The following is a 230,686-nucleotide window of genomic DNA, read 5'->3' as shown; positions in this document are numbered from 1 at the left end:
CTGGGAGCGCGGGCGGTCGCCGACGCGCTGTTCGGCGACGAGCTGGTCGGCGAGCTCCTCGCCCAGGCGGCGGACCATCATGCCCAGGTCGCCGCGGGTCCGGGAGTCCTCGGAGGTGGCCCGGTCCATCAGGAACCGGTAGAGGTTGAGGTTCTGGGAGATCATCGACAGGTAGGCGCCGACCGTGGCACGGGCCCGGACCTCGAACTCGGTGTGCTGGTGCAGCTCCTCGCGGATGCGCTCGATGAGCGGGTCCACGTGGCGCCGGGCGAGCGCCCGGTACAGGCCGCCCTTGTCCCCGAAGTGCCGGTACAGGATCGGCTTGCTGATCCCGGCCTCGGCCGCGATGGCCACCATCGACGCGTCCGGGCCGTCGCGCTGGATCACCCGGTCGGCCGCGTCCAGGATGGCGCGGCGCCGCTCGGGGTCGCGTCCGCGCACGCCCCTCCCCCCGCGCGGGGCGGGCGCCTCCGGCACGGGCGCGCCGGAGGCGTCACTGCTGTCGGTCAGCGCGGTCCGCCGCGCGCGTTCGAGTGCCACAAGGGTTCACCGTAGCGGCTCGCGGAGCCCGGATCAGGCCCGGAGCGCGATCCAGGTGGCCCTGGCCAGGGCCAGGAGGCGGCCCGTGCCGTCGTAGAGGGCGCTGCCGGTGGTGATCTTGCGGCCGTCGACCGCCTCCAGGTGTCCCATCACCACGTGGGCGTCGCCGGTCCGGGGCGCCTCGTCCACGCGGACGGTGATGCGGCCCAGGAGGGCGGGGCGGTCGGAGATGGCGCTGGACCAGCCGCCGGGGCAGTCCAGGGCGGCCCACACCTGGGCGAGGCCGACCCCGCCGGAGCCCTCGTCCAGGGAGGGGTGCGGGGTCCAGGTGCAGGCGACGGTGTTGCCGACCCCGTCGGGGCCGGTGCCCGGGCGCACGGAACCGGCGAACAGGCGCAGGCCCTCGCCCTCGGCGCGCTCGGGGCCGCAGCTGTAGCAGCGCGGGAAGGGGTGCCCGGTCAGGCCCGCGTAGCGCTCCTCGGCCTGGCGGGCCTCGGGCACGGTGACGGGGCCGCCGGGGATGACGGAGGCGTCCGGGAGGTCGGCGGTCACCGCCTCGGCCACCAGGCGGGCGCCCTCCACCGCACCGGGGTCGGTCAGGTGGAGGGCGCCCTCGGGGCCGCCCTCCACCGTCAGCGGGCGCTCCAGGGGCGGCGGGGTGCGCAGGGTGACCTGGACGGCCGGTCCGCCGACGGCGGTCAGCCGCGCGGCGAGCAGTCCCGCCGTGTAGCCGCCGTTGCCCGACCCGTCGGGGCCGTTGTATCCGGTGGGGATGGTGAGGGTGGGGGCGCCGTTGCCCGCGGTGGCGTTCATGGGAGCCAGGTTAGGGGCCGGATGTCCGCACCGGCCAGGGCGGTCCGGGCGGCGCGGTCCGGTGGCCGGGCACCACCGGTCACACGTGGCAGTCCACGGTGACCGGATAGGTGTCGTCGGGCAGGGCGTCGATCGCCGGGTTGGCGCGCCGCAGGTACTCGCGGCGGCGGGGCCGCCAGTGGTCCGGGCCCTCGTAGCCGGGCAGGGTGTCGCGGTCGTACCAGGTGCCGTCCAGGTCGAGGAAGGCGTAACCGGGCACGGCCTGGTCTCGGGCGGTGGCCGCGAACTCGTCCCTGGACACGGAGTACCACTCGACGGAGCAGGACATGCCGGGTCCCAGTCCGGCCTCGAGGAGCTCGCGCACCGCGGGCTGGCTCCGGTAGTGCCGGATCGCAGCGGCCCGGTCCCCGCCGAACTCCCCTGCGCGCGCCCGCCCGACCAGGGCCTCGACCGTCTCCGCGGGAGGGTTGCGGCGCAGGACGGCGTGGGCCGCGTCCCACTGACGCGCGGCCTCGTCCCCCGCGCGGGCCCGGTGCTCGGCGAAGGCGAGCAGGTGCTTGGGCGCGCCGGTGACCCTGCGCGGGTCCTGCTCCCCTCCGGGCAGGACCCGGGGGTCAGTGTGGTCGGAGGACAGGAGCATCCCCCTGTACCGGCCGCCGATCGTCCAGTAATCCCACTTGGCCCAGGGGTTGTCCGTGGTCACCACGTAGTGGCTGCCGACCTCGTCGTCCCACAGGACGGGTTCGCCCACCCATGAGCTGAGGACCGCCGACCGGTCGCCGAGGTCCAGGCCGCGCGCGTGGTCGGGGTGGCGCGTGTAGAAGTCCAGCGCGTCGTCGTGGGCCCCGTCCCAGTCGTCCTCGTACTCGTGGTCGCGGTGCGGTGGGACCCGAACCCTCTCGTCGTACGGAGCCATCAGCGGGTCGAGGGCCTCGTCCAGGGCGCCCTCCAGGTCCTCGCCCGGGTTGTGGTGGCCGTCGACCGCCACGAGTACGGCGAAGTGCACAGTCTCCCCTTCCGTCGGGACACCCGGTCAGGATCGCCGTGTCCGCCCGCCCGGGCAACGGGATTTCCGCGGCCGTGGTCCGGTGCGGCCCCGGGAGCGCGGCGCCCCCGCCAGGCGCCGGAGCAGGCGCGTGTGGGCGCTCCACCGGGCGGGGTCAGACGTCGACCTGCATGACGGCCTCGCCGTCGCCGATCTCGGGGAAGGCCAGGGTGAACCTGTTCCCCTCCGCGAGCATGCCGCTGCCCTGACCGGCCTCCTTCAGCGTGATCGTGGTCGTGCCGCCATCGGAGCGGTTCTGCTGGAACGTCGCCTCTCCCCCGGTGATCGACCCGATCACGATCTCCGTGCCGCCCGCCTCCTCAGGAACCGGGATCCGGTCACCGGGCTCGACGGTGACCCGGCACTGTCCGTCCTCACAGGAGGCGAGGTCCCTGCCTTCCTCCGGCAGGTCCGCCAGGGTGGGCAGGCCGACGGACGCAGAGGGCGAGGCGCTCGGGGAGGCCGGGGCGGAGGGCGACGCGGAAGCCGGGGGCTCAGCGGCGGCGGAGGATGCGTCCTGTTCCTGCTGGCTCGGGGACGAGCAGGCGGTCAGGGCGGCGAGCGGCAGTACGAACGCGGCGAAGCGCAGGTGCGGGAGGTTCATGGCGTCAGCATAGGAGCGGCGACATCGCTCCGTCATCGGTTCACCACGGAAACTCCCCGGCGTGCGAACACGGACGGGACGGGACGGACGGGCCGCCCCTCCGCGGGCGGGGCCCTCCGAACGGCCCTCCCGTCCGCGCGTCGTCAGCGCACCGGCAGGCCCGTGACGGCGCGGCCGATGATGAGCTTCTGGATCTCGCTGGCGCCCTCGAAGATGGTGAAGATCGTGGCGTCGCGGTGCCAGCGCTCCACGGGGTACTCCCTCGTGTAGCCGTTGCCGCCGAGGATGCGCACCGCGTTCTGGGTGACGAACGTGGCGGTCTCGCTGGCGTAGAGCTTGCTCATCGAGCCCTGCGCGCTGTCGAAGTCCTTGTCGTTGCGCGCCATCCACGCCGCGCGCCACACCAGCAGGCGGGCCGCGTCGATGCGGGTGGCCATCTCCGCCAGGGTGAAGGCCACGCCCTGGTTCTCACCGATCGGGCGGCCGAACTGCTCGCGCTGGGTGGAGTAGTCGCGGGCGTACTCGTAGGCGGCGCGGGCGCAGCCCACCGCCATCGCGCCGACCGTGGGACGGGAGGCCTCGAAGGTCTTCATGGCGGCCTGGCCCTTGGAGCCCCTGCCCTCGCGGGCGCGGGCCAGGCGCTCGTCGAGCTTGTCCTTGCCGCCCAGCAGGCACGAGCCGGGCACGCGCACGTCGTCCAGGACCACCTCGGCGGTGTGCGAGGCGCGGATGCCGTGCTTGGCGAACTTCTGCCCCTGGCTGAGTCCGGGCGTGTTCGGAGGCACGATGAACGTGGCCTGCCCGCGCGAGCCGAACTCGGGCTCCACCGAGGCGACCACGACGTGGATGTCGGCGATACCGCCGTTGGTGGCCCAGGTCTTGGTGCCGTTGAGCACCCACTCGTCCTTGGCCTGGTCGTAGACGGCGCGGGTCCGGATGGCCGAGACGTCGCTGCCCGCGTCGGGCTCGGAGGAGCAGAACGCGGCGAGCCTGATGTCGTCGGGGGTGCCGAACATCTGCGGCGTCCACTCGAAGAGCTGTTCCTGGGTGCCGTTGGCGGCGACGGACACCGCGGCCAGGCCGGTGCCGGTGATGGCCAGGGCGATGCCCGGGTCACCCCAGTACAGCTCCTCGAAGGCCACGGGGATGCCGACGCCGCTGGGTTCCAGCCACTGGTTGGCGAAGAAGTCGAGGGAGTACAGGCCGATCTTGGCGGCCTCCTGGATGATCGGCCAGGGGGTCTCCTCCCGCTCGTCCCACTCGGCGGCGGCGGGGCGGATGACGTCGGCGGCGAATCCGTGGGTCCAGTCCCGGACCTCGCGGACGTCCTCGCTCAGTTCCAGGCTGAAGCCGGGCGCGGGGGCCTCACTCATGCGCTTACATCCTTTGTCGGGCCCTCCGGGGGAAGGAGGGGGCCAGTATGTGTTACCAACGGTAACAGCAAGCTCCGCGCGCCACAACGCCGCACCCGCACGTGTGAGGGGGCCGGGGGCCAACGCCCGCCGCCCCCCGGCCCCCTCGCACGCTCCTTCCGGGCCCGCCGCTCAGTCGAGGCTGTGCTTCTCCAGGAAGGTGTAGACGTCGTGCTCGTCCACGCCCGGGAAGGTCCCCGAGGGCAGCGCCGAGAGCACGTGGGAGTGCGCGCGGGCCGACGGCCACACGTTGCCCTCCCAGCGCGCGGCCAGGTCCGCGGGCGGGTGCACGCAGCACTCGCCGCTGGGGCAGTTGGACTTGGTGCGGTTGGTGGTCTCGCGCCCGCGGAACCAGCGCGACTCCTTGTAGGGCACTCCCAGGGTGATGGCGAAGTTGCGCTCGCGGCTGGGGTCCACGTGCGCCACGCACCAGTGGGTGCCGTTGGGCTTGTCCGTGTACTGGTAGTAGATCGAGTAGCGGTCCGGCGAGGCGAAGACCTGGCGCCCCGACCACTGGCGGCACATGCGCTGGCCCTCGATGGCCCCGGTGTCGTCGGTGGGGAAGACGAGGCCGTCGTTCTCGTAGGCCTTGTAGATGATGCCGGTCTCGTCGTTGCGGATGAAGTGGCAGACCAGGTCCAGGTGGCGGTGGGCCAGATTGGTGAACCGGTGCGCGGCCATCTCGTAGGAGACCGAGTACACGTCGCGCAGGTCCTCCACCGACAGGTCGCGGGCCTGCTTGGCCTCCTGGAGGTAGCGCACCGCGGTGGACTCGGGGATGAGGACGGCGGCGGCGAAGTAGTTGGCCTCCACCCGCTGGCGCAGGAAGTCGCCGAAGTCGCGCGGCCTGCCGTGGCCCAGCACGACGTGGCCCAGGGTCTGGAGCAGGATCGTGCGCGGGCTGTGCATGCCCAGCGTGGTCTCGCGCTTGAGGTAGATGCGCCGGTTGACGTGGTCGGTGAGGGAGCGCACCGATCGGGGCAGGTCCTGCACGTACTTGAGGGAGAACCCGTGGTGGGTGGCGATGGCGAGGATCTGCCCCTGGGACAGGGCCCCCGCGGTGTAGTTGACGGCGTCGAGGGTCTGGGCCGCCGCCTTCTCGATGCCCTCGAAGTAGTTGCCGCGCTCGCGCATCTGGCGGCGCAGGTCGGCGTTGGCCCGGCGCGCCTCCTCGGGGGTGGCCGTCGGCTTGGCGCTGCGCCGCCGGAGCTCCCCGTACAGGCCCACGATGTGTTCGAGCACGTCGTTGGGGACCCGTTTGCCGATCCGCAGGTGCGGCAGGTTCAGGTCCTGGTAGACCGTGTCGCGCTGGGCCTCCTCGACCGCGATCTCCAGCTGCGCGCGGCGGCTCGGGGGCTGCTTGGACAGCAGTTCCTCCACCGAGACGCCCAGGGCGGAGGCCAGGGAGGTGAGGAGGGAGAGCTTGGGCTCGCGCTTGCCGTTCTCCAGCAGGGAGAGCTGGGAGGGGGCCCGGCCCACGCGTTCGCCCAGGTCGGAGAGGGTGAGGCCGCGTGCCCGCCGCAGATGGCGGAGCCGCTGACCAAAGGTGACGAGATCCAGGTCACCTGTCAAAGACGGTATTTCTTCAGCACCAAAGTACGCCATGGCTTCATAGTACGGAAAGAATCGACGATCTTCGCAAGATTTCCAGTGGAAAAGCCTCGGAACTTCACCAAGAATCTAGTTACCGGCGGGGAACTTACCGCTCAGGGCTCAGCCCCCTGGCTCTGACCTGGCCTTCTCGACCGGTGTGAACACTTGGGGACTACACGTAAGGCGGGATCGAACATGGGCACCAGCGCTCGACGACAGGAAGCCAGCGCCGCACTCCAGCGCGACTGGGAGACCAACCCCCGGTGGGCCGGTATCGAGCGCACCTACTCCGCCGACGACGTGGTCAAGCTCCGCGGTTCGGTCACCGAGGAGCACACCCTGGCCCGCCGCGGCGCGGAGCGCCTGTGGGACCTGCTCCACACCGAGGACTACGTCAACAGCCTCGGCGCCCTCACCGGCAACCAGGCGGTCCAGCAGGTCCGCGCCGGGCTGAAGGCCATCTACCTCTCCGGCTGGCAGGTCGCGGCCGACGCCAACCTCTCGGGCAACACCTACCCGGACCAGAGCCTGTACCCGGCCAACTCGGTCCCGGCCGTGGTCCGCCGCATCAACAACGCGCTGATGCGCGCCGACCAGATCACCTGGGCCGAGGGCGACGACAGCGCGCCCGAGTGGCTCGCCCCGATCGTGGCCGACGCCGAGGCCGGGTTCGGCGGCGTCCTCAACGCCTACGAGCTGATGCGGGGCATGATCGCCTCCGGCGCGGCGGGCGTGCACTGGGAGGACCAGCTGGCCTCCGAGAAGAAGTGCGGCCACCTGGGCGGCAAGGTCCTCATCCCGACCGGGCAGCACGTCAAGACGCTCAACGCCGCACGCCTGGCCGCGGACGTCGCCGGTGTCCCGTCCCTGGTCATCGCGCGGACCGACGCCCAGGCCGCGACCCTGATCACCAGCGACGTCGACGAGCGCGACCAGCCCTTCGTCACGGGCGAGCGCACCGCGGAGGGCTTCTACCGCTTCCGCAACGGCGTCGAGGCCTGCGTGGCCCGCGGCCTGGCCTACGCCCCGCACTCCGACCTGCTGTGGATGGAGACCGCGACCCCGGACCTGGAGGTCGCCCGCGACTTCGCCGAGCGGATCAAGGCCGAGTACCCGGACCAGATGCTGGCCTACAACTGCTCGCCGTCCTTCAACTGGAAGCGCCACCTGGACGACGCGACCATCGCCAAGTTCCAGCGCGAGCTGGGCCACATGGGCTACAAGTTCCAGTTCATCACCCTGGCGGGCTTCCACTCGCTCAACCACTCGATGTTCAACCTGGCCAAGGGCTACGCCCAGAACGGGATGACCTCGTACGTCGAGCTCCAGGAGGCCGAGTTCGCGGCCGAGGCCCAGGGCTACACCGCCACCCGCCACCAGCGCGAGGTCGGCACCGGCTACTTCGACTCCATCAGCACGACCATCTCCCCCGAGGCCAGCACCACGGCTCTCACCGGCTCCACCGAGGAAGACCAGTTCTCAGCGGCTCACTGACACTGGTCTTCGTTCCCAGGAGGCCGTCCCTCCCCGCTTTCGTGGCTGGGGCGGGGCGGGCGGCCTCCGCCCCCTAGCCGTCGGCCATGCGCGCTCCGTGTCACACGCGCATGGCCGGCGGCTTGTCCCGTGCCGTGCCCGGAGTGTCCGCCGCGTCCGTTTTCGGTCGTCCCGGGCACGGGTTCGGTCCCCGGAGGAAACGGGACGCACTGGCCCCCCGCGCGGCCGGGACCTAGGCTGACGGCTGCACCGGGCCGCGCCCCCGCGGCCCGCCCGGAGAACCGGAGGCCTGGCTTGAAGATGTTCGAACCGTTCCTCGCCGCCCTGGCCGCACTGCGCCGGGTGCTCGCCGTGGGCGCCCTGGCCACCGTCGTGGTCCTGGGTACCGCGGCCTGCGACGACCTCATGCCGAACGTGAACGTCGAACAGGGCGACGACGATGACGGCGGTGGAGATGACGGCGGGGACGACGGTGGCGACGACGGCGACGACGACGGTGGCGACGACGGCGACTGAGCCCGCGCCCCGCTGACCCGCTGCCGCCGCCGGGCATGCCCCGAGCGGCGGCGCGGGCCCACTCCCCGCTCCCCCGCCCCCGCTGGTCCCGGTCCCTCTCCCGGACGCGGACGACGCGCCCCGCCGCATCGGGGGACGTCACTCTCCGCGCTTTCCTGGTCACGGACACGGAATACGCCCTAGGCTGGGTCACGGACGGATAACACCCGGCTCGCGTCCACCGCCCGGACCCGGGCGGACCCCGGCACGAGCCGCGACCCGAGGGAGTCAGCGATGAGGTTCGAGGACATCAGCAGGCAGACCCTGACCGCCCTGCGCCGGGCGCTGGCGGGCTCGGCGATCGCCGCCGTGGCCGTGTTCGGCGTCGCGGCCTGCGAGGACCCCGAGGGGGCCGACGCCCCGACCGTGGACACCCCGGGCGACAACCAGGGCGACGAGGACGACGGCGGCCAGGAGAACAACCAGGACGGTGGCGAGGACGACGACGGCGGGAACGAGGACAACGGCGGCGAGGGCGACATGGAGAACAACGACAACGACTGACCGCCCCCGGCGGCGCGGCCGGACGGGCCGGGGCGGGCCCTCAGGCCGCGCCCCGGCGCGTCTCCGGCCCGCCCCGCTCCCCCAGGTCACCGGCCACCGTCGACAGCGCGTACATTGCAACCCGTGACCGACAAGACCCACACCCCGGACGCCGAACTGCCCGCGGGGACGCCGCCCGCCCCCTCCGTCCCCGTCGCGCGCGGACTGCTGCGCTGGGAGATCCTGTGCGTGCTCGCCCTGTCCCTGGGCGCCGCGGCGGTCTCGGCGACCATCTCCTTCCTCGGCGTGCTCACCGAGCCCCAGTCCCTGGCCGAGCAGACCGCCAGCCTGGTGCGCCCCCGCGCCGACCAGGAGCGCCCGTGGCTGGACCTGTCCTGGCAGCTGTTCGCGTTGGCCAACGCCCTGGTCCCGGTGCTGCTGGTGGCCTACCTCCTGCGCCGTTCGGGCGACTCCTCGGCCACGATCGGCTTCGACGTGCGCCGTCCCGGCTTCGACCTGGGCACCGGCGCCCTGCTGGCCGCGCTGATCGGCCTGAGCGGCCTGGCGCTGTACGTGGTCTCCTGGCAGCTGGGGCTGACGGTCACGATCCAGCCCAGCACCCTGGCCGGGAACTGGTGGGACGTGCCCGTCCTGGTGCTCCAGGCGGCCAAGAACGGGATCCTGGAGGAGGTGATCGTGGTCGGCTACTTGCTGCACCGGCTGGGGCAGCTGGGGTGGACGCCGTGGAAGGCGGTGCTGGCCAGTTCGGTGCTGCGCGCCTTCTACCACCTCTACCAGGGCGTGGGGATGTTCTTCGGCAACCTGGTGATGGGGCTGGTCTTCGGCTGGTTCTACCTGCGTTACGGACGCGTGATGCCCCTGGTGGTGGCGCACACGGTCATCGACGTCGTGGCCTTCGTCGGCTCGGTCTACCTCATCGGCCGTCTGGACTGGCTGCCCTCGTGAGGCCGCGTGCGGAGATGGCGTCCTCCAGGTAGCGGGGGCGGCCCAGCAGCAGGCCCATGGCCAGGTTGACCACGACCAGCACCGCCAGCAGGAGCAGGGGCGCGTGCCAGCCGCCGCTGAGCTCGCGCAGCAGCCCGAACAGGAAGGGGCCCGCGCCGCCCATGAGGTAGCCCAGGCTCTGGCTGACGGCCGAGAGCGCCGCCGTCCCCGCCCCGGTACGGGTGCGCAGCGCGAAGGCGGTCAGGGCGAAGACGAAGCTGCCCATGCCGATCCCCAGGAGCGTGGTCCAGGCCCACACGCCCGCCAGCGGGGCGAACCACAGCCCGACCAGGCCCGCGAGGTAGGCGGCGGCGAAGGCCACCACGAAGGGGCGCTGGTCGCTGGTCCGGGTCAGCAGCGTGGGCAGCACCAGGGACATGGGGATGCCCAGGACGGTGAGGTAGGACAGCGCCAGGCCCGCGCTCTGGGCGTCCATGCCCTGGTCGCGCAGCATCTGCGCGTACCAGCCGAACATGATGTAGGCGACCGAGGACTGGGTGCCGAAGTAGAGGACGGACTGCCAGCCCAGGCCGGTGCGCAGCACCTGGCCGAAGCCCAGGGCCTGGGAGGCGTCGCCGCGCGCGGGCTCGTGGCGCAGCACCAGCAGCCAGGGGACGGCGGCCACGACGCCGAAGAGGGCGTAGGCGCCCAGGGCCGCGCGCCACTCGCCGGTGGACTGCTCCAGGGGCACGGTGGCCGCGGCGGCGATGGTGGTGCCCAGCGCCAGGCCGGTGGTGTACACGGTGGTCATGAGGCCCACGCGGTCGGGGAAGTGCTCCTTGACCAGGGCGGGCAGGATGACGTTGCCGACCGCGCCGCCGGACAGGGCCACCACGCTCAGGGCCAGGAACATCCACGGCTCGGGGGCCGCGGCCCGGGCGGCGAGGCCGACGGTGAGGGCGGTGAGCGCGTAGACCAGCAGGTGGTGTTCGCCCAGGCGGCGGGCCAGGGCGGGGGTCAGGCCGCCGAAGAGCGCGAAGCACAGCACCGGCAGGGTGGTGAGGATCCCCGCGCCGACCCCGGTCATGCCCAGTCCTGCGGTGACCTCGTCGAGCACGGGGCCGACGCTGGTGATGGCGGTGCGCAGGTTCAGCGCGGCCAGGGCGATCCCGGCGGCGAGCAGCAGAAGTACCGCGCGCGGGGGACGGCTCGGGGCGGTCCGGCCTGCGGCGGGGCAGCTCTTCACGGAGGTGCGGGGGGCTGGTCCGGCGCTCATGGAGGCGACTCGCAGAAATTCATAGGATGACCCGATGTACTTCATGAGGATAACGCATTACCGTTCAAGGACAATTCCCGACCGTAACTGGTCTAAGCTCCGGCCTTAACCGTTCCTTGCCTGTGCGCTGGCCCAGTCATCCGGCGACCCGCCCCTAGGAGGTATACGCGTGCCCCTCGCCTCGACACGCCGGACCGGTCTCGTCGACCAGGTCATCAGTCAGCTACGAGCACAGATCGACTCGGGTGAGTGGGGCGTGGGCGACCGCATCCCCACCGAGTCGGAGCTCTCCGACCAACTTGAGGTGGGCCGCAACACCGTCCGCGAGGCGGTCCGCGCCCTGGCCCACGCCGGACTGCTGGAGATCCGCCAGGGGGCGGGCACCTTCGTGCGGGCCTCCAGCGAGCTCGGCGGCGCACTGCGGCGCCGTCTGGAGCGCTCCCGCCTGAGGGAGAACCTGGAGGTGCGCCGCGCGCTGGAGGTGGAGGCGGCCCGGCTGGCCGCGCTGCGCCACAGCGACGAGGACATGGCCGACATCGACCGCGCCATGGCGCTGCGGGAGGCCGCCTGGCGCGAGCGCGACATGGGCGCGTTCGTGGAGGCGGACTTCACGTTCCACCGCGCGGTGGTCAACGCCACGCACAACACCCTGTTGATCGACCTGTACGACGACATCGCGCAGGTGGTGTACGCGAGCATCGCGCACACGGCCTACGAGCAGGGCGACGAGGCCACCGCCCGGCCCTCCTCGGCCACCGACGGCGTGGACCACTCCAAGCTGACCGAGGCGATCCGCGGCGCCGACGCGGCCGGGGCCGCGCGGGAGGCCACCTGCTACATCGACGAGCTGCTCTCGCTCACCGAGGACTGAACGCCCCCCGTCGGACCCGGTCCGGCCAAGCGGCGCGCCAGCGGCCTGGGAGCGTTCCCACGCGTTTCCGGCCCGGTGCGCGCACCGGGCCCCAGCGGCCGCTGAGGTGTCCGGACGGGTTCCGGGGCCCTCACGGAACTGTGTCCGGTACGCGCACCGGGCCCCAGCCGCAGCGGAGGGGTCTGCGAGCGGACCCGGCGTGCGCCGCACGACCGCGCGGCCCCGGGGACGGCGCAACACTCTCCGGCGCCGGCCCGGCCGCGCCTGGACGGCTCCTCGGGCTCACTCCCAGGCGTCGCCCACGGCCGAGCGCGGCGAGGTCCGCGAACGCGCCGGGGAGTGCCCCTCGGCGCCGCGCGCGGCGGTGTCGCGGAGGGCGCCCAGGGTCCGCGGGCGCCCCGGGCGCCGGGAGCGGTGCTCGGAACGGCCCTCCCAGCCCGCGACCCGCGAGGGGTCCAGACCGAGCAGGTCCAGGGTGCTCTCCCCCGCGTAGACGGCGTCGATGATCTCGCGTTCGCGCGAGACGCTGTCCACGGTCGCGGCGATGATGGAGCCGACCTGCCCCCGGGGCAGGCACACCACGCCGTCGTCGTCGGCGACGATCCAGTCGCCCCGGCGCACCGGCAGGGGCGCGGGGCCGCCCGGCGTCATGCTGATCTGGCGGCCCACCGACCCGCCCGCCTCGTGCGCGGCCTCGCGCACCGCGACCCCGGCCCCGAACACCGGCAGCGCGCACCGGGCGATGGCCGCGATGTCGCGGACACAGCCGTCCAGGACGATGCCCGTGACCCCGCGGGTGCTGGCGGCCACGGCGAGGATCTCGTCGACGTAGCCGTACTCGGCCTCCCCGGCGACGTCCACCACGAGGGCGGAGCCGGGGGGAGCCTGTGCCACCGCGACGTGTATGGCGAGGTTGTCCCCCGGCGTGCAGCGGACCGGGAAGGCGGTCGCCGCGAAGGCGGCCCCCGGCCAGACGGAGAACAGGTGCGTCCCGAACGGCCTGCCGCCACACCGCGCGAGCGCCACCGTGCCCACAGCCGTCAACGTATCCGCCAGTGCCACGTCAGCCTCCCACTACACCCGCGCCCGGTGCGGCCGGTACGGACCGACCCCTTCCCATACTCACGGGTAACTTAAGCGTGACGCAAGCCATGCACGCGGGAAACACGTAAAAACGCTACCGCTGGTTACAGATACGGACGGAGAAGCCGCCAGCGCCTACCCAGCGTGCCCGCCGCCCCGGACGGCCATCCGCGGCGCGTCCCCCTCCCTCCGCCGCGCCGCGGACCGGCGCCCTCAGGGCGCGACCCACTCCAGGGGACGCTCGCCCCCCTTGCGCTCCTTGCGCACCGACAGGTGGTCCCAGGACTCCACGTAGCCGACCCCCGGGGTGGCGCGCACCCCCTCCAGGGCCTCCACCAGCTGGCAGCGGTCGGGCGCGGTGAGGGTGCCGATGACGTCGTAGCGCCCGAAACCGCTGGCCAGGAAGGAGATCCTGGGCATGTTCGCCAGCGCGGCCCCCAGCAGTTCGGCGTCGCCACGGCAGCGCAGGCCGAAGCCCAGCCGCTCGTTGGCCCCCACCGCAGTGGGCTCCACCAGCGCGGTCACGTGCACCACGCCGGAGTCGAGCAGCCGCACCACCCGCGATCGGGCCGCGGCCTGTGACAGGCCCACCTGGCGGGCGAGGTCCGCGTAGGAGGACCTGCCGTCCCTGAGCAGCTGCCGGACCAGGCGCCAGTCCAGGGCGTCCAGTTCGACGTCGCGCAGCTCCCGGACGCTGCTGTGGGCGTCCTTGAACACGGAGTTGGCGCGGAAGACCTCCGCGCCGTCCACCCCCGGCAGCGCGCGCAGCTCGGAGAGCTCCTTGGTCAGGGCGGCGTCGTCGGCCACCCGCACCTGCGCCACGGCCGGGAACCGCCCGGCCGAGTGCGCGGCGAAGGTCACCGCCTCCCTCTCCCCCAACGCGTCCAGCATCGGCCCCACGGGACCGCTGACGCGGAACGACACGTGGCTGAGGACCTCCATTCCCACGACTCCGGCGTGCAGCACCCCGACGATCCTGATCGCCCCGGACTGCACGAGCTGGCGCACTCTGGCGCGTACCGCGGTCCTCGACAGGCCGACCCCGTCGGCCAGTGCCTGGAACGTCGCTCTGCCGTCCCCTTGCAGCGCGCGCATGAGCGCGGTGTCAACCGCATCGAGCACGATGGCTTGCCTTTCATTCCCATGACGCCGCCCTTCCCCCGGACGACGCCCCCTCCTGCGGCCAGATCATCGCAGCTGCGGCGTGCGCGCACTACTGATCGCCAAAGAAATCGGTTGATCTCCCCCTTTGGCCGCTCCGGAGGGGGTGGCCAATACCCCATCAGCCGCGTGCGAGACACATAACAGACTTGTATAGAACATCCCTCATGACTGAGTAGTGGTGCACACAAACTCGCGCAAAGCGCCACACTTAACTGTCGGGCCCGCACACGCACCACGCGGCCCCCACGCCCGGAGGAGGACGGCCCGCGCGGCACGTCCGGAGAGCACGGGTCCCACCCGCAGGGGAACCGGATGACCCTTCTCAGGCGTGTACACAACAGGGGTTTCGGACACGAGACCGAGCCCGCGGCGTGGCGCCGCACGGCGGCCTCGGCGGGAACGGCGAAGACAACGGGGCGGTCCGCCCCGCGGCTGGAGAGGAACCACCGGTGACAGCGGAGGACGATCAGCGGGACGAGGCGCCCGCGCGCCCGGGTACGGGCCGGGCGCTGCTGTGGACCGCGGCGTCGGTTCCCCTTCCCGGGCTGGCCCACCTGCGGATGCGCCGCAGGGTCGCGGGCGCGGTGATCATGGGGGCGTACCTGGCCGGGATCCTGGGTCTGGCCGTGTGGGTGTGGCGGCTGGGCGCCGACGAGGCGAACACCATGACGCGGCTGGCCACCATGGCGCTACAGAATCGGTGGCTGCTGGGCGCCATGGGCGTGGTGTTCGTCGTGGCGGTGCTGTGGTTGACGGTGATCGTGCACTCCTGGGTGATCATCCGGCCCGCGGGGGCGCCCCGGGGCTCGCGGGTGCTCGGCGCGGCCGTGGTCCTGCTGCTGTGCCTGACCGTCGCGGCGCCCTCGGCGCTGGCCCTGCACGGCGGCTACACGGCGTACCAGACGCTGAACAGCGTCTTCCACGCCGAGGAGGACCCCCTCATGCCCCCGCACGACGAGGCCGACCCCTGGAACGGCCAGGAGCGGGTCAACGTGCTGCTGATCGGCTCGGACTCGGCGGACAACCGCTACGGGGTGCGCACCGACAGCATGATGGTGGCCAGCATGGACACCGGAACCGGCGACACCGTGCTGGTGGGGCTGCCGCGCAACCTGGAGAACGTGCACTTCCCCGAGGACAGCGCCCTGGCCGAGCGCTACCCCGAGCCCTACGGCTTCGACCTGCTGCTCAACGACGTGTACCAGACGGTGGCCGAGGAGCCCGAGGAGCTGGCGCTCAACCCGGACGCGGCCGACCCCTCCGCCGACACCCTCAAGAAGGTCATCGGGTACAACCTCGACCTGGAGATCGGCTACTACGCGATGGTCGACATGATGGGCTTCCGCGACCTGATCGACGCCATCGGCGGCGTGGAGGTGCTCATCGAGGAGCCGATCCCCTACGGCGTGCACGGCGGGGTGCTGGAGCCGGGCCTGCGCCGCCTCGACGGCCACGACGCGCTCTGGTACGGCCGCTCGCGGACCAACAGCGACGACTACGGCCGGATGGGCCGCCAGGGCTGCCTGATCAAGTACGTGGCCGAGCAGGTCGACCCGGTGACCGTCCTGACGAGCTACCGCAGGCTCGCGGGCGCCACGGAGCGCACCCTGAGCACGGACATCCCCCAGGCCAAGGTGCCCGCGTTCGTCGACCTGGCCGACACGGTCACCGACAGCGGGAGCATGAGCACGTTCCAGCTCTCGCCGCCCCAGGTCAACACGGCCAACCCGGACTGGGAGCAGGTCAAGGCCCTGGTAGCCGAGGCCATCGCCGGAGGGGACCCCGAGGGCGACGACGTGACCGGGGAGGCCTCCGACGCCCCCGCCGAGGAGGAGTCCGCCGAGCCCTCCGAGCCGGCCGGGTCCCCGGAGGAGGACGGGTTGACCGAGTGGCAGGAGTACACCGGCCTCGACGAGGAGGAGCCCGACGAGCCGGGCCGCCAGGTGGGCGAGGAGCCCAGCAATCTGGAGGCCCTGTGCCCCTGACCGGGTGCTGAACCCGGTGCGCGGCCCCCGCTCCCCCGCGGGGGCCGCGCACAATCCCCCGTGACCGGTGTCGGTCAGACGGACGCGGACCGTTGCGGGTCCCTCACCGCCGTGTGACTCTGACGCGGTGACCCCCGCGCAGATCTGGACCCTCGTCGCGTTGGGCGCCTTCCACGGCCTGCACCCGGGTATGGGCTGGCTGCTGGCCGTGACCCGCGGCCTCCAGGAGGGCGGGCGCGCCGAGGTGCTGCGGTCGCTGCCCGCCATCGCCGCCGGGCACGCCGCGAGCGTGGCGGTGGCGGCCGTGGCCATCACCGTCACCGGCTCGGTCACCGCGTCGGTGCTCTTTCCGGTGGCGGGCGGCACGCTGATCGTTCTGGTGGGGCTGGTGATGCTGCTGACGCGTCGGCACTTCCACTGGCGCGAGGTGCGGCTGCCGCTGTGGCAGCTGTCGGCGTGGTCGTTCCTGATGTCGTCGGCGCACGGCGCGGGGCTGATGCTGATGCCGGTGCTGGCGGGCCGGCTCGCGCACACGCACTCCGGCGGGGACGGGCACGGCGGACACGGCGCCTCCGCGGAGGGGGCAGCGACGACGGGGGGCGCGGCGCAGGACCCGGCACGGGCCCACGGAAGCGGCGGCGCGGAGGGCTCGGCCGCGGAGACGGCCGGAAGCGGCGGCGCGGAGGCGGCGGGCGGGACGGCGGCCGAGGGGGCCTGGACCCTCTGGGACGCGACGCTGGTCGGCCTGGCCGCGACCGGCGTGCACACGCTGGCGATGCTGGCCGCGGCGGGGGTCGCGGCGCTGCTCGCGCACGACTTCCTGGGGGTGCACGCGCTGCGCTGGCGCGGCGTGACCATGGACCGCGTCTGGGCGCTGACCCTGGTCCTGGGCGGCCTGTTCGTCCTGTGGTCGATCCGGTGACCTGCGGCGAGGGCCTCCGGGGACGGTAGGGCCGCCCCGACGGGGGAAAAATGTCCGCGGTGCCGGAAACCCGGGGGTCCCCCCGGGAGTTGACTCTCTGGGAAACGCGCCGACGGCGACAGCGCCGCCCGGCACGAACACGGAGGAGCAGGGCATGACACACAGCAGCTCGCGGCCCGAGCGCCGGTGGACCGGCGTGCTCATGGCCGTGGCCGTCCTGTTGGTGCTGGCCGTCGCCGCCGTCGTGAGCGCGCGCTGGGTGGCGCGCAACACCGACCTGTTCCCCGCCTCCACGCCCTGGGGCCCGGAGTGCTCGGTGTGGACGGGTGAGGTGCACGTCCGCCTGGACCGGGACCAGGCCCGGCGGGCGACCACCGCGGCCGCCGTCGCCGTGCAGGGCGACAGCGCCCCGGTCGGGGCGCCCGACACCAGCGACATCCCCGAGCCGGTGATGACGCTGCTGGAGGAGGGCCCCGAGGGGGACGCCGGGCCCTCGCTGACCTGCCGCTCCACCAAGAACCCCGACCTGGAGGTACAGGAGGAGCTGGAGCCCTCGGGCCTGAAGCCGCGCGCCCAGCACCTGCTGGAGGGCATGGAGGAGCACTTCTCCGGCCTGAGCCTGGGCGGCTACGAGCCGGGCGGCTTCGACACCGGCCACGGCGACGACTCGGCGCACTACGACGGCCGCGCGATCGACGTCTTCTACCGGCCGGTCAACGAGGACAACCGCCGCGCGGGCTGGGTGATGGCGCACTGGCTGATCGCGCACGCCCCGGACTACGAGATCGACGTGATCATCTTCGACGACCGGATCTGGAGCACGAGCTTCCCGTCGCTGGGGTGGCGCGACTACGAGGCCGACCCGGACAACGAGATCCTGCGCCACCTGGACCACGTGCACGTGGACGTGCAGCGCGGGCAGGAGGCCCCCGAGGGCGGGTGAGGCGGGCTCGGCCGCGGGGACGGGTTCGGAGGGGGAGACCGCCGGGGAGCCGCTGCGGGCACGAGGGGTGAGGCGGGCGCGGTCACGGCGGACACGGGCCGTGACCGCGGCCGCCCGTCCTCACTCCTCCAGGCGGAAGCCCACCTTGAGGCCCACCTGGAAGTGGGCGACGTCGCCCTCCTCGATGTGGCCGCGTATCTCGGTGACCTCGAACCAGTCGAGTCCGCGCAGCGTGGCCGAGGCGCGGTCGATGCCGTTGCGGATGGCCTGGTCGATCCCCTGCGGCGAGGTTCCGACGATCTCCGTGACGCGGTAGGTGTTGTGGGACATGCGGACCCCCTGCGTAGTCGCTTCTCGGCCGCGCGGAGCGCGACCCCCCGTTTCCTGCCTCCCCGCAATCCCCCGGAGCCACACGGAGCCCTCCCTGCGCACCCGCCTCGCACCGGCGCGGAGGGGCCGGGCGCTTTGCCGTTCGCGGGGGCCCGCGGGGCACGCGGTTGGGGCCCCCTTGACCCGGTGTCCGTGGCCCGCGGACCAGATGTTATGGGTGAAATGCCAGGTGAGTACTGGTATGGGACTTAAGCCCCCGTATTGGCGGAACTCTCCCGAGACAACGTCGTAACTGACTCTTGACGTACACCGGGGGTCATCGGTGTACATTGGGTTCTAGCGCTTCGGTCCCCCGTCGAAGCGCGGGAGCGGTGTTCCGAGCCCCCGTTGGAACATCGCCTGCGACGCCGGGTGGTTTGCCCCCGTAACCACCCGGCGTCGCCTTGTGTCCGGCCCCGGGCCGCCCGTGCGGGCGGCCGGAGGCGAAGACCCGAACGTGCCCGTGGCTTGACCATGGAGGCAGCTTCCCGGCTTGGGGGTCAGCATTGGGTAAACCGGCGGAGACACAGTGCTCGCGGCGCGGGTGCCGCGCCGAGGCGACGTGGGCTTTGGTGTGGAACAACCCCAAACTGCACACCCCGGACCGCCGCAAGGTGTGGACGGCCTGCGACGAGCACCGCGAGTACCTGTCCACCTTCCTGGACATGCGCGGGTTCCTGCGCGAGACCGTCCCCATGGACGAGTTCGAGGGCTGATCCGCCGGTAGGGCCCGTCGTTCCCGTCCGGGTACGGAGGCGGCGGTTCCGAGATCGGTGGGAGCCTCCGGAGCGGGAAGCGCCTCCCGGGCGGGAACGGCCGGAGACCGCGCCCGCCCCGCCCGGAGGGACTCCGCTACACCACCATCCGCCAGGCCGCGTCGCGCACCCTCTCGTGGCCGAGGTCGCCCGCGCGGGAGAGCAGCCGCGGCCAGGGCCCGGCCCAACCGGTCTCGGCGCCCGCCCGCTCCACCAGGCGCAGCCCCAGGAGGGCCGCCGTCTCCCCCGGCGCGCCCCGTGTCGCCGAGGCCGCGGCGAACAGGCGGCGCACCACCTCCTCCCGCGTCCGCGGTTCGACCTCCGACGCGCCGTAGGAGGGCTGGACCGGCATCAGGAGCCGGTCCAGCTCCCACTGGCCGACGGCCCCCCGGGCCAGCAGGTGGGCACCGGCCAGGAGCAGGTCCACGAGCCGCCGCGCCCGAGGCTCGCCGTCCCGGTCGTCGCACTCGGTCGCGAGCCTGCGCTGGACGAGGAGGAGCGCCTCGGGGGCGTACTCCCTCCGGATTCCGAGCATGCCGAGCACAGCGTCCGCCTGCTCCTCCAGCACGGGATCCCGCTCCCCGTCCTTCGACATCCGGCTTTGGAGGAGCCCGACCAGCCTCTTCACCCTCCGGTGGGCGGAGTCCTCCGCCTCCCGGCGGGGCCCGCGTGCGGGCACCCCGTGCCCGGGTCCGGGAACGGCCGTCAGGAGCCGGGCCAGCATCCCGCTGATCCGGTCGGTCCCGCGTCCGTCCAGGAGCAGCTGTTCGAAGGCGCGGATCGCCCGTTCGCCGTCCCGGTCCATGTCGCACACGGCCTCGGCCAGCATGTCCGGGTCGTGGTCGGTCCAGGGCGCCCAGCGACTGGTCCAGCCGGGGAACCGCCAGTGGTCGCGTGAGGGCTCCGGCAGCGAGGCCACCACCCGGGCGGCGCCCTTCCTCCGCGACGGCGGGCAGGTCAACGGAGAGACCCGCAACACGGCGAACTGGACCTCCACCGGCGTGAACCCGGGTGCGCCTCGGGTCAGGGCGGGCAGCGCGGCGGGGTGGTCCAGGGCGCGCATGAGCGCGCCCGCCACGACCGCACGCACGTCCCGGTGCAGTCCGTCGCCGGTGTCCAGGACACGGGCGAGGTGCTCGATCCCGCCGGGCGGGCGGTGGTGCTCCAACAGCCGGACGGCCGTCTTGCGGACGGTGACCTTGGCCGGACCGTCCAGGACACGGCACAGCGCCGGACCGAGGCGGGAGGGGGCGATACCCGTCGCGCAGCGCGACATCGCCGGACCGGCGGCCCGGGACTGGGGGCCGTCGGCGTGCTCCAGGACCAGGCCCAGGGCGCGTTCGGGCTCGTCGCAGCGGCCGAGGGCGCTCAGGGCAGCCTCGCGCAGGACGGTGTCGGGAGCGTCGAGGTAGCGGGCCAGCCGGTCGGCCGCGCCGGGCAGCGCGCCCAGACCGCGCAGGGCGCGTTCGCGGTCGTCGATCGCCTGGGAGGGGTCGGCGGCGATCCCCGCCAGGTGGTCGGCGGCCCGGGCCCGCAGCGCCTCCGGCCAGTCCCGGACCGTCCGCCGGTCGAGGTCGGGCACCCAGGCGCCCGCGTCGGCGGCGGGACCCTCCCCGTCAGCGGCGAAGGCGGTGCGGAGCGCGGACGGCTCGGCGTGGCGGACCAGGAGGCTCCACACCCGGGGAACACGGGCCGTTGAGGGGTCGGCGTCGAACAGCGCCCGTGCGTCGGCGCGGGCGCCGGGGCCGGTCAGGTACAGCCGCGCCGCCTCGCGCGCGGTGGCCTCGGCTTCCGCGGTGGTGGGGATGCCGGTGTACCGGAGGCCAGAGGGACCGTTGGTGCCCTCGGTTCCGGTGGGAACCATGGCATCCCCGAGGCCAGAAGGGCCCGTGATGCCCCTGACCCCGCTGGGAACCATGGCACCCCTGATGCCAGAAGGGCCCGTGGTGTCTGTGGAACCCGTAGCGGGCGCGTCGTGGCCGAGGGCGGCCGCCAGGTGCCCGCGCAGTTCCGGAACGCCGTGCACGCGGCGGCCGAGTTCGCGGGCCAGGGCGACGGCGGGGCCGAAGTCGCCCCGGGCGCGGGCGTCGTCGAGGGCCGGGGCCAGACGCCGGTACAGTTCCCGCTCCAGCCCCCGGGGCAGCACCTGGTCCAGGGCGGGGTCCAGGTCGATCCGGGCGGCCCGGCGGCCCGGCGCGCTCCACCACGGGGGGCGCGATCGCGGACGGCCCCGCTCGCCCAGCCCCCGCGCGCCGAAGCGCGCGACCAGGCCGGTGTAGGCCTCCAGCGCCCAGTCCCTCGCCTCCGCGTCCTGCCTGGTCAGAGGGTGACGCAGCAGGGCGGCGGCCAGGTCGCGCAGGGCCCGGCGGGTGTCGGCCGAGGTGTCGCGTGAGCCCAGGGTGTCGGCGAGCACGCGGTGCAGGGCGGGCAGGGACGCCTGAGCGAGCAGCGCGGGAGCGACCCGGGAGAGGACGCACACCAGGGAGCGGCGGACCGGATCGCGTTCGGCCCGGGAGCGCTCGGCCCGCTCGGTGAGCACGCGGGCCAGCAGGTCCGGGTCTCCGGTGCGGGCGGTGGCCTCCACCAGCCGGGCCAGGCCGCGCGCACGGCGGTCGGGGTCTCCGGCCGAGGCGGCCTCCTCCAACGGTCCGGCCGCTTCCCCGTAGGGCAGGTGGGCGATCGCGTCCAGGTCCTGGTCGGGGTCGCCGTAGCGGGTGCTGCGGCTCTGGAAGGCGGTGATCTCCGCCAGTGCGCGGCGGGCCTCGGCCTCGGCGCGGTCTCGCGGAAGCAGGTCGAGGTAGGGCAACAGGAGCAGCGCCCCGCGGCCGTCCCTGCGCCGGGCGATCCGGTCCAGGTGGGCGGTGCGCACGGGCAGGGGCATGGCCCGCAGGACGGGCAGGACCTGCGCGGGGGCGCGCCTGGCGTACCTGAGCAGGCCGCGGATGTCACGGGTGCCGCTGGGACCGGCGGGATAGCGGGTGGAGTAGTGGCGTTGGTCGCCGTCGCGGTGGAGTAGTCGGTGGGTGTGGGGTGCGAGGAGCGTGAGGTTGCGGCGTTTCTCTCCGAGTTCCCCGAGCAGGGTGGCGAGTTCGGCCGGCCGGACGGGGTCGAGCGCCTGGAGGACGCGCCTCAGGTCGGTGAAGCGCTCGAACGTCCAGCCGCCCGGGGAGTGCGTCTCCCGGAGCAGGTTCAGGAGGGCGTCGGGGTGGCGCCGGGCCAGCCGCCGCCAGGAGCGCACGGCGTGGCGGAGGCCGGGCAGGTCTTTGGCGACCCGTTCGGGTGAGCACGCGGGCAGGAGTGCGGCGGCCTCGGCGTCGCCGTACTCCGCCCGCACGCGGGACAGGAGGGAGTCGGCGAGGCCGGTACGCCGCGCGTGGTACAGGGTGCGGTAGAGGGCCCGGCGCAGACCGGTGGGCGCGTCGTCCAGGACGGGCGGCACGACCTCGTCGGGTAGGGAGGGCTCGCGAAGGGCGCGCAGTGCGGCCCGGCGGAGTTCGGAGTCGGGTCCGGCGAGGTGCAGGGCGAGGGTGTCGGTGTCGCGTGCGGCCGCGGCCATGTGCACGGCGAGGCGCCCGTGACCAGCGGTTTCGAGCTGCCGGAGGATCCCGGTGAGGTGGGGTGTGCCCGCGTGGTCGCGGGCGTGGAGCGCCAGAGCGCGCATGCGCCCGGAGACGGCGCGGCCCTCGACGGAGCGGAGGAGTGAGGTGGCCGACCCGTACGTCGGCGCGGTGGGGCTCAACGGCCCGGGCGGGATCCGCCCTTCCTGATCGTCATGGCCGACATCATGGACCACCGCGGCGCGCTCGCGCAACCCTGAGGCGGTACCCGGCCGGTCGTCGGCGCCCGGCCTCCCGGCGGCACCCGGTCCGTCACGGCACTCGACCGGTCAGCGGTTCCCGGTACCGGCGAGCCTCAGCCGGTCGGCGGCACTCAACCGGTCGGCGGCTCCAGGATCCGGCGGGCGCGGTCGAGGTCATCGGGGGTGTCGCAGTCGGCCACGGCCAGGTCGTCGGTCAGGGCCAGCGTGCGGGGGGCGAGGGGGCCGAGCAGCCCGTACAGGGAGCGCCCCGGGTAGTCGGCGAGGGCGGCGCGCACGGCCTCGGTGCGCCACACGCCGGTGAGCCACTGCTCGCGCCCGGTGGAGTCCGCGAACACCGCGCCCGCGCCCTCGGGGACCTCGTCGGCGGCGGCGCGGAGGGCGGCCAGGTGGCCGGGGTCCAGGTGGGGCAGGTCGGCGGCCAGCAGCGCGAACCGCGGGGTGCGCACGTGCGGCAGTCCGGCGCGCAGCGCGGGTACGGGGCCGGAGCCGGGCGGGTCCTCGCGGACGTAGAGCGCGCGGGGGCTCTCGCGGGGCGGGCCGACCACGATCACCCGGCCCCCGTCCCCCGCCCCGGCGTTGTGGGCGCGGACGGCGTCGGTGACGCGCTCCAGCAGGGTGCGCCCGGCCACGGACAGCCCGGGCTTGTCGACGCCGCCCATGCGGCGGGCCGCGCCCCCGGCGAGGACGACGGCGTCCAGGGTCTCGTTCATCTGTTTGTTGGGCGTGGATACCCCGTCCTTCAGAACGGGGAGGACACGCCCTCTCCCTTCTCGTGACTGTGTGTTGGATTCGGCTCACGCGACCGCAGGGCGGTCGCTACGGTGTGTGCCATGACCGGCACGAGCGTGAAGCGGGCGTTCCGGTACCGCTTCTACCCCACCGATGCGCAGGCGGCCGAGCTGTCGCGCACGTTCGGGTGCGTGCGCCTGGTCCACAACCGCGCCCTGGCCGAACGCACCGCCGCCTGGCACCAGCGCCGGGAGCGGGTGGGCTACTCCCACACCTCGGCGATGCTCACCGCCTGGAAGAGGACCGAGGAGCTGTCCTTCCTCACCGAGGTCTCCTGCGTCCCGCTCCAGCAGACGCTGCGCCACCTGCACACCGCGTTCCGCAACTTCTTCGACCACCGCGCGAAGTATCCGCGGTTCAAGTCGCGCAAGAAGTCGCGGGCCTCGGCGGAGTACACCCGGTCCGCGTTCCGCTACCGCGACGGCCAGCTGACCCTGGCCAAGATGACCGAACCGCTCAACGTGGTGTGGTCGCGGCCCCTGCCCGGTCGTGATCGAGGATCTGGCGGTGCGCGACCTGGTCCGAAACCGCCGACTGTCCCGGGCGATCTCGGATGCGGCCTGGCGTGAACTCCGGTCCATGTGGGAGTACAAGGCTCAGTGGTACGGACGCGACCTGGTCGTGGTGGACCGGTTCTTTCCCTCCCCCAAGGCGTGCTCGATGCCCGGGTGCGGCTACGTGCACGCGTCGTTGCCGCTGCACGTACGGACGTGGACGTGCCCCCGGTGCGGGACCACGCATGATCGGGACGTGAACGCGGCGAACAACCTCAGGGCCGCCGGGCTGGCGGTTGTTGCCTGTGGAGCTGGTGTGAGACCTCAACGGGAGTCCTCCCGGACGGGGCGACCGGCGACGAAACAGGAAGGCCACGGGGCGACCCGTGACGAGGCCCTGGCCTCGAACCACCGGTAGGTGGTCCCGGAATCTCCTGCCTTCAGGCAGGAGGGGAAGTCCATTCTCCAGCATGGCCCACGGCGGCGGTGCCGCGCTCACCCCTCCGTCTCGGCGAGCCCGTCCATCACGTCGTCCAGGACGGTCCTGCGGTGGTCCATCGACATCAGCCGCAGCTCCTTGAGCGCGGGTGCGGTGTCCACGCTGGTGCCCTCCGAACCCTGCACCGTACACACCCGCATGCAGTGCTGGGTGGGCTGGCGCCAGAAGTCGCGCTCGTCGACGGGGGCCATGCGGTAGACCGTGGCCGGGTACGGGACCGGCCTGCTCGGGGAGTACCAGTGCTGGGTGCGGGACAGCACGAACCCGGTGAGGAGCGAGTCGAAGACGCCGCCGACGGCGAGGTCGGTCAGGGCCTCGCGGTCCCCCTCCCGGCGGCACTCGTCGCAGCCGTCGAGTTCCGCCCGCAGCAGCCAGCGGGCGCGGGCGTGGCTCACCTCGGAGTTCTTGAGTTTGCTCGGGTGTCGGTGTCCCATGCAGGGAAGGGTACGCCGCTCCCGGGGCGCTGTCCGTGCGGACGGAGCGCCCCGGGGGCGGAGGAAGCGGGACCCTGAGCGCACACCGCCTCAGCCCTTGACGCACACCACCTGGCGCAGGTGGGCGACCACCTCGACCAGGTCGGTCTGGGCCTCGATCACCGCCTCCAGATCCTTGTAGGCGGCGGGGATCTCGTCCACGACGCCCCGGTCCTTGCGGCACTCCACTCCCCTGGTCTGCTCGACCAGGTCGGCCTCGGTGAAGGTCCTGCGGGCCTTGTTCCGGCTCATCCGCCGTCCCGCCCCGTGCGAGGCGGAGTTGAACGAGGCCGGGTTGCCCAGCCCGCGCACGATGTAGGTGCCCGTCGCCATGGATCCGGGAATGATTCCCAGGTCGCCCGCACCGGCGCGGATGGCGCCCTTGCGGGTGACGAGCACGTCCACCCCGTCGTAGGTCTCCTCGGCAACGTAGTTGTGGTGGCAGGAGATCCACTGCTCGAAGCGGGTGCCCGGGACCTGCCCGGCCAAGGCCTGGCAGGCCAGGCCCATCATGACGTCGCGGTTGCGCCGCGCGTACTCCTGCGCCCAGAACAGGTCCCGGCGGTAGGCGTCCATCTCGGGCGTGCCGGTGACGAACACCGCCAGGTCGCGGTCGGGCAGGTCCTGGTTGTGCGGCAGCGCCTGGGCCCGCTCGATGTGGTGGGAGGCCAGCTCCTTGCCGATGTTGCGCGACCCGGAGTGCAGCACCAGCCACACGGCGCCGCCGTCGTCCAGGCACACCTCCAGGAAGTGGTTGCCGCCGCCGAGGGTGCCCATCTGGCGGAGGGCGCGCTCGCGGCGGGGGTGCACGGCGTCGGCCAGGGCGTCGAACCCCGCCCAGAAGCCGGACCAGTCGGCCTCGCGCAGGGCGGGGACTGCCGCGGGGTCGACCGGTTCGTCGTGGGCGTGGTAGCCGACCGGGATCACGGCCTCCAGGGCGGAGCGCAGCCGCCGGAGGTCGTCGGGCAGGCGCTCGGCGGTCAGGTCGGTGCGCACGGCGGTCATGCCGCAGCCGATGTCCACGCCGACGGCGGCCGGGCTGACCGCGTCGCGCATGGCGATGACCGATCCGACGGTGGCGCCCTTGCCGTAGTGCACGTCGGGCATGACGGCCAGACCGTGCACCCACGGCATGCGGGTGACGTTGCGCAGCTGCTCCATGGCCGCGGCCTCGACCTCGTCGGGCGCGGCCCACATGCGGATGGGGACGCGTTCCCCGGAAACCTCGGTGTAGGACATGTACAGGCCACCTCCCTTTCCCGGCACGGCCTGTGGGGTCGTTCGTACGGGCACGTACGCGGTCGTGCCCCTGGGGTATCAAGCCAGAGCCGGCCGGAGGAGGCAACGGGTTTTAGGGCGGGGCGGGCGCGGGGTCCGGGCGCACCGGTGGCGTGCCGCGGCCGGGGTTCAGCCGCCGATGGCCGACATCGGCCGGGACGGCTGGAGGAAGCTGGGGTCGTTGATGCCGTGTCCGGGCAGCTTGGTGGACACGGCGGCGGTCCAGCTCCGGGCGATCTCCTCGTCGGTGGCGCCGCCCCGCAGCAGGGAGCGCAGGTCGGACTCCTCGCGTGCGAACAGGCAGTTGCGCACCTGTCCGTCAGCGGTGAGGCGGACGCGGTCGCAGGCGCCGCAGAAGGGCCGGGTGACCGATCCGATGACGCCGACGGTGGCCTGTTCCCCGTTGGGGAAGCGGGCTCCGCGCACGTGGAAGAGCTCGGCGGGGGCGCTGCCGCGCGTGTCGGCGTCGGCCGCGTCGAGCGTGAACTCGGTTTCGAGGTTGGCGAGGATCTCCTCGGCGGTGATCATGGTGTCGCGCCGCCAGCCGTGCTGGGCGTCGAGCGGCATCTGCTCGATGAAGCGCAGCTCGTAGCCGTGCTCGACGCAGAAGCGCAGCAGGTCGGGGGCGTCGTCGTCGTTGACGCCGCGCATGAGCACCGCGTTGACCTTGACGGGGGTGAGCCCGGCCTCCGCGGCGCCCGCCAGGCCGTCGAGGACGTCGTTGAGCCTGCGGCGGCGGGCGAGGGTCTCGAACACGTCGGGGCGCAGGGTGTCGAGGGAGACGTTGACGCGGTCGAGCCCGGCCTCGGCGAGTGCGGGGGCCATACGGGCCAGTCCGATGCCGTTGGTGGTCAGGGCGGTGTGGGGGCGGGGCTCCAGCGCGGTGGTCCCTGCGACGAGGCCGGGCAGGCCTCGGCGGAGCAGGGGTTCTCCGCCGGTGAAGCGCACCTCGGTGATGCCGAGGCGGGTGACACCGATGCGGATGAGGCGCAGGAGTTCGTCGTCGGTGAGCAGTTCCGGCTTGGGCAACCACTCCAACCCCTCCGGCGGCATGCAGTAGGTACACCTGAGGTTGCAGCGGTCGGTGAGCGAGACCCGCAGGTCGGTCGCCACTCGTCCGTAGGAGTCGGCCAGCACGGGCGTCACCCTCTCCAGTCCGGGTTGTCGGGCGGTCCGTGTACGGAGGTGTACCCGGCCCGAGGGGTACCCATAGATAAGCGTAGAAGATCCCTTTAAGTGGCGGGCAGACCCAATCGCGTCATATGCCGTTTTTCGTGGGCGGACACGAGAAACCCGTCGACGCATCGGGTGATCCCACACCCCTCCGGGCCCCGGGCCGCGCGTGCCCGCTCCGCCGTGCTGCGCACCGGCCCCGCCCCGCCGTAGGGTGACCATCCGACGGTCGCGCACGGCTTCGATCGTCGCAGACGAAGGCTCGGGCAAGGAGGCGGGACACGGTGATCACCACACGCGAGTGGGCCCTGGCGGGCGGACCGGACGGTTCGGGGAAGCTGGCGGCGCGGGCGTGGGCCCCGACCGAGGGCGAGCCGACCTGGCTCGCGGTGCTGGTGCACGGCTACGGCGAACACCTGGGCCGATACCACGAGGTGGCCGAGGACCTGGTCCGTGCGGGCGCGGTGGTCTACGGCGCCGACCACCGCGGACACGGGGGCTCCTCCGGTGAGCGGGTGCTGATCGACGACTACGCGGGCGTGGTCGAGGACGTGCACCGGCTCGTCACCCAGGCGCGCACCGCCTACCGGACGCTGCCGCTCGTGCTCATCGGCCACTCCATGGGCGGGCTCATCGCCTCCCGCTACGCCCAGACCCACCCCGGGCAGGTGAGCGCGCTGGTGCTGTCCGGGCCGGTGCTGGGCCGGTGGGAGACCCTGAAGCGGCTCGCCGCGGCCAAGGAGATCCCCGACGCCCCCATCGACCCGTCCACGCTCTCGCGGGACCCGGCCGTGGGCGAGGCGTACGTGGCCGACGAGCTGGTCTGGCACGGACCCTTCAAGCGCGCCACCGTGAACGCCATGCTCACCGAGATCGAGCGCGGTCTGGCCGCCGGGAGCGTGGGACCGCTGCCGCTGCTGTGGGTGCACGGCTCCGACGACCGGCTGGTGCCGCTGGAGGGCACGCGGGTGGGCGTCACCGCGATCATGGGCGAGGACTTCACCGCGCGGGTCTTCCCCGGCGCACGGCACGAGGTGTTCAACGAGACCAACCGGGACGAGGTACTCGGCGAGGTGGTCCGCTTCGCCCAGCGCTTCGCCGTGCCCGCGGGTGGCGCCTGAGGGCGCGGGAGCGGCTGGACCGCTTGTCCACAGGCGCGGATCCGGGGTGGTGCCGGGGCAGCCGGGCGTGGTGAGCTGTTGGCAAGGGGACCTCGTGCCTTCCCCTTCCCTCGGCGTGCCCTCACACGTACAGCTGTCCCCGGGGCTGGGTCGGGTGGACCAGGGTCTCGGTGTAGGCGGCGGCCAGGCGCTCCACGGCGTCCACGAGCACGTCCGGCGGCTGGGTGTAGGCCAGGCGCAGGTAGCGCTCCAGGGTTCCGTCGGCGCCGAACACCGGACCGGCGGCCGGGTGCACCCCGTGCCGGATCGCCGCCGTGGCCAGCGCGCTGGCCACGGGGTGGGGCAGGGTCGCCCACAGCACCAACCCGCCCCCGGGCACGCTGGGCCGCCAGTCGGGAAGGCGCTCGCGCAGGGCGTGCAGCAGCGCGTCGCGGTTGCGGCGCAGCTGGCGGCTGCGCTCGGCCCGGATGCGCAGCACGTCGGCGAGCAGGTGGGTGGCGGTGAGCTGGTCCAGCACCGCCCCGGCCAGGTCGAAGCGCTGGCGGGTGGCCATCAGCCGGGCCACCATCGGAGGCGTGGTGCGCACCCACCCCACCCGCAGACCGCCCCACAGCAGCTTGGCCACCGATCCCACCGTCAGCACCCGGCCGTCGGTGTCGTGGGCGGCCACCGGCGCGGGCAGGTCGCCGGAGTCGATGGCCAGTTCCGCGACCGTCTCGTCGACGATCAGGTGGGTCCCCGACCGGCGCGCCTCGCGCACCAGGATCCGGCGCTCCTCGTCGTCCATCAGGGCGCCGGTGGGGTTCTGGAAGTCGGGGATGAGGTAGGCCAGTCCGGGTTTCCACTGGCGGAACGCGTCGACGAGGTACTCCATGTCCCAGCCCTGCGGGGTCACCCCGATGGTGCGCACCCGCGCCCCGGCCCGGCGGATGGCGTCCAGCGCGTGCGGGTAGGTGGGCGACTCCACCAGGACCTCGTCGCCGGACTGCACGAGCATGTCCACAGCCAGCGCGACGCCCTGCTGGGCTCCGTTGGTGACGAAGATCTGCTCGGGGGTGGTGGGCAGCCCGCGCTCGACGTAGCGCCGGGCGATGGCGTGCCGCAGCTCGGGCAGCCCGTAGGGGTAGTAGCCGAGTCCTCCCACGTGCGCGGCGAGCTGCTCGGCGGCCCGGAACGCGGCGGCGCGCAGCCCTTCCACCGCCGGAGGCGCGGCCACGCCCAGGTCGATGTGCTCGGCGGTGGGGACGAAGGGCGAGGGCTCGCTGGTCGCGGAGTCGGGCAGGACGGTCCAGCTGCCCGCGCCCTGTCTGCTCTCCAGGAAGCGGTTGTCGCGCAGCCAGGCGTAGGCGGCGGTGATGGTGTTGCGGCTGACCCCGAGGGCGGCGGCGAGGTCGCGTTCGGCCGGGAGGCGGGTGTCGGTGGGCACGCGGCCGTCCAGGACCAGTCCGCTGACGGCGCGGGCGATGGCCAGGTAGAAGGGGCGCTCCACGGGCGCCTCGCCGATGAGGCGCGCCAGCAGGCGCCCGTTGATCCGCCGGGTGCCGCCCCCGGGACGCTCCGCCGCGCGGTGGCCGCTCTGTCTCGCCATGCCGTCCCCCGTCGCCGCGTTGAAAGGGCCAGTTACCTGGATTGGCTCTTCATTCCAGGCGCCACATCCGCCACGATACCCAGGTGGCCCCCTTGCTGGACCCGGGTCCGGCGAGGGCAGCCATGGGGACGGCGGACGGCCCGGCCGGTCGTCTCGCCCCGTGTGTCCTGACCCCGCCCGGGGCCCGGCGCTTCCGGCCCCGCCTCCGCCGGGACCGCGTGCCCGTGCCTCCGCGCGGGTTCTCATCCGATGATCCCAGGAAAGACAGGTGTCCCGTGACCGCACGACCCCGTCCCGCCCGTGACGCGGCCGCCGCCCTGCTGGGCCGGGTGCTGGTCACCCCCGCCCTGCCCCGACCCCGGCTGCGCCGCCTGGCACAGCTGTACGCGGGCCTGGTCCTCTACGGCCTGAGCGGCGCGCTGCTGGTCCACGCGGGACTGGGCGCGATGCCCTGGGACGTGCTGCACCAGGGGCTGTCCCGCCAGACGGGGCTGTCCATCGGCACGTGGAGCGTGCTGGTGGGCGCGGCGCTGATGCTGCTGTGGATCCCGCTGCGCCAGAAGCCGGGTCTGGGCACGCTGAGCAACGTGGTCGTCGTGGGCATGACGGTGGACCTGTTTCTGTGGCTGCTGCCCGAGGCGGAGTCACTGGCGGTGCGGGTGCTGCTGCTGGGGCTCGGGGTGGTGGTGTGCGCGGTCGCGACCGGCTGCTACATCGGCGCCCAGCTGGGGCCGGGCCCCCGGGACGGGCTGATGACCGGTCTGGCGGCCCGGGGGTGGTCGGTGCGCCTGGCCAGGACCGTGATCGAGGTGGCCGTCGTGGTCACCGGCTTCTTCCTGGGCGGAACCGTGGGGGTGGGCACGCTGGTGTTCGCGGTGGCGATCGGTCCGCTGGCCCAGGTCTTCCTCCCCCTGATGCGCGTGCCCGGCCCGGCCGCCGGGGAGGTTGGCGCCCGCCCGGCCCGGGAGGCCGACCCCGAGGGTGCCCCGGGGACCGTCCACCCGGAGTGACCCCGTCGCAGGAGGGGCCGCCCGCCTTCCGCGGCGCCGCCACGCGCGCGGCGCCGGCGGGGGTGCCCCGTGCACCGCTCGACGCCTCCCGCCGGTGCGCAGGCGCCGGGGCGGCGCGGCGGGCCCTGTGCCGGGTCCCGTACCCCCGCGGGGCGGATCCGGCGGCCCGGCGGGGTTGTGGACGCCTCCAGTACACCCATTCCGGCGGGCCTTGTCCTCCCCGTCACCAGATCTTGATCACCGCGTCATTACTTCTGACCTGACAAAACGCCCCGTCTGCCCACATATATCGCTGCACCTTCCGATGCACGTGCACCTGCGGGTGGCGCACTCGCGGAGGAGGGGGGAAGATGGGGACCGCGGTGAACGGAAAGGACCGTGTTCGGGACGGTTCCTGGGCACCGGCCTTTTCGGCTGCCCTCACCTGGGCACATTACCGGGTGGAAGGCAAGCGGCGGCTGGTGCGGAGGCGAGACGTGGCCCGAACGGCGCCTGGCGGCGGTGCCGCCCCCCATGGCGGGCAGGAGACGGGACCCCGGCGGGACGCGCACACGGGTGCGCGCGCGGGCGGCCGTCGCAGGGCACCGCGCACCCCACGAGGCGCCGACCGCACAGACCATGACGACGTGATGGGGGTGAGCCGCGTGCCCGGCTGGATCGAAGACTACGCAATGATCGGCGACATGCAGACCGCCGCGCTGGTCGGGCGCGACGGTTCCATCGACTGGGCCTGCCTTCCCGACTTCGACTCCTCCGCCTGTTTCGCCGCGCTGCTGGGCGACGAGCAGAACGGCTGCTGGACCCTGCGCCCCGCCGAGGGAGAGGCGCGCGCCACCCGCCGCCGCTACCGGGGCGACACGCTCATCCTGGAGTCGGAGTGGGACACCCCCTCGGGGTCGGTCCGGGTCATCGACTTCATGCCGCCGCGTGGTGGCGCCCCGCATATCGTGCGCATCGTCGAGGGGCTGAGCGGATCGGTGCGCATGGAGACGACCATGCGCATCCGCTTCGACTACGGCCACGTCGTGCCCTGGGTGCACAGGACCGGGGCCGAGCTGGTGGCCATCGCGGGACCCGACGCCATCTGGCTCAGCACCCCCATCTCCCTCCAGGGCCACAACTTCACCCACGACGCCACCTTCACCGTCACCGCGGGCCAGCGGGTGCCCTTCGTGATGACCTGGCACCCCTCCCAGGTGGAGGAGTCCGACCACCTGGACGCGGAGAAGGCGCTCTCGCGCACCGAGCGCTTCTGGGAGAAGTGGGTCAACCAGTGCACCTACGAGGGCCCCTACCGCGAGGCGGTGATCCGCTCCCTCATCGTGCTCAAGGCCCTGACCTACCGTCCCACCGGCGGGATCGTCGCCGCCCCCACCACCTCCCTGCCCGAGGAGATCGGCGGGGTGCGCAACTGGGACTACCGCTACTGCTGGCTGCGCGACGCCACCATCACGCTGGAGGCGATGATCCGCTCCGGCTACAAGGACGAGGCGCTGGCCTGGCGCGAGTGGCTGGTGCGGGCGATCGCGGGCGAGCCCCAGCTCATGCAGATCATGTACGGCATCCGGGGCGAACGCAGGCTCACCGAGTGGGAGGCCGAGTGGCTGCCGGGCTACGAGGCCTCCCGTCCGGTCCGGATCGGCAACGCGGCCGTGGGCCAGTACCAGCTCGACGTCTACGGCGAGGTCATGGACGTGCTGCACCTGGCCCGCCGCCACAACATCCGCGGCGGCGACTACCTGTGGGGCCTCCAGCGCTCGCTGGTCAACTACCTGGAGTGGTGCTGGGACGAGCCGGACGAGGGCCTGTGGGAGGTGCGCGGGCCACGCCAGCACTTCGTGCACTCCAAGGTGATGGCCTGGGTGGCGGCCGACCGCGCGGTGCGCAGCATCGAGGAGTTCGGCAAGGAGGGGCCCATCGAACGCTGGAGGGCCCTGCGCGACACGATCCACGCCGAGGTGTGCGAGTACGGCTACGACCCCCAGCGCAACACGTTCACCCAGTACTACGGCAGCAAGGAACTGGACGCCGCGCTGCTGCTGATCCCCGAGGTGGGCTTCCTGCCCTACGACGACCCGCGCGTGGTCGGCACCATCGAGGCGGTCCGCAAGGACCTGATGGTGGACGGGTTCGTGCTGCGCTACCGCACCGACCTGGACGACTCCGCCGACCAGCTGCCCGGCAACGAGGGCGCGTTCCTGGCGTGCAGCTTCTGGATGGCCAACGCCCTGCTGTCGATCGGCCGCCAGGACGAGGCCCGCGAGCTGTTCGAACGGCTGCTGTCCCTGCGCAACGACGTGGGCCTGCTGGCCGAGGAGTGGGACCCGCGCGAGAACCGCCAGGTCGGCAACTTCCCCCAGGCCTTCAGCCACGTGCCCCTGGTGACCACCGCGCTGAACCTGACCACCCGCCAGGGGGGATGGCGCGCCGAGTAGACCGCCGCGACCCGCAAGGCCGCCCCCGCACGGGCCCGCTCCCCCACCACCCTCCCTCCGCCCGCTCCCGCCCCCCACCGGCGCGGACGCGCACCAAGCGGACGCACGCCCCCGCGCCGCCGGGCCGGAGCGCGGAGGCCTTCACTCCCGGCGGAGGCGCGGCCGCCGCCATGGCGCTGCGCAAGAGCCCTCGGAGCGGTCACGGCTCCCGCGCACGCTACATGTGCGGTGTCTGGGGCGGCGCTTTGCCCTGCCCCGGACGCCGTGCAGGTCGCCTGAGCGAGGCGAACGTTCCTTTGAGCCCTGTGGGCCTGGGCGACTCACCCCTGAGGTAACCGCCCCTGTTCGCCGGTCGAGGGGTTTCCCCACCCGTCTCGGCTGTCCTGCTCCCGCTCCGAGCCCCACCCGGTCGCTTTGGACCCTGTTCCGTGGGGTGAGCGGGCCGTTGGGGATCGCCGGTGTTCTGCGTCCTTTCGGTCCCCGGTCCCCCGCGGGCCCCGTGCCGTCCCGCCGTATCGGTGTCCGCGCGCGCGGCGGCGTCATCCGGAGCGGGCTTTCCTCCCTGCCCGGTTACGGCGTCCTTCGCACGAGGAGTCCCCGGTCGCTTCACCGACCGGTCATCATCGCCTCCCATGCCAGGAACCCGTGGTCCCCGTCCGGACCGGCCGCGACCGGCCTCGGGCCGAGTGCCACGGGAGAAGAGCCTCCGCGGAGCCAGACGCAGTCGCCCCAGCAGCCTCGCCGCGAACCTGAACAACCCCCTGTTCCTTCGGCCCGCCCGCCGTGTGCCCGTCCTCTGTCGACCGCGTGGACCGGACCACTGAGCGGCGACCTGCTTGCTCGCCTCGGTGAGCGGGTCCACCCCGTCGGTTCCAACCTGTCCCGGGTCCGGAACGGTCACGTCATCACGTCCTTCGGGAAGTCGCGGGCCCGGCTCAGCACGCCACGATCCTGTAGTCCCGAAGGGATGCCACACCCATGTCTCAACCGCGCATGTACGGCGGATGGCGCAAGCAGCGCAGCATCGGCATCGCCGGTCTGGGCCTGGGCGCGACCATGGCCCTGATGGGCGGACTCATCGTCCTGGTCGTCGTCGCCTCCGTCAGCCCGGGACTCCTCGTATACGCCGGGCCGCCCTTCATCGTCACCGCCCTGGTGATGATCGTTCCCGTCCAGGGCCAGTCCCTGGGCCAGTGGATCGGCCTGCGTCTGAGGTGGGCCACCGCCCGAGCCCGCGGCCACACACGGTACGTGGGCGGTGTCCTGGTCGAACACCCCCGGGCCTTCCAGCTCCCCGGTGCCCTCCCCCCGTGAGCCTGTTGAACGTCGAGGACGGCAGGGGAGGCCGTTACGGGCTGGTCTGGCACCGGCGCACCGGGCACATGACCGCCACCGTGCGCACGGCGCCCAACTCCACCTGGCTCGCCGAGTCCCGCGACGTCGACGGGTGGGTCGCCAACTGGCACGCGTGGTTGGCGGGTCTGGGATACATGCCCTGGATCTCCTGGGTGGCGGTGACCGTGGAGAGCGCGCCGGACCCCGGTTCCACCCTGCGCCATCAGGTGTCCGCGCAGTTGGATCCCGACGCACCCGCCGAGGCGCACAAGATCATGAACGACCTCGTCGCCAGCACTCCCTCCGTGAGCGCGAACGTCGAGACCCGTATCTCCATCACCTTCGACCCCCGCAGGTTCCCGGCCAACCCGAAGACCAAGGTCGAGGCCATCGCCGAACTGGGCAACTACCTCAACGAGCTGGAGGGCGGGCTGGGCAACTGCGGAATCAGCCTTCTGGGCAGGGCGACGCCCCAGCACCTCGTCGCCTCCGTGCGCAACACCTACGACCCCGCGGCGCGAGGCGACACCAACCGACTGCTCCTGGAGAACGGCGACGGCCTGCGCACGAAGGACTGGGCCGACGCCGGGCCCATGTCGGCCGAGCTGCGCCATGACCGGTACGTCCACGACAGCGGCACGAGCGTGTCCTGGGTGTGGCAGGAGGCCCCGCGCACCAACGTGACCTCGAACGTCCTCGCCAAGCTCCTCTCCCCCACCAGGTACTGCAAGCGTACGACGATCCTCTACCGCCCCTGGTCCGCGGCCAGCGCGGCCACGGCCCTGGAGAACCAGCGCACAGCGGCCCAGTACAAGTCCGAGCTCAGCCGCAGGATCAGGCACCAGGTCAGCGCGCGCGACCGGCAGGACGAGGAGCGCGCCGCCCAGGCCGCACGTGAGGAGAGCATGGGCGCCGGCCTGGTGCAGATGTCGATGTACGTGACGGTGACCGTCCAGCACGAGGAGCAGTTGGCCGCGGCCATCGCCCAGACCGAGTCCGCCGCCGAGTCCTCGCGTATCCGGCTCAGGCGGGCCTGGGGCAGTCAGGACGTCGCCTTCGCCGCCACACTCCCGCTGGGAATCTGTCCGCCATGGCTGTTGCAGCGGCTGAACGGTTGGTAGGAACGATGTTCAGGACCAGATCCAAGAAGTCGGCGCGTCCCGAGGACACATCGGACTTCCCGTCCGCCTCTGGCGCGGAACGGTTCCCGCCGGAGACCGCGCGGAAGAAGAACCAGAAGGAGCGGAAGGCGGAGGAGAAACCCACGACCGTCTCCGGGGTCGGTGACGGCGAAACCCCGGAGCAGCCGCCTCCCCCGCTGGGCTGGCGGCACCGTGCGGGAGGCCGCTCCCCCAACATCTGCCCGGTCGTGGAGTACCAGGCGACCACCACGCAGGCGTGCGGCCTCTTCCCGTTCGTGACCAGCAGCAAGCCTCCCGCCGTGGGCACGCCGATCGGCCGCGACCAACTGTCGGGCGAGGTCGTGTGCCTGGATCCGCTGGCGTGGCTGCGGGCGGGGTTGGTGACCAACCCCGGCGTCTTCGTCCTGGGACAACCCGGAACGGGCAAGTCCACACTGGTCAAACGCATGGTGACGGGCTCGATCGCGGCGGGGACGCGCACCATCGTCCTCGGTGACAGCAAGCCCGACTACAGCGACCTCGTCGAACACCTCGGCGGCCAGGTGATCAAGATCGGGCGCGGCATGGACCGCATCAACCCGCTGGACGCCGGTCCCCTGAGCAGGGCCGTCTCCAGGATGAGCCGCGCCGCCGGGGAGAAACTGCGTTGGGAGGTGCGCGGACGCCGGATCGCGCTGCTGATGGCGCTGTGCCTGCTGATCCGCGAGGCGCCCATCAACAACGCCGAGGAGGTCGTGCTCGGCACCGCGGTGGACCTGCTGGACGAGAAGCTGGAGCTGACCGGGCGCCAGCCGACGGTGGTGGACGTGCTGCGCGTCATCCAGGAGGGCCCCGAGCCGCTGAGGGCGGCGGCGCGCGCCGACGGGGAGGGGAGCTACAACCGCCGCGTGGACGACCTGATCTTCACGCTGCGGCTCCTGGTCTCTGGTTCCCTGGCCGGGGTCTTCGACCAAGACACGAGTGAGCCCATCGACCTGTCCAGCCCCGCGGTGAGCGTGGACATCAGCCGGGTGGGGGCCGCGGGCGACAAACTGCTGACGGCGGCCATGCTGTGCACGTGGAGCTACGGCTTCGGCATGGTGGACGCCGCGTCCGCCCTCGCGGACGCGGGCCTGGCCCCCCGGCGCTCCTACCTGGGTGTCATGGACGAGCTGTGGCGTGCACTGCGCGGGGCCCCCGGGCTGGTGGAGTACGCCGACTCCCTGACCCGCCTGAACCGGTCCAAGGGCATGGCGTCGGTGATGGTCACGCACTCCCTCTCCGACCTGGAGTCCCTGACCAGCGAGGAGGACCGGGCCAAGGCACGGGGGTTCGTGGACCGCAGCGCCATCCTCGTCATGGCGGGCCTGCCCCCGCGCGAGCTGGCACGGGTCCACCAGATCACCCCCCTGACCGGCCCCGAACAGAACCTGGTCTCCTCCTGGTCCTCTCCGGACTCCTGGCAGCCGGGCGCGAGGCATCCGGGACGAGGCAAGTACCTGATCAAGACCGGCGCCGAGCGCCTGGGCATCCCCGTGCAGATGGCGCTGACCCCGGACGAGGCCCGGCTCTACGACACCGACCAGAAGATGAGGGCCTGAGAAGCCATGGGCAGACAACTACAACCGCGCGGGACGGGCTGGTCAGCCGCGGCCAGCCCCCTGTTCGCCCTGGTGGCGCTCTGGTCCGCCGTCCTCCTGGTATGGCTGGTGTAGGGCGGCGCGTGGGTCACCGGCCTGCTCGTGGACGAGGACGTCCCCCCGTTCGGCGTCTCCTGGGCCTTCTCCCTGGCCAGGGGGGACACCGGTGCCACCTGGCCGGGCATGCCGACGCCGCTGGTCCTGGTGGTGTCGCTCGCGCTGGTGCTGCTGGCGACCGTCGCGGTCGTGCTGGCCGCGCGGCTGGTCGGCGGGCTCCGAGGCCGCGCCGCGGACCCCGTGACCGCGCTCAACAGCGGGGATGCCACCGTGGCCGAGCTTGCCAGACCCGCGGCCGCGGAGAAGGCCCTGAGACTGCGCCGCGGTTCACTGGCCGGACGCAGGGCCAAGTCGCTGAAGGACCCGGACGTGGGACTGGTGATCGGGGCGGTGAAACGCCCGCGCGGCAGGGCCGAGCCGACGCTCTTCGCCTCCTGGGAGGACACGGTCCTGGCCTACATGGCCCCCCGTGCCGGCAAGACGACCGCGATGGCGGTCCCCTACGTGCTTTCCGCTCCTGGACCCGCGCTCGCCACCAGCAACAAGGCGGACGTGTGGGCCGCGACCGCCCAGTTGAGGCGGGAGCGCACCGGCGAGAGCGTGTGGCTGTTCGATCCCCAGCGCGTAGCCCACCAGCCCCAGCGCCTGTGGTGGAACCCGCTGCGGGAGGTGGACAGCGTCGAGGCCGCGCACCGCCTGGCGGGCCACTTCGTCCTGACCATCGACGACGACTCCAAGAAGGACATGTGGGGTCCTGCGGCCAAGGCGCTGATCTCGCAGCTGCTCCTGGCCGCCGCCCTGGACGGGGAGTCCCTGGAGACCGTGGGCGAGTGGTTGCACGACGCCAAACAGCCCAGACCCGTCAACATCCTGTACGACCACGGCTTCAACGCCTACGCGGACGCCCTGCGCGAGACCCAGAACATCGTCTCGGAGACCCGGGACGGCATCTACACGACCGCCCGCACGGCGGCGCGCTGCCTGGACGACCCGGCGATCATGGAGTGGGTGACACCGCCCGAGGACCTCGGCGTGCGGGAGTTCGAACCGCGCTCCTTCGTACTCACCCGCCAGACGCTGCACCTGTTGAGCAAGTCCCGTTCGGCCACCGCTCCCCTCATCGCGGCGCTGACCGACGCCGTCTTCCTCGCCGCCGAGGAGGCCGCGGAGGGACAGGGGGGAAGGCTGGACCCGCCCCTGGTCGCCGTCCTGGACGAGGCGGCCAACATCTGCAAGATCGCCGACCTTCCCGACATGTACTCCCATCTGGGCTCCCGCGGCATCATCCCGGTCACCATCCTCCAGAGCTACCGGCAGGGCGTGCGCGTGTGGACGGAGAACGGTATGGAGGCGATGTGGTCGGCCGCCACCGTCAAGGTCTTCGGAGCGGGGCTCGACGACCACAAGATCGTGGAGGCCCTGTCCAAGCTGATCGGACAGCACGACGTCTCCACGGGGTCGTTCAGCTTCGGCGACGGCAAGGGCAACCACTCCGTACAGCTGCGGCGACAGGAGATCATGCAGGGCTCCGACATCCGGCAGATCGCCAAGGGAGAGGCGCTGCTCTTCGCCACCGCGGCCCAGCCCACCCTCGTGGAGATGCGTCCCTGGTACAAGAATGACGACGCGAAGCAGATCACAGAGGCCATCGAACGCGCTGACACCCTGATCACCGAGGGGGCGCGGAAGAGACGGCGGACTCCTGAGAAAACGGAGGAAATCCATTGAGCGCCTCCACGGCCCTGAGCCGTATCGCCGGGCCGCTGGCCCTGGTCCTTGTGGCCACCTCTTGTTCGGGCGGAACCGGAGACGGCGGCGCGCGGGAACCCGAACCCGCGGCCTCAGATGCAGCCCCCGTCTGGGGCGACTCCCCCGGGATCATCGCGCACACCGAGGACTACCGCGTGCTGGTGACCCTGGATCCCGAAACCGGGGAGGAACTGCACCGCATCGACCTCGGCGACGGGCGGGGAGGGCTGGAACTGTCAGACAGAACGACCAGATACGGCTTCTTCGTCTACCCGACAGCCGCAGACGAGGGCAGTAGCCTCACAACGACCTTCAGCGAGGATTTCGGCTATCTGGCGCTCGTCGAAGGCGGAGACAGCATCATCGTCCACCGCCTCTCCGACAGGGAGACCATCGCGGAGTTCGACACCGTGGGCGACGGTATCTCCGCAACGGACCCGCACTTTCGCTGGCTCGGGTTCGGCTCCGACGGCGAGCACCTGTACTTCATGGAGCTGAGGACGTCCTCACTGCACTCCGTGCCGTTCCTGGAAGAAGGGGCCGAACCCGCGCTCGTCCAGGAGGAAGCCGAGTACAGGGGTCTGGAGAACCTGATCGGCGGCGAACCCCCGCTGAACCCCGTGGAACTCGCCGAGACGAGACGGATCGGCGCCGACAGCCTGCATGTCGAAGGGGTGCGAGCGGACAATGGCGTCCTCCTCAGAGAGGTCGCCATCCTGACCAACGACGGCGACGAAGCCTACGACTACGACCGCAGGAGCGTCTACGACCACTTCACCCCCACCGAGGACGGCAGCTACATCGGTTTCGACATGAGCTCCGAGGATTCTCGGGGATCCACGGTTCCGGGACCCGTCATCGAGTTCACGCTGGACTCCGAGGGCGGGGTCAGCGAGTGGAACCCGGTGCTCGACGAACAAGGCGTCGACGCGTACGCGCTGTCCCCGGAGGAGGACCAGATCGCGGTGAGCAAGGACGGCGCGGTGTTCGTCCTCCCCCGGGACGGAGACGGCGAGCCCGTGCGCCTCGAAACCGACGAGAACGAGCACTACCGACTGCTCGGCTGGACCTGACCGGATGACACCGCCGAGGAGACACGAAACGGTGAACACCGATGCCCGCGAAGAAGCGTTCGCCGTGCGGGACACGAACGGCCACGGAGAGGAGCCGGAGGAGGTCGTGGATGACGGGGACAACGAAGAGGACGGGGAGACCCCGCAGCCCGTCTTCGCGGACGTGGAGGAATTCGTCACCGAGCGCTTCGCCCCTGTGTTCTGCCGACCGGAAGGCGGACAGTTCCGCTGGTGCGCCGAGTGGTGGCGGCATCCGGAGGCGGTCTCACGGTTCCAGGCGCTGTGGCACTCCTGGGAGGTGATGCGTTTGGAACCCGGTACCGGCATGGCGATCTGGTACCGCGACTACCTGGACACCCAACTCCCGGTGATCCTCGGCGACACCGGCCCCTTCCGCGAGTGCACTTCACGAAGACACCAGGAACCACGCACCCTCCCCGTCGCGCCCGCGCCCGCGGGCTGGTTCGACGACTGACCGAAGAGAAGGCCGAGAGGAGGATCACCCCTTGGGCGATCTCTTTCAGGGACTGACCAGCATACCCGCCGAATCCCTTCGCCTGATTACCCTGCTGGGGGGAATGGTACTACTCAACAGCGCCATAGGGGCGGTCGGATTCATCAACGAGCGCATGCTTCTCGCAGCGGCAAAAATCAAGGAATCAATCAAGCAATCCCCCGAAAAAATACTCCAGCAAGAACTGGAGCACACGCGCTTCAAGGTGGAGGAGCAGGTCGAAACCACGCGGCAACCCATCGAAACCCACAGGGAACGCATACTGGCCGAGGCCAGGAAGATCGATGTGGCCTCAGAGGTTGTCACCCGCGCCAAGAACCATGCTGACAACTTCGGGCCAATAAAAGAGATCCTCGACGGGCACCTGAAAGCGAAGAAGAAGGAGGAGAAGCAGAAGAAGCAAAATTCGACACTGGCCAGAAAAGCAAATCAGACGAACGGCCCCACGCAGAAGAGGAATTCCCACAGAAAAAGAAGATGAGCAGTGGCGGACACCCAGAGGGCCAAAAAGAGAGGAAATCGCCAACATGTCAGCAGTCACCGTACAGCTCATCGTGCTCACGACAGCCGCAGTCGCCATTCTTCTCGCACATAGGATTCATTGCTCCAGGGAGGCGAGAAAAGGAGTTTCCCCACCGACGGACGAGTACCTCCTCTCCCTTGGCGAAAGGCTTGAGAGGATCAACGAGGAGCGCGGAGGCCTCGCCCGGGTCGACGGGGTCGTGCAAGGAAGGTGGGATCTACTGAACCAAGCCCTCGAACGAGCGCATGAAGACACTGCCGGAGGAGCGGCCCAGTACCAGGTCGGAGACATAATCAAAACCTTGGAGCGCACAGAGGAAGTCATCCACCTCCACCTCCCTCCCAGAGAGGGATGAGAACACCCAAGCCCGACACGGAGGGCTGGAGGAAAGAAACAACGGATACCCGAAATAATTGGCGGGACTCATGGAAACAATGATCCTCCTCATTGCCGGAGCCCTGTTACTAAGGGTTTCGGGGATGATTGTGCGGAACTCGACTGCGCGCCTGAGGTACAGGGCTTCGCGCCACCAGGCCGAAGAGCAGAGAAGAAGTGACCGCGAGAGCATCGCGAACACGAGAAGGAGAATCAAGGATGGCATGGAATATCTCAGGACCGGACACAGGGAAGAAAAGGAGAGAACAGTCGGCGAGGCCAATGTGGCACTTGGAAAGATTTCCACAATCCGAAGCAACATCCTGACACAGGAGACAAAAATCAACCAGAACATCAAGGAGTACGTTGAGGCAGGAGTTCTCATCAGAAACCGAACGGGCCTTCTGGAGACCCCCGAACTCGCATCCCTGAGCCGCGAGCAGTCGTCATCCCTCCAGAAGTGGGTCAGCAACCACAACAGAATAATCAAGGACATCCAGAACAAGAAAGAACTGATCGACCACACCGAGGCAAGGTTGCGCGGCTTCAGAAAGATGACCAAAAAGGAGCTGAGGGAGGAAAAACCCAACAGTCAGACCAGGCCCCTTCCCGGAAAGCCCGTGGAGGAAGCCCTGAGGAGAACCGAGGAGAGGTTGGGGCAAAAATGGGTCAGAAAAATGCTGGGCGGAGCAGGCCGCGAAGGGAAGCGGAAAACCAACGAAACCGAGAGGCTGCGGGAGCTTCTGGAGTCCCCCAAGCTGGAACAACCAGCACAGTCGGCAAAACCGGCCAAACCAGCGCCCAGGACCCCTCGCCGAAGAGCACGGTAGCCTGGAGGAGAACCCATGCCTGCCACCACCATCATTTTTCTTCTGGTCGCCCTTCCCACTTTTCTCCTCTTCTCGTGGCTCCACCGCGGCTCGGTCCGGCGCGTGGTGCGCGTCGAGGGCGGCACGGTCGACGCCATGCTTCTGGCTGAGAGCGGGCAACGGGAGAACGAGATCCTCGAAGAAGCGGTCAGCGAGAAGCTCGCCGCAGTGCGCGAGTGCGAACGCCGGGTCTACGGCAGGATCACCGGCAAGGGCGCCCGACGCCCTTCCGAATTGGCCGTCATGGATATCGACGAGTCGGCAGAGGCTGTCGGTCAGCTCGCCGAACGCATCGAGGCCATCGACCTGCGGGCGGAAGAGCACAGGGAGGAGTTCCAGCGGGCGTTCGACGCCAGGAGGGAGGAACTCCTCACCGTCGTCCGCCGCGGGAAAACCCGTGACAAGGTCTTCGCCGTCACCGCGTGGGTCGGGGAGACCTGGGTACTCGTACTCACGGCCTACGTGCTCTACACCTTCTTCGCGTGACCGGACACGCCCCCCGCCCGCTGCCGTGAAGGCCTGCCCCCGAGGCGGCGCGGGGGGTCAGTCCCGGCGCAGGCGGGCCAGCGCCGGGATCATCCGCTCGCCGATGTCCTCCGGGCCGGGGAACACCCGGGTCACGGCGCGCTGGTGGGCGAGCCCGTGCAGGCCCAGCCACAGCCCGACCGCGTCGGCACCGGGGTCGGTGCTGGTGGAGATCCCGGCGTCGACGCAGGCGGCGAGCACCTCGCCGAGCACGCGCAGGCTCGCGTCGCCGAGGCTGACGAGCTCCTGCTCGGTCACCGAGGAGTCCCCGAGCGTGGGCATCCACAGGCCGCCGAACATGGTGCGGTACCGCTCGGGGCGCGAGCGGGCGAAGTCGAGGTAGGCGTGGCACGTGGCGTACAGGCGTGCGCGGGGGTCGGTGTCCGCCTCCGCCACCGCCGCGTTCAGCGCCGCCGCGAGTTCGTCGAAGGCCCTGCGGACCACGGCCAGCATGATGGCGGGCTGGTCCGGGAAATGCGGGTAGATCGACGGCGCTGCGATCCCGACGCGGCGCGCGACGGACCGCAGGGTGATGGTGCGCTCGTCCCCCGTCTCGTCGAGCAGCTCCACCGCGGCGTCGACGATCTCCTCGCGCAGGCGGCCGCCCTGGCCTCGGCGGTTACGGGTGCGCGGCACCGACGCGTCCTTCGTGTCCTTCGTGTCCTTCACGGTGTCACCTTACGGCTGGAAGCTTGTGCGGACTGTCTTGCACCCCTAAGGTTACGCGTGTAAGTTTACAAGTGTTAGCCCGAGTGTTCCGACAGGAGTCCCGATGAACGCCACCACCACCGCCACCCAGGTCCTGCTGCCCGGCCGGGTCGAACCCTCCGGCCTCCAGGTGCGGCCCCAAGCGCTGCCCGCTCCCGGAGCCGGACACGTCCTGCTGCGCATGGAGGCGACCGGGGTCTCGTTCGCCGAGCAGCAGATGCGCCTGGGCAAGTACTTCGACCAGCCCCCGTTCCCGTTCGTGCCGGGCTACGATGTCGTCGGCACCGTCGAGGCCGTGGGTCCGGGCGTGGACGCCTCGTTCGTCGGGCGCCGCTTCGCCGCCGTCACCAAGACCGGCGCCTGGGCCAGCCGCCTGCTCCTGGACGCACGCGACCTCGTCGCGGTGCCGGAGGCAGCCGACCCGGCGGAGGTCGAGACGCTGCTCGTCAACGGCATCACCGCCTGGCAGATGCTGCACCGCACAGCCAGCGTGCGACGGGGCGGCACCGTCGTCGTGCTGGGCGCCAACGGCGGCGTCGGCACCGCCCTGGTCCAGCTCGCCCTGCACGAGGGGATCACCGTGATCGGCACGGCCGCGCCGCGCCACCACGAGGCCGTGCGCGCGCTCGGCGCGACCCCCGTCGACTACCGCGACCCGCATGTGTACGACAGGATCCGGGCGCTGGCGCCCGAGGGCGTGGACGCGGTGTTCGACCACGTCGGAGGGAAGGACCTGGTCCGCTCCTGGCGCCTGCTGCGCCGCGGCGGCACGCTCGTCTCCTACGGCACCGCATCGACGAAGGACGTCGAGGGAAACTCACGGCTGCCCGTGCTCGCGCTCTTCGGCCGACTCCTGGTGTGGAACACCCTGCCCAACGGCCGCGGCGCCAGCTTCTACAACTTCTGGGCCGGACGCCGCCGCCACGCCGACGCCTTCCGCGCCCGGCTGCGCGAGGACCTGACCGAGGTGCTGCGGCTGCTCGCCGACGGGGTCCTGGCACCGCAGGTGGCCGCCCGCGTTCCTCTCTCGGAGGCCTCCCGCGCGATGACCCTCGCCGAGTCCCGCACCGTCGTCGGGAAGGTCGTGCTCGTCCCCGACGTGTGAGGTCCGCCCGCCGGACACCTTCGCCACCGGTCCACTGCCCTGGCAGCCGGTGGCGCCGCCTGCGGCACGCCCCTCGTCCACCACATGCGTCCGCGCGGCGCGCGAAGCGCGGCCACCGAGCGCATCCGCGCCCACGTGCGCCACGGACAGGACCGCGCCCAGAAGGTGGACACAGGAAACCGGTCATGATCCCGGTGCGAAACGCTCCGAGACTCCGGTGCGATTGTGCCGTTCTTCTGCGCAGCCCTCTCGCTTCGGCCTGGTCTCAGGCCCTATGGGACAGACCAACGCCCCGCCCGACCACGTCTTCCTTCTCGGGCGGGAGATCGGAGTGGACGGAGACGTCCTCTCGATTCGTGACCCGGTACTGCGTGTGCTGGCTGTGGACCATGTGCCCTGCGAAGTGGAACTCGGTGTGGCCCTCGCGTTCCTGGAGAGCAGCGGAGCAGAACGGCTCCAGCAGATACTCCTGGAGATCGTTCGCCCCTCCGGGGATGTCGCACTGGCCATGAGCGGAACGGCCGACACACCTCCGTCCAGCCATGCCGGTGTCTGGGCCAGCCCTCTCCACGTGGTGATCGACGAGACCGGTGAATGGACCGTGAGGGTGCGTGCCGACGGAGTCCGGACCGTGCGAGTGGTCGATGTCGTGTTGAAGGCGACGGAGTAGACGCCTCCGCGAATGACCACCCACCTTCTCGAGAGGATGCGGCGAAGGCGCATCGCCGAGGAGGACGTCCTGGCAGTTCTGCGACGCCCTTTGGCAGAGGAGCGCGACGCCGCGAACAACTCCTACAAGCTGTACGGACACACCGGTGACGGCAGGAAGAGCTACGTGGCGGTGAAGGACACGACCTGGGGAACACCAGACCCTGTGATCAAGACGGTGGTGGAAGTATCGTGATTCCCATGGCAGCGCCTCGGAGAGTGACGATCGATCAGGAAGCGGACGCGGGTTACCTGACCCTCACCGACGCTCGCGTGGAGAGAACCCTCGACTACGGCCCGTTCGTCGTGGACTACTCCGCTGACGGTCGGCCGGTGGGGGTGGAGGTCCTCACCTTGGGGCGTCCTCTGGACACCACCGCCCTCCTGGAGGTTCTGGGGGAGTCTGGAGCAGCGGACTCGGACACACACGCGTGGGTGAACGCGTTCGCCGCCCAGATCCTGGGGCTCGATGCCCGTGTGCCCGTCCCGCCGCTTCGGCGCGGACCGAAGGCACCTCATGGGGAGGTGCGCTTCCTGACTGTCGCGGAGGTCGCCTCGATCATGCGCGTGTCAAAGATGACGGTGTACCGCATGGTTCATTCCGGAGTCCTCCCGGCGATCCGGGTGGGCCGCTCCTACCGGGTCCCCGAACGCTCCGTGCACGAGTACGTGGACGAGATGGGCTCCCGGCTCCGCGTCCTCGGGTGAGAAAGTGCGCTTCCAGGAACGGGGCGGGCCCGAAGCGGACGTGGATGTCGCTCGCTGCCGCTAGTGTTCTGGCCATGCCGAAGGACCTGAAAGAAATCATGGACAGCGGTTGGGCCGAGGCCCTGGAGCCGGTCGCGCCGCAGATCGCCGCGATGGGTGACTTCCTGCGCCAGGAGGTCTCGGAGGGCCGCACCTACCTCCCCGCCGGTGAGAACGTCCTGCGCGCCTTCAAGCAGCCCTTCGAGGACGTGCGCGTACTCATCGTGGGCCAGGACCCCTACCCGACCCCGGGCAACGCGGTGGGCCTGAGCTTCTCGGTCGCCCCGGACGTGCGCCTGCCCGCGAGCCTGCGCAACATCTACAAGGAGATGGTCGACGACCTGGGCGTGCCCATGCCCTCCAACGGCGACCTGACCCCGTGGACCCGGCAGGGCGTGCTGCTGCTCAACAGGGTGCTGTCGGTGGAGCCGGGCAAGGCCGGTTCGCACCGGGGCAAGGGCTGGGAGGCCGTCACCGAGCAGGCCATCCGCGCGCTCGCCGAGCGCGACAAGCCGCTGGTGGCGATCCTGTGGGGGCGCGACGCACGCAACCTGCGCCCGCTGATGCCGGGTGTGCCGTGTGTGGAGTCCGCGCACCCGAGCCCGCTGTCGGCACGGAACGGGTTCTTCGGCTCGAAGCCGTTCAGCCGCGCCAACGAGATGCTCAAGGATCAGAACTCCGATCTGGTGGACTGGGAGCTGCCCTAACGGATCCCGCCACGGGACCGCACTCGCTCCCCCTCAACTCCGATACCCATGCTGACCTGCGGACTCGGCACCGCCCCCGGTGCCGGGTCCGACTGTGTTCCCCCCTCCCCTCGACGCCGGAAGAGGCACCCCCGATGGCGAAACGGCTCACCTACGCGGACGCGCTCAAGATCCTCGGCCACAACGACTCGGAGGTGATGGGGCTCGCCGAGAGGCTGGCCGACGGAGGCCTGGGGCTGGTCGGGGTGCCCGACCTCTTCGGTCTGCGGGGAGCGCTGGTCAGCGGGGGGCGGCGGGCCATCGAGGGGATCCGGGACAAGATCAGCGGCGAGAGCCGGATGTCGCGGACGGAGAAGATCGAGGCCGCGCACCAGATCATCGTCGTCGTCGCCTTCTTCGAGGCGGTGGACGAGGCCCTGGCCGAGTTGGACGCCCCCTTCACCCTGGCCGACCTGGAGTTCACCGGGGAGGAGCAGGCCGGGTTGATGGACCGCGTCCTCGCGCACTCCGGGACCGCTCCCGCCGTGTCCCTGGGGTCGGAATGGGTCACCCGCTTCTTCTCGGACTTCCTGTTCAGGGACTTCGCGGTGGCCCTGACAGGGCTCGCGGTGCCCGAAAGGCACGGGATCACCTCCGAGGACCACAGCCTGCTGCGGGACATGCGACGCCTCGTCCCCGTGAACGCCTCCCGTCGGTACCAGGAGTCCTACCGCCAGCTCGCCGCCGACATCCCCGAGTTCGGCATGTGGGTCCACCTCGCCGAACACGAGCACACGCGCGAGGTCGTCGGAACAGGGCTCGGAGAGCTGCGCCGGTGTCTGGAGCGGATCAGTTCCCACCGCACGGTGGACCTGCGGCGGCGGGAGCTGTCCGCCGGGTACCAGGCGGTCCTGCGCCAGCCCGTGCTGCGTTCGGACGACATACCCCCGGGCCTGTCCCTGCCCCCGCTGGAGGAGGCCTACGTCCCGCCGCGGGGCCGCGCCGCCTACGCGGTGCACAGCGGTACGCCCTCCGCCGAGGAGTGGTGGGACCGGCTGCCCGTGGTCGGTGACCTCCAAGCGGTCATCGCCGCCCACATGGTCCACCCGGTCGCCACGGAGGTCCCCACGGTCATTCTGGGCCACCCGGGCGCGGGCAAGTCCAAGTTCACCGAGATGCTCGCGGCCAGCCTGCCCGCCGCCGACTTCCTGCCGATCCGGGTGGAGCTGCGCTCGGTCCAGCCGAACGCGCCCATCCACACGCAGATCGAGGAAGGGCTCGCCGCGACGCTGCACACCCGTGTGTCCTGGCGCGAGCTGGCGGAGTCGGCGGACGGAGCGCTGCCCGTGGTCATCCTGGACGGCTTCGACGAACTCCTCCAGGCGACCGGGGTCGACCGCTCCGACTACCTGGAGCGGGTCCAGGAGTTCCAGCGCCAGCAGGAGGCGCTGGGCCAGCCGACGGCGGTGATCGTCACCAGCCGCACCGTCGTGGCGGACCGGGCCCGTTTCCCCGACGGCTCCATGGTCATGCGGCTGGAGCCCTTCGACGACGCCCGGATCGGGCAGATGCTGCGGGTGTGGAACAGGACGAACTCCCGGGCGTTCGCCGCCTCCGGCCTGGAGCCCCTGACCACCGACGTCCTGGTGCGGTACCGCGAGCTGGCCGAGCAACCCCTGTTGCTGCTGATGCTGCTCATCTACGACGCGGAGGGCAACGCCCTGCGGCGTGCCTCGGACGCCCTCTCCCACGGTGAGCTGTACGAGAGCCTGTTGAGGAAGTTCGCCCGCAGGGAGGTGGAGAAGCACCGGCCCCACCTCAACGACCGGGGCCTGGACGACGCGATCGAGGACGAGCTGCGCCGTCTGGAGGTCACCGCGCTGGCGATGTTCACCCGGCGCAAACAGAGTGTGGACGCCGACGAGCTGGACCGGGACCTGGCGGTCCTCATGCCGGACGCGGCGGTGCGCGCGCAGGACGCCGACCTGCACGGACGGATCAACCCCGCACACCAGGTGCTGGGCAGGTTCTTCTTCGTCCACGAGGCCCGCGCGCAGACGGGTGACGGCACCGCGAGCGTCTTCGAGTTCCTGCACGCCACCTTCGGGGAGTACCTGGTGGCGCGGGCCGTGGCGATCGCGCTGGAGGAGCTGGACGAGTCCCGCTCGCGCTCCTCGCGGCGCCGGGGGCGAAGCGCGCGTCCCGACGACGGCGAGCTGTACGCCCTGTCCTCCTTCGCCAGCTACGCGGGCCGGGAGAAGGTCGTGGACTTCCTCGCCGAACTCCTGGAACGCCGGTTCGCCGAGGCACCGGGGGCCCGCGAGGACTACGCGCGGCTGCTCGTGGAGCTGTTCCAGGAGGCGCCCTTCCCGGCCGGCAACCGCTCCTACACCGCCTACGAGCCCACGCGGCTGCCGCTGACCCGCCGCGAGGCCAACTACACCAGCAACCTCATGATCCTGCTGTGTCTCGTGCGTGGGGAGCCGGTCGACGTCCGGGAGCTGTTCCCGGACTCCCCCGAGACCCTCCAGGACTGGCAGCACACGGCCGCGCTGTGGCGGACCCTGCCGGGAACCGAGTGGTTCAGCATCGTGGCGACCCTGCGCGTGCGCCACCTGAACGGGTGGGAGGCGGGCGGGGGCGTCACCGTCGTGGACCTGGACGACTCCTCACCGGTCAACGTCGGGGAGAGCACGGGGTTCGAGCTGCGGATGAACGTGGACGCCGCACCGTCCGTACTCGACCCCTACGAGATCACCGTGCCGCACAACACGACCACCTCCCGTCTGCTGCGGTCGACGGCGATGCGGGTCAACGGCACGTCCGCGCGCTTCCTGCTCGGGTTGCTGCCGTACCTGCGTCACGTCTCGGACGACCTGGCGACCTGGTACGCGGACGTCCACTCGGAGGAGGCGTGGACGGAGGTCCACGAGGTCATGCGGCTGCGGCTGGAGCCCGTCACCGAACACCCCGAGCAGCGCCTGCGCGCCTACCGGCGCCTGCTCGCGCAGCGGGCCCTCGGGCGCCTCGAACTGGTGGCGCTCAGGCAGGCGGCGGAGGACCTGGCCCTCGTGGCCGAGGCGTCCGCGTTCCGCACCGAACTCGTGAACACCGTCAACTCCTACCTCAACGGTGTGCGGGCGGTCGTGGTCGGCGCCCAGCTCCGGGAGGAGACGGTCGTCCCGGTCCTGCGCACCCTGGCCCCGTACACGCACGAGCAGGTCTTCGATCGCGCCCTCGAACTCGTCCGGGCCTCATGGGCGCCGGAACGGGAACTCCGTGCCGACGACGGTGTCGGGGGAACCGAGGAACAACAGGCCGTCGACACCATCACCCGGCTCCACCCGGTTCCGGCCGAGAGGGGCCAGTACACCAGCGGCGGTTGAGCGCGTTGACCACGACCTCCGCCCGGGCGGAGCCGGTCCCCGCGCTCCTACCGACCAGCCGCGCGCACCCGCTCCACCAGGGCGGGCAGCGCCTCGCCGATGGGGGCGCGGACCACGGCTCCGGCGAAGTCGTCGTAGGGCGTGGGCTCGGCGTTGACGACGACCAGGCTGGCCCGCGCCATCATGGCCACGTCGCACAGTCCCGCCACCGGGTGGACCGTCAGCGACGTGCCCACGGCCAGGAACACGTCGCACTCGCGGGCCGCCCGGCTGGCCGCGTCGACGACCTCCGCGTCGAGCCGCTGCCCGAAGGAGATGGTGTCCGACTTCTGGATTCCCCCGCACTCCAGGCAGCGGGGGTCGGACTCCTCGTCCAGGCGCGCCAGCACCGCCTCGCTCGGTGTGCGCAGCCCGCACGCCATGCACACCACCCACAGCATGGTGCCGTGCACCTCGATGACCGCGTCCTCGGACACCCCGCCCCGCTGGTGCAGGCCGTCGATGTTCTGGGTGACCAGCGCCCGCAGCCGCCCGGTGGCCTCCAGCCCGGCCAGGGCGCGGTGCGCGGCGTTGGGCCGGGCGCGCCACACCGGGTGGGTGCGGCGCTGGGCCCACACCCGGCGGCGCACGTCCACGTCACCCATGTAGATGTCGATGTCCGACAGGGCCTGCGCGTCCGGATCGGTGGTCCACACCCCGTGCGGACCGCGGAAGTCGGGGATGCCGGAGTCGGTGGACACGCCCGCCCCGGTGAGCACCGTGACGCGCTCGGCGGACTCCAGGAGGTCGGCGGCCCGTTCGAACTCCCCGGGGTCGGAGAGGGGCGCTGAGTCGGTGGTCGTCGAGGCCATACCCCCCATTCTTACGCGGCCGGGGGACCGTTCGCCCCACCGCGTCCGCCACCGCGTCCGCCGCTCCGCCCTGTGCTCCCTCCATCACTCCGCCGCCCCGCCCGACGCCGGAACGGTGCGCGTCCCCGGTCCCACCCGGGGCGTAACCTCGGAGGGACAGGAGGGGCACGGAGGCCACATCCCCTACCGATGCACACGAGGTGGGCAAAGGGTGCAAAAATCGACACCGTCATGAAGCAGCCGTCCTACATCCTCGTGGTCAACGGGACCAAGGTCGAGCGCCCGGTGTTCGTCCTGGGCGCTCCCCACTCGGGAGTCGCCGAGATCGCCCGTGCCCTGTCGCGCGTGCCGGGACTGCACCTCGGCGCGGGCTCGTCGGGCGTGCTCAACGCCGTCTACGCCGTGGCCAGGCGCCCCTCCCTCGCCCTGGAGAAGGTCGCCGGGACCGCGAGCCTGCTGCGCGAGGCCTACGCCGAGGCCTGGCAGCTCACGCCCCTGACCTGCCCGCGCTGCCCGGGGCCGTGGGCGCGCGTGCCCGCCAACGCCGCCGCCGAGCCGTGCGAGCACAGCGCGGAGGTGCGCCGCTACGGCGACGCCAGCCCCGACCTGCTGTTCTGCGCCGCCGCCCTGCACGCGGCCTTCCCCGACGCCCTGTTCGTCCAGGTCATCCGGGACGGCCGCGACGTCATCGCGGACATGATGGAGGACGAGCGCTCGCTGGCCTGGCTCAAACCGAGCTTCATGAAGCTCGACCACGAGTTCCCCAACCACTTCTTCGGCCTGGAGGAGGAGTCGGACCTGTCCGCGTTCACGGAGGGCTCCACCGCCGCCAAGTGCGCGATGCGCTGGCGCGGGGCGATCCGCATGTCTGCGCTGCTGCGCCGCTCCATCGGCGCCGAGCAGCTGCTGACCCTGCGCTACGAGGACGTGCACGGCGGCGAGGTGGACACGGCCGAACGGCTGCGGGGGTTCACCGGGGCGCGGGTGTCGGCCTCGGAGCTGCTGACCGCGGAGTCCTGGGGCGTGGGGTCGTGGCGTGAGCGCCTGACGCGCGACCAGTACGGCGACGTGCGCGAGGTGGCGGGCACGGAGCTGTCCCGGCTCGGCTACACCTGAGCCCCGCGGCCTCGCCGTGATCTTGTACTCGTAGCGCGTCTCGACGGTCGAACCTCGCTACAAGTACAAGATCAACGCAGGTCAGAACCCTTGCGTCACACCGGCAGCGGTTCCGGCCGGCCCATGAGCGGTTTTCCCTGAACCCGGTTCCCTCAGTCCGCGCCGTGCACGGTCATCAGGGCGTCCGCCGCGGCGCGGGCGGTGCGCGCGGCGTCGGCGACCCCGGTGACGTTGCGGGCCACCACCGCGCCCTCGTGCAGCATGGCCAGCGCGTCGCCGAGCGCGCCCGGCTCCCCGGCCCCCGACCGCTCGGCGAGGTCGGCGTAGAGGCCGCGCAGCCACCGCTTCTGCTCCTCGGCGACGGCGCGGCCCGGGTGCTCGGGATCGGAGAGCTCGGCGTAGGCGTTGACCATGGCGCAGCCGCGCGGGTTCTCCTCGCCCATCCAGTCGTCCAGGGCGTCGAACGTGGCGGCCACCAGCTCCCGCGGGGTCCGGGCGCGCTCCAGGTAGCCGTCCAGGTACGCGCGCCAGCGGGCGTCGCGGGCGCGCAGGTACTGGACGACGAGCTGCTGCTTGGAGCCGAACCGGTCGTAGATGGTCTTCTTGGTCACCCCCGCCCGCTCGGCGACCAGCTCCATGCCCACGGTGTTGATCCCGCGGGTGTAGAACAGCTCGGTCGCCACGTCCAGGACGCGGCGCGCGGCCGGGGTCAGCGGTGTCGTCGCGGTGCCGGGCACGGTGTCCCTCCCTCTGTCGCGTCCCCCGCCGCCGGAGGACGTCTCGTTCGGACTACATTGTGAGTATACCGACCGGTGTGTTTACCTGCCCGCATGGAACACACCAAGACACGCCCCTCCCGTTCCGCACCGCCGCTCCTGCTCGCCGCCGGACTGGTGGTGATGTGGAGCTCCGGCTTCGTCGGCGCGGAACTGGGCACCCAGCACGCACCCGCGACCACCCTGCTGGCCTGGCGTTTCCTGGTCGTGGCGGCCCTGCTGGCGGGATGGTGGCTGTGGCGCCGCCAGCGGATGCCACGGCGGGACCTGGCGGCGCACGCCGTGCTGGGCCTGCTGGCCCAGTCCGGCTACCTGTACGGGGTGTTCGCCGCCGCGCAGGCGGGCGTGGCCGCCGGGACGAGCGCCCTGGTGGCCGCCCTCCAACCCCTGGTGGCGACCGCCCTGGCCGTCCCGCTGCTGGGCGAGCGGGTGCGGCCGCGCCAGCTGGCGGGCCTCGCGCTGGGACTGGCCGGGGTCGGCCTGGTGGTGGGCGCGGACCTGTTCCGGCCGGGCGCCGCTCCGTGGTGGGGCTACCTGCTGCCATTCGGGGCGATGCTGTCCCTGGTGGCCGCCACCCTGCTGGAGCGCCGCACGCGCCCCGGGGGCTCGGTGGCGCAGGCCCTGGCGGTGCAGTGCGCGGTGAGCGCCGTGCTGTTCACGGGGCTGGCCGCGGCCACCGGGACCCTGGCCCCGCCCGCCGATCCCGGGTTCTGGGCGGCGGTGGTGTGGGTGGTGGTGCTGTCCACCCTGGGCGGCTACGGCCTGTACTGGGCCGTGCTTTCCCGCACGGGCGTGGCCCGGGTGTCGGCCCTGCTCTACCTGACCCCGCCCACCACGCTGGTGTGGTCGTGGCTGATGTTCGGCGACCCCGTGGGTCCGGGCGCCCTGGCGGGGATGGCGGTGTGCGCGGTGGCCGTGGTGCTCGTGGGCACCGGGGGAACCGCGAGCGGAGCCGACCGGACGGAGGCGGCGGCTGCGGGCGCTCCCGGCCGGGAACCGGAACAGCGGGACGGGACCGCCACGGGCGCTGCTCCCGGACCGGGAGCGGACCGCTCCCGTCCGCGGAGACGGTGACCCCGGGCTGTCCGGCCTCCTCGGCCGGTCTCCAGACCTGCTCGGCGCGCACGGGTCCGCTTCCGGCCGCCTCGGGGACCACGGCGGTGCGTACCACCTCCACCGGGGCGCCGGGGTCCGGGAGGCCGACCACCCCCGGCACCGTCATCGGCGGTCCTCTCCCTGCCCGTGCCGCGCCCGCCGCCCGTCCCGGACGGCCCCTTTCGGAATCCGCCGGACGTGCGGCTACGATGAGCGCATGTCGATCACTGTGCTGCTCTCCGCCCTCGCCCTCGTCGCCGTGCTGGGGGTGGTCGCCGCCATCTTCGTCGGCGGTGCCGTCTACGTCGGCCGCATGCGCCGCAACGGCACCGAAGCCGTCCTGGCCGGGGCCCGCAGGCACCGGGAGCTGCGCGACTAGGAGGGGTCCGCCCGCACGCCCCGGCGGACCGCGGGAAGGTTCAGACGCCGTCGAAGTCGTCGGGGTCGGGGCCGAACCTGCTGTCGGTGTTGAGGCCGCTGATCCGGTCCATCTCCTCGCGGGAGAGCTCGAAGTCGAAGACCTGGAAGTTGGAGCGGATGCGCTCGGGGGTCACCGACTTGGGGATCACCGCGTTGCCGAGCTGGATGTGCCAACGCAGCAGCACCTGCGCGGGCGTGCGCCCGTGCTCCTCGGCGACCGCGACGACGGTCGGGTGGTTGAGCAGCTTGCCCTGTCCCAGGGGGCTCCACGCCTCGGTGACGATGCCGTGCTTGGCGTCGAAGGAGCGCATGTCCGCCTGCGTGAGCAGGGGGTGCAGCTCGATCTGGTTGACCATGGGCGTGATCCCGCCCTCCTCCATGACCCGCTCCAGGTGCGGGCGCTGGAAGTTGGACACGCCGATGGCGCGGACGCGGCCCTCGGCGTAGAGGCGCTCCAGCGCCTTCCAGGTCGGCACGTACAGGTTCTTGCGGGGCATCGGCCAGTGCACGAGGTACAGGTCGACGGTGTCCAGGTTCAGGCGTCCCAGGCTGGCCTCGAAGGCGCGCAGGGTGGCGTCGTAGCCCTGGTCGGGGTTGGCCAGCTTGGTCGTGACGAACAGTTCGCCGCGCTCCAGGCCCGAGCGGCGCAGCGCCTCGCCGACCCCCTCCTCGTTGCCGTAGGCGGCCGCGGTGTCGATGCTGCGGTAGCCCGTCTCCAACGCGGTGGAGACGGCCGCCACGACCTCCTCCTGGGGCACCCGCCACACGCCGAAGCCCAGCTGCGGAATGCGCAGACCATTACCCAGAGTGAGTTCTGGAACGGTCATCTGCTGCATCTGTCTCATCCCCCGTCAGCGCCGAACGGTCTGCCTTGTTCTTCCAGCGTGCGGTCTTCCCCGTACCGCAGTCGCATACTCCCACGTCCGGGCGGGTCGCGGTCCCCGATGCGCCGTGGTTGTGCGGGCTTTTTACCGTTCACGCCCGGTGACCGCCACCACGGAGGGACATCCCGGACACAGGGGGCGCCGCGCGGGCGGAGAGGATCCCGGCGAGGGCGGCGCGGCGTCCCGCGCCGCGTCCCCTCGGCCTCCTCCGCCCCGGCGGAACCTCCCACGCGTCACTGTGCTCCCTCCTTTCCCCATACCCGCTGGGGCCGGCCTGCCCACGCGTCCTTCGCCCCCCCGGGGCTGAGGCGCTGCCGGTAGGCTTCCCTGGCCGTTCTGGAGGTGGGGCGATGGGACACGAACAGCGTGCCCGGGTCGGTGCCGAACTGGCACGGGAGCGGGCCGGGCTGGTCGAGCGCATCGTCGCCGAGGTGCACGCCGAGGTCCCGGCCTACCGCGCGCTGCACGGGTCCCAGCTCGCGGAGGTGCGGGCGATCACCGGGTGGCTGATGGGCCGCTCACTGGAACTGTGGGCGGCCGGGGCGACGCGGCTGCCGCCGGAGGACGTGGAGCGGCTGCGGGGCATCGGCCGCTCTCGCGCGGCCGACGGGCGCTCGATCGGCGCGGTGGTGCGCGCGCACCGGGTGGGCTCGGCGGCGGCGGTGCGCCTGGTCGCCGAACTCGCGGCCGACCGGCTCGACGCCACCGACGTGTTCGCTCTGGGCGAACTGTGGCTGACCTCGATCGACCAGATCTCCGAGAGCCTGTCCGCGGGCCACGCCGAGGCCGCGCGCCGCCTGGACGCCGACCTGGAGCGGGCCCGCCGGGCCTTCCTGGACGACCTGCTGATCGGTCGGCAGGCCTCGCGCGGGGCCATCCGCGACCGGGCGCGGACCCTGGGCATCGCCCCACCCGACCCGGCGGTGCTGGTGGTGGCCGAGGCCGACGGCGGCCCCTCCGACGGGGCGCCGCCGCGGGCGGCCGCGCTCACCGCCGGGATGGAGCTGTTGGGCCTGGTGGAACCGGTGGGCGCCGACCCGCTGGTGACCACGCGCTCGGGGCGGGTGGTGCTGCTGCTCTCCCCCGACGACGCTGACCGGGTGGCCGCCGTGCTCGGCGGGCGTCCCTGGCGCGGGTGCGTGCTGGAGCCGCGCGCGCTGACCGACATGTCGGCCGCCTACCGGCTGGCCGACGACGCACTGGAGACCGCGCCCCCGCACGCCTTCGACTCCCGGGGGCTGCTCGGGGTCTCCGACGCGTGCGTGCTGGCACTGCTCAACGGCGGCCCGGTCACCCCGGCCGCGGTCCGCCGCACCGTGCTGGGGCCGCTGCTGGCCGAGGGCAACGCCCACCTGCTGGAGACGCTGCGGGCCTACCTGCGCGAGGGCGCGGCGACCACGGCCGCGGAGGCGCTGCACGTGCACGCCCAGACGCTGCGCTACCGGCTGCGCCGGGTGCGGGAGCTGACCGGGCACGACCCGCACCGGCCCTGGCAGCGGTTCGTGCTGGAGACCGCCTGCGCCGTCGCCCCCTGAGCCGTTCCCCACGGACGGGCTCAGGACGCCGCGGACGGCCCGTCCCCCTCCGGTGACACCTGGAGGACCTGGTCGCGGTAGTCCTGGAAGGACTCCCATCCGCCGCCGTCCTCGCGCAGGAAGTCGCCCGTCGAGCAGTCGACGGCGCGGCAGCCGAGCACCTCGGCCATCCGGAGGATGGCGGGCACGGCGTCGCCGCCGCGGACGTGGAGCATCACGCTCCTGACCGGGTCGCCGGTGCCGATGTTGAGCTCCATCGCCCACCCCTGTTCCTCGTCCTGGAGGTAGCCCCAGGCCGGATCGGACAGGTCCGCCGCGGGGAAGGCCCCGCGCAGCGTCGCCAGGAGCCGTGACAGAGGCGCGATGGACCTGGTCTCCGGGCCCTCGGGGATGTCGTCGACGGACTCCGCGTCCGCGGGCGCCGGCGTCAACAGCACGTCCCAGCTCATGGGGCTCCTCTCTCACGGGGATGTTCCGGTCGGACACTAGCGGCCGCCTCGGACGGTCCCGGTACGCCGCGGCCCGGCGCACCGCCCGGGGATCGGATGACCCCTCCGACCGGTGAAAGCACGGGAAACTTACCCGCGGTTGGCGCGAGGTTAGGGCCCCGGGAGCGGTGGGTAGCCGAGACTGGCAGACGGAGTGCGCCACTGCGTGTGCGCTCCCCGCGACACGAGTCACACCGACTGGAGGGGGACCAGAGTGACGACCGCAGACCGCAAGGCCGGAGCGCCCAAGCCCAGGAGCAGCCAACCCTGGCTGCACCAGAGCGGCGAGGAGATCCAGGAGTTCGGGACGGTCCGCCAGTTCCCGGTCGGGCTGTCCTACGACACCCGGATGTACTCGTGCCAGCGGCTCAACCAGGTGCTGTGCGACACGCGCATCCTGCACGACCTGTACAAGAAGCACCACTGGCTCATGCGCGGTCACACCTTCTACCAGCTGCACCTGCTGATGGACAAGCACGCCGACGAGCAGACCGCGCTGATCGACAACCTGGCCGAGCGCGTGCAGACCCTGGGCGGTGTGGCGGTCGGCGACCCCCGGCACGTCGCGGAGATCACCAGCATCCCGCGCCCGCCCGACGGCGTCGAGGAGGTGCCCGCGATGCTCTCCCGCCTGCTGGAGGCGCACGAGGCGATCCTGGAGGACTGCCACGACGCCGCCGCGCGCACGCAGGAGCTGGGGGACGACGGCACGAACGACCTGCTGGTGTCGGACGTGATCCGCACCAACGAGCTCCAGGCCTGGTTCGTGGCCGAGCACCTGGTGGACACCCCGCTGGTGCGCACCTAGGGCGGAACGCACGTGACGAGGGGTCCGGCGGTCGCGCCGGGCCCCTCGGCGTGTCCGGGGGCCGGGCTGACAGCCTCCGCTGTAGCGGGGGGAGCATCCGACCGGTTCTGCCGGTCCCACCGGTCCCGTGATCGGCTCCTCTCCGGCTCGTACGTGTTCCGGGTGTCCATAACCCGGGGTAACCGCTTCATCGATTCGACGGGACCTTGTCCCCTTTCCTCCAGGCATGGGCGCGTGGTGTGCGGCGGTCCGCGGGCACGACCGCGCGGCACGGACCCCGCTCCGCCGGTTGCGGAGACCATGGCGGTGTCGGCGCCGCTCACACGGTTCTGCCCCCTGTCGGCACACAACGCCCTGGCAGAAGGGGCGCACCCGAACTTGGCCAGCGGCCTGTCCGGGCAGGCGCCCCCGGCACCACAGGAAGAGGCCCATGCCCTACTCCAAGGAATGCGTGTTCGGGGAGATCACCGCGATCTTCTCCACCGGTGAGACCTCCCGCCCCAGCGCGGACTACTACTGTCTGACCGGCAGCATCGACCCCAAGGCGACCACCACGTGGATCAGGTCCACCACCCCCTCCAGCGGGGCGGTCCGACCGGCCGAGGAATGGCGCAAGCTCGCCGGGTGCCACCGGGCGGTCCCTCCCGCCGGCTACCGCACCTTCTCCGACGCGCCCGGTTCCGCGTGGCGCTGGCCCCATCCCGTGCACAAGGAGCAGATCGCCTGCGTCAGGGAGAAGATCGACGGAGTCGCGTACGCGGTGCCCGGCGACAAGTACTTCGCCGACGTGAACCACGGGGAGTACAAGATGCTGCGCACCAAGCGGCCCCGGCAGACCCTGGAGAAGGACAGTGTCCTGATCGCCCCCGACCCCGGGTTCTGGGCCTACGGCAAGGTCCTCATGCTGGGCGGCGAGGAGGACGGCGCGATGTTCGGGGAGGACCCGGGCGTGGTCTACGTGCTCAACCTGCCCGTCCCCGTCACCAGGGGCGGGGACCTGGTCCGCCCCACGATCACCGACCCCGACGACATTCCCGACGAGCAGAACGCGGTCATCGACCGCGAGGTCGTCGTCCCGTGCCTGGCGGTCGACGACCGCACCAGGTCCCGGTCCTGGGTCATCGAGAACTCGCCCACCTACACCCTGCGCCGCCGCCGCTCCTACACGCTGGTGGCCGCACTGGACCTGCGCGGCAGCAGCAAGGACGGCCACATGGGGCAGACCGTCTCCTGGGGTGTCACCGACACCCAGACCCAGACCTACAGCAAGAGCGTCGGCGTCACGGTGGGCTTCGAGGCCGGTGTGGCGGTGGAGGGCGTCGGCGTCAAGGTCAGCGGGTCGGTGACCACGACCCTGGGCTACTCGCACTCCTTCGCCAACTCCGAGATGCACCAGCAGTCGGTGGAGGTGGACGGGGACGCCGCGGCGGGCTACGTCACGGCCATGTACGCCGAGAAGCACGTGGTCTACGTGGTGCGCAACGACCCCGAGCACACCTTCTGCTCCGACGACGAGAAGAACGTGGTGGCCTTCAACGCGGGAATGCGCTACGCCGTCGTGGACAACAGCGGCAAACTCTCCCAGACCCCTGAGCGCGCGGGCGGGTTCGATCCGTCCATGCTGTCCCCGGACAGGCACCGCGCGGACCAGGGGTCCGACGGCCGGATCCGCTCGTTCGGCCACGGCGCGGACACCGCCGAGGTGCCCGCGCCCGACCAGCTGACCGGTCCGCACGCCCCCGAATGCGTACCAGCTCCCCGGAGCCCGCAGAGGACCGGACAGGAGATGACCACGGACACACCGGTCTCCTAGGGGCCGCGGAGGGGCGGGGTCGTCCACGGGGTCCGGGCGCGGTCCGCGCGTCCGGAGGGTGCCCGGGGCCGCCCCGCCCCCGCGTCCCAGGAAGCACGACGAGAGGTTGCACCTGTGGGGACGAGCGGCCACGTCGCCGAAACGACGCGCGGACCCGTGCTCGAACGCGGAGCGGGGTCCGCGCACGGGGTTGACGGGGCGCGGCCGCATCGGAGACAGTTCTGCAAACGGTCGCAGGGACGTCCCCGCCCCTGAGGAAAGCGCTTACCACATGAGAGGGGCCTCTCCCATGGTCCGCCGCAGCTCCCCCGCTCCCTCCGGCGCAGCGCACGCGGGCGAGGCCTCCCGCCCCGACCGCCCCTCCCCCGGAGCGGAGGGCCGGGTGATCACCGTGGCCGCCGACGGCTCCGGCGACCACACCGGCGTCCAGGCCGCGGTCGACGCCGTGCCCGCGGGCGGCGCAGAACGCGTCACCATCCGCGTCGGGGCGGGCCTCTACCGCGAGCCGGTGGTGATCCCCGCGGACAAGCCCGGCATCACCCTGCTCGGCGCGACCGGCGACCCGCGCGACGTGGTCCTCACCCACGACCGCGCGGCGGGCACCCCCAAGCCCGGCGGGGGCGTCCACGGCACGTCCGGAAGCGCCAGCGTCGTCATCTCCGGAGACGGCGCGCACGTTCGCGACCTGACCTTCGCGAACTCCTGGCTGCGCGAGGAGCACCCCGGAGTCACCGCCACCCAGGCGGTCGCGGTGCGCGCCACCGGGGACCGGCTGGTCTTCGACAACGTGCGCTTCCTGGGCCACCAGGACACGCTGTACGCGGACTCTCCGGACGAGGACACCCCCTCGCGGCAGTACTACCGCGGCTGCTACGTCGAGGGCGACGTGGACTTCGTCTTCGGCCGGGGCACGGCCGTGTTCGACGCGTGCGAGTTCCACTCCCTGGATCGGGGCAGCGACACCGACAACGGCTACGTGACCGCGCCGAGCACCCGGCCCGGCCGGGAGTTCGGCTTCCTGATCACCCGCAGCCGATTCACCAGCGAAGCCCCCGCCGGGACCGTCTACCTGGGCCGACCGTGGGTGCCCAGTTCGCACCCGGACGCCGAGCCGCGGGTGCTGGTCCGCGACTCCTGGATGGGCCGCCACTTCCGCGAGGAGGGATGGATCGCGATGGCCTCCGGCCACGACTGGCGGCGGTTCCGGATGCGCGAGTACCGTAACTCCGGCCCCGGCGCGCTGGTCACCGGGGACCGTCCGCAGATGGACCCGGCCGAGGCCGCCGGGCACACCGCCGAGGCCTACCTGGCCGGGGACGACGGGTGGAACCCGGTGCTCAGGACGCGGTGACGCCCCAGCGCTGGCGGATGGAGCGGTCGGCCCAGTTGAAGAACACGTCGATGAGGATGCCCACGCACAACACGATGAGGACGTAGGCCAACAGGCCCTCGGAGTCGTTGAACTGGCGGGCCTGGCTCAGCGCCCAGCCGAGGGAGTTCTGCTGGTTGATGATGACCAGCAGCTCGCCCGCCATGAGCGAGCGCCAGGCGAAGGCCCACCCCTGTTTGAGGCCGGTGACGAACATCGGCAGGGCGGCCGGGACGATCAGCAGCGTGTAGTGCTGCACGCCGCGCAGCCCCATGGCCTGGCCCGCCCGCAGCAACTGCGGGGACACGTAGTCGATCCCCGAGGTCAGGCCGCCCGCGATGGAGGGCGCCGCGCCCAGGATGATCACGAACATGATGGCCGACTCGCTGATGCCGTAGAGCAGCATCGCGAAGGGGAACCAGACGATGGAGGGCATGGTCTGGAGGCCCGTGATGAGGGAGCCGATCGCCACGCGCAGCGGCGCGAAGCGCGACACGGCCAGCCCCAGGGTCACGCCCACGGCCAGCGCAAGCGCGAAGCCGACGAGGGCGCGCCGCAGGGTGACCCCGAGGGCCTCCCAGAACTCGCCGGAGGAGAGTTCGGCGAACAGGCGCGGCAGCACCTGGTCGGGGCCGGGCAGCACGTAGACCGGCCGCCACCCGCTCCACACCACGGCCTGCCAGGCCACGAGCACGATGGCCACGGCCGCCAGCTTGGGCCAGGTGACCGCCCACATCCTGGCCGCCACCCGCGCGGCGGCGGGGCGGTCGGACTGCTTCCGGGGCCCCATCTCCAGGGCGTCCAGCCCCTGGACGTGGCGGTCCTGCGTGCTCGGGTCAGCCGGCATGGCGCGACACCTCCGCCCGCAGCCGGTCGGTGATCCGGGCCGCCTGGGAGGCGATCCGGGCGGAGTCGATCCGGCGGGGCCGCTCGCCCTCCACCGTGAACTCCTCGATGACGCGACCGGGGCGGCTGGAGAGCAGGATGACCCGGTCGCCCAGGCGCACGGCCTCGCGCACGTTGTGCGTGACGAAGACGACGGTCAGCGACCTCTCCCGCCAGATGCGTTCGAGCTCGTCGTGGAGGATGTCGCGGGTCATGGCGTCCAGGGCGCCGAAGGGCTCGTCCATGAGCAGCACGTCGGCGTCCTGGGCCAGGGCGCGGGCCAGGGCGACGCGCTGGCGCATGCCGCCGGAGAGCTGGTGGGGGCGCTTGCGGGCGAAGCCGCCCAGGCGCACCAGGTCGAGCAGTTCGGCCACGCGCTCCCGGCGCCGGGCCCTGGGCACCCCGTTGACCCGCATGGGGATCTCGATGTTGCCGCCGATGGTGAGCCAGGGGAACAGGGAGGCCTCCTGGAACATCATGGCCACGCGGTGCCCGCCCGTGTCCACGGTTCCGGTGGTGGGCCGGGCCAGTCCCGCCACGAGTGAGAGCAGGGTGCTCTTGCCGCAACCGGAGGCGCCCACGATCGCGACGAACTCCCGCTCCCGCACGGAGACGGACATGCCGTCGATGGCGGTGACGGCGCCGGAGCCCTCCCCGAAGACCTTGGAGATGCGGTCGATCTCGATGGCGGAGGCGCGTGCGGTGCCCACGCTCTCGGTCGTGACTGTCACTGTTCCTCCTGGAGTCCGGCGACCTCGTCCCGTCCGTCCTCGCGCAGGAGGCCGTTGAGCGGGTCGAGGGCGTAGATGCCGTTCAGGTCGACCGGGTCGAGCAGGCCGAGGGCCTCGGCGTGCTCGGCCCCGGCGGCCAGGGACGGTGCGATCGGGTCGACGGTGAAGGTCATGTTGGCGAAGGCCGCGGCGACGACCTCGGGGTCGGACCGGCTGCCGGTGAGGTCGCCCAGGTGGGCGGCGGCGACCCCCTGAGCGTCCTCGGGGTGGGCGTTGATCCAGTCGACGGTGTCGATGTGGCCGCGCAGGAGGCGCTCGACCGCCTCCGGTCGGGCTTCGAGGAAGTCGGCGTTGACGATGACGTTGGTGGTGACGAAGTCGCCGCCGGTCCCGGCCCACTGCTCGGCCTCGTCGAGCAGGAGTTCGCCCCCGGCGTCGACGACCAGTCGGCTCAGGTGCGGCTCGGGGAGCCAGGCGCCGTCGACCTCGCCGAGCGCGAAGGCGTTGACGGTCTCGGCGTTGGTCTGGGGCAGGATCGACAGGTCGCCGCCGCCCTCGGTGTCGACGCTCCACCCCTGTTCGCGGGCGAACCAGCGCAGCGCCACGTCCTGGGTGTTGCCCAGCTGGGGTGTGGCCAGGGTGGTGCCGGTCAGCTCGTCGACGTCGTCGATGCCGGGGCGCACGACCAGGCCCGCGCCGCCGGAGGTCGACCCGGCGATGACGCGCAGGGCGGCGCCCTCGGACTGCGCCCAGCCGTTGACGGTGGGGCTGGGGCCGACGAAGGCGGCGTCGACCTCGCCGGAGAAGACGGCGTTGATCGCGTCGGGGCCCGCGTTGAAGGTCTGGGTGATGAGGGGGACGTCCTCGCCCAGGGCCTCCTGGAGGATGCCGTTCTCCACGCCCACCAGCGCCGGGGCGTGGGTGAGGTTGGGGAAGTAGCCCAGGGTGAGCCCGGGGTCGCCCGCGCCGCCCGGGGCCCCGCACGCGGCGGCGGCCGCGGCGAGGGCCAGAGCCGCGGCGGCGGTGCGGAGCGGGGACGTACGCGGGGACATCGGGATCCTTCGCGGGCTTGGGCGTTCGGGCTCGGGGCCTGGTCGGCTCCGGGGTACGGGTGCTGGCGCGGGTGTGGATGCGGGTGCGGGTGCGGAACCGCCGGACAGAACTCTACTTAATGAGTAGGTTTTGTGAAAGTAGGGCACCGCCCTCCCGCACGCCGCGCGGAACGCCCGCACCCGGGCGGGGCCGCCCGGGTGGACCCGGGGGCGGATCCGCGGAAAGGAGCCGCTCAGGGCCCTTCGGTGAGGGCGCTCTCCGCCCGCGGGCGGAGCGGCGTTCCCGGCCCCGGCGCCGCGGCGGCCCGCGACTCCCACCTTTTGTGACGCGGGTCACTGGAGCGGTCCGGGCGTGTCGGCTCAGGTCGCTCCCGCACCGGCCGCCGGACACGACGAAGGGCGGTGGAGCTCGCTGCTCCACCGCCCTCGCGAACGGACGGGATGTGCGGGACCGGGCCCCTGCCGGGCGCCGACCCGCGGATCCGCTACTCCTGGTCGGCGCCGGCCTCGGGGCTCTCCTCGGCGTCGGAGCTGGCCTCAGGGCTGGCCTCGGGGCTCTCGGCCGCGTCGTCGGCGGCGTTCTCGACGATGTCGCCCTCGGCGTCCACGGCCAGGACCACGCCCTGCCAGGACTCCTGGATGAACTCCAGGACCCGCTCGTCGTGCAGCAGCTCGGCGAGCAGCTGGATGCGCTCGTCCTCGGCGTTCTCGGCCAGGGTCACCAGGCCGTTGGCGTAGGACTGGACGTAGTCGTCGCCCTCGGGCTCCCAGGCCAGGACGTTGGACTGCTCCGGCAGGTCGGTCTCGATGGCGTAGTTGCCGTTGACCACCGCGGCGTCCACGTCGGAGATCGAGCGGGGCAGCTGCGCGGCCTCCAGCGGGGTCACCGTGATGTCGCGCGGGTTGTCGACGATGTCGTTCTCGGTGGCGGAGGCCCCGGCCTCCGGGTCGACGGTCACCAGGCCCTCGGCCTCCAGGATGCCCAGGGCGCGGGCGAGGTTGGCCGGGTCGTTGGGGACCGCGATCTCGGCGCCGTCGGGCAGGTCGTCGATGCTCTCGACACTGTCGGAGTACAGGCCGAGCCGCTCGATGTGGACGTCGGTCAGGTAGGTGAGCTCGGCGTCGGGCCCGTTGGCCACCCACTCGTCGAGGAAGGCGCGGTGCTGGAAGTAGTTGGCGTCCAGCTCGCCCTCGACCAGGGCGGTGTTGGGGATGTTGTAGTCGGAGATCTCCTCGATCTCCAGGTTCAGCCCGGCCTCCTCGGCGAGGTTCTCCTCGATGAAGGCGAGGATGTCGCCGTGCGGCACCGGGCTGACGCCCACCCGCAGCACGTCCCCCTCGCCGCCGGACTCGGCGGCCTGCTCGCTGGGCGCACCGCAGGCGGCGAGCGCCAGGGTGAGGGCGGCTGCTCCGAGTACGGCTGGAGTCGTGCGCATGGTGCGCTCCTTCGTGATCGTGGTTGGAGGATCGCGGGGACGGGCCCCGCGGCGGCCGGTACGGGTGCCGGCGAGGGTGCGGCTCCACGGACCCTGTGGGATACCGCGGAGCTGATCAGAGCCTAATCCACTGAATTAGTAGGAATTATCACTTCCCGGGCTCCACGCACGTGGCATCGGCCACACGGCCCCCTCCGGACGGCCGCGGGTGCGGTGGTGGTGCACTGACCGCCTTGACCACAGTTGACAATATTCCCTACCCGTTTAGTTGGATTGGGATCCGGCACGCCCGGAGCGCCGCCCCGGGAAAACGGTCATCACGGGACAACGGAGAGTGGCAGCGCTTTCCAGCACCCGCCCCGATCCTCTAGGTTGTGAGGGTTGCCACCCCACCCTGCCCTCACGGAGCGAGAACCATGCCCCTGGTCGCCGGAATCGACAGCTCGACCCAGTCCTGCAAGGTCGTGGTCTGCGACGCCGACAGCGGCGCGGTGGTGCGGGAGGCCCGCGCCCCGCATCCCGACGGGACCGAGGTCCACCCCGACGCCTGGTGGTCGGCCCTGGAGGAGGCCTCCTCCGGCCTGCTCGACGACGTGGCCGCCGTCTCCGTAGCCGGACAGCAGCACGGCATGGTCGCCGTGGACGAGGTCGGCGCGGTGGTCCGCCCGGCGCTGCTGTGGAACGACACCCGCTCGGCCGGGACGGCCCTGGACCTGATCGAGGAACTGGGCGGTCCCGCCGAGTGGGCCAAGGCCGTGGACACCGTGCCCAACGCCAGCCTGACCGTCAGCAAGCTGCGCTGGCTGGCCCAGCACGAGCCGGAGCACGCCGACCGCACGACCGCGGTGATGCTCCCCCACGACTGGCTCACCTGGCGGCTGGCCGGAGCCGGGGCCGAGCCCACCACGGACCGAGGTGACGCCTCGGGAACCGGTTACTGGTCGGCGACCGACAACGCCTACCGCCCCGACCTGCTGGCGCGGGCGTTCGGGCGCGAGATCCGGGTGCCGCGCGTGGCCGAACCGGCCGAGGCCGTGGGGCGCACGCCCTCGGGCGCGCTGGTGGCCCCGGGGACCGGGGACAACATGGGCAGTGCCCTGGGCCTGGGACTGCGCCCGGGGGACGCGGTGGTCTCGCTGGGCACCAGCGGCACCGTGTTCGCCGTGAGTGAGGGCCCCACGCAGGACCCCAGCGGCATCATCTGCGGGTACGCCGACGCGACGGGCCGGTACCTGCCGCTGGTGTGCACCCTGAACGCGGCGCGGGTGCTCGGCGCCACCGCCGCGATGCTGGGCGTGGATTTGGCGGGGCTGGACAAACTGGCGCTGGCCGCCGAGCCGGGCGCCGAGGGCGTCGTGCTGCTGCCCTACCTGGACGGCGAGCGCACGCCGGTGCTGCCCGACGCCTCGGGGTCGCTGCACGGACTGCGCCGGTCCAACATGCGCCCGGAGAACATCGCCCGCGCTGCGGTGGAGGGCATGCTGTGCGGGCTGGCCGACGGGCTGTCCGCGATGACCGACACCGGGATTCCGGTCAGCCGGGTGCTGCTCGTGGGCGGGGCGGCCCAGTCGGCCGCCGTGCGCGCGGTCGCGCCGACCGTCCTGGGCGCGCAGGTGGTCGTGCCGCGGCCCGCGGAGTACGTGGCCGTGGGCGCCGCCCGGCAGGCAGCGTGGACGCTGGCGGGGACCGCCGAGGCGCCGACCTGGGACCTCGGCGAGCCGGAGGCCTTCGCCGAGCCCGTGGACGCGCCGCACGTGCGCGAGCGCTACGCCGAGGCGCGCCGCTCCGCCCACGGCCTCTGACCGGCTGACCGAAACCGTTGGCAGTGCGGTAGAAGGTGCCCTGACCTGCCGTGATCTTGTACTTACAGCGAGGTTCGAGCGTCGTCATCGGCTATAAGTACAAGATCACGGCGAAGAGGGCGGGTCGGTGAGCCCTTACGGTCGCCGCGCCCGGGCCCGCTGCCGGAAGGGCCCGTCCGAATGTCCGGGCGGGTGTCCCGGGGAGAACCGGACGCCTCTCCCAGCGGAAGGCGGCCGGGAGCGGCCCCGGGGCGGACGGGCACCGGAGCGGACGGTACCAGGGCGCGGGGCGGACGGGACTGTTCGGTACGCTGTAGGTTCCGCCCCCGGACGAACCCCCGTGCCCGGTTTCCGGCCCCCTGCCGGAGGTTCCGCCACCGGACGGCCGCCCCGGATCTGCGTCGTTCCCCGCCCCGACCGGCCGTGGCCGGTCCCGTCCCTCCTTGGGGCCGCGCGGCCCCGGACCGGGAGAGCCCCCGGGGAGGGCCTCCTCCCCGGCCGCCTCCCGGTACACGGCCTCCAGCGCCGCCAGCCCGCCCATCCGGCGGCGGGCCCGGGAGAGCCTGCGCCCGTAGCGCAGCAGCAGCTCGGGCCCTCCTCCGGCGAGCCGGACCAGCGCGGCCACCGCCGCGCGCTCGTCCTCGCCCCCGGGGACCAGGCGCGCCTTCGCGCACAGCAGTTCGGCGGAGTGCTCCTCGTCCAGCGCGTCGAGCTCGACCACCTCGTCGTGGACGTGGGACAGGGCCTCGCCGAGGTCGAGGTCGTGCGCGGTGGCCACCAGGGTCAGGCTCCCCGGGCTGGTGGCGACGAAGGGCAGGACGTCGTTCACCGAGCTGGGGCCGTCGGCCATGACGGCGACCGCGCCGCGCCGGGCGAACTCTCCGCGCAGCCGCTGGTGCCACCGGTCCTGGGAGGCCGGGATCTCCTCCTCGGGAACCCCGGACCAGCGCAGGATCTCGTTGACGGACTCCATGACCCCGTCGCGCTCGACGTCGGCGAAGAAGTAGCCGCCGGGAAAGCGGTGGGGGGCCTCGGAGTAGGAGTCGTGCAGGACCTTGAGTCCGAAGGCGCTGGCCCCGCCCCCCGGTGCGAGGCCTGGACGACCAGCACCCGGGCGTGGGCGCCGCCGTCGGCGAGGAAGGCGCGGGCCCGGGCCAGCTGACGGACGCGGTTGACGAACAGCGGCGGGGCGGGGACCGCGTAGCACGGACGGGCCCTGGTCCCGCTCCCGTCCGGCGTCCCGCCCTGGAGGACGGTGAACGAGAAGTCCCGGCCCTGGAGCAGCGCCCCGTGGCCCGAGACGCCCCCCGCGGTGCTGCGGGTGCCCGCGGACCGTTCGTCGTCACGCCTGTCGTCGCTCAAGGGTCACCTCACGGCCGCGTCACTGCTGGGGCACGGGAAGCCTGCCCAGCGGCCCGCGGACGACCCGGTTCCGCGGCCGGAAGGTGACCGGTTCCGGTCACGGCCGTCCGGTCCCGCCCCGGCGTGACACCCCGAGAAGGGAGGGAGCACCGGTTTCCGGCACCCGCGGGTCTAGCCTGTCGGCGCGTCCACCACTCGACGGAAGGCTGGGTGAGCATGAACCACGTACGGCTTCGCCAACTGGGAGAGTCGTCTCTGCGCGTGTCCCCCCTGTGCCTGGGCGGGAACGTCTTCGGCTGGACCGCGGACGAGCGCACCTCCTTCCAGATCCTGGACGCCTACACCGCGGCGGGCGGGAACTTCCTCGACACCGCCGACTCCTACTCCGCGTGGGTCGAGGGGCACCAGGGGGGCGAGTCCGAGACGGTCATCGGCCGCTGGCTCGCCTCGCGCGGACGCCCCTCGGACATGGTGATCGCCACGAAGGTCAGCGAGCACCCCGACTTCCGCGGCCTGTCCGCGTCCAACGTCAGGGCCGCCGCGAAGGCCTCGCTCGAACGGCTGGGCGTGGAGACCATCGACCTGTACTACGCGCACTTCGACGACGCCGAGACGCCGCTGGCAGAGAGCGCCGAGGCCTTCTCCGAGCTGGTGGACGAGGGCGTGGTGCGCCACGTGGGACTGTCCAACCACAAGCCCGGCCGGATCCGGGCGTGGCTGGACGTGTGCGAGGAGCGGGGGCTGCACGCCCCGGTGTGCGTGCAGCCCCTGTACAACCTGGTGGAACGCGGGATCGAGGCTGACCTGGTGCCGCTGGCGCGCGAGCGCGGCCTGGCTCTGCTGCCCTACTTCGGCCTGGCCCGCGGCTTCCTCACCGGCAAGTACCGGCCGGGCTCCACCGACGTCGACAGCCCTCGCGCCGGGAAGGCCCGCGCCTATCTGGACGAACCGCGCGGGCGGCGGGTGCTCGACGCCCTGGACACGGTCGCCGAGCGCTGCGGGGCCTCCCCGGCGGCCGTGGCGCTGGCTTGGCTGGCGGACCGGCCGTCCGTGGCCTCGGTGCTGGCCAGCGCACGCGACACCGGCCAGCTGGCCGACCTCCTGCCCGCCAACCACCTGCGGTTGGACGAGGAGTCCGCGGCCCTGCTGACCAGGGCCACCGACCCGGAGCCGCCCGAGGGCGCCTGAGGCGTGTCCGGCGGGCACGTGCCCCTGCCACGCGACGGACAGCACCCACCAGACGCGCCCTGAGGGCCCCGGGTCTCCGGGCTCCTAGGAGCCCAAGAACCCAGGGGCCCAGAGGCCCCGGGTCTGAACCGCTCCCCGGGCCCGTTCAGACGAGTTCGGCGAGGAGGGGAATCTGCTCGGGGTCGGCCAGCGCCGAGCCGACCGCCACCATCCGCGCCCCCGCGTCGAGGTACTCGCGTGCGTTGCGGGCGTCCATGCCGCCAGTGGCCACGATCCGCACCTCGGGGAAGGGCCCGTGCATGGCGCGGAACCACGCCGTGCCGAGCGACGTGGCGGGGAAGGCCTTCACCCAGCGGCCGCCCGCCCTGATCACGCCCTGGACGTCGCTGGGAGTGGCCACGCCGGGCAGGTGGGGCATCCCCTCCGCCTCCGAGGCGGCCATGACCTCCGCGTCGAAGCCCGGCGCGACGGTGAAGGCGGCTCCGGCCCCGGCCACGGCGCGCACCTGCTCAGGGGAGATCACCGTGCCCGCGCCCACGGGGTGGCCGCGCTCGGCCCCGGCCCTGACGGTCGCGCGCAGCGCCTCCAGGCCGAGGGCGTCGCGGGCGGGCACCTCGACCGCGGTGACGCCCAGGTCCCACGCGCGCTCGGCCAGTTCGACCGTGGTGTCCACGGGCATGCCCCGCAGGATCGCCAGTACGCGGTGCCCCCCGAACAGTCCGTCCAGTCCCTGGTCACTCATGTCCGTCTCCTCTCACTGCGGCCACGGCCGCCGAAGCCTGGTCGGTCCACCGGTCGTCGGGGACCCTGAGCAGTTCGTCCACCTGCCGCGCCGGGGGCGGGTCGGCGAGGTCGCCCACCACCCGCAGGACGCGCCCCGCGCACAGGTGCCCCAGCCGCAGGCACCCCCGACCGTCGAGGCCGCGCAGCCCTCCGGCCAGGTATCCGGCGGCGAAGGCGTCCCCGGCTCCCACCGGGTCGACGACCTCCACCACCGGCGCGGGCACGTACTCCTCGCTCCCGCCGCGGAACTCGGTGGCGCCGTGCTCGGCGTCCTTGACCACGAGGCGGTCCACGTCGGGCAGGAGCGCACGGACGTCGCGGGCGCTGGGTGTTCCCCACAGCTCCTCGGCCTCGTCCCTGCCGACGAGGACGACGTCGGCGAGCCGGGCCAGTTCCAGCAGGCGGGGGGCCGCCTGCCCCTCCTTCCAGAGGCGGGGCCGGTGGTTGACGTCGAAGCTCACCGTCAGGCCCGGGTCGGCCAGCAGGCGCTCGGCGAGGGCGTCGCAGCCGGGCGAGAGCGCCGGGGTGACGCCCGACAGGTGCACCGCCTGGGCCGCCCGGACGTGGGGGTGCCCGGCCAGTTCGGGACCCAGGGCCGAGGCGGCCGACCCGGCGCGGTAGTAGTGGACCGCGCTGCCCGAGGGTGAGGGGTCCTTGACCAGCAGGCCGGTGGGCCGGTCTGGGTCGGTCCGTACTCCGGACACGTCCACACCGCGTTCGCGCAGGCTCCGGGTGACGACCCGTCCGAAGGGGTCGTCGCCCACGCTGCTGAGCCAGGCGGCCCGGTGCCCGAGGGCGGCCAGGGCGCACGCGACGTTGGACTCCGCGCCCGCGGTGCCCATGGACAGGAGCGGGGCGCCGTCCAGGGGGACCGGCTCGGCCGCGGTGAGCAGCAGCATGGTCTCGCCGACACAGGTGATCTGGGGTGTCACGGGTTTCCTCCGAAGGGCTGGGCCGCCGGGGCGGAGACGTCCACGGGCACCGAGAAGAGGGCTCCGTCGCCGGGCCCGGGGCGGTCGAGGCCGATCGCGGCGGAGGTGACGAACAGTCGGGGGTCGGGGGCGTCGACGACGCACACGCTGGTGGGCTGGGCGGCGGGCAGGTCCACCACGCGCTCCAGGGCGCCGTCGGGGTCGTAGCGGTGCACCCTCCCCGCGCCCCAGACCGCGGCCCACAGGTGCCCCTCGGCGTCGACCTGCATCCCGTCGGGGCTCCCCTCCTCGACCCGGGCGAAGACGGTCCGCGCCCCGGGGGTGCCGTCGGGGGAGATCTCGTAGGCGTCGATCCGGCCCTCGGCGCTGTCGGCGAGGTACATGCGGGCGCCGTCGGCGGTGAAGGCGGGGCCGTTGGGAACGGTGTAGCCCTCCAGGATCCGGGTGACCCGGCCGTCGGGGTCGGCGCGGTAGAGCGAACCGGCCCCGGGGGTGCCGTCGTAGGCCATCGACCCGGCCCAGAACCTCCCGCTCGGGTCGCAGCAGCCGTCGTTCATCCGCATCGGCGTGGCCGCGCCGTCCTCGGGTCTGGCCAGCCACTCCGGCGCGCCGTCCTCGGCCAGCAGTGCCACCCCCGTGCCCGCCGCCGCGACGAACGCCCCCGGCCTGCCCCGGACGGGGGCGACCGCGCCCAGGGGGACGTCGAGGGCGGCGATCACCTCGGCCGGGCCCGGGACGCGGGGGTCGAGCCGCAGGAGGCGGCCGGTGAGGATGTCCACCATGAGCAGGTCACGGCCCCGCCAGCGCAGCCCCTCCCCCAGTTCGAAGCGGTCCGTGCTCCACGGTTCGCACAGCATGCGCGTCACTTCCCTCCTCACCACTCCGCGAAGGATCCGTCCTGGTGGCTCCACACCGGCGGCCTCCAGCGGTGGCCGATCCGGTCCGCCGCGCGCACGGCGTCCTCATCCACGCTCACGCCCAGCCCCGGGGCCTCGGGGCGGCGGATGTGCCCGTCGGGGAAGGCGAAGACGTCGGTGTCCAGGACGTAGTCGAGCAGTTCGGCGTCCCGGTTGTAGTGGATGCCGATGCTCTGTTCCTGGATGAGGAAGTTGGGCGTGGCGAAGGCGACCTGGAGGCTCGCGGCCAGTGCCACCGGGCCGAGCGGGCAGTGCGGGGCCAGCAGGGCGTCGTAGGTCTCGGCGAGGGAGGCGATCCTGCGCACCTCGGAGATCCCGCCCGCGTGGGAGAGGTCGGGCTGGACGACCGCGACCCCCGCCTGGAGCGCGGGCAGGAACTCGGACCGGCTGAACAGGCGCTCCCCGGTGGCGATGGGCACCGGGCTGCACCGCACGACGTCCCCGAGCAGGTGCCCGTACTCGGGCAGGACCGGCTCCTCCACGAACATGGGGCGCAGGGGCTCCAGCAGGGGCAGGACCCTGCGGGCGGTGGCGGCGTTGAAGCGGCCGTGGAAGTCCACGGCCACGTCCCGGTCCGGGCCGAGCACGTCGCGCACCCCGGCCAGGCGCTCCACGACGCCGTCGATCTCGCGCACGGTGGCCGAGCGCCCCATCACCCCGGAGGCGTTCATCTTCACGGCGGTGAGCCCGGACTCCACGCGGGCCGCGACCGCGTCCGCCAGCTCGGCCGGGTCGTCGCCGCCGACCCAGCCGTACACCCGTACCCGGTCGCGGACGGGGCCGCCGAGGAGCTGGTGCACGGGGACGCCCAGGCGCTTGCCCGCGATGTCCCACAGCGCCTGGTCGAGCCCCGCGACCGCGCTGGACAGGACCGGCCCGCCCCGGTAGAACGCGGCCTTGGTGAGGCGCTGCCAGTGGTACTCGATGGGCGCGGGGTCCTGGCCCAGGAGGAGTTCGGACAGCTCCTCGACCGCGGCGCGCACGGTCTCCGCGCGCCCCTCCACCACGGGCTCGCCCCAGCCCACGACGCCGTCGTCGGTCTCCACCCGGCACATCAGCCACCGGGGCGGGACCAGGAAGGTCTCGATACGGGTGATTCTCACTGAGATCTCTCCAGATCGTCTACGGCCGCGTCGTCCTCGGTGACGCGGAGGAGGTCTTCCCTGGCCTGCTCCAGCAGGGAGCGCATGGCGGACTCGGCGGCGCGGGGGTCGCCCGCGGCGACGGCCTCGGTGACCGCGCCGTGGGTGGGCACCGGGTCGTCGTGGGCGCCTCCGTGGACCAGGCGGTCGCGTTCGGAGAGCCCCGCGGCGAAGAAGACGTCGGTGCGGGTGAACAGCTCGTTGTGCGTGGCCGCCAGCAGCGCGCGGTGCCAGCGCAGGTCGGCCCGCGCGGCCTCCTCGGCCGGGCCGTGGCCGGAGTCGGCGATGTCGGCGAGCGCCGCGCGCAGTTCGGCGACGTCGGCGTCGGTGCGGCGCCGCGCGGCCAGGCGCGCCGCGGCGGGTTCGAGGGCGTCGCGCAGCTCGGCCAGCTCACCGAAGAAGACGTCGCCCGCGCCCGCGGCGATCCGCCACCGGACCACGTCGGGGTCGAGCAGGTTCCAGTCGCCGCGGGGGCGCACGAAGGTCCCCTTCTTCTGCCGGGAGCCGACCAGCCCCTTGGCCGCCAGGACCTTGATCGCCTCGCGGATCGCGGTGAGGCTCAGGTCGAGCTCGCCGCTGAGCGCGGCCAGGTCGATCGTCTCCCCCTCGCCGATCCGCCCGGAGAGCACGCGTTCTCCCAGCAACCGCACCGTCTGGCCGTGCACACCGCGCCCCGAGTAGGCCGCCATCACTTCCTCCGTTCCGGGCGTCCCGTCACGACGACGCCTTGTAGATACTCCACCCTCCGTCGACCGGCAGGCTCGTGCCGGTGACGTAGGAGGCCTCGGCGGAGGCGAGGAAGGAGATGACGGAGGCGACCTCGTCGGGGTCGCCGAAGCGGCCCGCGGCGGTCTGCGCCACGCTGTCGCGGCGGTCCTCCTCGTCCACGTCCTCCCAGGCCGCGGTGAGGATGGGGCCGGGCAGCACGCAGTTGACGCGCACCCGCGGCCCGTACTCGACGGCGAGCTGGCGGGTCAGGGCGGTGAGCCCGCCCTTGGTGGTGGCGTAGGCCGGTCGGCCGGGGATCCCGAACCAGGCGTGGACCGAGGAGGTAATGACGACGCTGCCGCCGCTGGCGGAGAGGTCGTCCAGGCAGGCGCGCACCCCCAGGAACGCCCCCGTGAGGTTGACGGCGAGCTGGCGCTCCCAGGAGCCGAGCGTGGTCTCGTGGGCGGGCGCCTGCTCGAAGGTGTAGGCGTTGGAGACCAGGACGCCCACCGGTCCGAAGGCGTCCCGTGCCGCCGCCACGACCCCGTCCCAGGAGGCCTCGTCGCTCACGTCGGCCCGCACCGCCAGGGCGCGTCCGCCCTCCGCGCGGATGCGTTCGGCGGCCTCCTCCAGTCGCGGGGACAGGTCGGTCAGCACCACCGAGGCGCCCTCGGCTGCCAGGCGGCGGGCGGTGGCCTCCCCGATGCCGCGGGCCGCGCCGGTGACCACGGCGGTGACTCCGCGGTGCCTGGTGTGTGTCATGTCGTTACCGTCCTCTGCTGCGTCCCCGGCCGGGCCGGGGACGGTCGTCGCTCTGCGGCGCCGCGGTGCTCAGGCCCGGTCTGGCGTGAACACGATGGCGGGCGCGGTGTCGGTGTCAGTGTCGGGGACCACGGCGTCGAAGCGCGCGGGTTCGCCGGGCCGGGTCCGCGCGACCGTACGGCCGGACGCCCGGTGGACCAGCGCGCCCGCGCGCGAGGACGTGAAGACCCCGCTCAGGCGCCGCCCTCCCGGTTCCGGGGCGCCCCAGCGGGGCTCCTCGCTCCAGAAGCCGTCGGGGGTCACCCCGGCCACCGGCCCCGTGCCCGAGCCGAAGCCGAACTCGACGCTGAGGGCCGTGGCCTGTCCCGGTGCGAGCTCGGTGAGCGGTCCCAGAGCCTCGACCTCGGTGACGCGGTCGACCGGGCACAGCCCGCCCAGGTGCTCCAGGGGTCGCTCCACGGGGCATTCGAGCCACACCTCGGCCCTGGACCCGCCGTCCGGGTACTCGGCACCCTCGTGCACGGCGAAGCGCTGGGTGAGGGTGCCCCCGGCGCCCACGTCGGCCAGCCATCCGGAGGCCGTGGGGAAGCCGACCTTGCCGACCACGTCCTGGAGGGGGACCCGCACCACGGAGGGCGTGTGCTGGACCACCCGGGGACGGCCGTTGCCCGCGACCAGCGGCACGGTGTGCGGACCCGGCCCGCTCACGCCCACGTAGACCCCGCGGAACCCGTCCTGCCCGTCCTGCTGTCCACTGGACCCGCTGGACCCACTGGGACCGCCGGGACCGCCGTCGAGCTGGGTGACGTTCCACAGCGCCCACCGGCGCGCGGTGCCGGAGACGTTGGCCGCCTCCAGGTCGAGCCGGTAGGCGGCGCTGCCGGGTGCCAGGGTCAGACGGCGGGTGAGCCGCAGCCCCGAGCGGGGGTCGTCCCCGCTGGTGAGGGTGAGCACGGCGGAGCCGTCGGGAGCGGTGGCGGTCCCGGCGGTGTAGGGGCCCGAGTCCAGGACGGAGTCGGGCGGTCCCGCCCACTCGTCGGGACCGTCCCACCCCTGGGGCGCGGGCCAGGTCTTGTCGCCGCCGACGTTGTTCCACGCGCTCATGGGTCCGTCCACCGGCCCGAGCACCACGCCCTCCACCGGCTGGAGGTCCTCGCCCAGCAGTCGGGGGTTGCGGTACAGGTGCTCGCGGCCGCGGTGGCGCACCGACAGGAGCCGCCCGCCCAGGGCGGGGGCGGCGGTCAGCCGCAGCACTCCGTTGTCCAGGACCACGAGTTCGTGCGCCCCGGAGGCGTCGCGCCGCACCTCGACGGGGCGGCTCACCGCTCGGCTCCGTTGACCAGGCACACCTTGCCCCGGCTCTCGCCCGCGGCCAGGCGGTAGGCGGCGTCGGCGTCGGCGAGGTCGAAGCGGTCGGAGACCACCCGTTCCGGGGACAGGCCCCACCGCACCAGGTTCACCGACAGCTCCGCCATGGCGGGCAGCGAGGTCACCCAGGAGGCGTACAGGGTGAGCTGCTTGTGCAGGAGGGTGTCCGACACCTCGGTCTCCAGGGTGCCGCCCTCGCCGACCAGGGAGACGCGGCCCCACTCGGCGGCGTTCTCCAGGGCCAGGGAGCGGCCCGCGCGCGACCCGGAGCAGTCGACGGCCGTGGCCGCGCCCCGGCCGGAGGTGACCCGGGCGATCTCGTCGGCCGCCTCCTCGGGCGAGGCCAGGGCGTCGAAGACGTCCAGGGTGGCGGCCCACTCGCGGCGCCGCTGGTTGGGCTCGACCCCGATCACGCGGGCCGCGCCCATGCCCCGGCCGATCATCCCGGCCGCCAGCCCCACCGGTCCCAGGCCCACGACGAGCAGGTCGCCGTCGCCGTTGACCCCGATGCGCCGCAGCCCCTCGTAGGCGGTGCCGAACCCGCAGGCGATGAGCGCGCCGTCCACGAAGGACAGCTCGTCGGGCAGGGGGACGCAGGTGGACTCCTGCGCCAGTAGGTACTCGGCGTGGCCCCCGTCGCGCTGCCAGCCGTAGGCCGCCCGGGAGGGGTCCGTGCAGCTGATCATGAAGCCGCGGCGGCAGTTGTCGCACAGCCCGCACCCGGCGATGTGGTAGACGATGACCCGGTCGCCGGGGCCGAACCTGCGGCAGCCCGGCCCGGCCTGCACGACCGTGCCCGAGGGCTCGTGGCCCGCGACGACACCCTGGTAAGCGGGGCCGTCGACCCCCCGGTGCGTCTTGTGCTCGTGGTAGATGAAGCCGATGTCGCTGCCGCAGATGCCCGAGGCGCCGACCCGGATCAGCACCTGTCCGGGGCCCGGCTCGGGCACGGGCAGGGTGTCCAGGACCGCGGTCGAGTCCCCGGGCAGGCGCACCCCGCGCATGGTCCCGGGGAGCTCGGTGGCGGCGGCCGTTGCGTTCATGACTGTGTTTCCCCCGTTCGGAGATGGCTAGGCGAGGCGGTTGGCCGCGCTGCGCCTGCTGATGACGACGTTGATCAGGACGGCGCCCACGATGATGAGGCCGCGCACCACGTCCTGGAAGAAGGAGTTGACGCCGAGCAGCACCAGGCCGTTGGCGATGACCGTGATGAAGACGACCCCGAGGAAGGTACCGCCGAGCGAGCCGCGTCCGCCCGCGAGGGCGGTACCGCCGATGACCACGGCGGCGATCACGTCGAACTCCAGCCCCGCCGCGGCGCCGCCGTTGCCCGAGCCCAGGCGGGCGGCGAGCAGCACGCCGGTGATGGCCGAGAGCAGGCCGGTGGTGGCGAACAGCAGGACGCGCACCCGGGCCACGTTGAGCCCGGCCAGCTGCGCGGCGGCGGCGTTGCCGCCGGTGGCGTAGACGGAGCGGCCGTAGGCGGTGTACTTGGCGACGTAGGCGAAGACCACGAAGAGCACGAGCATGACCAGCGCGGCGGTCGGGACGCCCAGAACGGAGCCGCCGAGCACGTCGAGCAGGCCGCTCTGGGGCAGCGGCACGGGGAGGGCGTCGGTCATGTACAGCGCCAGGCCGCCCAGGACGCTCCACAGCCCCAGCGTGGTGATGAAGGAGGGCACGTTGAACCGGGCCCGGAGCCACCCGGCGAGGGCGCCCCAGAGCACTCCCATGGCCAGGGTGAGCATGATGGCGCCGATCACGCCCAGGTTCCACTCGGTGGCGCCCTTGGCCACGATGACCGAGGCGAAGGCGACGGCCGGGCCGATGCTGATGTCGATCTCCCCGGCGATGATCACCAGGGTGACGCCCCAGGCCGCGATGCCGATCGTGGCGGCGTTGCGCAGCAGGCCGAGCTGGTTGTCCAGGCTCAGGAACCCGGAGGCGGAGAGCCCGAGGACGACGTAGAGGATCAGGATGGCGGCCAGGAGGCCGATCTCGTTGAGGCGGTGGCCGTAGCGGCCGATGAGGTCGCCGCGGGCGGGGACCGCCTCGCCGGTGACCTTGGTGGTGGTGGTCATTGTTCTACCTCGCCGTTCATGCCGCCATCGCGGCGGCCATGATGTTGTCCAGGGTGATGTCGTCGCCGGTGAACTCGCCTTGCAGGCGTCCTCCGCGCAGGGCGAGCACGCGGTCGCACACGAGCGGCAGTTCCTCCAGTTCGCTGGAGACGAAGAGGACCGCGGCCCCCTGCTCGGCCAGCTCGCGCACGATGGCGTAGATCTGGGCCTTGGCCTCGACGTCCACGCCCCGGGTGGGCTCGTCCAGCAGCAGGATGCGGCTCCCGGCGTGGAGCCAGCGGCCGATGACGGCCTTCTGCTGGTTGCCGCCGCTGAGGTTGACGATGGGGGTGTCGGTGGCGGCGGCCTTGATCGAGAGCCGGTCGATGAGGTCCCGGCCGATCCCCGAGACGCGGGAGGGGAGCACGGTCCCCGCCTTGGAGGCGCCGCCGAACCAGGTCATGACCATGTTCTCGGAGACGCCCAGGAGGGGGACGACGCCCTCTCCCTTGCGGTCCTCGGGGGTGATGCCCACGCCCAGGCGCTTCATCGCGCGGGGGGTGGGGCGGGCCACCGGTGAGCCGTCCACCTCCACGGTCCCCCGGGAGGGGGTGAAGCCCGCCAGCGCGCGCAGGATCTCGGTCCGCCCCGAGCCCATGAGGCCGCCCAGGCCCAGGACCTCGCCGGGGCGCAGGTCGAAGGAGACGCCGTCGACCTTGGGCGGGACCGCCAGGTCGCGGACCGACAGAAGCGGCGTTGCGGAGGCGGCGGCGCGGCGCACCGGCCTGTTCTCCTCCTTGGTCTCGCCTCCGAGCATGAGGGAGACGATGTGCCGGGTGGTGGCGCCCCGGACCGGGGTGGTCTCCACGACGGCGCCGTCGCGCATGACCGTGACCGTGTCGGCGACCCGGCGGATCTCGTCCAGGCGGTGGCTGACGTAGATGACGCCGACGCCGCGGGAGGCGACGCGCTCGACGGCCTTGAGGACGGTCTCGGCCTCACCGGCGGCGAGCGCGCTGGTGGGCTCGTCGAGGATGAGCAGCCGCGGCCGGGCGCGGAAGGCCCGCGCGATCTCCACGAGCTGCTGCTGGGCCAGGGGCAGTTCGCCGACCCGGGTGTCGGGGGAGATGGCGACGCCGAGTTCGGCGAAGACCTCCTCGGCCCCGGCCCTGATCCGGCCGTAGTCGATGCGCCCGGCGGCCTTGGGCCACGTGCCGAGGTAGAGGTTCTCGGCCGCCGACAGCTCCGGGACCAGGCTGAGCTCCTGGTAGACGGTGCCCACGCCGAGCTTGGTCGCCCGGCGGATGCCGCCCTGGCCGAGCGGCTGGCCGCCGATCTCGATCTCGCCCTCGTCGGGCGCCTCCACGCCGGACAGCAGGCGGATCAGGGTGGACTTTCCGGCGCCGTTGCGTCCGAGCAGCGCGCGGACCTCTCCGGCGCGGATCTCGAAGTCGGCGCGGTCCAGCGCTCGGACGCCGGGATAGCTCTTGGTCGCGCCGCGGACGCGGGCCACGACGTCGGTGTCGGGCGGGGGCGCGGCGGAGGTGTCGCTCATGGGTACTCCACAGGTGGGACGAAGGGGGCGGGCGTGCTTGGGCGGCCGAACTAGGGGATGCCGTCCGGGTGCTCCTCCAGCCACTCCTCGCCGTCCTCGGGCGTGGTGTAGAGGTCGATGGGCGCCTCGGTGACGAACTCCTCGGGCTCCTCGCCCGCGATGATGCGCTCGACCGTCTCCCCGGCCAGCAGTCCGACCGCGATCCCGGAGATGTCGACGTTGGCCTTGAGGACGCGGTGGTCGGCCAGCGCGCGGGCCGCGTCCGTGGACATGTCGCTGCCGAAGACCACGACCTCCCCGGCCAGGCCCCGGTTGGTCACGGCGCGGACCGCGCCCATGGTGGCGCCGCCCGCCTCCCCGTAGAAGGCGTCGAGGTCGGGGTGGGCGGTGAGCAGGCGCTCGCCCACGTTGACGGCCTCGTCGATGGTGGCGCCCTCCTGGTTGGCGACGATCTCGGCGTCGGGCAGGCGGTCGAAGAGCGCCTCCTCGAAGCCCTCGCGCCGCTGCACGCAGACCTCGACGAACTCGCAGTTGAGGACGCCGATCCGGGGGTCCTCCACGCCCTCGTCCTCGAAGTGGTCCGCGGCCGCGTCGCCCAGCAGGCGCCCGAACTCGTGGGGGTCGCCCAGGATGTAGGAGGTCACGTACTCCCTGGCGGCCTCGTCCTCGATGCAGGTGTTGTAGCAGATCACCGGGACCCCGCTCTCGTGCGCCAGGCGCACGGCGGGCACCGAGGCGGTGGCCGAGACCGGGGACAGCACCAGCGCGTCGACGTCGGCCGACGAGACCACGTCCACGAAGGTGCTCTCCTCCGAGGCGTCGCCGCGGGCGTTGAGCTCCAGGAGCTGGAGCTCGCTTCCGGAGTCCTCGGCGTAGTTCTGCATGCCCTCGCGAACTCCCGCGTAGAAGCCCTGCGCGTCCATGTAGACGACGCCGATGCGGCCGTCCTCGCCGAGCCTGGCGCCGCATCCGGCGAGCAGCAGCACGCACAGGGCGGCGGTGAGAGCGGCGAGCGCGCGGCCCGGGGGGCGCGGCGGTCGTCTGCCCATGAGGTCCTCCTTGGCGTAGGGCGTACGCGCTCACCTGCGCGGACGCCTTCCTCAACTGCTGGAGAGCATGCCAGAGTGACTCAGGTAACGTCAAGAATAAATAGTAATTAATTATTTTTCGGGTGCCACAGGACACACCGCAGCCCCTGCGGACACGGCGAAGCGGAGGCGCGGAGAGGCCGGGTGTTACCCCCCGGGCCGGGCCGGGTAGCGGGCGGGGCGGAGGACGGTCCGGCCCGGCGCGGACCCGTGGCGGGGCCCTCCTGCGCGGCGGGGCGGCGGACCGGCCGCCCTCGCGCGCGTTCGGTCCCCACGCCGACAACCGCTACCGAACAAACTCCGGATGCTCACCTAGAGTGAATAAGCCACTACCGCACGCACGGGGGACGAGACCACATGACACACGACCTTCCCGACGACCGCGGCAGCGACCCGGGTTCCTTCGACGAGTTCCTGGCGCGCTTCCTGGGGGCTCGGGGACCGGTCCGCCGCGTGGACCTGTCCAAGCTGATGAGCCCCGAGGCCCGGCAGGTGGCCGACGCCGCGGTGCGCCGCGCCCTGGAGGCCGGTAGCGCCGACGTCGACGCGGTCCACCTGCTGTGGGCGCTGCTGCGCTACCCGCCCACGCGGGAGATGGTGCAGAACAGCGGCTCCGACACCCAGCAGATCATCGACGTGATCGACCAGGCGGTGTCGCAGACCCCGAGGTCGGTGCGCGGCTCCGCCCGGCTCACCCCCGCCGCCAAGCGCGCCCTCCTCGACGCCCTCCAGATCGCGCGCGCCACGGGCAGCTCCAGCATCACTCCCGAACACCTGCTCTTCGCGCTGGCGGTCAACACCGACAGCGCCGTCGGCCAGCTCCTGCGCGGTTCGGGGATCACCCCGCAGTCGCTCCAGAAGGCCGCCGGTGCGCCGCCCGCCGCCGACCACGGTGAGAGCGAGCCCTCCGCCACCCCGACCCTGGACGAGTACGGCACCGACATGACCGTGCTGGCCCGGGAGGGCCGCCTGGACCCGGTGGTCGGCCGCGACGACGAGGTCGAGCAGTGCATCGAGGTGCTCGCCCGGCGGCGCAAGAACAACCCGGTGCTCATCGGCGACCCGGGCGTGGGCAAGACCGCGATCGTGGAGGGCATCGCCCAGCGCATCTTCGACGAGGACGTCCCCGAGACCCTGCTCGGGCGCCGCCTGGTCCAGCTCGACCTGGCCGGGGTGGTGGCGGGCACGCGCTACCGGGGCGACTTCGAGGAGCGCCTGAACGCCATCGTGGACGAGATCCGCTCCCAGTCCGACCAGCTGCTCGTCTTCATCGACGAGATCCACACCATCGTCGGCGCCGGTGCCGCCGAGGGGTCCATGAACGCCGGGAACATGCTCAAGCCCGCGCTGGCCCGCGGCGAGCTGCACATCATCGGCGCGACCACCGTGGACGAGTACCGCAAGAACATCGAGAAGGACGCGGCCCTGGAGCGCCGCTTCCAGCCGATCCAGGTGCCCGAGCCGTCGGTGGAGGACACCGTCGAGATCCTGCGCGGACTGCGCGACCGCTACGAGGCCCACCACCAGGTGCGCTTCGCCGACGAGAGCCTGGTGGCGGCGGCCGAGCTGTCGGACCGCTACGTCACCGACCGCTTCCTCCCCGACAAGGCCATCGACCTCATCGACCAGGCGGGCGCGCGGGTGCGCCTGCGCCTGAAGTCCTCCAGCTCCGGATTGCGCGAGCTGGAGGGCAGGCTCAAGGGCCTGGAGGAGGCGAAGGAGAAGGCGGTCCAACAGGAGGACTACGAGCGCGCCTCGGCGCTGCGCGACGAGATCGCCGCCGCCAGGAGCTCGATCCACCAGGCGCGCGGAACCGGTTCGTCGGTCCCCGAGGTGACCAGTGCCGACATCGCCGAGGTGGTCTCCCGCAGCACCGGCATCCCGGTCTCCCAGCTGACCCAGGAGGAGCGGGACCGGCTGGTCAACCTGGAGGAGGTGCTGCACGAGCGGGTGATCGGCCAGGACGAGGCGGTCACGGCCGTCTCGGAGGCCATCCGCCGCTCGCGGGCCGGTCTGGGCGACCCCGACCGGCCGGTGGGCAGCTTCCTGTTCCTGGGCCCGACCGGCGTGGGCAAGACGGAGCTGGCGCGGGCGCTGGCCGAGGCCCTGTTCGGGTCCGAGGACTCCATGGTCCGCGTCGACATGAGCGAGTTCCAGGAGCGCCACACCGCCAGCCGCCTGACCGGGGCGCCTCCGGGGTTCGTGGGCTACGAGGAGGCGGGCCAGCTCACCGAGGCGGTGCGCCGCCACCCGTACTCGGTGCTGCTGCTGGACGAGGTGGAGAAGGCCCACCCGGACGTGTTCAACCTGCTGCTCCAGCTGCTGGACGACGGCCGCCTGACCGACGGGCAGGGCCGGACGGTGGACTTTCGCAACACGGTGGTCATCATGACCAGCAACCTGGGGTCGGAGGTGATCACCGGCGGCGCGCCGATGGGCTTCACCGCCGACGGCCAGATGGACCCCGACACCGAGCAGCGGGTGATGCGGCGGCTGCGCGAGGAGTTTCGCCCCGAGTTCATCAACCGCATCGACGAGGTCATCGTCTTCAAGCAGCTCGGCGAGGAGCAGCTGGGCCGGATCACCCGACTGCTGCTGGAGCGCACCGAGGAGCGGCTCAAGGCGCAGGACATCACCGTGCGGTTCACCGACGAGGCGGTGGGGTGGCTGTCCGAGCGCGGCTACCAGCCCGCCTACGGCGCCCGGCCGCTGGCGCGCACCATCCAGCGCAACGTCGGCAACAGGCTGTCGCGCATGGTCCTGGACCAGCAGGTCGTGGCGGGCGACCACGTCCTGGTGGACGTGGACGACCAGGGGGAGCTGCGCATCTCCACGGTGCAGTCGTACTGACGCCGTGACCGCAGGGGGCGGACCGGAACCCGCCCCCTCCGCCGTGATCTTGTACTTATAGCGGGGTTGGGCGGCCGAGACACGCTGTAAGCACAAGACCATCGCAGGTCAGCAACCTCACGCCCCGCCAGGAACGTTTCCGGACAGTCCACTGGGTGGGTTCCTGACGCGATGGCCTTCGGGGGCACTCGGGGCCGGATCGTCGCGGGTCCGGCGGCCCGGCGCCCTGGGGCCCTGGGGCCCTGGGGCCCGGAGACCGGAGCCCGGAGGACACCGGCTTCCGGGCACCGGCCTCAGTGTTCCTGGTCGATCGCCGAGCCCAGGTCGGTCAGCCAGGTCAGGTGGCCCGTCAGGGCCGCGCGTCCGACCGGGGTCAGGCGGAACCAGGTCTTGGGTCGGCGTCCGACCGCTCCCTTGCGGACCTCGAGCAGTCCCGCGTCCTCCAGGGTGCGGCTGTGCTTGGAGACCATCGGGTCGCTGATGTCGAGCAGCGTGCGCACGGTGGCGAAGTCGACCCAGTCGGCGCCCTGGAGGAGCGCGCACATCGCCAGTCGCGGGCCGGTCTCCAGGATCGGCTGGCGCCCGGAGGCGGCGCCTCCCTGCGAGGCGTCGCCGCCGGGACGGTGCAACGCGGTCACGGGGTGACCCTGCCGTCCTCGATGCTGCGGCGCATGGCCGAGCGGACCAGCATCTGTCCCACGAGCATGATGACGGCGACGGGCACCAGCGCGGCGAGCGCGAAGCCGATGAGGCCGTTGTCGACCAGGACGTTGATGCCGAGGAATCCGGCGCCGGTGACGGCCAGGGCGGTGATCCACGTCAGTCGGGCGCCGGGGTAGGAGGTGATGCGGCGCGGCAGGTACACGCCGCTGCGTCGGCGCTGGATGACGGCGTAGGCCGTCGCGGCCACGACCACTCCGAAGACGGCCCACTGGAAGTAGGGGCCGCTGCCGGGCAGGAGCCAGGACCAGATCGGCAGACCGGCGATGAGCACGCTCGCGAGTGCGAGGAACACCCAGTAGGCGGCGGGCAGATCGGCGTGGGCGGCGAGCTTGCGGCGGGCGGCGGCGACCTGGTCGAGCTCGGGATTGTGCGTCATGGCCATCTCCTCTTTCGTATCTACTTTCTATATGGAAAGTAGATACCAAGGACGGGGCACTGTCAAACCTGGTTGTGGCCCGGAGAAGGCTGTTGGCACGGGATCGCTTCGCTGACATGCGAAAACGCGTCGGCCGCATGCGGCCGACGCGTGTCGCGGCAGGACCCGTCGCGGTCGGCGGTGGCCGCTCACGACAGGTCAGGAAGCGCGGGGGCGGGCCTTCCTGCCCGCCCCCGCGCGTCACGGTCAGCAGGCGCCGAGGTCCCTCCAGACGCCCCACTCACCCGTGGTCCCGGGCTCCTCCCCCTGCGTCCACCACTGGGCGCGGTACAGGCGTCCGCCGTGGCTGACCTGGTCGCCGCCGGTGTACACCTCGCCCGAGGACCAGGCCGGGGTCTCACACCCGTCCGGGTCCGTCGGGTCCGTCGGGTCGGTGGGGTCGGTGGGGTCGGTCGGAGCGACCCCGCTCTCACGGATACGGTCGCGGATCCACTCCCCCGCGGGCTTGAGCGACTCGGTTCCGGTCCAGGGACCGTCGGCGGCGCAGGTGCCGGGCTCGAACACCGCGCCGGAGCGGAAGTCGTCGGAGAAGTTCCAGTTCACCCAGCTGATCTGCTCCTCGGCCAGGAGGTCGAGGTAGGCCTGGGCCGAGGCGAAGTCGTTGGGTCCGTCGCCGGTGGCCTCCTGGGTGCCGAACTCGGTGACGAACAGCGGCAGGTCCTGCGCCGCGGCCCGCAGGCCCTCCCGGTGGAAGTCGTCGTGCGTGGCGGCGTAGAAGTGGAAGACGTACATGATGTTGTCGGCGTCGACCGGGTCCGCGGTGATCTCGGTGTGGTCGGAGCCCTCGGACAGGCCGAGGGAGGACCAGCCGCGGGTGCCGACGAGCACGACGGCCTCGGGGTCCTCGGCGCGCACGACCGGGATGATCTCCTCCGCGTAGCCGCGGACCGCGTCCCAGGAGACCCCGTGGGGCTCGTTGGCGATCTCGTAGAGGACGTTGTCCTTGTCCGCGTGGACGGAGGCGATCTCCGAGAAGAAGGTGCGCGCCATGTCGGTGTTGTGGTTCGGGTCGCCGGGCGTGAGCATGTGCCAGTCGACGATGACGTACATGCCGCGCGCGGTGCCCTCCTCGACGAGCTCGTGGACCCGGTCGGTGAAGCCGCGCGGGTCGGTCTCGTAGCCGCCCTCCTGGATGTACATGGACACGCGCATGACGTCGGCGTTCCAGTCGTGGGCGAGCGCGTCCAGGGACCCGTCGGTGAGGCAGTCGCTGTACCACTGGAGTCCGTGGGAGCTCATCCCGGTGAGCTGGACGGTGTCGCCGCTCTCGTCGCAGAGCTTGAGGCCGCAGACGCGCAGCTGGCCGTGGGCCTCGACGGGACTGGCGGCGGCCTGGGCCGGTGCCTCGGTCACCGCGGAGACGGGGACGGCCGGGGAGGCCGCGGCCGGGGCCTGCGCGGCGACGAGCGCGAGGGGGGCGAGCAGGAGCGCGCCCGCGAGGGCGGTGCGGATCGGGGCGGGACGCCGTCGTCGTGCGGGGGTGGGGGTTTGCGCCACTGTGGTTCCTCCAGCGGATGACGGCCCGGCGCCGCCCGGCTGGGCGGTCCGAACCGGAAGGAGTCTTTCCCGTGCAACCTAGGCCGGTCATCACGCACGGGACAATCCCCCTGACGCAACGGATTCGCTTTCGTGCACGCGTGCGCCGCGCGTTCCGCGCCGTCACCGCCGATCCGGACCCGGGTCCGTCCGTGCGCGCCCGCGCTCGGGGCGTCCGGCGGGCGGCTCCCGGCCACCGGCCCCACGGGCGGCCCCCGTCCGGTGGCTCGCGTGGAGTGGCCCCCGTCCGGTGGCCCGTGTGGGGTGGCCCGTGTGGAGTGATCCGCGCAGGGCGGCTCGCATGGGGTGGACGGCGCCCCCGGCGCACGGTGGACCCGCGGGGCGCGCGGGTCACCAGCGGTGCGCGCCCCACGGGCATACCCGCTCGAAGGTTCGGCGGGTGTCTCAGGCGGGTTCGGGCTGGGGCTCCGGACCCGGCGGTTCGGGGACCGGTACCGGGCCGGGCGGTTCCGGCTCGGGCACGGGCTCGGGCGGGGAGGGAGGCGGCATCGGGGTCGGAGGGAACGGGTCCGGCGGCATCGGATCCGGCTCGCGCAGGGTGCCGTCACGGGTACGGGTGTGCATGTGTCCTCCTCACGGGCGCGGCCCGCGGACGCCGCCGCCCGCGCACCGCGCCGCTCGTCAGGCCCCGGCCCGGAGCCGGGGCAGAACCTCCTCCGCGTAGAACGCGAAGAAGCCGTCCTGGTCGTCGCCCACCTGGCAGACGTAGACCTCGTCCACACCGGCCTCCAGGTACGGGCGGATCGCCGCCACGTGCACCTCCGGGTCGGGCCCGCAGGCGATCTCCTCCGCCACCATGTCCTCCGTGACCAGGCCCCGGGTGAGCTGCTCGAAGTGGCGCGGCAGCGGCAGCAGCTGGGGCGCCTCGCCCGCCAACGCCTCGTTGGGCCAGCGCTCGTGCGCCACGCGCCGGGCCTCGGCCTCGCTCGGGGCCCAGCAGACCTTGAGTCCGCCCTGGACGGGCTTGCCGGCGCCGCCCCCGGCACGGAAGTTCTCGACCGTCTCGTCGCTGGGCGCCACCTGGATCAGGCCGTCGGCCTCCCTGGCCGCCAGCCCGGTGGCCTTGGGGCCGAACGCCGACATGTAGATCCCCGGCGGCTCCTCCGGCAGCGTGTACAGGCGCGCGGTGTCCACCTCGTAGTGGCGGCCCCGGTGGGTGACGAGCTTGCCGGTCCACAGCTTGCGCATCACCTCCATGGCCTCCTCCAGCATCTCCAGGCGCCGGGCCGCGGGCGGCCAGGGCTGGCCGAGGATGTGCTCGTTGAGCGCCTCGCCGGTGCCCACGCCCAGGGTGAACCCGCCCCGGACCATCGCGGCGGCGGTCGCCGCGGCCTGCGCGACCACCGCCGGGTGCACGCGCGTGGTGGGGCAGGTCACCGCCGTGGTGACCGGCAGGGAGGTCACCTGCCCGATGGCGCCGACCACCGACCACACGAAGGGGCTCTGCCCCTGCACGTCCAGCCAGGGGTGGTAGTGGTCGGAGATCCACAGGGAGTCGAACCCGGCCTCCTCGGCGGCCCGCGCCTGGCGGACCAGTTCCTGCGGCCCGTGCTCCTCGCTGGCGAGAAAGTATCCGAAACGCGTCACGTCGTGATCCCCCGATTCGTGATCGCCGGTCACCGTTCGCTGCGGCGGCCTCCGCTCACCGTCCGGGCCCGTCCGGTTCCGGCCTGTCCGGCCCGGGTCCTTCCGGTGCGTCCGCGCCCGGCTCCCGGCCTCCGGACGCGCCGCCGCCCTCGTCGTCCCTCTGGTTGAGGCGCCTGCCCGCGCGCTCGTTGAGCGCCGTGGGCAGTTTGAGCACCCGGTTGACCACGGTGTCGTCCGCCTCACGCCCGGGTCTGTGCTCCACCGGTCCGCCCGGGTCCGGCAGGACCCGGTCCATGACTCGCATGGCGCCTTGGACGAGGGAGGGGCACAGCCCCCGGGCCGCGATGGCAGCCCGGGCCAGTGGCGTGAGCACCAGATAGCTGCGCCCCCGCGCGGCCGCCTCCACGATCCGGCGGGCCGCGCGCTCCCCGCTCACCGAGACCAGGGGCAGCCCGGCGCCCAGGGAGAACCAGGTGTACTCGTGTTCGGGGTCGCCGGAGAAGACGGCGGCCTTGTGGGAGCCGGTGCGCATCAGGCCCGGGACCACGGTGGTGACCCGCACTCCCCGGCGCGCGACCTCGGCCCCCAGTCCCTCGGAGAGGCCGACCTCGGCGAACTTGGCGCAGGAGTAGGGCAGCAGGTGCGGCACGCTCAGGTGGCCGCCGACGGAGGTGATGGTGACCAGGGAGCCGCGGGTGCGCTCCAGCGGGCCGATCGCGGCCCGGGAGATGCGCAGCGGCGCCCAGAACATCGTCTCCATGGCGTCGCGGAAGTGGCTCTCCGAGAGCGTCTCGTGCGGACCGACCTGGATGATGCCCGCGTTGTTGACGACGAAGTCCAGATGGCCGAAGGCCGCGGTGGCCTCCTCGACCAGGCCCTCGGCGCACTCGGGGTCGCGGATGTCGCACCGGACGCCGCGTGCTCGCACGCCCCGCTCCTCCAGGTCGGCCACCGTCCGGTCGAGTTCGTCCTGTTCGCGGGCGCAGACCACGACGGACGCACCGCGCTGGCCGAACTCGCGGGCCAGCTGGAGTCCGAGCCCGCGGGAGCCGCCGGTGATGAGCGCGACCCTGCCGTCCAGGAGGGCGGGCCGCCGCGCACCGGTCAGCGCCGCGGCGCCCAGGCCCAGGGCCGCACCGGCCACCATCCAGGGGACCGTCCCGCCGCGTCGGCGGCGCCGCCGCGGTTCGGGGTCGTCCCACCGGTCACGTCTGTCCCTGAGTCGGGACGCCGCCCAGCCCGCACCGGCCAGGACCAGGGGCGCCCTGCCGCGGATCACCGGTCGCCCCGTCCGCCGTGACCGCGAGCCGGGCCCGCGGTGGATGCCAGCGCCATGTCACTCCCTGTACGTCGGAGAAGAGCGTTCCGGGGGATGTGGGTGTACGGCTACCCGAGGCGGCGGGGCGAAAACGGCCGGTGGCCGCGCTCCGGTCCGCGCCCCCGGGCCGGTCCCCGCCAGCGGCGGCGGGGATCGCGGGCGCCGCCGCGGACACGGGTGCCGGGCCCCGCGCCCCGTGTCCCGGCGGGACCGGGGACCGCCTCACTGGCCGCCGGGCTGGTAGTCGCCCTTGGGCTTGGCGGGCTGGTTGGGGACGCCCTGCGGCGGCGGGCTCGACGCGGGAGCGGCGGTGCTCTCGCTCACCGGTGAGCCGCCGGTGGGCGGACCGGGGCGCTCGGGCTGGAAGTCCTGTGAGCCCCCGGAGGGTTCGGCGCCCTGTTCCAGTTCGATCAGGCGGTGCTCCAGGATCTCCAGGACGTTGATCCGGTTGGCGTGGTCGGACTCGTAGCCGATGAGCTGGCGCATCTGGTCGGCGTCGAGCGAGCGGACACGGTGCTGGAGCGTCCCCAGCGGAAGGCCCTCGTAGCCCTCGATCGGGGGCTGGGTCTCGTGCTGCATCGACGTTCACTCCCTCTTCTGTCTGTGCGGAACCGGGGTGACAGGCGTACGGCTACCCGTGAGCCCGAACACGAAACCGCAGGTGGCCACGGCCGTGCGGCACCGGAGAAGGGCTCCGGCCGCCGAAGGCGGGTCCCCTTCGCGCACGTGCGGGAGAAGAGGGGACGGTCGTGGTCGGCACGGCACGGGACGGATCCGAACCGCCGGTGCGGGGGCGCTGTCGGCGCTCCTCCCCCGCGCGCTGTACTCTCCGCACGCCGGTCGACCCGCCCGCGCGCGACGGCCGGGCGAACAGCCACACGAGGGAGAGATTCCATGACCTACGTCGCCGCCCCCGAGCGGTACGAGACGATGCCCTACCGGCGGTGCGGCCGCAGCGGCCTGCGCCTGCCCGCCCTGTCCCTGGGGCTGTGGCACAACTTCGGCCACGAGCGCGGCATCGAGGACCAGAGCGCCATCCTGCTGCGCGCGTTCGACCTGGGCGTGACCCACTTCGACCTGGCCAACAACTACGGTCCCCCGCCCGGCTCGGCGGAGGAGAACTTCGGGCGGGTCATGGCCCGGGAGCTGCGCCGCTACCGCGACGAGATCGTGGTCTCGACCAAGGCCGGGTACCTGATGTGGCCCGGCCCCTACGGCGAGTGGGGCTCGCGCAAGTACCTGCTGTCCAGCCTGGACCAGAGCCTGGAGCGCATGGGCCTGGAGTACGTGGACGTGTTCTACCACCACCGGCCCGACCCCGACACCCCGCTGGAGGAGTCCATGGGCGCGCTGGACACGGCGGTGCGCCAGGGCAAGGCCCTGTACGCGGGCGTGTCCAACTACTCCCCCGAGCAGACCCGCGAGGCCGCGGCGATCCTGCGCGATCTGGGCACGCCGATGCTCATCCACCAGCCCTCCTACTCGATGTTCAACCGGTGGGTGGAGGACGGGCTGCTCGACGTGCTCGACGAGGTCGGCGCGGGCTCCATCGCCTACTCCCCGCTGGCGCAGGGGCTGCTGACCGACCGCTACCTCCACGGTGTGCCGGAGGGTTCGCGGGCGGCCGGGAGCAGCCCGTTCCTGAACGCCGAGGGCATCACCGAGGAGGTGCTGGAGCGGGTGCGCGGGCTCGACGCGGTCGCCCGGCGGCGCGGGCAGTCGCTGGCCCAGATGGCGCTGGCCTGGGTGCTGCGCGGCGGCCGGGTGACCTCCGCGGTGATCGGTGCGAGCAGCGTCGCGCAGCTGGAGGACAACGTGGCCGCGGTCGCCAACCTGGGGTTCGACGCCGAGGAGCTCGCCGAGATCGACCGGTACGCCCCCCGCGCTCGCTGACGGCGGAGCTGTCGCCCGTGCCGCCCCCAGCACGGGCGACCGGTGCGCCCCCGCGCGCTGACGGCAGACCCGCCCCGCCCGGACCGCGGTCACGTACGTCCCACCGCGCGCTGGCAGGAGGGCCCCGGGCGGGTCACGGGACACCCGTACGCCCCGCGCGTTGACGGCGCCGCCACCCCATCGACCCCTGGTGCACCACCGGCCCCGCCGCGGACCCCCGACCGTCCGCGACGGGGCCCGCGCGTGCCGCGCCGCGCACCGTTCCGGCGCGACGACCAGCACTTCCGCGGCGTGAGTCGTGACACGCCCGCGTTTGGAGCACCCGGCACGGGTTAGGCGCATGCGTACGCATCCCCGCTCCGAAAAGCCCAGAAGAGGAAGGCGGTGCAGGTAGCCGTGAAGAACGTGTTCGTGGTCGGCCTGGACGAGCACAACCTGGAGATCCTGCGCAGAACCCCCACGGGTCAGCACTGCGAGTTTCACCAGCTGCTGAACCTGGAAGAACTCCAGGTCGGCGAGGTCGACATCCAGGAACTACTGGCCAAGGCGGAGAGGATCCTGGACGACTTCGACGGGAGCGTCGACGCGATCGTGGGCTACTGGGACTTCCCTGTGACCCTGTTCGTGCCCATCCTGTGCTCCCGTCGCGGCCTCCCCTCGGCCTCCCTCGAATCCTTCGTCAAGTGTGAGCACAAGTACTGGAGCAGGCTGGAACAGCAGAAGGTCATCGACGAGTACCCGGCCTTCGGCCTCGTCGAGCTGTCCGAGGACACCCCCCCGCCCCCCGAGAGCCCGACCTACCCCATGTGGCTCAAGCCGGTGAAGTCGGCCTCCTCCGAGCTGGCCTACAAGGTCGACGACGACGAGGGGTTCCAGGAGGCGGTGTCCCTGCTCAGTGACGGGGTCGACCGCATCGGCCGCCCCTTCGAGCAGATCCTGGAGATGGTGGACCTGCCCCCCGAGATCTCCTCCGTGGGCGGGCGCACGGCCCTCGCCGAGGCCGCGATGCAGGGCGTGCAGGCAGCCGTCGAGGGCTACGTGTACAAGGGCGAGGTCGTGGTCTACGGCGCCCTGGACTCGGTGGACTACCCCGGCAGTTCGGTGTTTTTGCGCCACCAGTACCCCTCCAGCCTCCCCGACCACGTCTCCCGGTGGATGTCCGAGGTGGCCGTCAAGGTCATCGAGCAGGTCGGGATGGACAACTCCACGTTCAGCGTCGAGTTCTTCTACGACCCGGTGGAGGAGAACCTGGGCCTGCTGGAGGTCAACACCCGCCACTCCCAGTCACACGCCGAGCTCTTCGAGCTGGTGGACGGGGTCGCCAACCACGAGCGGATGCTGAGGCTGGCCTTCGGCCAGGACCCGGCCCTGGACGAGGACGCCCGCGGCGACTACCGGGTGGCCGCCGAGTGGTACCACCGGCGCTTCGAGGACGGCGTCGCCGTGCGCGTGCCCACCCCGGAGGAGGTGGCCGCGTTCGAGGAGTCCCTGCCCGGCGTGACGGTCGAGGTCGTGCCGCAGCAGGGGCAGCGGCTCTCGGACATGAACGCCCAGGACAGCTACAGCTACGAACTCCTCAAGGTCACCATCGGCGCCGAGGACGAGACCGAGATGCGCGCCAAGTACGAGCGCTGCGTGGAGGAGCTCGTGTTCGAGTTCGAGGAAGAGAACGGTTCGAAGGACAAGCTGGCCGAGAACTAGGAGGGGCCCCGGTCCATGCACGTGGTCAACAACCTGCCCAACGCCGTCCACGAGGACGAGCACCTGTGGATACCGATGTCGGACGGTGTGCACCTGGCCGCCAGGGTGTGGCGGGCGACCTCCTCCGACGTCTCCCCCGTCCCCGGGGTCCTGGAGTACATTCCCTACCGTCGGCGCGACCTGACGTCCGTGCGCGACTCCATGCACCACCCCTACATCGCCGGGCACGGCTACGCCTGCGTCCGCGTGGACATGCGGGGCACCGGCGACTCCGAGGGCGTACTCACCGACGAGTACCTGGAACGCGAGCAGCAGGACGCCGAGGAGGTGCTGGCCTGGCTGGCCGAGCAGCCCTGGTGCAACGGGAAGACCAGCATGATGGGGCTGTCCTGGGGAGGGTTCGCCGCGCTCCAGGTGGCGGCCCGCCAGCCCCCGAGCCTGGGCGCGATCGTCATCAGCTCCTTCACCGACGACCGGTACGGCGACGACTTCCACTACATGGGCGGCTGCCTGCTGTCGGACAACCTCGCCGAGGCGGGGACGATGTTCTCCGCGGGCACCTGCCCGCCGGACCCGGTGACCGTCGGCGACGAATGGCGGCGGATGTGGCACGAGCGGTTGGAAGCCACCGAGCCGTGGGTCCTGGAGTGGCTGCGCCACCAGCGGCGCGACGACTACTGGCGGCACGCGTCGGTGAGCGAGGACTACGCGAAGGTGCGCTGCCCGGTGCTGGCCTCCAGCGGGTGGGCGGACGGCTACTCCAACGCCGTCTTCCGGTTGCTGGAGAACCTGGAGGCGCCCAGCCGGGGGCTGATCGGCCCGTGGTCGCACCGCTACCCGCACATGGGCAGCCCCGGCCCGGCGATCGGCTACCTCCAGGAGGTCGTGCGCTGGCTCGACCGCTGGCTCAAGGGCAGGGAGAACGGCGTCGACGAGGGCCCGTCCCTGTGGGCGTGGATGCAGGACAGCGTGGCGCCCTCCACCGCCTACACCGAGCGCCCCGGACGGTGGGTGCGCGAGGCCGAGTGGCCCTCGCGGAGCGTGGAGTACCGCGGCTACCCGCTGGCCAGGTACCGGATCGGCCGCCCCGGTGAGGAGGTGCACTCGGAGTCGCTGACCGTGCGGTCGCCGCTGACGGTGGGCCAGTTCGCGGGCAAGTGGGCCTCCTACAACGCCCCGCCGGACCTGCCCTACGACCAGCGCGAGGAGGACGGCGGTTCCCTGGTCTTCGACAGCGACGTCCTGTCCGAGGACGTGGAGATCCTGGGCGCCGCCGAGGTGGAGCTGGACGTGTCGGTCACCGAACCGGTGGCCATGGTCGCCGCCAGGCTCGTGGACGTCGCGCCGGACGGCAGCGCCACACGGGTGACCTACGGGCTGCTCAACCTCACCCACCGCGACAGCCACGAGCACCCCGAGAAGCTCGAACCGGGCGAGATCTACCGGGTGAGGGTGACGATGAACGGTGTCGCGCAGGCGTTCCCGGTGGGACACCGCATCCGGCTGTCGCTGTCCACCTCCTACTGGCCGCTGGCCTGGCCACCGCCCAGGCCCGCCCTGCTGACCGTGCACCCGGAGCACAGCAGGCTGCTGCTGCCGGTGCGCCCGTGCTCGGACTCCAACGATCCGAATCCGCGTCCCTTCGGGGAGCCGGAGTCGGCGCCGGAGATCTCCACCACGCGCCGGGAGAAGCCGGAGCACAGCTGGACCGTCTACCGGGACCTGGTGGACACCCGGTCGGCACTGGAGATCGTCAAGGACGGCGGCATCCTGCACTTCGACGACATCGACCTGGACGTCGGGCGGCGCGCCTACGAGTACTACGAGTCCGTGGCGGGCGACTTCACGTCCGCGCGCGGCGAGTCGACGTGGACGATGCGCTTCGCGCGGGACGGGTGGCGCACCCGGACCGAGACCCACACGTCGATGGAGTGCACCGAGACCGAGTTCCGGGTGTACGCGACGCTGGACGCCTTCGAGAACGACGAGCGGGTCTTCTCCCGGCAGTGGACCGAGACGCTGCCCCGCGACCACCTGTGACCCGCGGCCGGTGACCCGCGACCGTGCGCGGTCGGGGAACGGCGGGCGCCCCGGTCCGGTGAGGGCCGGGGCGCCCGCGTGTGCGGGGACACCTCGCAGGCCGCCGTGCTGGCCAGGTGTCCGACCGGGGGCGCCCGCGTGTGCGGGGACGCCTCGGCCCTGTGAGGGCAGGACACGCCCGGCCTCGGGGGCGAGGGACCCGGACAACGCACAGCGACCCCGAAAGCCACAGAAGTCTCCTACGTCCCTGTTCGGACACACCCGGACCGGGGCAGGGGACGGGGTGAGGGACCCGGACCGGGGCTCACGGGGCGCATGGGGTGCGTGGGAGGCCGGAGCCGGGAACAGCGACCCACCGGAGCGAACCGATCGAGGGGGACGGTCTCGATGCCCACAGAACACCAGGAGGCGCACCGGCAACAGGGAGCGCACCCGCCACAGGACGTGGGGCCCCGGCCGGAAGCGGAACTCCGGCGGGGGGCGCGCCGCCCCACCGCGGCGGAGACGGCACGCGTGCTCTCCTCGGTCGTGCTGCCCAACCTGGCGCGGGGCGTGATCGTGCGCCGCCCGCTGATGACGGGGCTGGTCGCCGGTCTGGACGCCGACCGCAGGGCGGTCTCGCTCCTGCGCGGTCTGCGCGAGCGCCACGGCGACGACCCGCTGCCGCTGCGCCTGGCGGGGCGGCGGCTCGCCCTGGTCCTGTCCGCGGAGGACGTGGGCCGACTCCTGCGGGAGACGCCAGAACCCTTCTCCCCCGGCGGCATGGAGAAGCGCGGCGCGCTCTCCCACTTCCAGCCGCACGGGGTGCTGATCTCCGACCACGCCGCCCGGCCCGGGCGGCGCGCGGCCAACGTCGCCGCCCTGGTGCCGAACCAGACGATCCACCCCGACGGGGACGTCATCGCCGGACAGGCGGACGACGAGGCGCTGGCGCTCAGGCTGGCCCTGCGGAGCGGGGAGGTGCTGGACTGGCGCAGGTTCGCCGACTCCTTCCACGCCATGGCCCGGCGCGTGGTCTTCGGACCGTTCGCCGCGGAGGACCGCCGCACGACCGAACTCCTGCACGCCTTGCGCTCGCGCGCGAACTGGGCCTACGCCGCTCCCGCCGACCACGCGGCGAGGGAGGAGTTCCTCGGACGGGTGCGCGCCAACGTCGAACGCGCCGAACCGGGCAGCCTCGCCGCGCGTCTGGTCGCGGGAGCGGCGGCCGCGGAGCCGCGCGCAGGGTGCCCCCACAGCGGCGGAGGCGGTCACGGCGAAGACCTCCGTGCCGGGGGCGGGGGCAGCGCGGCGGCCTCCACTGGGAACGGCCACGGCGCGGACGTGCGGCCGGAGGACCAGGTGGCGCACTGGCTGTTCGCGTTCGACGCGGCCGCCGTCGCCGCGTTCCGGTCCCTGGCGCTGTTGACCTCGCTCAGCCCCGGCGCCCACGCGGCCCGCGAGGAGGCCGAGGGCCGCGAGGGCCTCGACCTGCCGCTGCTGCGGGCGACGGTGCGCGAGTCGGTGCGGCTGTGGCCGACCACGCTCATGGTGATCCGGGAGAGCACACGGGAGACGGCCTGGCGGGAGGAGGTGTTCGAGGCGGGAACGGCCTTCCTCGTCGTGAGCTCCTACTTCCACCGGGACTCCTCACGGCTTGCGTACGCGGACGCGTTCGAACCCGGGATCTGGCTCGACGGGCGCGCCGAGGCGGAGCCGGGGATCGTGCCCTTCAGCTACGGCCCCGCCGGGTGCGCGGCGCGCGACCTGGTGCCGCTGACGGTGTCGCTGTACCTGCGCGCCCTGCTCCGGGGCCGGGACCTGACCCGCGTGGACGCGGGCGGCCCGCTGCCCGCGTCGGGCCTTCCCGCCTCGCTGAACCACTTCGCACTGCGGTTCTCCCTCTGAAGTCCGGGTCCGGATCCGCCCTGGGTCGGGACCAGAAGCATTCGAGGAGGAGACATGAGCGTCGTCGAACAGATGCTGGGCACCCGCTCCGAGCGCCGGGGCGACGGTGTCGAGGAGAAGGTGCGGGCCTGCATCGAGGCCTGCGGCGCGTGCGCGCAGGCGTGTGTGCTGTGCGCGGACGCCTGCCTGGGCGAGCGGGCGGTGGCCGAACTGGTCGCGTGCGTCCGCCTGGACATGGACTGCGCCGACGTGTGCGAGTCGACCCAGCGGGTGCTCTCCCGCCGGACCGGGGAGGACGACACCCTCGTCCGGGTCCTGGTGAAGGCGTGCGCGGAGGCCTGCCGCCTGTGCGGCGAGGAGTGCGACCGGCACGCCGCTCAGCACGAGCACTGCTGGGTGTGCGCCGAGGCGTGCCGCCGCTGCGAGTGCGCGTGCCGTGAGCTTCTCGCGGCCCTGTGAGGGGCCGCGCCCCCAGCTGAAGGAGGAAGGCGATGGAGTGGCCGACACTCGGCGGGCTGTTCGGGGTCCTGATGGCCCTCGTCATCCCGATCGGGGTGATCTTCCTCGTGCTGTGGATCATCCGCAGGGACACGATCCGCAAGCAGGAGGCCGTGCGCTCGCCGGACTACTGGAAGGAGCGGCCGGAGGGCAGGCGCTACCCGACCGGTTGGGACAGGGGCAGCATCCCCGGCCTGGGCACCGCCCGGCCCGGTGAGGGGACCGCGGACACCTCGTCCGGTGAGGACTGGAAGCCGCCGCCCGAGGGAGGTGACCCGCCCGACCGCGGGGGTTCGCCTCCGGACGACGACTGGCGGCCGCCGCCCGCGGGGAGGTGACCCGGGCCGCCGCGGCGGCCCGGCGGGCGGACCCGGATGCGAGGCAGGGCGGGCAGGACAGGGCGGGGCGGGGCGGGCCCGGACGGTAGGGCCGAGGCCCGGTCGAGGGCTCAGACGCGGTCCGCGGGGAAACCGCCGGTGGCGACCGGCCCCCACCGCCTCGGGGTGACGCGGACGAGGGCCTTGCCCTGACGGCGCATGGCCTGGCGGTACTCGTCCCAGTCGGGGTGCTCGCCGGAGATCACGCGGAAGTACTCGACCAGGGGCTCGACCGCCTCCTCCCCGTCGATGACCTCGGCGTCGCCGTCCACCTGGACCCAGGCGCCGTTGAAGTCGTCGGACAGGACCAGGACGCTGACCCGGGGGTCGCGCCGGGCGTTGCGGGCCTTGGCGCGCTCGGGGTAGGTGGAGACCACGATCCGGCCCTGGGTGTCGACGCCGCAGGTCACCGGGGAGGCCTGGGGCTCGCCGTCCGCGCGACGCGTGATGAGGAGCGCGTGGTGGCGGGGACGCACGAACTCCAGCAGGCCATCGAGGTCGACGCGGGTGTTGGTGGCGATCGAAGGGCTCATCGTCTCGCTTTCGCTGCTTGCGGGTCCGCGCGCGCCTCGCGCGGACCGGGACAGCGTATCCCTCCCCGGGCGGCGTCCGCCGGGGCCGACGCGCTGCACCGGGGGCCTCGGGTCAGTCGCGGCCGGAGTCGGAGCGGTCCCGTCCGGGCGGGGTGTGGAGTGCCAGGAACTCCTCGCTGCGCCGCCGGTGGAGGAGCCGTGCCGGGAGCAGGAGGCACGGCATCAGGACACAGGCGAGGGCGACCGTCCCCAGCAGGGCGCGCGGAAAGTCCATTGCCTCATCGGAGGGCAGTGCGAGGGCGCCCAGGGAGCAGACGGCCGCGACGAGGGCCGCCACCGCCACCGGGATCTTCACGGAGGGGGCGTTGAGCACCTGTTCGGCCTGGAGGGCGGCCACACGGTTGGTTTCGGGGTCGGCGCCGGGTCGGCCGAGGATCAGCCGGTCCGTGGCGGCGCGCAGTGTCTCGGGGCCGATGGCGGCCTGCACCGCCGGGTCGCGGGACACCCGCGGGCGCGGCGGAGTGGTGAACAGGGCCATGAACGAGCCGAAGAGCACTCCGGCGACGATGCCGTACAGGAGCGAGGTCCACGGGTCGGAACCGCTCAGCAGGAAACGGGCGAAACCCATGACGCAGCCGAAGGAAAGGCCCTGGTAGAGACCGAAGAAGACCTTCCTGCTGCGTTCGCTCCGGTTGGCACGGAGGCGGAGACGGGTGAGGGGGTCACGGGGTTCGGGAGCGGTGCGCGCTGAGGGGTCGCTCATACGGTCGGCCTACCCGGTCGCCGCGCGGACACGCCGGTCCCGGGGCCGCCGTCGGGCGGTGCGTCCCCGGGACCGTAGCCGGTTCACTCGGTGCCGAAGTCCTCGCGGTTGAGGTCCTGCTCCGCCATCCTGTCCTGGAGCTCGGCCTCCAGCTCCCCTCGGGTGTCCGGCTCGCGGGCGTCGTCGCTGTGGTCGGCGTCGACGACCTGGTCGGTGTCCGTGGTCTTGGGCCTCGACTCCTCCGGAACGCTCATGTCCGGTCCTCCTCCCTGTCGGATTACTGGCCCGCCCCTACCCCGAGTCACCAGGGATCACACGCCCATCTCCTGCATCAGGAGTCACACGGACGTCACGCCGCGGTCGTGGTCCTGATGAGCGGCGCGTCCCGCGTGAGCATCCGGAACCCGACGCCGTAGTACAGCCCGCGCGCCTGGGGGTGTCCCGGCGCACCCAGGCAGGCGACCGTCGCGTGCGCGGCCCCGGCGGCCCGCGCCAGACGCATCCCGTGCAGGAGCATCGCCCTGCCCAGTCCCAGACGGCGGTAGTGCGGATGCGTGCCGACCGGCTCGAACTCGACGGTCCTGTTGGCCTCGTCGAGCCACATGATCGTCGAGGACGCCATCGTTCCGTCCGGTGCCTCCACCAGGACGTGCAGGTCGCCGCGGTACCCCGCCGCCCGCCGGACGCCCCGGTAGGCCTCGGCCGTGTACGCCGAGGGGGCCCAGGCGTCCAGATGGGCCCGGACCGCGGCCTCAGGTCCGGCCTCGTCGGCGGTGCGGAACCGGAATCCGGTCGGCAGCACCGGCTCTTCCACGTCGGTGAGGTCGCGCTCGTTGAGCTGGGTCCAGGACCCGTTGTCGCCGAGCGAGTCCGGATCGGTCTCATAGCCGTGCGCCGCCCACCGCTCCAGAGCGAACCCGTCGGCGGCGCTGGGCACCACCGTGCGTTCGACGCCCGCCGCCGTGGCGTCGAACCAGTCGATCACCTCGTCGACCAGCCCGGCGTGGTCGGGGTGGACCTGGTACATCAGGTAGGCGCTGGTGACGTCCCTGACGGAGCCGTCGCTCAGCCTCACCCGGCGCGGAAGGCGGGCCCAGCCCCACGCCACCAGTTCCCCGCCGGAGAACCACAGGCGACGCGGCCAGGTCGTACCGTCGCTGGCGTGCCCCCTGCCCCAGTTCCAGGCCAGCTCGCCGAACGACGCGTCGCTGTTCACCAGGTCCGGGCGGGTGGCGGTGACGCGCTGCGCCAGCCCCTGCATGAGCCGCACGTCCGCGTCGGTCACACGTTCGGAACTCGTCATGGTGCGCCACTGTGTCAGGGCGCCGCGAAGCCGTCGAGTGGTTTTCCCGGGCCATCCCCGCGTGTGCGGGGAGCACTACATGACCATCCGCACCGGCAGGTCTCTCGCGGGGCCATCCCCGCGTGCGCGAAAAGCACAGTCAACGACCTGCGAACTTATCCGCGACAGCAAGAACCCCACCGGCCCGGTCGTGACCATTGGCGCGGACGCCTGGACGGCCTTTGCGAACAGCCTTCGCCAGCCCTCCGGGTGGAGGTGCGCCGAACCTGGTCACGGGGCTTCGAAAACGGTCACGGTCAGCGCCTTGTCCCACCGAGCGGCGGCCAGGTCGTCGTAGCGGATCATAAATTTCGTGTAGTACTCCTCGTAGACCCCTCCTTCATTGGCGAGCGGTATCCAGTCGCGCGCCAGCCGGAGCGCGTCCTCGTCCAGATAGGAAAACCACTCTCCCTCAGGGAGGGTCTTCGCCGTGAAGCTGCTGACCGTCGCATCGTCATCGGCGTACCCGCCGATGACGTAGTAGGCGTCGGACGACCAGAGGTCGTAGGCCAGAGACCGAAGTTCGTCCAGGTGCGGCAGTTCACGCTCCATGTACCGGGCCAACTGCTGCTGGAAGGGTGACATGTCGTCCCACTCGAAATCCTCCCAGAACTCGTGCCAGCCCTCGTCCTCGTCGCCCTCCTCGAGCCACAGGGGGAGAGCGGCTCTGAGCCCGTCGGCGCAGACGTCGATCCGCTCGTCGACACACGCGGAGTCGGGGGGCTCCGCGACCGCGGTTTCGGTTCCGTCCGGCACGTACACGACTCGTGCGTACTGTCCCGGATCGGCCCGCGGTCCGTCGCAGTCCATCTCTTTGTGAACGAAGAAGAGCAGCGTCCCGTTTGCCGGTAGGTCGAAGCCGTCGACCCTCGGCAGCGCCCCGCAATCGACGGAGAGGAGCAACGGCAACGGAATGTCCCCGGCGGACGGCCACTTCATGCCCACCGGCAGCCGGGGCAACCCACCGATGTGCCCGACCGGAGGGCCATCTCCACGCGCGGACAATCCGATCGACAAACGAAGGTGCTGGCTGAACCTGTTGATCTCGTCGTCCGGGATGCCCAACTCAAGCGCTGCCCGACGAAACTCTCCCTGATGATCCATACCCGAGAAGATAGGCCCTTTCCAACTCGGCTGTGCCAGCAGGGTGTTGGCGGGGATGGGTTGTACATGGTGGATGCGAGTGGTCGATCACCTTGGATCATCCCAGCGATCCGCCTCCAGGAAGCCGCGCAGCTCCCGGGCGAGGTCGCATGTCCTCTCCGGGAGCATGATCAGTCCTGCCTTCGAAGTGCCACTCGTCGCCGGGGAATGGATGGTGCAGCCCACGTCCGTTGGGTAGGGGACCCCACAGGCTTGGTTGGGACCGTCAGATCTCGTTCCGAGGAACACCGGGTTCGGGCACCGTTCACCCACGAAAATCTTCCGCCAACCCTGCCAAAAACACATCGAGTCCATCACCGCTCCACATCGTCACCGGGAGTGAGGTTGAAAAGGGCTCCGTGAGGACCCGTCGGGCTTCACGTCTGTCTGGGACCGAGGTTGGTCTGTACCGTCTCGCGCTCGCCCACAGCGACCTGCTATTTCCCTGAGAGAACCTCGCTCTCCCTCTTCGCCGCCCGTTCCGCGAATCCTGTGGAAAGTTCCCGGTACACACCGAACAGCCCTGGCACCCACCAGGCCCGTGGGGTTGTGCCCTGCCCGGGACTCCGGCGGTAACAGCCGGGAACGTTGGGTACTGGTGTAGGCACTGTCAGTTCCATGGGGATCGATGGCGCCCATGTCGAGGCGCCGGGCTGACGGGGGCGCCCCGGACTCCGGTCCATGAGGGCATCGGCACCAGTGGGCTCGACCGGGAGGGCGAAGAATGCGGCACAGGAGTGTGTGGACAGACGTGGAGGGCCGACCGGAGTTCCCACGTCTGAACCAGGACGTGGAGGTCGATGTCGCGGTGGTGGGAGGCGGCCTCGTCGGGCTGACCACCGCACTGCTGGCGCGGCGGGCCGGGGCTGGCAGCGTCGCGGTGCTGGAAGCCGGACGCCTGGGACAGGGCACGACAGGGCAGACCACAGGAAAGGTCACCTCCCAGCACGGGCTGGTCTACGCGGGGTTGATCGACCGGTACGGCCAGGACCCGGCCCGCGTGTACGCCGACGCCAACCAGGCGGGTGTGGAACTGGTCGCCGAACTGGCCGGTGAGTACGGCATCGACTGCGACCTCACCCGCGCACCCGCCCTGGCCTACACCCGTGACCCCGAGCAGCGCCGGACCCTGGAGGAGGAGGTGGCCGCGGCCCAGCGCCTGCGCCTTCCGGCGTCGCTGGTGGAGACGACCGACCTGCCCTTCGAGATCGAGGCGGCGGTACGGTTCGACCACCAGCTGCACTTCCACTCGGGTCGCTACGTCGCCGGTCTGGCCGAGGCGCTGTCGGCGGCCGGTGGGCAGGTGTTCGAGCACACCCGCGCGTTGGAGGTGGAGGAACACCGGGACGGCAGCGTGCGGGTGCGTACCGCGGACGCGACGGTCCGCGCGAACTCCGTGGTGGTGGCGACGCTGTTGCCGATCAACATGATCGGGGGGTACTTCGCCAAGACGCGCCCCTACCGGTCCTTCGGGTTGGCGGCCCGGCTCCGCGGCCCGGCACCGCAGGAGATGGCGATCTCGGTCGACTCGCCCAGCAGGTCCACGCGGCCGTGGCTCGACCGCGGGTCCAACGGGTTGGTCGTGGTGGGCAACGGCCACGAGACCGGCACCGAGCAGGACACGCAGGCGATGTGGGACGACCTGGAGCAGTGGACCAGGTCCACCTTCGACGTGGACGCGGTGGAGTACCGCTGGTCGGGCCAGGACTACACCACGGCCGACCAGGTGCCCTACATCGGTCGTTCACCGATGAACGACCGGATCCTGGTGGCGACGGGGTTCAACAAGTGGGGCCTGAGCAACGGCAGCGCCGCCGCCATCATGTTGAGCGACCTCCTGCGAGGCCGTGACAACCCCTGGCTGGCGATGTTCGACGCGACCCGAATCGGTGACGCCAAGGCCGTGGGACGGATGGTCAAGGACAACCTCAAGGTCGGCGCGGACCTGGTCGGCGGACACGTGGGCCGACTGCGTCCCCACCACGGCCGCCACCTGGACCGGGGGCAGGGCGGCGTCATCGAGGTCGACGGCGACTCCGTCGGCGCGTACCGCGACGCGGAGGGCGGGCTCCACGCCGTCAGCCTGAACTGTACCCACCTGGGCTGCCGGCTGGCCTGGAACGCGGCGGAGACCAGTTGGGACTGCCCCTGCCACGGCTCCCGCTACGACACCGACGGCAGTGTCCTCAACGGCCCAGCGGTCAAGCCTCTGCCCACCGTCGACCTCGACGACGCCTGACATCCATAAGAGCATCCCTCGATCGCACACGGCCGGGGGTCTCCCCGTCCGCGCTGACCACCACGGCGAGGAAGCTCGCACAGGCATGCTCGCGGGCGCGAGCCGAAGTACCCCGACGTGCCCAAGGAGTGTTGGCTGTGTCCCTGCCCTGCAAGATCCTGCCCGATGACATCGACCGTCTCATCGCCGACCACATGCGGCGGGCCTTCGGAGCCTGACACGTGCTCCCCTGGCGCCGGTCGTGAGCGGTCCGGTGCCCGGGGCCCGTGGTCGCAACACCCACAGGAGCCGTCCGGCCTGATGCCGCTCGTGTGCGGGGGCACGCTGGAGGCTCACGTCATCGAAGCCCGGACGGTCATGCCGTCCACGGCGCGTGCCGGGCTTGACCTTCGAGTCGACTCGAAGGTCTACCGTGTGCCCATGGTGTTGATGCGGGTCTCCGAACTGGCCGAACGCTCCGGCGTGGCGGCCACCACCCTGCGCTACTACGAGGAGCGCGGACTGCTCCCGGCGCAGCGGTCCTCGGCCGGGTACCGCCTCTACGACGAGCGCGCCCTGGAGCGGCTCACCTTCATCACCACCGCCAAACACCTGGGCCTGGCCCTGGAGGAGATCGGCGAACTCACCGCCCTGTGGGCGGCCCACCCCTGCTCGCACGTCAAGGCCGCTCTGAGCCCGCGCCTGGAGCAACGCCTGGAACAGGCCCGCGCCCAAGCCGCCGAACTGGCGGACTTCCAGGCGCTGCTGCGCACCGCCCGCACCCGCCTGCACCAACTCCCCGACCGCGACGCCCCCTGCGATCCGGGATGCGCCTTCCTGGCCGACCTGGCACCGCCGAGCCAGGCGGCGCACCCGCGCGCCCTGCCCCTGGCCCAGACCAACGGCGCCACCTGCATGCTGGAGACAGGCGACCACGAACGCCGCCTGGACGCCTGGCGCGAGCTGCTGACCGAGGCCGCCCGCACTCAGCGCGCCCACGGCAGCTCCTGGAGCCTGCCCCTGGAGCGGGCCGGACAGGTCGCCGAGCTGGCCGCGGCCGAACAGCAGTGCTGCGCCTTCCTGGACCTGCGCGTCGACTTCACCCCGCAGCGGGTGCACCTGCACGTGGGAGTCCACCCCGACCACCGCCCCGACCCCGGCTCCCCGGCCGGGCGGGCCGCCCGCCTGCTCGGTGCCCTGGGCCCCGAGCCCGTCAGGGGGAACTGAACCGATGTCGCTCGCCGAACGCCTCCAGAGCCTGTTCGTGGCCCTGGCCGCCGTGGCCGGGCTGGCCGCGGGCCTGCTGCTGCCCATCGGTGAGGCAGCCAGGCACGTGGTGCTGCCCGCCCTGCTGGTGATGCTCACCGCCGTGTTCGTGCAGATGGACGCCGCACACGTGGGCGAGGTCAGGCGCGCCAAAGCCCTGGTCGTCACCAGCCTGGTGCTCAACTTCGTGTTCACCCCGGCCCTGGCCTGGGCTCTGGGCGCCGGACTGCTGGGAGGGGAGCCGGACCTGCGCATCGGTCTGCTGTTGCTGCTGGTGACCCCGTGCACGGACTGGTACCTGGTCTTCACCGCCATGGCGCGCGGGCACACCGGCATCGCCGCCGCCCTGCTGCCGGTCAACCTGATCCTCCAGCTCGTCCTGCTGCCGGTGTACGTGCTGCTGTTGGGCGGGCAGGCCGCCATGGTCGACGCCGCCACCCTGGCCGAGTCGGTCCTGCTCGTCCTCGTGGTGCCCCTGGTACTGGCGATGGTGCTGCGCTGGGCCTCGCACCGGTTCGGGGGCGCCGCCTGGCGCGAGCGCTTCGTCACCGCTCCGGCCGGGCGACTGGTCCTGCCGCTGCTGTACGCGGCCGTGCTGGCGATGTTCGCCGGGCAGGCCCGCACCGTCCTGGACCACGCCGGTGACCTGCTCACCCTGCTGCCGCCGTTGGCGGTCTTCTTCGTGGCGCTGCCCCTGGTCGCCACCGGTCTGTCCCGCCTGCTGGGCCTGCCCGCGGACCACAGGGTCACGCTGACCATGACCACCACCGCACGCAACTCGCCCATCGCGCTGGCCATCGCGGTCGCGGCCTTCCCCGACCGGCCCCTGATCGCGGTCGCACTGGTGGTGGGGCCGCTGGTGGAACTACCCGTGCTGGCCCTGCTCGCCCAGCTGGTGAGGGCACGGCGGCGCCCCGCTTCGAGCGGGTCCGCTCCGGTCTGAGCCCGCCGGGGGCACAGGGCCGAGCGCTGACCCCCTCGGGCCCCGGATCCCCGCCCGCCACACCGCCCGCCGCGTCAGGGCGCGTCTTCGCCCGCCTCCGAAGCCTCCTCCTGGAGGAGAGCGTTCACACGCTTCAGTACGCGGAGCTGCGCGGGGTTGTACAACTGCACCATGGCCTCGGCCATCGTCCGTTCGGCGTGCTCCGCACCACCCGGCGCGTCGACGGCGGGGTCGGCCGACCACGGGTTCTCCTCGCGCCCCCTGCGGACGACCGGCAGCATGCGCGCGGCGAGACGGTCGATCTCGGCGTCGTCCGCGTCCGCGGGAAGGGCCTCGAACTCCTCGTCCGTGTCGTCGGGTTCGCTGATCAGTGCGCGGAACTGCTCGACGGACTCCTCGCTGAGAACGGTCGAGTAGACCATCAGCAACGATCGCTGCCTGTCGGAGAGCTCACGGGAGACCGGGGCGAACGCGGGGGGAACGTAGGCCGGTGCGCGGTGGCGCAGGAGGACGGCCAGTTCCGCCCGCACGCGGTTGAGCCGGTCGACCGTCGCTTCCAGCTCCCTGTCCAGCACCCGGATCGCCTCGTCCGGGTCCTCGTCCGCCCGTCCCATCGACTCCACCTCCGACAGCGGAACCCCCAGATCGCTCAACCGCCTGATCTGCAGCAGACGGACCAGGTGTGGGACCTGGTACTGCTTGTATCCGTTCGCCGTTCGCTCCGGCACATCCAGCAGGCCGACCTTGTGGTAGTACCGAACGGCCTTCACCGTCGTGTTGGCGAGCTCGGCGAGCTGCTGGGTACTCCACGCCACGCGATGCCTCCTCTTCCGCCGCGGCTGCGGGCAGCGCTACACCCCACGCGTCACCACAGTCCACACCCTGCCCCGGGGGCAGGGTCAAGCGGCGTCCCCCGTTCGCCCGCCGTGTCCGGCTCGGCGCGATCCAGGCTTGACCCTGCCCCGAGGGCAGACTTTGTCATGGGACGAGTGCCGATCGTGACCGGTTCGCGACCGCGCAGGCCAGGTACGCCCTCAGCAGCGACGAGCATGCGGCGGTTCCGGTTCCGCGCCGGGTCGGTCACCGACCTTCACGAACGGACAGGGAGCCCGAAGTGATCAACGAACGCAAACAGCGCGAGGCAGCGAAGCGGATCAGGAGCGGGAACGACCGCCCGCTCAAGCGCTTCCGCTGGTGGCAGCCGCTCTCCCGCGCCCTGTTCCATCTCCCGCTGACCGACGGCGGCGGACGCCGCGTGGTCTACTCCGTCGACATCCCCTACTGGCAGCGGGTCATGACCGAGGACGGTAAGGGCAAGGCCCACCTCTACCTGGACGGCGGGCATCACCTGGAGTCCACGCTCCCGGCGGCCTTCCCGGTGCCGGGAGGAGTCATCGAGGTGGAGTCGACGGCCTTCGGGCTCAAACGCTGCCACTACGTGACCGCCGAAGGCGACGTGCGCCAGCTCGTTCCGGACGCACGCTCGGCGGAGGGTCGTCGCGCCCGCCTCGACCGCGAGCACCCGGCGTTGAGCCGCCTGGTCAGAGCGGTGTCGCTGGTCCTGCTGATCGTGCCGATCGTCCTCGTCGTCCCGCAGATCATCGAGGGGGTCTCGCACGTGCCCCCGATAGCCGAGCGCTTCGGCACCCTCACCTCACCCGTAGACCTGCCGCTGTGGCTCAACGTCGCGCTCGGGCTCTGCGCCTCGACCTCCAGCGTGGAGCGGGCGACACGACTGCGGTGGAACGCACTGCTGGACGGCAGCAGCTGACCGCCGACGTGGCGGGACGACCCGAGCTTGACCCTGCCCCGGGGCCATGGTCTGGAGTGAGGGTGGTCCGCATGCGACACGCGGCCCGGCGTTCCCGCCGCTGACCGCGAGCCCGCGCACAACGTGAGCGCCCCGAGCTTGCGCGCCCCTGCGGCGGGGCGCGCGTTGCGGCGGCGCAGCCCCGGGTGCGGGGAGCCCCGGCGGCTCTTCAGCCCTCTCGAACACGGAGCAGAAAACGTGCGAAACCTTCGAAAGCCCTTCCGGATCATCCGCGCGAACCTTCGCGCCTACCTCGTGATGAACGCGATCGCGTACGGCGTGTTCCTCATCGGTGTGGCGGCGGCCCTGGCCTTCCCCGAACTGAACGCCGCGCAGGTCGGCTCCCAACAGGAGGACGGGACGGCGGACCTGGTGGGAACGCTGCTCGTGAACCCCTGGCTGTTCGGCCTGACCATCTTCGGGGTCAACGTGCTGACCGTCGTCCTCCTGAGGATTCTGCTGCCCTCGATGATCGTGCCCTTCGCCGGTATCCCCCTCTTCGCCTACAAGGCGTACGAGACCGGCGTGATCCTCGCCCCGGTCGACGCGGCCACGGCCACGCTCATGATCCCGCACTCGCTGACGCTCGTCATCGAGTTCCAGGCCTACGCCCTGGCCATGCTCGGCGCCTACCTCCTCGGGAGGGCCTGGCTGCGCCCCGCGACGGTCGGTGCTCCCAACCGCCGACAGGGATACCTGCGCGGCCTCCAGCAGATCGGCTGGCTGAGCCTGCCCGCGCTGGCGCTGTTCGTCGTCGGCGCGGCCTACGAGGCCTTCGAGCTCGTCCACCTCGTCCCCAGGCTGGTCGCGGGGTGATCCCGACGCGCTGACGAACCGCTCCGCCACCGACTCATGGTCCTTCCTCGGCCACGGGCGCGGCGGCGCGGTGCGCGCCAGATGTCGCACCGCGTCCGCCGTCAACGGGCCGCCGCCCTATCCGCGGTCGGTGGCCCCGGCCCGGTGGGTTCCGTCGAGCCGGTGGATTCCGTCGAGGAGGAAGGTGGTGCACCGGTCGTAGTCCCCGCGCTCTGGACGGGTCCCGTGCTTGAGGGCGAGCGCGTTGTCGGTGATCAGCGCCTGGAGGTCGTCCGCGGTGAAGGCGGGCCGCAGGGCGCCGACGCCGACGGCCCGTACCCGCCCCTGGCCATCCACGCCGCCACCGAGGCGATCCTCGCCGACTCGGGAGTCGCCTGGACCGCGCTGCGCAACGGCTTCTTCGGCGACCTCGCCCCGTTGCTCGGCCCGTGGCGGCGGACCGGAGTGATGGCGCACCCGGCGGACGGCCCCGTCGCGTGGATCGATCGCGCCGACGCCGCTGAGGCCGCCGCGGTCGTCATCGCCGGTGACCGCCCCTTCGACGGCCCCGTCACCCTCACTCCGGCCGACGCCGTCACCATCGACGACTTCGCCGGAATCGCCTCCGAACTCACCGGCCGCACCGTCAGGCGCGTCGTCGTCGACGACGAACAGTGGATCGTCGACCAGGTCGCGAACGGCGTCCCGGAGCAGACGGCCCGGTTCACGCTCACCATGTTCCAGGCCACGCGCACAGGTCGTTTCGCGTGGACTGACCCGCTGCTGGCCGAGCTCCTCGGCCGCGAACCGCGCAGTGCCGCCCAACAGCTCTCGGACCACCTCGCCGCCCGCGGGTCGACGGCGGACTGGACAGTGTTTTTTGGGCCCTCCGCTTCGCTTCGGCCCGTGTTCGGGCGCCCGAAGCACGGGAATCGGGTTGGAGCAGGCAGGGTGGTGTCTCCGGCGGGTTCGCCCGTGCCCACCCGTCGCCCGCCACCACCCTCAACGGACGCCTACGGCGCGGTTCTCCCACGGAAACCCGCCTCCACCACCTCCAGAACCCCGTGGGCGCCCGCCCACACACACAAGCTGAGGCCGGTTCAAAAAACAGACCCTAGCCGACGGCGCGGCCCGCGTAGTCGGGTGCGGGCTCGGCGAGGGCGGCCAGGTTCGCGGCGATCTCCTCGGGAAGGGGCACCGCCCGGCCCAGCGCCTGGTCGACGTGGAGCGCCATCAGCTCCTCGGTCGCCACCAGGGCCTCGCCGACCCGCATCTCGTGGCAGATCCGCGCCTTCCTGACGCCGGGACGGTCCGAACGGTCCGCGTCCGGGCTGATCACCCGGGTGCGGACCTCGACCTCGGCGTCGGCGGCCACCTCGTGCAGGTACCGCACGTGCGCCTCCACCGTGTACAGCGAGCAGCCGGACCGTTCGCGGTAGGCGGCGTCCAGGCCGACCCGGTCCATCAGCGCGTCCGTCGCGAACCCGAAGATCAGGACGTAGTAGGCCTCGCTGAGGTGGCCGTTGTAGTCGATCCACTCGGGCCGCAGCCGCTGGGTGAGTGTCGCGCTCACGCGTTCTCCCCCGCCCGCTCGGCGGCCTCCGCGCGTTCGACCTCCTCCAGCGCGCGGGCCACCGCGATCAGGCGGCGGTCGCGCTGGGCGATCAGTTCGGCGGTGGAGCGCCCGGCCACGACCTCGTCCGTGCCCGCGACCATGCGGTCGCGCAGTTCGGCGGTGAGTTCGGGTGCCTCCAGGCGGGTCCACGGGGACTTCAGGGACGGGCCGAAGTGGTCGAGCATGTGCGCCATGCCGCCCTCTCCCCCGGCCAGGTGGAAGGTCAGGCAGGGACCGAAGAAGGCCCAGCGCAGCCCGGGGCCGCTGGTCATCGCCAGGTCGATCTGCTCGACGGTCGCCTCCCCCTCGGCGACCATGTGCAGGGCCTCGCGCCAGGCGGCCTCCTGGATCCGGTTGCCGATGAACCCCGGCAGCTCCTGCTCCATGCTGATCACCGACTTGCCCGCGGCGCGGTAGAAGTCCGAGGCCCAGTCGACGGCCCACTGCTCGCTGCGCCCGCCGCCGACGACCTCGACCAGGGGCACCAGGTAGGGCGGGTTGAACGGGTGGCCGACGACGAGCCGTCCCGGTGTACGGGCGCCCACCTGCATCTCGCTCATGCTGTAGCCGGAGGTGGACGAGGCGATGACCACGCCCTCCGGGGTGGCGGCGTCGATCTCGGCCAGCAGGTCGATCTTCAGGTCGAGTCGCTCCGGGGCGCTCTCCTGGACGAAGTCCGCGTCGGCGACGGCCTCGGCCAGTGTGTCCACGACCCGCAGGTTCGCCATGGCGGCCCCCTCGGCCAGGCCCAGCTCCTCCAGGGCGGGCCAGGCCGAGGAGACCAGCCCGCGCAGCCTGCTCTCGGCGTCCGGGGCGGGGTCCCAGGCGACCACCCGGTAGCCGCGGCCCAGGAAGTGGGCCACCCAGCCGCCCCCGATGACGCCCGCTCCGACGCAGGCGACCGTGCGCACGGCCTCGGGGGTGGTTCTCGCGTTCTCCGTCATCGTGCTCCTCATCTGGACGGTGGTTCGTGTGGGGCGTGGGACGGCTAGGCCGCGCTGCGGAGCCGGAGCATGGCGCGGGCCTCGTCCGGTGTGGCCACCCGGGCGCCGAGCTGCTCGATGATGGCGACGGCCTTCTCGGTGAGCTGGCCGTTGGTGGCCTTCACCCCGCGGCTGAGGTAGAGGTTGTCCTCCAGACCCACCCGGGCGTGCCCGCCGAGCAGCACCGACTGCGCCACCCACGGCATCTGCTTGCGGCCGATGGAGAAGCTCGCCCACTGCGCGCCCGCCGGGAGCAGGTTCACCATCGACTGGAGGACGCCGGGGTCCGACGGCGCCCCGTAGGGGATGCCCGTGCACAGCTGGAACATCGACGGGTCGTCGATGAGGCCCTCGGCGTGCATCGTCTTGGCGAACCACAGCTGGCCGGTGTCGAAGATCTCCAGCTCCGGGCGGACCCCGAGCTCCTGGATGCGCCTGGCGCCCGCGCGCAGCATGTCCGGGGTGGAGACGTACACCTGGCTTCCGTCGCCGAAGTTCAGGCTGCCGCAGTCCAGGGTGCAGATGTCGGGCAGCAGTTCCTCCACGTGCGGCAGGCGGTCCAGGCCGTTGACGAGGTCGGTGCCCTCCTCGAACCTGAGCGGGTCCTCCTGGCCGATCACCAGATCACCGCCCATGCCCGCCGTGAGGTTGATGACGATGTCGACGCCGGTCTGGCGGATGCGGTCGACGACCTCCCGGTAGAGGGCGTTGTCGCGGGAGGGGGCTCCCGTCTCGGGGTCGCGGACGTGGATGTGCACCACGCTGGCGCCGGCCTCGGCGGCCTCGACCGCGGCGGCCGCGATCTGTTCGGGCGTCACCGGGACGTGCTCGCTGCGGCCGACGGTGTCCCCCGCGCCGGTGAGGGCGCAGGTCAGGATGGGTTTGGGGTTCATGGTGTCGCTCAAGGCGGGACTCCGTCTCCGTGCGTGTGCGGCGTGTCGGGCTCTGGCTGTGCGGCCGTGCGGCTGTGCGGCCGCCGGGTGCTGGGTGCCGGTGGGGCACGTTCGGGGCGTGCGGAACCGAGGCGAGGGCTCCGGAAGGGGCGGGGGCGGAGGGCGGGGCGGGTGCGGGCTGTCTCAGCTCCCCGGGACGTCGCTGCCGCCCAGGACGTCGCTGTCGATGACCGAGCGCAGGGTGTTACGCATGTGGGCGACGGACCGTCCGGGCATCCCGGTCATGACCTGGATGCCCATGCCGTCGATGAGGGCGGTGAGGCGCCTGGTCATCTCCTCGACGTCGAAGTCGGCGAAGACTCCGCTCTCCTTGCCCTCCCGCAGGGTGCGGGCGATGGTCTCGTGCCAGCGCAGGTAGGAGTCGGCGTGCAGCTCCCGCATCCCGGGGTCCAGCGCCGCGGCCGTCCAGACCTGGAGCCAGACCGACCACTCCAGCCGCAGGCGGTCCGAGTCCGGGAGCTGGAGCTCGATGAGCTGGAGAAGGCGCTCGTAGGGGTCCTCGATGGTGTGCAGCCCCGCGACCTGGCGGTCGAACGCCTGCTTCACCGAGTGGCGCAGCGCCTCCACGAGGAGGTCGTGCAGGGTCGGGAAGTAGTAGTGGACGGTGGCGCTGGACGTCCCGCAGGCCTGGGCGATCTGGGCGACGCGGACCGAGTGGTAGCCGCGTTCGGCGATGAGGGTCCACGCGGCCTCGATGATCTGGAGTCTGCGGTTGTGCTCCCGGGCGGCCGTGGGGTGGTCCGCCAGACTCGCGGACGACGGCCTCACCGCCGACGAGTCGCGCGGCACCGCCGAGACCGTCTCGGCGTCGTCCTTGCCGTTGAGCAGCCAGTTGACCGTCACCCCGGTCTCGTCGGCGATAGCGGCCAGTTCCAGGGCGGTGAACCGCCGGGTGCCGTTCAGGGACTTGGAGAGTTTGCTGGGGTCGATGCCGAGTCCGGTCGCGAACCGCCGCTGGGAGAGGCCGGATCGGCGGATCGCCTCACGGGCCCTGCCACGCACGTCGTCGGCCGTGTTGTCGCTCACGGTGAGAACGTAACAGCACCATGGCGATTTTCGCAACGCAGGTGTGGTTGTCACTTCGTTACAGAGACGCCACCCCGGTCGCACCAGAGCTCAGCAAACCCTTGCCACCACACGCTTTTCTCCAAAACGACCGCGGATGACAGCGAGGGAGAACAGCGGTGGAGCGATCCTGACTGGTTGATTAGTCAAGCGCAACACAGTAGTAACTGGATAGTCCACGCCCTCGACCCCGGAGGTGACCCGAGCCATCCGCTGGAACATCGACAACAAAGTCTTCTGGCCCGCGCTGATCATGGTGATCGGCTTCAGCGCGCCGTTCGTGATCGCGCCGCAGACGGGTGAACGCCTGCTCGGCAACGTCCTGTCCTGGCTCCAGTCCGATCTGGGCTGGGTGTACATGTGGTTCGTCGTCGGGCTCGCGGTACTGCTGGTCTGGCTGGTCTTCAGCAGGTACGGCCGCATCAGGATGGGCAGTCCCGACGACCGCCCCGAGTTCTCCACCCCCACCTGGCTCGCGATGATCTTCACCGCCGCGATCGGCGGCGGCCTCATGTACTGGGGGATCATCGAGTGGGCGCACTACCACGTGGATCCCCCGTTCCAACTCGAACCGCACAGCGCCGAGGCCGCCGAGTGGTCGGCGACCTATCCCCTCTTCCACTGGGGCCCCACCGCCTGGGCGGTCTTCTGCGTCCCGACCCTCGCCCTCGCCTACGCCTACCACGTGCGCAGAATCCGCCGCCTGCGCCTCAGCGAGGCCTGCCGCGGAGTGCTCGGCGACCGCGTCGACCGCTGGCCGGGGCGCCTGATCGACGTCTTCTTCATCCTCGGGATGATCGGAGCGGCGGGGACCTCGCTGGCCCTGGCCGTGCCCACCGTCGCGGAGGGCGCCTCCCGCATGCTGGGGTTCGAGCCGGGCGCCACCCTCAACACCATCGTCATCGGCCTGTGGACCCTGCTGTTCGGGGGCAGCGTCGCCCTGGGCCTGCACCGCGGCCTGAAGCGCCTCGCCAACCTCAACCTCTACCTGGCCGCCGCCCTGGGCGCCCTGGTCCTGGTGCTGGGCCCGGCGGTCTTCGTCATCGACACCTTCACCAACAGCGTCGGCATGCTCGCCCAGAACATCGTCCGGATGAGCACCTACACCGATCCCGTCGGCGGATCCGGCTTCGAGGAGATCTGGACGGTCTTCTACTGGGGCTGGTGGATCTCCTACGGACCCTTCGTCGGCATGTTCTGCGCCAAGATCTCCAAGGGCCGCACCGTCCGGCAGATCATCGTCGGCATGTGCGGCTTCGGCAGCCTGGGCTGCTGGCTCTCGTTCGCGCTGCTCGGCAACTCCAGCATGGCGTTCGAACTGCGGGGTGAGGCACCCATCGTCGACACCCTGGAGTCCGAGGGCGCGGTCCCGGCCATCTTCGCGACGCTGGAGGCGTTCCCGCTCAGCTGGATCATCACCCCGCTGTTCCTGCTCCTGCTGCTGGTCTTCCTGGCCACGACGCTGGACTCGGCGTCCTACATCATGGGCGCGGCCACCTCCCGTGACCTGCCGAACGACGTCGAGCCCTCACGGGCCAACCGCGTGCTCTGGGCCCTGGTCCTCGCCGCGGTGTCGGTCTCGGTGATGTCCGCCGGAGGCACCGACGCGTTGCAGACCCTGTCGGTCGTGACCGCCTTCCCGCTGATCATCATCCTGACCCTGGTCGCCGCCTCCCTCGTGCGCTGGCTCCGTGAGCACGACAGCTACCGCCTCGACGCACGGAGCCTCGACCCCGGGCCCGGGTCCGATCCCGGTCCCCGTCCCGACCAAGGGAAGGAACCGGGACTGGACACGCCTCCCTCCCCGCCTGCGGCGGCTGCGAGGTGACCCTTCGCGCGCGGTGACACGCGGAGCGGTCCGGTGCCGGTGGCGGGCCCGCGCCCAACGGGTCGTCGGTGGAGCAGGGGCGACAGCCGCCCCGCACCTCCGTCCCGGATATGACGGAGGCTCTGGTTTGTGGTGGGAGGCGATCCCGCCACCCACCAGAGCCTCCGGCACACCACGAAGCACGGCCGCCGCACGAGGGGGTCGACCGAACGGAAACCCGCCTCCCGTCGGTGGAATCCCTGCCGGGGAACCGCACCGAGCATGATCAGGGGCGACGATCCGTCATGGCTCGACGCGGGCTTCGTTGACCGGCCCCACTGCTCCTCCGGATTCCGTGTGCCGCGTTCTCGACAGCTCCTCGAGAACGCTCGACTCCGGGGCAGCACATTCCCGCACCGCACGTGTCGGGCACATCGGGAAAACAACGATCCCTTGTCTTTGTGCGCTGTTCGGAGTTCGCCCGAGCAAACACACAGGTATTCGGCGAGGCGAGTGACAACACGTATCGGCCCGGGGAACACACATCGGCCCGGCAAACACACACGGCCACATGTGGCCAGACAATCCGACACGATGCGTGTCCGAACGGCCACTAAACTACGTCCTGGTTCCGCTTCGGCTGTCCCGTCCCCGTCGATTTCGGCCCTGCCGGGCACGGTACGAGCCGACCGTGTCGGAACTCCTCCCCCGGCCGTTTCCCGGCCCGCCCTTCCTCCCCACCGAAAAGGCCTCCATGCAACCCCAACCCCCACAGCCCGGTCCGACCGCCCACCCGGAACAGCTCCGCGCTCCCGGACCGGTGCGTGGCCTGGCCGTGGTGCTCTGGATCTCCGCTGCCATCTCGCTGGCCGTGCTCGTCATCAACATGACCACCGCGCCCATGTTCGGCGTCGAGCCGGGGTACGCGTTCGGCTACTCACTGCCCCACACCCTCATCGGCGCGCTCCTGGCGGTGACAGCGATCCCGGTCACCCGTGGCCGCTCCTGGGCACGGACCATGGCCAAGGTCGTCCTCATCATCCAGATCGTCCTGCAGTCGTTGATGCTGCTCAGCGGGACCAGCGTCCTCTGGGCGTTGTTCCTGCTCCCGCTGGCCATCACCGGAGTGGTCCTGCTGCACCGGCCCCTGTCCCAGTGGTTCTTCACGGTCCGCAACCAGGCCGCCAACCAGGGGTACACGCAGCAGTACGCGGCCCATCACCCGCACCACCAGATGAACCAGGGCTACTACCCGCCCCAGCAGTATCCGCAGCAGGCCTACGAGCAGCAGCAGCCGCAGAACGGCTCCTGGGACCAGAATCCCCGCCAGCAGTAGTCCGCGGTGTGTCGGTGAGTGCGCCGAGCACGGCAAGGGGCCCGGCCGCCCCGCGCGGGGCGGCCGGGCCCGCTGTCCTCCTGGCGAGTGGTGTGTTCCGCGTTCTCCGGAGTCGGATTCCCGAGTTCCGGGACCACGTGACCTCAGCGAGACAGGGCGGGACGGACCGCCCTTCCGCTCGTGTCCCGACGGCGGCCGCCTGACCGCACCGCCTCCGTCAGCGGCGTCAACCGGAACCGGCGGCGTCGGCGCCGAACACCAGCCCCTTGGTCTGCTGGAACTCCTCCAGCCCGTAGCGCCCGTACTCGCGGCCGATCCCCGACCGCTTGTAGCCGCCGAACGGGACGGCGGGGTTGAACCCGGCACCGTTGACGAAGACCTGACCGGCCTGGAGCCGCCCCGCCACCTCGACGGCCTCGGAACGGTCGGCGCCCCACACCCCGGCGCACAGACCATAGGGTGTGCGGTTGGCCAACTCGACGGCCTCGTGGACCGAGTCGTAGACCTGGACCACCAGCACGGGACCGAAGATCTCGTCGGTCACCAGGGCCGAGGTGGGCGGGACGTCGGAGAAGACCGTCAACGGCAGGTAGTAGCCGCGGCTCAGCGCGGCCGGGCGGTCGGGGCCGCCGGTGATCAGGCGCAGGCCCTCCCGCTGCCCCCGGCGGACGTAGTCGCGCACGCGGTCCCGCTGCGCCTTCGAGACGAGCGGACCGTACTCGGTGTCCGGGTCGGTCGGATCGCCCACGACGTAGTCGGCGACCGTGTCGCGGACGATCTCCTCAGTCTCGGCCAGGCGCGCCCGATCCACGAGGATCCGGGTCAGGGCCATGCACGTCTGGCCGGAGTTGAGGAAACCCGAGCGCAGTGCCCGCCGCAAGGCCGGGCGCAGCGGCGCGTCCGGAAGAATGACGGCGGGGCTCTTGCCGCCCAACTCCAGGGACACCTTCTTGACGGTGGCCGCCGCCGCGGTCGCGACCTGGACACCGGCCCGGGTGGAACCGGTGAACGACACGAGGTCGACGTCCGGGTGAGCGGCGACGCGCGCTCCGACGGTCGTCCCGTCACCCATGACCATGTTGAACACACCGGGCGGCAGGCCCACCGAGTCGATCGCCTCAGCCAGGGCGTAGGCCCCCAGCGGGGCGACCTCGCTGGGCTTGTACACGACGGTGTTCCCGGCCGCCAGTGCCGGGGCTGTCTTGGCCGCGCTCTGGTGCAGCGGGTAGTTCCACGGGGTGATCGCGCCGACCACCCCGTAGGGCTCGCGCAGCACCGTCGCGCCGGGGATCGTTTCGTCCGGTTCGGCCCGCTCGATCAGGTCGGCGGCCGAGGTGAACAGGTGGATCGGGCTCTGCGCGTGCGCTCGGCGGGACAGGGTGATCGGGGAGCCGACTTCCGCCGTCTCCATCTGCGCGATCTCCTCCTGGCGCAGGGTCAGTTCGGCCGCGACGGCCCGCAGCAGCGCCGCACGCTCGGACACGGGTGTCCGGGCCCAGTCCGGCGCGGCCTGGCGGGCGGCGTCGACCACCGCCTCGACGTCGGTGACGTCCCCCAGCGTCACCTGGCCCAGGCTCTCCTCGGTGGCCGGGTTGGTCACCACGACCTGTCGCGTGCTGTGCGAGCGGATCCAGCGCCCGTTGACGTAGAACATGTTCGTGTAGCCGTTGGTCTGCATCGGGTTCCTTCTGCTGCTCGGCTGCTCTGGTGGGTCGACTGCCCGGCAGGGCCGGCGTTCCGGTTCCGGCGGGGCCGGTGTGCGGGCACGGCCTCGGTCCCTCAGTCCTCGGATCCGGTGGCGCCGCGCTGGTAGGCCGTCGGCCGGCCGGGCCGGGCCACCAGATCGCGGGCGGCCGCCAGGTTCTGGTTGATCGCGGCCTGCCACCGCCTCGGGTCCTGGCGGCGACGGCCGCGCGCCAGGGCGAGCCCGGACAGCACCGGGCCCAGCCACGCGTCGGCGACCGGGGCCGGGGGGATGCGCAGGTCCTGGCACATGCCGTCGCCGTGTATCCGGCGGGCGATCGCGTTCAGCGCCGGTCGGGCCAGTTCGGGCGGGACCTTGAGCAGCCCGTGCAGCGCGGAGGTCGCCGAGGCCAGCGTCGCGTCCGCCAGCACGGCGGAGTCCTCCGTGACCGGTCCGGTGACGGTCTGGAACACGGCGTCGAGGCGTGCCGCGGCCTCGTTGCTCACGATCCCCTCGACCAGGCGCGCGTCGATCCCCAACAGGTGGGCGACGTACCACCAGTAGCGGTACAGCTCGGTCAGCTCGCGGCTGCTCAGTCCGAACCCGAGAAGCCCTTCGGCGGTGTAGGCGGTCAGGGTGAAGTCCATCCAGGTCCGCCCCAGGTCGACCTGGTTGATCGGACAGCCGTCCGCTGAACTGTCGTAGCCGCGTTCCAGCGCGAGCCTGCGCATGTGCGCGTGCAGCATCCGCACCTCCAGGGTCGCCACGTAGCCCGGCTGCCCGACGCGGAGGCCCCCGGGCAGCATGACCTGGGTGAGCCACGCCCCGGTCTCCTGGATGCGCCGCTGCGCGGATTCGACCAGCCGACCCGTCGTCGTCAGCACCTTGGAGATCGACGGCGACTCGTAGACCCGGATCAGGGAGCCCGCGTTGAGCGCGATGATGTGCACCGGCGGCGGCGAGGTGTAGAACGGCATGGAGCCCCGGTCGAGCAGGGAGTCGTCCACGTAGTCGGGCAGGCTCTCGGTCTGCCGCAGCAGCGCCTCCAGCGCCGGAGGCGGGTCGGTGAGGGAGGCCAGGCCCTCCCGGATTCCCTTGCTCACCACGGGCCTGGCCTGCCGCATCCCGATCTGGTGCATCTCGGCGACGACCGCGTCGGCGAGCACGTCGCCGGTGGTCAGCGCCCACTGCATCAGGTCGGCTCGGGTGTGGCCGAACTGGGCCAGGACGGTCGACCGCCCCGCCCGCTGCGTCGGCCACGGGCTCTGCTCGGTCATGATCTCTCCTTGGAGGACTGGTGGTGGCCGTCCGCCCGGGTCAGGGGTGTGTCCACGGGTCCTGACCCGGGCGGACGGGGCGGGACCGCGGCCCCTGGGCCTGTGGCGGCCCGGTGGTGTACCGGCCTGGGCCGGTCAGCCGTGGGCCTCGGCCCGCGGCCTGTCCGGGGAGCCGTGGGCGTCGCCGGCCCCGGCGATGTCGCTCAGCACCTCGGCTGCGGCGAGTTCGTCGCGGGCGGCGAGGCGGTCGAAGCCGTTGACGGCGGGGTAGACGTAGCGGCCCAGGGTCGCGATGAGGACCGCGCCGACGACGAGGACGCCCATCAGGACGGGCATGACGGGGTCGTAGGAGCCCAGCAGGTCGTACCCCAGTCCGAGGAGCAGCGGCCCCAGCGCGCTGCCCAGGAGGAACGCGGCCTGGACCAGGCCCAGGATCCGGCCGAAGTAGCGCGTGCCCAGGTAGCGGGTGATGAGCAGGGCGAGCAGGTCGCCCTCGATGCCGAAGGCGACGCCGATGAAGGCGACCGCGACGACGGCACCGCCGAACGGCGGCTCCAGGAAGAACATCCCGGCGATGGGGGCGATCATCACGATCGGACCGATGACGCACGCGTGCACGCGGTCGAGGATGAGGCCGCCGGCCACCCGGCCCACCAGCGAGGCGAGGCCGAAGACGACCAGCAGGGTGGCGGCCTGGCCGGCACTCAGCCCGCGGTCGGTCATCATCGGCACGAGGTGGACCTGGAGGCCGTAGACGACGACCCCGACCAGGCCCAGACCGAGTGCGATGGCCCAGAACTGCCGGGTGCGGAACGCCTCGCCGACCGTCAGGCCGGGGAGTTCGAGGCTGACGTCACGGCCCTCCACCCGGGTCTCCTGGACGAGTCGTCCGCGGACGTGCCGTTCGGCGCGGGCGCGCACGAACAGGGTGACCATCGTGACCGACACCAGAACCGAGATCAGCGCCATGAGGCCGTAGGCCATCCGCCATCCGACGCTGTCGATGAGCGCTCCGGCCAGGATGGGGGCGAGGGCCGTTCCCAGGCCGATGATGCCCGTCACCACTCCGACGGCGAGGGCGCGGTTGTTGTCGAACCAGCTCACCACCGCCCTGGTGGCGGGCACGGCCGTCCCGGCCCCGAAGAAGCCCACGAAGAAGCACGGGATGAGGTAGACCCACTCGACCGGCGGCACCAGCCCGATCAGCGCCATGGAGGCCGCGAACAGCACGAACCCCGGCACGAGGATGTACCGCGCGGCGAAGCGGTCCACGAGCTGGGCGACGATGACCAGGCCGATCGCCATCCCGACCGCCGCGACCGAGAAGGCCCCGGTGACGGTCGTGCGGCTGAAGCCGGTGTCCTCGACGATCGGCAGTACGAACAGGCCGATGGTGGCCAGGTACATCTGGGGGCCGACGGCGTTGGCGGTGCCGCTGCCGACGAGCACCCACCAGGGGCTCCTGGGTCTCGACGTGCGGGGGGCGGCGGTACTCATGCGGTCTCCGTAGGTTGTGGGGTGGTCGTGCGGACGGCTGCGGTCGGACGAGGGCGGTCAGGCGGCGACGGGGAAGGAGACCCTGGTCAGTTCCTCGGAGACCCGCCAGACGCGCGCGGCCTCCTGCGCACTGCGCAGCGGCGGGTACAGCCGCTGCTCGGACGGCGGACCGCCCAGCCTTCCGAGGCCGCTGGGGCTGTAGAGCGCGCCGCGCTTGGCGGCCGGGTCGGTCGCGGCCATCAGCGCGGGCAGCTTCGACGTCTCAAGGGTGCCCAGCAGGATCCCGCGGGCCGACAGGGCCCGGATCCGGCGGATGTACGGGGTGTCCTCGCTGCGGCCGATCTCGGGTCGGGCGGCCAGGAGGCTGGTCGGGGCCACCCCGGGGTGGGACAGGTTGCTGGTGATGCCCCACCCGTGAGCCTTGCTGCGGCGGTCCAGTTCGAGGCCGAACAGCCCGAACGCGATCTTGGACTGGCTGTACGCGCTCATCTCGTTGTAGGAGCGCTCCCAGTTCAGGTCCTCCCAGTTGATGGAGCCACGGCGCGCGGAGACGCTGATCTGCGAGGTCACCCGTGCCCGACCCGCGCGCAGCAGCGGGAGGATGCGGCCCACCAGGGCGAAGTGGCCGAGGTGGTTGGTGCCGAACTGGAGCTCGTGACCGTCGGTCGTGGTCTGCTGGTTCGGGGGCCTCATCACGCCGGCGTTGTTGATCAGGATGTGGATCGGCCGCCCCTCCTCGCGCAGGGTGTCGCCGAGGGCGGCGACCGAGGCGAGGGAGGACAGGTCGAGGTCGCGCAGCGAGACGTTCGCGTGGGGCACCGTCTGCCGGATCCTGGCGATCGCGGCCTCGCCCTTGCGCGGGTTGCGCACGGGCATGATCACCTCGGCGCCCGCGGCGGCCAGCCGCCTGGCCATCCCCAGACCCATCCCGTCGCTGGCGCCGGTGACGACGGCGCGCTTTCCGGTCAGGTCGGGCACGGTGATGTCGATGGGTCGACGTGGCATGGTCCTGCTCCTTCATGTCGTGACTGTGGGTCCGTCGTCGGACTCCGGCCGCCGGGGCGACCCGGAGCTCCCGGTCCGCGCGGGTGGTCCCGGCGCGGGCGGCGACGGTGTCAAAACCGCCGGGGGCGTCGATCACGGGCGCCCACGACCGGCCCGGAGCGGTCGGCGACGACGCGTCCGCTCGCCTTTGCGGGCATCGCTCGGGCCTTGACACCGATCCTCGTCGGAGGGCGCGGACCTATCCAGGACCTGCCGATCACAGGCTCACCGGGCCGCCCCTGCGCTCCGTACGGGGGGATCGGCGGGCCGTGGAGCCACGTGCGCGGGGCTCACAGGGTCGTGGGTGCCGGTGATCGACGATCAGGGTCGCCGTCGTGGCCGGCCACAAGCGCCGGAAGCGGTCGACGCACCGGCGTGAGAACTTTTCCGGCCACCTGTCAGGCCACCCTGCCCCACCCATCACGCGCCAGCTCGTCAGGGCTGGCCGGCCCGGTCAACAGGATGTGGGTGCCCTGGATGATCTGGTCGCGGGTGACGCGCAGGGCGGTGGCCGGGCGTCAGGTACCCGTGGTGCGTCCGGCGGTGGTGGCGACGGAGATCTCGCGTTCGACGACGCGGGCTTGGACGGCGCCGATCCGCGACGGGGACGAGCCGTCCTCGAAGTGCTACAGGACCGGTGGTCTGCGGGCGGCGCGGAGCCGGAACGGGGACACCGCCCCGGTGCTGGCGACCGCGCCCGGGAAGGCGTCGGAGGCAAACCCCCGGTCCAGCAGCACGGTCATGCCCGGTGCCGATGGCGCTGCCGACATGATCATGCACCCCGGCAGGTGCGGCATCGGGGCGGCGCGGCGGCTCTGATGCAGGGGCCGGGCCCGGTCACTCCGGTTCCTCGAAGTAGCGGACGTAGGCGTTGGACTGCGCGGCGCACTCGTGGAATATCCGCTCGCCGGACCATCCGCGCGTGGCGCGCAGGCGCGGGATCGCCTCAGCCGTCGCGGGGTCGTGGGCGGTCAGGGTGCCGTCGTCGTGCAGCGTCAGGAACGGCCGTGTCCGCTGTGTGCGGCGGTCCTGGGCGTAGAGCACACGGGTCACCGGCCGCCCCCGGAGAGAAGGCCGGTGGTCCCCCGCGCGTTGCGGGCCAGCATGTCGAAGCGCTCCATCATCTCGTCGAACCAGTCGGACCGGCCCAGGCGGACGAACTCGCCGTGGAGCCCGGCGAGCCGGGCCCGCAGGAACCGGATGTCGGCCCGGGTCAGCGGGTTGGCGATCCACGCGTTGGCCTCGAAGTCGTAGAAGGGGCGCATGCCGTTGGTGTAGTCCAGCCCCTCCAGGTCGGTGGGATCCTCCGGCGTGTTCTCGTACTTGAACCAGGCCTTGCCGTGGTCGATACCCGCCACGCGCCCGCCGCCCTGGTCCAGCCAGTTGCCCGAATTGCGGTCGCCGTTGGCGATCAGCACGTCCAGCAGGCCCAGCACGTGCCCGTCCCAGGTGTTCAGGAGCGGGGACCGCGGGTTGTCCAGGTGGGCGAACCCGGATTCGCCGTTCATGAAGTGCATGAACACCTCGGTCTCACCGATGCGCAGGACACCGGGCACGTTGGCCCCGATGGCGCGGCCCACCAGCGAGGCGAGTTGCTCGGCGTCGGCGCGGTCTCGGGCGAAGGTGGCCCCCTCGGTGTCCTTGTAGACCACCTGCGCGCCGTTGGCGAAGCGCATGAGCGTGGTACTGCCGTCGGAGCCGTCGGCGACGAGCTCCTCCTGGCTCGCCACATCGGATCCGGTGGCGGCGACGAGGTCCTCGACACCGGCGAAGGTCCCGTTCCACAGCATGAGCGTTTCCATCCGCCCGTCCTGGTCACCGTCCTGATCCTGCGTGGTCTCCTCGGTCGAAGCCGCGGGATGCTCGCCGTAGGCCGCCGCGGAGGAGTCATGGAACCCGGCGGGGTCCTGGGTGTACTGGAGCTCCGTGGGGTACCGGGAGACCTGGGTTCCGGCGGGGTAGGCCGGGCCCGGGGCTTGGACGGCCTCGTGGTCGTTGGTGTCCGCGTACTGCTCGGAGGGGTCGGTCTCCGTGCGGCGGCCGTGGCGGCGCCGGTGGTGGCCCGCCATGAAGACCTGGGTCCGTGCGTCCTGGGCGGTGTGGTGCCCGATGTCCTCGGGCCGGTAGCGGTAGGTGAGGTCGGCGATGACGTCCTCGACCGTCGAGGGCTGGTCGTCGTTCTTCTTGTCCGCGGCGAGGAGCGTGCTGAGATCGGGCCTGGTCGGGGGGTTGCCGCCCCACGGGTCGTCGGGGTCGGCCGGGGCCGGTTCCTGTGTGCGCGCCGTCGGCGCAGGGCCGTAGAAGTCGTCGTCCAGGTCGTCGGGCCGGGCCGGATCCGTCGGCGTCTGGGAGGCGGGCGGGGGGTTGAGCGTGCTGCTGAACAGTGCGGTGAAGTCCTGGTGGGACGGGGGCGTCGTGGCGGGCTCTGCGGGGATGTCGGTGGTGGACTCCGTCATCGGTGGGTTCGGAGCGGGGGACGGTCGCGAGGGTTCCCGCTGCTCCGGCGCGGCGGAGTCGGCGGCGGGGCCGTGGTCCTCGGAGAGGTCGCGGGTGTCGTTTCCGTGGTGGTCAGCGGGTGGGAATCCTTGCCGGGTGCGGTTTCCCGAGCCGCTTCCGTGGTGGCCGGTGGAACGGCCCGTGCTACCGGATCCGCGGTTTCCGGTCCCCGGCTGCGCGGACGGTGCCGCGGCGGAACCGTGGTCACGGCCCGCCGGGGGCGCGGGCGGGTCGTCGTCACGGGGACCGCCCCCGCGACGGGCGGGGGGATGGTCGTCGGCGTCGTAGAGATCGTCGTCGCTGTCGGAGCTGTCCTCGCTGTCGGAGCTGTCCTCGCCTCCGTCGTTGTCGTGGGTGGTGGTGTCGTCGTTGCGGGGTTGGGGTTGTGGGGCGGCCGGGGCGAGGCCCGCGGCGGCGGCGACGGCGACGAGGTCCCCGGCGTTGTTCAACCTCAGATCGCGAACGATCTGTCTGATGTAGCTGGCTACCGTATTCGCGCGTAGTCCGACGCGTGCGCCGATCTCGTTGAGGTCGTCCAGCCCCGCGCCCCTCTGGACGAAGACATCGAATCTGGAGCCGTCCAGAAGCTCGTTGATGTTGTCGACGGCCCAGGTGACCTGCTCGGGAGTGAGCTCGGGGGCAGGGGCCACGCGGCGGGAGGAAGCCTTGAGGGTGGGTACGACAGGGGCCGGCACCGCTCGGAGGGCCGCCACTTCGGCGGCGAGGGCGGGTGACGCCTGGGCGGCTTCGATCGCCTCGGCGAGTTCGATCACCCCGAGACGGGGAGCGAGATCCGCGATGTGGTCTTTGACCGATCCGAGTTCCTGGGCGATCTGCCTGCGTTGCCATCCCGCTGCGAGGTGGACGAGTGCCCGGCGCTGGTCTTCGCGCAGGAAGCGGATGCGATGGACGGCCCGTCGGTGCCGCCCGAGGCGTGTCATGGTTTTGGGGGCGGTGTCGTCGGTGAGCCCGGCGGCGACGGCGACGGCGACGATCCCCGCACGGTCGCCCGACTGCAGACCCAGGGAATTGGCGAGGCCGTCCATGACGAGGGTGAGTCCCGAGCGGCTCCAACCGGGCCGGGCGATGATCTCTGCGTCGGTGCGCCCAGCACCCAAGGCTACGAAACCCTCGAATTCATGGCCGCTCAAGGTGGTGATGCGGTCGATGGCCTCCTTTCTCTGCTTGTCGGTGAGCATGGCCGGGTCCGCCCAACCGGCGGTGTCGGCGGCTTCGCCCGCCTCTTCACGACTGAGTACCCCCAGGCGACGCGAAAGGCTGGTGAAGAGGTCCTTGACCGAGCTCGGCGCCAAGTTGAGCCGCCCGGCGATCTTGCTGGGTTTCAGCCCGTTCACGTAGTACTTGAGGGCCTGCTCCTGGTCTTTGCGCAGGAAGTTGATGCGGGTCAGGGCCCGTTGCTTTCGCTGTTCGGGTGTCAGGAGGTTGGGGGCGGTGTCGTCGGTGAGCCCGGCGGCGACGGCGACGGCGATGATCCCCGCACGGTCGCCCGACTGCAGACCCAGGGAATTGGCGAGGCCGCCCATGATGGCGAAGAACCCGCGGGGCGTCCACCCGAGTCGGGCGATGATCTCCTCGTCGGAGCGCCCGGCCCCCAAAGCCACGAGGACCTCGAAATGGGCGGCGTTCAAAGTGGTGATGTGGTCAATAGCCTTCTTTCTCTGCTCCTCGGTGAGCGCCGGGCGCTGGACCGCCCAACCGGCGGCGAGGGCGGCTTTGCCCGCCTCGTCAAGGTTGAGCACTCCCAGGCGGCGCGAAAGGCGGTTGGAGAGGTCGTTGACCGAGTTCAGCGTCAAGTGGCGCTGCTCGGCGATCTTGCTTTGTTGCATCCCGTTCACGTAGTGCTTGAGGATCTGCGCGTGGTCTTCGCGCAGGAAGCGGATGCGGGTGGTGGCGCGTTCTGTTCGCTGGATTCGTGTCATGGTTTTGGGGTCGGCGTCGTCGGTGAGCCCGGCGGCGACGGCGACGGCGGCCACCCCCTCACGGTCGCCCGCCCGCAGACCCAGGGAACCGGTGAGACCGCCCATGACGCTGACGAATCCGCGGGGCGTCCACCCGAGTCGGGCGATGATCTCCTCGTCGGAGCGCCCGGCACCGGCACCCAGGGCCACGAGGAGATCGAAATGGCTGGCGTTCAGTTCTCTGATGGCCCGGGTCGTGCGGGCGTCGACCGGTGCGGTGTCGGCCGGTGCGGTGTCGTCGTGTCCGCTGCCGACGGAGGGCCCCACCGGTGGGAATACCGGAGGGGCGGCCACGGGCCCGGGGTCGGGTCGGCTGGCGGGGTCGGCTGTGAAGGGCTCCGCACCGCCGAGCATGTCCACGTCCTCATCGAGGAACCCGAACGGATCGCCCGTGTCCAGGGAGTCGGACACGCCCAAGTCGCCCAGGAAACCGACGGGGTCGGTCTCCATGCGGTCGGGGGCGTCGTCGGCACCGATGAAGAGAGACGGCTCGTCGCCGAGCATGCCCCCCTCCTCGAGTTCGTTGAGCAGGTCGTCGAAAGCATCGCTCTGCCGGGAATCGGCAGGCGGGATGGAGACGGTGCTCGGCCGGTAGCCGTGATGGGCGTCGTCGGAGGGGTTCGGGCGGTGGCCGGGAGGCGGAGCCCAGTGGCCGGGAACGATCTCGGCCTCGACGAACAACAGGTCCTCGACACGCGCTCCGGGAACCGGCTCGCCGGGCCGGGTGTAGGCGGCGTGAATGTACAGGCGTGCTCCCCGAGCGACCAGCACCCGGCCCGGAGACGAGGGGCGGACATGGGCGGCGGGGTAGCCGTGGGGAACACGGAGCATCACATAGGCAGGAGCGTCCTCGGCGGCGCGTGTGCCGAAAGTGCCCGACAGGTAGTGCGGAATGTCCACCACGGTGCCCGCGACACGGCCGGGGTCGTCGGGATCGATGCCCAGCCCTCGCAGGAGGGCCTGATCAGCGCCCAGGTGCACGGTGATCGCGACGGGCAGGGCCGCCGCCCTCAGGACGGTGTCGACGTCGTCGACGACCCGCGCGAAGTCGTCGTGGTCCTCGGGATCGACGTCGCCGGTGACCAGGCCCTCGTCGACCATACCGCGGGCGTGGTCGGTGTACTCCCACAGGGAGTGGGCCTGGTTGGGAGTGGCATCGAGGATGGGGGCACCCTGTACCGGGCCGGGCGTCCCCTGCGCCGACACCACGGTGGGCAGGACGCTCCCCGCCCATTGGTCGGCGGCCTGGTCGTCGACCCGGGCGCGGACGGTCTTGCCCATGCCCGTACCGGGGTCCTGGTCCCGGTCGCTGCCAGGCCAGAGCGAAGGCGCGGGAACACCGCCGGCCCGTCCGCCCCCGAAGTGGTGGGGCGCGTCGGGAAGGTGTTCGGAGTCACCGTCGCCGGTGCCACTGTCGCCGCTGCCGGGGTCGTCGACGTCCATCGTGAACACTTCGACCGCCTGGCGTCCGATGGCGTCGAGGTCGCGGAGGCCGTAGCCGGGGTCGGCCAGATCGGCGATGGCCTCCCCGACCGTGAGGGGCTGCTCGGCGGACTTGGCGTCCTTGCCCGCGGAGGCGAGCGCCGAGAGATCCAGGGATGCGGGGGGATTGCCGCCCCACGGATCATCGGGATCGGCCGGGGCCGGTTCCTGTGTGCGCGCCGTCGGCGCGGGGCCGTAGAAGTCGTCGTCCAGGTCGTCGGCGGGGTCGTCGGGCCGGGGCTGGTCGGTTTCCCGAATGCGGGGCGCCGGGGAGGCGGGCGAGGAGTTGAGCGTGCTGCTGAACAGCGCGGTGAAGCCCTGGTGGGGCGGCGTCGTGGCGGGCTCTGCGGGGATGTCGGTGGTGGACTCCGTCATCGGTGGGTTCGGAGCGGGGGACGGTCGCGAGGGTTCCCGCTGCTGCGGCGCGGCGGGGTCGGCGGCGGGGCCGTGGTCCTCGGTGAGGTCGCGGGTGTCGTTTCCGTGGTGGTCGGCGGATGGGAATCCTTGCCGGGTGCGGTTTCCCGAGCCGGTTCCGTGGTGGCCGGTGGAACGGCCCGTGCTACGGGATCCGCGGTTTCCGGTCCCCGGCTGCGCGGACGGTGCCGCGGCGGAACCGTGGTCACGGCCCGCCGGGGGCGCGGGCGGGTCGTCGTCACGGGGACCGCCCCCGCGACGGGCGGGGGGATGGTCGTCGGCGTCGTAGAGATCGTCGTCGCTGTCGGAGTAGAGATCGTCGTCGCTGTCGGAGCTGTCCTCGCCTCCGTCGTTGTCGTGGGTGGTGGTGTCGTCGTTGCGGGGTTGGGGTTGTGGGGCGGTGGGGGCGAGGCCCGCGGCGGCGGCGACGGCGACGAGGTCCCCGGGGGTGTTCAACCTCAGATCGCGAACGATCTGTCTGATGTATTTGGCTACCGTATTCGCGCTTAGTCCGACGCGTGCGCCGATCTCGTTGAGGTCGTCCAGCCCCGCGCCCCTCTGGACGAAGACCTTGAATCTGGATCCGTGCAGAAGCTCGTTGATGTGGTCGACGGCCCAGGTGACCTGCTCGGGGGTGAGCTCGGGGGCAGGGGCCACGCGGGCTCGTGCCGGGCGGGCCGGTGCCGCGTTGGCGACTGCGCTGGCGTCCAGTTCCTCGACGCGGTTGATGGCCTGGGTTCTCTGCTCGTCGGTGAGCGCGGGAAGCGGCGGGGCCTCCAGTTCGGCGGCGCGGGCGGCATCGCCTGCCTCGTCACGACTGCGCACCCCCAGGCGGCGCGAAAGACGGGTGAGGACGTCGTTGACATAGACGTCGGGGTCGCTGAACGTGCTTGGGATCGAGCGGAGCCGCTTGGCGATATCGCTGTGTTTCACCCCCCTCACGTAATGGGCGAGTACCTCGTGCTGCTCCGGGCGCAGGAAGCGGATGCGGGTGGCGGCGCGTTCTGTTCGCTGGATTCGTGTCATGGTTTTGGGGTCGGCGTCGTCGGTGAGCCCTGCGGCGACGGCGACGGCGACGATCCCCGCACGGTCGCCCGCCCGCAGACCCAGGGAACCGGCGAGGCCGCGCATGACAGTGGGGAATCCGCGGGACCAACCGGGTCGGGCGATGATCTCCTCGTCGGGGAGCCCGGCCCCCAGAGCGACGAGAAGGCCGAATTCGCGGTCTTTCAGCGTCTTGATGCGGTCGATGGCCTCCTCACTCCGCTCTTCGGTACGCGCGGGAAGTGGCGGGGCCTCCAGTTTGGCGGCGCGGGCGGCTGCGACCACCTCGGCACGCCCGGCCACCCCGAGCCGGCGCGAAAGACGGGCGATGAGGTCGTTGACATAGATGTCGGGGTCGCTGACCGCGCTTGGGATCGAGCGAAGCCGCTTGGCGATGTCGCTGGGTTTCAGCCCACCCGCGTGATGGGCGAGTACCTCGTGCTGCTCCGGGGGCAGGAAGCGGATGCGGGTGATGGCGCGCTCTGTTCGCTGGGTTCGTGTCATGCTGCCGGGGTCGGCGTCGTCGGTGAGCCCGACGGCGACGGCGACGGCGACGATCCCCGCACGGTCGCCCGCCCGCAGACCCAGGGAACCGGCGAGGCCGCTCAGAGCGATGGCAAGTTCCTGAGGTGTCCAATCAGGCCGGGCGATGATCTCCTCGTCGGGGAGCCCGGCCCCCAGAGCGACGAGAAGGCCGAATTCGTTGTCGCTCAGCGTCTTGATGCGGTCGATGGCCTCCTCACGCTGCTCGTCGGTGAGCGCGGCAAGTGGCGAGGCCTTCAGTTTGGCGGCGCGGGCGGCATCGTCCGCCTCGGCACGACTGAGTACCCCCAGACGGCGCGAAAGACGGAGGAAGCGGTGGTTGAACGCGACTTCGCTCAAGTGGAGCTGATCGGCGACCTTGCCGGCTTTCATCCTGTTCGCGTGGTGCTTGAGAACCTGCGCGTAGCTTTCCGGCAGGAAGCGGATGCGGGTGGCGGCGCGTTCTGTTCGCTGGATTCGTGTCATGGTTTTGGGGTCGGCGTCGTTGGTGAGCCCTGCGGCGACGGCGACGGCGACGATCCCCGCACGGTCGCCCTCCTGCAGACCCAGGGAACCGGCGAGGCCGCGCATGACAGTGGGGAATCTGCGGGACCAACCGGGTCGGGCGATGATCTCCCTGTCGGGGAGCCCGGCCCCCAGAGCGACGAGAAGGCCGAATTCGTTGTCGCTCAGCGTCTTGATGCGGTCGATGACCTGGGCCGTCCCGGCGTCGATCGGTGCGGTGTCGTCGTGTCCGCTGCCACCGGAGGGCCTCACCGGTGGGAATACCGGAGGGGCGGCCACAGGCCCGGGGTCGGGCCAGTTGGCGGGGTCGGCTGGGAAGGGCTCCGCACCGCCGAGCATGTCCACGTCCTCATCGAGGAACCCGAACGGGTCGCCCGTGTCCAGGGACACGCCCAAGTCGTCCAGGAAACCGATGGGGTCGCTCTCCATGCGGTCGGGGGCGTCGTCGGCATCGGTGAGGAAGAGCGGTCCATCGTCGAGCATGCCTCCCTCTTCGATCCCCTGGAGAAGGCTTTCGAACGTGCCGGGCAGCGGGGAACCAGTATCAGGGGGAAGTGCGTCCGGGTTCGCCCAGAAGTCGAGGGACGGGTCGTACGAGCCCTGGTGGTGGGGCGCGTCGGGAAGGTGTTCGGGGTCACCGCCGCCGTCGCCGTCGGGGTCGTCGACGTCCATCGTGAACACTTCGACCGCCTGGCGTCCGATGGCGTCGAGGTCGCGGAGGCCGTAGCCGGGGTCGGCCAGATCGGCGATGGCCTCCCCGACCGTGAGGGGCTGCTCGGCGGACTTGGCGTCCTTGCCCGCGGAGGCGAGCGCCGAGAGATCCAGGGATGTGGGGGGATTGCCACCCCACGGATCATCGGGATCGGAGGGTGCGTGGGGGGTGGGTGCGGGGAGGCTGTAGAAGTCGTCGTCCGCGCCGTCGAGATCCCCGTCCGCCGTACCGTGCTCGCGTGGCGGGACGTCGCCGGTGTCCGCCCCGCTGCCACGCTCCGCGCCCTCGCGTCCGGAGTCGGAAGCGGCGCCGTGGCCCGGCTGCCCGCGGTCTCCGGCGGAAGCTTCTTCGAAAGACCGGGAGGAGTCGGCCTGCGGCGGATGGTCCGCGTCGGAGCCTCCGCGCTCGGGGGCCGCTTCGGATGGCGGGTCGGTGTGCGCGGAGGGTGTGCGTCCGTGGTCGGAGGGAGGCGGGGACGCGGGGGGCCCGGACGCGGTCTCGCTTGCGCGGGCGGCGGGGTCGGGGGTGTGCTCCGCACCGTTGTGTTCGCCTTGGGCGGCGGGGGAAGCGGTGCTGGGTGTGCGGACCGAGGGCTCGCCGATAGGGCGGGTGTCGGTGGTGGCGGGTGCGCGGGTACCGGTGTGGGCACCGCTCGGGAGGTCGTCTCGGCCGTGGGCGGGGTCGAGGGTCGGCCCGGGCCGGTTCCGTGTATCGGCCGGTGCGCCGGGGGCGGCGGTGCCGTTCGCGGTGGCGCCGGTGGTGAGGCTCGCGGGCGTGTTCGGTGTGTGCTGCTGGACGGGTGGCGCGAGGGGTACGGCAGCCGCGTGGGACGTGGCACCGGAATCGGTCTCTGGGGTGCGCGGGGCGTCCGGTGCGTTGTGCCCGGGTGCGGTCGGCTGCTCGCCGGTCGGGCTTCCCACAGCTGTGGGCGCGAAGCGGTCAGGGTGCCCGCCCTCAGGTGCGAGGGGGTCGGGAGGAGCGGTGCGGGGGGTGTGGAGGTCCTCGCCGCGAGTGCCGTCGGAGGTGGTGGTGCGGACGGGATCCTCGCCGCCGCTGCCGGTGCGGCCGTGTGGGGTGCCGGTGTTGCCGGGGGTGTGGGGTGGGGTGTCAGAGGGCGCGGGGGCGGTGTCGGTGCGGGTGATGTCGGTACTGGGAGTGGCGGGTGCTTCGTGGGTGCCCGGGGGCGCGGGCCGGTCGGAGAGGCCGGACTCGCGGCCGTCGCCGTTGGTAATCCCGTTGACCCCGGTGGTGCCGGTGATCCCGGTGGTGGTTTCGGCGGGGGGCGGTGGCAGTGGTGGGGGCGGGGATTGGACATGGTCGATGGCGGACAGGGCGGTGTCGACGGTGACGTTCTGGAAGGCGGATTGGAAGGCGCCGGCGGTGGCTGAGTAGCCGTTGGCCTGCCAGCCCTGGTCGGTGAGCAGGGCGTTGGTGGTGCCTTCGCCGAGGTAGCCCTCCAGGGCACCGGAGGCGGCGCCGGTGGAGAGGATCTCGGCTCTGATGAGGGGGCGCGTCATGTAGTCACCCATGCCGTGGGTGAGGGTGGTGGGGACGGTCTGGGCGAGGTGGGTGCGGGTCGGGGGCGGCAGAGGGGTGGTGTCCAGGAGGTCGGCCAGGCGATGGGTGAGGTCGGGGCGGCCCCAGTGGGTCATGAGGGTGTCGGCGTAGCCGTTGCCGAGCGCGCGGGCGCCGGTGGCGCCCAGGGCGGAGCCGTAGTGGGTGGCGAAGACGTCGGCGAGGTCGTCGCGGAAGTCGTTGTTGGTGAAGGGGTTGTCGAAGGCGGTCTTGCCGGCGGGGGGGTTGAAGGTGGCGGCGAGATCGCGTTCGTACGCGGCGAAGGCGGCGGCGAGGTCGCGGTTGATGTTGGGGCCGGGGACGGGCCCGGGAACGGCGCCCCCGGGCGTGGGGGCGGGTGTGGTGTCGGGACGGCCGGGGGGAGGGCTGTCGACACGTGGGGGCGGGGGGACGTCGGCGAGGGTGTCGAGGTTGGCGCGCAGCAGGTCGCGGACCTGGTGGCTGAAGAGGCCGTCCACGACACCGGAGAACCCGGCGGAGATGAGGCCGGACAGGCCCGCGCCGCCGTGGGTGAGGCGGGTCATCTCCTTGTCGTGGAACCTGCGGGTGCCGGCGTCGATCTGGACGCGTTGGACGATGGAGTCCAGGGACGCGAAGAGCTGTTCGGTGATCTGGTGGGAGGGGGCGGTGAGCACGAGCCAGCTGAGGACGCGCTGGATGGCGACGGAACGGTTGTATTTGAACCAGGGGATCAGGGCGCGCGAAGCGCCCATCGTCCACTGGGCCATGGCGATGCACCAGGCGATCTCGATGATGAGCTGGACGAGCTGGCCGAAGGCCATCCAGTGCGTGTGCTCGGCGTTGGCGGCGCCGTCGCCGAGGACGGTGGAGGCGTTGCGGGCGGTCCTGGCTCCGGAGCCGATGTAGTCGTTGTCGCCGGTGGTGAACTGGGCGATGGAGATGTCGTAGTAGTCGGCGGCGGTGCCGGAGAAGTCGGTGCGGACTTTGCGGCGGATCAGGGTGAGGAGGTCTTTGGTCTCCTCGAGGATCGCGGAGACGTGGTCGTAGAGGGCGGCGAGCTGGCGCATGGCGGGGGGATCGGCCGAGGGGATCTCCATGCCCAGGAGCCATTTGGCGGTCTCGCGGACCCACGCGGCGGTGTCGGGACCAAAAGGAGGCATGAGAGCGACCGCTCCTTCCATCGTTGCTTTTCGCCAGGCCACAAGGGGTTTTTGTCGTGGTCCCACTCTTCGCCGACAGAACGGCGGTACGGGCACGCCACCCAGCACTGTGGGGATGCGTTGCTTTCCTCTTCCGACTATATGGCTTTGTGACTGTTCGTGTTGTATCGGTGGTGTGACGGGACTGTAAGCACTCCGCTCGCCCTTGGTGACCGGTGTGGGGCGGATTCGGCGCTGGTCGTGGCAGTGGTGAGCCCGCACCTGGCTGCGGTGTCGTCGGCGAACACGGCCGGGGGCCAGCCGTTCTTGTGGTTCAGGTCACCGGACGGATTCACCGGACGGAGGCGGGTGCGCGGCGGGGCCTCCCACGGCCGGAGAAGGAGGCACGGTCCGGGAGAACAGGTCGTCGAACCCGTTCGCCCGGACGGGTGGGGCCGGCTTCCGCTCCAGTGAGCGGCACGGCCACCGCCGGGCGTTCGGTCCCAGCACACCCGCATGATCACAGCGGTGGCCGTCTCATGCCCGGGGACCGCTCGGACCGAGAGCTCCGAACCCGGCCGGGGTGCCGGCCGAGCCATCTGCCCGTCCCTCGCCTGGTTCCGCCGGGAGGGCGACGTTCATGAAGGGGGGATGCACGGATCGGTTCGCCGGGTCCGTGCTCCGCGACGGCACGGTCGCCGCCTTCCTTCGGATGTCGCGGGCCCGCTTGACGGCAACGGAAGCCAGGGGTCGTGAGGGCCTTGGACAAGCCCGGTTCGTCCGGGACCCGCTCCGACCCGCCGCTCGTGGATGCCGGGCGGGAGCGCTGGTCCCCGCCGGCCACTCGGACCGACGGTCTCGGCCCGACCGTCGTCGTAGCCGCCGGGCCCATGGGACGTCCGGTCAGCAGGTGTGAGGTCAGCGGGGGTTCTGCGTGTCGACAGTGGAGAGCAGCTGCAGTTTTTCGTAGCTCTCGGTCCCCGGGACGGCGGTGTAGACGAGCAGGCGGTGCGACTGGTGCGGGTCGAGCAGCGTCTGGCAGTTCAGTTCCAGCGCGCCGACCTCGGGATGGATGAACCGTTTGACCTCGCTGGGGAGGACGCCGATCTCGTGTTCGTCCCACAGGCGGCGGAACTCCTCGCTCTGGCCGAGGAGGAGATCGGCGTAGTGCGCCGCCTGCGAGTCGGGGCCCCGAAGCGTGACGAGCCGGCGCAGGCCGGACGCGTACATCCGCGACAGCAGCCCGTGGTCGTCGGGTGCGTAGAGCTGCCGGGCGCCGGGGTCGGTGAACCAGCGGTAGCCGTTGCTGCGCGCCGGGCCGGTGTAGTGGGTCGTGTCCCCGGTGAGTGCCACGCCGAGCGGACTCTGGCGCAGTGTCTCCCCGAGTTCGGTGACGATCTCGGCGGGGGTGTCGTCCAGGCGGTCGAGTACGCGCAGCAGGCCGGGGCTGATGTGCTTGCTGTCCGCGCCGCGGGTGGGCGGGTTGTGCCCGGCGAGGCGGAACAGGTGGTCGCGTTCGTCGAGGGAGAGGTGCAGGCCCTGCGCGATGGAGGCGATCATCTGCACGGACGGCTGGGGTCCGCGTTCCCGTTCCAGGCGGGTGTAGTAGTCGGTCGACATGTGGCAGAGTGCGGCGACCTCCTCGCGGCGCAGTCCGCTGGTCCTGCGGCGCGGTCCGCGCGGAAGGCCGGCGTCCTCGGGTTGCAGCGACTCCCGGCGGCGTCGGAGGAACGTCGCCAGTCCGGCCCGGTCGATCACGGCTGTCTCCTTCTTGCTCGGTGCTCTGCCATTCCTGCCGTCGGCGGGCTCTGCCGGTCGCGGGCCGTTGCCTCCCTTCAGCGGGGCGGCGGTCCGGTGATCCCCGAACGGAAGGCCGTGGACGCCCTTCCACTCGGCGAGGACGAAACCTCGTCTGCCGCATCCCATGATCGAGAGTCCCTGTATAGCTCCGGCCGACTCCGCGACAGTGGACCACGCACAACGGCTGGGAAGCAGACACTACCGCGCAGGACCATCGACATCCCACGGCCGAATCAGCCCGGCACGCGCGCCGTCGTCACCGGAGCAGGCCGCGGCACCGGACTCGACGCCGCGGCTCGACCGACCTCCACCGGGTCGTACCAGGCCAGAGCGGACCGGCCCGAGTACCCCCGTTGCCGGAGGTCGAGCGGGTGTGGGGCACCTCGTCCGCGCAGAACGACATGGTTCAGGGCAGTCCGCTACCCGGGGTGGTCGAAGACAAGGAGGAGGACAGGCGATGAGCGACTGGGAAGCACGGAACGGACAGGAGCTGGCTCGGCTTCAGCGAACGCTCCGCGAAGTGGAGGACGCGAGCGCGAGCCTGGAGCAGGCGACCGAGGAGGCCGTGTCCAAGGACCGCCTCGTCGCGGCGACGGTGAACGCGAGCGGTGAACTGGTCGAGCTGAAGTTCAACACCCAGTCCTATCGGGGCATGGCGCCCACGGAACTGGCGAGCGCCATCAAGGACGTCATCAACCGCGCGCGGGGGCAGATGGCTGACCGGGTGGAGACGCTCTACCAGCCCTTCGCTCCCGAGGGCATCGCCATGGACGACCTCATGAAAGGAACCTTCAACCTCCGCGACCTCTTCTACAGCCTCGACGCGGAACCGCCGCCGCGGTAGCCGCCGGGGGCGGTACTCGACTTTCACCGCGGTACACACATCTGGCAGGAGAGACCATGCCGAGATACGACGGCTACGGCAGCAACAGCAGCTCCAACGATTCCTTCTACGTCGCGACGGACGAACTGGCGCGCGACGGGCAGTACATCCACGAACCGGCTGACAGGATCGAGGCCCTGGTCGAGTGGTACGAGGCCAAGCGTCCGCCCCTGGGAACGCCCTGGGGCGAGGGCGACGACTTCGCCAGACAGATGAACAACGTCATGCAATCGCTGGAGAAGAACCTCATGCTGCACCTGAGGACCGTCGCCCCCGGTCTGCGCCAGGCCTCCGACGGCACCGTGGCCACCGCGAGGAACTCCGGGACCACCGAGGAACAGAACATCGCCGAAGTGGAGCGCCTCCGCGGCGGCGCTCCCGACGGCGGCGGGGGTCGATGGCGATGAACCGCATGCGCTGGTCCGGGACGGCCGGTGCCGCCTCCGCGTGAGGAGGCGCCCGCGGTGACCGGAGTTCTTCGATCCGGGCCCGCGGGACCGGGTCCGCGGACCTGCTTCACCGGCCGGACCGCGTCCCACCGAACCGGGCGCCCGCGGTACACCCCCGGTCCGGCCCCGAGCCAGCGCCGGAACCGACTGTTCCGGCGGCTCCGTTCCGAGCCGAGCACGCACCCCGGCGCGGTATCACGCCGCCCAGAGCTTCGGCTCCACCGCCGACCGAGCCCGCCGGTGGAGTCGAAGCCGAGCCCGTCGGCGTCGCCCTCGGAGTCGGCAGCACCGTCCTTCACCGCGACGCTGTGGGGTGGCCGTGCGAACGGCGGCGGTCAGACGGCGGCGGGGAAGAAGACCTTCGTCAGTTCCTCCGAGGCCCGCCAGACCCGCGCGGCCTCCTGCGCGCTGCGCAGCGGCGGGTACATCCGCTGCTCGGACGGCGGACCGCCCAGCCTCCCAGGGCCGCTGGGGCTGTAGAGCGCGCCGCGCTTGGCGGCCGGGTCGGTCGCGGCCATCAGCGCGGGCAGCTTCGCCGTCTCGGCGGTACCCGCCAGGATCCCGCGGGCCGACAGGGCCCGGATCAGGTGGATGAACGGGGTGTCCTCGCTGCGGCCGATCTCGGGTCGGGCGGCCAGGAGGCTGGTCGGGGCCACCCCGGGGTGGGACAGGTTGCTGGTGATGCCCCACCCGTGAGCCTTGCTGCGGCGGTCCAGTTCGAGGCCGAACAGCCCGAACGCGATCTTGGACTGGCCGTAGGCCCGCATCACATGGTAGGAGCGCTCCCAGTTCAGGTCCTCCCAGTTGATGGAGCCGCGGCGCGCGGCGATGCTGAGCTGCGAGGTCACCTGTGCCCGGCCGGCGCGCAGCAGCGGGAGGAGGCGGCCCACCAGGGCGAAGTGGCCGAGGTGGTTGGTGCCGAACTGGATCTCGTAACCGTCGGCAGTGGTCTGCCGGTTCGGGGGCCTCATCACACCGGCGTTGTTGATGAGGATGTGGATCGGCCGCCCCTCCTCGCGCAGGGTGTCGCCGAGGGCCGCGACCGAGTCGAGCGAGGCCAGGTCGAGGCTGCGTAGCGAGACGTTCGCGCCGGGCGCGGCGTGCCGGACCTTGGCGAGCGCGGCCTCGCCCTTGCGCGGGTTGCGCACGGGCATGATCACCTCGGCGCCCGCGGCGGCCAGCCGCTTGGCCATGCCCAGGCCCATCCCGTCGCTGGCGCCGGTGACGACGGCGCGCTTTCCGGTCAGGTCGGGCACGGTGATGTCGATGGGTCGACGTGGCATGGTCCTGCTCCTTCATGTCGTGGCTGTGGACTCACCGGCGAGCTCTCCCCGCCGGGGCGGCCCGGGACTCCCGGTCCGCGCGGGCGACCACGACCGGCCCGAGGCGGTCGCGACGACGCGTCCGCTCGCCTGTCCGGGTCCGGCTCGGGCCTTGGCACCGATCCTCGTCGGACGGCGCGGATCTATCCAGGACCTGCCGATCACAGGCTCGCCAGGCCGCCCCTGCGATCCGTACGGGGGGATCGGCGGGCCGTGGCTACCGGCGTCCGCGAGCGGTAGACAAGGCGGTGGAGACGAGACAGCACCGAGAAGAGGGACGTCGTGATCGATCGCACCGGGCTGGCGGAGTTCCTCCGCAACCGCCGGGAGGCGCTGCAACCCGAGGACGTCGGCCTGCCGCGCGGGCAGCGCCGCAGGACCAACGGGCTACGGCGCGAGGAGGTCGCGGCGCTGTGCCACATGTCGACCGACTACTACTCCCGCCTGGAGCGCGAACGCGGCCCCCAGCCGTCGCACCGGATGCTCTCCTCCATCGCCCAGGGGCTGCACCTGTCACTCGACGAGCGCGACCACCTGTTCCGCCTGGTCGGACACAATCCGCCTCCCAGGGGCACGTCCAACGAACACGTCAGCCCCGGGCTCCTGCGTGTGCTCGACCGCCTGGACGACACACCCGCCGAGATTGTCACCGAGCTCGGCGAGACCCTGCGGCAGTCCCCGATGGGCGTCGCGCTGACCGGGGACGCGACGCGGTACACGGGGCCTGCCCGTAGCGCGGGGTACCGGTGGTTCACCGACCCCGACTCCCGGCGGATCTACGCGCCCGAGGAGCACCCGTTCCTGACCCGGATGTACGCCGCCGGGCTGCGTGAGCTCGCCACCCTCCGCGGCTCGGAGTCCCCCGCCGCCCACCTGGCCGAGCTGCTGCTGGCCCGCAGCGAGGAGTTCCGGCGGGTGTGGAGCGACCACGAGATCGGGATACGTCCCCACGAGGTCAAGCACTTCGTTCACCCCGAGGTCGGCGCGCTGGAGCTGACCTGCCAGCGGCTGGTCGACCCGGGTCAGGCGCACTCGCTGATGGTCTACACCGCCGTCCCCGGCACCGAGAGCTACGAGAAGCTCCAGGTGCTGTCGGTCATCGGAACGCAGACGCTCAGCTGACGCCGTGCGCGGTGCCTGGCCGGGACCATCCCCGCGTGCGCGGGGAGCACTGATGGTGTCTCTCTTCTCGTTCGCTCGGTTCGGGACCATCCCCGCGTGCGCGGGGAGCACTGGTCCGCGTGCGCCCCTTCGAACTTGCCGGGGGGACCATCCCCGCGTGCGCGGGGAGCACGCCGATGTGGAACGCCGCATGGCTAAAGAAGAGGGACCATCCCCGCGTGCGCGGGGAGCACGAGAACCCGCAGATCCGTCACGTGGTTCTGCGGGGACCATCCCCGCGTGCGCGGGGAGCACGCGGGCGGTGAGCGGGAGCCCAACCTTGACCAGGGACCATCCCCGCGTGCGCGGGGAGCACTAGCGGATTCTGTACGTACCCGAGCCTGAAAGAGGACCATCCCCGCGTGCGCGGGGAGCACCAGCTGTGGTCTACCGGGTCGGCGTGGCCGGAGGGACCATCCCCGCGTGGGCGGGGAGCACAGCAGGCCAAGGAGCGCCTGGATGTCTCGATCGGGACCATCCCCGCGTGCGCGGGGAGCACCTAGCTGCACTGGCCAGAGCGGTTCCTTGCCGGGGACCATCCCCGCGTGCGCGGGGAGCACGGGTGAATCCCTGGAGGGATCGTGAGACCGGGGGGACCATCCCCGCGTGCGCGGGGAGCACCGAAGGCCGACGGGAGCGAGACCAAGACCCCGGGGACCATCCCCGCGTGCGCGGGGAGCACTCCGGCTTGTCTCCCATGAGTCCAAGCGCACTGGGACCATCCCCGCGTGCGCGGGGAGCACAGTCAACGACCTGCGAACTTACCAGTGACAAGCAGCCGTTTTTCCAACTTCTTCAGAAACAGACAAAACGGACGACGCGCTCAGCCTCAGGAAGACCATGGCCGCAGAATACCGGTAGGAGCGCATCACTCCTCTGCCGGTGATCCATCACCGAACTCTAATTTGTGGGATTACGATTCCAGGGACAGGCCAATCCCAGCCAGACATCCCTCGAACAGCTCAGGGCGCTACCGCATGGGTTCGGGACGGGTGTGATCAGGAGCCGTCGTTCTTCCCGTGTTCGGAATCGGCCTCCGGCTCGGGGAGGGAGAGCGGACCGGTGTGGCGGTTCACGGTGTCGAAGTAGACACGGTCGGCGCGTTCCTGAGCCCGTTCCTGCGCGTCCAGACGCAACTGGAGCCGTTTGGTCTTTTCCCGTTCGCGGGTGAGGGCGCGCTCATGGGCGTTCTGAAAGCTCTGCCCGATACCCCAGACGATCCATCCGCCGAAGACCAGAAGGAGCATGAACAGCACACCGAGTGCCGTCTCCACCGCGTCACCTCGCTTCTCCGCGCCGCAGAATCCACCTTACGACGAGCATCAGCAGCACACCCTGGGCCGCCAAGTACTCGGGCGGCGGCATTGAGCGGTGCTGGGAGGCTCGCCATCGCGCGACCTTTCGCTCGGCCGGACCCGCCCGCGCACGGCGGAGGGTCGCTCCGCCGCTGTGGGGGGCGGTTCCTGGTCGTGTCCGGCTACTGCTCGGCGCTCCGCAGGTCCACCACGACCCAGTCGCCGGAATCGTTGACGACGGTGCACGTGTGGTCGGTCCGGGCGGTGTCGTAGGCACGCCGGTCCCCCGTTCCGCGCCGACGTCATCACGGACGTGTGTGGAACGTCGGAGCGGCTCGGAGTTGCCTTCATGCCCGCCATCGGAGTCCTGTCGCGACTGGTTCAGCCTGTGCCCGTCCTACTCAGAACGCGCGGAGCCGAAGACCTTCCCATCCCGTACGTGCGGTAATCGCGGTCGTCACGCACCGGCGGGCGACAGCGGCGTCTCAAGGACGAAGCGGTGCCTCAAGGACGAAGAAGAGGAAGCCGATCCTGGTCGACAGGGCGTGGAACTCGTCGGGAAACAGCTCACGGGCGGCCGGATCGGGCTGCGGCTCGCTGATGACGCACAGGCGGAACCCGGCGGTGGTGAAGGCGTCGGTCATCGCGTGCAGCGGCCTGCGCCAGAACCTCAGCGGGACGGACTGTCCGCTGAACGTGAACTCGCTGGTGTAGCTGGTGGTCGCGAAGTAGTCGGGCCGGGGGTCCCGGATCGCGTAGTCCGTGAACGGGTGCTGCACCGACGCAATCAGCCGACCGCCGGGCCTGAGCACACGCCGCATCTCGACCAGCGTCGGCACCCAGTCCTCCAGGTAGTGCAGCACCAGCGACGCGACCACGTCGTCGAACACACCGTCGTCGAACGGGAGCGGGTCGCCCAGGTCGACCACGCGCAGGTCCGCGTCGTCCCCGAGCCGTCGCCTGGCCAGCGCCAGCATTCCGGCGCTGGCGTCGACGCTGGTGACGTCGGCACCGCGGTCGCGCAGAGCGGCGGACAGAGGGCCCGCACCGCAACCCGCGTCCAGGATCCGGCGACCGGCCACGTCCCCGGCGAGCGCCACCATCGCGGGCCGCTCGTAGTAGGCGTTCTGGATGTTGTTCTCGTTGTCCGCCGCGTACGCCTCGGCGAAGCTGTCGTAGTCGTTCGCCCGAGCCGGGTCTGCGGGCTGGGCGGGATTCTCGGGCGCATCGGTCACTCGGTCCATGGCCGAAGCCTAGTGCTCGCATGATCCACCGGACAGGCCCCCGGTCATGGTCCGAGTGGAACCAAACTTGAATGGAACCACAGGGGTCGCCGTTCGGTGGGAAGGGGACGAGGTCGTCGGCGAGTCCGGCGGTCCCTGAGGACTGGCGCCGACGGAGGCGCACCCGGCCGCAGTCGCCGGGCGCACCCCCGCTCGGACGCACTCCACGGGCGCTCCACCACGCCCGGGTATCAGCAGCCCAGGTTCGATCCGGTGGTGGTGCCGAGGATCTGGGTGAACTGCGTGAACTTGTTGATGCGGCTCTGGACCTGCGCCGGGTTGCCCCCGTTGCACTCGTGGGCGCCGTTGATCGAACGGATGGTCTCGCCGAAACCGTGGCCGTTGACGATGGCGTTGTGAGGCGTGATCGTGCCGGGCCCGGTCTGGGTGTTCCAGTACCAGAGGCCGGTCCGCCAGGCGACCGAGGCGTTCTGCTCGACCAGGTAGGGGTTGTTCAGCAGGTCGATGCCGAGGGCGTCACCGGCGGCCTTGTAGTTGTAGTTCCAGCTGAGCTGGATCGGACCGCGTCCGTAGTAGGCGGCCTGACCGGCCGGGCAGCCGAAGGGCTGGTTCCAGTCGCAGTAGTGCGGGTAGTTGGCCTCGTTGGTCTCCCTGATGTGCACCAGCCCGCCGGTCTCGTGGCTGACGTTGGCCAGGAAGGCGGCCGCCTCCCGCCTCCTCACCTCGGTGCTGCCGGTGTTGGCGAAGGCCGGGTAGGAGCTGAGGGCGGCGGTGAGGCCGCTGTAGGTGTAGAAGGGGTTCCGGTTCGGGAACATCTGGTTGAACTGGGCCTCGGTGACGACGAACCCGCTGGGGCCGGGCTCCTCACCGCCGCCGTCGGTGCCGCAGGGGCCCTGGTCGGTCCAGACCTCGGAGGTGCCGGGACGCTCGTTCTGCGTCCACCACCTGGCGGTGTAGTTGCGGCCGTCGTAGGAGACCTGCCCGCCGCCGGTGTAGACGGCGGAGGAGTTCCAGGCCGGCGCGCAGGTGGCGGCGGCCTGCGCGACGGTCACGGGGAGGACGACGAGCACAGCCGCGAGCGCGCCGAGCGCGGCCAGCTTGCTCAGGAGACGACGGATCACGTGTTCACGCTCCTAGGGTGCGGCGCGACGTCCGACCGCGCGCCGCTGGGGGTGCCGTCACCTAAACAAGGCTGGTCTAGACCTGTCAAGACCAGTACGACGGATCGTGAGGACAAGGTGACGGAAGGGCCCGGAGCGGCGAACCGGCTTCGGGCTTCGCCTCCGGGCCGCCGAAAGTTCGTCCCCACACAACGAACGCACGGCAAGCGCCTGGGAGACCCCCACACCTCACGAGCTTCGAAGAACGCTGACGGAAAGCGCTGGCAGCAGCACCGGCCCCACTGTCAGCACCCCGCATGCCCGGCCAGGGCCGGTTGCCCTCGGCCCTGACCTGACACCCTCCGCACGACTGGGCTCAGGCGCAGCGCTCCACGGTCTGGAGGACCTGAACACCTCGTCTACCGCTGACAAGGCGATAACCCGGAGGCCTTGGTTCGCCTGTGGAAAGGTTCGCGAACTTTCGGATGGAACCCGTGAAGCGGCAATTTCCAGGGAGTCCAGCACTACGGGCTGCTCTCCCTCTCCACCACCGACTCCGCGGATCCTGTGGACAACCCTTCGGACACGAAGAACGGCCCGGGCACACACCAGGGCCGTTCTGGGACCGGGTCAGCTCACGCCCTCTGCCTGGACCCGCCCAACGGGACCACCTCGGCCAGCCCACCCTTCCTCGCGCGTTCAGGAATGGACACCACCCGGTACCCGGCCTGCCCGAACCACCTGCCGCACGAGAAGTGCTCACCCTCCCACCGCGGCCGCGTCCCGAGGGCCTCGGCCAGGCGCACGACCTGGTCCTGCTGGTGACCGTCGCACCCCTCGGGGAAGTAGGTGATCTCCACCCGGGTCATCTCCCCCACCGGCAGCTGCGGGTGGGCTTCCAGGTGGGCCACCAGCGCCCGCAGGTCAGCCAGCAGCATCTGACGTTCCCGCTGGCCCGCCACCGGCACCACGGGCTCCTTCACCCGACGGCACCTGCCCTGGCCCTGACCCACCTTCGCCGAGCACCAGCGCTCCCCGCCCCGGCACCAGCCGTTGTCCTCGTCCCACGCCCACATGGGCACGCCCCTTCCTCGGATGAAGTCCCCTTCACCCTCCAAAGAAGCCACCCGCACCCACCGGGTTGGACACCCCAGCAGCAGGAACCTCTCGCCCCGGCACTCCCCCCACCCCAGTGGGTGAGTAGCGAGACGCTGTAAGTCGGGGCGTCGGAACGAACACCCTGGATCCGCTCTGGCCTGCCCCGTCAGCGTCATCCACCCTGTTCGCACGCTTAAACGAACACCCTGACGAACAGGCTCGACCAAGGAAACAGGCGAACTGTCAGCGTTCGCGAAGATGACAACGGGTGCGGCCATGGGGGATGTCAGTGTTCGGCTGCGCCAGCAGAGGTGTCCGGGCTCTCCTGTTCACCGTTTCCGCAGGCGATCGGCCGCCAGGGCTCAGGTGACACCACCACCCCGGGCGCTCCGCGCTCCATCGCCTCCGGCAGCCCGCTGGGGCACGTACCTGAGAGGCCCCGGCGAAGTTCACCGTCTCGTCGGAGAACTCAGCGCCTGTGGCATGTCTTCAGGTAGCTGAGGAACGATGCCTGCAGCCCGGTGACGTGCGTCTCCCGCAACAACGCGTTCGTCACCTGCTCCGACCGCCCCTGGGTGTGCAGCTGTTCCACCGCCGTAAGGACGTTACGGGCCATTCCGCGGTAGAACGGAATGCCTCCCAGCAGTTCGGCTTCGTTCAGCGTGATGTGCAGCCGTGGAGCGGCTGCGTCCTCGCCGAGTTCCGGCAGGGCTTCGACGAGGGTGAAGATCTGGCTGTCCGTGCTGGCCACACCGGGGCTGCCCGCACCGATGCTCGCGAAGAGTCCTGTCTCGCGCAGCCATGTGTAGAGGGCGAAAAGACCTCCGTAGGAGTAGCCGAAGAGGCCGTGCCCGGACTCGCTGACACGCAGCTTCGACCGCAGGTGGGGGTGGAGCTCGCTGGTCAGGAAGTCGAGGAAGACGTCGGCGTGGGCTTCCTCCAGCTCCGCGAGGTAGGCGTCGACCTGCTCCTGGGTCATCGCACCCGTATCGCGGGCCGCCGTGAGGGTGGCCAGCATGTCGTCACCGATGGGTTCCCCCGGCGGCACGAGGTCGCGGTTGCGGATCTGTGCCCAGGCCGCGGCCTCCTCACCGGTGTATCCGATGCTGACCTGGATGTAGGGGGCGATCGTCAGGTACGGGTCCGCCTGGGTGACGATGAGGGGCGCGGTGAGGCCGACCGTCCAGTTACCGTCCAACACGTAGATCAGCGGCAGGGGTTCCGTGGAGTCCGCGTAACCGGGGGGTGTGGTCACCCAGACTCCGTAGCGGTGCCCTGACCGGGCGGTCACCTCCAGGTACTCCGTGTCCGGCAGACAGCCGTGCAGTATCTCGCTCATCGGGTTTCTCCCTTCGTGATGTGTCCGCCCTTGACGACGAGGGCGGCCATGTCCGGATCGGCGAACACCTTCGGGTCGTGGAGCGGGTCCTGCCGCCAGGCGACCATGTCGGCCCGCATCCCGACGCGGATCATCCCGACGGTCCCGCCCAGACCGAGGATGTCGGCGTTGACGCTGGTGGCCGACACGAGCGCTTGCATGGGTGATTCGAGCTCGGCGCGCAGGCGCAGCTCCTGGCCTCGGCACTGCTGGTTCGGCCCGATGAGGTCCGAGCCCAGGCCGATCCTCAGGCCCGCCGCGCGAGAGATCTCCAGCGCTGTCGCCATGCGTTGGCGGACTCCGGCGACGCGGTCCCGCGTTGCCGGGTCCAGGTCCATGCCCTCGGTGTCCGTGAGCTGCTCGACCACGGCGAAGGTGGGGACCAGCGCCACGTCGCGCTCCCGCATGAGCCGGGCCGTCGGTTCGTCGATGTCGGTGCCGTGCTCCACACAGCGCACGCCGGCCCGCACGGCGTTGCGAATGCCCGCGTTGTTGTGCGCGTGCACCGTGACGTAGCTGCCGCGCGCCTGTGCCTCTTCCACCGCCACGGCGATCTCCTCGTGCGTGAACTGTGTGTCGCCAAGACGGTCGTGTCCCCCGACGACACCGCCCGTGACGCACAGCTTCAGGAAACTCGCGCCGCGGCGGAACGACTCGCGTACGTTGCGCCGAAGCTCGTCGGCGTTACCCGACATCAGCGACAGGGCACAGAGCCCGGGGATGTGGTGGGCCTCCCACAGCCCCGTCGGCTCCCATGCGGCCCCGTAGTAGCCGTGCCCACCGGTCTGGCACTGCACAGGACCGCACGAGAGCACCCGTGGACCTCGCACCTTGCCGTTCGCGATGACCCCGACGACTCCACCATCGATGCCACCGGTGTCGCGCACCGTGGTGAAGCCCGCGTCGAGGGCGTGGCCCGCGGCGGCGAAGATGTCGGCGGCGAGCTCGGCAGCCGAGAGCTGGAACCCGAACTGCGCTCTGACCGGGCTTGAGAGACCCAGGTGGACGTGTGCGTCGATCAGTCCCGGGGTCAGGACCATGCCGCTGAGGTCGATGATCGACGCGCCCGACGGCGCACGCCCGATCGCGGTGATCATGCCGTCCTTCACGCACACGTCGGCCGCGGTCGGGTCAGCGCCCGATCCGTCCGCGACGATGCCGCCGACCAGCCATGTACCGGTCATCGAACCTCCTCTCGCGGGTCGCGGCCCACTGTCCTCAACAGTGGTGAATTGAATATGCGGTAACGTACTCAACAGTGGTGAAACTGTCAACGGAGGCAACGTGAGATCGCCGGCGGGGGAAGGGAAGGAGCGTCTCCTGGAGGCGCTGTTCAACGAGTTCGGCGAGAACGGCCCCAGCCCGAACCTGTCGATGCGCCAAGTCGCGGAGCGGCTCGGTGTGCACCACACGTTGCTGACGTACCACTTCGGGTCGCGGCCGGGTCTGCTGCGTGCTGTGCTGTTGGAAGCGCGCCGCCGCGACAACCTCGTCATCGCCGCGACCGGCAACGAACTCGGGTTCGTGGCCCTGTGCAGAGCCGTCTGGAACTTCTACTCGGACCCCGCGCACGAAGACCGCACCCATGCCTTCTTCCACCTGGTCGGGCTCGCGGTCTACGAACGCGACGCGTTCCAGGAGCTCGTCATCGACATCGACGGCCTGGCGCACCTTCTCGAAGCCGCGGCTCTTCGCGACGGCGCCACGGCAACCGACGCCAGGCGGCAGAGCGTCATCGCGACCGCGTGTCTGCGAGGACTCCTGCTGCAGAGGCTGCTGACCCCGAGCGCCGAGATCGACGCCGCGGCCGAGCACTTCATCACCTCGTTGGCGGCATTCGAGAGTGAAGGGCACGCGTCGTCAACCACCGCGCCCCACGGGCCGGCCGATCAGTAGGTCGCGCCGACGCTGGTCCCGGCGCACGGGGCGGTCCCCGTGCGCCCGGAGCGGGTTCGGGGCGGCCTCACGCTTGAACTCCGCTCACCGCGCGTCCACCCGCAAGCTCGGGAACGGTCGCGTCGCGTACCGGTGGTGTACCGACGCCACGGCGCGAGACCTCCGTCCCGCGAAAGACCGCACGGCACGGCCCCGAACGTTCGACGCCGTCCTCCGCGTGGCTGCAGCGGCGCGTGGCGTACGCGCCAGGAGGCCCTGACGATGACCGCGGACCTTGTGGAGGCCATCGACACCGGGCCAGGACATCGGGAACCCACATGAGATGAGCTCCAAGGACACGGAAAGCCCTGCCTTCGCTCCTCCCGCGTGCGGGCTTCGTCGCCGGGTACCGTCCCTGATCGGCCGAGTTCACCCACCTTCGGGTTCGCACTGGAGGCGCAAACGCCGCGACCGTCGCAACGGTCGGACGGCGTTGTCGTGGTCGGACGGCGTCGTCGTGATCAGACCCCGTAAGGTTGCTCCGCATGACCGAGATCGAGATCACCGCGGGTCTCATCCGCGACCTGCTGCGGGACCAGCACCCGGACCTGGCCGAACTGCCCCTGCGCGAGGTGGACGGCGGCTGGGGCAACCAGATGTGGCGCCTCGGGGACGAGCTGGCCGTGCGGATCCAGCGCATGGACACCGACCCCGATCCCCAGCTCAAGGAGCGCCGGTGGCTGCCGCTGCTCGCCCCGCACCTGCCGCTGCCCGTTCCCGTCCCGGTACGCGGTGGTGCCCCCTCCCAGCGATTCCCCAAGATGTGGACGGTCATGACGTGGGTGCCGGGTTTGCCGCTGGACCGCGGGGCGATCACCCGCGGAGAGCACGCGGCCCACACCCTGGCGGCCTTCCTCCAGGCGCTGCACGTGCCAGCGCCCGCCGACGCACCGGTCGACACGGGCCGAGGCGCACATCCCAAGGACTGCGCGGACGGCTTCGACCAGTTCTTCGACTCCCTCGACGCTGACGCGATCGGTGCCGACGCCGCCGGGGTCCGGGCCGTGTGGGACGACGCCGTCGCGGCCCCCGCGTGGGAGGGTCCGCCGGTGTGGGTGCACGGCGACCTGCATCCCGCGAACGTCGTCGTCGCGGACGGGACGCTGGCGGGTGTCGTCGACTTCGGCGACCTGTTCGTCGGCGACCCGGCGTCGGACCTGGCGGCCGCCTGGGTACTGCTGCCGGCGGGCGCGGCCGCACGCTTCTTCGCCGCCTACGCGGAGGCTGACGAGGCGACGGTCCGGCGCGCCCGCGGGCTGGCCGCGCTCAAGAGCCTCTTCCTGATGCTGATGGGCCGGAACGGGGACCGCGGCCTACCCGGAGGTAAGCCGACGTGGGGCCCGGCGGGACGGGCGGCGCTCGACCGGGTCCTGAGCGAGCCTCCGACCGGAGTCCACGAGTAGACCGGCGGCGTACTTCGACGACCCTGGCCGTGGCCGGGCTGCCCATCCACGCCGTCGCACGTGCGTGGGGCTCACCGTCCGGCACGGAACACCGCCGGCACCGGGCAGCCCCGAGGGCCGCCGCCCGCAGTTCCCAGCAGCCACGAAAATCATTATGATACCCAGCGTGACTATTCATATCCCCTCAGTGTTCGCCAGGGTGTGGACACAGGCGGACCCCCTCACTGGAAACGTTTCACGGGTGCGAGGGCGCACCCCCGCGGTCACCGCGGAGGAACAGCGATGAGCGGGTACATGGGGACGGGTCCCCGGCTGGTCGCGGAGCGGGGCGCCGACACCGGCCTGGCGCGCGCCTTCGAGGTCTGCCGCAGGATCCACACGGGTGCGGACCACTTCTCTCCGCAGATCGTCGAGCTGCTGCCCGCCCACAAGCGCCCCTACGCGCACGCACTGGCCGCCTTCGGGATATGGGCCGATCGGCTGGCTGACGAAGGGGAGGTCTGCGAGCGCGGGCCGGCCCTGGCCCGGTTCCGTGCCGATACCCTGACCGAGCTGACCGAGCTGACCGACGAACCCGTCCGCCTACCGCCGGTCCAGCGCGCCATGGCCCACATGGTGCGGGCGTGGGACATGCCCGTACCGGTGCTGGAGAAGTTCCTCACCACACTCGAACAGGACAGCCGCCGACCGCCCGACTTCTCCGGCTTCGCCGACCTGCGCGGCTACCTGCGCGGTATGAGCGGCACCCTCGCGGAGCTGTTCGGCACCGTCTTGGAGCCGGTCCGGGAGGACACCCCGGAACTCATGTCACTGCTGGGCGAAGTTCTCCAGTACATCGATATCCTCAACGACCTGCCCGAGGACCTCGAACAGGGCCGCTGCTACCTGCCCCGCCAGGACCTGGAGCGGTTCGGCCTGGACGCGGACGGCCTGAACGGCGCGCTCGGCACGGGCGCCTGTCGGGAACTGATCGCCCTGCAGGTGCGACGGGCACGCGGACTGCTGGACCGGGGGCAGGCGGTGGTCGATGCCGCGCACCCTTCCAGCCGCCCCTTCCTCGCCTCCATGCTGGCCGGGCTGCGAACAGGCCTGGACGAGTGCGAGTACCTTCCGGCGGACCGGCCGGACGCTCCGCCGCGAACAGCCGTTCCCGCCCGGTTGTCACAAACCCGGGAGACACCCGCCGAAGTCCTGCCCGTCGACTCCGGGCCGCGGCAACGGCGTTCGCCCCTCCTGTCCCCGGACTCCGAGGACCCTCCCGCCGCGGTCCCCGAGCACGTGGCCGTGATCATGGACGGTAACCGGCGGTGGGCCCGGGCACTCGGACTGGCCACGGTGGAAGGGCACTCGGCGGGAGAGGAGGCGATGTACCGCCTGGTGGACGCCGCCGGGGATCTGGGCATCAAGTACGTGACCACCTTCGCCTTCTCCACGGAGAACTGGTCGCGCTCTCCCGAAGAAGTGTCCTCCTTGTTCAGGATGTTCACGCGGCGCGTACCGGGGATAGCCGGGCGCCTGCACGACCGGGGCGTTCGGATGCGCTGGTACGGCCGCCGCAGCAGGGTCGAGGCGGCGCTCCGCGAACGGCTGGAGTGGGCCGAGGAGCTGACGTCGGGCAACAGCGGGACGACGTTCACGTTCTGCCTGGACTACGGAGGCCGCCAGGAGATGGTGGACGTGCTCAAACGCATGGCGGCCGAGGCGCTCTCGGGGCGGCTGGACCCGACGCGCATGACAGAGTCCGACCTCGCCGGGTACCTCTACGATCCCACTCTGCCCGACGTGGACCTCCTGATCAGGACCGCTGGTGAGCAGCGCACCAGCAACTTCCTGCCCTGGCACACCGCCTACGCCGAGATCGTCTTCGAGGACGCTCTCTGGCCCGACTTCGACCGCTCCCACCTGGTGCGTGCCGTGAACGCCTACGCGGAACGGCGCAGGAGCTTCGGCGGCACCCTGAGCGAGAAGAGCGCCTGATGCTGCATGTGGCGGACGCGCACAGGGCCTTCGGGACGAGGCGTGTCCTGCGCGGGGTGAGCCTGCGTGCCGCATCCGGAGAGCTGGTGGGGGTCGTCGGTGAGAACGGAGCGGGCAAGACCACCCTGCTGCGGATCCTGTCCGGTGAGCTCGCTCCCGATTCCGGCCGGGTCCAGGTCGAGGGCCGGAACGGCTGCTGGTCGAGGGCCGGATCGGCTGCTGCCCCCAGTACCCGGTGACCAAACCGGAACTGACCGTGGACCAGCACCTGCGCTGCTTCGCCCTCGCCTACCGGTTGCACCGCCTTGACCGGGCTCGCGCCCTCATCGCCCGGCTCGGGTTCGAGCAGTACGGTGCCACCCGGGTCCGGCACCTGAGCGGCGGAACACGGCAGAAGCTGAACCTGGTCCTGTCCCCCATGCACGATCCGGCCGTCCTCTTACTGGACGGGCCCTACCAGGGCTTCGACTGGGAGACCTACCTGCGGTTCGGGGAGGTTTCCGCGGAACTGCAGGCTCAGGGGTGCGCCATCGTGGTCATCTCCCACCTGGCCCACGACGTCGACCGTCTGGACACCCTGTACCAGTTGCCTGCAGGCACGTTCGATCAGAGGAACCCGTCGCGTTCGTGCACCGGTCCACGGACACGCGGATCCAGGCGCTGGGGCACCAGGTCACGACCCTGGGCTGTGTACTCCATCTGGTGTCATTGCTGGTGGGGTTCGCGATGTTCACCGCGGCGCACCGCTCGGCGGACTTCGATCGGCGCCTGGCCCGGGTGGGTTGCCCCCGCACGGCGCTCATCCCGGCCAAGCTCACCATGTTGGTGGTGTCCTCGGGAACGGTCAGCGGTTACGCCGCCGCCTGGACTTCCCTGCACTGGGCTGCGGAGCAGCCGCTGGAGTATGGGCGGGCCTCTTCCTGGGCGGGACGGCCTACGGTGCCATGGGGCTCTTCCTGACCCTGTTCCTGCCGGAAGAGCTGGAGGGCATGTTCGTGATCATCGTGGCGACGGTGATCGACAACGCCCTACAGAAGCCGATCATCAATCCGACCGCGGACGCCGACGCCGTTCTCCTCCTACCCGGGTACGGAGCGATGCAGGTCTGTGCGGCAGGGGCGTTCACCGATACCGTCCCGCTCACATCGATGCTCCTCAGCCTGGGGTGGGCGGCGGTGTTCGGAGTGGTCGCCCCGGGGGCGTTCGCCGCACACACGCATGACCGCACATCCCAGAGGGTGGGCGGGCCACCCGGAATCTGAGAGGTCCTGTCCGGGTCACTCCCACAGGGCTGAGGCGAGGTCGTAGTCCTTGGGAGCATCCCCGCGTGCGTGGGGCTCACTGCGCGGTGGTGTCGTCGAGGGCGGCTAGGCACTGTTCATTGGAAGTGAGAGCGGAGCAGGGTCTGCTCTGGCAGGGTGACTGGACCACTCCCGTGACCACGACGCTCCCGGGCCCCAGAGGCCGAAGTGCGGCCGCGCGCGATCACGCCATCGTGGCGCTGAAGCGCTACACGGGAGTCCGTTCACCCGGGTCAGCGGGTAGGACCGGAGCCGACCGGGACGACCGGACCGGTCCTACTCGTGCCCGCGACCGCGGTCGCGGAGCAGCCGCTCCGCGGTTCTGTTCACCACGCGCACCGGGTAACCCCCCGTGAAGTCGAACGCGAACAGGGCGACACCGCGTTGGTCGGCGTACTCGACGGCGGCGTCGGTGTAACGCGAGGAGGTGAAGAACACGGCCACGTCACCGACCCGGGCCGCGCCGACCAACTGCTGCACCTCAGGGCGCCCAACGCCTTTGGAGTCGTAACGTTTGACCTGCACGGAGATACCCGAGGCGGTAACATCGACCCCCGCGTCACCCGACGGAGGCGTGACCCGGGCACCCCGGAAACCCTGGCTCCGCAGCCACTTCGCCACGAATGTCTCGGCCTCCGTGGGCGTGTGGATCCGCGTCCGTGCGCGCTCCCACGCCTTCTGCTTCCTCTCCCGCTCGGCTGCGGTCTCCTCGTCCATCACACGCGCCAGCCAGCCCTTGGGCCGGGCCGTCGCCGTGTCCTGGCCCTTTTTCGCCCGCCTGCGCCTGCGCAGAGCGGCGAGCGCCCAGTACAACAGCAGGCCGCCCACGGCCGACGGCCCGAGAGCGTCGATGAGAGCGAACTCCTCGGAGCGGTATTCCACGAACAGGGCGGCGGAGAACGCCACCGAGAGCAGGACGAAGACCACCGTGGATCGTTCTGGCCCGGTCCGGGTCGCGGGCGAGTTCGCCTCGCCATCCGAAGACGACGCGGGGGATGAGGGTGAGGGGGATGGTTCTGGAGTCACTCTGTGTCCTCTGCTTCCGAGGATGCTGACTCTTTACAGCAAACCAAGAAGAGATCAAATAAGGAAAAATTGAGCATATAGGACATATCTTGGCCGCGTCCGGACGCGGCCACTGCCGGGCTCGCCGTAGGGCGACCTCTACCCTTGCTCGTCCTGCTCCTGTCCCCGGACCCGCGCAAGGGCAAAAGTGGGCCGACCACCGCCGCATCGTCAACGGCATCCTGTTCCGTGACCCCACCGACGTTCCCTGGCGGGACCTGCCTGAGCGCTGCGACCCCTGGGAGGCCGCACGGGCCGTCACCGACGCTGGTGCATCGACGGCACCTGGCAGCGGATCGCCGACCGGCTTCGCATCGACGCCGCTACCGGCGAGGAGCTGAACGTAGGGATCGACTCCACTACCGTGCGTTCCCATCAGCATGCCGCAGGAGCGGCGAAAAAGGGGAAACAGAGTGGGAGGAACCGGACGGGGACGAGGCCCTGGGCCGCTTCCGGGGCGGGCCGACCACCAAGCTCCACCTGCTCGCCGACTCCGGCCAACGGCCCCCGGCCATGCTCTCCGGCCCGGGCGAGCGCGGGGACAGTCTGATGTTCGAGCCGTTGGTGGCCGCGTTGCGGCTGCCCCGCTGTGTGGGCAGGCTCCGGACCCGTCCGGACCGGACCGGGTGCTGGGCGACAAGGCCTACTCCAGCCGGGCCAACCGGGGCCACCTGCGCCGCCGCAAGATCAAAGCGACTATCACGCAACCCAAGGACCAGCGTGAGCGCCGCCGTCGAAACACCGTGGAGCGGTGTATCAACCTGCTCAAGCAGGACCGGGCGGTCGCGACCCGCTATGACAAGCGGGCCGTGATCTTCGACGGGACTGTGTTGGTGGCTTCGATCCAGATCTGGCTCCGTAACCTCATCCGTTCACAAAACAGTGCCTAAGGCGCTGCCAGCATCCGCCTTGGCGAACCATGACCGAATTTCTGAGGGGCCCTGCTGTTTCCGGACAGGCTTTGAACCGCCTATCTCATGCGGCGAGTCGCATCCCCTGATGCGCCGCATACACCTCCGCAGGTGTGTCGCACCCCAGTGCAGAGTGAAGACGCCTGTGATTATACCAGTGCTCGATATACCGAGTAATGTCCCTGCGGGCTCGTTCTCGCGTGGGATACACCACCCGATTGACCCGCTCATTCTTGAGCGCCCCGAAGAACGACTCGGCAAGGGCATTACCGTAGCAGATCCCGGTTCGGCCGACCGAACGCTTGAACCCGTTGTCAGCGAGAAATGCACCGAACTCGAACGAGGTACAGTTACTGCCGCGATCGGAGTGGAAGATCGCCCCCTCGGACACTTTCCCGTTCCTCTGTGCGTTCCTTAGCGCCTGGACGATGAGCGGGGTGCGATAGTGATCGCCCATCGCGTATCCGATGACTTCCTTGGTGCAGCAGTCGATCACGATCGCCAGATACAGCCACCCCTGCCAGGTGGGAACGTAGGTGATGTCGCCGACGAGTTTCACCCCGGGCCGCGGGGCAGTGAAATCGCGCTGGACCAGGTCGGGGATCTGGCCGCTGTCATCGGCCTCGGTCAGGCACACCCGCACCGGACGCGGCTGGCAGGGCTCCAGGCCCATCTGGCGCATGAGCAGGCGCACCAGCTCGGGGCCGGCCTGGACGTCCCAGCGCTGGAGCTGGGCGTGGATCCGCCGGTACCCGTAGGTCTGCTCGGACTGGTCGAATGCCTTGCGGATGAGGAGCATAAGGTATTCGCGTCTTTGGTGGGTCGCCGAATCAGGTCGGGTTCGCCACTCGTAGTATCCCGACCTGGAAACGCCCAGGTGTGAGCACATGAAGCCGATGCTGTAGACGTACTTCGCCGTGTCATCGAACCGCATGGTTTCGACGAACTCGTACTTGTCCGTTACGGACGATCCCTGGTGAAGTACGCTGCTGCTTTTTTTAGGAACTCGATCTCTTTGGCCTGCTCGCGGTTGATCCGTTCGAGTTCTTTCAGGCGTGCGCGCTCGTTCATGTCGAGCCCGGGTTCGGCCGAGGGGTTCTCTTCCCGGTGCTGCTTGACCCACAGGCGCAGTGTTTCTGAGCGGACACCGATGTCCTCTGCGACATTTTTGATCGGGCGACCGCTCTCGATCACCAGTTTCACTGCTTCCTCACGGAACTCCTGTGAGTACTTACTTCGCCTGCCCAAAACTTCCCCCTGTTTCCTTGCGGAACCATCTTATTGGATCCCTGTCCGGAAACCTCGGGGCACCTCACGACCATGACCACGCGGCGGTCCACGCCGGCCTGAGCTTGCCCCACAGTTCCGGAGCGGTGGAGGGCACCGTGAACAAGATCAAGAGGCAGATGTTCGGCCGAGTGAGCTTTGACCTCCTGCGCACCCGGATCCTTCACCCGCTCTGAATTGTCGAGCGACAAGAGGATGGTCCCCGCACGAGAGACAGTGCCCCTGGCAGTCTGTTCTTCATGAGACCTGCCGCGGTAGCGATCGCCGACTACGACCCGCACTGGCCCGATATGGCTTCTGCTGCCATCGCGGAACTCCAGGAGGCGAGCCCCGGACTGTTCACGGAGATCGAGCACATCGGGTCCACATCCGTCCCGGGACTCGCGGCCAAACCCGTCATCGACCTGATGGCGGCCACCGCGTCCCTACGGGAGGTTCGCGACCATGAACCCGCTCTGGCCCGTCTCGGCTTCACCCCACACGAGAACGGAATGAACGATCGGCTGCTCTATGTGCGCGCACCAGACGGGGTGCGCACGCACATCCTGCACGTCGTCACCCAGGCGAGTTGGCCCACCCGTAATCAGAGGATCCTTCGCGATTACCTGCGCTCCTACCCGGAGGAGGCGGCACACTATGCGGAACTGAAGCGCAGGCTCGCGGCCACCACCGCCGCTCCGGGCGAGTACACCGAAGCGAAGACCACGTTCATCCAAGAAGTGACCGATCGCGCGCGCAGGGAGCGTGGCCTGCCGCCCGAACCGGTCTGGGAGAAGTGACCTCATGAACCACGTGAGTGACTGACTGTCACCGCATCACAAGATCAGTGCCAGAACCTGTGAATGCCAGTGCAAACCTCCCACCCAAGGCTGTTTCATCCTCGGTGTGTAGTGACGTTCGTGCTGGTCATGGCAGCCCGATCACATCCAGAGGACGGCTGAACGTCTCATACGACACCCACCGGATCGCGTCGGGCACCGTACCCTGAGCTAACCGGCCCGAGAACACCAAGGCGAGAGCGCCCAACGCGGCCAGGTTGTCAGGTGTCGCGGTCGCTGCGCACCGACTTGGCCTTGGGCGCGTTGGGGATGGCTGTGTGGAACCGGGCGCACGTGGGGCGGCGCATCGATGGGCTGGTCCACTACTCCGACCGCGGAGTGCAGTATCTGGCGGCGCGCTACACCCAACGCTTGGCCGAGGCCGGGGCGGTGGCCTCGGTCGGCACCGCCGGAGACTCCTACGACAATGCTCTGGCCGAGGCGTTCCACTCGTTGTTCAAGACCGAACTGGTCCGCAGCCGCTGCCCGTGGAGGAGTCTGAACGAGGTGGAGATCGCGGTGGCCGAGTACGTGGACTGGTTCAACCACCGCCGCCTGCACGGCGAGATCGGTCTGATCCCACCGGCGGAGTTCGAGAAGAGACAACCGAGCACCGTGGCCTGAGAATCCGGAAACACGGCTCCACCGAAGCCGGTACATGCCAGAGCCTCCAATAAACCCAGCACGAGACACACCGCTTGACCAGAGCGCACCCAAGGGCACCAATCGTTATCCAGAAGAGGCTACAAGACCTCGCTGGAATGGTTGACGCAGGGATACGACCAGCGCTACGCGAGAAGAAAGGCCTCAGCGAGAGCACAGGACCCCATCAAGGGGTTTAGGAACCTATGGTAATCTTCATTTTATGCCCACTCCGTCTCTCAAGACGTTGATGTTCTCGGGCCACGGCTCGGGAGATACCTGCCCCCTATCCCTGAGAGTTCTGTTCTGGACATCCATTCTCATCGCACTGGCGTCGCGCTCTGTTTCCGCGTACACCCAGGGCCACTTCGTTCCAGACCAATGGATACATGACAACTGGCTATTCTTTTCTTTTCTTGCTTTCTATGTCCCCGCCATCGCACTCTGGCCTTTCCTTCCCTGGAAGCCAGAGGAGTCGTTGGCGCGCAGATCCCTCTCCTACGCCTTCCTGGGGTCTACCGTTCTCCTCTTGCCGGTGCTCGATTTCGGCCACTACTTTATTATTGTCGTTTCTGTTGCACACGCCCTGTACGCGCACAACCTGCTGACCGCGCTCGCCGTCTGCCTCGCGTTCGGTCTGGCGAACTTCGCCACGGGAGCGCTCCATCCGCTGATGCCGACCTCCTTGGCAGCAACGAACGGTGCCCTGCTCCTGGGGTACTGCCTCGGTGTGCTCATCGTCGTCGCGTCCTTGCTGTCCGCCGGTCGCAGGGCACGGCAGACCCGTGAGCTACTCGGGGAGCTCACCGAGGCCCACCGCAAACTGCGGCATTACTCTTCGAGGGTTCGCGAGCTCGCGGTTGAGGAGGAGCGCGGACGCATGGCCAGAGAGATGCATGACAGCACCGGTCATTACCTGACCGCCATCAAACTCTGCCTGTCCAGTGCACGACGCTCGGCGGACGGGGTCCCAGAGGTGGTCCGTGAGGAAATCGATGACGCGTATCGGCTGGCCGGGGAGGCATTGGTCGAGACCCGCCGCTGGGTTCGCGCTCTCAAGCCCCTCGACCTGGAACAGCTCAACGGGCCTGAGGCTCTACGGGGGCTCACCACAGCGTTCAAGGACACGGGCGTGCATACCGAGTTCCGTCTCGTCGGTACGTGGCCGGACGATATGGACGGCGAAGTCGAACTCGCGTTGTACCGCACCGTGCAGGAGGGGCTGACCAATGCGCTGCGGTACTCCCAGGCGGACAGGATCACCGTGGATGTCAGAATCGGGGAAGGCACTGCGGAGGTCGATGTCGTCGATGACGGAACAGGAGTCGCCGAAGGTTACGGGGCTTCGGGCTTCGGCTTGTCCTCGCTGGAGGAACGCCTCACCTCCTTGGGCGGAAACCTCCACACGGGTAACCGCCCCGAAGGGGGATTCCGCCTCTCTGCCCGTGTCCCCTGCCAGCCCGCCTACCTCGTGGAGGAGACGCAGTGAAGCATGAGGGACCGGTGCGAGTCCTGATCGTGGACGACCAAGCCCTGATGCGCCGCGGCCTCGCCCGCCTTCTGACCCCGGAGGAAGGCATCGAGGTCGTAGGGGTGTCCGAACACGGGCAAGCCGCGTTGGGCCTCCTCGCCTCGTGTGACGAGGAGCGCCTGCCGCACGCCGCGCTCGTCGACATCCACATGCCGGTCATGGACGGCATCACCCTGTTGAAACGGCTCCAAGAGTCGTACCCCTCGATCAGGCCCGTGGTCCTCACGGCGTTCGAGGAGGACGAGTACCTGTTCGAGGGGCTGCGGTCCGGGGCCAAGGGCTACCTGCTCAAGGATGCTGAGCCCGAGGAGGTAGCCGACGTACTGCGTCGGGTCGCGCGTGGAGAGAGTGTCCTCACCGGTGCGGTCGCGGACCGTCTCATCAAGGAGGTGAGTTCGCCGCGCACACCAACCGCACCACTGGCGACACCCGACCCGAGCCCGTTGTCCGCACGCGAATTCGAGGTGGTCGGTCTGATCAGCGAGGGCGAGGCCAACCAGGGCATCGCGCGGCGTCTGTTCATCACCGAGGGCACCGTCCGCAACCATGTGACGAACGCCCTCCGCAAGCTGGGCCTGCGTGACCGCACTCAGCTCGCTCTCTGGTACGGCCGTCACCGCGCATGACGGGGAGACGGGGTTCCGTGCCCAGCCGCCGCACGACCCGGGGCGGGTACCGGGGTGACCGTGTCGTCCTGCGCGCCACGTCTACCAGACCGCCAGTGTCCCCCAGAGCGCCCCGGCCAGCACCACTGAGGACAGCATGACCGACAGTGTGAACACGGGTACGTGCAGCCAGCGCCACTTCCCCGCCTCGGTCGGGGCCGCGCGCCAGTGCCAGACGCCCAGTACGGCACCCGTGGCGGCGATGCCCGCGCCCAGCGCCCAGACCACTTCTGGTGTGTCCACCCATCCGCCCAGTCTCAGCGCGACAGCGACCCAGGCGAACGCGCCGAGGGTCAGTGAGACCATCCGCAACCGGTCGAGGGGGCGCTGTGTGAGGAGTGTGCGCCTCCGGAGCATCAGGCCGCAGAGCAAGGTCGGAGGCAGGAGCGCGATGAGGAGGGTCTGCGCCAGGACCATCGGGGATGATGACGCTGTGGGGATCGGCTGCGGGGCGTCCCTCAGGAGTGTGAGGGCCAGGGCGGGCGCCTCCACCCCGAAGGAGTTGGCCATGACGACGACAGAACGGCTTCCGTCCGTAGCGATCATCGTTCGGGAGCCCAGCGTGCCGCCGCTGTGCCATGTCACTTCGCCGACGTCGGGAACATCGGTCAGGTTCCAGCCCAGCCCCATGCCGAACGGGGTGCTCCCGTTCCCCGCTGCGGGGACCACGGGGTCGACCTCCTCGTGCACGGTCTCCAGGGCACCCATGCCGGGAGCGTCCCCCCTCGCGATCGCGGCCATGAGGGAGACCAGGTCCTCTGGAGTGCTCCAGGTGGTGATCCCCGCAGCCGCGTAGTCGGAGTTGTGCCAGTCCTGGACCCGGGCGCCCGCCTCGATGTGCGGCCCGGCACCACCCTCGGGTGTGCCCTTCGGAAAGATCGCTGTCCCGCCCAACCCCAGAGGTGAAAGGAGACGCTCACGGACCAGCTCGGGAAAGGTGCTTCCGACCTCCTTCGCGAGGGCCTCGCCGAGGAGGGCGTATCCGGCGTTGCTGTACTGGTAGCGCCCCCGGTTCCACGAGACGGTGGTGGCCGCGAACTCCAGCGGCGCGGTGGCGTCACCGTACTTGTCACCGCGTACCAGTGAACTGAGGGCCCCGAGCACTCCCACTTCGGCCTCTGTCGGTATCCCAGAGTGGTGTGTGGCCAGCTCTTGAAGGGTGGCAGTGGCGATTTCGGAGTCTGCGAAGGCCGTGTCGGGAAAGATCTCGCCCAAGGTCCGGTCCAAAGAGGTCTCACCGCGCTCCACCATGTCGGCCAGCAGCATCGCCGTGAAGACCTTGAAAACGGAGGCCGTTTCGAAGGGTGTGTCCGTGCTGACGGGCACGGTGCCGTCAGCGGTACCGGCCGTCGCCCACTCGACCTGGTCCGGGGCGTGGTTGTCGAAGCGGGCGACCGCCAGGCCCTGGACCTGGGCTGGGTCGAGCGCGGTCTCGACGTCGGCGACCAGTCCGGGGGCTCCGATGAACTCCCCACCGGTCGCCGAACGGTGGGGCGCGTACGGAAGGAGCAGGTGACAGGCCAGGGCCACCGCCATACCAACGGCCAGTGCGATGAGCAGCATCCGACGGGGAACGGCCGGAGCCAGTGAGCGCCGAGGCGATGCGTGAGGTTCGGAAGCTACCTGTGGCTGTTTCGGGGCTGGCATGCTCCGATGCTCCTCGACGGCACGGGTCGCGCGACAGTCACGGCCGTCACGTCCTGGTCATCCTCGCCCGGGTGACAACCGTCATATCCGTCTGTGCGGGTGGGGCCCATCACCGTCTTCGTGGTGACACACATCCGGCAGCATCCTGGAGAAAGGCGGGCTGCGCCCCACCCACGGCTGGAAGCCGCACGGGTGGGGCGGGAATCAGGCGCCAGGGCGGGGAAGCGCACAGGAGGAGGTGCCTCCCGGCAACCGGTGGCGGTGGGACGCGACCAAGCGGTAGATGGCTCGGTTCAGCCTTCGAACCCCGGGCAGCCTCATGAGGAAGCCCAGGCAGCGGGCCCAGCCACGCCCACGACGGAGCACCTCGGTGATCGCGTCACCGCCCGCACGGACCGGGCCGTCGGGGAGAAGCAGCCAGGCCTGGGCGTTGGCTTGGGCAGGGGTGAGTCCGGCGCTGGCCAGATCGAAGTCCTGCCACGGGGTGAAGGTCACCTCACTGCGCACGCGGTATCTGGCGAAATCCACCGAGCGCTGGCAGAAGCCGCAGTCCCGGTCGTACAGGAACAGGCCAGCTGCGGGGACAGGGCTCACGTCTTGGAGTCCGTTCATCGCGGGCATCCACCTGTTCCGGTGAGGTCCGGAGAGAGCTTCGCTGGCACGGGCGCAGTCAGCCGAGGGAATCGGCCCATTCCGGTCGGCATCACTCTCCTCCCAGTCCGGAAGGGTTCTCGCCTGAGGCTCGCTCGCGCCGAGCCATGCGATCGCGCACGGCCCACGAGCTCGTGAGCGCGCCCGCGACGACCGTCGTCAGGCACACGGCGGCGGCCACAAGCAACGCTCCCATCTGGAACTCCCCGTCCTCGATCAGGAAGAGAGCTACTCCACCGACGGCCATGGCGATTCCCGAGGCCGCCAACCAGGGAGCGGATCTGCGGTGGACCTCGTACCAGGCCTCGTCGCTGCCCGCGGTGAGGGCGGTCCGGATACCGAGATAGGGGTTGGGCCGCAACTTGCCCTTGGCGCCGGCGTAGGCGGCGACGAGGAGCAGGGCCGCAGTAGCGAGGACCACGATGGAGGTCCACACCAGCGCTCCCCCCTCCATCCGCTCGACGGCGACCGGAACGAGTTCCCCGGGCGTCCCGGGAAGGTTCCTGAGATTCACGTGTTGACTTTCCCTTCTGAAGTGACCGTGTACTCGCGGTTCTCCGCCTCTGAGGAGGTTTCCCCTTTCTCCGGACCCCGGGTCCTGGAAATCCGGTCGGATACCCAGCGGGGCAACGTGTCGCCGGGGCGCACCGTGTAGAGGACCAGCGCTCCGAACATGATGAGGGAAAAGCCCGGAAGCCCGACAGCCAAGGCGATCAGTCCGTGCAGGGTGACACCCGCCCCCAGAGCCACGTAACGCAGCCTGTGACCAGCGAACAGACAGCAGGCGATCAGGAACTCGACCAGCAGAGTCCCCCAAGTCACTGCCACGAGCACCGGGCCGATGGCCAGTAACGGTTCCAACAACCACTTCAGGTGGTCCGGAACTCCGAAGGGCGAGTACAGCGCCCAGTACCAGAATGATGTGCCGTCCCTCCAGGCAGGGACCACCAGTTTCCCGATACTGGCGTGGAAGTAGATGAAACACACCTGGATCCAGACGAGGGCCAGGGTCAGCGCATTGAGGACGCGAACGCCCGTTGACGTACCAGACGGCTCCGGTGCCTGCTGCCAGTGCCAACGCCTGGGGTCGGTCAGGCAGACAGGCAGCAGGAGAAGGGTGAGTACCGCGGCGACCTGGTCCCCGCCCTCCATCACGTTGCTGGACGAGTAGAAGGAGAAGGAGATCCACCAGTGGGGGACCGCGGTCAGACGTGGTGCGAGGCCGATGACGACCAGGGCGAGCACCAGGGCCGCACCCCAGCGGACGAGGTCCAGGTACTCGTAGGGGACGACGCAGAAGGCTCCGATGGTGTCCGCGGCCCCCGCGCAGACCCGTCCCTCCGGCCTGGCCTCGCTCGCATAGAACAGGTGTTCCACAGGTGTCGCGACCAGAGAACACAGGGTCCCCAGCGCGATGAGGCTCCGGGCCAGCCCGACGTACGGGCTGTGGGCGGAGAAGCGCAGGGCGTTTTCCACCCGGCGGTCCAGCCAGGCCGCGATCGGACGCGCCCGCTCACTGACTGACATCACAGGAACTGGCCTCTCTCGAAATCGTGACACTCCACGTCCACGACCGCGTAGTCACCCGGCATCTGCTCCACCAGATCGGCCCAGGCCCACGGCACCGGTTCCTGCCTGGTGACGGCAAGGACACCGCAGAACCTGAGGTCCTCGCCATAGGAATCGACCGATACGCCCGTCTCCGGAGACTCCGGCAGACAACGGGTGATCAGTTCCTCATCACACGCCGTCCACTCCTCCTCAGTGATCGCACCGGTGATGACGCCGATCTCGTAGCTCTCCGTACGAGCACTCCGGTCGAGTCCGAAAAGATGCTCACCCCCTGCCACGGTGGTGGAGTTGGCCTGTTCCCACCCTTGTCCGTGTCGTTGGTAAAGCGAGACGTACGGCCCACGCGGATCCTTCGTGAAGAACGCCCACCCCTGCGGCGCGAACTCGCCCAGCACATCCAGACCCTGGCTCTGACTCCTGTTCAACAGCGCTTGGGAGGGGGCGAAGACGAGGAAGACGGTGAGGATGACGAACCCCGTCACGACAATGCCCAGCAGGTACTGGCGGCGCGCTCTGTCCATGGCGCCCGTTCGGGCGGCGGAATCGCCGCCCGAACGGGACCGTCCTACCAGATGGGGACTCACGCCGCGAGCTGCCTCGTGAGTTCGGCGATCGCCTGCTCGTGCTCAAGCGGCACGGAGGTCCCCGCACCGATGTGCAGCCAGATGGCCTGGCTCACCGCGGCGGCGGTGGTGGCGACAGCGCTGTTCTGCGCCACGACGACGGACAGGGCCACGGCGGCCGCGACCGCGACGCAGACCGCGGCGAAACCACAGGGGGAGTCCGGAGTGACCTGGCCGTCGTCCCCAGCGATCTCCACCATGAGGTCGGTGCCACCCTCCAGGGCCTGCTCGACCTTGAGAGGGGAACCACTCGTCAGGCCTTCGGTGATGTCCTCGACCGCTTCGGGGTCGGTCTCAGTCATCAGGTCCACGGCCTCCTCGACCATGGTGTCGTACTCCTCCTGGCTGACCTCCTCCGGAAGCACAACACGCAGAACGCCTTCGGCAAGCGGTCCGGTGCCGAAGAACGCCGCGCTGATGACCGCCTCGGGAGAACTCGCCGACTCCGACGGAACCACCGTTTCCTGGGCGCTTGACACACCCGGAGTGGACAAGGTGACCGCAGCGGCCGTCAGAGCTGCGATGAATCTCTTCTTCACTGTTTGCCTTTCAGGGGAAATGGGGGAAAGCCCTCAATCATCAAGCCGAAGAAGGGGGCGAAACAAATATAGGTACCGAGTACCGATCGGACAATATGAAAATAGCTGAATCGTGCACGACTGAATACAGGGGGCATGACAAATGTCATGCCCCCTGTGCTTTGGATCTTTTCCCGCTACCGGTTGACAACCCTGAGTAAGGTCTGGGCATGCGGTAAGGCCGGGTCAGGACCGGAACAGGGCCAGGACAGCCGAGGCGATAACCCCCGATGTGTCGGAGGCAGATTCACCAGGCGCAGCGCCTTGAAGGCGGCCTTGGACAGGGAGTTGGTCCGTCCAGCGCTACCGTGTACACCACTGACAAGCTGGTTGCAGGCCTTCTTCTCCCGTCAGTTCACCTTGGGCGAGCTTCTTGACGGGGTGACGCATAGCGGGGCTGAGGTTCTCATAACCCAAGGGGGTGGAGGAGTTCGACCGGTGGGTGACGGCGAACGCCCGCGACCACGAGAGGGCAGAGAAACTGCGCGAGGACATCTCCTCAGCCGAGTCCGCGGCCGACACGGCATAGGCCCAATCCCCGCGTGCGCGGGGCTCACCAGTTGGGCACGGCCGCGATGGTTCCGGTCCGCGGTCCATCCCCGCGTGCGCGGGGCTCACGCGCTGCCTTGCGTCAGCAGCCGCGACAGTTCCGGTCCATCCCCGCGTGCGCGGGGCTCACGTAGGCGTTAGCAATCCAGGCGAGAGCCCACGCGGTCCATCCCCGCGTGCGCGGGGCTCACGCTTAACGACCTGCGGAAACACAGGCCGTTATCTCCTCGCAATCTATGCGGAGAGCTTGTTAAGGCACCTCCGACGCCCGTTCCGCGTCCATACTCACACAACCGGCGCCCAACTCCACCAACGCCCCAGCTAACGAAACTTCAGCGGCCGAGTAGCTCCTGGAAGAGCTTGCTCGTGGTGACACTGGGACGAGCGCGCATGGCCTTGAGTCGCTCGCTGAGCTCCTGGTGGACACGCTCAACCGCGTCCAACCGCCCCAAAACCGCCTGGGTTCGCATGATCTCCTGGTAGACGGCCTCGTTCAGGTCGTCGGACTCCCTCGCCCGCTCCAACCAGATCAGCCCCTGCTCTGGCTCGTCACTGGCTTTGGCAAGGCTGACAAAGCAGTCGGCAGCAGCCCGACGGTAGGCCTGGCGCTTCTCCTCGATCCACGGCAACTCCACCTCGGACAGCAGCTCGTGCGTGTACTCCGCAGCCGCGATCCGCAGGTGCGCCAGACGTTGACCAGCGTCCCGGGTCGCGCTCGCAGCCCTGAGCGCGGCGTCGAAGCACCACACGTCCACGTCAACGGCTTCGCGACGGATCCGGTACCGGCCCGAGGTAACCTCCAGGATCTCGGCCTCACCGTCCCCCAACGCCTCGCGGACCACGCGGCGCGCGTCGCTGGAGGCCGTGTTGCGCAGAGCCCGGGCCTTGTTCTCGGTGGAATCAGGGAACAACGCGTCGGTGAGCGCCTCAGTGCCCATCCCATCCGGATAGAGGGCGAGGAGGGCGAGCATACGACGCGTGGAACCACGCATGCGCGCCCCGACGTCAGCGTCGTCCAGCACGACCCTGGGTTGAGGTCCGAACAGGCACAGCCGCAGCCGCGGCTTCACCAACTCCTCCCCCTCCTCGAACAGCTCAGGTCCCTCCACGGCCGGGGAGCAGGAAGTGTCCTCCTCTTCCTCCTCCTCAGCTGCCGACAGCTCCTCGGCGTCAGTGTCCAGACACACCGAGAAAGCAGACGCGCCCATGTGGAACAGGCGAAGACCGTCGTACACGGTGGTCACGGCCCCGTCCGCGTCGGTGACCTCCACCGTGTCAAAGGCGTCGCAGCGGGCCGTGGGTGAGGGCCATCCTTCCCCCAGAACCAGGACAACGGTGCCGCTGTCGGTCGAACCCCTGGTCACCATGTCCAGCCGGTCACCAACCAGCCCCTCCTCGGGGGACTCCACCACGAGCAGCGTCCACGAGGGAGTGCCAGCGGCTTCCTCCTCCTCGTCCTCCAGACGCACGGCGCTGATGTAGGCCAGCTCGGTCTCGGTGATCGCTGACGCGGTGTCGGGGCACACCACCAGGCCGGGAACGTCCGCTTCTTCCGGCGCGCCTGCCCGCGCCAGGACGCCCTGGGTGGTGATGACCGTGGCGTGCTCGTCCGCCAGGGCGCGGCCGATGACGGAAGCGCACACTCCCTCCCCATGGGTTCCGGTCACGCTGAGCCCGTCGCGTGCGCTGACAGCCAGGTTGTCAGCGACCCTCAGATATCCCCCTGCCGAAACCAGCTCAGTACCGGCGCTCCGGCGGACCTCGACACCGGAAACCTCCCCGGGCTCAGGTGCGGCTGTCTCTCCGCCCGTCAGCGCATCGCCCGAGCTCCGACGGACTTCACGACGTCGAGGTGCGGTGAGCCGTCCGCCGATCGCTCCGGCGACCGCACCCGCAGCGGCTCCGACGAGCATGCTCGTACCGGAGAACCCTTCCCCTTGAACTTCGCCTGCCCCTTCACCGCCCATGGGCGCGCTGTCTGCCAAGTTGTCTGCCGCTTCGCTCCCCTGGCCCCGATCGCGCTCCTGCTCCTGCTCCTGCTCCCGCGGTTCCTGTTCCTGTTGCTCCGACTCCGACTCCGACTCCGACTCTGGTGACAGGCTCGGCTCCGGTTCGCTCTGTTCCGCCGAGCGGTCAGCAGCCGCACGGGGCTGTGTGGTCAGCGCGTACGTGATCTCCGCGCGCCGGTCAGCGGCCTGGCCCAGGTCGGGGTGGTTGCGCGGCTGTTCGGAACCCGCGCCTTCGGTCGTGATGGTCCACCCCTCCCCCAGCTGTTCGGTCAGGAAGGCGGCGACGGACTCGGCCCGGCGTTCGGACAGCGCGCGGTTGTACGCGTCGGGGCCGTTCGTGTCGGTGTGCCCGGTGACGGTGACCGCCTCTCCCGGGTCTCCGAAGAGCTGGAGGAGTTCGACGGTGGGCAGCAGTTCCTCCGTCATGGTGGGCGTGAGCTCGGCGGAGTCGGTCCCGAAGCCCGCCAGCATCCGGGTGCGCTCCAGCACGTGCGCCGGTTCCTCGCCGCTCGCGTCCTGTTCGCCGGTTGTCAGCGCACTGTCAGCCGGTGCCACCGAGGCGACGGCGGGCGCGGACACGGCGACGGAGGTTCCCGCGACCCCGGTCACCGCCAGACGCAGCAGTCCGACCCTGGGCACCTGCCCCCGCAGGAGAGCTGCCGCGTCCAGGAGCACCAGCCCGGTGAAGGTGCCCCACAGAACCCAGAGCAGCACGAGTGTCAGTGCCTGAAGAACCACCGTCGGCGGCGTCGCGCTGACCAGTGTCAGCCACAGGTGGTCCCAGGACATCCCGTCCAGCTGCGCGGGCCACTGCCAGCGCTGGAGCAGGACGGGCGGCGCGATCAGCAGGGCGAGTGTGGCCGCGCAGGCCAGGACCTTGTGAACCGGGTGGTGCATGTCGTCCCCTCTTCCAGCGTTGTCCCTCGGCGTCTCACGGGGTCGGGGTGTGCGCGGTCGCGCTGGCGCGGGAGGCGATCTCGACCTCTCCGAGGACCACGAGCACGGTCGGACGGTAGGTGGTCGTGACAGTGACCGTGACCTCGTCAGCGCTGACAACCACGTCCACGCCCACGGCCGTGTTCGTGCCCGCGTCCGCTCCTGCACCCGCGAGCCGAGCGTGGTCCCGGGCCGCACTGCGCGCCTCGTCGCGGTCGAGGGCGAGGGTGCCCGTGCGCAACAGGTCAGCGTCCAGGTGTTGGGCTCCGGCCCGGGCGGCCTCGTGGGCGAGGGTGGTGGTCAGGGTCTTGGCGCGGAGCATCTGGGCGCCGTCGTGGACCAGCCCGAGGCAGGCCAGGAGGGTCGCGGCGATGGCGACGACGAACGCGCTCGGGCTGCCTCCGCCCATCAGGGCTCCCGCTCTCGGTGGACGTCCAGGACGGAGACGGCGGATCCGGTGACGGTGCGCCGCTCGCTGACCTCCAGAACGCGCAGGTCGTCGCGGTGCACGGTGCACTCGACCTCGGCCCGCATCGCGCGCAGGTTCCCTTCCGTGGTCGGCCGCAACCGCACGGCGGGTTCCTGGCAGGCGCGCCCCCAGCCGCCCACGCTCTCGGCGACGGCCTGCTCAGCGGCGTTTCGGGCCTCGTTTCGGTCGGTGTGCAGGGAGGCGGAGCGCGCGGCGGCGTGGGCGAGGGCGTCGGCTGCCAGCGCCGCGGTGTAGTTGCGGCCGGTCAGGGCCAGCAGGAGCAGGAAGGCCAGCACGACGGGAATGATGAGGACCAGTTCGACCGACGCACTCCCCCGGTCCCGCTCCCGCTTCCGGCTTCGTTCCCGGTCCTGCTCCCGCTTCAGGTCCCCGGCCCGGTCCTGTTCCCGCTTCAGGTCCCCGGCCCGGTCCTGCTCCCGCCTTGGATTCCGGTCCCGAATCCGCTCATGAGGCGCTGTCACCGGGCCGCTCCGTCGACGTGCTCCGTGGGTCCGGACAGGGTCGTGCTGACGGATGGATCCCATCCGGGGACCAGGCTGATCGCGGTGCCGTCCACCCTGGTGCTGGTGGTGGCATCACCCCGCTGTACCCGGACGCTGACGTTCCGCAGGATGGTGCCGCCCAGGTCCTCGGCCAGGGCGTTCCCCCGCGCTCGTCCCTCTCCGGCGCTGCTGCCGAAGGCCCGTGCTGCCGCGAGTGCCTCGGTGGCCACGGCCTGGGCCCGGTGGTGGGCGTGCGCCCAGAGCCCGTACTGCAGGATGCCCAGCAGCATCACGAACATCAGCGGAATGACGAACAGAGTGTCCGCGCCGCCTTTGTCGTCCCGGCCGCCCCGGCCATCCCTGCGGTTCCAGACGTCCCGGTGGCCTAACCCGCCCCTACTGCCCCACCCCAGCCCGCGCTTCACGGTATGACCCCCAGGTCGACGGACTGGGCGCTCTCGATGATCCTCGGGGTGAGGATGCCGCCGACCGCCGTGGCGATGCCGATGGCGACGACGAGCATGAGCACGTACTCGGTGGTGGTCGATCCCCGGTCCGCGGCGGTGCCGTGACGGCGCGTGCCGAGGACGAGTGCGGTGAGGGCGCGGCGCAGGGCCTGGCGCATGTGGTTGCCCCTTTTCTCGGTGGCCGGTGCCTGTCAGCCGGTGGTGAGCGGCTGACGTGCGGTGGTTGGTGACCTGCGCCCGCTGACAGCGGACAGCGAACGGCTGATGCGTCTCGGATGTCGGGTCTCGGGTCAGAACCCGTTGGTCACGTGCGTGACGGCGGGGTAGCCCATGAGCAGCAGGAAGCCGAGCACCAGCAGCATGACCGGCAGGGTCATCCGCTCGGTGGCCTCGTGAGCCTGCGCTTCCAGGGCAGCGAGGCGGTGGGTGCGCAGGGCGGCGGCCTTGGCGCGGACCGAGGCGCGCACCCGGGCGCCGTCGGTTCCGGCGATGCGGATGGAGGAGGCGAGTTCGTCCAGTTCGCGCACGCCGGTCCGCTCCGCGAGGTCGGACAGGGCGTCCCAGGGCGGGCGGGTGCGCAGGTTCGCCTCGTGCAGGCAGCGCCGGATCAGGTCGAAGGCCGGTCCGCTCCCGCGCCGGGTGGCGGCGGTGAGCGCTCCGGTGACCCCCGATCCTCCGGCCAGGGCGACTCCGACGAGATCGGCGATGATCGAGGTGACAGCCCCCAGCCGCGCTCGACTCTGGGCCGCCCTGTGGCGGAGCACGAGCGCGGGCGCGACCAGGCACAACCCCAAGAGGGACGTGCTGAGTCCCAGCGCGGCGGAAAGCGGCATCGGCGACGCGGGCGGCACGGCGGTGGCCAGCAGGGACAGGAACAGGGTGGCTCCGGCGAACGCGGACACGGTCATCTCGGCGCGGTGGCGGTCGGTGTCGATGCCGCACACGGCCAGGTCGCGCCTGGTGCGGGGCCCGGGCCAGCCGAACCGGGCCAGCACTCCCCCTCCTGCCCGCGCCATGTTCGCAGCGGCGCCCACGACCCCGGCTCCTCCTGCCCTCTTTCTCTCCCCCACCCGCCCCCATGCGCGTTCCCCTTCCCGCCCCTGAATCCCGTCCTGTTCCAGGTCCGGCGGCGGCAGGAGGTCGGCCAGGCCGGGGCGGCTCAGCACCCGCGCCGTCCACCACAGTCCGGCTCCCACCACGGCCCCGCCCAGGGCCGCCGCGAACACGCTCATATGCGTTCCTCCTGCTCGTGGGCCGACAGCACGCGTTCGGTGCGCGGCGGGTCGGACAGGTGCGTCAGCCACCACAGAGCCCCCGCCCACACGGTGCCAACTAGGGCGAGCACGAGTTGGCCGGTGGTCGAGCCGAGCGGGGCGAAGTAGGGGCCGTTGAGGGCGGCCATGCCGACCACCATGGCCAGGGAGGCTGCGGTGATGATGCGGACCGAGGTGCGGGTGCGTGCCCGGGAGGTGGAGGTGCGCACGAGCATGGACGCGCGGTCGCGCGCTGCCTCGGCCAGGCTTCCCAGGAGGGTACCCAGGTCGGCGGCGTGCCGGTGGGCGGCCATGGACAGCGCGGCGGCCACCAGGTCGGCGGTCTCGTTGTCGACGCGGTGGGCGAAGGCGGTGAGGGCGTCCTCCAGGTCGTTGCCCGCGGTCAGGTCCGCGGCCAGGCCCTGCACGTCGACGCGCACGGCCTCGGGTGCGATGGCCCAGGAGGTCCAGATGGCCTGTCGGAGCCCGGAGGAGGCGGTGATGAGGTCGCGCAGCTGTTCGGTCCAGCCCGCGACGGCCTCGATGCGGGCGATCTCTGCGGCGGTGGCCCGGTCGGGTCCCAGAACGGTGGGCAGCCACCAGGCGGCAGCGGCGGCTAGGACCGCGGCGACGGGCCAGCCGGTGACGCCCCAGGCGAGCGTGCCCGCACCGGCAGCGGCGGCCGCCCTGAACACGGTGTCGCGGCGCACGCTGACCCGCGAGCGCAGGATGGTGGGGGCTGCGCTGAGCGCGGGCCAGAGCAGCACCAGGCCCAGGCCGACCGCGGCGCCGCCCAGACTGGCGGCCAGGACCGTGGTCACCGCGCGTCCTCGAACAGGCTGGCCGGGTCGAAGCCGACGCGGACGAGCTTGCGGGTGTACTGCGGGCTCGGCGGGGTGGTGAACCCGCCGTGTTCGCGGGCGTAGACCTCGTTGGTCACCACCCGGGGCCCGTCGACGCCGACGATCTCTCGGATGCTGCTGACGCGTCCTCCGCCGTGCTCGTCGGTGTCGATGTGCACGGCCAGGTGGACGGCGGAGGAGATGAGGACGCCGCTCTCCTCCAGGGTCAGGCGTTCGCTGGCCTGGTTGGCGTAGGTGGCGAGCTTGGTGAGGATCTGCTCCGAGGAGGAGGCGTGCACGGTGGCCATGGAACCGTCGGTGCCCATGGTCATGGCGTGCAGGAGCGCGACGGTCTCCTGTCCGCGGGTCTCGCCGACGATGACCCGGTCCGGGGACATGCGCAGCGCGTGGCGGACCAGGTCGGCCAGGGTGATCTCCCCGGCGCCCTCGGTGTTGGGTGGCCTGCCCTGGAGGGCGAGGCAGTTGAGGTCCTCGTCGGCGTCCAGCCTGAGCTCGAAGGCGTCCTCGACGGTGATGACGCGTTCGGCGGGCGGGATGTGGCGGGCCAGGGCGCGCAGCAGCGTGGTCTTGCCCGACCCGGTGGCGCCGCCGATGACGAGGTTGAGCCGGGCGCGCACGGCCGCGGTGAGCAGGGAGCGCACGGAGCGGGTGAGCATGCCCGAGGTGGTGAGGTCGGCGAGGGTGAGTTCGCGTTCGGGGTGGCGGCGGATGGTGACGGCCGGGCGCCGGGAGACGCCCATGACGGCGGAGAGGCGGGCGCCGCCGGTCAGCTCCATGCTCAGCAGGGGCGCGGAGGCGTCGAAGCGCCGCTCTCCGCCGGGGGCCTGTCCCGCCAGGCGCCGGACCAGGGCGACGAGTTCCTCGTCGGTGGAGGTGACGGGGGCGCGTTCCTCGCGGCGGCCGTCGCCGAGGTCGACCCAGACGCGGGTGCCGTTGATGTGGATGTCGCGCACGCCCGGTTCGGCGAGCAGGAGTTCGAGGGGGCCGAGTCCGCAGACCTGGGCCAGGGTGCGGGCGCGGACCCATTCCTCCTCGGGCCCGGTCAGGGCGCGGGCGGCTCCGGTGAGGGCGCGGCAGGCGTACTCCTCCAGCAGGGCCGCGAGCATCGCGTCCGCGCGCTCACGCTGGGTCCGATGGCCGTCCCGTACCGGGGTGTCCGCTTCCTGACGGACCAGGGAGTCGGTGACGCGGTCGGCCAGCCTGTCGGCGATCTCGGTCAGGTGCGGTGCGACGCGGTGACCGCTCAGGGCGGCGGTGCGGGAGGTGTCGGAGGTGCTCACGCGGCGAACGCCTCCTCGAAACGGCGCAGGGTCGCGGCGGCGTCCACCACGTCGTCGACCCGTTCGGCCAGGCCGCGGGCGGCGGCCAGCAGCGGCATCCACTCGACGCCGTCGGGGTTGTGGCGGGTGTGCGACCACGCGGCCACCCGCTCGCGGAGGCCCCGCGGGCGGGAGTCCTCTCCGCGCAGGAACGCCGCGCCGGTCGGGTCGTGCGGCAGCTGGGCCCACACCCGGCAACCGGTCTGGGCGGTGATCTCGCCGCTGGAGAAACGGGAGCCGTGTACCGCCAGGCCGACCTCGGCACCCTTGCTGGCCAGGCCTTCCAGGACGTCGCGGCAGCGCGAGACGCGGTGGATCTGCGCGGCGTCGTCGCCCGCGACGGTCAGCACCACGGCGTCGGACAGGGTGAGCAGGTGCGCGCCCGCGCTCCCCGGGGCCACCCGGCCCAGGTCCAGGACGGTCAGCCCGCCCCGCAGGACGCGGGCGCGGTGCGCGAGCGCGGTCACCACGGCGGAGGCCTCGTGCGCCGTGGTCGGCGCGGCCAGGGCCCGCAGCCCTCCGGGGAGCTCGGCGGCGTGCGCCAGCAGGGCGCGCCGGGCCCCCTGCTCCCCGTCCGGGTTCGGGTCGGAGGCGGCTCGGACCGACGCCGCGAGCGAGACCAGCCCGGGGCGGCCGACGAGTCGGTGCCACACGGCCAGGTCGCCGCCGCTGGCGTCGGCCTCCACCAGTACCGGAACGGTGAGCGGGCCCGTGGGCCACACCGCCGCCAAGGCGGTCGCCAGGGTCGTGACCCCCGGAGCTCCCGAGAACGAACACACAGCGATGATCATGCTCTCCCCCTTCTTCCTGCTTCGTCGTCCTACGGCTCGGCCATGAGCACCAGGCGCGTGCCCGGCTCGTCCACGGCTCGGGCCACCCCGGCCACGTCGTCGTCCACCACCAAAAGCTCCACGACCCGCGCGTCCGCCGAGGCCTCCTCGTTCCCCAGCGAGTGCAGGCGGGCGGGGAAGGGGTCGCCCTCCCCGGCGACCACCAACAGCAGCGCGCCCTTGCCCGCGGAGTCCGGGAGCATCCCCGGAGCGGTCTCCACCGCGACCACCGCCTGTCCCGGCGCGGGCCAGGAGGAGGTGTCGGCGATCATCGGACCGGTGAGCACGGTTCCGGCCGAGATCGGTGCCGCCGCCCGACCGCGCAGGGCCTCGGGGACCGTGACCAGGTCCAGCTCCTCCACTCCGAGGGCGGGCACGACCCGCAGGTCGGCGATGTCGAGGTCGTCACCGGCCTCCACATCGTTGACGGCGACCAGGACCGTCGCGGGCTCCTCCTCGTGGGTGGCGGCCCATGCGGCGACGACGCCGCCCAAGGCCATGGCGGCGATCCCGGCGAAGGGCCGCTTCCAGCCGCGGCGGCGAACCGCGGACAGCCGGGATTTCCTCGTCTTCCGGTCGCCTGAGTGGGGTTTGGTCAACGTCGTCACGCCCTGTGCTCCCGTCCCTGGTGCGTTGAGGTCCCTGATGCGTCGAGGCCCCTGGTGTTCAGCCGTCGGTGACCAGGGCGTGGACCTCGCGCACGCGGACGCTGTCGGAGGCGCCGGTCGTCAACGGGTCGAGGGTGCCTCCACCGCCAGCGCTGGTGGTCCACTCCACCGTCCAGGACACCGTGACGGTGACCGGGAAGCGGTTGTCGGGCTGGTTGCGGGACGTGCGGGTGTAGACGTGGCCGCAGTCGGGTGAGGGGGTCTCGGCGTCGTGGTGCGCGGGGTCGAAGGCGGTCCCGGGTCCGTCGCAGTAGAACACCGTTCCGTCGCCCATGTCCCAGCGGAGCTGCTGCGGCACGGCGGTCACGGTGACCGAACCCGCGGAGACGGAGGCGGTCGCGCTGACCGGTTCCCAGTCGGCGCCGTCCACCCACAGCCATACCGGGAAGTGCACGACCGAGTCCTCGGTGGGCGAGGAGGCCAGGGTGGGCGAGGGCAGGCTCATGGAGGCCCGTGCCTGCTCGGCGGCCTGGCGCGGACTGACGGTTTCCCCGCCGCTGCCTGGGCCGGACCTGGTTGAGGCGACGCAGGTCCAGCCCGGTTCCGCCTGGTCCATCTCCACGCACGGGGTGTCGGCGGAGAGCACGACCGTTCCGCCGCCGTCGGGCCGGGGCGCGCCGCCCGACGAGCCGCCGCTGTGCTGCCCGGATCCGGCGAAGGCAGAGCAGCCAGACGCTTCGCAGGAGGCGTTGCCCTTGAAGTCGATCTCGCTCGGCGGAGGAAGCATTGGAGACACGACGGTCACGGCAGGAAGGACGGCAGCGGCGAGGATTGTCGTCGAAATCAGCACGAGTCGTCTCCCCACACCTGTAGCTGAACCACCCGCCAGGAGAAAACGTCGCGGTTCACCCTGGCGTCCACGCGTACGTTGTCGGACCTTGGCTCGGCCTCTCCGACGACCTTCCAGTCACCCGCTCCTTGGCAGTCCCTGATCACGATCGACCTCGGTTCGTCTGTGGGCTCAGCAGAGACCACCTCAGGAGCGGGAACCGGCTCGCCCTCCATGCCGTAACCGGCTTCGGCCACTCCCTGGACGCCCCGCTGCGCCAGTTCGAGCGCCTGGCCGACGGCGTACTGCTCCAGGTCCGGATGGTTCGGGTCCTTTTCAGCGGAGGCAAGAACGATCGCGTCCCAGAACCTCAGGTAGGTGTCGACGGCCTCTTCTTCCGGGGACTTCTCCGAAGCTTCCGTTTCAGACGGAATGGTTGCGGATTGAACGACCGGTTCGGTGGCATCATCCGCTTCAGCAGTGCATCCGGCAAGGAGCATCACGCCTGACAGGAACAGCAAGGATCCACGCACCACAGAGCGCTCCCTGGAGTGATTTATGCGTCACTCTCCGTGACAAGAGAGAACGTAGCCGCTTGCTTGACCTGCACACAAGTGGTTTCGGACGACTCATCGGAGAAAAACTGTCGTTAAGCTCACGCCTATCCGATGTCCAACTCGTCTACCTGCGGAAACACTCTTCAGGTGGCCAGCGCCACCAGCAAAACGGCTTCCATGCGCAACAGTGGGCGGCGCCCGGGACAGGCGCCGCCCACGGCGGTCAGGGAACAGAGCTTGGTCAGCTACTCAGAACGAACCTCGGCAGTCCGGCAGGGAGCTCACCGGGAGAGACCGGGAAGGTTGCCCAGACCCCGATGCCCAGGCGGGCGCTGCCAGGACCCACCGGGTAGTGTCCCCACGCCTGGGCGAGGGAGTCGACGAGCATCAGGCCGCGCTGCCCCTCGGCCAGCAACCACTCGTCGGCCGACCGGTCGTGCGGGATACGAGGAAGACCGGTGCCGCCTCCTGCGTCCACCACGGCCAGCCACAGTGTGTGTTCGTCCAGGAGGGCGAGGGCGCGCAGGAACTCCTGGCCCTCGGGTGCGTACTTGACGGCGTTGGCGGCCAGTTCGGCCGCGCACAGCAACACAGTGTCCACCAGGTCGGGATCGAACCCTGCCAGATCAGCGCGCAGGTCGGCGCGGACCTGACGGGCCTGGACCAGGTCCGAGGGGTAGGCGCGATGCTCCCACCAGGTCGACGCCCGCCGGGGCGGGGACGGAACCGGTTCCGGAGCCGAGACAGGAGTGAGCGTCTTCGTCATGGTGCTCACCCGACCCTGTCGAGGTAGACGCGGATGACGGCGGCCAGGTCCGCGAAGTCGTCGGCCTGCTCCTTCACGGGTTCGGCCAGCAGGTCACCGACCGGGATTCGCGGGAACGGCGGCATGTAGGGGCGGACCAGCGTGCCCGTGTCGGGATCGAGTGTGGAAGGGACAGCCTCGTTTCCGGAACGAGGGCGGGGTACCTGTGTGTGGCGGTCGCTCTGACCATGGGAGAAGGCCTGGGCCGTCCTCGTGCGCCCCACCTGGCCACTGGGGAAGTCCGGCGGCTCGTGGACGGGGCCTCGCTTGGCGGGTGCAGGTGTGGGTGGCAGTTCCCGGCGTCGGGACGGCGGCGTGATCGCGGTCCGCTCCGGCCTGGGACGTCGGTGGTGTTCGGGCATGAACACGTAGGCCAAGGCGATGGCCAGCACGGCGACGGTCAGAGCCCACGCGCGCCCGGCCAGGCTTTGGCGGGGCCTGCGGTGTCGCCCGGTAGGGTGTTCCACGGTCTTCCTCCTGCTGCATTCAGGTGGTTGATCGCGCCCCGGTCCGGTGTTGGAGCACCGGTCGGGGCACCTTGTTTTCTGTTGTGTGTGCGGGTGTCATTGGCCCCGGATAGGGCTGCGCTTCCCGCTCACGGCCGAAGGGATCGAAGTTCGCGCTCGGTGGCGCGGATAGCCGCGTCCAGCAGCTGCGGTGTGGCCGCGCTCAGCGGCGGAACACGATGCGGGCCGAGGTGGAAGGCGAAGAAGCGGCGCGAAGCCGGTCCCCACAGCACCCACCAGCGTTCGTGGAGTTGTTCCAGCAGGCGGGCGGCCTCGTACTGGGCGGCGCCCTGACTTCGGTTCCACGCCACTCGGCGCCCCTCAAGCCTCGACGGTGTCGGGCACGGGTGCGTAGGGGTCGATGTGCGCCCACACGGTCAGGGATGTGCCGGGCTCACCGTTCCAGCCCCACTCCACGGACAGCCGGTCCACCAGGCGCAGCCCTCGTCCGCACGCCGCCAGAGCATCGACCTCAGGTGACAGGCGCGGGAGACAAGTAAGCTGGCCCGGCTGCGGGCCGTCGTCAGTGACTGCGATACGTACGAGTTGCCTGGGCAGAGGCTCCATCTCCACCCGGACGCGCCCACCCATCCGACCCGAGGCCGAGTGGACCAGCGCATTGGTCACCAGCTCGCTGGCCACCACTTCCACGCGCAGGGCTCGCAGCGGGTCCACGAACACCCCATTACGGCACCACGCGCGCATCTGTCGGACCTGCGAGGGCAGCGACCCGAAGATCGCTGTCCGCACCCCCCGCCTTCCGTTGGACACCCGTCGGGGCAGGTCCTCTGCACGGGCTGCTGATCCATCGTCATCCCACGGTGTCCGTTGCCGCGGTATGTCAAAGCTGCTCATCGTGACCTTCCGAGAGAAGGGATGGACTGGCGACGGGCACGGTGGATGCTGACTCAACAGAACCGCCCCGGCGCGAACATCCAGTTCGAGTGGCGTCTCACTCACCCGGGCTCTCCAGGCGACGCCCCTCGCCGACTGCGAGTGTTCAGTCCGACATCCGTCACGGAAGGCGACGACCTGAACGCTCACTGATCCCATAATGCATTCTGGGAACTTTCCTGGCAAGTGCCAGGAACAACCTGGGCATGTCCAGGAAGCCCTAAGACTTAGGGTGAGTGGGTGTGCCAACCGGTCATCGGAGCCGCGAGAACGGAATGAGGGGAACGACGTGGAAGCTCAGCGCAGCCCGGCAGCAGCACGCCGCAAGCTCGGCGCCCACCTGCGTAAACTGCGCTCGGACGGAAAGCTGACCGGCGCTCGGGTCGCCTCGAACATCGGTTGCGCGCCTTCTACGATCAGCAAGTTCGAGGGCGGCAGCCTCGTCCCTGACCCCGAGCAGCTCGACAAGCTCCTGGACCTGTTCCACGTGGAGGAGAGCGGCGAGAGGGAGTCACTGCACCGGCTCCTGGACGACGCTTCCGAAGCCGGTTGGTGGGAGGCCTACGACGAGGTCCTACCTCCCAGGTTCGACACCTATATCGGTCTCGAACTCGACGCTGTGTCCGTGAACGCCTACGAGACCACTCTCGTTCACGGCCTACTGGAGACCCGGGAGTACGCGAGCGCGGTCCTGCACGGAGCCACCTTCGGCAAACCTCCGGAGGACATCGACCTCCTGGTCGACGTCCGGATGCGCCGCAAGGAACTCTTCGACCGTGAACCACCTCTGCGCCTGTCGGTGGTGATGGAGGAAGCAGCTCTCATGAGGCCGATCGGTGGAACCGAGGTGATGCGCGAGCAGATCCAGCACCTGATCAAGGAACAGGCGAAACCCCACATCAGCCTCCAGGTACTCCCCTTCTCCCTGGGTGCGCACGTCGGCCTGAACGGGAACGTCGCCCTCCTGGAGTTCCAGGACCAGCCCCCGGTCGCCCACGCGGAGGGCAGCACGGGCAACAGCTTCCTGCTCAAACCACGCGAAGTACGCCGTTGTAAGCTCCTGCTGAAGCGGCTGGAAGAGATCGCGCTGAGTCCCGAAGACACCACGAATTACCTCTCCAAAACCCTCAAGGAGCTGAAGTGAGTCGCCCCTCCCAGGAAGACCAGGTTCTGCCTACGGCATGGGTGAAGTCGAGTCTCAGCACCAACCCTCAAGGGTGTGTCCAGGTCCGGGTCCCGTACGCGGGCGTGATCGAGATCGGTGACACCAAGAACCCCGCCGGGCCCACGCTCACCGTCCCCCACGCCGACTGGGAGTACTTCCTCGACCAGGTCGCGACAGGCGGAACCACCGTCTTCAGACGCCTGCACGCCACGTTCCTTCCCGACGGCGGCTTCACCCTCACCGACACCGGAGTCCCCGTCTCCCCCGCCCTGACCTACACCAAGGCAGAATGGGACGCCTTCCACGCGGGCGCCCTGGCCGGTGAGCTGAAGGGCGAGCACCCGCGCGGCGTCCTCGTCTCCGTATAGACAGCGCCAGCCACTCCGCTACCAAGGTGAGCCCAGACTCATCTCCGCGTGCGCGGGGCTCACGCTTAACGACCTGCGAAAACGCGGGGCGTTATCTCCACGAGACCTACTGGCCAGTTAAAAAGCGGCCAACCTCGGCCATCCCTCAAAAACCCCACGAAAAGCCCCACCCCAACGCTAACTGCATCTCACACCATGCTCTCATGACCGTTGAAGCCCCCCAGGACGATCGCCGATCCCCCGATCCCACCGAGGACCCGACCCACATCGACCTCGCCCTCTGGACCAAAGAACGCCACCGCCGCAACCCTCATCCTGTGGGACGTGATGCTCTCCAGCGGACTGCAGTGATAAATCACCGCGGACCTGGGAACGGAAGAACACCACACCCGCACGCTAGCGGACCAGTTCACGCAGGCGAGTTTCGTCGCAACCTGGTGGAGACAGCAAAAGACCAGGGCGACGACTGTCCCAAAGTGTTGGCCACCGACAGGAACTCAATCGTCGTTCAGGGCGATCTGGTGACGAGTGTGACCAGCCCCGAGGGAGAGATCCTCGTCGAGACCCCCCGAACTGTGCGGGAGGAGGCCGCCCGTGCGCTTGGAAGGTGACGCCTGGCGCGAGTTCTTCGACGCCTTCAGTGACTACGCGTTCCGGTTGGAGACCCTGCCGGTCTATGGGGTCACCTCCGAGGACGAGGAGTTCAAACGCTTCCTAGCTGACGAGCCACGACCGGACGAGGAACTGGCGGACTCCCCATGGCTACACAGAGTGCGGAGGTTCAGGTCCTCCGGACGCCGCGTGGAGCGTGTTCACGTGGTGACACCGCCGCTGTCGGACTACCTGCGCTACGAGATGGAGTGGGGATACGACTTCAACATCGTGGCGGGCGAGGATGTGCGGATCATCGAGACGGAGACGCCTTCGGATCTGCCGTTCGCTGCGCATGAGGACTTCTGGCTCTTCGATGACACGCATGTCGTCCTCATGCGGTACGAGGACGACGGAACGCAGATCGACCGAGTTCTCCTCGAAGACGCGAATGTCTCGGAGTACATCTCCCGCAAGGACACCGCGCTTCGGTTGGGGACTCCCTACAAGCATTACAGGGCACGACTGAACACCTAGTGCTGGAACCAGAGAGCGTCGACGGGCGCCGCGGAGAACTGTCCGAGGCGCTTCGTCGCGTGCGCAAGAGGACAGCGCATGACCGCCCGCACAACCCGGTTTTATTCCCAGGCAGGAATATCCAGCCAGAGATTGACCGGACCCACTGGCCTCTCTACTGTAAATTCCGTTTCGACCCTTTCGGAAAGGGCCATGCCATGAAGTTCAAGAAGCTCTCCGGCGACTGCAACCGGGATGACTGCCCGGGAATCTACTCCACCGACAACGGGACCGTCGTCGTGCAGGGCGCACTCCTGACCGACACCACCGGCCTCACCCCCTCTCCCGGAGAGGCCGCGGTCGAGATCCCCACGCACCTGATCGAGGAGGCCGCCCGTGCGCTTGGAAGGTGACGCCTGGCGGGAGTTCTTCGACTCCTTCCAGCACGAGGCGTTCCGGCTGGAGACCCTGCCCAGCTACACGGTGCCCGAGGAGGAAGAGGAACTACGCCGGTTCCTGGCCGGGCAGACCCGCCCGGCCGAGGAGCTGCACACCGACAGCTACCTGCTCCGCGTGCGCAACCACGTCGAGTCCGGACGCCGGATCCGACGGGTCCACACCCTGACCAGCCCTCTCGGCGACCACCTGCGATTCCAGTTCGAGTGGGGGTACGCCTTCAGCGTCCAGGCCGGTGAAGAGGTCAACATCCTCGACTTCGCCACCACCCCCGACCCCGGCCTGCCCCGCCAGGACTTCTGGCTCTTCGACAACGCCCATGTGGTGCTCATGCACTACGCTGCCGACGGAACCCAGAGAGGCCGGGAACTCCTGGAGGGGGCCGACCCCGCCCCCTACGTCTCCTACAAGAACCTGGCCCTGGAACACGCCGTCCCCTTCACCGAGTACTACAAGGCCGACTGATTGACGCTTGAGCCCGACCGTGCCCAACAGCCGCGCAGCGAGCTGGCAGAGGCCCTTCGCAGCCTCCGCCGCGCCTCGGGGCTGACCGGCGCGCGGCTCGCCGTCCGCAGCGGGATGAGCCAGGCCAAGGTCAGCAAGATCGAGAACGGCCGCGTGCTGCCCTCTGCGCTGGACGTCGAGCGCATCCTGCGTGCGCTCGACGTTCCGCCCGGACAGGAGGAGGCCGCGCGCCTACTGGAGCTGGCCCGTGTGGCCAACACCGACTACCAGGGCTTTCGCACCGCGCTCCAGCGCGGACTCGGGGAGACGCAGCGGGACCTGGCCGCAATCGAGGCCTCGGCGTCCACCATCCGCTTCTTCCTGCCCTGCATGATCACCGGGCTTCTGCAGACCCCGGACTACGCGCGCCAGACCCTCTCCCACACGCTGGTGAACCGCGGTGCGAGCTGGAAGACGGCGCTCGCTCGGCGCCTGGAGCGCCAGACAGTGCTCTACGACGAGGGCAAGCGCTTCGTGTTCGTCCTGACCGAGGCCGCCCTGCGCTGGCCGCTGTGCCGTCCGGAGGCGATGGCGGTGCAGATGGACCGGATCGCCTCGCTCAGCGAACTGCCCAGCGTGGACATCCGCGTCGTGCCCGCCGATCCCCCCGTGCCCAGCGGTCCCCTCAACGGGTTCACCGTCTACGACGACCGCCTGGTGACCGTCGAGGTGTTCACGGGCAAGCTCGCCCTGCGCGACCCGAAGGATATCTCCTACAGCATGGAGATATTCGCCTTCTTCCACGAACACGCACTCGAAGGCGAAAAGACCAGGCCATTCCTGCGCGGCCTCGCCCAGGAATACCGCAACTGGACATAACCGGCACCACTAAGGATGAATTTATTCCCTGGCGGGAAACACCTTCACCTGTCTTGTGCGGGTCCCTAATCTGAGCTGTGCTCACAGGCCCCCATGAGAAAGGAAAGACCTGTGCAGAACACGCAGGACAACCCCAGCCCGGAATCTCCCTTCGCCCTCGACATCCGACTGATCGAGAACAGCGACTCCCTGGCCCAGCTGATCAACCTCACCGACGACGGCTGCGGAACCAGCTGCCCCACCACGTGCGTCACCAGCACCTCGGCCTGAACGACGCTTTCCCGGCTCCGCCGGATCCTTGATCCGTTCATCGCCGCCATCACCCACAGGAGAGTTCATGCACCTGACCGAGCCCGTCAGCACCGAACCGTCCGAGCCGCTGACCCTGGACCTTCGCCTCATCGCGTCCGTCCCCTCCACACAGCCGTTTCCCGCCAGTGACGACGGCTGCGGCTCCAGCTGCCCGGACGCGTGCGTCAGCACCGCGAACTGATCCGCACGGTCGGCACCGGCCCGGAACCGGTGCCGACCAGCGCTCCTGGGAGGAGGGGAGATGGCTTCCGGCGAGGAGCAGTACGTGGGTTGGCGTGTGGTCGGCCGACCGTTGGTGCGGGCGAGCCTGCTCGACGACCTGCCGACGGACGGTGTACCGGACCTGAGCAGCAGTGATCCGCGTCCGTGGCTGGAGTGGCTGCACCGCGCGCGGAAGCACCTGGGTCTGACCGAAGCGATCCGGCACGCCTCGCCCGACCTGGCGGCCGGTGTGGAAGCTCTGCTCGACCAGGATCCGACCGTGGTGAAGGTGCGCCGGGTGCGGAAGGTGACCGCTGCCGTCCTGCGGTATGTGCTGCGGGCCCACAGCCGCGCCACTCCCTTCGGGCTGTTCGCCGGCGTGGCCGCCGCGACCTTCTCCGAACGCTCACAGGTGGTGTGGGATGGCGCCCACCGGAAGGTGGTCTCTCTGGGCGGGGCATGGGTGGCCGAGACCGTCAGCGCGCTGGAGGACCTCCCTGCGGTGCGTGAGCACCTACTGGTCGTCGCCAACAACACCGCCATCGAAGAGCGCGGACACCTCGTCGTGCCCCAGTACGCGCGTCCCGACCCGGGTGCGTCCGGGTCGGACACGGAGCAGGTCGAGATCCGTATCAGCAGCGCCGTACACCTGGTCCTGGAAGCAGCACGCCAACCCGTGCCGTGGCCGGTACTCCGTGCCAAACTGGCCGCTGAGTACCCCGATGAGTCTGCCGTGAGCACCGACGCCATGCTCGCCCGATTGGTCCAAGTGCGGGCACTGCTCACCTCTCTCGCCCCGGCGTTCACCGAGACCAATCCCCTTGGCTGCCTCGTCTCTTCCCTCGCCCAGAGCAACGGCTGCGCTCTGCCCGAAGTCCGACCGGTGGTGTCGCTTCTCCATGGGGCGCACACGGCAGTGGAGGAGCACAACCGCAGTGGTAGGTCCAGCACTCTGGGGAAGGCCGACGAGGCGGTCGCGCGCGTGTCCCGGGTCCAGTCGTTGGGGGTGGACGTGCGGGTGGACGCCGACCTGGCCCTGCCCGTGGCGGTGGCGCGCGCGGCGGAGCAGGCCGCGCACATGCTGACCGTCTTGTCCCCTTACCCGGACGGGCTGCCCGCATGGCGCACGTACCGGGAGCGGTTCGCCGACCGGTACGGCGACGCGCTCGTGCCCGTCCGTGAAGTCGTGCACCCCCAGACGGGGCTGGGCTTCCCTTACGGATACGCCACCGCTGACGCCGAAGGCCGCGCCGAGCCCCTCACCAGTCGCGACCGTTGGCTGCTGGAGCAGGCCCAGACCGCCGCTCTGGACGGGCGGTGGGAGATCACCGCAGACGCGCTCCTGGACGCTCTGGCCGCCCGACACTTCGCGCCGCCTCCTGGAAACACGGAACTGAACCTGCGCGTGGAGTCGCCCTCACAAGCCGCGCTGGACAGCGGCCGGTTCCGCGTCGCGGTGCTGGGCGCCTCCCGCAGCGCGGCCACCATGGCGGGACGCTTCGCCGCCCTGGCCGGTCTTCGGAACGACCTGCGCGAAGCCGTCTCACACACCACCTCCACCGGGGCGGTTCCGGTGCAGTTGTCGTTCCCACCGCTGCGAGCCCGCAGCGCCCATCTGGTCCGCTCGGGGAGGCTTCTCGACCACGTCGTCAGCGTGGGTGAATGCCCCGGTCCAGGGCCAGGGCAGCTGGGCGTGGACGATCTCGCGGTCGGGTGCGATGACGACGGTCTCTTCCTGTTCTCACACTCCCTGGCGCGCAGGGTCGAGCCTGTCGTGCCGCACGCGCTGAACCTGCGCTACGCCCCGCCGCTGGCCCGGTTCCTGGCCGAACTCCCCCGTGCCGGACGCGCGGTGGTCCTCGGGTTCGACTGGGGCGTGGCCTCCTCGATGCCGTTCCTGCCCCGTGTGCGCTCGGGCAACGTGGTCCTGGCCAACGCCCGGTGGCGTGTCAGGGCCGCCGACCTGCCCCCGCGTACCGCGCCGTGGCCGCGGTGGCGGCAGGCGTGGGCACTCTGGGCTGAGCGCCGCAACCTGCCCGGCGTGGTGAACCTGGGCAAGGGCGACCAGCGGCTGCGGCTGAACCTTGACGAACCGGCGCACCTGTTCCTGCTGCGCGCCCAGATGGACAAGGAAGGCGGCACGGTTCTCACCGAGGCTCCCGATCCACGCTCGTCCGGATGGTGCGAGGGGCGGCCGACCGAGGTTCTCGTTCAGCTCTGCCGGAAGGAGGCCGCGTGAACACCACGCTCACCGAAGCGACGGAGATAGCGGGGCTGGTGGCCGACCGCCTGGCCACACCCGAGCAGGGGCGTGCTCTGGCCGGAGAGCGGTGGTGGCCCCAGTCGCTGGCACACGGTGCGGTCGGGGTGGCGCTGTTGCACATCGAACGCGCGCGCACCGGCCACGGGCCGTGGGAACGTGTCCAGCGGTGGCTGGAGTGTGCAGTCGCCGAGGGCGTGGACTCCTCCCCCAGCACGCACCTTGTACTACGGCGCGCCTGCGGTGGCGTTCGTCCTGCACCGGGCGGCGACGGTCCACCTGGGGTATGAGCGTGAGCTTGCCCGGCTAGACAGGGCCGTGGAACGGATCGTGCTCTCCCGGCTGGAACAAGCGCACGCGCGGATGGACGCCGGTGAGCTTGCGCTGCTTTCGGAGTTCGACACCATCCGGGGCCTAACTGGGCTGGGAGCCCTGCTCCTGGCCCGCGACCCGCAGGGCCCGCTCTTTCAGGGTCTGCTGGCCGCTCTGGTGCGGTTGACCGAGCCCGTCACCGTCCACGGCCGTAGCCTTCCCGGCTGGTGGAGTCCGGTCGGTCCAGGAGGAAGGGTCGATGCTGCTTTCCCTGGTGGACACGCCAACACCGGCATGGCCCACGGCATCGCCGGTCCCCTGACACTCCTGGCAGCCGCCCTGCGGCGCGGAATCGAGGTGGACGGACACGTGGAAGCCATCGAGCGCATCCTGGCCTGGCTCGACACCTGGGAACAGACGTCTCCGTCCGGGGCGTGGTGGCCGTACTGGGTCACCCGCGCCCAGTTCGACGGGGCGTGCACTCTGGTCGGCCCGCAGCAGCCCTCGTGGTGCTACGGCGCCGCCGGTGTGGCCCGGGCGCAGTTGCTCGCCGCCGATGCGCTCGGGGACCAGCGGCGCTACGCCGGGGCGCAGAGCACTCTCGCCCGCGTCTTCACCGACACTTCCACGTCACCGACTGCACCGGACTTCTCGCTGTGCCACGGCCGTGCCGGTCTGGCAGTGCTCGCCCACGCCACCGCGCTGGGCAACGCCTCCGAGCTGTACGCCGCGCTCTCGGACGGCAATGCCGCCGTGGTGGCAGATGATCTGGTCGCCAGGGTTGGGATCGGCCTGCTGGAAGGCGCGGCGGGCATCGCCACCACTCTGCACACACTGCACAACCCCACCCCCGTCCTGGGGTGGGCCGCCTTCCTCCTCCTCGACCACCAGGAGCACCACACTGATGGGTAACGAGCAACCGCAAATCCTCATCCAGTGGGCCGACTGGACCGCTGCCGAGCACTGGGCTGTGCACAGCCTGGGCCCGGCGCTCGAACAAGCACGCGAGGAAGGGCTCGTCCCGACATGGTGGTTCGTGCGCAAGAAGCCCCACTGGCGGCTGCGCTACACCGGAGACCGTCCGGCCCGGCAGTTTCTGGACACCGAACTGGAGCGGCTCCACCGTGAGGGAGCCGTGGCCCGGTGGGTGCACGGTGTCTATGAGCCCGAGACCGGGGTTTTTGGCGGAGCGGCGGGGATGGCGTTGGCCCACACCGCGTTCTGCGAGGACAGCCGCCACATTCTCGCCTACCTGGCACGCCGCAGTGCGGCCTCGGATACTGAGCTGGGCCGTCGCGAGCTCGCCCTCCTGCTCGGCAGTGCCTTCCTGCGCGGTGCCCGGTTGGACTGGTTCGAGCAGGCCGACGTCTGGGCCAAGGTCGCCGCCCTACGTGCCCTTCCCGAGCCCTTCCGTGCGGAAGAGGAGCTGCTTTCCTCCGCGCGCACCCTGATGGCCCTCAACCCGCGCTCCCTTACCTCTTCGTGGTCGCTGCGCCACACCAGCAGCTGGGTGCAGGTGTTCACCGCGGCCGGAGCCGCCCTGGCCGACCTCGCCGCCCAAGGCAGGTTGAACCGGGGCCTGCGCGCGGTGTGTGCCCACCACCTGATCTTCGCCTTCAACCGGTGGGGCCTGCCCTACCGGGACCAGCACATCCTGTCCACCACCGCCAGAGAGGCCGCCATGACCGACACCACCCACCGCGCCACATCCGCGTCCGCCGAGGCCCTGCGCGATGGGCTCATCCGGCATCTACGGGAGAACGGTGTCCTCACCACCCCGGCGGTGGAAGGAGCGTTCCGCGCGGTACCGCGCCATGCCTTCGTTCCCAACGCCACCCTGGAGGAGGCCTACACCAACGCCCCCGTGCACATCAAGCACGACGACAACGGCGCCTCCATCAGCTGCGGCTCTCAACCCGGAGTCGTCGCGACCATGCTGGAACAGGCCGCCCTAGAACCGGGCATGCGCGTACTGGAACTGGGAGCGGGCACCGGATACAACGCCGCCCTCATCGGCCACATGGTCGGGCCGACCGGGACGGTCACCACCATCGACGTCGACCAGGACCTCGTCGAGGGCGCGCGTGCCCGACTGAAGGAGAACGGCGCCACCAACGTCACCGTGGTCCTGAGCGACGGCGCGCTCGGCCACCCCGACGAAGCCGCGTTCGACCGGATCATCGCCACGGTGGGCTGCCACGACGTGCCCCGCGCCTGGGTGGACCAGCTCGCCCCCGGCGGCAGGCTTATCGCCCCGGTGCGCATCGCCGGAGACGTCTCCCGCTCCATCGTCTTCGAAGCCCGCGGCGACCACTGGGCGTCCATAGGCAGCCAGCTGTGCACGTTCATGCCCCTGCGCGGCGGAGGTGTCGGCGACGACCCGCGCCGCATCCTGGCCCTGGACGCCGACGGGACGGTCCTGCTCCAGACCAACCAGGACCAGAGCATCACACCCGAGCAGGTGGACCACGTGCTCGCCGAGCCCTCCGCCACCACCTGGACGGGGGTGGACTTCGGCAAGGGCCAGCCCCTGGACCCGATGTGGCTGTGGCTGGCCACCCGCCTGGACAACCGCGTCTCGCGCATGCCGGTCCAGCCCCGAGCCGTGGTCGGCGGCCTGGTCTCCCCCGGGCTGCCCTGGGGGGATATGGCCAGCGTCCCCGCGGGCGAGCGGGGATTGGCGTATCTGACGATGCGCCCGGTGCAAGGCCAGCAGGGCCGCCACGAGGTCGGCGTCATCGGACACACCCCCGCCGGACAGAAGCTGGCCGAGCAGATGACCGAACACATCCGGGCCTGGGAACCCCACCGCGCCGAGGAACTCTCCTTCGCCCTGCACTACAACCCCGTCCCGGAACCCTCCACCGCCACTCGGCGGGTGCTGGCGCGGGCCCACTCCACACTGGTGGTCTCCTGGGGCGAGCCCGCATGAGGTTCGCGCACTGGTTCCCGCTCATCCCCCGGCCGCGCCCGCCCGCGGACAGCCTGAACGCGCGCGTGGAACGACTCACCACAGCGGGAGAGGTTGCGCGTTCCGGATCGGGTGAGGAGGCTCTGGCCGCCGCCGCGCAGGTCTACAACGGCGCGGCGCTGCTCGCTTCCGACGTCGGGCTGCCCGACCTGGCCCGCGACTGGTGCTGGGAACACGCACACGCGTACCTGACGCACCTACCTCTGAACACCGCCATGGCCCAACGCGCCCTGGAACCGGTGGTCAACCTGGCTCGGCTCCGTATCCGCGCGGGCAACGGCACAGCAGCCTTCGCGATGCTCACCGCCCTGCGCGAAGGGTTACGTGCGGCCAAGGCCACCGTGGTCGACGGCCACGAGCTCCCCTTGGATCGGATCATCTCGTCCGACGAGGACCGGGCAGAGCTGCACCGTTGGCTATGGACAGTGTGTCTAGGAGACGGGATGCGGGCTCTGGCTACTGAAGGCAGATGGCAGGAGGCCGCTGAGCAGGCCCGGCAACACGGCGGGATCGGTGACCGTCTCTTCGACGGCCGCCAGGTCGCCGTCATCGCCGCGCTCACTGAAGGCAATTCGAGAACTGCGCTGGCCATGGCCGAGGACAGCGAGGTTCGGGGACCGTGGGAGAGAGCCGTCCAGGCGGTCCTGGCTTTGTGGTGCCACGAAGGGCTCGGTGATGCCACAGCCGACGATACGGAGACGGTCCTGAACCGTGTTCGTGCCGTCGAGAGCCGTCAGGTCGTGTTCACTACCAGGCTTAGGATCGTTACAGCGGAGCTCATCGAAAGCCTTCGGGGAGACGCTTCTGTTCTCGTGTCGCAGCTGGTCTCCACTGTTGTCCGCGCACAGGACGGGTACGCGGCCCGAGACCTGCTCACCACATGGAGCGGGAAGCTTTCATCCGATCAGATGGGTAGCTTGATCCCTGTACTCCAATCCTCCGGCCTTGGCAGGCAAACCCTCCCTGAGCAGCTGTTCCACGAACTCTGCGCTGCAATCAGCGAAGCGAGCCAAAGACTCGGTGATCACTCGGTTCTTACATGACACACGGTCCCCGTAGCTGAAAGGCTACGGGGACCTGCGTGTGTTTCCCTGGTCTGGCGTAGACGCACGTGAACGGCATCGTGGGAGACGAAACCGTCCTTACGCACCCAACGTCTTCCCCAAGCCGGAGATTCAACCGCACCGAGAAGTGTCAGCTCCCGTGACCCGCTGCGACAGACGGGGACACCCACTCTCCCGCGCCTTCACTCTGTCAGCCCCACAGCGGCCGTACCGCTTGCACACCGAACCGGGCCCAGACATGATCGCCATCTCCAAGCCCAGTCTCATCCCAAGCAGCAGTACTCAGAGAAGGCGAGTGCTGGGAGGCAAGCTTGACACACCAACGCCTCCAGCGACCCGAGCCGATCGGTAAGAGCACGCCGAGGGGGCCACATCTGGACCATGGGACGATGGTTGCTGTTTCTAACAAAGTGATCGGCACTGCTAGTCGTGAGGAACCTGTGAGCACGCTCGGTAGCTTCATCTGGTCAATTGCTGACCAGCTCCGGGGCCCCTACCGCCCCAACCAGTACGGGACAGTGATCCTCCCGTTCACCATCCTGCGACGGCTCGACTGCATCCTCGAGCCCGATCGTGCGGCGGTACGGGAGCTGGCTGCGAGGTACGAGAATCCGAACCGGCTCAAGGTCGAGGTCAAGAAGGCCACGGGGCGGACGTTCTACAACACCTCCAACTACGAGTTCGCGAACCTGCTGGCCGACGCGGACGGGCTCGCGGACAACCTCGCTGACTACGTCGACCGGTTCTCCGCCGATGTGGACGTGTTCGAGTACTTCGACTTCAAGAAGGAGATCCTGGCCCTGGAGAAGGCCGGGCTCCTGCGCGAGATCGTCAAGTCCTTCGGCGCCGTCGATCTGCATCCCGACGTGGTCTCCAACGCGGACATGGGGGATGCGTTCGAGTACATCATCCGCAAGTTCAACGAGGCCGCGAACGAGACCTCTGGAGACCACTACACGCCGCGCGATGCGATCCGACTGCTGGTCGACCTTCTCTTCGCGGAGAAGGACGTCGACCTCACCGAGGGCGGTATCATCCGGTCGCTGTACGACCCCACTGCCGGTACCGGCGGCATGCTCTCCTTGGCAGAGGAACACCTACTCGCCGAGAACCCTGATGCGAAGCTGAGTTTGTACGGCCAGGAGTACAACCCACAGTCATACGCCATCTGCAAGTCCGACCTGCTCGCCAAGGGACACGACGCGACCAACATCGCCTTCGGGAACACGCTCACCGACGACACCTTCAAGGGCCGCCAGTTCGACTATTGCATGTCCAACCCGCCCTACGGGGTGGACTGGAAGCAGTACGCCAAGTCGATCAAGGAGGAGCGCGACTCCGCTGGCCCCTACGGCCGCTTCGCACCTGGACTCCCTGCGGCCTCGGACGGCCAGATGCTCTTCCTGCTCCACTTGGTTCACAAGATGCGTGCACCCGAGGACGGCGGCGGCCGCGTCGGCATCGTCATGAACGGCTCGCCGCTCTTCAACGGCGCCGCCGAATCCGGCCCATCCAACATCCGCAGGTGGCTACTGGAGAACGACCTCGTCGAGGCGATCGTCGCCCTACCAACCAACATGTTCTTCAACACCGGTATCGCCACCTACATCTGGATCCTTGACAACTCCAAGCACTCCGACCGTGAGGGCAAGGTACAGCTCATCGACGGCACGTCATTCTGGACCAAGATGCGCAAAAGCCTCGGATCCAAGGGACGCGAGATCAGCGACCATGACCGCGCCGAGGTCGTGCGACTGTACGCCGACTTCGAGGACGCTGACCCTGACTGCTCCAAGGTGTTGCGCAATGATGAGTTCGGCTATTGGACCATCACCGTCGAGCGCCCCCTGTTCGATGAGGATGGGAACCTTGTCGTCGACCGTAAGGGCCACCCAAAACCCGACTCGAAGAAGCGTGACACTGAAAACGTGCCCTTCACCTACGGCGGCTCAACCGCTGGCGCGGCAGGGAAGCGCGAAGTCATCCAGGCGTACTTCGACGCGGAGGTGAGGCCGCACGTTTCTGACGCCTGGATCGACTGGGTCAAGACCAAAACCGGCTACGAGATTCCCTTCACCCGCCACTTCTACAGGTACACTCCGCCCCGCCCTCTCGCCGATATCGACGCCGACCTGGAGAAACAGGTCGCCAAGATCCTTGGTCTACTGCGAGAGGTGGAGCAGTGAAGGGTCCTCTCTGGAACGTCTTGCCTGATGGGTGGCTGACAGGCCAGGTCAAGAATGCTGCGATAGTCACACTCGGCAAGATGTTGCAGAGCAAGGACTCGGGCAATGACGTACGTGCGCCCTACATGCGCGCTGCGAATGTACAGCCTGATGGCGTGCTGGCCCTCGCCGATATGAAAGAGATGTGGTTCAGCGAGTCCGAACTGGAGCATTTGAGCATTCACAGGGGCGACGTAGTCGTTGTCGAGGGCGGCCAGGGCGGGTTCGGCCGTGCCGCGTATGTCAACCAGGATCTTCCTGGCTGGGGGTTCCAGAACTCGATCAACCGGCTTCGACCAGTTAGAGATTTTGACGGCCGCTTCATATCATTCTATCTGACCGCACTGCGAGCTAGCGGCTTCATCCATGCCTACTCCAACGTTGTCTCAATGCCGCACCTCACGGCAGAGAAGCTAGCCAGGATTCCGATCCCGCTGCCGCCAGTGGAGGTGCAGCGCGCTATCGCAGACTATCTCACCTCCGAGACGAGCCGCATCGACACGCTCATAGAGGAGCAACATCGGCTGATCGAGATACTCCACGAGCGCCGTGCAGCCGTCATCTCACATGCCGTTCTAGACGCGACATCCGTGCGGACACAACTCCGCAGAGTCGTCGACGTTATCGATTGCGCCCATGTGACCGCCGAGTTTGTCGACGACGATCGCCGCTATCCGGTGGCGAGCATCCGCGAGTGTCAGGGCGCCACGGTAGATCTATCAGAATGCAACTACACGACAGCAGAGTTCTTCGATCACCTCAGGGCTTCGGGGCGGGCGCCCCGTCCGGGAGATCTGCTTTTCATACGAAACGTCTCGGTCGGGCTGGTTTCAGTTGTTAATTCTTACCTGCCCGAGTTCGCAGTTGGGCAGGAGACTGTCCTTCTACGTCGGAAAACGGATATCGACTCGTCTTTCTTGCGCTATGCGCTGATCGGGACCGAGGTTAGACATGCGGTTGAGAGCGCCATGATCGGGAGTACGTTCCGACGAATCAACGTGTCTGCCATTCGCGCCCTCCCGGTGCCGATTCCTTCGCTTAGTGAACAGCGGCGCATCGTCGCGTACCTGGATAATGAGACTGCAAAGATCGACGCGCTGATCGCCGAAACCGAGCGGTTCATCGAACTCTCCAGGGAGCGGCGGTCAGCGTTGATCATGGCGGCCGTGACGGGGCAGATCGACGTACGAAAGGCGGCGTGATGGCCGACCACAACGAGGAGGCCTTCGAAAGGGAGATCTGCCAGTACCTCGAAGCTCAGGGTTGGCTGTACTCGGCGAACGACCATGACGGCGGTGAGTACGACCGGGAGCGGGCGCTGTTCCCTGCAGACCTGTTCGCGTGGTTGGAAGAGACACAGAAAACTGCGTACGCCAAGGCGTTGAAGGCGGCAGGTTCACAAGCGAAGTTCCTCGACGTGTTGACCGCGGCGCTGGACAAGCCACTGGAGCACGGCGGCGGGACACTGAACATCCTGCGCAACGGGGTGCAGTACATCAGCGGCGGCCGGTTGAAGATGGCGCAGTTCCGTCCGGAGACGTCGCTCAACCAGACCACGACAACGCACTACGAGGCGATGCGGGTGCGGGTTGTCCGGCAGGTGCGCTTCTCAACCGCAGACCAGCGCAGTATCGATCTGGTGTTCTTCATCAACGGGCTCCCGGTAGCCACGGTGGAGCTGAAGACCGACTTCACCCAGTCACTGGACGAGGCGATCAACCAGTACAAGCAACACCGCACTCCGTTGACGAACGGGCGGCCAGAGCCGTTGCTGTCGTTCGGCCACCGGGCACTGGTGCACTTCGCGGTCTCGAACGACCGAGCGGCGATGACTACGAGGCTGGAGGGGGCGAAAACTCACTTCTTGCCGTTCAACCTCGGCTTCGACAGCGGTGCTGGCAACCCGCCCGGCGCAGACGGACGGTCGGCGACGGCATACCTGTGGGAACGGGTCTGGGAGAAGCACGCCTGGCTGAACATCATCGGGCGGCTGATGATCGTGCAGACCAAGGAAGAGTGGAACGTCACTACCGGCACCTCCGTGCGGCGTACGAGCCTGCTCTTTCCTCGGTTCCACCAGTGGGAAGCCGTCACGAACATCGTCGACGCGGTGAAGGAGGAGGGCGTCGGGCAGCGGTACCTGATCGAGCACTCGGCCGGGTCAGGGAAGACGAACACCATCGCTTGGACGGCCCACCGTCTGGCCCGGCTGCATGTCGATGACCAGAAGGTCTTCGACTCGGTCATCGTGGTCGTGGACCGTACCGTGATCGACTCCCAGCTGCAGGAAGCGATCCGGCAGATCGACGGCACCGGCAAGATCGTCGCGACCATCAGCCCCGAGGACGTCCGTAAGGCTGGCGCGAAGTCGAAGTCGGGTCTGCTGGCTCAGGCGTTGAAGAACGGCGAGCTGATTATCGCGGTCACGGTGCAGACCTTCCCGCATGCGCTGGATGAGATCCGAAGCGACGCTGGTCTGAGGGGCAAGCGGTTCGCCATCATCGCTGATGAGGCGCACTCCTCCCAGTCGGGTCAGATCTCCTCGAAGCTGAAGGAGGTGCTGACCGCTGAGGAGGTGAAGGAGATCGAGGAGGGTGGCGAGGTCGATGTGGAGTCGGTGCTGGCATCGGAGATGACCGAGCGGGCCGAGTCGGAGAACATCTCTTATTTCGCCTTCACCGCTACGCCGAAGAACAAGACGCTTGAACTGTTCGGCCGCAAGGGACCCGACGGCAAGCCGCGCGAGTTCCACCTGTACTCGATGAAGCAGGCGATCGAGGAGGGCTACATCCTCGACGTACTCAAGGGTTACCAGTCCTACGACACTGCGTTGAAGATCGCTGGCAGGGCCGAGAGCGGTGACGGAGGCGAGGTCGAGGAGGCCGCCGCCCGCAAGGGTCTGATGCGGTGGGTGCAGCTCCACCCGACGAATATCAGCCAGAGGGTACGGATCATCGTCGAGCACTTCCACGCCAACGTCGCCTATCTCCTCGAAGGCAGGGCAAAGGCGATGGTGGTGACCGACTCGCGCAAGTCCGCGGTGAAGTACAAGCTGGCCATCGACGCCTACATCGCCAGGCGCAGCGCCGAGGACGCCTCGTACAACTACCGCACCCTGGTTGCCTTCTCCTCTGGGGTGACGATGCCCGAGGACGAGACCTGGCACAGCGACTGGGGCCCGCAGCCGTCAAAGGATGACGAGTTCACCGAGGCCAACATGAACCCCGGCGCCGGGACTGATCTGGCGGCCGCGTTCAAGGGCGAGACGTACAAGATCATGCTGGTCGCCAACAAGTTCCAGACCGGCTTCGACCAGCCCCTGCTCTCGGCGATGTACGTCGACAAGAAGCTGTCGGGTGTCACCGCGGTGCAGACGCTCTCGCGTCTCAACCGCACCCACCGCACCGTTGGTGGGGAGCAGAAGCGCAAGACCTTCGTCATCGACTTCGCCAACAAGCCCGAGGACATCAAGGCGGCCTTCGAGCCGTACTTCAAGAACGCGGCCCTGGAGACGGAAACCGATCCCTACGTCGTCATCCACCTGGCCAACAAGCTCGCCCAGGCCGGAATCTACACCGAGGACGACGTTCGTAAGGTCGCCGAGTTGTGGGTGACCCGGAAGGGCAACAACGCGCTCTCGGCGGCGATCAGCCCCGCGCAGCACGACTTCCGGCGCCGCTACGCGCGGGCGATCGAGGAAGGGGACAAGGTCACGCTCCAGGCGCTCGACCTCTTCCGCAAGGACGTCTCCACCTACGTACGCCTCTATGACTTCATGTCACAGATCGTCGACTATGGCGATCCCTACATGGAGATGCTCTCGATCTTCCTGCGCCTGCTGGAGAAAGTCATCGCCGAGTCCGCTTGGGCGGCCGACATCGACCTCTCGGACGTGGTGCTGGTCGGGGTCAAGCACAGCAAGGCTGCCCCGGTCGACATCTCACTCGTGGGTGACGGTCAACTGAAGGGCATCAGCGCCGCCGGCACGGGAGCGAAGAAGGACCCGAAGTACGTCGCGCTCCAGGTCGTCATAGACAAGATGAACGACCTTTTCGGCGCCGAATCGTTCGCCGAGTACCAGGTCCGGGAGTTTGTGCAGGGGCTCGTCCAGCGGCTGCTCGCCGACCCGAACCTGATCAACCAGACCAAGGTGAACTCCAAGAAGCAGTTCCTGGAGTCACCGGATTTCCAAGCAGCCGTCACGGAGGCGGTCGCGGACAACCAGGGCGCCCACAACACGATGGCTGACTACTTTTTCACCGACGGGCCAGCCACCAACGCGCTCATCGTCGCCCTCGCGAATGCCTTCTACGAAGCAGCAGTCGATCAACAGATTGATTCTTAGCCCCTGGAAGGAAGCGGTCGCTGTATCAAGTCGAGGATCACGACAATACTGCGAGCACGGCATCCATCCATGACCCATCTCCGGTCTGCCCCAGGTAGTTGACTCAGCTAAAGTTGGCCAACGTGCTCTTCGAGTATCTGGAGATCTTCCGCAACCGGCAGCACCGAAACTCGACGATCGGCTGGCTGACACCCGCAGAGTTCGAGAAGAGACAGCCAAGCACCGTGTCCTGAGGCTCCAGAAAAACTGCTCCACAAGACCCGGTACGAGACACACCACTCAAGATCCACCGAACACGCCCTCGATGGATCTATCTATTACCGGCGAATCTGCTTGCTGTGTCGGGATAGGACTTGCTCGGCCGTGAGACTGTGTTCAGCAAGAGCAGCAGCTACTTCCAACGGGTCGGACCATGAAGCACCGGCGGTTAGCTGCTTGACAAAGGCTTCCACCTTTACGCGCAGACTATCGAGTTGAACCTTGGTGATGATACGCGTTCCGGACGGTACGTGAGCTTGGGCATCAAGCTCATCCGACGGGTGAACAAGTACGGCTGTCGGCGTTGATGCCTCCGGGTAGCGCTTGCTGAACCAGGTCATCGAGTGAGTGAGCTGTCCCGCCTCGCTCTTGATGATTACAGGGTTGTCGCGCGAAATATCTGTCTTCAACTCGATGACGGCATACTGCTGAGTAGACAACGCCCAGAGGTTATCTGGACCGCCATCTCGGTCTTCTTTCTCTGGCCGACTCGATCCGAACCCAAGGTGAAGTCCCAGCAATCGGAACTGCTCTTCTGAGAGATCCGCGGCATGTTCGACGCCCCAGACGATATTGTCGAATAGTGATGCCACAGCAAGCTCCAGCGTACGAGCATCATTGTAATGCTCGTTGAGGTATATCGCTGCCGTTTGGGCTTGGACCGCAGGCCCAGCGATCTTCTTACGGGAGGGTGCCACTGCTGGTTTGAGCACCGCAGGGTTCATCCTGCGCGCGGCGGCCAGAGTCCCCTGGGATGCGACGGGGTTGACGTGGTGTTCGTAGGCCGCCAGTTCTTCCAGGCACCAGCCCTTCACGAGGGGATCGGTCACCGTATCGATCGCTGCCCGTAGGACAAGTACGGCACCGTCGATGTCGCCGGCCACGGCGCGGTTGAAGGCTTCCCGGCGGCCGGCTGCGAGCTCGGTGACGTTCCCTGTTGCGTCGTAGGTGACGTCGGCGGTGGTCTCCAGACTCCTGCTGACCCACTCGTTTTTACGTTGCAGGAAGATATCGAGGAGGTCGGCGATCGACTCGATACCTTCGCCCCTGATTTGTTCTGCAAGCTGTTGACTGAGTTCGATCTGAGCGCGTGTGGCTGGCGAGTAGAACGCTCGGAGCTGTGGATCACGGAGTGTAAGTGCCGCGTCGCTGGTGAGAACCAGCACGGCACAGTGGTCGCCCACGTCTCGGATCCCTCGCCCCATACCTTGTTCGATCCGCTGCACCTCGCGTGCTTTGAAGGCCATCGACCCGATCAGCGCTGCAGAGGCCCGCTGCTCGTGGGGTGTGAGTGGGGTAGGGATGCCATCGACGATCAGCAGTCGGCACGCATCTCCGGGTAGGTCTACTCCGTCGTACTTGTTGACCAGTACGACGACGCCCACATGCTCACCGTCCTTCATACGCTCGATGACAGGTTGCATGTCCCTCACATGCAACGTCTCATCGGCAACACGTTCCCAGCGCTTTGCTGAGTGGTCACCGGGAACAAGCACCACCACATTGACTGGCTCGGTGCTCGCCCCTGCGCCGCGGTTGCCGTCAGCAAAGTCGCGTGCCAACTGATGGATCGCAGTGTCCGCAAGCTGAGGGTTGATAGACAGTGGAGCAAGGATGATCCGATCCCCCAGGTCGGATGCCTGCTTTGGAGTGATTGGCTTGCGCACTGCCTCGGCGTCAGCGTCGAGCTCAGTGACAAGCACGCCCTCGTCCTCGAGTGTGGCGGTGAGGTACACCCGGCGCTTCGCCTGCTGGAATGCCGGAATCAATGAGACCTCTGGACAGGGAGTCTTGATCTCTATGTTCCTGGAGGTGACCGTAACCGTCGCGAGCTTCAACGAGTCAGCCACGAACGACCATGGGTAAAACAAGGTGCCGATGTCATCGTCGTTCGTGTATGGCTGGATGACACTCAGGACTTGCTCGGCCCGGTCCGCAACAGCCTTGGGAGGGACCCGGATTGGCGAGCCGAAACCACCTAGCCGGATCTCTGCGAAGGCTTTGGGGCTCTGGTCCCGTAGTTCGGCGGCGAACAAGTTGATGAGGTCTTTGAACGCATCGCATGAGGAAGGGATGGACGTCGCGAACAAACCGGCGGTGGCGTTGAGGGCGGAGTGTGCATCGTCGATGACGACAACGCCGAGCGGAATTACTCTCTTCACGCCGCGTACACCGAAGGTGCTGCGCCCGTTGAGAAGTTTATGGAATGTTGTGACCAGGATCGCTCGTGACGAGCGGAACGATTCATCGCTTGTGTCGGTAGTGACTGCGATCTTGGCGTCGTTCGCCTCATCCACGACTTGCTGGATCAGGAACTTGTCAGGCACGAGAAAAACGGCTGGCCCCATGCCCTCATGCAGGCTCGATTGGGCAATCAATAGACCGGTGAGTGTCTTGCCTCCACCGGTGTTCTGCTTGAGAACGAGGTCGGGCTCGGTGCGACGGTCGTACCACGCTTCCAGCACCTCGTTCTGCTCCGGGCGAAGCCGGGGCCATTTGCGATCCTGGAGCGAGGCGTAGATCTCGCGAGGGCGCGTGAGTTGTGTGCCCTTGTGCGGGTTGATCTCATCCCAACGGATCGGCATCAGTGCCACCTTCGCAAACATGCACGCGACGCGTGCGGGGAAATATCGTCGCATGGTCACGCGACTACTACGAGCGGTACGCGGCTGAACAGCTGGCAGCTGACACCGCGAGCTGGCCTACCGATCCCTGAAGCGACTCACGAGACTTGGCGATCGTACTCGCCATCTCCATTCTCGCAGATCGGGCAGGAAGCCGCACTGAAATTGACACTACTGATTGATGTTTGATTCTCTGTTGCGAGGTGGGTAGGACTCTTATGACCAGCAATTTCAGGAGGCCACCATGGACGCCACCGAACAACAGCACCGCCGGATGACCGCCGCCGTTCTGTTCGAGCAGGGCCAGTTCCGCGACAGCCAGATCGCTCAGATACTCGGTGTCACCAACCGCGCGGTCAACCACTGGCACCGCGCCTGGCAATTCTAATCCGATGGTCGCAGGTTCGAATCCTGCCGGGTGCGCCACAAAACCCCAGGTCACAGCCTTGCCTGGCCAAAGCCTGAGGGGGTCGTCTTGCCGGTGGGTCCAGGGTGGGACCCAGGTGGGACCAGCACCAGGCCCCGGCGACCATCCCGACCCCGGCTCCTCGTATGCCGGCCGGTCCTCCCAGCGTCCCGCAACACCAACCACGCCGTTCGCTCCGCCGCCTCCCTCGCCACCTCCGGGAGGACACTGGCATAGGTGTCCGCGGTCAACACGATGCTCGCGTGCCCCAACATCGCCTGCACCACCTTCAACTCCACCCCCCGGCTCCAACCGCAGGCCTCGAGCGGGGTTGGAGGGCAGCAACCGCTCACGCACCGCGGTGTTCAACGCCGCCCGCAACGTGGCGCGGATCCGCTGCACCATCGCCGGGGAAAGCCGATCCCCCACCGGGGTGGTGCGGCACGAGATCGCATCGAACACCTCCTGCACCTGGGCAGGCGTCAACTCCTCCAACAGCACTGCGCCCAGCGAGGGCTTGAGGTAGCGGTCGATGTACTCGCCGTAGCCGACCCTGGTGCGCGGCCGCAAGCGGGTCCGAGTCTCCAACCAGTGCTGAAGCCACTCCCCTACCGTCCACACCACCGGACCTGCCGCATCTGTCTCCACACCCTGGGCCCTGCGCAGCGCCGCGCGCGCTGCCTCCCGGGAAGCGAACCCACCACGACGCACCCGGCACCGCCGACCCGGAACATGCTCCAACTCGGCCGAAAAGTACCAGCTCCCATGCCCGCGAGACCGCAACCGCGGACAGCTGCCCCCGACCTTCCTCGAGGTACCAGGCAAACGACACCCACACCGCTTGAACACCGAACCAGACCCGGACACAATCACCACCTCCGCGTCCAGTCTCATCCCACACCGACATGCTCGAAGAAGACAAGTGACGGGAGGCGATCCCGGCACCCAACATGCCCTCCATCACACCCAGCACGAGACACATTGGGGAACGCCCATGGTCGTCAGCGGAAGTCACCGCAGGGCGGAGCGAATCTGTTCACCCTGTTACCGCTGTCAAGCAGATCGGCGATGTCCGATGCGGCCCGCAAATTCACCCCTGGGGCAGCTGAGTGGTCCACCACGAGTTCTCGGAGTCCGCACATCGATGCCCACAGATGACGTTGGTCGAACTGTGCCATGGCCGCAAGCAACCCACGCAAGTCGTCGGGGTCCGTCGTGGTGTCGGCGGCACGGACCATCTCCGCATCCGCGATGTACCACCGGCTCTGGTCATAATGGGCGAGTATGTGCTCCGCATAGGCCCGTTCGATCGGGCGGGCCCGCAGGTCCTGAGTAAAGGCGTCGAGGACCGACAGTGCCAGGCGGTGCTGTTCTCTCCCCTCCTCAGTCAACAGGCCCGCTGCCAGGGCACGCTCGTAAATGCTGTGGGCGGAATCCTGTACGAACTCTCCCAGCGATGACAGAGCCGGTTCGCGTAGCCCCGGATCGCTGCCGGAGAGTATCATTGCGGCCCACAGACGGGCGAGATTCGGCACCTCTTGGTCATGGCTGATGTCGCGCAGTAAATCCAGTGCCCGCACCCGGCTCCGCTCCCGCTGAGTCAGGCGAATGAGGGTGCTAATCCGCTCTTCAGCATCGGCATCCGGTTCGGCGACGATCTGTAGCAACAGTTCCAGAGCGGTCGCGGTGGTTGGAGAACCCGATTCGACAAGCAACTCCAAGGCGTGTATCCGCTCGTTGAAGCTGTGCGTCCGGTCTTCACCCAGGGAGAGGATCAATGCGTGGGCTTCGCCAGTGTGCCCCGCGTCGAGCTCCGCGAGTGCGCTGGCCGCTTCACTGATCTCCCATACACGCGTGCCCTCTCCAGGTGTAGAGGGCTCCGCCAACATGGTGACGGCCAGTCGGCGGTGCCCTGGACCGAGGCAGGCGAGTGCCTCACACGCCTGCCTGCGTTCCCACAGGGTGTGGCCATCATCCTGCGCCAGATTGGTCAGCAGCTCCGCGGCGCGCTCGAGGTGATGGTGGCTCAACTGCAAGAGTCCGGCTACGGCGCACTGTCGTTCCCAGGCACGCAGGTCGGCGTCGGCCGCGGCGGAGGTCAACCTCTCGTACGCCTCTGCAACGTACCGGCTATCAAGGGCAGCCAGTCTGACCCGTGTCAGCGCGAATTGCAGCGGGCTACACGATGCACTGTCCATCTGGATGAGGGCTTTCCCGGCCTCGTGTCGGGCACGCGGCCCCATGACGACCAATGTGTCCGTTGCGCCGATCCGCTCCCACAGATCCACATCGGACTCGGTGACCAGTTTGATCAGGGCATCGCTTGCTGACTCGGCGGGTCCCGTACCCAGCTTCCGCAGTTCTTTGGCTGCTCGGACACGATGCTCTCCACAGCGTCGCTGATCGGTCGCGAGAGAGGTCAGGGCGGCGATGGCGTTCTGACGGTCGGTACCTGTCCAGAAGGCCAGTTCAGCAGCGGCACGGCACCGGGCACTCGGGGCGACGGACTCATCGTTGGCGACCGCTTGGAGGGTCATCACTGCGGCTTCGCGGTATGTGCCGCCCAAACGGGCCAGCGCCATCGTCGCATCGATCCTCCGCTCAGGGAAGACTTTCAGGTCCTCCGAGATCAGACTGAGGGCTGCCGCCACCCTCGGATTCGCGGTCAAGTTCAGTTGTGCTAAAGCCTCGAACAAATTCTGGGGGAAGTTGAGATGTTGCTCGCGTGCATCCTGCTCCAAGAGCTCGAGAAGGTGATTGGCGATGTCAGAGCGCCGATCAGGATGAATCCTCGCGAGTGCCAACAGGGCCCGAGACCGTATGGAGGTATCTTCCATCTTGTCTCCAGCCAACAAGTCCAGGAACCGCACCGCGTTCGCACCATGCTCACCACCCAGGGTGTACAAGAGTTTTGCGGCATGAATGCGGCCCATCCCCTGTCCTCGCGCACCCGCCATCCAGGTGACAAGGCTCAGCGACTCCGTGTCCGGGGTCTGCGACGCTGCCAGTCTCACGACACCAGCGAGACGGTCCTGGTACGTCCGTGTCTGATCCCTAGTCAGATCACGCACGCACGCCAGGTACCGGTCGTGCAGATCCGATCTGCGGCTTCCCAGCGATTCCAATGTCACCAGGATGTAGTTGATGTCGCTCTGCTGTGCCTTCAGGGTTGCCAGTGCCCCGTCGAAAATCTCGCTGGGCGGGAGACAATCATGATCCGCGAGTCGCCGGAGGGAGACCAGCCGGTCGTTGGGCTTGAAGGTTGGGTCTTGGGACATGCGCAGCAATGCGCTGACGGCGGGCGTCCGGGGTGCGGCCGCGGATTCCAGCAGGAGGTCCGCGGAGGTGAACCGCTCTTGCGGGGTGAGGGTCGAATCCTCACAGGCCTCGGCCAGCAACCTGCCGCCTCGGTCGGTGTGCAGGCCGCCCAGCTTGCGCAGTACCCCGCCACCCAGAATGCGAGAGGTTCCATCCACGTTCGCACGACCGACAACGCCCTTGATGGCGGTGGCCAGAACGGCCTGGTTGTCGGGGGAGAGCGAGTGCAGCACGCTGAGGGCCAGGACGTTGTCCTCGGGAGACGCAAAAGGGTGGTTCAGTAGTTCCTCACAGTGCTCACGGACCTGTTGTACGTACACTTCTCCCAGACCGGCGAGTGTCTGCGCGGCCTTCACACGGTCGTCGGGCTCAATGGTCCGGTCGGTCATCATCCCGTGCAGCGCGGCGGCGGCCCGGTGCCGGTTCTCGTCCCCGAGTTTGGCCAACTCCATGGCCGCATTGATCCGCTTGTCACGGAAGCTCTCATTGGGGACCTCCGCTGCGAGGCGGAAGACCTCGGCAGCTCGCGGTCGCCATTCAGGTCCCAGCACCAGAAACTGCTTGGCGACGGCGAAGTGATCGAAGGTATCCGATTGCGGATCAGCGACGATATCGGAGAGCATGGCTGCCAGTCCGCTCCGCTGTTCACCACCGAGTTGAGCGAGACTCTCAACCGCTCGAAACCGCTGGTGCGGGCGTTGCTGTGTCCCGCAGGCGACCGTTATCAGAGCTTCGACCGCGTCCTCCCAGGTCTCCGGGGCGATCCAGGCGATCGCCGTAAGAGCGAGGGCGCGGTCAGCCGCGTCGAGAAACGGGTCGTCGGCTGAGGCACGCAGGGCCGCCACCGCGGTCTCGCGGTGCTCGCGCCCCAGCTTGGCCAGCTCCTCGGCGGCGTCGCGGCGCTGCCACTCCGGCAGAGCGGTGTCGACGGCGAGTTCGCCCAGGATTTCGGCCGCACGTTCCCGGTGCTCGTCGCCGAGCCGGGCCAGGGTGACGGCGGTCCATTTCTTACGCAGGGGGTTGCTGGTGTCGGTCAGCTGCCGGAGGGTGGCGACCGACTCCGCCCGGTGCTCCGGACCCAGTTTGGCGAGCAGTTCGGCCGCCTCCAACCGCTCCTGATCAGCACGTGACTCATCACCGGCCAAATCGCGGAAGACGCAGGTGGCAGTGTGCAGATGCCTGCGACCCAGCTTCGCCAGAACACGGGCCGCCGCCAGACGGAGTGCACTTGGGTGCTCCGTACCCGTGTAGCCGCCCAAGAGCTCTGTGCTGCGTGGCCAGATCTGCGGGGACCGCGCCCCCAGGATCTCGATGATCTTGATCTTCGCCTCGGCCCGGACGAGGTCGTCCTCGAGCAGCGCGCGGAGGCGGTCCTGTACCTGCGGTCGCCGGACCAGTGAGGCCAGTGAGGCCAGGTCCTCGGCGTAGTCGGTGGACAGTCTGTGCGCGATGAAGTCCAAGTGGACGCCGAGCCGCTGGTCGTCACAGGGAACGCCTTGCGCGACTAGAGCCACGGCGCGTTCACGATGGCTGTAGGTCGCGCGTTGGAGCCATGCCAGGAGCCCGTTTCGGGAGGCGGTGAGGTGCAAGTGGTGCACCACTGTGCGCTCGGCGCCCTCGTCCCCCAACAGCAAACCGCGGATCAGACCCTCCCAGGGCTCCTGCTCGGGGAGGAAGGTTTCGGGAAGCGCCTTGGCCCCTGCTGAGGCAGCGAGGTGCTCGGCGAAGGTCTGGTGGAGGAAGCGTGGCCGACCGCCGCGCAGGACCACGAGGCCGGTACGAGAGAGCCAGTCGATGACGGTGCTCTCCCAGAAGGTCCCGATCGGTGCTGGTGCGTCCTCGGCCTCCGAGTCCAGCCGCTGGCGGACGACCTCCAACAGCGGGGTCTCCCGGCTGACGTAGGCGGTGCCCAACAGCTCCAGCATCTCCACCCGGTGCTGGTCGAGCCAGTCAAGTAGGGCGGACTCCTCGCGGCTCCGCTCGCGCTCATCCTTGCCCGTGTTAGCTTCGGCACGTGCCTGCGCGTACATACTGATGTAGTTCTCGTAAAGCTCGAACCGACTGGCGGGCAGCAGCCGGTCGCGGCGGGTGGCGTAGACGCTCGCAGCGACGGAAGCGAGCAGCGGTACCTCCACGATCCCGGACAGGCCCGAGGCCTGCACCTGCTCCAGGAAGCCCTCGGTGGCTAGGGCCCCCTCCGGGGTGTCCTGCGCGTTGAACCACCGTTGCGCGAAGCGGATCAGCGCGTCCCGGTCGAAGGGAAGCAATTCGAAGAAGCCAACCTGTGGGCCACGGCGCAGCCGGGCGATCTCACCTGGGGGAAGCGGGCGGGTGGTGATGACGAAGCGCACCGGTGGGCGGGGCTGTGCCATGTGCGCGGCCAGCTTGGTGAGCAGGCGCTCGCGCGCCGTCTGGTCGGGGATCTCGTCCAGGGCGTCCACAACAATCAGCCACCGGCGTCCGCCGACTGTCCCGCCGAAGATCTCCTCGGCTACCTCGCCGTCGGAAATGCCCCCGTACTCAGCGGCGATCGCGGCCTGGACCGTCGCGCCCCAACCGGGGCACAGGTGGGTGGCGAGCACCCGTGCGGGGAGCACCAGGGGAACCAGTGAACCGCGGTCTCCGGGCTCGGGATCATCGAGCAGGGACCGTGCAAGGCTGCCCACGAGCTGGTATCCGAGCGTGGTTTTGCCGAGCCCGGCCGCCCCTTCCAGCACCAGGTGGTCGTGCTGGTCGAGAACCTCTTCGAAGGGCTGGGCCAACCGGGAGGCCTTGCGGTACTGCTCGATCAGCTCAACCTCATCGGGATCGCTCTCTTCCTCCCACACCGGGCGCAGATCGAGGGGAGCGCTCACGCTCTGCCGAACGTACACACCCGACAGCGAGGGGCGGTCGTATCCGGGGAGCGGGTAGGGCAGGTCGTCGGTCACCTGACAGACCGCCCGGATCAGGCCGGTGAGCGCGGACGGCAGCACCCGACCATCCGCGACGGCGGCCTCGGGCTGCGGGTCAGGTGAGGCAACGAAGTAGACGTTCTGTGTCCCGCTGTGGAGGACGGCCTGCTGGGCCGCACCCTCAGCCTGGGCGTGCTGGTTCTCGGAGCCGGATTTCGGCGTCACTTCGAAGGGGAAGCCATCACTCACGGTTGCCCTTCTGGAAGGTCACGTTCTGCACGCCGTTGCCCAGTACCGCCTGCTGGGCGTCGTCCTTGGCGGTCGCCGTCTGTGTGAAGCCGCCGATGGAAGCTATGGGACTCTGTTGAATCCACTTCCGGAGTTCCGGTTCCATTTCCGGCGCCTTTTCGAGCAAGCGCGCGATCCTGTCCTGCCATTGTGTTGCCTGCATCGCACGCGTGCGCTCGAGATCGGGTTCCGGAGCCGCCACCAGTTCCGCGTGACCGCGGTCCAGCTCCCCCTCGAGCTCAGTGGCCGCCTCGGGTGTGTGCCGGGTGACGAGCCGGAGAAACCCCTGTTTCGTCGCTGTCCAGCCGTCCTTGGCCATCGCACTGACGAGAGCCGTACCGCCTGCCGCTGCCAACGCCACCAACGTCTCGGGGAGCACCGGCGCCACCTTCCCTCGTGTCCGTTTTATCGAGTCGGACGGTTATTTTAGCCTTCGCCGCCGCACCATAGGGGTTTTCGGGACAGGAAATACAAAGACCGCGGAGAACCCGCCTATCAACGTGGAGCGATGTCCCTCAGCGAATCGAGGCCCTGGCCCGTACGAACCGGACGCGCGATGTCCTCAGAGCCCGGGACCGGTGAGGAGTGACGAGCCACCGCTTCTGGCTCGCCGCTCCGTTGTTGGAACCGCAGGTCGCTGAGGCGGAGACGCGGTACGGCGTCTCGCTGCCCGCAGACTACCAAGGCTTCCTCCTGCAGGTCGGCGCCGGCGGCGCCGGGCCGGGGTACGGGCTCAGCACCCTGCGTCGAACGGACACGGGGTGGGAATGGACCGCCCCGGGTAAGGAGACACAGTCCGACTCCCTAGCAGTCGCCTTTCAGACAGTGGAGGAACGAGCCCAGCGCCTGGCCGAGTATGAGGGCCGGGAACCGGTGCGGTCCGGCTTCGAGACGCCGGAGGCGTTCGAGGCCGCGTACCGCCTGTGGCGGGAGGCCGATGACGAACTCTTCGACTGGTTCGCCTCCGGAGCGCTGTGCCTGAGCCACGAGGGCTGTGGCCATTTCGTCTGGCTCGTCGTGAGAGGTCCGGAGCGTGGCAGCATGTGGGTCGACGGCTTCCCGGCCGAGGGTGGCTTTCGCCCCCTGGGCGCTCCAGGCGCACGGGGCGGGTTCACGGACTGGTACCTCGGCTGGGTCGCCAGACTTGAGGCCGCCGCCAGTCACTCCCGTGAGAAGAGGCAGGAGACGCGGTGGAGCTGGAATCACCTCGCAAGAATCTCGCGAGGTGCCATCGGACGCCACCAGGGGCCGGTGTGTGCTCCGATTATGCTCCGCAGTTCCGGACTGGGACGACACCGAGCGGCACCCCTTAGCACGAAACGATGGCGATGATCGGATAGATAGGGACGAAACGGCACCCTGTAGCACGTAGAGGCACGAAAGCGCCGGACTTCTCATCCGATGGTCGCAGGTTCGAATCCTGCCGGGTGCGCCACAAAATCCCAGGTCAGACGGGGCGCGCGAGTCGAACAGGCAAGGTGCGGGGCCCGAATCCGGGCCGTTTGTGCTCCATGTGTGCTCCCTAGTACAAGGTCAGTACAGGTGGAGGGCCACCTCGCGGAGCACTTTGCCGTTCCGTGACCCTACGTGCGCGCACCGTGTCCGCCCATCAGCGCCCCATAGCCGCCCTGACGCGCGCGGTCCGGGGTCGTATGCCGTGATGCCCCTACAGGCCACATACGGCCGTTTCGCTCCAAACCCCTTATCCCACAGGGCTTCACGCGCCACAATCGGTCACATGAGCAAGGCAAGGTGGATCTGGGCAGCAACGGCAAGCGTCGCGGTCCCGGCCGCGTTAGGCGCCGGACTGTGGCTCGGGGGTGGTCCCGGCACACGCGACGGATGGGAGGCCGCCTCATGGGCCGCGGGCATCACTGCCGCCCTGGCTCTGATCGTCACTGCCGTTGCCTGGGCCGCCACCTCCAAGTCCTCTCCTGCGGCGTTATCCCCGACTCCGGAAAGTGAAGGCAACACCGTGAATACGGTGAACGGAAACGTCTCCGGCGCCACCCTCATCCAGGGCCGGGATACGTACATGGAGAACACCACCTACGGAGGCGACCACCTGGACTTCCGAAACGGCACCTTCCACGGAAGCATCGTCGGCAAGCAGGTTAACCGCTTCCGTTCCGGGCCCGGTAACGGCAGGCAGGGGTCCGACCGGTGAGCAGTTTCTACAACGGCGACCACATCGACTTCAGCAACAGCATCTTCTACGGCCCGGTCACCGGAAAGCAGGAGGTCCACCACCACTACACGGCCCACAAGGTGGACTGGCCCATCCGGGTGGGCGTCATCCCCGAACAGGCCGCCCATTACCAGCACCGCACCATCGCCGACCACCTCAGCACCGCGCTGAACGACTTCGGAACCGTCGTCCTGCGACAGGTCCTCTCTGGTACCGGCGGGGTCGGCAAGACCCAACTGGCTGCTCACCACGCCCGCACCCTCCGCGACATCACCGCCCCCGACCAACGGGTGGACGTACTTGTGTGGGCCAACGCCTCCACCCGTGACCAGATCACCTACGCCTACACCCAAGCTGCCCGCCAGCTTTTCTCAACCATCCCTGAGGACCCCGAGCAGGTTGCGGCTCTCTTCCTCACCTGGTTGCAGGATCCCAACAAGCATCACAACCGGCGCTGGCTGATTGTGTGGGACGACCTGGTTGACCCTGCCCAGGTGCGGGATCTGTGGCCCCCTCACGACCAACCCCATGGCCGTGTTCTGGTCACCACACGGCGACGTGATCACTCTCTGACCACCCAGGGGCGCCACCTGCTTGATGTGGACGTCTACACCCCCGACGAAGCACATGCCTTTCTCATCCGCGCCCTCAACGAAGCAGGAATCACCCACACCACCACGGAGCGGGGTTCCCTCGCATGCGATCTCGGATATCTGCCGCTGGCACTGGGGCAGGCGGTCGCCTATATGGCCGAACTCCAGATGGGCTGTACGGCCTACCTGGAACTATTCCATAGCCGAATACGCACGCTGGACGAGGTGTTCCCCAACTGGGAAAACCCCGTACCTCTGGCTGCGACCTGGGAGTTGTCCCTAGCTCAAGCCGACGCATTCACCCCCCGAGGGGTGGCCCGCCCCCTGATGGGGCTGATCGCTCTTCTGGACGGGACCGCCATTCCCGAAAGCGTACTCACCGCCCCGCCGGTGCTCGACTACCTCGCCCCCCACCACACCCGCGATACGGTCACCATCCCCACCCCGCCCGACCGAAGGACACAGGGCTTACTGGCAAGACTCAGACATGCACTGAGCCGTCCCGTGGTCTCATCCCAGGCCCCACCCGCGACTACCGCACTGACCGCGCATGAAATCCGCACCACCCTGGCCAACTTGCGCCGCTTGAACCTGATCACCCGCACCACCGTCCCGTCCGCCGGACAAGGTGGAGAAGAGCCTCGGGAAGTCCTCGTTGGAGCCCACCAACTGATACAGCGCGCCACCCGGGAGCACACCACCACCTGCCCCGACCGTCTTGGCGTGCGCGCTCTGGCAGACGCCCTTGTCAAGGTGTGGCCCGAGGTCGAACGCGACACATCTCTGACACAGCAGCTTCGCAGCAACACCGCCGCACTACGTCGCCACTACTCAGTGGAGGGTCGGAGTAGTGAAGAGTGGTTGTGGGAGCCGAAGGGACACAGGGTGCTGTTCCGGTCAGGCCACAGTCTGAGAGCAGCCGGTCAAGTGGAGGAGGCTGTGACCTACTGGCAGCACATGTCCGAGGCAGCCCGCCAGCATCTCGGCTCAGAGCATCCCCAAACACTCACCGCGAGATCCAGCCGCGCCCACATGCTCGGTGAAGCCGGGGACACGGCCGGAGCCGCCCAAGCCTACGAAGAGCTCCTCACCGACCACCTACGTGTCCTCGGCCCAAACCACCCCGACACTCTCATCACCCGCAACAACCTCGCAGGGTGGCGCGGTGAAGCCGGCGATCTGTCCGGAGCTGTACGAGCCTACGACGACCTTGTCACCGACTGCCTGCGCGTCCTTGGCTCCACACACCCCTGGGCCCTTGCCGCGAGAGCCAATCTCGCTTACCACCGCGGCAAGGCGGGAGATGCGGTCGGAGCTGTCCAGGCCTACGAAGAACTCCTCACCGACCATCTGAGTGTCCTTGGCCCCGACCACCCCGACACCCTCTCCACACGAAACGGCCTCGCCTCCATGCTCGGTGAAGCCGGAGACACGGTCGGAGCCACCCGAATCCATGAGGACCTTGTTGCCGACCGCCTACGCATCTTCGGCCCCGACCACCCCGACACCCTCATGGCAAGAGCACACTTCGCCCACAGCCTCGGTAAAGCTGGAGATGCGGCCAGAGCCGTCCAGGCTTACGAAGAGCTCCTCACCGACCGGCTGCGCGTCCTCGGCCCAAACCACCCCGACACCCTCTCCACACGAAACGGCCTCGCCTCCATGCTCGGTGAAGCCGGAGATGCGGCCAGAGCCGCCCAGGCCTACGAAAAACTCCTCACCGACCGGCTGCGCGTCCTCGGCCCAAACCACCCCGACACCCTGGTTACCCGCATCAATCTGGCCGGATGGCTCGGTGAAGCCGGAGATGCGGCCAGAGCCGCCCAGGCCTACGAAAAACTCCTCACCGACTGCCTGCGTGTTCTCGGCCCCGACCACCCCCACACCCTCATCACCAAAGCCAATCTCGCTTCTGTGCACGGTAAGGCTGGAAACCCTCTCGAAGCTGCCCGGGTCTACGAAGACGTTCTCACCGACTGCCTGCGTGTCCTCGGCCCAAACCACTCCAAGACCCTTGCTACACGCCACAACCTCGCTTTCTGGCGGGACGAAGCCGGGGACACCTCCGGAGCCGTCCAAGCCTGCACGGCTCTCCTGACCGACCTCCTACGTTTTTTGGAGCCCGACCACCCGGAGGTCCTGGTCAACCGCAGCAACCTCGCCACGTGGACCTATAGGTCTGGTGACACCGTCAGAGCCGTCGAACTCCTCTCTGCCCTCGTCAGCGACCAGTTGCGCGTTCTCGGCCCCCACCACCCCCACACAAAAGCCAGTAAGGAGGTCCTGCGTCATTGGCGCAACGAACTGTCTGAAGCACGAGCCGAACCAGGGGACCTTTGATCCGATCGGTTACTGGTCCCGGACGCGAGGAAACCCCAGGCCAGCAGGGGTGAACCCGTGGACAGGCCTGGGGTCGGTGGTGCTGTGCGGCTCCCGGTGTGCTCGCCGGTTCGGCTACCCGACCGCAGTCGATGTGCCGCGTAGTAGTGCGGCGGTGGCCTCGGCCGCCGCTTTGGCCACGTCGGGGAACACCGACTGGTAGGTGTCCTGGGTGAAGTGCGTGGTCGCGTGCCCCAACTCGCTGGACACGATCTTCACGTCCGTCCCGGCCGCGAGCGCCAGTGAGGCGGCCCCGTGGCGGAGCCCGTGCAACGTGATCGGCGGCAACCCTGCAGCCCTGACGATGCGCAGAAACCAGTCACTGACCTGCCCCGGATGCCACCCCGAACCATCGTCCCGGGTAAAGGCCAGACCGCTGTCCGTCCAGCCTGCTCCGGCCTTGAGGCGGGCTTCGTTCTGGAACCGCTTCCAAGCCCGCAACACCTTGATGGTGTCGGCGTCCAGAGTGATGGTGCGCTGGCCCGCTGCGCTCTTGGGGGTGGAGGTGATCGTCTCCCACGCCAACTGGACCACCTGAACACGGATGTCGATCTGCCCGTCTATCAACCTCGTGTTGGCCCAGGGCAGCCCGACCGCTTCTCCTCGCCGTAGGCCCTTGACGGCGATCAGGTGGAACATCGGATACAACCACGGGTACTTCCTCGCGTGCACCAGAAAAGCGCGGGTCTGCTCCGGGGTCCACACCATGACCTCTCCCGGCACCGTGCCGTCCTTGGCCCACTGGCGCACCCGGTCCGGAGTCCACACCAGCGGACGCTTCCTAGGACAGGAGGGCAACCGTACGTGCGAGGCGATGTTCACCGACACCGGCAGATCCGGACGCCTGACGGCTTCGGACAACGCACTCCGAAGAGTCGCGCGGATCCGGTGCTTGGTGGACAGCGAGATCACCCGGCGCCCCCTGACCGAGGCCCGCACCTGAGGGTCATCGGACTCGCAGCACTCCAGGATGTGGGCGTTGGTTTCCTCAACCGCCGCGAACATCGCTTCGACGTGACGGGCCTGGAGCTTGTCCAGCCGGAGCCGACCCAGGTGCGGGGCGAGGTAGGTGCGGATGTGGCCGGCGTAGGAGGCCCGGGTTCCCGCGGCCAGATCGGGCTTTCCCTTCAACCACTCCCCCAGCCACACTTCAACGGTGGGTGGTTCGGTGCGCACGTCCACCGCCATCGCCACCCGCTTGTGCACCTCCTGAAGGTCCGGGAGTGGGCGGCGTTGCTTCAACGCCGCCTGGACCAGGTCAGCGATCTGCGCTTCGACCGTGGGGTCCTTCTCCGCCAGGCCGATCAACGCCTTGACGTGCTCCAACCCCGCACGGGCCTGTTCCTGGGAAGCCAGGCCGACCCGTCGGGCCTGGCGGCGCCCACCCTCACTGGTCGGGGGAAGCTCGTACTGGAACGCCCACGCCCCATGGGCCGGGTTCCAGCCCCCAGTCCGGCGCTTGAGCTGCGGACACCTTGTCCCCAGCGCCCTACCGGTGCTCTCGTCTCGGCATCCGCACCGTTTGAACGTGGACCCCTCACGCGCGGCCATGCACGGCCTCACCTTCGTCTCGCTCCCCACGCACACCACACCCGCCAACCATCAGCAGTGAGCCGACCTCGGCCACCGTGACCGAAGTACTCACACCCACACGACCCACCTCGCTACCACCTCTGAACTGCGCGAATACAGTGCGCGGCCCCGCGTGTGACGGGGCACCACGCATCCACGCTCGACCTCGTAGAGGTGGTCAAGCGGATTCAGCAGAAATGTCGTCCGATGGGTGCACACCCCCGCCCGCCCATCCGATACGCCCGACATCGCCCCGTTCCTGCCACCGCCCTGACCAGGACCGACCCGGAAGCCAGCGACGCGGGCCCTACCGTGCCCACCACACGGCCGGTCCGCCCCGACCAGCCCGCCCCAGGACGACCGGAACCCTGCCGCGCGGTGGGGCCGACGTCGGGGCGCTGACAGCCCCACGCCACCCGTCCACGGCCCGGGGCCACACCATGGGCCTGGAACCCGCCGCGAACCGCCCCGTTCCCGAGCGATGCTTCTCCTTCCTGCCACGCCTCCGCCTCTCCTCCTCGTTGCCGTGGGCCTTTTCGCCCTGATGAACCCCTATGAAGACGCACCCGATGAAGATGCGACACCCGACCTCAGGGCCTTACACGGCTCAGCCTCCGCCGCCGCGTACCGCTGGCAGACGAGGCCGCGCGAAGCACAACGCGTGACAACAAAAAACACGCGGCAGGAATCAACAAGGAACGATGAGATGCAGCGCCTGGAGCTGGTCGATCTTGGGCTCTACACAGGAACAATGGATCAGTTTTATCTCTCACTATGAAGCCGAAAAAGTTTCACTGAGACAGAGGCGAAGAAGGAAGGGATACCGCACGAGTAGAGCGCCCGTGGAGGCGGGCGGGGCGGGCGCGCTCGCCCGTGAGCGAGGGCGCCCGCCCGCCTACGTGACGAGAACTACCCACTGGGGTATAAGTCTGGACGCCCGTTGGCCCACTCACAGGGGCGCTGACCTGCATAGCAGCACGAGTAGGGGTGGGCCAGCTAAGAGTGGCCCATCCGCTGGCCCAGTCGGTGGCCCATGCGCTGGCCCGGGGTTCACTTCGGGTTCAGTGGAGGTTCACACCCCACCTTCCCACTTCCAAGGAAGCCGCAGGGAAAGCGCGCATGCGCTTCTCCCAGGCACAGGAAATCGCGCTTTGTCACTCGATAGGCGAGAGCGCTCCGACCACCTCGATCGCACCAGAGCGACTCTTCATGGGAAGGGATCGCGATTGCCATCCGGGAGGAGAAGATCCTTTTTCCATGGCTTCTTGGCCAGGGGAAGCTTGCGCGTGGCAGGTGACAGAACTCGCATGCTCCTGGTCTGGTGAGAGGAAGAGAGGGCAGACCAGGCCGTCAGGGAGAAGTTCCGGCGGAAGGGGGGAAGGCAGCCACGGGTGGATCGAGGTCAAGGTACCTCTAGGCGGGCGGGTCCGCCCCCGCTTGTCGGGGCGGGCCCGCCCGCCTACGTGAAGAGGACTACCCACTGGGTATAAGTCTGGCTTTCCAACGGCCCACCCAAAGGGCCTTTGACCTGCACTGATAACGCCCGAGAGGTGGGCCGATCAAAGCGGCCCACCCACAGGCGGAGGCACAGGCGGAGTCACAGGCCCCCGGAAAGGCCCAGTCACCGGCGGAGTCACAGGCCCTCCAACGGCCCGTTCCCCGGCATGACGCGGGGGTGGAACACTCTCTCCTGCACCAACGGACAGGCTGCGCGAGTGAGGCCACCTTTACCGCACTCACCACGAGAAGAGGGCGCCCTGCGCTTCCAGGACGCCCCACCACAGCCTCTTGCCAGCCGCGAAACTAAGCCCTCATATCCAGCCAGATACGCACCGCAGAGGCCAGCTCGGCGAACTCTCCGCTCTCATCAGCGCCAGATGACAGCGGTCCTGCTCCAGGGCCACACGTGTTGCCCTGCGCCTGCGGGACCTTGAACACATACGGGCGAACCCCGCGCACCCCGTCATCGTCCACACACCACCCCCGCTCCTCAGGACGGGGCTCGCGCGGGCGGGGTACAGCGATGGTGCCACCGCCAGAACGGCTCTGGCGAGGTCGGGGAACCTCAGGGCCATCTGAGGCCTGACGAGAAGGCTCCGGAATGCCTGCCGGGCCTGCACCGACACCTTTGGGCGGCAGTGGTTTCGTCATGGTGGGGGACGCCGGGTCCGCGCCCCGGCCGAGTGGGCTGCAGAACACGAGCGCCAGCAGCGCTCCGAGCATCCAGCACAGGCGCTCCCCCCAGCCCTGGCGGCGCTTGCGGTGCCGCCCGCTATGCTTCTCCACGATCTCCTCCTGCTGTCGTCAGGTGGGAATCACGCCCCGGACCGGTGTTCTCAGCACCGGCTCGGGGCACCCTTTTCTCTTGCCAGCGACCTCATGGTCGCGGTCTTTTCCCTCCGCGTGCGGTTGCGGCATGGGTGTCAATGGCCCCGGAGGCGTACGCCTCTGAAACTGCGCTTCCCAACCGAACCGCGCGAAAATACGCAGAGATCCACCCCTGGAAAAGCGCACCGCTTCCCAGGGGTGGTTGATGTTCACTTGGACTCGCGAGGTTTTTCAACCCGTTGCGCCAGAAAAACCACCCCGCCGTTCCATCCAAGGCTCATAGTTCGGATAAATAGGACATTCGGCCCCGGATATTCATAGAAGCCGGAGCCCGGCTCACCTACTCCTGACGGCATATGGCCGAAACGGGACAGACTCCGGCCTGCCGAGTACCTCGAGCACGTGGTCGAGGTGTTCCCGGGGGAAGAAGAGATGCGTGTCCCTGGTGCGTGCCGGTCCGCCGTAGACGTCCGGCACGACGGGGCGTACGCAAAGCCAGGACTCCGCTCTTCCCCACTCGTTCATTGCGATACAGATGTCCCGATCCGCTCCGAGGAGGGTGATCAGGTGTTCGGCGGGAGCGGGTCGCAGTTTGAGCCACACCCGGTCGGCGTAGAAGGCGCTCCACCGCGGGTCTCCCGGAGGCATCCCCGGCCCCGAGCCCTTCAGGGATTCGCCGAAGTTCTGGCAACTGGCCCTGGTGTTCATGCCGAGGGACCACAGGCGGAGGACGAGCGGGACGAGTTCACGGTCGATCGGAACACGCACTCCACTGGGTGCCTCGAGCAGCTGGGTCTCGTGGGTCTTCAAGGGGACGCTCATGGTGGCTTCCAGCGGTGTCGTGGGCCTGCGTGAGGGAGACTGCCCAGAGCCGGATGGCCGCTATATGGTGGCGGCCCAGCCCCGCATACGGGTCCGGCTGGATCAGCAGCGTGGGTATGCCGCGCCAGGTTCGCTCCGCGGCCCAGTCGTAGTCCGGTGGAGCGAAGTCGTCGTCGATCCAGGCGACGGGCGCGTTCCCGAGCCAGTCGACTACCGGGTCGCGTTTCCAGAGGTAGCCGCGCGGGTGCGGGGTCGAGATGTCGGGCGTGCCCAGATCGACGTGCGGGAAGTGGGGCATGCCCACGCGTGGCGCGATCAGAAGGTTCGCCTCGGCTCCCCAGCTCGTCGCCCAGCACGGTTGGACGAGGCCGGTGGAACACAGTGCGTTGACCGTCACGCCGTGGTTCGGGTTGAGCCAGATCGGCACATCTCGGTGCCCCCTGAAGTCGACACGGTGGGGAAGGTACTCCGGTGGCACGGAACCGCCTGGGCCGGGGAACGGGTTGAGGACTCCGTCGACGTCGATCAGCAGGTACGGGGGGAAGGCTGCCATGGGTTCACCCTCCAGGGCTCAGACATCGAGGAGACGGGCCGCGTCGTGGGTGTGGCGCCGCACCACGTTCGTGTAGGCGGGATCGGCGGCGGTGTCACCGATCCAGACCAGGGACTGGGCGAGGAACCACTCCAGGGCCCACACCCGGTGCCAGCCGAGCGCCCAGTCCTGTGGCAGCAGGCCTGCGCGTCGGGTGAGCACTCCGGCGCTGCCTCCGGCCTCGACGTAGGACTCCAGGAACGCCCGGGTCCGGTCGGAGTCGGGGGGCTCCACTGTCCCGTGCCAGGAGGCGAGGTCGATCAGGCCCGGGCCGTGGAAGGCTCGGGCCAGGTCGTAGAGACGGACGCGTCCGTCGCGGATGTGCAGGCTCTCGGGATGGAACTCCGAGTGGACCCATCCGTAGGGTGCGGTCGTGGTGCCCTCGGCTCGCGTGGAGGCGGCTCGATCGATGTCGCGCAGTGTCTGCATGATGTCGTCGGCGTCGGACCAGCGTCCCTGGGCGTTCAGCAGGTCCAGGGTGCGCATCGCCCTGCGCGGGAGCGAGGCCAGCCATGTGCTGTCGGCCAGTGGAAGGTGGGGCGGGGCCGCCGCGCTGTGGAGTTGGACCGCCGCCGCGACGCCGTCGTGGTCCGTGGCCTCTCGGTCGGGTTCGCCCAGGTCCTCCATCAGCATCGCCAGGGTGGTGCCCGAGCGCAGGGATGCGATGAGGTGGGGAACGCTGACGCCCGCCTGCCGGGCGCTGGTGAGCGCTTCGTGTTCGTGTGTGAAGGGTTCGGTGGCGCACTTGAAGACGACGGTGGACCCGTCCGTCAGGGTCAGGCGCTCCACGTGTGAGAGTTCCCAGCTGTGCAGCGGCTTGGCTTCGGCGAGTTTGTCGACCATGTCGGCGGCGGCGAGTACCTCGTCGCGCATCCGGTCGATGTCGGGTTGGTGCATGTGTGGCTCCTCGTGTCGAGGAGGGGCTCTCCGTGAACGGACGGAGAGCCCCTGGAGGTCGGGGAGGGTCAGGAGCGTTCGCTGTAGGAGCGGACCGTGGTGAGCCAGGTGTCCCGGAAGGCGTCCAGCTCGTCGCGGAAGCGCTTCATGTCAGTGCCGTAGGGGGCCACGACTCCGCCCCTGCGGTCGGGGGCGGACTGGCAACCGTGCACCAGGCGCCCACCCAGGGCGGCGTGGGCCTTGACTCCCTCGATGCGCCGGTACTCGTTGAACCAGGCGCCGTGGAAGACCTCGTCCAGGAGCTCGGTGGTGGGCTCGTCCAGGTCGTAGACGACCTGTGCGGTGTCGGCGAAGAACCAGGTGGGGCCGACGACACTGATGTGGCCGTCGTCCTCGACCTTGTTTAGGGCGGTGAAGGTGGAGACCTCCGCGAGCATCCGCAGGTGGTCCGCGGTGACCCCGTCGATGCCCAGCGAGGTCAGGTGTTCCTCGCGGAAGAGGTGGCTGTAGACCTGCCAGGCGATGTGCAGGACCTCGGCCGGGTCGTGGGTGGTGCGGGAGTTGCGGGCGATGTAGTCCAGGGCGATCTGTTCGATGGCCGACTCCGAGGTCTCCTCGACGGGAAGGAGTTCGGCGGCGACCTTGTCCCAGTCGATGACGGTCCAGGTGTCGGACTCCAGGCGGAAGAAGTACGCCTCGGGGTCGATGGTGACCGTGTCGTCCTCGACCGACATTCCCGCGACGCGGTTCCAGCGGGGGTCGAAGTTGTGGCCGGGGATGCTCAGGCTCGTCGGGGCCAGCTTGACGGACATGGAGTGGTTCCTCTCTCAGGGTTCTTTGTGGAAGGGGTGTTGGACTGGGCCGCGGCCGTACCAGGGCCGCCGTCCAGAGCTGTGGGGCAGGGGGTGCCTTGTTGTCACCGGCAGGTGTTCGGCCCACCGCTTGTCGCTCTCACCGCAGCGCCGATCGCGAGATGGCGGCCCACACCGTGAGGGGCGTCCCCTGGACGCCCAGGAATCCCCAGCGGCGGCTGAGTCGCTCCACCAAGGCGAGGCCACGCCCGTTCTCCAGGCCGGGATCCATCGGACTCACGCGGGGAACGGAAGGGACCGCACCATGCCGGGGGCCGGCGTCCTCGACGGCGAGGCGGATCACATCGCTGTCGAGGTAGGCGATCGTGACCGTGAAGTGGCCGTTCTGGCCCGATGCCGTGTGCCTCAGAGCGTTGGTCACCAGTTCGGAGAGCACCAGTTCGATGACGTCGGCTTCCTCCTGCGAGAGACCGGTGACCGTCCTCGCCCAGCGGCGGGCCTCACGGACCTGCGGCGGTGTGTGCCCGAATCTCGCGGCGTGACGGCGGTGGACTCCGCCCAATCGGGGCATCGTGGAGTACCCGGGCACCCGGTGGGGCAGCGCCGGTGTCACCTCGGCATCCGCGCAGCCGTCCTGTATGGGTGCGTTCATGGTTTTCATCCGTGTTGCGGTCGTCATCCGCGCCTCGATCTTCTGACCCGTACCGCACGAGTCCTGGGGTGTTCCCTGCCTGCACCTCCCATCGAACACCGAGAGCAACCACAGGTCACGGGGCGTACGGACATGGTTTCTATGCCACCCGTGACGCCCCTGAACTGGCGTTTTCCCGATGGCAAGCGCGTTTCCATGTCAGACCGGTGAGTGCGCGCGACGAAGTGCCGGTTGCAGGCTTTGCGGTTTCGGGCAATCTGGATACCGAAGCCTGAGGAGAGCTGCATGAAGTGGACGAAAGCCCAGCTCCGGAAACTGCGCGAGCAAATGCGCGAGCAGGATCGCACGAACGATGAGATCGCCGACGAAATCCGTATCCGCTGCGGGTGCTCGCCGTTGGCCGCTTATCGCCACATGCGTGGGTGGAGCCAGGCCGAGGCGACCGAGCGGTATCGCGGTTCCGCTGGCGGGTTGCCGCTGGACCAGGCGGGACTCAGCCGCCTGGAGCTCTGGCCCGAGGTGGGCGGGCGAGCACCACAGGCGACACAGGTCATCGCTCTGGCGACGCTCTACGGCACCTCCCCACGGAGACTGCTGTCCCCCGAGGGGTTCGACAAACTGAGCGAGCACGAGCGCAATGTCCTCAAAAGGATCGGAAACCAGATCACTCCCACTGAAACAACCCAGAAGAGCACGGAACAGGCATATTTCTCCGTCAGCGAAGAAACCAGAACGCTACCGCCAGAAAGGCAGATCGAGATGGCCGCGAAACGCGCGATGAGGTTCGGAGCGATGGCGGAGGGGACGAACGTGGGAGTGGAGACCATCCAGGAGCTCTTCGCGGAGGTGTCCAGGCTGGCGAAGGCCTATCCCCGTGCTCCCCTCCACGAGGTTCTAGGAGACCTGGTCGAGGCCCAGGACGTGGCGTTCATGTTGTTGGAGGGGCGGCAGCGTCCCAACCAGACCAGGGACCTGTATCTCCTGAGCGGCCTGTTGAGCATCATGCTCGCCAAAGCCAGTCATGACCTCGGTGATCCGCACGCCGCGATGAAGCAGGCCCGGACCGCGTTCATCTGCGCCGACAACGCCGATCACGACGGGCTGCGCGTCCGGGTGCGCGCCCAGCAGAGCCTGATGGCCTACTGGGCGGGGTGGCCTACCGAAGCCGCCCGGTACGCGGAACTGGCTCGCGATCTGGCCACCGAGCGCACCGGCACGGCCGCCATCTGGCTGATGTCCCAAAGCGCCCGCACGTGGGCCTCGCTGGGCAGCGCGGAACGCGCGCTCGACGACCTCCAGGCGGCCACGGCCCTGCGCGAAGGACTGCGTGGCGACGACCTGGACGAGCTCGGCGGTCTGATGCGCTTCGCGCACTGCCGCCAGCTCTACTACGGAGCCGAGACGCAGATCTGGATTCCTGGACGTGAGGAACAGGCCCAGCAGGTCGCGCAGGAGGCCGTGGGTCTCTACGAGACCGCCGCCGCGGAAGGATCGGACGACTGGGCCTACCAGGACGAGGCCGGGGCACGCGCCGACCTCAGCTATGCCCGGGTCTGTCTAGGAGAGATCGAAGGCGGCGCGCAGGCCCTTGAACCGGTCCTGGGCCTGCCCGCCACGAAGCGGGTGTCCGGCGTGGTGAACAGCGTCATGCGCGTGCACGGCGCCCTACGCGGCCCGGACTACACCGGAAGCAAGGCCGTAGCCCGGCTCCGCCAGGAGATCGAGGCCTACAGCCGCACTCCCGCCTCGGCGCTGACCTCGGGGCGCTAGCCTGCCGCACATGCACCCAGTCGAACTCTCCAGCGCCAGGCTCAGCCTTCGGGAACTGCGCCCCACCGACGTCGAGGACCTGCTCCGGGTCTACGGAGACGCGGAGGCGGTGCGGCACCTGTCCTTCACACCGCGCACCAGGCAGCAGTGCGCGGCCATCGTGGAGGCCGCGATGACCGACTCCGAGCAGGAGGGCAGGGGCGTCCACATGCTCGCTGTCGCGCGGCAGGAGGAGCTTGTCGGCGCCGCGCGCCTGGCCGTGGACGAGCGCCCCCACAGCGCGCAGATCGGTTTCGCCCTGCGACCGGACCTGTGGGGGCGGGGGTTCGGTAGCGAACTCGTCCAGCTCCTGCTCCGGCTCGGCTTCGACCAGCTGGGGCTCAACCGGATATGGGGCGCCCGCTCTCCGGAGAACCAGGCCTCCGAGCGCGTCATGCTCCGGGCCGGAATGGTCGAGGAGGGACGGATCCGACGACACCTGTGGACCCGGGACGCCTGGCGCGACTCTATCGTTCACTCGATCCTGGACGACGAGTGGACAGCAAGCTCAATGACACACAAGCCATAGGCCTACTCCAAGCCCAGGTCACAGACCGAGTGCCGAAAGGCGATCCCGGCACACAACAGCCTCCAGTCAGGCTGGCACGAAACACAGTACGAGCAGGGCCTTCTACACGGGTATCGGGCACTGCCCCCGTTATGTGGTGGTTGGCTCGGATGGTGCGGGTAGCCAAGTCCAGTGTGCCACGTGGCAACGGTGGGCGGGCGCGGCAAAGCCGCATAGCGCCCTTGGCAGTAGGGATTCTGAGCCGACATCCCGCCTACCAGGGGCTTCTTGCTGTGAGGGGAAGTTTCCTCAGGTCGGCATGGGCCCGAAAGCTGCGCCTTCAACGCAAAAAGGTCCCACAATTCCCCTTTTTCGCCAACAAAAAAGACCCGATCGGCAGCCCGAAAACACCGAAAGTGACAAATATAGAACTTACGTACGACCCACCATGTGACCACAGCACCACTTTCGTGATTTTCCGACGAACTCAGGAGATACCTGAGGAACCTGGCATCATTACTCGCGCACCCTCGATTTAGCTCACAAACGGAGGCAAGAGCTGTGAACCTGCGCCAGAGCGTTCCCCTGTCAACCTGGCAAGAGCTACTCCACCTGGGCAGGCGACGCTCCTACGCACCCGGGGCTCCCCTCATGCACCAGGGGCAGGATCCAGGGTTCGTCGTGGCCATACTCCAAGGCACCGTCAAGGTCTCCGAGTGCACCCCCCAGGGCCAGGAAGTCCCTCTGGCACTGCGCGGCCCGGGTGAACTACTGGGCGAGGTGGGCCTGCTCCTCGACCAGCCAAGGACCGCATCCGTGTGGGCTGTCACCAGGTGCGTTGGGCACAGCATCCCCGCTGCGGACTTCCTCTCCCTGATTGATCGGCGTCAACTGCGCAACGCCCTACACCGGCTGTCCCTCGACCGCTCACGAGAGAAGGAGGAGCACATCCGAAGTCTGCTGTGCGACCCAGCGGAGGTTCGAATGGCCCGCCTGCTCGCCCAGCTCGCACGCGAGGTGGGCGAGCTCCGATCCGAAGGCACCGTGATCCACCTCGGTATGAGCCGCGCGGAGCTGGGACTGATGTTGCGCATGAGCCGGGCAACAGCTATTGAGGCCATTGGTCGGCTCAAGGCCCTCGGAATCATCGAGTGCGGCCGAAAGCACATTACTGTCCCCGAGCCCGAGAAACTCGACCTCTACACCGTCACCAAAATGCGCGATGTGATCTGATGCACACCACATCGTCCAAAATCAGACGGATCCGGCTCCCAGCTCGCGTGATGCTTGCTCCGACAACGAGGATTCGAGTTCCCTGGAGGGACGATGGACACTTTGCGCTGGGAGAAGCTCCATCCTTACCGGGCTGTCGTCGCGGTAGATGCCCGCGACTTCAGCTCGCTGGACAGCAATGCCATGGGAATAGTCAACGAGGATGTCCTTCAGCTCCTGAGCAAGGCCATGTCAGCCGTCGGTCTCAGTTCCTGGGATGAGCGCTACTTCGGCCAGCACACCGGAGATGGCTACGTGGCAGGGGTCGACCCGGAGTACCTGCCTGCGCTGGTCAGCTGCCTGCCTCGGGCTCTGAACGACGTGCTCCGAGGACACCCACGTCCGGACAACACCCTGCTCCAGCTACGTCTGAGCGTGCACGTCGGACCGCTTCCCGACACCGGTATCGGTGACCCCATGGTGGAGACCCACCGCCTCTTGGACGACGACCGGCTCCGCCAGCTACTGTCCCGCGCGACCCCTGAGCTGACTCCGCTGGTGATGATCGTGTCGGAGCGCGCCTACGAGGACGTTTTCCGTAGCGGTCGCGCGTTCGGAGGTGCCGCCCCACAGGAATTTGCACGCTGCCTAGTCCGGGTCAAGTCCTTCGAGAAGCCCGCGAGGGTGCACGTACCCGGCCTCGACTGGCGACTTGCTGATCCCGGCCTGTTGCTGTCCGAACCGACGGTGAACAGCCTTCCCACGTCAGCCCAACCCAAGGAGAAGGGCTCTCCGCGATCGACGTTCACCGCCAACGGTGACGGGACCATCCTCCAGGCAGAGCAACAGACCATCCACAGCATCGGTGGTTACGCCGGGGGTCCCCGATGAGCGAAGGAACCAGTGAGATGACTAGCCTGATCCCCGAATCGGCGAAGTACGCCATGTCCCTCAAGGACGAGAGCACCGGTTTCCAGGCAGAGAACCAGTACTTCTTCGAGCGCGGATTCCTGCCACCCACCCCAGTGCCACCTGCGGACTTTGCTCTCTTCGAGCAGAAGCTCTTTGTGGAACCACGCCTCACCGAAGGGTGGGATAACGCCAGAGAACTGATTGCCGACAACGGCGTACTCATCCTCAACGCAGAACCCGGCACCGGTCGGCGTACGGCAGCGCTGTGGCTGTTGAGGGAGGTTCTCGGAGCCGCGGGCAAGATCGTCAATCTCGAAGCAGATTGGTCCAAACCAGACGCCAGATTCCTCCCGTCGCTCGCCGAGCGCGGCTGTGTCCTCGACCTCTCTTCGGAGTTCGCGGAGAATCCGGACCCCAGGTTCGGGCGCTTGCTCGGCGACTTCGGAAGAGAGAACCTCAAACGTGGCCAGCTCCTCGTGGTGTTGACCTCACCTCACACCTGGCAGGGGCGATGGATCGAGGGCACGCGCTCCTTCACCCTGGACCTTGCCCCGCCTGACGCGCATACGGTCGTCAGCCTCCGCCTCGACTCCCAGGGACAAAGCGACCGACGCTCCTGGCTTGACCATGAGGACCTCAAGCAGGTTCTGGGGGAGAATCTTCGGGCCCTGGATGCCAAGCTTCTCAGCGAGCAGCTCCGCAAACTGAACCCCTCAGCCGACCTGACTGAGAAGTTCAAGGAACTCGCCGGCCAGTTCAGCGGATGGCGCTCCCACATCAACAGGACTCTGCTCGCGGAGAAGACCGCTTTCAAAGGCATCTCGCACGGTCAGGCGGTGGCACGCTCTGTGGTCTGGTCGGGCGCCCTGCACTCGGGCTGCCGATCCCAGTGTGCCATCAGCGGATCCGAGCAGTTCCTGGAGGCAGCGAACATCGACCGAAATCCCGCTACTGTCTTCTCCGAACCGACCTCGGCGTACAAGTTCGAACTCGCGTCCATGGAGGAACACGCTGGACGCATACGTTTCCGGGGAGCCAGGGAGGGCCTGCCCGAAGCGATCCTCGATCACCTGTGGACTGGTTACAGCGGTCAGGCGAAGGTTCTCAGGAAATGGGTCGGTTCTGTTCTCGGCTCCAACACGCTGAACCGGGAAGAGCTGTCACTGGTCGCCAAACGCGTCGCCACCCTCGCCGTCAACCGGTCGGACCGTGACCTTCTCCACACCCTGAGAGAAGCACTCGTGGGTGACCAGCGCCCTGTGGCGGTTGAGCTCCTCACCGAGGCCGCACTCTCTCCAACTTCGGGGGCCTATGTGCGCGACCAGCTCTACCAGTGGGCCAAACGCGCAACCGACCCGGAAACGCTGACGCTGGTCGCTGAAGTCTGTGGCGGTGAACTCGGACGCAAAAAACCTAGCATCGCGCTGACCAGACTGCGCCAGGTCGCCAAACACGCTGAATTCGGTTTCGCCCCGCTGGCACAGGCCCTGAGTCAGATGGCGGAAGCACACCCGAGTGTCGTGCGCTCCCTTCTCTCCCGTTTGGCCAAGGCCGAGGATCCTCGTGAACGCCTGGGGATTCAACTCGCTCTCGCCCAAAGCGAACCCGGATCCTGGATTCTTCTGGGGAACGGAGCCGAACGTCTGGCCGACTCTGGGGCTCGCCACGACCTCATCGCTTCCCTGCACTCATTGATCAGCGACGACCGGTCCGGACCAGCCACACACAGGGCGCTTCAGAACTGGGGGGCCCTCGTCCAGAAGCGGCATCTCAACGATGAGGTCACCGCACTCCTCGTCGAGGTCTACAGCGCGCCCCTCCCACATTCAGTACGAGCAGAGTTTAGACACGACGACCCCTACTGGCAGAAGATCATGGACCAAGCCACCAAGCGCGCTCTGATGGCTCTTGAAGCCTTCGGGGCACAGATGGAATCCCCTGCCTGACCATGTTCAACCAGACAGAGAACGGCCTGCGACTGCGCATCCGCACATGGCTGCCCACCGGGATACCCGGCGTGTCCATGCGGATGCGCGGTCGTGCCCGCTACCGGACAGACCAACACATCACACGCACGGAACGACATCCCCTACGGCTTGCGGCAGCACTCTCCGTGCATCACATCGCTTCGGCGCTGACCACCAGAGCACTGCTCTGGAGGGATCACGACATCAGTGACCGGGTGTCCCTTGCCCTTGCTGACTGGCACCGATCACCCCACCCGAAGTTCGCACACCTGGAAGTGAAAGCACGTGTGCGGCTCTGGATTGCGCGCACGGACCAGAGCAAAATCGACGACTACCAAGCGGACCGGCGCCTCCAACACGTGAAGCTGGCAGTGCTCAGTGACCAGCTTCACCACATCAGCAGCGAAGTGCTGTCCAGCACGGAGAACGCTCGGGCCTGGTGGCTCAGGCAGCATGGCACGAGCCCCGAATCCTGGGACACCTTCGACCGGCTGTTCCTCCCCTTGGTCAAGGACAGCGGAGGTCCGCAGGACAGCTCAACAAAAATCGCGTTCATCATCGCCTCCGCGATCCGTCGCATCGAGGACAAGCCAGCCGACCACGCGGAACTGCTGAGGACAACAGCGGCCATTCTGAGGCTGTACAGGCAGGGAGACCTAGCAGAAGACCTCAGCGGCAACGGGAAGGGCAACCCTGATCGGGAGCATTCTCCCGATCAGGGAACACTCGCGGGTGACCGTGTTCGGCACTCATCGCAGAATGGCCACCGAGATTAGACGGTATATAGCGACGGGCACGAAACACTCAGCCCGTTCGATCCGCGCTGCGGCAGTCGTTGTTCTGCATAACGATTACGTCCCAGCCTGGCCTGGCCTGGGACTGGTCGACGTGGGTGTTCTCCACTTTCTTGCCGACGGGCTCATCTTTGAACTCGCCATGGGAGAAGTCGATGTGATCGCCATCGTAGTGGAGGTTGCCTACCCCGCCGTGAATCGTGTGTGCCTGCACTGCTGTGCCCCACACCGGTCCGATGATCTGATTGGAAACCCCCGCCTGCGGGGCGATTGCATCGAGCTCCCGCAGAAGAGCCTGGAGTCGCGCCACGGTGTCTGGGTTAGCCTGAAGTAGGCGGCGGAGTTTGGGTTTCCATTCCCCGGCTGCTTCTGTGGCCAACTCGGGGTGGGAAGTGACCTCGGTGCGGGAACGTTCCAACTCAGCCACGGCCACATGGCTGGCTTTGGCGAATAGAGAAGAGAACCCGTTCACCGTCGACTGCCAGGCAAGAGCGTCGTCCTGGGTCATAGAGTGGATCAGGATTGTGGTGGCCTGCTCCACCAGCTGGGATGTGTCGTTCATCGCGGTTGCTCCTGTTCCTCACTAACCTGGAACGTGCACGCCCGAGGGGCGGGGCACGCGCGGATAAGACACAGTAACGGTCCTGAATGGTCCCCATCCCCGATTTGGCGCAAACCCCCACCGATGGCCGCGCTCGGCGCCTGTAACACGCTGAGGCCCCGGAGTCTCCAGGCACAGACCCGACTCAACAGCCACATGGCGAGAATCTCGCGAGGTGCCATCGGACACCGCCAACGGGGCATGCGTGCTCCGTTCGTGCTCCGCGGTTTTGGAACAGGGCGACACCGCGCGGCACGGCATGGCACCGGACAGCACGGCGGATCAGATGGGGTGCCATAAAACGGTGCATAGTGCCATGTGACGGTACGCAACCAGGACACTTCTCATCCGATGGTCGTAGCTTCGAACTTTGCAGTCCCCAAATGACTGACGCCCCCTGGCAACGGCGCACTCGACTACAGGATGCCCTGGCCCCTCCCCCAGCAGGAGACTGACACAGCCTTAGCGAAACGCCTCTATGAGACCGGGTTGGCGGAGGGGTTCGCGAAACCCCGCACCGGCCCACCGCTCATCCAGCAATCCAGATGCGTTGCTGAGGGTGGACTGGGGTTTTCAGGAAGACCCAATGGTCTTCATTATGCCCTCATAAGACCCAAAAGCATGGTTTTCGCCTTTATCTAAGCGTTTGTCTAGTACTGGTGGTCACCCAGTGTGAGGCGCCCCGACGTTTCCGGACTTCCCCCTACCGCACCCTTCACACAGATCATGCGAGGGAATGTGGCAAAACCACCTCGAAGGTCGTTCCCCGATGGTTCGATACCCGGGTACGCGGTTCCGGTTCGAAGTGGTGAGGGAAAACCGTGGTCGACACGTGGGAGCAGCCCCCGGATCCCGATCCGGTCGCGCGGCCCTGGGCGAAGCACACGAAGCACGGCCAGCACGCCCTGGTCTGCCACGCGATCGACACCATGGAGGTCGCCTACCTCCTCTACCCGGTCATCCTCGGGCCCCGCGTACGCCGAGAACTCGATCAGGCCTTCGAGCCGCTGGGACAAGCCCGGGACTGGGTGGCGCTCCTGTGCGGCCTGCACGACCTCGGGAAGTTCACCCCCGCCTTCCAGTCGCTGGTCATCGAAGTCGCCAGGACGCGGTTCCTGGAAGAAGACCACGAGGTCCTGAACCGCAACGCGCCCACCAAGGCGGGGCGCAGATGGGACACCAAGCACGGACTCGGCACCGCCGTGCACCTGCAGGACATGCTCAAGGTGGCCGGAGCCCCGCACGACACCGCCCAGCTGATCGGGCACATGCTCGGCGGACACCACGGGTGGTTCCCCGAACCAGGGGTGGTCCGGAGCGTCAGGAAGAAGGATGACCTCGGTGACCGGAGCTGGGCGCTGAGGCGTTCAGAGCTGGTCAGGAAGGTCTCGGCCCTGCGCGGGCTCGACTTCGAGACACCCAGCTGGAGCCGGGTGGAGATGTCTTCCCTCGCCCTGCTGGGACTGGCTGGGCTGACCACCATCTCGGACTGGGTCGCCTCCGACACCTCCCGGTTTAAATACGAACCCTGGCCGGAGGATCTCCACGCCTACCGCGCCCGCGCCCGCGAGCAGGCCAAGCGGACACTGGAGACCACCGGGTGGGCGGCATGGCAGCCTCCTGAGCGCACCGGCTACCGGGACCTGTTCAACGAGGATCCGCGGCCCCTCCAGCAGGCAGTGGAGAAGGTGCTGGAGCAGTGCGCGGAACCGGGCGTCCTGGTGGTCGAGGCACCGACCGGAGAGGGCAAGACCCGGGCCGGGCTCCAGGCCGCCACCGACCTGGCGTGCCGACTCGGTCTGGGCGGGCTCTACCTGGCGACGCCCACCAAGGCCCTGAGTAGGCAGGCCGCGGACGACGTCCGCGAACTCATGCGAGTGACGAACTCGCCCTTGGACGTCAACCTGGTCTACTCCGGCGCGGCCGCGGAGCTGCGCGCCGGACGGCAGGAGACCCAGATCCGTCCCACCGCGGTGGGCGAGCACGAGCACTCCGAGGACGAGAACGGACAGGACTCACTGGAGTGGTTCACGCGTAAGCGGGGACTCGCCTTCCCGGTCGGGGTGGGCACCATCGACCAGCTGGTCAAGTCGGTGATCCGGACCGGCCACAACTACCTCGGCATGACCAGTGTCAGCAACAAGGTCGTGATCGTGGACGAGGCTCACGCCTACGACTTCTACACCGGCCTGTTGGTGGACCAGCTCATGTGGTTCTGCGGCCGGATGGGCGTGCCGGTGGTACTGATGTCGGCCACGCTACCGGCGAACCAGCGGGAGGAGCTGGTCGAGTTCTGGCACGCGGGCGCCGGGGGCAGAAAACCCGATCTGGAGCGCACCCGTGTGGTCGAGCCGGGCTCGTGGCAGGTCATGTGGTCGGGTGCCCCCCGGAACGCGGAACCGTTCGAGCTCTCCAACGAGACGAAGGGCCGGGGAGCGGTCCAGGTCAGGCACATAGACGACTCCCCCGCCGCCATCGCCTCGCGGGTGGTCGAGGGTGTGGGTGCCGCGGGCACGGCGATCGTCGTGCTCGACACCCTGAGGCGGTCCCAGGACGTGCACGACCGGATCGCGGACCTGCTGGCTGCCACGAACCACAGTCCGGAGCTGGTCCTGTTCACCGGGCAGTCCCAGGGAGCCGAACGCACAGAGGTCGAGCGCAGGGTGCGAATGCTGCTGGGCAAGGATTCCCCGCCAGAGCGGCACGCGATCGTCGTGGGAACGCAGGTGTTGGAACACGGTCTGGACATCGACGCGGATCTGATGGTGTCCGACCTGTGCCCGATCGACCTGCTGTTCCAACGTGCGGGACGCCTCCACCGACATGACCGTGACAACCGACCGCTGGGCCTGGAGACCCCCACTCTGCTGATCGCCGACACCGATCCGGTGAAACGCGAGGCCCGACCCCCGAGCGCTCGGACCTCCCTGGTGTTCGCCCCGGGGGTGTCGAAAATCTACCTGCCGTGGGTGCTCGGCCGCACGCGCGTGGTCCTGCGGGACGTCCTGTCCCGGGGCAGCTGGGACCCCCTCGACGAGATCGGCAAGCAGGTGCACCAGGTCTACGTGGAGGACACACCGCTCACGGAGCCGGGGTGGGAGAAGGCCTGGGAGGCCGCGGAGCGCGGATACGAGCGCAGGCGGCGGTGGCTGCGCTTCCAGGCGTCGGCGGTGATGACCTCGCTGGTCACCACACCGCGGAGTCTGCTCCGGCTGACCCGCCGCTCCGGGCCCGGAGGGCAGACACGCCCCCGTGACGGCAGGGAGAGGGACGCGAAGTGACCGACGACCAGTGGCAGACCGAGGAGGACGAGCACGCTCCCCAGGACACGTGGTTCGTCGTACTGCGCAGGGAAGGGTCGGGGCCACCGCGCACGCGGAGCGGAACACCCGTGGACCTGGTCAGCGAGGAACTCCCCGCTGACCTTGTCGCCCGGCTCCTCGACGAGGACGTCATCGTGCTCTCCGCACCGGTGGACCTGCCGTCCGACGCTCTTGACCTGATCAGATCGCGGACGTCGGTTCCACCAGCGTTCCAACGCTCGGGCTGGTTGCGTGACCACCGCGTTCTGGTCCTCACCGACGGCTGCTGGGAGCACGAAGGGGTACAGGTGGCGACCCGGCCAGACCGAAGTCTTCGCATTACGGCGGAGGAAGTCGACTGACGGACTTTGGTCCCTGCCCTCCCGTCTTCCCCGAACACTACGTTGGCCCCCTCACTACCTCCCGGAGCTCAGGTGCCCTCCTTCAACCTGCTGCGCGAACGGTGGCTTCCCGTGATCACCCTTCGGGGTGAACCGGAGCTGCTGAGCCTGCACGAACTCTTCGTACGCGCCCACGAGCTGCGCTGCCTGCGGGCGGAGGCTCCCGTGGTCACCGCCGCGCTCCACCGTCTGCTCCTGGCCTTTCTGCACCGCTCCCACCTGGGCCCTGACTCGGGCTCGGACGATGAGTGGGTCCGACTGTGGAAGCAGGACGGGTTCGACCCGGAACTGATCACCCGGTACGGCGAGGACCATGCCGACGCCTTCGAACTGCTGGGGGGCGACC

194 protein-coding genes, 1 tRNA gene, 7 pseudogenes and 1 CRISPR repeat array (2 of these 203 only partly in view) are annotated in these 230,686 nt (G+C 70.0%); of the genes and pseudogenes, 98 read left to right on the top strand and 104 right to left on the bottom strand.

Features of this window, described 5'->3' with window-relative positions:
* From FYW99_RS20035 to FYW99_RS20010, 6 genes are all read right to left on the bottom strand, one after another.
* On the bottom strand, window positions 1-540 hold the 5' portion of the coding sequence (locus FYW99_RS20035) for a TetR/AcrR family transcriptional regulator (RefSeq protein ID WP_150253550.1). Its footprint begins 138 nt before the window's first position; the window shows 540 of its 678 coding nt (coding positions 1-540); its start codon is at window positions 538-540; the stop codon falls past the left edge of the window.
* 33 nt (window positions 541-573) lie between these two features.
* Window positions 574-1,353, bottom strand: a complete 780-nt coding sequence (locus FYW99_RS20030; RefSeq protein WP_150253549.1) for a hypothetical protein — start codon at window positions 1,351-1,353, stop codon at window positions 574-576.
* A 79-nt stretch (window positions 1,354-1,432) separates the two neighbouring features.
* A complete protein-coding gene (locus tag FYW99_RS20025; protein WP_150253548.1) occupies window positions 1,433-2,359 on the bottom strand; it encodes a hypothetical protein in 927 nt (308 codons plus the stop codon).
* A gap of 154 nt (window positions 2,360-2,513) precedes the next feature.
* Complete coding sequence (locus FYW99_RS20020; RefSeq protein ID WP_150253547.1) at window positions 2,514-3,002, bottom strand: hypothetical protein; 489 nt, start codon at window positions 3,000-3,002, stop codon at window positions 2,514-2,516.
* A 143-nt stretch (window positions 3,003-3,145) separates the two neighbouring features.
* Window positions 3,146-4,375 carry an acyl-CoA dehydrogenase family protein gene (locus FYW99_RS20015; RefSeq protein WP_150253546.1) on the bottom strand — a complete coding sequence of 410 codons (1,230 nt, stop codon included), beginning with the start codon at window positions 4,373-4,375 and terminating at the stop codon, window positions 3,146-3,148.
* 171 nt (window positions 4,376-4,546) lie between these two features.
* Window positions 4,547-5,986, bottom strand: a complete 1,440-nt coding sequence (locus FYW99_RS20010) for a helix-turn-helix domain-containing protein (RefSeq protein ID WP_061079084.1) — start codon at window positions 5,984-5,986, stop codon at window positions 4,547-4,549.
* A gap of 216 nt (window positions 5,987-6,202) precedes the next feature.
* On the opposite strand from FYW99_RS20010, the gene aceA reads away from it, so the two are divergent.
* From aceA to FYW99_RS19990, 4 genes are all read left to right on the top strand, one after another.
* A complete protein-coding gene (aceA, locus tag FYW99_RS20005; RefSeq protein ID WP_150253545.1) occupies window positions 6,203-7,501 on the top strand; it encodes an isocitrate lyase in 1,299 nt (432 codons plus the stop codon).
* A 300-nt stretch (window positions 7,502-7,801) separates the two neighbouring features.
* Window positions 7,802-8,017 (top strand): DNA primase, encoded by a 216-nt coding sequence (locus FYW99_RS20000; RefSeq protein WP_394350367.1) that lies wholly within the window; start codon window positions 7,802-7,804, stop codon window positions 8,015-8,017.
* A 273-nt stretch (window positions 8,018-8,290) separates the two neighbouring features.
* Window positions 8,291-8,560, top strand: coding sequence for a hypothetical protein (locus FYW99_RS19995; protein ID WP_150253543.1), 270 nt, complete (start codon window positions 8,291-8,293; stop codon window positions 8,558-8,560).
* Window positions 8,561-8,683: 123 nt separating this feature from the next.
* Window positions 8,684-9,505, top strand: a complete 822-nt coding sequence (locus FYW99_RS19990; protein ID WP_150253542.1) for a CPBP family intramembrane glutamic endopeptidase — start codon at window positions 8,684-8,686, stop codon at window positions 9,503-9,505.
* On the opposite strand, the gene FYW99_RS19985 is transcribed toward FYW99_RS19990, so the two are convergent.
* On the bottom strand, window positions 9,474-10,760 hold the full coding sequence (locus FYW99_RS19985; RefSeq protein ID WP_190394733.1) for a CynX/NimT family MFS transporter: 1,287 nt from the start codon (window positions 10,758-10,760) through the stop codon (window positions 9,474-9,476). The genes FYW99_RS19990 and FYW99_RS19985 overlap by 32 nt on opposite strands.
* 169 nt (window positions 10,761-10,929) lie before the next feature.
* Here FYW99_RS19985 and FYW99_RS19980 point away from each other — a divergent pair, with 169 nt between their 5' ends.
* Window positions 10,930-11,631, top strand: a complete 702-nt coding sequence (locus FYW99_RS19980) for a FadR/GntR family transcriptional regulator (RefSeq protein ID WP_150253541.1) — start codon at window positions 10,930-10,932, stop codon at window positions 11,629-11,631.
* Between the two features lie 282 nt (window positions 11,632-11,913).
* Here the strand turns inward: FYW99_RS19980 and FYW99_RS19975 are convergent, their stop codons facing one another.
* Together FYW99_RS19975 and FYW99_RS19970 are read right to left on the bottom strand one after the other, a co-directional pair.
* Complete coding sequence (locus FYW99_RS19975) at window positions 11,914-12,666, bottom strand: RraA family protein (protein WP_150253590.1); 753 nt, start codon at window positions 12,664-12,666, stop codon at window positions 11,914-11,916.
* Window positions 12,667-12,927: 261 nt separating this feature from the next.
* Window positions 12,928-13,836: an Lrp/AsnC family transcriptional regulator gene (locus FYW99_RS19970; RefSeq protein ID WP_150253540.1), complete on the bottom strand. Its 909-nt coding sequence runs from the start codon at window positions 13,834-13,836 to the stop codon at window positions 12,928-12,930.
* A gap of 491 nt (window positions 13,837-14,327) precedes the next feature.
* Between FYW99_RS19970 and FYW99_RS19965 the strand changes: the two genes are divergently transcribed.
* The 3 genes from FYW99_RS19965 (at window position 14,328) to FYW99_RS19955 (ending at window position 17,728) form a co-directional block, all read left to right on the top strand.
* Window positions 14,328-15,863, top strand: a complete 1,536-nt coding sequence (locus FYW99_RS19965) for an LCP family protein (RefSeq protein WP_150253539.1) — start codon at window positions 14,328-14,330, stop codon at window positions 15,861-15,863.
* A 127-nt stretch (window positions 15,864-15,990) separates the two neighbouring features.
* Window positions 15,991-16,785: a cell wall anchor protein gene (locus FYW99_RS19960; protein WP_150253538.1), complete on the top strand. Its 795-nt coding sequence runs from the start codon at window positions 15,991-15,993 to the stop codon at window positions 16,783-16,785.
* A 154-nt stretch (window positions 16,786-16,939) separates the two neighbouring features.
* On the top strand, window positions 16,940-17,728 hold the full coding sequence (locus tag FYW99_RS19955; RefSeq protein WP_150253537.1) for a hypothetical protein: 789 nt from the start codon (window positions 16,940-16,942) through the stop codon (window positions 17,726-17,728).
* Window positions 17,729-17,848: 120 nt separating this feature from the next.
* On the opposite strand, the gene FYW99_RS19950 is transcribed toward FYW99_RS19955, so the two are convergent.
* Complete coding sequence (locus FYW99_RS19950; RefSeq protein WP_013152455.1) at window positions 17,849-18,058, bottom strand: dodecin; 210 nt, start codon at window positions 18,056-18,058, stop codon at window positions 17,849-17,851.
* Window positions 18,059-18,603: 545 nt separating this feature from the next.
* On the opposite strand from FYW99_RS19950, the gene FYW99_RS19945 reads away from it, so the two are divergent.
* Window positions 18,604-18,813 carry a hypothetical protein gene (locus tag FYW99_RS19945; RefSeq protein WP_150253536.1) on the top strand — a complete coding sequence of 70 codons (210 nt, stop codon included), beginning with the start codon at window positions 18,604-18,606 and terminating at the stop codon, window positions 18,811-18,813.
* A gap of 136 nt (window positions 18,814-18,949) precedes the next feature.
* Here the strand turns inward: FYW99_RS19945 and FYW99_RS32855 are convergent, their stop codons facing one another.
* Together FYW99_RS32855 and mobA are read right to left on the bottom strand one after the other, a co-directional pair.
* Window positions 18,950-22,663: a hypothetical protein gene (locus FYW99_RS32855; RefSeq protein ID WP_263364080.1), complete on the bottom strand. Its 3,714-nt coding sequence runs from the start codon at window positions 22,661-22,663 to the stop codon at window positions 18,950-18,952.
* Between the two features lie 119 nt (window positions 22,664-22,782).
* Window positions 22,783-23,382, bottom strand: coding sequence for a molybdenum cofactor guanylyltransferase (mobA, locus tag FYW99_RS19935; protein ID WP_150253535.1), 600 nt, complete (start codon window positions 23,380-23,382; stop codon window positions 22,783-22,785).
* 120 nt (window positions 23,383-23,502) lie between these two features.
* On the opposite strand from mobA, the pseudogene FYW99_RS19930 reads away from it, so the two are divergent.
* A pseudogene (locus FYW99_RS19930) lies at window positions 23,503-24,373 on the top strand (RNA-guided endonuclease InsQ/TnpB family protein).
* A 77-nt stretch (window positions 24,374-24,450) separates the two neighbouring features.
* Here the strand turns inward: FYW99_RS19930 and FYW99_RS19925 are convergent.
* The 3 genes from FYW99_RS19925 to moaA all read right to left on the bottom strand — a co-directional run bounded on the left by FYW99_RS19925 (window position 24,451) and on the right by moaA (window position 27,342).
* Entirely contained in the window at window positions 24,451-24,888 is a 438-nt protein-coding gene (locus tag FYW99_RS19925) for a hypothetical protein (RefSeq protein ID WP_150253534.1), read from the bottom strand.
* Window positions 24,889-24,978: 90 nt separating this feature from the next.
* On the bottom strand, window positions 24,979-26,166 hold the full coding sequence (locus FYW99_RS19920; protein ID WP_150253533.1) for an RtcB family protein: 1,188 nt from the start codon (window positions 26,164-26,166) through the stop codon (window positions 24,979-24,981).
* 168 nt (window positions 26,167-26,334) lie between these two features.
* The gene (gene moaA / locus FYW99_RS19915; RefSeq protein ID WP_150253588.1) at window positions 26,335-27,342 is read right to left on the bottom strand and encodes a GTP 3',8-cyclase MoaA; all 1,008 of its coding nucleotides are present in this window, start codon (window positions 27,340-27,342) and stop codon (window positions 26,335-26,337) included.
* Between the two features lie 320 nt (window positions 27,343-27,662).
* Here moaA and FYW99_RS19910 point away from each other — a divergent pair, with 320 nt between their 5' ends.
* Window positions 27,663-28,499, top strand: a complete 837-nt coding sequence (locus FYW99_RS19910; RefSeq protein WP_150253532.1) for an alpha/beta hydrolase — start codon at window positions 27,663-27,665, stop codon at window positions 28,497-28,499.
* Window positions 28,500-28,620: 121 nt separating this feature from the next.
* Here the strand turns inward: FYW99_RS19910 and yczR are convergent, their stop codons facing one another.
* Window positions 28,621-30,087, bottom strand: coding sequence for a MocR-like transcription factor YczR (gene yczR, locus FYW99_RS19905; protein ID WP_150253531.1), 1,467 nt, complete (start codon window positions 30,085-30,087; stop codon window positions 28,621-28,623).
* 275 nt (window positions 30,088-30,362) lie between these two features.
* Here yczR and yczE point away from each other — a divergent pair, with 275 nt between their 5' ends.
* From yczE to FYW99_RS19850, 12 genes are all read left to right on the top strand, one after another.
* Window positions 30,363-31,097 carry a membrane protein YczE gene (gene yczE / locus FYW99_RS19900; protein WP_150253530.1) on the top strand — a complete coding sequence of 245 codons (735 nt, stop codon included), beginning with the start codon at window positions 30,363-30,365 and terminating at the stop codon, window positions 31,095-31,097.
* Window positions 31,098-31,726: 629 nt separating this feature from the next.
* Window positions 31,727-33,532 carry a glycoside hydrolase family 15 protein gene (locus FYW99_RS19895; RefSeq protein WP_223839284.1) on the top strand — a complete coding sequence of 602 codons (1,806 nt, stop codon included), beginning with the start codon at window positions 31,727-31,729 and terminating at the stop codon, window positions 33,530-33,532.
* A gap of 978 nt (window positions 33,533-34,510) precedes the next feature.
* Window positions 34,511-34,846: an SCO6880 family protein gene (locus tag FYW99_RS32455; protein WP_223839266.1), complete on the top strand. Its 336-nt coding sequence runs from the start codon at window positions 34,511-34,513 to the stop codon at window positions 34,844-34,846.
* Complete coding sequence (locus tag FYW99_RS19890) at window positions 34,843-35,988, top strand: SCO6880 family protein (RefSeq protein ID WP_223839264.1); 1,146 nt, start codon at window positions 34,843-34,845, stop codon at window positions 35,986-35,988. Before FYW99_RS32455 ends, FYW99_RS19890 begins: the two co-directional genes overlap by 4 nt.
* Before the next feature lie 5 nt (window positions 35,989-35,993).
* Window positions 35,994-37,589 (top strand): hypothetical protein, encoded by a 1,596-nt coding sequence (locus FYW99_RS19885; RefSeq protein WP_223839262.1) that lies wholly within the window; start codon window positions 35,994-35,996, stop codon window positions 37,587-37,589.
* Window positions 37,590-37,730: 141 nt separating this feature from the next.
* On the top strand, window positions 37,731-39,413 hold the full coding sequence (locus FYW99_RS19880; protein WP_223839260.1) for a type IV secretory system conjugative DNA transfer family protein: 1,683 nt from the start codon (window positions 37,731-37,733) through the stop codon (window positions 39,411-39,413).
* Window positions 39,410-40,507 carry a hypothetical protein gene (locus FYW99_RS19875; protein WP_150253529.1) on the top strand — a complete coding sequence of 366 codons (1,098 nt, stop codon included), beginning with the start codon at window positions 39,410-39,412 and terminating at the stop codon, window positions 40,505-40,507. Before FYW99_RS19880 ends, FYW99_RS19875 begins: the two co-directional genes overlap by 4 nt.
* 31 nt (window positions 40,508-40,538) lie before the next feature.
* Complete coding sequence (locus tag FYW99_RS19870; RefSeq protein ID WP_223839258.1) at window positions 40,539-40,982, top strand: DUF4913 domain-containing protein; 444 nt, start codon at window positions 40,539-40,541, stop codon at window positions 40,980-40,982.
* Window positions 40,983-41,013: 31 nt separating this feature from the next.
* Entirely contained in the window at window positions 41,014-41,502 is a 489-nt protein-coding gene (locus tag FYW99_RS19865; protein ID WP_150253527.1) for a hypothetical protein, read from the top strand.
* 46 nt (window positions 41,503-41,548) lie between these two features.
* Window positions 41,549-41,899, top strand: a complete 351-nt coding sequence (locus tag FYW99_RS19860; RefSeq protein WP_150253526.1) for a hypothetical protein — start codon at window positions 41,549-41,551, stop codon at window positions 41,897-41,899.
* A gap of 79 nt (window positions 41,900-41,978) precedes the next feature.
* Entirely contained in the window at window positions 41,979-42,749 is a 771-nt protein-coding gene (locus FYW99_RS19855) for a hypothetical protein (protein ID WP_150253525.1), read from the top strand.
* 15 nt (window positions 42,750-42,764) lie between these two features.
* Window positions 42,765-43,274, top strand: coding sequence for a hypothetical protein (locus FYW99_RS19850; RefSeq protein ID WP_150253524.1), 510 nt, complete (start codon window positions 42,765-42,767; stop codon window positions 43,272-43,274).
* A 57-nt stretch (window positions 43,275-43,331) separates the two neighbouring features.
* Here the strand turns inward: FYW99_RS19850 and FYW99_RS19845 are convergent, their stop codons facing one another.
* Window positions 43,332-43,982, bottom strand: coding sequence for a TetR/AcrR family transcriptional regulator (locus FYW99_RS19845; protein WP_150253523.1), 651 nt, complete (start codon window positions 43,980-43,982; stop codon window positions 43,332-43,334).
* Window positions 43,983-44,085: 103 nt separating this feature from the next.
* Between FYW99_RS19845 and FYW99_RS19840 the strand changes: the two genes are divergently transcribed.
* From FYW99_RS19840 to FYW99_RS19815, 7 genes and pseudogenes are all read left to right on the top strand, one after another.
* A complete protein-coding gene (locus FYW99_RS19840; protein ID WP_150253522.1) occupies window positions 44,086-45,126 on the top strand; it encodes a medium chain dehydrogenase/reductase family protein in 1,041 nt (346 codons plus the stop codon).
* Between the two features lie 274 nt (window positions 45,127-45,400).
* On the top strand, window positions 45,401-45,796 hold the full coding sequence (locus tag FYW99_RS19835) for a hypothetical protein (RefSeq protein ID WP_223839256.1): 396 nt from the start codon (window positions 45,401-45,403) through the stop codon (window positions 45,794-45,796).
* A gap of 12 nt (window positions 45,797-45,808) precedes the next feature.
* Complete coding sequence (locus FYW99_RS19830) at window positions 45,809-46,030, top strand: DUF4258 domain-containing protein (protein ID WP_150253520.1); 222 nt, start codon at window positions 45,809-45,811, stop codon at window positions 46,028-46,030.
* A gap of 5 nt (window positions 46,031-46,035) precedes the next feature.
* Window positions 46,036-46,173, top strand: a pseudogene (locus tag FYW99_RS32450) (DUF2283 domain-containing protein); the annotation flags it as partial.
* A 138-nt stretch (window positions 46,174-46,311) separates the two neighbouring features.
* Window positions 46,312-46,542 (top strand): helix-turn-helix domain-containing protein, encoded by a 231-nt coding sequence (locus FYW99_RS32445; protein ID WP_223839282.1) that lies wholly within the window; start codon window positions 46,312-46,314, stop codon window positions 46,540-46,542.
* Window positions 46,543-46,616: 74 nt separating this feature from the next.
* Complete coding sequence (locus FYW99_RS19820) at window positions 46,617-47,288, top strand: uracil-DNA glycosylase (protein ID WP_150253519.1); 672 nt, start codon at window positions 46,617-46,619, stop codon at window positions 47,286-47,288.
* Window positions 47,289-47,422: 134 nt separating this feature from the next.
* Window positions 47,423-50,653 (top strand): NACHT domain-containing protein, encoded by a 3,231-nt coding sequence (locus FYW99_RS19815; RefSeq protein ID WP_150253518.1) that lies wholly within the window; start codon window positions 47,423-47,425, stop codon window positions 50,651-50,653.
* A 47-nt stretch (window positions 50,654-50,700) separates the two neighbouring features.
* Here FYW99_RS19815 and FYW99_RS19810 read toward each other — a convergent pair whose 3' ends face one another.
* Entirely contained in the window at window positions 50,701-51,504 is an 804-nt protein-coding gene (locus FYW99_RS19810) for an SIR2 family NAD-dependent protein deacylase (RefSeq protein WP_150253517.1), read from the bottom strand.
* 231 nt (window positions 51,505-51,735) lie between these two features.
* On the opposite strand from FYW99_RS19810, the gene FYW99_RS19805 reads away from it, so the two are divergent.
* Entirely contained in the window at window positions 51,736-52,620 is an 885-nt protein-coding gene (locus tag FYW99_RS19805; protein ID WP_150253516.1) for a sulfotransferase family protein, read from the top strand.
* A gap of 152 nt (window positions 52,621-52,772) precedes the next feature.
* Here the strand turns inward: FYW99_RS19805 and FYW99_RS19800 are convergent, their stop codons facing one another.
* Window positions 52,773-53,357 (bottom strand): TetR/AcrR family transcriptional regulator, encoded by a 585-nt coding sequence (locus FYW99_RS19800; RefSeq protein ID WP_150253515.1) that lies wholly within the window; start codon window positions 53,355-53,357, stop codon window positions 52,773-52,775.
* A gap of 93 nt (window positions 53,358-53,450) precedes the next feature.
* Here FYW99_RS19800 and FYW99_RS19795 point away from each other — a divergent pair, with 93 nt between their 5' ends.
* A complete protein-coding gene (locus FYW99_RS19795; protein ID WP_150253514.1) occupies window positions 53,451-54,470 on the top strand; it encodes a DMT family transporter in 1,020 nt (339 codons plus the stop codon).
* Window positions 54,471-54,708: 238 nt separating this feature from the next.
* The gene (locus FYW99_RS31870) at window positions 54,709-54,870 is read left to right on the top strand and encodes a hypothetical protein (RefSeq protein ID WP_190394732.1); all 162 of its coding nucleotides are present in this window, start codon (window positions 54,709-54,711) and stop codon (window positions 54,868-54,870) included.
* Between the two features lie 40 nt (window positions 54,871-54,910).
* Here the strand turns inward: FYW99_RS31870 and FYW99_RS19785 are convergent, their stop codons facing one another.
* Complete coding sequence (locus tag FYW99_RS19785) at window positions 54,911-55,738, bottom strand: aldo/keto reductase (protein ID WP_150253583.1); 828 nt, start codon at window positions 55,736-55,738, stop codon at window positions 54,911-54,913.
* A 407-nt stretch (window positions 55,739-56,145) separates the two neighbouring features.
* On the opposite strand from FYW99_RS19785, the gene FYW99_RS19780 reads away from it, so the two are divergent.
* Window positions 56,146-57,330, top strand: a complete 1,185-nt coding sequence (locus FYW99_RS19780; RefSeq protein ID WP_150253513.1) for a PucR family transcriptional regulator — start codon at window positions 56,146-56,148, stop codon at window positions 57,328-57,330.
* A gap of 20 nt (window positions 57,331-57,350) precedes the next feature.
* Here FYW99_RS19780 and FYW99_RS19775 read toward each other — a convergent pair whose 3' ends face one another.
* On the bottom strand, window positions 57,351-57,779 hold the full coding sequence (locus FYW99_RS19775; protein WP_150253512.1) for a hypothetical protein: 429 nt from the start codon (window positions 57,777-57,779) through the stop codon (window positions 57,351-57,353).
* A 253-nt stretch (window positions 57,780-58,032) separates the two neighbouring features.
* On the opposite strand from FYW99_RS19775, the gene FYW99_RS19770 reads away from it, so the two are divergent.
* The 3 genes from FYW99_RS19770 (at window position 58,033) to FYW99_RS19760 (ending at window position 61,790) form a co-directional block, all read left to right on the top strand.
* Window positions 58,033-58,626 (top strand): Dps family protein, encoded by a 594-nt coding sequence (locus FYW99_RS19770; RefSeq protein ID WP_150253511.1) that lies wholly within the window; start codon window positions 58,033-58,035, stop codon window positions 58,624-58,626.
* Window positions 58,627-59,056: 430 nt separating this feature from the next.
* Complete coding sequence (locus tag FYW99_RS19765; protein WP_190394731.1) at window positions 59,057-60,439, top strand: hypothetical protein; 1,383 nt, start codon at window positions 59,057-59,059, stop codon at window positions 60,437-60,439.
* Window positions 60,440-60,710: 271 nt separating this feature from the next.
* Window positions 60,711-61,790, top strand: a complete 1,080-nt coding sequence (locus FYW99_RS19760; RefSeq protein WP_223839254.1) for a pectinesterase family protein — start codon at window positions 60,711-60,713, stop codon at window positions 61,788-61,790.
* Here FYW99_RS19760 and FYW99_RS19755 read toward each other — a convergent pair.
* The 4 genes from FYW99_RS19755 to FYW99_RS19740 form a co-directional block, all read right to left on the bottom strand.
* The gene (locus FYW99_RS19755; protein ID WP_150253509.1) at window positions 61,777-62,655 is read right to left on the bottom strand and encodes an ABC transporter permease; all 879 of its coding nucleotides are present in this window, start codon (window positions 62,653-62,655) and stop codon (window positions 61,777-61,779) included. The two genes, FYW99_RS19760 and FYW99_RS19755, sit on opposite strands and share 14 nt — an antisense overlap.
* Entirely contained in the window at window positions 62,645-63,424 is a 780-nt protein-coding gene (locus FYW99_RS19750) for an ABC transporter ATP-binding protein (RefSeq protein WP_190394730.1), read from the bottom strand. Before FYW99_RS19750 ends, FYW99_RS19755 begins: the two co-directional genes overlap by 11 nt.
* Window positions 63,421-64,476 carry an ABC transporter substrate-binding protein gene (locus FYW99_RS19745; protein ID WP_150253508.1) on the bottom strand — a complete coding sequence of 352 codons (1,056 nt, stop codon included), beginning with the start codon at window positions 64,474-64,476 and terminating at the stop codon, window positions 63,421-63,423. The genes FYW99_RS19750 and FYW99_RS19745 overlap by 4 nt, the downstream gene beginning before the upstream one ends.
* A gap of 485 nt (window positions 64,477-64,961) precedes the next feature.
* Window positions 64,962-65,912, bottom strand: a complete 951-nt coding sequence (locus FYW99_RS19740; RefSeq protein ID WP_150253507.1) for a MetQ/NlpA family ABC transporter substrate-binding protein — start codon at window positions 65,910-65,912, stop codon at window positions 64,962-64,964.
* 416 nt (window positions 65,913-66,328) lie between these two features.
* Here FYW99_RS19740 and xylB point away from each other — a divergent pair, with 416 nt between their 5' ends.
* Window positions 66,329-67,714, top strand: a complete 1,386-nt coding sequence (gene xylB / locus FYW99_RS19735) for a xylulokinase (RefSeq protein WP_150253506.1) — start codon at window positions 66,329-66,331, stop codon at window positions 67,712-67,714.
* Between the two features lie 91 nt (window positions 67,715-67,805).
* Here the strand turns inward: xylB and FYW99_RS19730 are convergent, their stop codons facing one another.
* On the bottom strand, window positions 67,806-68,687 hold the full coding sequence (locus tag FYW99_RS19730) for a hypothetical protein (protein WP_150253505.1): 882 nt from the start codon (window positions 68,685-68,687) through the stop codon (window positions 67,806-67,808).
* Between the two features lie 605 nt (window positions 68,688-69,292).
* Between FYW99_RS19730 and FYW99_RS19725 the strand changes: the two genes are divergently transcribed.
* Window positions 69,293-70,264, top strand: coding sequence for an aldo/keto reductase (locus tag FYW99_RS19725; RefSeq protein WP_150253580.1), 972 nt, complete (start codon window positions 69,293-69,295; stop codon window positions 70,262-70,264).
* A gap of 145 nt (window positions 70,265-70,409) precedes the next feature.
* Here FYW99_RS19725 and FYW99_RS19720 read toward each other — a convergent pair whose 3' ends face one another.
* From FYW99_RS19720 to FYW99_RS19670, 11 genes are all read right to left on the bottom strand, one after another.
* Window positions 70,410-71,006: a bifunctional 4-hydroxy-2-oxoglutarate aldolase/2-dehydro-3-deoxy-phosphogluconate aldolase gene (locus FYW99_RS19720; protein WP_150253504.1), complete on the bottom strand. Its 597-nt coding sequence runs from the start codon at window positions 71,004-71,006 to the stop codon at window positions 70,410-70,412.
* Complete coding sequence (locus FYW99_RS19715; protein WP_150253503.1) at window positions 70,999-71,979, bottom strand: sugar kinase; 981 nt, start codon at window positions 71,977-71,979, stop codon at window positions 70,999-71,001. The genes FYW99_RS19720 and FYW99_RS19715 overlap by 8 nt, the downstream gene beginning before the upstream one ends.
* The gene (locus FYW99_RS19710) at window positions 71,976-72,836 is read right to left on the bottom strand and encodes an SMP-30/gluconolactonase/LRE family protein (protein ID WP_150253579.1); all 861 of its coding nucleotides are present in this window, start codon (window positions 72,834-72,836) and stop codon (window positions 71,976-71,978) included. Before FYW99_RS19710 ends, FYW99_RS19715 begins: the two co-directional genes overlap by 4 nt.
* A 17-nt stretch (window positions 72,837-72,853) precedes the next feature.
* Window positions 72,854-73,999 (bottom strand): galactonate dehydratase, encoded by a 1,146-nt coding sequence (dgoD, locus tag FYW99_RS19705; RefSeq protein WP_150253502.1) that lies wholly within the window; start codon window positions 73,997-73,999, stop codon window positions 72,854-72,856.
* Window positions 73,996-74,727, bottom strand: coding sequence for a FadR/GntR family transcriptional regulator (locus FYW99_RS19700; RefSeq protein WP_017564693.1), 732 nt, complete (start codon window positions 74,725-74,727; stop codon window positions 73,996-73,998). The genes dgoD and FYW99_RS19700 overlap by 4 nt, the downstream gene beginning before the upstream one ends.
* A gap of 25 nt (window positions 74,728-74,752) precedes the next feature.
* Window positions 74,753-75,508: an SDR family NAD(P)-dependent oxidoreductase gene (locus FYW99_RS19695; RefSeq protein WP_150253501.1), complete on the bottom strand. Its 756-nt coding sequence runs from the start codon at window positions 75,506-75,508 to the stop codon at window positions 74,753-74,755.
* 69 nt (window positions 75,509-75,577) lie between these two features.
* Complete coding sequence (locus FYW99_RS19690; RefSeq protein ID WP_150253500.1) at window positions 75,578-76,831, bottom strand: hypothetical protein; 1,254 nt, start codon at window positions 76,829-76,831, stop codon at window positions 75,578-75,580.
* Window positions 76,828-77,919 (bottom strand): zinc-dependent alcohol dehydrogenase family protein, encoded by a 1,092-nt coding sequence (locus tag FYW99_RS19685; protein ID WP_150253499.1) that lies wholly within the window; start codon window positions 77,917-77,919, stop codon window positions 76,828-76,830. Before FYW99_RS19685 ends, FYW99_RS19690 begins: the two co-directional genes overlap by 4 nt.
* Window positions 77,920-77,946: 27 nt before the next feature.
* Window positions 77,947-78,957 carry an ABC transporter permease gene (locus FYW99_RS19680; protein WP_150253498.1) on the bottom strand — a complete coding sequence of 337 codons (1,011 nt, stop codon included), beginning with the start codon at window positions 78,955-78,957 and terminating at the stop codon, window positions 77,947-77,949.
* A gap of 16 nt (window positions 78,958-78,973) precedes the next feature.
* Window positions 78,974-80,491 (bottom strand): sugar ABC transporter ATP-binding protein, encoded by a 1,518-nt coding sequence (locus FYW99_RS19675; RefSeq protein WP_150253497.1) that lies wholly within the window; start codon window positions 80,489-80,491, stop codon window positions 78,974-78,976.
* 50 nt (window positions 80,492-80,541) lie between these two features.
* The gene (locus FYW99_RS19670) at window positions 80,542-81,540 is read right to left on the bottom strand and encodes a substrate-binding domain-containing protein (RefSeq protein WP_150253496.1); all 999 of its coding nucleotides are present in this window, start codon (window positions 81,538-81,540) and stop codon (window positions 80,542-80,544) included.
* 396 nt (window positions 81,541-81,936) lie between these two features.
* Between FYW99_RS19670 and FYW99_RS19665 the strand changes: the two genes are divergently transcribed.
* Window positions 81,937-84,429 (top strand): ATP-dependent Clp protease ATP-binding subunit, encoded by a 2,493-nt coding sequence (locus tag FYW99_RS19665; RefSeq protein ID WP_150253495.1) that lies wholly within the window; start codon window positions 81,937-81,939, stop codon window positions 84,427-84,429.
* A gap of 293 nt (window positions 84,430-84,722) precedes the next feature.
* On the opposite strand, the gene FYW99_RS19660 is transcribed toward FYW99_RS19665, so the two are convergent.
* From FYW99_RS19660 to FYW99_RS19630, 7 genes are all read right to left on the bottom strand, one after another.
* The gene (locus FYW99_RS19660; protein ID WP_150253494.1) at window positions 84,723-85,067 is read right to left on the bottom strand and encodes a transcriptional regulator; all 345 of its coding nucleotides are present in this window, start codon (window positions 85,065-85,067) and stop codon (window positions 84,723-84,725) included.
* Window positions 85,064-85,528 (bottom strand): hypothetical protein, encoded by a 465-nt coding sequence (locus FYW99_RS19655; protein WP_150253493.1) that lies wholly within the window; start codon window positions 85,526-85,528, stop codon window positions 85,064-85,066. Before FYW99_RS19655 ends, FYW99_RS19660 begins: the two co-directional genes overlap by 4 nt.
* Window positions 85,529-85,774: 246 nt before the next feature.
* On the bottom strand, window positions 85,775-87,085 hold the full coding sequence (locus FYW99_RS19650) for a cellulase family glycosylhydrolase (RefSeq protein ID WP_150253492.1): 1,311 nt from the start codon (window positions 87,083-87,085) through the stop codon (window positions 85,775-85,777).
* A 444-nt stretch (window positions 87,086-87,529) separates the two neighbouring features.
* Window positions 87,530-87,709 (bottom strand): hypothetical protein, encoded by a 180-nt coding sequence (locus tag FYW99_RS19645; protein ID WP_082768219.1) that lies wholly within the window; start codon window positions 87,707-87,709, stop codon window positions 87,530-87,532.
* Between the two features lie 57 nt (window positions 87,710-87,766).
* The gene (locus FYW99_RS19640; RefSeq protein WP_150253491.1) at window positions 87,767-88,732 is read right to left on the bottom strand and encodes a TIGR03557 family F420-dependent LLM class oxidoreductase; all 966 of its coding nucleotides are present in this window, start codon (window positions 88,730-88,732) and stop codon (window positions 87,767-87,769) included.
* Between the two features lie 55 nt (window positions 88,733-88,787).
* Window positions 88,788-90,011 carry an SDR family NAD(P)-dependent oxidoreductase gene (locus FYW99_RS19635; protein ID WP_150253490.1) on the bottom strand — a complete coding sequence of 408 codons (1,224 nt, stop codon included), beginning with the start codon at window positions 90,009-90,011 and terminating at the stop codon, window positions 88,788-88,790.
* Window positions 90,012-90,272: 261 nt separating this feature from the next.
* A complete protein-coding gene (locus FYW99_RS19630; RefSeq protein WP_150253488.1) occupies window positions 90,273-90,629 on the bottom strand; it encodes a hypothetical protein in 357 nt (118 codons plus the stop codon).
* A 315-nt stretch (window positions 90,630-90,944) separates the two neighbouring features.
* On the opposite strand from FYW99_RS19630, the gene mgrA reads away from it, so the two are divergent.
* The 6 genes from mgrA (at window position 90,945) to FYW99_RS19600 (ending at window position 98,407) form a co-directional block, all read left to right on the top strand.
* On the top strand, window positions 90,945-91,943 hold the full coding sequence (mgrA, locus tag FYW99_RS19625) for an L-glyceraldehyde 3-phosphate reductase (protein ID WP_150253487.1): 999 nt from the start codon (window positions 90,945-90,947) through the stop codon (window positions 91,941-91,943).
* Between the two features lie 384 nt (window positions 91,944-92,327).
* On the top strand, window positions 92,328-93,644 hold the full coding sequence (locus FYW99_RS19620) for an ATP-grasp domain-containing protein (protein WP_223839252.1): 1,317 nt from the start codon (window positions 92,328-92,330) through the stop codon (window positions 93,642-93,644).
* A 15-nt stretch (window positions 93,645-93,659) separates the two neighbouring features.
* On the top strand, window positions 93,660-95,684 hold the full coding sequence (locus FYW99_RS19615; protein ID WP_150253485.1) for a CocE/NonD family hydrolase: 2,025 nt from the start codon (window positions 93,660-93,662) through the stop codon (window positions 95,682-95,684).
* 387 nt (window positions 95,685-96,071) lie between these two features.
* A complete protein-coding gene (locus FYW99_RS19610) occupies window positions 96,072-97,571 on the top strand; it encodes a cytochrome P450 (RefSeq protein WP_150253483.1) in 1,500 nt (499 codons plus the stop codon).
* 54 nt (window positions 97,572-97,625) lie between these two features.
* Window positions 97,626-98,030 (top strand): four-helix bundle copper-binding protein, encoded by a 405-nt coding sequence (locus FYW99_RS19605; RefSeq protein WP_150253481.1) that lies wholly within the window; start codon window positions 97,626-97,628, stop codon window positions 98,028-98,030.
* Between the two features lie 32 nt (window positions 98,031-98,062).
* Window positions 98,063-98,407, top strand: coding sequence for a hypothetical protein (locus tag FYW99_RS19600; RefSeq protein ID WP_150253480.1), 345 nt, complete (start codon window positions 98,063-98,065; stop codon window positions 98,405-98,407).
* Window positions 98,408-98,517: 110 nt separating this feature from the next.
* Here FYW99_RS19600 and FYW99_RS19595 read toward each other — a convergent pair whose 3' ends face one another.
* The 5 genes from FYW99_RS19595 to FYW99_RS19580 form a co-directional block, all read right to left on the bottom strand.
* Complete coding sequence (locus FYW99_RS19595) at window positions 98,518-98,979, bottom strand: PPOX class F420-dependent oxidoreductase (protein ID WP_150253478.1); 462 nt, start codon at window positions 98,977-98,979, stop codon at window positions 98,518-98,520.
* A gap of 112 nt (window positions 98,980-99,091) precedes the next feature.
* Window positions 99,092-99,742, bottom strand: a complete 651-nt coding sequence (locus tag FYW99_RS19590; protein ID WP_150253476.1) for a hypothetical protein — start codon at window positions 99,740-99,742, stop codon at window positions 99,092-99,094.
* A gap of 83 nt (window positions 99,743-99,825) precedes the next feature.
* Window positions 99,826-99,996, bottom strand: a complete 171-nt coding sequence (locus FYW99_RS31865) for a hypothetical protein (RefSeq protein WP_190394729.1) — start codon at window positions 99,994-99,996, stop codon at window positions 99,826-99,828.
* Window positions 99,997-100,091: 95 nt separating this feature from the next.
* Window positions 100,092-101,045: a GNAT family N-acetyltransferase gene (locus tag FYW99_RS19585; protein WP_150253475.1), complete on the bottom strand. Its 954-nt coding sequence runs from the start codon at window positions 101,043-101,045 to the stop codon at window positions 100,092-100,094.
* Window positions 101,046-101,315: 270 nt separating this feature from the next.
* Window positions 101,316-102,188 carry a DUF1963 domain-containing protein gene (locus tag FYW99_RS19580; RefSeq protein WP_150253473.1) on the bottom strand — a complete coding sequence of 291 codons (873 nt, stop codon included), beginning with the start codon at window positions 102,186-102,188 and terminating at the stop codon, window positions 101,316-101,318.
* 763 nt (window positions 102,189-102,951) lie between these two features.
* On the opposite strand from FYW99_RS19580, the gene FYW99_RS19575 reads away from it, so the two are divergent.
* From FYW99_RS19575 to FYW99_RS19565, 3 genes are all read left to right on the top strand, one after another.
* A complete protein-coding gene (locus FYW99_RS19575; protein ID WP_150253470.1) occupies window positions 102,952-104,466 on the top strand; it encodes an FAD-dependent oxidoreductase in 1,515 nt (504 codons plus the stop codon).
* Window positions 104,467-104,886: 420 nt separating this feature from the next.
* Window positions 104,887-105,672: a MerR family transcriptional regulator gene (locus tag FYW99_RS19570; RefSeq protein ID WP_150253468.1), complete on the top strand. Its 786-nt coding sequence runs from the start codon at window positions 104,887-104,889 to the stop codon at window positions 105,670-105,672.
* A 4-nt stretch (window positions 105,673-105,676) separates the two neighbouring features.
* Window positions 105,677-106,654 carry an arsenic resistance protein gene (locus FYW99_RS19565; RefSeq protein ID WP_150253467.1) on the top strand — a complete coding sequence of 326 codons (978 nt, stop codon included), beginning with the start codon at window positions 105,677-105,679 and terminating at the stop codon, window positions 106,652-106,654.
* 74 nt (window positions 106,655-106,728) lie between these two features.
* On the opposite strand, the gene FYW99_RS19560 is transcribed toward FYW99_RS19565, so the two are convergent.
* Entirely contained in the window at window positions 106,729-107,469 is a 741-nt protein-coding gene (locus FYW99_RS19560; RefSeq protein ID WP_150253465.1) for a MerR family transcriptional regulator, read from the bottom strand.
* Window positions 107,470-107,768: 299 nt separating this feature from the next.
* Here FYW99_RS19560 and FYW99_RS19555 point away from each other — a divergent pair, with 299 nt between their 5' ends.
* Complete coding sequence (locus FYW99_RS19555; RefSeq protein WP_150253464.1) at window positions 107,769-108,425, top strand: hypothetical protein; 657 nt, start codon at window positions 107,769-107,771, stop codon at window positions 108,423-108,425.
* A gap of 237 nt (window positions 108,426-108,662) precedes the next feature.
* Window positions 108,663-109,280, top strand: a complete 618-nt coding sequence (locus FYW99_RS19550) for a stage II sporulation protein M (RefSeq protein ID WP_150253462.1) — start codon at window positions 108,663-108,665, stop codon at window positions 109,278-109,280.
* A 117-nt stretch (window positions 109,281-109,397) separates the two neighbouring features.
* Here the strand turns inward: FYW99_RS19550 and FYW99_RS32440 are convergent, their stop codons facing one another.
* The 5 genes from FYW99_RS32440 to FYW99_RS19520 all read right to left on the bottom strand — a co-directional run bounded on the left by FYW99_RS32440 (window position 109,398) and on the right by FYW99_RS19520 (window position 113,836).
* Window positions 109,398-110,099 (bottom strand): hypothetical protein, encoded by a 702-nt coding sequence (locus FYW99_RS32440; RefSeq protein WP_223839250.1) that lies wholly within the window; start codon window positions 110,097-110,099, stop codon window positions 109,398-109,400.
* 274 nt (window positions 110,100-110,373) lie between these two features.
* Window positions 110,374-110,832 carry a thioesterase family protein gene (locus tag FYW99_RS19535; RefSeq protein ID WP_150253460.1) on the bottom strand — a complete coding sequence of 153 codons (459 nt, stop codon included), beginning with the start codon at window positions 110,830-110,832 and terminating at the stop codon, window positions 110,374-110,376.
* Complete coding sequence (locus FYW99_RS19530) at window positions 110,829-111,818, bottom strand: 3-hydroxyacyl-CoA dehydrogenase NAD-binding domain-containing protein (protein WP_150253458.1); 990 nt, start codon at window positions 111,816-111,818, stop codon at window positions 110,829-110,831. The genes FYW99_RS19535 and FYW99_RS19530 overlap by 4 nt, the downstream gene beginning before the upstream one ends.
* A gap of 44 nt (window positions 111,819-111,862) precedes the next feature.
* Window positions 111,863-112,762 carry a beta-keto acid cleavage family enzyme gene (locus FYW99_RS19525; protein ID WP_150253457.1) on the bottom strand — a complete coding sequence of 300 codons (900 nt, stop codon included), beginning with the start codon at window positions 112,760-112,762 and terminating at the stop codon, window positions 111,863-111,865.
* A 171-nt stretch (window positions 112,763-112,933) separates the two neighbouring features.
* Window positions 112,934-113,836 carry a TetR/AcrR family transcriptional regulator gene (locus FYW99_RS19520; RefSeq protein WP_150253455.1) on the bottom strand — a complete coding sequence of 301 codons (903 nt, stop codon included), beginning with the start codon at window positions 113,834-113,836 and terminating at the stop codon, window positions 112,934-112,936.
* Between the two features lie 235 nt (window positions 113,837-114,071).
* On the opposite strand from FYW99_RS19520, the gene FYW99_RS19515 reads away from it, so the two are divergent.
* Together FYW99_RS19515 and FYW99_RS19510 are read left to right on the top strand one after the other, a co-directional pair.
* On the top strand, window positions 114,072-115,703 hold the full coding sequence (locus FYW99_RS19515) for a BCCT family transporter (RefSeq protein ID WP_150253453.1): 1,632 nt from the start codon (window positions 114,072-114,074) through the stop codon (window positions 115,701-115,703).
* Between the two features lie 733 nt (window positions 115,704-116,436).
* The gene (locus FYW99_RS19510; protein WP_223839248.1) at window positions 116,437-117,018 is read left to right on the top strand and encodes a hypothetical protein; all 582 of its coding nucleotides are present in this window, start codon (window positions 116,437-116,439) and stop codon (window positions 117,016-117,018) included.
* Between the two features lie 226 nt (window positions 117,019-117,244).
* On the opposite strand, the gene FYW99_RS19505 is transcribed toward FYW99_RS19510, so the two are convergent.
* The 8 genes from FYW99_RS19505 to FYW99_RS19475 all read right to left on the bottom strand — a co-directional run bounded on the left by FYW99_RS19505 (window position 117,245) and on the right by FYW99_RS19475 (window position 136,127).
* Window positions 117,245-118,696 carry an aldehyde dehydrogenase family protein gene (locus FYW99_RS19505; protein ID WP_150253451.1) on the bottom strand — a complete coding sequence of 484 codons (1,452 nt, stop codon included), beginning with the start codon at window positions 118,694-118,696 and terminating at the stop codon, window positions 117,245-117,247.
* A 101-nt stretch (window positions 118,697-118,797) separates the two neighbouring features.
* A complete protein-coding gene (locus FYW99_RS19500) occupies window positions 118,798-119,979 on the bottom strand; it encodes an oxygenase MpaB family protein (RefSeq protein ID WP_150253450.1) in 1,182 nt (393 codons plus the stop codon).
* Window positions 119,980-120,114: 135 nt separating this feature from the next.
* The gene (locus tag FYW99_RS19495) at window positions 120,115-121,476 is read right to left on the bottom strand and encodes an MFS transporter (RefSeq protein WP_223839245.1); all 1,362 of its coding nucleotides are present in this window, start codon (window positions 121,474-121,476) and stop codon (window positions 120,115-120,117) included.
* Window positions 121,477-121,533: 57 nt separating this feature from the next.
* On the bottom strand, window positions 121,534-122,481 hold the full coding sequence (locus FYW99_RS19490; protein ID WP_150253449.1) for an SDR family oxidoreductase: 948 nt from the start codon (window positions 122,479-122,481) through the stop codon (window positions 121,534-121,536).
* A 665-nt stretch (window positions 122,482-123,146) separates the two neighbouring features.
* Window positions 123,147-123,290, bottom strand: a complete 144-nt coding sequence (locus tag FYW99_RS31855; RefSeq protein ID WP_190394727.1) for a hypothetical protein — start codon at window positions 123,288-123,290, stop codon at window positions 123,147-123,149.
* Window positions 123,291-123,357: 67 nt separating this feature from the next.
* Window positions 123,358-123,573: a hypothetical protein gene (locus FYW99_RS19485; protein WP_150253448.1), complete on the bottom strand. Its 216-nt coding sequence runs from the start codon at window positions 123,571-123,573 to the stop codon at window positions 123,358-123,360.
* Window positions 123,570-134,390, bottom strand: a complete 10,821-nt coding sequence (locus FYW99_RS19480) for a hypothetical protein (protein WP_150253447.1) — start codon at window positions 134,388-134,390, stop codon at window positions 123,570-123,572. The genes FYW99_RS19485 and FYW99_RS19480 overlap by 4 nt, the downstream gene beginning before the upstream one ends.
* 897 nt (window positions 134,391-135,287) lie before the next feature.
* Window positions 135,288-136,127 carry a helix-turn-helix transcriptional regulator gene (locus FYW99_RS19475; protein WP_150253446.1) on the bottom strand — a complete coding sequence of 280 codons (840 nt, stop codon included), beginning with the start codon at window positions 136,125-136,127 and terminating at the stop codon, window positions 135,288-135,290.
* Window positions 136,128-136,626: 499 nt separating this feature from the next.
* On the opposite strand from FYW99_RS19475, the gene FYW99_RS19470 reads away from it, so the two are divergent.
* Complete coding sequence (locus tag FYW99_RS19470) at window positions 136,627-137,013, top strand: YbaB/EbfC family nucleoid-associated protein (protein ID WP_150253445.1); 387 nt, start codon at window positions 136,627-136,629, stop codon at window positions 137,011-137,013.
* A 56-nt stretch (window positions 137,014-137,069) separates the two neighbouring features.
* Window positions 137,070-137,459 (top strand): hypothetical protein, encoded by a 390-nt coding sequence (locus FYW99_RS19465; protein WP_150253444.1) that lies wholly within the window; start codon window positions 137,070-137,072, stop codon window positions 137,457-137,459.
* A gap of 377 nt (window positions 137,460-137,836) precedes the next feature.
* Here FYW99_RS19465 and FYW99_RS19460 read toward each other — a convergent pair whose 3' ends face one another.
* The gene (locus FYW99_RS19460; protein WP_150253443.1) at window positions 137,837-138,784 is read right to left on the bottom strand and encodes an SDR family oxidoreductase; all 948 of its coding nucleotides are present in this window, start codon (window positions 138,782-138,784) and stop codon (window positions 137,837-137,839) included.
* 321 nt (window positions 138,785-139,105) lie between these two features.
* On the opposite strand from FYW99_RS19460, the gene FYW99_RS19455 reads away from it, so the two are divergent.
* Entirely contained in the window at window positions 139,106-139,945 is an 840-nt protein-coding gene (locus FYW99_RS19455; RefSeq protein WP_150253442.1) for a helix-turn-helix transcriptional regulator, read from the top strand.
* Window positions 139,946-139,966: 21 nt separating this feature from the next.
* Window positions 139,967-140,727: a CRISPR direct-repeat array (repeat unit 29 nt; unit sequence GGGACCATCCCCGCGTGCGCGGGGAGCAC).
* 255 nt (window positions 140,728-140,982) lie between these two features.
* On the opposite strand, the gene FYW99_RS19450 is transcribed toward FYW99_RS19455, so the two are convergent.
* The 6 genes from FYW99_RS19450 to FYW99_RS19425 form a co-directional block, all read right to left on the bottom strand.
* On the bottom strand, window positions 140,983-141,258 hold the full coding sequence (locus FYW99_RS19450; RefSeq protein WP_150253441.1) for a hypothetical protein: 276 nt from the start codon (window positions 141,256-141,258) through the stop codon (window positions 140,983-140,985).
* A gap of 506 nt (window positions 141,259-141,764) precedes the next feature.
* Window positions 141,765-142,523, bottom strand: a complete 759-nt coding sequence (locus tag FYW99_RS19445; RefSeq protein ID WP_150253440.1) for a class I SAM-dependent methyltransferase — start codon at window positions 142,521-142,523, stop codon at window positions 141,765-141,767.
* A 230-nt stretch (window positions 142,524-142,753) separates the two neighbouring features.
* On the bottom strand, window positions 142,754-143,644 hold the full coding sequence (locus FYW99_RS19440) for a glycoside hydrolase family 19 protein (protein WP_150253439.1): 891 nt from the start codon (window positions 143,642-143,644) through the stop codon (window positions 142,754-142,756).
* A gap of 614 nt (window positions 143,645-144,258) precedes the next feature.
* Window positions 144,259-144,699 carry a hypothetical protein gene (locus FYW99_RS19435; protein ID WP_150253575.1) on the bottom strand — a complete coding sequence of 147 codons (441 nt, stop codon included), beginning with the start codon at window positions 144,697-144,699 and terminating at the stop codon, window positions 144,259-144,261.
* Window positions 144,700-145,190: 491 nt separating this feature from the next.
* Window positions 145,191-146,060, bottom strand: coding sequence for an alpha/beta hydrolase (locus FYW99_RS19430; protein ID WP_150253438.1), 870 nt, complete (start codon window positions 146,058-146,060; stop codon window positions 145,191-145,193).
* Entirely contained in the window at window positions 146,057-147,283 is a 1,227-nt protein-coding gene (locus tag FYW99_RS19425; protein ID WP_150253437.1) for a metal-dependent hydrolase family protein, read from the bottom strand. Before FYW99_RS19425 ends, FYW99_RS19430 begins: the two co-directional genes overlap by 4 nt.
* A gap of 100 nt (window positions 147,284-147,383) precedes the next feature.
* Between FYW99_RS19425 and FYW99_RS19420 the strand changes: the two genes are divergently transcribed.
* The 6 genes and pseudogenes from FYW99_RS19420 to FYW99_RS31850 all read left to right on the top strand — a co-directional run bounded on the left by FYW99_RS19420 (window position 147,384) and on the right by FYW99_RS31850 (window position 152,676).
* On the top strand, window positions 147,384-147,995 hold the full coding sequence (locus FYW99_RS19420) for a TetR/AcrR family transcriptional regulator (RefSeq protein WP_150253436.1): 612 nt from the start codon (window positions 147,384-147,386) through the stop codon (window positions 147,993-147,995).
* A gap of 524 nt (window positions 147,996-148,519) precedes the next feature.
* Window positions 148,520-149,437, top strand: a complete 918-nt coding sequence (locus FYW99_RS19415; protein ID WP_150253435.1) for a phosphotransferase — start codon at window positions 148,520-148,522, stop codon at window positions 149,435-149,437.
* A gap of 282 nt (window positions 149,438-149,719) precedes the next feature.
* Window positions 149,720-151,414 (top strand): polyprenyl diphosphate synthase, encoded by a 1,695-nt coding sequence (uppS, locus tag FYW99_RS19410; protein WP_150253434.1) that lies wholly within the window; start codon window positions 149,720-149,722, stop codon window positions 151,412-151,414.
* 59 nt (window positions 151,415-151,473) lie between these two features.
* Window positions 151,474-151,608: pseudogene (locus FYW99_RS33195) on the top strand (ATP-binding cassette domain-containing protein); the annotation flags it as partial.
* Window positions 151,609-151,649: 41 nt separating this feature from the next.
* Window positions 151,650-151,811: pseudogene (locus FYW99_RS32845) on the top strand (ABC transporter ATP-binding protein); the annotation flags it as partial.
* A gap of 547 nt (window positions 151,812-152,358) precedes the next feature.
* On the top strand, window positions 152,359-152,676 hold the full coding sequence (locus FYW99_RS31850; RefSeq protein WP_190394736.1) for a hypothetical protein: 318 nt from the start codon (window positions 152,359-152,361) through the stop codon (window positions 152,674-152,676).
* A gap of 315 nt (window positions 152,677-152,991) precedes the next feature.
* On the opposite strand, the gene FYW99_RS19400 is transcribed toward FYW99_RS31850, so the two are convergent.
* The gene (locus tag FYW99_RS19400) at window positions 152,992-153,642 is read right to left on the bottom strand and encodes a restriction endonuclease (protein ID WP_150253433.1); all 651 of its coding nucleotides are present in this window, start codon (window positions 153,640-153,642) and stop codon (window positions 152,992-152,994) included.
* Window positions 153,643-153,830: 188 nt separating this feature from the next.
* Here FYW99_RS19400 and FYW99_RS33085 point away from each other — a divergent pair.
* A pseudogene (locus FYW99_RS33085) lies at window positions 153,831-154,670 on the top strand (IS5 family transposase).
* Between the two features lie 85 nt (window positions 154,671-154,755).
* Here FYW99_RS33085 and FYW99_RS19390 read toward each other — a convergent pair.
* A protein-coding gene (locus FYW99_RS19390) for an IS3 family transposase (protein ID WP_150253432.1) occupies window positions 154,756-155,939 on the bottom strand; the annotation gives its coding sequence in 2 pieces (ribosomal slippage) (window positions 154,756-155,678 and window positions 155,678-155,939; 1,185 coding nt in all).
* A 278-nt stretch (window positions 155,940-156,217) separates the two neighbouring features.
* On the opposite strand from FYW99_RS19390, the gene FYW99_RS19380 reads away from it, so the two are divergent.
* From FYW99_RS19380 to FYW99_RS19360, 4 genes are all read left to right on the top strand, one after another.
* A complete protein-coding gene (locus FYW99_RS19380; RefSeq protein ID WP_150253431.1) occupies window positions 156,218-156,757 on the top strand; it encodes a GrpB family protein in 540 nt (179 codons plus the stop codon).
* A 309-nt stretch (window positions 156,758-157,066) separates the two neighbouring features.
* A complete protein-coding gene (locus FYW99_RS19370) occupies window positions 157,067-157,420 on the top strand; it encodes an integrase core domain-containing protein (RefSeq protein WP_394350366.1) in 354 nt (117 codons plus the stop codon).
* Between the two features lie 553 nt (window positions 157,421-157,973).
* Complete coding sequence (locus FYW99_RS19365; protein WP_223839280.1) at window positions 157,974-158,927, top strand: sensor histidine kinase; 954 nt, start codon at window positions 157,974-157,976, stop codon at window positions 158,925-158,927.
* The gene (locus FYW99_RS19360; RefSeq protein ID WP_223839243.1) at window positions 158,924-159,595 is read left to right on the top strand and encodes a response regulator; all 672 of its coding nucleotides are present in this window, start codon (window positions 158,924-158,926) and stop codon (window positions 159,593-159,595) included. Before FYW99_RS19365 ends, FYW99_RS19360 begins: the two co-directional genes overlap by 4 nt.
* An 81-nt stretch (window positions 159,596-159,676) precedes the next feature.
* Here FYW99_RS19360 and FYW99_RS19355 read toward each other — a convergent pair whose 3' ends face one another.
* From FYW99_RS19355 to FYW99_RS19250, 22 genes are all read right to left on the bottom strand, one after another.
* Entirely contained in the window at window positions 159,677-161,197 is a 1,521-nt protein-coding gene (locus FYW99_RS19355) for a serine hydrolase domain-containing protein (RefSeq protein ID WP_223839241.1), read from the bottom strand.
* 288 nt (window positions 161,198-161,485) lie between these two features.
* The gene (locus tag FYW99_RS19350; protein WP_150253427.1) at window positions 161,486-161,893 is read right to left on the bottom strand and encodes a thiol-disulfide oxidoreductase DCC family protein; all 408 of its coding nucleotides are present in this window, start codon (window positions 161,891-161,893) and stop codon (window positions 161,486-161,488) included.
* A 91-nt stretch (window positions 161,894-161,984) separates the two neighbouring features.
* Window positions 161,985-162,446, bottom strand: a complete 462-nt coding sequence (locus tag FYW99_RS19345; protein ID WP_150253426.1) for an SdpI family protein — start codon at window positions 162,444-162,446, stop codon at window positions 161,985-161,987.
* Window positions 162,443-163,459: a sporulation-delaying protein SdpB family protein gene (locus FYW99_RS19340; RefSeq protein ID WP_150253425.1), complete on the bottom strand. Its 1,017-nt coding sequence runs from the start codon at window positions 163,457-163,459 to the stop codon at window positions 162,443-162,445. The genes FYW99_RS19345 and FYW99_RS19340 overlap by 4 nt, the downstream gene beginning before the upstream one ends.
* Window positions 163,459-164,025 carry an SdpA family antimicrobial peptide system protein gene (locus FYW99_RS19335; protein WP_150253424.1) on the bottom strand — a complete coding sequence of 189 codons (567 nt, stop codon included), beginning with the start codon at window positions 164,023-164,025 and terminating at the stop codon, window positions 163,459-163,461. Before FYW99_RS19335 ends, FYW99_RS19340 begins: the two co-directional genes overlap by 1 nt.
* Window positions 164,026-164,084: 59 nt before the next feature.
* The gene (locus tag FYW99_RS19330; RefSeq protein ID WP_150253423.1) at window positions 164,085-164,606 is read right to left on the bottom strand and encodes a hypothetical protein; all 522 of its coding nucleotides are present in this window, start codon (window positions 164,604-164,606) and stop codon (window positions 164,085-164,087) included.
* Between the two features lie 980 nt (window positions 164,607-165,586).
* Window positions 165,587-168,160, bottom strand: coding sequence for an OmpA family protein (locus FYW99_RS19325; protein WP_150253422.1), 2,574 nt, complete (start codon window positions 168,158-168,160; stop codon window positions 165,587-165,589).
* A gap of 34 nt (window positions 168,161-168,194) precedes the next feature.
* On the bottom strand, window positions 168,195-168,608 hold the full coding sequence (locus FYW99_RS19320; protein WP_150253421.1) for a hypothetical protein: 414 nt from the start codon (window positions 168,606-168,608) through the stop codon (window positions 168,195-168,197).
* Window positions 168,608-169,150, bottom strand: a complete 543-nt coding sequence (locus FYW99_RS19315; protein ID WP_223839239.1) for a TadE/TadG family type IV pilus assembly protein — start codon at window positions 169,148-169,150, stop codon at window positions 168,608-168,610. The genes FYW99_RS19320 and FYW99_RS19315 overlap by 1 nt, the downstream gene beginning before the upstream one ends.
* On the bottom strand, window positions 169,147-169,488 hold the full coding sequence (locus FYW99_RS19310) for a TadE family protein (protein WP_263364081.1): 342 nt from the start codon (window positions 169,486-169,488) through the stop codon (window positions 169,147-169,149). The genes FYW99_RS19315 and FYW99_RS19310 overlap by 4 nt, the downstream gene beginning before the upstream one ends.
* A gap of 104 nt (window positions 169,489-169,592) precedes the next feature.
* Complete coding sequence (locus FYW99_RS19305) at window positions 169,593-169,796, bottom strand: hypothetical protein (RefSeq protein WP_150253419.1); 204 nt, start codon at window positions 169,794-169,796, stop codon at window positions 169,593-169,595.
* Window positions 169,797-169,928: 132 nt separating this feature from the next.
* Complete coding sequence (locus tag FYW99_RS19300; RefSeq protein ID WP_150253418.1) at window positions 169,929-170,870, bottom strand: type II secretion system F family protein; 942 nt, start codon at window positions 170,868-170,870, stop codon at window positions 169,929-169,931.
* On the bottom strand, window positions 170,867-171,712 hold the full coding sequence (locus FYW99_RS19295; RefSeq protein WP_150253417.1) for a type II secretion system F family protein: 846 nt from the start codon (window positions 171,710-171,712) through the stop codon (window positions 170,867-170,869). Before FYW99_RS19295 ends, FYW99_RS19300 begins: the two co-directional genes overlap by 4 nt.
* Window positions 171,709-173,034, bottom strand: a complete 1,326-nt coding sequence (locus tag FYW99_RS19290; protein ID WP_150253416.1) for a CpaF family protein — start codon at window positions 173,032-173,034, stop codon at window positions 171,709-171,711. Before FYW99_RS19290 ends, FYW99_RS19295 begins: the two co-directional genes overlap by 4 nt.
* Window positions 173,031-173,864 (bottom strand): hypothetical protein, encoded by an 834-nt coding sequence (locus FYW99_RS19285; RefSeq protein ID WP_150253415.1) that lies wholly within the window; start codon window positions 173,862-173,864, stop codon window positions 173,031-173,033. The genes FYW99_RS19290 and FYW99_RS19285 overlap by 4 nt, the downstream gene beginning before the upstream one ends.
* A 29-nt stretch (window positions 173,865-173,893) precedes the next feature.
* Window positions 173,894-174,511 carry an SAF domain-containing protein gene (locus FYW99_RS19280; protein WP_150253414.1) on the bottom strand — a complete coding sequence of 206 codons (618 nt, stop codon included), beginning with the start codon at window positions 174,509-174,511 and terminating at the stop codon, window positions 173,894-173,896.
* Window positions 174,512-174,569: 58 nt separating this feature from the next.
* Window positions 174,570-175,298, bottom strand: coding sequence for a hypothetical protein (locus FYW99_RS19275; protein ID WP_223839271.1), 729 nt, complete (start codon window positions 175,296-175,298; stop codon window positions 174,570-174,572).
* Window positions 175,299-175,354: 56 nt separating this feature from the next.
* The gene (locus FYW99_RS19270; RefSeq protein ID WP_223839237.1) at window positions 175,355-175,876 is read right to left on the bottom strand and encodes a hypothetical protein; all 522 of its coding nucleotides are present in this window, start codon (window positions 175,874-175,876) and stop codon (window positions 175,355-175,357) included.
* A 262-nt stretch (window positions 175,877-176,138) separates the two neighbouring features.
* Complete coding sequence (locus tag FYW99_RS19265; RefSeq protein WP_150253413.1) at window positions 176,139-176,663, bottom strand: ATP-binding protein; 525 nt, start codon at window positions 176,661-176,663, stop codon at window positions 176,139-176,141.
* A 5-nt stretch (window positions 176,664-176,668) separates the two neighbouring features.
* Window positions 176,669-177,169 carry a hypothetical protein gene (locus FYW99_RS19260; protein WP_150253412.1) on the bottom strand — a complete coding sequence of 167 codons (501 nt, stop codon included), beginning with the start codon at window positions 177,167-177,169 and terminating at the stop codon, window positions 176,669-176,671.
* 128 nt (window positions 177,170-177,297) lie between these two features.
* Window positions 177,298-177,519 carry a hypothetical protein gene (locus tag FYW99_RS19255; RefSeq protein WP_150253411.1) on the bottom strand — a complete coding sequence of 74 codons (222 nt, stop codon included), beginning with the start codon at window positions 177,517-177,519 and terminating at the stop codon, window positions 177,298-177,300.
* Between the two features lie 10 nt (window positions 177,520-177,529).
* Window positions 177,530-177,958: an ATP-binding protein gene (locus FYW99_RS19250; RefSeq protein ID WP_150253410.1), complete on the bottom strand. Its 429-nt coding sequence runs from the start codon at window positions 177,956-177,958 to the stop codon at window positions 177,530-177,532.
* A 433-nt stretch (window positions 177,959-178,391) separates the two neighbouring features.
* Between FYW99_RS19250 and FYW99_RS19245 the strand changes: the two genes are divergently transcribed.
* The 16 genes from FYW99_RS19245 to FYW99_RS19170 all read left to right on the top strand — a co-directional run bounded on the left by FYW99_RS19245 (window position 178,392) and on the right by FYW99_RS19170 (window position 196,211).
* Entirely contained in the window at window positions 178,392-179,246 is an 855-nt protein-coding gene (locus FYW99_RS19245) for a helix-turn-helix domain-containing protein (protein ID WP_190394723.1), read from the top strand.
* Window positions 179,243-179,635, top strand: coding sequence for a DUF397 domain-containing protein (locus tag FYW99_RS19240; protein WP_223839235.1), 393 nt, complete (start codon window positions 179,243-179,245; stop codon window positions 179,633-179,635). Before FYW99_RS19245 ends, FYW99_RS19240 begins: the two co-directional genes overlap by 4 nt.
* A gap of 594 nt (window positions 179,636-180,229) precedes the next feature.
* Window positions 180,230-180,763 carry a DUF6879 family protein gene (locus FYW99_RS19230; RefSeq protein ID WP_150253407.1) on the top strand — a complete coding sequence of 178 codons (534 nt, stop codon included), beginning with the start codon at window positions 180,230-180,232 and terminating at the stop codon, window positions 180,761-180,763.
* Between the two features lie 197 nt (window positions 180,764-180,960).
* The gene (locus FYW99_RS19225; RefSeq protein WP_150253406.1) at window positions 180,961-181,155 is read left to right on the top strand and encodes a hypothetical protein; all 195 of its coding nucleotides are present in this window, start codon (window positions 180,961-180,963) and stop codon (window positions 181,153-181,155) included.
* Window positions 181,139-181,663 carry a DUF6879 family protein gene (locus tag FYW99_RS19220; protein ID WP_150253405.1) on the top strand — a complete coding sequence of 175 codons (525 nt, stop codon included), beginning with the start codon at window positions 181,139-181,141 and terminating at the stop codon, window positions 181,661-181,663. The genes FYW99_RS19225 and FYW99_RS19220 overlap by 17 nt, the downstream gene beginning before the upstream one ends.
* On the top strand, window positions 181,664-182,521 hold the full coding sequence (locus FYW99_RS19215) for a helix-turn-helix domain-containing protein (protein ID WP_150253404.1): 858 nt from the start codon (window positions 181,664-181,666) through the stop codon (window positions 182,519-182,521).
* 111 nt (window positions 182,522-182,632) lie between these two features.
* Window positions 182,633-182,791 carry an FxLD family lanthipeptide gene (locus tag FYW99_RS19210; RefSeq protein ID WP_150253403.1) on the top strand — a complete coding sequence of 53 codons (159 nt, stop codon included), beginning with the start codon at window positions 182,633-182,635 and terminating at the stop codon, window positions 182,789-182,791.
* 67 nt (window positions 182,792-182,858) lie between these two features.
* Window positions 182,859-183,014: an FxLD family lanthipeptide gene (locus tag FYW99_RS19205; protein ID WP_150253402.1), complete on the top strand. Its 156-nt coding sequence runs from the start codon at window positions 182,859-182,861 to the stop codon at window positions 183,012-183,014.
* Window positions 183,015-183,074: 60 nt separating this feature from the next.
* Window positions 183,075-185,273 carry a lantibiotic dehydratase family protein gene (locus FYW99_RS19200; RefSeq protein WP_150253401.1) on the top strand — a complete coding sequence of 733 codons (2,199 nt, stop codon included), beginning with the start codon at window positions 183,075-183,077 and terminating at the stop codon, window positions 185,271-185,273.
* Window positions 185,270-185,584 (top strand): hypothetical protein, encoded by a 315-nt coding sequence (locus FYW99_RS32435; protein WP_223839286.1) that lies wholly within the window; start codon window positions 185,270-185,272, stop codon window positions 185,582-185,584. Before FYW99_RS19200 ends, FYW99_RS32435 begins: the two co-directional genes overlap by 4 nt.
* Window positions 185,475-186,518, top strand: a complete 1,044-nt coding sequence (locus FYW99_RS19195; RefSeq protein WP_223839233.1) for a lanthionine synthetase C family protein — start codon at window positions 185,475-185,477, stop codon at window positions 186,516-186,518. The genes FYW99_RS32435 and FYW99_RS19195 overlap by 110 nt, the downstream gene beginning before the upstream one ends.
* On the top strand, window positions 186,511-188,538 hold the full coding sequence (gene fxlM, locus FYW99_RS19190) for a methyltransferase, FxLD system (protein ID WP_150253400.1): 2,028 nt from the start codon (window positions 186,511-186,513) through the stop codon (window positions 188,536-188,538). Before FYW99_RS19195 ends, fxlM begins: the two co-directional genes overlap by 8 nt.
* 65 nt (window positions 188,539-188,603) lie before the next feature.
* Window positions 188,604-189,620: a hypothetical protein gene (locus FYW99_RS19185; RefSeq protein ID WP_223839232.1), complete on the top strand. Its 1,017-nt coding sequence runs from the start codon at window positions 188,604-188,606 to the stop codon at window positions 189,618-189,620.
* Between the two features lie 461 nt (window positions 189,621-190,081).
* Entirely contained in the window at window positions 190,082-191,827 is a 1,746-nt protein-coding gene (locus FYW99_RS19180; protein ID WP_150253398.1) for a type I restriction-modification system subunit M, read from the top strand.
* Window positions 191,828-191,907: 80 nt separating this feature from the next.
* On the top strand, window positions 191,908-193,068 hold the full coding sequence (locus FYW99_RS19175; RefSeq protein ID WP_150253397.1) for a restriction endonuclease subunit S: 1,161 nt from the start codon (window positions 191,908-191,910) through the stop codon (window positions 193,066-193,068).
* Window positions 193,068-196,211 carry a type I restriction endonuclease subunit R gene (locus FYW99_RS19170; RefSeq protein ID WP_150253396.1) on the top strand — a complete coding sequence of 1,048 codons (3,144 nt, stop codon included), beginning with the start codon at window positions 193,068-193,070 and terminating at the stop codon, window positions 196,209-196,211. Before FYW99_RS19175 ends, FYW99_RS19170 begins: the two co-directional genes overlap by 1 nt.
* A 317-nt stretch (window positions 196,212-196,528) precedes the next feature.
* On the opposite strand, the gene FYW99_RS19165 is transcribed toward FYW99_RS19170, so the two are convergent.
* A complete protein-coding gene (locus tag FYW99_RS19165; RefSeq protein WP_150253569.1) occupies window positions 196,529-199,054 on the bottom strand; it encodes a DEAD/DEAH box helicase in 2,526 nt (841 codons plus the stop codon).
* Window positions 199,055-199,337: 283 nt separating this feature from the next.
* Between FYW99_RS19165 and FYW99_RS19160 the strand changes: the two genes are divergently transcribed.
* The gene (locus FYW99_RS19160) at window positions 199,338-199,481 is read left to right on the top strand and encodes a helix-turn-helix domain-containing protein (protein WP_150253395.1); all 144 of its coding nucleotides are present in this window, start codon (window positions 199,338-199,340) and stop codon (window positions 199,479-199,481) included.
* Window positions 199,482-200,015: 534 nt separating this feature from the next.
* Here the strand turns inward: FYW99_RS19160 and FYW99_RS32430 are convergent.
* From FYW99_RS32430 to FYW99_RS19145, 3 genes and pseudogenes are all read right to left on the bottom strand, one after another.
* A pseudogene (locus FYW99_RS32430) lies at window positions 200,016-200,393 on the bottom strand (hypothetical protein); the annotation flags it as partial.
* A 107-nt stretch (window positions 200,394-200,500) separates the two neighbouring features.
* The gene (locus FYW99_RS19150; RefSeq protein WP_150253394.1) at window positions 200,501-205,960 is read right to left on the bottom strand and encodes an NACHT domain-containing protein; all 5,460 of its coding nucleotides are present in this window, start codon (window positions 205,958-205,960) and stop codon (window positions 200,501-200,503) included.
* Complete coding sequence (locus FYW99_RS19145; protein WP_150253393.1) at window positions 205,953-206,378, bottom strand: hypothetical protein; 426 nt, start codon at window positions 206,376-206,378, stop codon at window positions 205,953-205,955. The genes FYW99_RS19150 and FYW99_RS19145 overlap by 8 nt, the downstream gene beginning before the upstream one ends.
* Window positions 206,379-207,353: 975 nt before the next feature.
* On the opposite strand from FYW99_RS19145, the gene FYW99_RS19135 reads away from it, so the two are divergent.
* The 3 genes from FYW99_RS19135 (at window position 207,354) to FYW99_RS19125 (ending at window position 211,120) form a co-directional block, all read left to right on the top strand.
* Window positions 207,354-207,434, top strand: a tRNA-Arg gene (locus tag FYW99_RS19135).
* Window positions 207,435-207,737: 303 nt separating this feature from the next.
* Window positions 207,738-208,166 carry a hypothetical protein gene (locus FYW99_RS19130; RefSeq protein ID WP_150253392.1) on the top strand — a complete coding sequence of 143 codons (429 nt, stop codon included), beginning with the start codon at window positions 207,738-207,740 and terminating at the stop codon, window positions 208,164-208,166.
* Window positions 208,163-211,120, top strand: a complete 2,958-nt coding sequence (locus FYW99_RS19125) for a tetratricopeptide repeat protein (RefSeq protein ID WP_150253391.1) — start codon at window positions 208,163-208,165, stop codon at window positions 211,118-211,120. The genes FYW99_RS19130 and FYW99_RS19125 overlap by 4 nt, the downstream gene beginning before the upstream one ends.
* 114 nt (window positions 211,121-211,234) lie before the next feature.
* Here FYW99_RS19125 and FYW99_RS19120 read toward each other — a convergent pair whose 3' ends face one another.
* Window positions 211,235-212,710, bottom strand: coding sequence for a tyrosine-type recombinase/integrase (locus FYW99_RS19120; protein ID WP_150253390.1), 1,476 nt, complete (start codon window positions 212,708-212,710; stop codon window positions 211,235-211,237).
* Window positions 212,711-213,275: 565 nt separating this feature from the next.
* On the opposite strand from FYW99_RS19120, the gene FYW99_RS19115 reads away from it, so the two are divergent.
* On the top strand, window positions 213,276-213,509 hold the full coding sequence (locus FYW99_RS19115) for a hypothetical protein (RefSeq protein WP_150253389.1): 234 nt from the start codon (window positions 213,276-213,278) through the stop codon (window positions 213,507-213,509).
* A 2,295-nt stretch (window positions 213,510-215,804) separates the two neighbouring features.
* Here the strand turns inward: FYW99_RS19115 and FYW99_RS19110 are convergent.
* From FYW99_RS19110 to FYW99_RS19095, 4 genes are all read right to left on the bottom strand, one after another.
* Entirely contained in the window at window positions 215,805-216,434 is a 630-nt protein-coding gene (locus FYW99_RS19110) for an HAD domain-containing protein (protein ID WP_150253388.1), read from the bottom strand.
* Between the two features lie 18 nt (window positions 216,435-216,452).
* Window positions 216,453-217,370 (bottom strand): protein kinase family protein, encoded by a 918-nt coding sequence (locus tag FYW99_RS19105; RefSeq protein WP_223839230.1) that lies wholly within the window; start codon window positions 217,368-217,370, stop codon window positions 216,453-216,455.
* Window positions 217,371-217,438: 68 nt separating this feature from the next.
* Window positions 217,439-218,182 (bottom strand): hypothetical protein, encoded by a 744-nt coding sequence (locus FYW99_RS19100; RefSeq protein WP_150253387.1) that lies wholly within the window; start codon window positions 218,180-218,182, stop codon window positions 217,439-217,441.
* 139 nt (window positions 218,183-218,321) lie between these two features.
* The gene (locus FYW99_RS19095; RefSeq protein WP_223839228.1) at window positions 218,322-218,834 is read right to left on the bottom strand and encodes an ATP-binding protein; all 513 of its coding nucleotides are present in this window, start codon (window positions 218,832-218,834) and stop codon (window positions 218,322-218,324) included.
* A gap of 414 nt (window positions 218,835-219,248) precedes the next feature.
* Here FYW99_RS19095 and FYW99_RS19090 point away from each other — a divergent pair, with 414 nt between their 5' ends.
* The 7 genes and pseudogenes from FYW99_RS19090 to FYW99_RS19065 all read left to right on the top strand — a co-directional run bounded on the left by FYW99_RS19090 (window position 219,249) and on the right by FYW99_RS19065 (window position 226,018).
* Window positions 219,249-220,604, top strand: coding sequence for a hypothetical protein (locus FYW99_RS19090; protein ID WP_223839226.1), 1,356 nt, complete (start codon window positions 219,249-219,251; stop codon window positions 220,602-220,604).
* A 10-nt stretch (window positions 220,605-220,614) separates the two neighbouring features.
* Window positions 220,615-221,172 carry a GNAT family N-acetyltransferase gene (locus FYW99_RS19085; protein ID WP_150253386.1) on the top strand — a complete coding sequence of 186 codons (558 nt, stop codon included), beginning with the start codon at window positions 220,615-220,617 and terminating at the stop codon, window positions 221,170-221,172.
* Window positions 221,173-221,712: 540 nt separating this feature from the next.
* Window positions 221,713-222,024, top strand: a pseudogene (locus FYW99_RS33080) (Crp/Fnr family transcriptional regulator); the annotation flags it as partial.
* A gap of 111 nt (window positions 222,025-222,135) precedes the next feature.
* Entirely contained in the window at window positions 222,136-222,384 is a 249-nt protein-coding gene (locus tag FYW99_RS32840; protein WP_263364077.1) for a helix-turn-helix domain-containing protein, read from the top strand.
* A 93-nt stretch (window positions 222,385-222,477) separates the two neighbouring features.
* Window positions 222,478-223,254 (top strand): hypothetical protein, encoded by a 777-nt coding sequence (locus tag FYW99_RS19075; protein WP_150253384.1) that lies wholly within the window; start codon window positions 222,478-222,480, stop codon window positions 223,252-223,254.
* 17 nt (window positions 223,255-223,271) lie between these two features.
* Entirely contained in the window at window positions 223,272-225,221 is a 1,950-nt protein-coding gene (locus tag FYW99_RS19070) for a hypothetical protein (protein ID WP_150253383.1), read from the top strand.
* Between the two features lie 2 nt (window positions 225,222-225,223).
* A complete protein-coding gene (locus FYW99_RS19065; RefSeq protein WP_150253382.1) occupies window positions 225,224-226,018 on the top strand; it encodes a hypothetical protein in 795 nt (264 codons plus the stop codon).
* Window positions 226,019-226,046: 28 nt separating this feature from the next.
* Here the strand turns inward: FYW99_RS19065 and FYW99_RS19060 are convergent, their stop codons facing one another.
* Complete coding sequence (locus FYW99_RS19060; protein WP_150253381.1) at window positions 226,047-226,598, bottom strand: hypothetical protein; 552 nt, start codon at window positions 226,596-226,598, stop codon at window positions 226,047-226,049.
* An 860-nt stretch (window positions 226,599-227,458) separates the two neighbouring features.
* On the opposite strand from FYW99_RS19060, the gene cas3 reads away from it, so the two are divergent.
* The 3 genes from cas3 to casA form a co-directional block, all read left to right on the top strand.
* Window positions 227,459-229,918: a CRISPR-associated helicase Cas3' gene (gene cas3, locus FYW99_RS19055; protein WP_223839222.1), complete on the top strand. Its 2,460-nt coding sequence runs from the start codon at window positions 227,459-227,461 to the stop codon at window positions 229,916-229,918.
* Window positions 229,915-230,301, top strand: coding sequence for a hypothetical protein (locus FYW99_RS19050; RefSeq protein ID WP_150253380.1), 387 nt, complete (start codon window positions 229,915-229,917; stop codon window positions 230,299-230,301). Before cas3 ends, FYW99_RS19050 begins: the two co-directional genes overlap by 4 nt.
* A gap of 72 nt (window positions 230,302-230,373) precedes the next feature.
* On the top strand, window positions 230,374-230,686 hold the start of the coding sequence (casA, locus tag FYW99_RS19045; protein ID WP_150253379.1) for a type I-E CRISPR-associated protein Cse1/CasA. The gene runs 1,310 nt beyond the window's last position; 313 of the gene's 1,623 nt are visible here — the first part of the coding sequence; its start codon is at window positions 230,374-230,376; its stop codon lies beyond the right edge, outside the window.

Origin of the sequence: Nocardiopsis deserti (genome assembly GCF_008638355.1) — a bacterium.
In the GTDB taxonomy this organism is placed as follows: domain Bacteria; phylum Actinomycetota; class Actinomycetes; order Streptosporangiales; family Streptosporangiaceae; genus Nocardiopsis; species Nocardiopsis alborubida.
Note: the sequence above shows the minus strand (reverse complement) of the source record. Positions and strands in the feature narration are given on the sequence as shown.

Coding starts and splice junctions, on each gene's coding strand:
- FYW99_RS20030 (WP_150253549.1), bottom strand. CDS start 1,353: ATGAACGCCACCGCGGGCAACGGCGCCCCCACCCTCACCATCCCCACC.
- FYW99_RS20020 (WP_150253547.1), bottom strand. CDS start 3,002: ATGAACCTCCCGCACCTGCGCTTCGCCGCGTTCGTACTGCCGCTCGCC.
- FYW99_RS20015 (WP_150253546.1), bottom strand. CDS start 4,375: ATGAGTGAGGCCCCCGCGCCCGGCTTCAGCCTGGAACTGAGCGAGGAC.
- aceA (WP_150253545.1), top strand. CDS start 6,203: ATGGGCACCAGCGCTCGACGACAGGAAGCCAGCGCCGCACTCCAGCGC.
- FYW99_RS20000 (WP_394350367.1), top strand. CDS start 7,802: ATGTTCGAACCGTTCCTCGCCGCCCTGGCCGCACTGCGCCGGGTGCTC.
- FYW99_RS19995 (WP_150253543.1), top strand. CDS start 8,291: ATGAGGTTCGAGGACATCAGCAGGCAGACCCTGACCGCCCTGCGCCGG.
- FYW99_RS19985 (WP_190394733.1), bottom strand. CDS start 10,760: ATGAGCGCCGGACCAGCCCCCCGCACCTCCGTGAAGAGCTGCCCCGCC.
- FYW99_RS19955 (WP_150253537.1), top strand. CDS start 16,940: ATGACACACAGCAGCTCGCGGCCCGAGCGCCGGTGGACCGGCGTGCTC.
- FYW99_RS19950 (WP_013152455.1), bottom strand. CDS start 18,058: ATGTCCCACAACACCTACCGCGTCACGGAGATCGTCGGAACCTCGCCG.
- mobA (WP_150253535.1), bottom strand. CDS start 23,382: ATGAACGAGACCCTGGACGCCGTCGTCCTCGCCGGGGGCGCGGCCCGC.
- FYW99_RS19925 (WP_150253534.1), bottom strand. CDS start 24,888: ATGGGACACCGACACCCGAGCAAACTCAAGAACTCCGAGGTGAGCCAC.
- FYW99_RS19920 (WP_150253533.1), bottom strand. CDS start 26,166: ATGTCCTACACCGAGGTTTCCGGGGAACGCGTCCCCATCCGCATGTGG.
- yczR (WP_150253531.1), bottom strand. CDS start 30,087: ATGGCGAGACAGAGCGGCCACCGCGCGGCGGAGCGTCCCGGGGGCGGC.
- FYW99_RS19895 (WP_223839284.1), top strand. CDS start 31,727: ATGGGGGTGAGCCGCGTGCCCGGCTGGATCGAAGACTACGCAATGATC.
- FYW99_RS32455 (WP_223839266.1), top strand. CDS start 34,511: ATGTCTCAACCGCGCATGTACGGCGGATGGCGCAAGCAGCGCAGCATC.
- FYW99_RS19885 (WP_223839262.1), top strand. CDS start 35,994: ATGTTCAGGACCAGATCCAAGAAGTCGGCGCGTCCCGAGGACACATCG.
- FYW99_RS19860 (WP_150253526.1), top strand. CDS start 41,549: ATGTCAGCAGTCACCGTACAGCTCATCGTGCTCACGACAGCCGCAGTC.
- FYW99_RS19855 (WP_150253525.1), top strand. CDS start 41,979: ATGATCCTCCTCATTGCCGGAGCCCTGTTACTAAGGGTTTCGGGGATG.
- FYW99_RS19850 (WP_150253524.1), top strand. CDS start 42,765: ATGCCTGCCACCACCATCATTTTTCTTCTGGTCGCCCTTCCCACTTTT.
- FYW99_RS19840 (WP_150253522.1), top strand. CDS start 44,086: ATGAACGCCACCACCACCGCCACCCAGGTCCTGCTGCCCGGCCGGGTC.
- FYW99_RS19835 (WP_223839256.1), top strand. CDS start 45,401: ATGGGACAGACCAACGCCCCGCCCGACCACGTCTTCCTTCTCGGGCGG.
- FYW99_RS19830 (WP_150253520.1), top strand. CDS start 45,809: ATGACCACCCACCTTCTCGAGAGGATGCGGCGAAGGCGCATCGCCGAG.
- FYW99_RS19820 (WP_150253519.1), top strand. CDS start 46,617: ATGCCGAAGGACCTGAAAGAAATCATGGACAGCGGTTGGGCCGAGGCC.
- FYW99_RS19815 (WP_150253518.1), top strand. CDS start 47,423: ATGGCGAAACGGCTCACCTACGCGGACGCGCTCAAGATCCTCGGCCAC.
- FYW99_RS19810 (WP_150253517.1), bottom strand. CDS start 51,504: ATGGCCTCGACGACCACCGACTCAGCGCCCCTCTCCGACCCCGGGGAG.
- FYW99_RS19805 (WP_150253516.1), top strand. CDS start 51,736: ATGAAGCAGCCGTCCTACATCCTCGTGGTCAACGGGACCAAGGTCGAG.
- FYW99_RS19795 (WP_150253514.1), top strand. CDS start 53,451: ATGGAACACACCAAGACACGCCCCTCCCGTTCCGCACCGCCGCTCCTG.
- FYW99_RS31870 (WP_190394732.1), top strand. CDS start 54,709: ATGTCGATCACTGTGCTGCTCTCCGCCCTCGCCCTCGTCGCCGTGCTG.
- FYW99_RS19785 (WP_150253583.1), bottom strand. CDS start 55,738: ATGACCGTTCCAGAACTCACTCTGGGTAATGGTCTGCGCATTCCGCAG.
- FYW99_RS19780 (WP_150253513.1), top strand. CDS start 56,146: ATGGGACACGAACAGCGTGCCCGGGTCGGTGCCGAACTGGCACGGGAG.
- FYW99_RS19775 (WP_150253512.1), bottom strand. CDS start 57,779: ATGAGCTGGGACGTGCTGTTGACGCCGGCGCCCGCGGACGCGGAGTCC.
- FYW99_RS19765 (WP_190394731.1), top strand. CDS start 59,057: ATGCCCTACTCCAAGGAATGCGTGTTCGGGGAGATCACCGCGATCTTC.
- FYW99_RS19760 (WP_223839254.1), top strand. CDS start 60,711: ATGAGAGGGGCCTCTCCCATGGTCCGCCGCAGCTCCCCCGCTCCCTCC.
- FYW99_RS19755 (WP_150253509.1), bottom strand. CDS start 62,655: ATGCCGGCTGACCCGAGCACGCAGGACCGCCACGTCCAGGGGCTGGAC.
- FYW99_RS19745 (WP_150253508.1), bottom strand. CDS start 64,476: ATGTCCCCGCGTACGTCCCCGCTCCGCACCGCCGCCGCGGCTCTGGCC.
- FYW99_RS19740 (WP_150253507.1), bottom strand. CDS start 65,912: ATGCGCACGACTCCAGCCGTACTCGGAGCAGCCGCCCTCACCCTGGCG.
- xylB (WP_150253506.1), top strand. CDS start 66,329: ATGCCCCTGGTCGCCGGAATCGACAGCTCGACCCAGTCCTGCAAGGTC.
- FYW99_RS19730 (WP_150253505.1), bottom strand. CDS start 68,687: ATGGAGTCCGTCAACGAGATCCTGCGCTGGTCCGGGGTTCCCGAGGAG.
- FYW99_RS19725 (WP_150253580.1), top strand. CDS start 69,293: ATGAACCACGTACGGCTTCGCCAACTGGGAGAGTCGTCTCTGCGCGTG.
- FYW99_RS19720 (WP_150253504.1), bottom strand. CDS start 71,006: ATGAGTGACCAGGGACTGGACGGACTGTTCGGGGGGCACCGCGTACTG.
- FYW99_RS19710 (WP_150253579.1), bottom strand. CDS start 72,836: ATGCTGTGCGAACCGTGGAGCACGGACCGCTTCGAACTGGGGGAGGGG.
- FYW99_RS19700 (WP_017564693.1), bottom strand. CDS start 74,727: ATGGCGGCCTACTCGGGGCGCGGTGTGCACGGCCAGACGGTGCGGTTG.
- FYW99_RS19695 (WP_150253501.1), bottom strand. CDS start 75,508: ATGACACACACCAGGCACCGCGGAGTCACCGCCGTGGTCACCGGCGCG.
- FYW99_RS19685 (WP_150253499.1), bottom strand. CDS start 77,919: ATGAACGCAACGGCCGCCGCCACCGAGCTCCCCGGGACCATGCGCGGG.
- FYW99_RS19680 (WP_150253498.1), bottom strand. CDS start 78,957: ATGACCACCACCACCAAGGTCACCGGCGAGGCGGTCCCCGCCCGCGGC.
- FYW99_RS19675 (WP_150253497.1), bottom strand. CDS start 80,491: ATGAGCGACACCTCCGCCGCGCCCCCGCCCGACACCGACGTCGTGGCC.
- FYW99_RS19670 (WP_150253496.1), bottom strand. CDS start 81,540: ATGGGCAGACGACCGCCGCGCCCCCCGGGCCGCGCGCTCGCCGCTCTC.
- FYW99_RS19665 (WP_150253495.1), top strand. CDS start 81,937: ATGACACACGACCTTCCCGACGACCGCGGCAGCGACCCGGGTTCCTTC.
- FYW99_RS19655 (WP_150253493.1), bottom strand. CDS start 85,528: ATGACGCACAATCCCGAGCTCGACCAGGTCGCCGCCGCCCGCCGCAAG.
- FYW99_RS19645 (WP_082768219.1), bottom strand. CDS start 87,709: ATGCACACCCGTACCCGTGACGGCACCCTGCGCGAGCCGGATCCGATG.
- FYW99_RS19630 (WP_150253488.1), bottom strand. CDS start 90,629: ATGCAGCACGAGACCCAGCCCCCGATCGAGGGCTACGAGGGCCTTCCG.
- mgrA (WP_150253487.1), top strand. CDS start 90,945: ATGACCTACGTCGCCGCCCCCGAGCGGTACGAGACGATGCCCTACCGG.
- FYW99_RS19615 (WP_150253485.1), top strand. CDS start 93,660: ATGCACGTGGTCAACAACCTGCCCAACGCCGTCCACGAGGACGAGCAC.
- FYW99_RS19610 (WP_150253483.1), top strand. CDS start 96,072: ATGCCCACAGAACACCAGGAGGCGCACCGGCAACAGGGAGCGCACCCG.
- FYW99_RS19605 (WP_150253481.1), top strand. CDS start 97,626: ATGAGCGTCGTCGAACAGATGCTGGGCACCCGCTCCGAGCGCCGGGGC.
- FYW99_RS19600 (WP_150253480.1), top strand. CDS start 98,063: ATGGAGTGGCCGACACTCGGCGGGCTGTTCGGGGTCCTGATGGCCCTC.
- FYW99_RS19595 (WP_150253478.1), bottom strand. CDS start 98,979: ATGAGCCCTTCGATCGCCACCAACACCCGCGTCGACCTCGATGGCCTG.
- FYW99_RS19590 (WP_150253476.1), bottom strand. CDS start 99,742: ATGAGCGACCCCTCAGCGCGCACCGCTCCCGAACCCCGTGACCCCCTC.
- FYW99_RS31865 (WP_190394729.1), bottom strand. CDS start 99,996: ATGAGCGTTCCGGAGGAGTCGAGGCCCAAGACCACGGACACCGACCAG.
- FYW99_RS19585 (WP_150253475.1), bottom strand. CDS start 101,045: ATGACGAGTTCCGAACGTGTGACCGACGCGGACGTGCGGCTCATGCAG.
- FYW99_RS19580 (WP_150253473.1), bottom strand. CDS start 102,188: ATGGATCATCAGGGAGAGTTTCGTCGGGCAGCGCTTGAGTTGGGCATC.
- FYW99_RS19575 (WP_150253470.1), top strand. CDS start 102,952: ATGCGGCACAGGAGTGTGTGGACAGACGTGGAGGGCCGACCGGAGTTC.
- FYW99_RS19570 (WP_150253468.1), top strand. CDS start 104,887: ATGGTGTTGATGCGGGTCTCCGAACTGGCCGAACGCTCCGGCGTGGCG.
- FYW99_RS19565 (WP_150253467.1), top strand. CDS start 105,677: ATGTCGCTCGCCGAACGCCTCCAGAGCCTGTTCGTGGCCCTGGCCGCC.
- FYW99_RS19530 (WP_150253458.1), bottom strand. CDS start 111,818: ATGACGGAGAACGCGAGAACCACCCCCGAGGCCGTGCGCACGGTCGCC.
- FYW99_RS19510 (WP_223839248.1), top strand. CDS start 116,437: ATGCAACCCCAACCCCCACAGCCCGGTCCGACCGCCCACCCGGAACAG.
- FYW99_RS19505 (WP_150253451.1), bottom strand. CDS start 118,696: ATGCAGACCAACGGCTACACGAACATGTTCTACGTCAACGGGCGCTGG.
- FYW99_RS19500 (WP_150253450.1), bottom strand. CDS start 119,979: ATGACCGAGCAGAGCCCGTGGCCGACGCAGCGGGCGGGGCGGTCGACC.
- FYW99_RS19495 (WP_223839245.1), bottom strand. CDS start 121,476: ATGAGTACCGCCGCCCCCCGCACGTCGAGACCCAGGAGCCCCTGGTGG.
- FYW99_RS19490 (WP_150253449.1), bottom strand. CDS start 122,481: ATGCCACGTCGACCCATCGACATCACCGTGCCCGACCTGACCGGAAAG.
- FYW99_RS31855 (WP_190394727.1), bottom strand. CDS start 123,290: ATGTCGGCAGCGCCATCGGCACCGGGCATGACCGTGCTGCTGGACCGG.
- FYW99_RS19480 (WP_150253447.1), bottom strand. CDS start 134,390: ATGCCTCCTTTTGGTCCCGACACCGCCGCGTGGGTCCGCGAGACCGCC.
- FYW99_RS19470 (WP_150253445.1), top strand. CDS start 136,627: ATGAGCGACTGGGAAGCACGGAACGGACAGGAGCTGGCTCGGCTTCAG.
- FYW99_RS19465 (WP_150253444.1), top strand. CDS start 137,070: ATGCCGAGATACGACGGCTACGGCAGCAACAGCAGCTCCAACGATTCC.
- FYW99_RS19460 (WP_150253443.1), bottom strand. CDS start 138,784: ATGCCACGTCGACCCATCGACATCACCGTGCCCGACCTGACCGGAAAG.
- FYW99_RS19445 (WP_150253440.1), bottom strand. CDS start 142,523: ATGGACCGAGTGACCGATGCGCCCGAGAATCCCGCCCAGCCCGCAGAC.
- FYW99_RS19435 (WP_150253575.1), bottom strand. CDS start 144,699: ATGTGGGCGTGGGACGAGGACAACGGCTGGTGCCGGGGCGGGGAGCGC.
- FYW99_RS19430 (WP_150253438.1), bottom strand. CDS start 146,060: ATGAGCGAGATACTGCACGGCTGTCTGCCGGACACGGAGTACCTGGAG.
- FYW99_RS19425 (WP_150253437.1), bottom strand. CDS start 147,283: ATGACCGGTACATGGCTGGTCGGCGGCATCGTCGCGGACGGATCGGGC.
- FYW99_RS19415 (WP_150253435.1), top strand. CDS start 148,520: ATGACCGAGATCGAGATCACCGCGGGTCTCATCCGCGACCTGCTGCGG.
- uppS (WP_150253434.1), top strand. CDS start 149,720: ATGAGCGGGTACATGGGGACGGGTCCCCGGCTGGTCGCGGAGCGGGGC.
- FYW99_RS31850 (WP_190394736.1), top strand. CDS start 152,359: ATGGGGCTCTTCCTGACCCTGTTCCTGCCGGAAGAGCTGGAGGGCATG.
- FYW99_RS19380 (WP_150253431.1), top strand. CDS start 156,218: ATGAGACCTGCCGCGGTAGCGATCGCCGACTACGACCCGCACTGGCCC.
- FYW99_RS19370 (WP_394350366.1), top strand. CDS start 157,067: ATGGCTGTGTGGAACCGGGCGCACGTGGGGCGGCGCATCGATGGGCTG.
- FYW99_RS19355 (WP_223839241.1), bottom strand. CDS start 161,197: ATGCTGCTCATCGCACTGGCCGTTGGTATGGCGGTGGCCCTGGCCTGT.
- FYW99_RS19350 (WP_150253427.1), bottom strand. CDS start 161,893: ATGAACGGACTCCAAGACGTGAGCCCTGTCCCCGCAGCTGGCCTGTTC.
- FYW99_RS19340 (WP_150253425.1), bottom strand. CDS start 163,459: ATGTCAGTCAGTGAGCGGGCGCGTCCGATCGCGGCCTGGCTGGACCGC.
- FYW99_RS19335 (WP_150253424.1), bottom strand. CDS start 164,025: ATGGACAGAGCGCGCCGCCAGTACCTGCTGGGCATTGTCGTGACGGGG.
- FYW99_RS19325 (WP_150253422.1), bottom strand. CDS start 168,160: ATGCACCACCCGGTTCACAAGGTCCTGGCCTGCGCGGCCACACTCGCC.
- FYW99_RS19320 (WP_150253421.1), bottom strand. CDS start 168,608: ATGGGCGGAGGCAGCCCGAGCGCGTTCGTCGTCGCCATCGCCGCGACC.
- FYW99_RS19305 (WP_150253419.1), bottom strand. CDS start 169,796: ATGCGCCAGGCCCTGCGCCGCGCCCTCACCGCACTCGTCCTCGGCACG.
- FYW99_RS19300 (WP_150253418.1), bottom strand. CDS start 170,870: ATGAGCGTGTTCGCGGCGGCCCTGGGCGGGGCCGTGGTGGGAGCCGGA.
- FYW99_RS19285 (WP_150253415.1), bottom strand. CDS start 173,864: ATGATCATCGCTGTGTGTTCGTTCTCGGGAGCTCCGGGGGTCACGACC.
- FYW99_RS19275 (WP_223839271.1), bottom strand. CDS start 175,298: ATGCTTCCTCCGCCGAGCGAGATCGACTTCAAGGGCAACGCCTCCTGC.
- FYW99_RS19265 (WP_150253413.1), bottom strand. CDS start 176,663: ATGACGAAGACGCTCACTCCTGTCTCGGCTCCGGAACCGGTTCCGTCC.
- FYW99_RS19225 (WP_150253406.1), top strand. CDS start 180,961: ATGAAGTTCAAGAAGCTCTCCGGCGACTGCAACCGGGATGACTGCCCG.
- FYW99_RS19205 (WP_150253402.1), top strand. CDS start 182,859: ATGCACCTGACCGAGCCCGTCAGCACCGAACCGTCCGAGCCGCTGACC.
- FYW99_RS19200 (WP_150253401.1), top strand. CDS start 183,075: ATGGCTTCCGGCGAGGAGCAGTACGTGGGTTGGCGTGTGGTCGGCCGA.
- fxlM (WP_150253400.1), top strand. CDS start 186,511: ATGGGTAACGAGCAACCGCAAATCCTCATCCAGTGGGCCGACTGGACC.
- FYW99_RS19175 (WP_150253397.1), top strand. CDS start 191,908: ATGTTGCAGAGCAAGGACTCGGGCAATGACGTACGTGCGCCCTACATG.
- FYW99_RS19170 (WP_150253396.1), top strand. CDS start 193,068: ATGGCCGACCACAACGAGGAGGCCTTCGAAAGGGAGATCTGCCAGTAC.
- FYW99_RS19165 (WP_150253569.1), bottom strand. CDS start 199,054: ATGCCGATCCGTTGGGATGAGATCAACCCGCACAAGGGCACACAACTC.
- FYW99_RS19160 (WP_150253395.1), top strand. CDS start 199,338: ATGGACGCCACCGAACAACAGCACCGCCGGATGACCGCCGCCGTTCTG.
- FYW99_RS19130 (WP_150253392.1), top strand. CDS start 207,738: ATGAGCAAGGCAAGGTGGATCTGGGCAGCAACGGCAAGCGTCGCGGTC.
- FYW99_RS19120 (WP_150253390.1), bottom strand. CDS start 212,710: ATGGCCGCGCGTGAGGGGTCCACGTTCAAACGGTGCGGATGCCGAGAC.
- FYW99_RS19115 (WP_150253389.1), top strand. CDS start 213,276: ATGAACCCCTATGAAGACGCACCCGATGAAGATGCGACACCCGACCTC.
- FYW99_RS19110 (WP_150253388.1), bottom strand. CDS start 216,434: ATGGCAGCCTTCCCCCCGTACCTGCTGATCGACGTCGACGGAGTCCTC.
- FYW99_RS19105 (WP_223839230.1), bottom strand. CDS start 217,370: ATGCACCAACCCGACATCGACCGGATGCGCGACGAGGTACTCGCCGCC.
- FYW99_RS19100 (WP_150253387.1), bottom strand. CDS start 218,182: ATGTCCGTCAAGCTGGCCCCGACGAGCCTGAGCATCCCCGGCCACAAC.
- FYW99_RS19095 (WP_223839228.1), bottom strand. CDS start 218,834: ATGAACGCACCCATACAGGACGGCTGCGCGGATGCCGAGGTGACACCG.
- FYW99_RS19090 (WP_223839226.1), top strand. CDS start 219,249: ATGCGTGGGTGGAGCCAGGCCGAGGCGACCGAGCGGTATCGCGGTTCC.
- FYW99_RS19085 (WP_150253386.1), top strand. CDS start 220,615: ATGCACCCAGTCGAACTCTCCAGCGCCAGGCTCAGCCTTCGGGAACTG.
- FYW99_RS32840 (WP_263364077.1), top strand. CDS start 222,136: ATGGCCCGCCTGCTCGCCCAGCTCGCACGCGAGGTGGGCGAGCTCCGA.
- FYW99_RS19075 (WP_150253384.1), top strand. CDS start 222,478: ATGGACACTTTGCGCTGGGAGAAGCTCCATCCTTACCGGGCTGTCGTC.
- FYW99_RS19070 (WP_150253383.1), top strand. CDS start 223,272: ATGACTAGCCTGATCCCCGAATCGGCGAAGTACGCCATGTCCCTCAAG.
- FYW99_RS19065 (WP_150253382.1), top strand. CDS start 225,224: ATGTTCAACCAGACAGAGAACGGCCTGCGACTGCGCATCCGCACATGG.
- FYW99_RS19060 (WP_150253381.1), bottom strand. CDS start 226,598: ATGAACGACACATCCCAGCTGGTGGAGCAGGCCACCACAATCCTGATC.